The sequence below is a fragment of the Bradyrhizobium sp. ISRA442 genome, assembly GCF_038085055.1.
In the GTDB taxonomy this organism is placed as follows: domain Bacteria; phylum Pseudomonadota; class Alphaproteobacteria; order Rhizobiales; family Xanthobacteraceae; genus Bradyrhizobium.
The window spans coordinates 277,848-494,139 of sequence record NZ_JALGCN010000005.1 but is presented as its reverse complement, the minus strand read 5'-3'; the positions used below and the strand labels follow the sequence as shown (position 1 = coordinate 494,139).

General features: G+C 63.9%; 209 protein-coding genes, 2 tRNA genes and 1 pseudogene (1 of these 212 running past the window's edge). 113 read left to right on the top strand and 99 right to left on the bottom strand.

Features of this window, described 5'->3' with window-relative positions; translation table 11 throughout:
- Positions 1–3 precede the first annotated feature (3 nt).
- Positions 4–861 (bottom strand): LysR family transcriptional regulator, encoded by an 858-nt coding sequence (locus MTR72_RS14640; protein ID WP_280967279.1) that lies wholly within the window; start codon positions 859–861, stop codon positions 4–6.
- Positions 862–973: 112 nt separating this feature from the next.
- Between MTR72_RS14640 and MTR72_RS14635 the strand changes: the two genes are divergently transcribed.
- Positions 974–1,573, top strand: coding sequence for a LysE family translocator (locus tag MTR72_RS14635; RefSeq protein ID WP_280967280.1), 600 nt, complete (start codon positions 974–976; stop codon positions 1,571–1,573).
- Between the two features lie 505 nt (positions 1,574–2,078).
- Here MTR72_RS14635 and galE read toward each other — a convergent pair.
- Positions 2,079–3,191, bottom strand: coding sequence for a UDP-glucose 4-epimerase GalE (galE, locus tag MTR72_RS14630; protein WP_280967281.1), 1,113 nt, complete (start codon positions 3,189–3,191; stop codon positions 2,079–2,081).
- 227 nt (positions 3,192–3,418) lie between these two features.
- On the opposite strand from galE, the gene MTR72_RS14625 reads away from it, so the two are divergent.
- Positions 3,419–5,116 carry a hypothetical protein gene (locus tag MTR72_RS14625; protein ID WP_280967282.1) on the top strand — a complete coding sequence of 566 codons (1,698 nt, stop codon included), beginning with the start codon at positions 3,419–3,421 and terminating at the stop codon, positions 5,114–5,116.
- 76 nt (positions 5,117–5,192) lie between these two features.
- Here MTR72_RS14625 and MTR72_RS14620 read toward each other — a convergent pair whose 3' ends face one another.
- From MTR72_RS14620 to MTR72_RS14575, 10 genes are all read right to left on the bottom strand, one after another.
- Entirely contained in the window at positions 5,193–5,603 is a 411-nt protein-coding gene (locus MTR72_RS14620; protein WP_280967283.1) for a DUF2304 domain-containing protein, read from the bottom strand.
- A complete protein-coding gene (locus MTR72_RS14615; RefSeq protein ID WP_280967284.1) occupies positions 5,600–6,289 on the bottom strand; it encodes a glycosyltransferase family 2 protein in 690 nt (229 codons plus the stop codon). The genes MTR72_RS14620 and MTR72_RS14615 overlap by 4 nt, the downstream gene beginning before the upstream one ends.
- Positions 6,290–6,294: 5 nt before the next feature.
- Complete coding sequence (locus MTR72_RS14610) at positions 6,295–6,663, bottom strand: hypothetical protein (protein WP_280967285.1); 369 nt, start codon at positions 6,661–6,663, stop codon at positions 6,295–6,297.
- A complete protein-coding gene (locus MTR72_RS14605; RefSeq protein WP_280971152.1) occupies positions 6,660–7,553 on the bottom strand; it encodes a class I SAM-dependent methyltransferase in 894 nt (297 codons plus the stop codon). The genes MTR72_RS14610 and MTR72_RS14605 overlap by 4 nt, the downstream gene beginning before the upstream one ends.
- Positions 7,554–7,712: 159 nt before the next feature.
- Complete coding sequence (locus MTR72_RS14600) at positions 7,713–7,886, bottom strand: hypothetical protein (protein WP_280967286.1); 174 nt, start codon at positions 7,884–7,886, stop codon at positions 7,713–7,715.
- Positions 7,887–8,173: 287 nt separating this feature from the next.
- Positions 8,174–8,497: an organomercurial lyase gene (gene merB, locus MTR72_RS14595; RefSeq protein ID WP_280967287.1), complete on the bottom strand. Its 324-nt coding sequence runs from the start codon at positions 8,495–8,497 to the stop codon at positions 8,174–8,176.
- Positions 8,498–8,665: 168 nt separating this feature from the next.
- On the bottom strand, positions 8,666–8,893 hold the full coding sequence (locus tag MTR72_RS14590) for a GDCCVxC domain-containing (seleno)protein (protein WP_280967288.1): 228 nt from the start codon (positions 8,891–8,893) through the stop codon (positions 8,666–8,668).
- An 8-nt stretch (positions 8,894–8,901) separates the two neighbouring features.
- A complete protein-coding gene (locus MTR72_RS14585) occupies positions 8,902–10,245 on the bottom strand; it encodes a dihydrolipoyl dehydrogenase family protein (RefSeq protein ID WP_280967289.1) in 1,344 nt (447 codons plus the stop codon).
- Positions 10,246–10,297: 52 nt separating this feature from the next.
- The gene (gene merP / locus MTR72_RS14580) at positions 10,298–10,582 is read right to left on the bottom strand and encodes a mercury resistance system periplasmic binding protein MerP (protein ID WP_280967290.1); all 285 of its coding nucleotides are present in this window, start codon (positions 10,580–10,582) and stop codon (positions 10,298–10,300) included.
- Between the two features lie 14 nt (positions 10,583–10,596).
- The gene (locus MTR72_RS14575; protein ID WP_280967291.1) at positions 10,597–10,992 is read right to left on the bottom strand and encodes a mercuric transporter MerT family protein; all 396 of its coding nucleotides are present in this window, start codon (positions 10,990–10,992) and stop codon (positions 10,597–10,599) included.
- 48 nt (positions 10,993–11,040) lie between these two features.
- On the opposite strand from MTR72_RS14575, the gene MTR72_RS14570 reads away from it, so the two are divergent.
- Positions 11,041–11,490: a MerR family transcriptional regulator gene (locus MTR72_RS14570; protein WP_280967292.1), complete on the top strand. Its 450-nt coding sequence runs from the start codon at positions 11,041–11,043 to the stop codon at positions 11,488–11,490.
- Here the strand turns inward: MTR72_RS14570 and MTR72_RS14565 are convergent.
- The 8 genes from MTR72_RS14565 to MTR72_RS14530 all read right to left on the bottom strand — a co-directional run bounded on the left by MTR72_RS14565 (position 11,487) and on the right by MTR72_RS14530 (position 17,027).
- The gene (locus MTR72_RS14565; protein WP_280967293.1) at positions 11,487–11,627 is read right to left on the bottom strand and encodes a hypothetical protein; all 141 of its coding nucleotides are present in this window, start codon (positions 11,625–11,627) and stop codon (positions 11,487–11,489) included. The two genes, MTR72_RS14570 and MTR72_RS14565, sit on opposite strands and share 4 nt — an antisense overlap.
- 9 nt (positions 11,628–11,636) lie before the next feature.
- Positions 11,637–12,332 carry a cytochrome c biogenesis CcdA family protein gene (locus MTR72_RS14560; protein ID WP_280967294.1) on the bottom strand — a complete coding sequence of 232 codons (696 nt, stop codon included), beginning with the start codon at positions 12,330–12,332 and terminating at the stop codon, positions 11,637–11,639.
- Complete coding sequence (locus tag MTR72_RS14555) at positions 12,332–12,592, bottom strand: thioredoxin family protein (RefSeq protein WP_280967295.1); 261 nt, start codon at positions 12,590–12,592, stop codon at positions 12,332–12,334. Before MTR72_RS14555 ends, MTR72_RS14560 begins: the two co-directional genes overlap by 1 nt.
- A 3-nt stretch (positions 12,593–12,595) precedes the next feature.
- Positions 12,596–13,015 carry a heavy metal-responsive transcriptional regulator gene (locus tag MTR72_RS14550; RefSeq protein WP_280967296.1) on the bottom strand — a complete coding sequence of 140 codons (420 nt, stop codon included), beginning with the start codon at positions 13,013–13,015 and terminating at the stop codon, positions 12,596–12,598.
- A gap of 71 nt (positions 13,016–13,086) precedes the next feature.
- Positions 13,087–15,543 carry a heavy metal translocating P-type ATPase gene (locus MTR72_RS14545; RefSeq protein ID WP_341510433.1) on the bottom strand — a complete coding sequence of 819 codons (2,457 nt, stop codon included), beginning with the start codon at positions 15,541–15,543 and terminating at the stop codon, positions 13,087–13,089.
- Positions 15,544–15,587: 44 nt separating this feature from the next.
- Positions 15,588–15,821, bottom strand: a complete 234-nt coding sequence (locus MTR72_RS14540) for a heavy-metal-associated domain-containing protein (protein WP_280967298.1) — start codon at positions 15,819–15,821, stop codon at positions 15,588–15,590.
- A gap of 252 nt (positions 15,822–16,073) precedes the next feature.
- Positions 16,074–16,304 carry a nitrate/nitrite transporter NrtS gene (gene nrtS, locus MTR72_RS14535; protein ID WP_280967299.1) on the bottom strand — a complete coding sequence of 77 codons (231 nt, stop codon included), beginning with the start codon at positions 16,302–16,304 and terminating at the stop codon, positions 16,074–16,076.
- Between the two features lie 24 nt (positions 16,305–16,328).
- Positions 16,329–17,027: a haloacid dehalogenase type II gene (locus MTR72_RS14530; RefSeq protein WP_280967300.1), complete on the bottom strand. Its 699-nt coding sequence runs from the start codon at positions 17,025–17,027 to the stop codon at positions 16,329–16,331.
- 374 nt (positions 17,028–17,401) lie between these two features.
- Here MTR72_RS14530 and MTR72_RS14525 point away from each other — a divergent pair, with 374 nt between their 5' ends.
- Both MTR72_RS14525 and MTR72_RS14520 read left to right on the top strand, forming a co-directional pair.
- Complete coding sequence (locus tag MTR72_RS14525) at positions 17,402–17,764, top strand: thioredoxin family protein (RefSeq protein ID WP_280967301.1); 363 nt, start codon at positions 17,402–17,404, stop codon at positions 17,762–17,764.
- Between the two features lie 2 nt (positions 17,765–17,766).
- Positions 17,767–18,492, top strand: a complete 726-nt coding sequence (locus MTR72_RS14520) for a cytochrome c biogenesis CcdA family protein (protein WP_341510432.1) — start codon at positions 17,767–17,769, stop codon at positions 18,490–18,492.
- Between the two features lie 132 nt (positions 18,493–18,624).
- On the opposite strand, the gene MTR72_RS14515 is transcribed toward MTR72_RS14520, so the two are convergent.
- Together MTR72_RS14515 and MTR72_RS14510 are read right to left on the bottom strand one after the other, a co-directional pair.
- Positions 18,625–18,861: a hypothetical protein gene (locus MTR72_RS14515; protein WP_280967303.1), complete on the bottom strand. Its 237-nt coding sequence runs from the start codon at positions 18,859–18,861 to the stop codon at positions 18,625–18,627.
- Positions 18,862–19,217: 356 nt separating this feature from the next.
- Positions 19,218–20,249, bottom strand: a complete 1,032-nt coding sequence (locus MTR72_RS14510) for a DUF3179 domain-containing protein (protein WP_280967304.1) — start codon at positions 20,247–20,249, stop codon at positions 19,218–19,220.
- Between the two features lie 401 nt (positions 20,250–20,650).
- Here MTR72_RS14510 and MTR72_RS14505 point away from each other — a divergent pair, with 401 nt between their 5' ends.
- The 11 genes from MTR72_RS14505 (at position 20,651) to MTR72_RS14455 (ending at position 27,668) form a co-directional block, all read left to right on the top strand.
- Positions 20,651–20,998 (top strand): BufA1 family periplasmic bufferin-type metallophore, encoded by a 348-nt coding sequence (locus MTR72_RS14505; RefSeq protein WP_280967305.1) that lies wholly within the window; start codon positions 20,651–20,653, stop codon positions 20,996–20,998.
- Between the two features lie 60 nt (positions 20,999–21,058).
- The gene (gene bufB, locus MTR72_RS14500) at positions 21,059–21,946 is read left to right on the top strand and encodes an MNIO family bufferin maturase (RefSeq protein WP_341510435.1); all 888 of its coding nucleotides are present in this window, start codon (positions 21,059–21,061) and stop codon (positions 21,944–21,946) included.
- On the top strand, positions 21,930–22,718 hold the full coding sequence (locus MTR72_RS14495) for an HvfC/BufC N-terminal domain-containing protein (protein WP_341510431.1): 789 nt from the start codon (positions 21,930–21,932) through the stop codon (positions 22,716–22,718). The genes bufB and MTR72_RS14495 overlap by 17 nt, the downstream gene beginning before the upstream one ends.
- A complete protein-coding gene (locus tag MTR72_RS14490; protein WP_280967308.1) occupies positions 22,715–23,218 on the top strand; it encodes a DoxX family protein in 504 nt (167 codons plus the stop codon). Before MTR72_RS14495 ends, MTR72_RS14490 begins: the two co-directional genes overlap by 4 nt.
- Before the next feature lie 58 nt (positions 23,219–23,276).
- Complete coding sequence (locus MTR72_RS14485; protein ID WP_341510430.1) at positions 23,277–23,909, top strand: sigma-70 family RNA polymerase sigma factor; 633 nt, start codon at positions 23,277–23,279, stop codon at positions 23,907–23,909.
- On the top strand, positions 23,906–24,577 hold the full coding sequence (locus tag MTR72_RS14480) for a DUF1109 domain-containing protein (RefSeq protein WP_280967310.1): 672 nt from the start codon (positions 23,906–23,908) through the stop codon (positions 24,575–24,577). Before MTR72_RS14485 ends, MTR72_RS14480 begins: the two co-directional genes overlap by 4 nt.
- Before the next feature lie 123 nt (positions 24,578–24,700).
- Positions 24,701–25,270, top strand: coding sequence for a peroxiredoxin-like family protein (locus MTR72_RS14475; protein WP_280967311.1), 570 nt, complete (start codon positions 24,701–24,703; stop codon positions 25,268–25,270).
- A 71-nt stretch (positions 25,271–25,341) separates the two neighbouring features.
- Positions 25,342–26,328, top strand: coding sequence for a Vgb family protein (locus MTR72_RS14470; protein ID WP_280967312.1), 987 nt, complete (start codon positions 25,342–25,344; stop codon positions 26,326–26,328).
- Between the two features lie 21 nt (positions 26,329–26,349).
- Positions 26,350–26,547, top strand: coding sequence for a hypothetical protein (locus tag MTR72_RS14465; RefSeq protein WP_280967313.1), 198 nt, complete (start codon positions 26,350–26,352; stop codon positions 26,545–26,547).
- A gap of 268 nt (positions 26,548–26,815) precedes the next feature.
- Complete coding sequence (locus MTR72_RS14460; RefSeq protein WP_280967314.1) at positions 26,816–27,481, top strand: hypothetical protein; 666 nt, start codon at positions 26,816–26,818, stop codon at positions 27,479–27,481.
- Positions 27,482–27,497: 16 nt separating this feature from the next.
- Positions 27,498–27,668: a hypothetical protein gene (locus MTR72_RS14455; protein ID WP_280967315.1), complete on the top strand. Its 171-nt coding sequence runs from the start codon at positions 27,498–27,500 to the stop codon at positions 27,666–27,668.
- A gap of 28 nt (positions 27,669–27,696) precedes the next feature.
- Here the strand turns inward: MTR72_RS14455 and MTR72_RS14450 are convergent, their stop codons facing one another.
- The 3 genes from MTR72_RS14450 to MTR72_RS14440 are packed head-to-tail and all read right to left on the bottom strand — an operon-like array spanning position 27,697 to position 30,636.
- The gene (locus MTR72_RS14450) at positions 27,697–28,527 is read right to left on the bottom strand and encodes a class I SAM-dependent methyltransferase (RefSeq protein ID WP_280967316.1); all 831 of its coding nucleotides are present in this window, start codon (positions 28,525–28,527) and stop codon (positions 27,697–27,699) included.
- A complete protein-coding gene (locus MTR72_RS14445; protein ID WP_341510429.1) occupies positions 28,524–30,089 on the bottom strand; it encodes a radical SAM protein in 1,566 nt (521 codons plus the stop codon). Before MTR72_RS14445 ends, MTR72_RS14450 begins: the two co-directional genes overlap by 4 nt.
- Before the next feature lie 7 nt (positions 30,090–30,096).
- On the bottom strand, positions 30,097–30,636 hold the full coding sequence (locus MTR72_RS14440) for a vitamin K epoxide reductase family protein (RefSeq protein ID WP_341510428.1): 540 nt from the start codon (positions 30,634–30,636) through the stop codon (positions 30,097–30,099).
- A 648-nt stretch (positions 30,637–31,284) separates the two neighbouring features.
- On the opposite strand from MTR72_RS14440, the gene MTR72_RS14435 reads away from it, so the two are divergent.
- Positions 31,285–32,868, top strand: a complete 1,584-nt coding sequence (locus MTR72_RS14435; RefSeq protein WP_280967319.1) for a cytochrome c/FTR1 family iron permease — start codon at positions 31,285–31,287, stop codon at positions 32,866–32,868.
- 74 nt (positions 32,869–32,942) lie between these two features.
- Here the strand turns inward: MTR72_RS14435 and MTR72_RS14430 are convergent, their stop codons facing one another.
- The 5 genes from MTR72_RS14430 to MTR72_RS14410 all read right to left on the bottom strand — a co-directional run bounded on the left by MTR72_RS14430 (position 32,943) and on the right by MTR72_RS14410 (position 36,140).
- Complete coding sequence (locus tag MTR72_RS14430) at positions 32,943–33,146, bottom strand: VOC family protein (RefSeq protein WP_280967320.1); 204 nt, start codon at positions 33,144–33,146, stop codon at positions 32,943–32,945.
- Positions 33,147–33,282: 136 nt separating this feature from the next.
- Positions 33,283–33,714, bottom strand: coding sequence for a nuclear transport factor 2 family protein (locus MTR72_RS14425; RefSeq protein WP_280967321.1), 432 nt, complete (start codon positions 33,712–33,714; stop codon positions 33,283–33,285).
- Complete coding sequence (locus MTR72_RS14420) at positions 33,714–33,953, bottom strand: hypothetical protein (RefSeq protein ID WP_280971314.1); 240 nt, start codon at positions 33,951–33,953, stop codon at positions 33,714–33,716. Before MTR72_RS14420 ends, MTR72_RS14425 begins: the two co-directional genes overlap by 1 nt.
- A gap of 122 nt (positions 33,954–34,075) precedes the next feature.
- Positions 34,076–35,383 carry an MFS transporter gene (locus MTR72_RS14415; protein ID WP_280967323.1) on the bottom strand — a complete coding sequence of 436 codons (1,308 nt, stop codon included), beginning with the start codon at positions 35,381–35,383 and terminating at the stop codon, positions 34,076–34,078.
- Positions 35,384–35,780: 397 nt separating this feature from the next.
- The gene (locus MTR72_RS14410) at positions 35,781–36,140 is read right to left on the bottom strand and encodes a hypothetical protein (RefSeq protein WP_280967324.1); all 360 of its coding nucleotides are present in this window, start codon (positions 36,138–36,140) and stop codon (positions 35,781–35,783) included.
- Positions 36,141–36,298: 158 nt separating this feature from the next.
- Between MTR72_RS14410 and MTR72_RS14405 the strand changes: the two genes are divergently transcribed.
- Entirely contained in the window at positions 36,299–36,523 is a 225-nt protein-coding gene (locus MTR72_RS14405; RefSeq protein ID WP_280967325.1) for a hypothetical protein, read from the top strand.
- 86 nt (positions 36,524–36,609) lie between these two features.
- Here the strand turns inward: MTR72_RS14405 and MTR72_RS14400 are convergent, their stop codons facing one another.
- From MTR72_RS14400 to MTR72_RS14390, 3 genes are all read right to left on the bottom strand, one after another.
- On the bottom strand, positions 36,610–37,038 hold the full coding sequence (locus tag MTR72_RS14400) for a CBS domain-containing protein (protein WP_280967326.1): 429 nt from the start codon (positions 37,036–37,038) through the stop codon (positions 36,610–36,612).
- A 136-nt stretch (positions 37,039–37,174) separates the two neighbouring features.
- The gene (locus MTR72_RS14395; RefSeq protein ID WP_280967327.1) at positions 37,175–37,468 is read right to left on the bottom strand and encodes a hypothetical protein; all 294 of its coding nucleotides are present in this window, start codon (positions 37,466–37,468) and stop codon (positions 37,175–37,177) included.
- Between the two features lie 213 nt (positions 37,469–37,681).
- Entirely contained in the window at positions 37,682–38,368 is a 687-nt protein-coding gene (locus MTR72_RS14390) for a DNA-3-methyladenine glycosylase I (RefSeq protein ID WP_280967328.1), read from the bottom strand.
- 241 nt (positions 38,369–38,609) lie between these two features.
- Here MTR72_RS14390 and MTR72_RS14385 point away from each other — a divergent pair, with 241 nt between their 5' ends.
- Complete coding sequence (locus tag MTR72_RS14385; protein WP_280967329.1) at positions 38,610–39,437, top strand: metallophosphoesterase family protein; 828 nt, start codon at positions 38,610–38,612, stop codon at positions 39,435–39,437.
- Here the strand turns inward: MTR72_RS14385 and MTR72_RS14380 are convergent.
- From MTR72_RS14380 to MTR72_RS14365, 4 genes are all read right to left on the bottom strand, one after another.
- A complete protein-coding gene (locus tag MTR72_RS14380; RefSeq protein WP_280967330.1) occupies positions 39,376–39,861 on the bottom strand; it encodes a Crp/Fnr family transcriptional regulator in 486 nt (161 codons plus the stop codon). The genes MTR72_RS14385 and MTR72_RS14380 overlap by 62 nt on opposite strands.
- 129 nt (positions 39,862–39,990) lie before the next feature.
- Positions 39,991–40,722 (bottom strand): di-trans,poly-cis-decaprenylcistransferase, encoded by a 732-nt coding sequence (locus tag MTR72_RS14375; protein ID WP_280967331.1) that lies wholly within the window; start codon positions 40,720–40,722, stop codon positions 39,991–39,993.
- Positions 40,723–40,753: 31 nt separating this feature from the next.
- Positions 40,754–41,128, bottom strand: coding sequence for a transcriptional regulator (locus MTR72_RS14370; RefSeq protein ID WP_341510427.1), 375 nt, complete (start codon positions 41,126–41,128; stop codon positions 40,754–40,756).
- Positions 41,115–41,732, bottom strand: a complete 618-nt coding sequence (locus MTR72_RS14365) for a hypothetical protein (RefSeq protein WP_280971153.1) — start codon at positions 41,730–41,732, stop codon at positions 41,115–41,117. Before MTR72_RS14365 ends, MTR72_RS14370 begins: the two co-directional genes overlap by 14 nt.
- A gap of 203 nt (positions 41,733–41,935) precedes the next feature.
- On the opposite strand from MTR72_RS14365, the gene MTR72_RS14360 reads away from it, so the two are divergent.
- Complete coding sequence (locus MTR72_RS14360; RefSeq protein ID WP_280967333.1) at positions 41,936–43,183, top strand: S1C family serine protease; 1,248 nt, start codon at positions 41,936–41,938, stop codon at positions 43,181–43,183.
- A 29-nt stretch (positions 43,184–43,212) separates the two neighbouring features.
- Here the strand turns inward: MTR72_RS14360 and MTR72_RS14355 are convergent, their stop codons facing one another.
- From MTR72_RS14355 to MTR72_RS14335, 5 genes are all read right to left on the bottom strand, one after another.
- Positions 43,213–43,950 carry a DUF899 domain-containing protein gene (locus tag MTR72_RS14355; protein ID WP_280967334.1) on the bottom strand — a complete coding sequence of 246 codons (738 nt, stop codon included), beginning with the start codon at positions 43,948–43,950 and terminating at the stop codon, positions 43,213–43,215.
- Between the two features lie 20 nt (positions 43,951–43,970).
- The gene (locus tag MTR72_RS14350; protein ID WP_280967335.1) at positions 43,971–44,315 is read right to left on the bottom strand and encodes an SRPBCC family protein; all 345 of its coding nucleotides are present in this window, start codon (positions 44,313–44,315) and stop codon (positions 43,971–43,973) included.
- Positions 44,315–44,767: an ArsR/SmtB family transcription factor gene (locus MTR72_RS14345; RefSeq protein WP_280967336.1), complete on the bottom strand. Its 453-nt coding sequence runs from the start codon at positions 44,765–44,767 to the stop codon at positions 44,315–44,317. The genes MTR72_RS14350 and MTR72_RS14345 overlap by 1 nt, the downstream gene beginning before the upstream one ends.
- Positions 44,768–44,887: 120 nt before the next feature.
- Positions 44,888–45,178: a DUF3551 domain-containing protein gene (locus tag MTR72_RS14340; protein ID WP_280967337.1), complete on the bottom strand. Its 291-nt coding sequence runs from the start codon at positions 45,176–45,178 to the stop codon at positions 44,888–44,890.
- A gap of 160 nt (positions 45,179–45,338) precedes the next feature.
- Entirely contained in the window at positions 45,339–46,313 is a 975-nt protein-coding gene (locus MTR72_RS14335) for a Bug family tripartite tricarboxylate transporter substrate binding protein (RefSeq protein ID WP_280967338.1), read from the bottom strand.
- Between the two features lie 134 nt (positions 46,314–46,447).
- Here MTR72_RS14335 and MTR72_RS14330 point away from each other — a divergent pair, with 134 nt between their 5' ends.
- Positions 46,448–46,858: a VOC family protein gene (locus MTR72_RS14330; protein ID WP_280967339.1), complete on the top strand. Its 411-nt coding sequence runs from the start codon at positions 46,448–46,450 to the stop codon at positions 46,856–46,858.
- 170 nt (positions 46,859–47,028) lie between these two features.
- Positions 47,029–48,609 (top strand): AMP-binding protein, encoded by a 1,581-nt coding sequence (locus MTR72_RS14325; RefSeq protein ID WP_341510426.1) that lies wholly within the window; start codon positions 47,029–47,031, stop codon positions 48,607–48,609.
- Positions 48,610–48,680: 71 nt separating this feature from the next.
- Here MTR72_RS14325 and MTR72_RS14320 read toward each other — a convergent pair whose 3' ends face one another.
- The 3 genes from MTR72_RS14320 to MTR72_RS14310 all read right to left on the bottom strand — a co-directional run bounded on the left by MTR72_RS14320 (position 48,681) and on the right by MTR72_RS14310 (position 52,965).
- On the bottom strand, positions 48,681–49,775 hold the full coding sequence (locus MTR72_RS14320) for an HD-GYP domain-containing protein (RefSeq protein WP_280967341.1): 1,095 nt from the start codon (positions 49,773–49,775) through the stop codon (positions 48,681–48,683).
- Between the two features lie 416 nt (positions 49,776–50,191).
- Positions 50,192–52,477 (bottom strand): xanthine dehydrogenase family protein molybdopterin-binding subunit, encoded by a 2,286-nt coding sequence (locus tag MTR72_RS14315; RefSeq protein ID WP_341510425.1) that lies wholly within the window; start codon positions 52,475–52,477, stop codon positions 50,192–50,194.
- Entirely contained in the window at positions 52,474–52,965 is a 492-nt protein-coding gene (locus MTR72_RS14310) for a (2Fe-2S)-binding protein (protein WP_280967343.1), read from the bottom strand. Before MTR72_RS14310 ends, MTR72_RS14315 begins: the two co-directional genes overlap by 4 nt.
- 465 nt (positions 52,966–53,430) lie before the next feature.
- Here MTR72_RS14310 and MTR72_RS14305 point away from each other — a divergent pair, with 465 nt between their 5' ends.
- The 3 genes from MTR72_RS14305 (at position 53,431) to MTR72_RS14295 (ending at position 55,428) form a co-directional block, all read left to right on the top strand.
- Positions 53,431–54,204, top strand: coding sequence for an alpha/beta fold hydrolase (locus MTR72_RS14305; protein WP_280967344.1), 774 nt, complete (start codon positions 53,431–53,433; stop codon positions 54,202–54,204).
- Positions 54,205–54,218: 14 nt separating this feature from the next.
- Positions 54,219–54,566, top strand: a complete 348-nt coding sequence (locus MTR72_RS14300; protein ID WP_280967345.1) for a hypothetical protein — start codon at positions 54,219–54,221, stop codon at positions 54,564–54,566.
- Positions 54,567–54,756: 190 nt separating this feature from the next.
- Positions 54,757–55,428, top strand: coding sequence for a dienelactone hydrolase family protein (locus MTR72_RS14295; RefSeq protein ID WP_280967346.1), 672 nt, complete (start codon positions 54,757–54,759; stop codon positions 55,426–55,428).
- A gap of 159 nt (positions 55,429–55,587) precedes the next feature.
- Here MTR72_RS14295 and MTR72_RS14290 read toward each other — a convergent pair whose 3' ends face one another.
- The 3 genes from MTR72_RS14290 to MTR72_RS14280 all read right to left on the bottom strand — a co-directional run bounded on the left by MTR72_RS14290 (position 55,588) and on the right by MTR72_RS14280 (position 57,716).
- Positions 55,588–56,319: a polysaccharide biosynthesis/export family protein gene (locus MTR72_RS14290; protein WP_280967347.1), complete on the bottom strand. Its 732-nt coding sequence runs from the start codon at positions 56,317–56,319 to the stop codon at positions 55,588–55,590.
- Positions 56,320–56,597: 278 nt separating this feature from the next.
- Positions 56,598–57,254 (bottom strand): peptide-methionine (S)-S-oxide reductase MsrA, encoded by a 657-nt coding sequence (gene msrA, locus MTR72_RS14285; protein WP_280967348.1) that lies wholly within the window; start codon positions 57,252–57,254, stop codon positions 56,598–56,600.
- A 144-nt stretch (positions 57,255–57,398) separates the two neighbouring features.
- Positions 57,399–57,716, bottom strand: coding sequence for a hypothetical protein (locus MTR72_RS14280; protein ID WP_280967349.1), 318 nt, complete (start codon positions 57,714–57,716; stop codon positions 57,399–57,401).
- Positions 57,717–58,087: 371 nt separating this feature from the next.
- Here MTR72_RS14280 and rpsT point away from each other — a divergent pair, with 371 nt between their 5' ends.
- The 9 genes from rpsT (at position 58,088) to MTR72_RS14235 (ending at position 70,791) form a co-directional block, all read left to right on the top strand.
- On the top strand, positions 58,088–58,354 hold the full coding sequence (gene rpsT, locus MTR72_RS14275) for a 30S ribosomal protein S20 (protein WP_280967350.1): 267 nt from the start codon (positions 58,088–58,090) through the stop codon (positions 58,352–58,354).
- Positions 58,355–59,671: 1,317 nt separating this feature from the next.
- On the top strand, positions 59,672–61,084 hold the full coding sequence (gene dnaA, locus MTR72_RS14270) for a chromosomal replication initiator protein DnaA (RefSeq protein WP_280967351.1): 1,413 nt from the start codon (positions 59,672–59,674) through the stop codon (positions 61,082–61,084).
- A gap of 253 nt (positions 61,085–61,337) precedes the next feature.
- Complete coding sequence (gene dnaN / locus MTR72_RS14265) at positions 61,338–62,456, top strand: DNA polymerase III subunit beta (RefSeq protein WP_280967352.1); 1,119 nt, start codon at positions 61,338–61,340, stop codon at positions 62,454–62,456.
- 144 nt (positions 62,457–62,600) lie between these two features.
- The gene (gene recF / locus MTR72_RS14260; protein WP_280967353.1) at positions 62,601–63,737 is read left to right on the top strand and encodes a DNA replication/repair protein RecF; all 1,137 of its coding nucleotides are present in this window, start codon (positions 62,601–62,603) and stop codon (positions 63,735–63,737) included.
- 253 nt (positions 63,738–63,990) lie between these two features.
- Positions 63,991–66,426, top strand: coding sequence for a DNA topoisomerase (ATP-hydrolyzing) subunit B (gyrB, locus tag MTR72_RS14255; RefSeq protein WP_280967354.1), 2,436 nt, complete (start codon positions 63,991–63,993; stop codon positions 66,424–66,426).
- A gap of 299 nt (positions 66,427–66,725) precedes the next feature.
- Complete coding sequence (murA, locus tag MTR72_RS14250; RefSeq protein ID WP_280967355.1) at positions 66,726–68,021, top strand: UDP-N-acetylglucosamine 1-carboxyvinyltransferase; 1,296 nt, start codon at positions 66,726–66,728, stop codon at positions 68,019–68,021.
- Between the two features lie 243 nt (positions 68,022–68,264).
- A complete protein-coding gene (locus tag MTR72_RS14245; RefSeq protein WP_341510424.1) occupies positions 68,265–69,659 on the top strand; it encodes an MATE family efflux transporter in 1,395 nt (464 codons plus the stop codon).
- Positions 69,656–70,144 carry a DUF2867 domain-containing protein gene (locus MTR72_RS14240; RefSeq protein WP_280967357.1) on the top strand — a complete coding sequence of 163 codons (489 nt, stop codon included), beginning with the start codon at positions 69,656–69,658 and terminating at the stop codon, positions 70,142–70,144. Before MTR72_RS14245 ends, MTR72_RS14240 begins: the two co-directional genes overlap by 4 nt.
- Positions 70,141–70,791: a 2-hydroxychromene-2-carboxylate isomerase gene (locus MTR72_RS14235; RefSeq protein WP_280967358.1), complete on the top strand. Its 651-nt coding sequence runs from the start codon at positions 70,141–70,143 to the stop codon at positions 70,789–70,791. Before MTR72_RS14240 ends, MTR72_RS14235 begins: the two co-directional genes overlap by 4 nt.
- A gap of 1,063 nt (positions 70,792–71,854) precedes the next feature.
- Here MTR72_RS14235 and MTR72_RS14230 read toward each other — a convergent pair.
- The gene (locus tag MTR72_RS14230) at positions 71,855–72,970 is read right to left on the bottom strand and encodes an FUSC family protein (RefSeq protein ID WP_280967359.1); all 1,116 of its coding nucleotides are present in this window, start codon (positions 72,968–72,970) and stop codon (positions 71,855–71,857) included.
- A gap of 124 nt (positions 72,971–73,094) precedes the next feature.
- Here MTR72_RS14230 and MTR72_RS14225 point away from each other — a divergent pair, with 124 nt between their 5' ends.
- Positions 73,095–74,465: an MmgE/PrpD family protein gene (locus MTR72_RS14225; protein WP_280971154.1), complete on the top strand. Its 1,371-nt coding sequence runs from the start codon at positions 73,095–73,097 to the stop codon at positions 74,463–74,465.
- Between the two features lie 194 nt (positions 74,466–74,659).
- Here the strand turns inward: MTR72_RS14225 and MTR72_RS14220 are convergent, their stop codons facing one another.
- Together MTR72_RS14220 and MTR72_RS14215 are read right to left on the bottom strand one after the other, a co-directional pair.
- Positions 74,660–76,087 (bottom strand): serine hydrolase domain-containing protein, encoded by a 1,428-nt coding sequence (locus MTR72_RS14220; protein ID WP_341510423.1) that lies wholly within the window; start codon positions 76,085–76,087, stop codon positions 74,660–74,662.
- 309 nt (positions 76,088–76,396) lie between these two features.
- A complete protein-coding gene (locus MTR72_RS14215; RefSeq protein WP_280967361.1) occupies positions 76,397–77,455 on the bottom strand; it encodes a helix-turn-helix domain-containing protein in 1,059 nt (352 codons plus the stop codon).
- Between the two features lie 294 nt (positions 77,456–77,749).
- On the opposite strand from MTR72_RS14215, the gene MTR72_RS14210 reads away from it, so the two are divergent.
- The 4 genes from MTR72_RS14210 to MTR72_RS14195 all read left to right on the top strand — a co-directional run bounded on the left by MTR72_RS14210 (position 77,750) and on the right by MTR72_RS14195 (position 82,912).
- Positions 77,750–78,667 (top strand): pirin family protein, encoded by a 918-nt coding sequence (locus MTR72_RS14210; RefSeq protein WP_280967362.1) that lies wholly within the window; start codon positions 77,750–77,752, stop codon positions 78,665–78,667.
- Positions 78,668–78,727: 60 nt separating this feature from the next.
- Positions 78,728–79,642 carry a phosphoribosylaminoimidazolesuccinocarboxamide synthase gene (locus tag MTR72_RS14205; RefSeq protein WP_280967363.1) on the top strand — a complete coding sequence of 305 codons (915 nt, stop codon included), beginning with the start codon at positions 78,728–78,730 and terminating at the stop codon, positions 79,640–79,642.
- A 125-nt stretch (positions 79,643–79,767) separates the two neighbouring features.
- Positions 79,768–80,580 (top strand): crotonase/enoyl-CoA hydratase family protein, encoded by an 813-nt coding sequence (locus tag MTR72_RS14200; protein ID WP_280967364.1) that lies wholly within the window; start codon positions 79,768–79,770, stop codon positions 80,578–80,580.
- 115 nt (positions 80,581–80,695) lie between these two features.
- Positions 80,696–82,912, top strand: a complete 2,217-nt coding sequence (locus MTR72_RS14195) for an SLC26A/SulP transporter family protein (protein ID WP_280967365.1) — start codon at positions 80,696–80,698, stop codon at positions 82,910–82,912.
- Positions 82,913–83,143: 231 nt separating this feature from the next.
- On the opposite strand, the gene MTR72_RS14190 is transcribed toward MTR72_RS14195, so the two are convergent.
- On the bottom strand, positions 83,144–84,631 hold the full coding sequence (locus tag MTR72_RS14190) for an NAD-dependent succinate-semialdehyde dehydrogenase (RefSeq protein WP_341510422.1): 1,488 nt from the start codon (positions 84,629–84,631) through the stop codon (positions 83,144–83,146).
- A gap of 280 nt (positions 84,632–84,911) precedes the next feature.
- Positions 84,912–85,232 carry a hypothetical protein gene (locus tag MTR72_RS14185; protein ID WP_280967367.1) on the bottom strand — a complete coding sequence of 107 codons (321 nt, stop codon included), beginning with the start codon at positions 85,230–85,232 and terminating at the stop codon, positions 84,912–84,914.
- A gap of 349 nt (positions 85,233–85,581) precedes the next feature.
- On the opposite strand from MTR72_RS14185, the gene MTR72_RS14180 reads away from it, so the two are divergent.
- Positions 85,582–86,775, top strand: a complete 1,194-nt coding sequence (locus MTR72_RS14180) for a serine hydrolase domain-containing protein (protein WP_280967368.1) — start codon at positions 85,582–85,584, stop codon at positions 86,773–86,775.
- Between the two features lie 116 nt (positions 86,776–86,891).
- Entirely contained in the window at positions 86,892–88,586 is a 1,695-nt protein-coding gene (locus MTR72_RS14175; protein ID WP_280971155.1) for an AMP-binding protein, read from the top strand.
- A 147-nt stretch (positions 88,587–88,733) separates the two neighbouring features.
- Here the strand turns inward: MTR72_RS14175 and MTR72_RS14170 are convergent, their stop codons facing one another.
- On the bottom strand, positions 88,734–89,735 hold the full coding sequence (locus MTR72_RS14170; protein ID WP_280967369.1) for an adenosine kinase: 1,002 nt from the start codon (positions 89,733–89,735) through the stop codon (positions 88,734–88,736).
- 183 nt (positions 89,736–89,918) lie between these two features.
- Between MTR72_RS14170 and murJ the strand changes: the two genes are divergently transcribed.
- From murJ to trmB, 16 genes are all read left to right on the top strand, one after another.
- A complete protein-coding gene (murJ, locus tag MTR72_RS14165; RefSeq protein WP_280967370.1) occupies positions 89,919–91,478 on the top strand; it encodes a murein biosynthesis integral membrane protein MurJ in 1,560 nt (519 codons plus the stop codon).
- A 54-nt stretch (positions 91,479–91,532) separates the two neighbouring features.
- Positions 91,533–92,585: a tryptophan--tRNA ligase gene (trpS, locus tag MTR72_RS14160; RefSeq protein ID WP_280967371.1), complete on the top strand. Its 1,053-nt coding sequence runs from the start codon at positions 91,533–91,535 to the stop codon at positions 92,583–92,585.
- Between the two features lie 109 nt (positions 92,586–92,694).
- Positions 92,695–93,189, top strand: a complete 495-nt coding sequence (locus MTR72_RS14155; RefSeq protein ID WP_280967372.1) for a universal stress protein — start codon at positions 92,695–92,697, stop codon at positions 93,187–93,189.
- Between the two features lie 174 nt (positions 93,190–93,363).
- On the top strand, positions 93,364–93,933 hold the full coding sequence (locus MTR72_RS14150; protein WP_280967373.1) for a NifU family protein: 570 nt from the start codon (positions 93,364–93,366) through the stop codon (positions 93,931–93,933).
- 88 nt (positions 93,934–94,021) lie between these two features.
- A complete protein-coding gene (gene tsaB, locus MTR72_RS14145; RefSeq protein WP_280967374.1) occupies positions 94,022–94,717 on the top strand; it encodes a tRNA (adenosine(37)-N6)-threonylcarbamoyltransferase complex dimerization subunit type 1 TsaB in 696 nt (231 codons plus the stop codon).
- A 10-nt stretch (positions 94,718–94,727) separates the two neighbouring features.
- Positions 94,728–95,213, top strand: coding sequence for a ribosomal protein S18-alanine N-acetyltransferase (gene rimI / locus MTR72_RS14140; RefSeq protein WP_280967375.1), 486 nt, complete (start codon positions 94,728–94,730; stop codon positions 95,211–95,213).
- Between the two features lie 38 nt (positions 95,214–95,251).
- Entirely contained in the window at positions 95,252–95,707 is a 456-nt protein-coding gene (locus MTR72_RS14135; protein ID WP_280967376.1) for a Fur family transcriptional regulator, read from the top strand.
- Between the two features lie 258 nt (positions 95,708–95,965).
- Positions 95,966–96,643 carry an HAD family hydrolase gene (locus tag MTR72_RS14130; protein WP_280967377.1) on the top strand — a complete coding sequence of 226 codons (678 nt, stop codon included), beginning with the start codon at positions 95,966–95,968 and terminating at the stop codon, positions 96,641–96,643.
- Between the two features lie 190 nt (positions 96,644–96,833).
- Entirely contained in the window at positions 96,834–98,231 is a 1,398-nt protein-coding gene (miaB, locus tag MTR72_RS14125; protein ID WP_280967378.1) for a tRNA (N6-isopentenyl adenosine(37)-C2)-methylthiotransferase MiaB, read from the top strand.
- A gap of 64 nt (positions 98,232–98,295) precedes the next feature.
- Entirely contained in the window at positions 98,296–99,291 is a 996-nt protein-coding gene (locus tag MTR72_RS14120) for a PhoH family protein (protein ID WP_280967379.1), read from the top strand.
- A 57-nt stretch (positions 99,292–99,348) separates the two neighbouring features.
- A complete protein-coding gene (gene ybeY / locus MTR72_RS14115; protein WP_280967380.1) occupies positions 99,349–99,846 on the top strand; it encodes an rRNA maturation RNase YbeY in 498 nt (165 codons plus the stop codon).
- A gap of 13 nt (positions 99,847–99,859) precedes the next feature.
- Positions 99,860–100,978, top strand: a complete 1,119-nt coding sequence (locus tag MTR72_RS14110; protein ID WP_280967381.1) for a hemolysin family protein — start codon at positions 99,860–99,862, stop codon at positions 100,976–100,978.
- Complete coding sequence (gene lnt / locus MTR72_RS14105) at positions 100,975–102,588, top strand: apolipoprotein N-acyltransferase (RefSeq protein WP_280967382.1); 1,614 nt, start codon at positions 100,975–100,977, stop codon at positions 102,586–102,588. The genes MTR72_RS14110 and lnt overlap by 4 nt, the downstream gene beginning before the upstream one ends.
- A 220-nt stretch (positions 102,589–102,808) precedes the next feature.
- Positions 102,809–103,222, top strand: coding sequence for a helix-turn-helix domain-containing protein (locus MTR72_RS14100; RefSeq protein WP_280967383.1), 414 nt, complete (start codon positions 102,809–102,811; stop codon positions 103,220–103,222).
- 86 nt (positions 103,223–103,308) lie between these two features.
- Positions 103,309–104,466, top strand: a complete 1,158-nt coding sequence (locus MTR72_RS14095) for a M20 family metallopeptidase (protein WP_280967384.1) — start codon at positions 103,309–103,311, stop codon at positions 104,464–104,466.
- Entirely contained in the window at positions 104,463–105,176 is a 714-nt protein-coding gene (trmB, locus tag MTR72_RS14090; RefSeq protein WP_280967385.1) for a tRNA (guanosine(46)-N7)-methyltransferase TrmB, read from the top strand. Before MTR72_RS14095 ends, trmB begins: the two co-directional genes overlap by 4 nt.
- An 11-nt stretch (positions 105,177–105,187) precedes the next feature.
- Here the strand turns inward: trmB and MTR72_RS14085 are convergent, their stop codons facing one another.
- Complete coding sequence (locus MTR72_RS14085; protein ID WP_280967386.1) at positions 105,188–106,270, bottom strand: DUF2336 domain-containing protein; 1,083 nt, start codon at positions 106,268–106,270, stop codon at positions 105,188–105,190.
- 81 nt (positions 106,271–106,351) lie between these two features.
- Here MTR72_RS14085 and MTR72_RS14080 point away from each other — a divergent pair, with 81 nt between their 5' ends.
- The 9 genes from MTR72_RS14080 (at position 106,352) to pnp (ending at position 116,980) form a co-directional block, all read left to right on the top strand.
- Positions 106,352–106,597 carry a hypothetical protein gene (locus tag MTR72_RS14080; RefSeq protein ID WP_280967387.1) on the top strand — a complete coding sequence of 82 codons (246 nt, stop codon included), beginning with the start codon at positions 106,352–106,354 and terminating at the stop codon, positions 106,595–106,597.
- A gap of 45 nt (positions 106,598–106,642) precedes the next feature.
- The gene (rimP, locus tag MTR72_RS14075; protein WP_280967388.1) at positions 106,643–107,398 is read left to right on the top strand and encodes a ribosome maturation factor RimP; all 756 of its coding nucleotides are present in this window, start codon (positions 106,643–106,645) and stop codon (positions 107,396–107,398) included.
- Between the two features lie 2 nt (positions 107,399–107,400).
- Positions 107,401–109,011 (top strand): transcription termination factor NusA, encoded by a 1,611-nt coding sequence (gene nusA, locus MTR72_RS14070; RefSeq protein WP_280967389.1) that lies wholly within the window; start codon positions 107,401–107,403, stop codon positions 109,009–109,011.
- Positions 109,012–109,034: 23 nt separating this feature from the next.
- On the top strand, positions 109,035–109,718 hold the full coding sequence (locus MTR72_RS14065; RefSeq protein WP_280967390.1) for an RNA-binding protein: 684 nt from the start codon (positions 109,035–109,037) through the stop codon (positions 109,716–109,718).
- Between the two features lie 69 nt (positions 109,719–109,787).
- Positions 109,788–112,472 (top strand): translation initiation factor IF-2, encoded by a 2,685-nt coding sequence (gene infB / locus MTR72_RS14060; RefSeq protein ID WP_280967391.1) that lies wholly within the window; start codon positions 109,788–109,790, stop codon positions 112,470–112,472.
- Between the two features lie 156 nt (positions 112,473–112,628).
- A complete protein-coding gene (rbfA, locus tag MTR72_RS14055; protein WP_280971156.1) occupies positions 112,629–113,060 on the top strand; it encodes a 30S ribosome-binding factor RbfA in 432 nt (143 codons plus the stop codon).
- Positions 113,057–114,163: a tRNA pseudouridine(55) synthase TruB gene (gene truB / locus MTR72_RS14050; RefSeq protein ID WP_280967392.1), complete on the top strand. Its 1,107-nt coding sequence runs from the start codon at positions 113,057–113,059 to the stop codon at positions 114,161–114,163. Before rbfA ends, truB begins: the two co-directional genes overlap by 4 nt.
- 2 nt (positions 114,164–114,165) lie before the next feature.
- Positions 114,166–114,435, top strand: a complete 270-nt coding sequence (rpsO, locus tag MTR72_RS14045) for a 30S ribosomal protein S15 (protein WP_280967393.1) — start codon at positions 114,166–114,168, stop codon at positions 114,433–114,435.
- Between the two features lie 382 nt (positions 114,436–114,817).
- Complete coding sequence (gene pnp / locus MTR72_RS14040; RefSeq protein ID WP_280967394.1) at positions 114,818–116,980, top strand: polyribonucleotide nucleotidyltransferase; 2,163 nt, start codon at positions 114,818–114,820, stop codon at positions 116,978–116,980.
- A 71-nt stretch (positions 116,981–117,051) separates the two neighbouring features.
- Here the strand turns inward: pnp and katG are convergent, their stop codons facing one another.
- Positions 117,052–119,223, bottom strand: a complete 2,172-nt coding sequence (gene katG, locus MTR72_RS14035; RefSeq protein WP_341510421.1) for a catalase/peroxidase HPI — start codon at positions 119,221–119,223, stop codon at positions 117,052–117,054.
- Positions 119,224–119,337: 114 nt separating this feature from the next.
- Here katG and MTR72_RS14030 point away from each other — a divergent pair, with 114 nt between their 5' ends.
- The 3 genes from MTR72_RS14030 to MTR72_RS14020 are packed head-to-tail and all read left to right on the top strand — an operon-like array spanning position 119,338 to position 121,329.
- On the top strand, positions 119,338–120,264 hold the full coding sequence (locus MTR72_RS14030) for a hydrogen peroxide-inducible genes activator (RefSeq protein WP_280967395.1): 927 nt from the start codon (positions 119,338–119,340) through the stop codon (positions 120,262–120,264).
- Between the two features lie 7 nt (positions 120,265–120,271).
- Positions 120,272–120,736: a GNAT family N-acetyltransferase gene (locus MTR72_RS14025; protein WP_280967396.1), complete on the top strand. Its 465-nt coding sequence runs from the start codon at positions 120,272–120,274 to the stop codon at positions 120,734–120,736.
- The gene (locus tag MTR72_RS14020) at positions 120,733–121,329 is read left to right on the top strand and encodes a glutathione S-transferase family protein (RefSeq protein ID WP_280967397.1); all 597 of its coding nucleotides are present in this window, start codon (positions 120,733–120,735) and stop codon (positions 121,327–121,329) included. Before MTR72_RS14025 ends, MTR72_RS14020 begins: the two co-directional genes overlap by 4 nt.
- A gap of 23 nt (positions 121,330–121,352) precedes the next feature.
- Here MTR72_RS14020 and fabI read toward each other — a convergent pair whose 3' ends face one another.
- The 3 genes from fabI to fabA form a co-directional block, all read right to left on the bottom strand.
- Entirely contained in the window at positions 121,353–122,150 is a 798-nt protein-coding gene (gene fabI / locus MTR72_RS14015) for an enoyl-ACP reductase FabI (RefSeq protein ID WP_280967398.1), read from the bottom strand.
- Between the two features lie 137 nt (positions 122,151–122,287).
- Entirely contained in the window at positions 122,288–123,511 is a 1,224-nt protein-coding gene (fabB, locus tag MTR72_RS14010) for a beta-ketoacyl-ACP synthase I (protein ID WP_280967399.1), read from the bottom strand.
- A 40-nt stretch (positions 123,512–123,551) separates the two neighbouring features.
- Positions 123,552–124,073 (bottom strand): bifunctional 3-hydroxydecanoyl-ACP dehydratase/trans-2-decenoyl-ACP isomerase, encoded by a 522-nt coding sequence (gene fabA / locus MTR72_RS14005; protein ID WP_280967400.1) that lies wholly within the window; start codon positions 124,071–124,073, stop codon positions 123,552–123,554.
- A 354-nt stretch (positions 124,074–124,427) separates the two neighbouring features.
- Between fabA and irrA the strand changes: the two genes are divergently transcribed.
- The gene (irrA, locus tag MTR72_RS14000; RefSeq protein ID WP_280967401.1) at positions 124,428–124,916 is read left to right on the top strand and encodes an iron response transcriptional regulator IrrA; all 489 of its coding nucleotides are present in this window, start codon (positions 124,428–124,430) and stop codon (positions 124,914–124,916) included.
- A 169-nt stretch (positions 124,917–125,085) separates the two neighbouring features.
- Here the strand turns inward: irrA and MTR72_RS13995 are convergent, their stop codons facing one another.
- Positions 125,086–125,616: an SH3 domain-containing protein gene (locus MTR72_RS13995; protein ID WP_280967402.1), complete on the bottom strand. Its 531-nt coding sequence runs from the start codon at positions 125,614–125,616 to the stop codon at positions 125,086–125,088.
- Between the two features lie 321 nt (positions 125,617–125,937).
- Between MTR72_RS13995 and MTR72_RS13990 the strand changes: the two genes are divergently transcribed.
- Positions 125,938–126,939 (top strand): 2-hydroxyacid dehydrogenase, encoded by a 1,002-nt coding sequence (locus MTR72_RS13990; protein ID WP_280967403.1) that lies wholly within the window; start codon positions 125,938–125,940, stop codon positions 126,937–126,939.
- A gap of 107 nt (positions 126,940–127,046) precedes the next feature.
- Here the strand turns inward: MTR72_RS13990 and MTR72_RS13985 are convergent, their stop codons facing one another.
- Positions 127,047–127,850, bottom strand: coding sequence for a HesA/MoeB/ThiF family protein (locus tag MTR72_RS13985; protein ID WP_280967404.1), 804 nt, complete (start codon positions 127,848–127,850; stop codon positions 127,047–127,049).
- Positions 127,851–128,147: 297 nt separating this feature from the next.
- Between MTR72_RS13985 and MTR72_RS13980 the strand changes: the two genes are divergently transcribed.
- Complete coding sequence (locus tag MTR72_RS13980) at positions 128,148–129,506, top strand: serine protease (RefSeq protein ID WP_341510420.1); 1,359 nt, start codon at positions 128,148–128,150, stop codon at positions 129,504–129,506.
- Between the two features lies 1 nt (position 129,507).
- Here the strand turns inward: MTR72_RS13980 and ggt are convergent.
- Positions 129,508–131,185, bottom strand: a pseudogene (gene ggt / locus MTR72_RS13975) (gamma-glutamyltransferase).
- A gap of 239 nt (positions 131,186–131,424) precedes the next feature.
- Between ggt and MTR72_RS13970 the strand changes: the two are divergent.
- Complete coding sequence (locus MTR72_RS13970; protein WP_280967406.1) at positions 131,425–132,168, top strand: ParA family protein; 744 nt, start codon at positions 131,425–131,427, stop codon at positions 132,166–132,168.
- 262 nt (positions 132,169–132,430) lie between these two features.
- Here MTR72_RS13970 and mutM read toward each other — a convergent pair whose 3' ends face one another.
- Positions 132,431–133,312 carry a bifunctional DNA-formamidopyrimidine glycosylase/DNA-(apurinic or apyrimidinic site) lyase gene (gene mutM, locus MTR72_RS13965; protein ID WP_280967407.1) on the bottom strand — a complete coding sequence of 294 codons (882 nt, stop codon included), beginning with the start codon at positions 133,310–133,312 and terminating at the stop codon, positions 132,431–132,433.
- Between the two features lie 81 nt (positions 133,313–133,393).
- On the opposite strand from mutM, the gene ubiE reads away from it, so the two are divergent.
- The 12 genes from ubiE (at position 133,394) to MTR72_RS13905 (ending at position 151,633) form a co-directional block, all read left to right on the top strand.
- Positions 133,394–134,155: a bifunctional demethylmenaquinone methyltransferase/2-methoxy-6-polyprenyl-1,4-benzoquinol methylase UbiE gene (ubiE, locus tag MTR72_RS13960; RefSeq protein ID WP_280967408.1), complete on the top strand. Its 762-nt coding sequence runs from the start codon at positions 133,394–133,396 to the stop codon at positions 134,153–134,155.
- Entirely contained in the window at positions 134,152–135,726 is a 1,575-nt protein-coding gene (gene ubiB, locus MTR72_RS13955) for a 2-polyprenylphenol 6-hydroxylase (protein WP_280967409.1), read from the top strand. The genes ubiE and ubiB overlap by 4 nt, the downstream gene beginning before the upstream one ends.
- A 79-nt stretch (positions 135,727–135,805) precedes the next feature.
- On the top strand, positions 135,806–137,245 hold the full coding sequence (gene coaBC, locus MTR72_RS13950; RefSeq protein WP_280967410.1) for a bifunctional phosphopantothenoylcysteine decarboxylase/phosphopantothenate--cysteine ligase CoaBC: 1,440 nt from the start codon (positions 135,806–135,808) through the stop codon (positions 137,243–137,245).
- Positions 137,242–137,700 carry a dUTP diphosphatase gene (gene dut, locus MTR72_RS13945; protein ID WP_280967411.1) on the top strand — a complete coding sequence of 153 codons (459 nt, stop codon included), beginning with the start codon at positions 137,242–137,244 and terminating at the stop codon, positions 137,698–137,700. Before coaBC ends, dut begins: the two co-directional genes overlap by 4 nt.
- A 193-nt stretch (positions 137,701–137,893) precedes the next feature.
- Positions 137,894–140,398 carry a sensor histidine kinase gene (locus MTR72_RS13940; protein WP_280967412.1) on the top strand — a complete coding sequence of 835 codons (2,505 nt, stop codon included), beginning with the start codon at positions 137,894–137,896 and terminating at the stop codon, positions 140,396–140,398.
- Positions 140,395–141,918, top strand: coding sequence for a tRNA (adenosine(37)-N6)-threonylcarbamoyltransferase complex ATPase subunit type 1 TsaE (gene tsaE / locus MTR72_RS13935; RefSeq protein ID WP_280967413.1), 1,524 nt, complete (start codon positions 140,395–140,397; stop codon positions 141,916–141,918). The genes MTR72_RS13940 and tsaE overlap by 4 nt, the downstream gene beginning before the upstream one ends.
- Before the next feature lie 89 nt (positions 141,919–142,007).
- Entirely contained in the window at positions 142,008–142,328 is a 321-nt protein-coding gene (locus MTR72_RS13930) for a PilZ domain-containing protein (RefSeq protein WP_280967414.1), read from the top strand.
- Between the two features lie 124 nt (positions 142,329–142,452).
- The gene (locus tag MTR72_RS13925; RefSeq protein ID WP_280967415.1) at positions 142,453–143,175 is read left to right on the top strand and encodes a nucleotidyltransferase family protein; all 723 of its coding nucleotides are present in this window, start codon (positions 142,453–142,455) and stop codon (positions 143,173–143,175) included.
- 250 nt (positions 143,176–143,425) lie between these two features.
- Positions 143,426–146,572 carry a double-strand break repair protein AddB gene (addB, locus tag MTR72_RS13920; RefSeq protein ID WP_280967416.1) on the top strand — a complete coding sequence of 1,049 codons (3,147 nt, stop codon included), beginning with the start codon at positions 143,426–143,428 and terminating at the stop codon, positions 146,570–146,572.
- Positions 146,566–150,075: a double-strand break repair helicase AddA gene (addA, locus tag MTR72_RS13915; RefSeq protein WP_341510419.1), complete on the top strand. Its 3,510-nt coding sequence runs from the start codon at positions 146,566–146,568 to the stop codon at positions 150,073–150,075. The genes addB and addA overlap by 7 nt, the downstream gene beginning before the upstream one ends.
- A 69-nt stretch (positions 150,076–150,144) precedes the next feature.
- The gene (gene trxA, locus MTR72_RS13910) at positions 150,145–150,465 is read left to right on the top strand and encodes a thioredoxin (protein WP_008540017.1); all 321 of its coding nucleotides are present in this window, start codon (positions 150,145–150,147) and stop codon (positions 150,463–150,465) included.
- Between the two features lie 106 nt (positions 150,466–150,571).
- Positions 150,572–151,633, top strand: coding sequence for an ATP-dependent DNA ligase (locus MTR72_RS13905; RefSeq protein ID WP_341510418.1), 1,062 nt, complete (start codon positions 150,572–150,574; stop codon positions 151,631–151,633).
- Positions 151,634–151,642: 9 nt separating this feature from the next.
- Here MTR72_RS13905 and MTR72_RS13900 read toward each other — a convergent pair whose 3' ends face one another.
- The 11 genes from MTR72_RS13900 to aroA all read right to left on the bottom strand — a co-directional run bounded on the left by MTR72_RS13900 (position 151,643) and on the right by aroA (position 163,034).
- Positions 151,643–152,986 carry a bifunctional folylpolyglutamate synthase/dihydrofolate synthase gene (locus tag MTR72_RS13900; protein ID WP_280967418.1) on the bottom strand — a complete coding sequence of 448 codons (1,344 nt, stop codon included), beginning with the start codon at positions 152,984–152,986 and terminating at the stop codon, positions 151,643–151,645.
- Positions 152,983–153,924: an acetyl-CoA carboxylase, carboxyltransferase subunit beta gene (gene accD, locus MTR72_RS13895; protein ID WP_280967419.1), complete on the bottom strand. Its 942-nt coding sequence runs from the start codon at positions 153,922–153,924 to the stop codon at positions 152,983–152,985. The genes MTR72_RS13900 and accD overlap by 4 nt, the downstream gene beginning before the upstream one ends.
- 111 nt (positions 153,925–154,035) lie before the next feature.
- Entirely contained in the window at positions 154,036–154,872 is an 837-nt protein-coding gene (gene trpA / locus MTR72_RS13890; RefSeq protein WP_280967420.1) for a tryptophan synthase subunit alpha, read from the bottom strand.
- Positions 154,869–156,098 (bottom strand): tryptophan synthase subunit beta, encoded by a 1,230-nt coding sequence (gene trpB, locus MTR72_RS13885; protein WP_280967421.1) that lies wholly within the window; start codon positions 156,096–156,098, stop codon positions 154,869–154,871. Before trpB ends, trpA begins: the two co-directional genes overlap by 4 nt.
- Positions 156,095–156,754 carry a phosphoribosylanthranilate isomerase gene (locus MTR72_RS13880; RefSeq protein WP_341510417.1) on the bottom strand — a complete coding sequence of 220 codons (660 nt, stop codon included), beginning with the start codon at positions 156,752–156,754 and terminating at the stop codon, positions 156,095–156,097. The genes trpB and MTR72_RS13880 overlap by 4 nt, the downstream gene beginning before the upstream one ends.
- 66 nt (positions 156,755–156,820) lie before the next feature.
- Complete coding sequence (locus tag MTR72_RS13875; RefSeq protein ID WP_280967423.1) at positions 156,821–157,225, bottom strand: LapA family protein; 405 nt, start codon at positions 157,223–157,225, stop codon at positions 156,821–156,823.
- Between the two features lie 70 nt (positions 157,226–157,295).
- On the bottom strand, positions 157,296–157,601 hold the full coding sequence (locus MTR72_RS13870) for an integration host factor subunit beta (protein ID WP_280967424.1): 306 nt from the start codon (positions 157,599–157,601) through the stop codon (positions 157,296–157,298).
- A 172-nt stretch (positions 157,602–157,773) separates the two neighbouring features.
- Positions 157,774–158,754, bottom strand: coding sequence for a signal peptide peptidase SppA (sppA, locus tag MTR72_RS13865; RefSeq protein ID WP_280967425.1), 981 nt, complete (start codon positions 158,752–158,754; stop codon positions 157,774–157,776).
- 334 nt (positions 158,755–159,088) lie between these two features.
- Positions 159,089–160,798, bottom strand: a complete 1,710-nt coding sequence (rpsA, locus tag MTR72_RS13860) for a 30S ribosomal protein S1 (protein ID WP_280967426.1) — start codon at positions 160,796–160,798, stop codon at positions 159,089–159,091.
- Between the two features lie 263 nt (positions 160,799–161,061).
- Positions 161,062–161,700, bottom strand: coding sequence for a (d)CMP kinase (gene cmk / locus MTR72_RS13855; protein ID WP_280967427.1), 639 nt, complete (start codon positions 161,698–161,700; stop codon positions 161,062–161,064).
- Positions 161,697–163,034 (bottom strand): 3-phosphoshikimate 1-carboxyvinyltransferase, encoded by a 1,338-nt coding sequence (aroA, locus tag MTR72_RS13850; RefSeq protein ID WP_341510416.1) that lies wholly within the window; start codon positions 163,032–163,034, stop codon positions 161,697–161,699. Before aroA ends, cmk begins: the two co-directional genes overlap by 4 nt.
- A 161-nt stretch (positions 163,035–163,195) precedes the next feature.
- On the opposite strand from aroA, the gene MTR72_RS13845 reads away from it, so the two are divergent.
- Positions 163,196–163,603 carry a TIGR02300 family protein gene (locus MTR72_RS13845; RefSeq protein ID WP_280967429.1) on the top strand — a complete coding sequence of 136 codons (408 nt, stop codon included), beginning with the start codon at positions 163,196–163,198 and terminating at the stop codon, positions 163,601–163,603.
- A gap of 66 nt (positions 163,604–163,669) precedes the next feature.
- A tRNA-Ala gene (locus MTR72_RS13840) sits at positions 163,670–163,745 on the top strand.
- Positions 163,746–163,863: 118 nt separating this feature from the next.
- On the opposite strand, the gene MTR72_RS13835 is transcribed toward MTR72_RS13840, so the two are convergent.
- The gene (locus MTR72_RS13835) at positions 163,864–164,325 is read right to left on the bottom strand and encodes a MarR family winged helix-turn-helix transcriptional regulator (RefSeq protein WP_280967430.1); all 462 of its coding nucleotides are present in this window, start codon (positions 164,323–164,325) and stop codon (positions 163,864–163,866) included.
- Positions 164,326–164,480: 155 nt separating this feature from the next.
- On the opposite strand from MTR72_RS13835, the gene MTR72_RS13830 reads away from it, so the two are divergent.
- From MTR72_RS13830 to MTR72_RS13790, 9 genes are all read left to right on the top strand, one after another.
- Positions 164,481–164,906, top strand: a complete 426-nt coding sequence (locus MTR72_RS13830) for an organic hydroperoxide resistance protein (RefSeq protein WP_280967431.1) — start codon at positions 164,481–164,483, stop codon at positions 164,904–164,906.
- A gap of 182 nt (positions 164,907–165,088) precedes the next feature.
- The gene (locus MTR72_RS13825) at positions 165,089–166,294 is read left to right on the top strand and encodes a CaiB/BaiF CoA transferase family protein (RefSeq protein WP_341510415.1); all 1,206 of its coding nucleotides are present in this window, start codon (positions 165,089–165,091) and stop codon (positions 166,292–166,294) included.
- Positions 166,295–166,518: 224 nt separating this feature from the next.
- Positions 166,519–167,835: a sn-glycerol-3-phosphate ABC transporter substrate-binding protein UgpB gene (ugpB, locus tag MTR72_RS13820; RefSeq protein ID WP_280967433.1), complete on the top strand. Its 1,317-nt coding sequence runs from the start codon at positions 166,519–166,521 to the stop codon at positions 167,833–167,835.
- 51 nt (positions 167,836–167,886) lie between these two features.
- Positions 167,887–168,768 (top strand): sn-glycerol-3-phosphate ABC transporter permease UgpA, encoded by an 882-nt coding sequence (ugpA, locus tag MTR72_RS13815; protein ID WP_280967434.1) that lies wholly within the window; start codon positions 167,887–167,889, stop codon positions 168,766–168,768.
- Positions 168,768–169,616, top strand: a complete 849-nt coding sequence (ugpE, locus tag MTR72_RS13810) for a sn-glycerol-3-phosphate ABC transporter permease UgpE (RefSeq protein ID WP_280967435.1) — start codon at positions 168,768–168,770, stop codon at positions 169,614–169,616. The genes ugpA and ugpE overlap by 1 nt, the downstream gene beginning before the upstream one ends.
- A 108-nt stretch (positions 169,617–169,724) precedes the next feature.
- Positions 169,725–170,813 carry a sn-glycerol-3-phosphate import ATP-binding protein UgpC gene (locus MTR72_RS13805; RefSeq protein ID WP_280967436.1) on the top strand — a complete coding sequence of 363 codons (1,089 nt, stop codon included), beginning with the start codon at positions 169,725–169,727 and terminating at the stop codon, positions 170,811–170,813.
- 214 nt (positions 170,814–171,027) lie between these two features.
- A complete protein-coding gene (locus MTR72_RS13800) occupies positions 171,028–171,453 on the top strand; it encodes an Hsp20 family protein (RefSeq protein WP_157334657.1) in 426 nt (141 codons plus the stop codon).
- A 50-nt stretch (positions 171,454–171,503) separates the two neighbouring features.
- On the top strand, positions 171,504–171,776 hold the full coding sequence (locus MTR72_RS13795) for a BQ00720 family protein (protein ID WP_035704148.1): 273 nt from the start codon (positions 171,504–171,506) through the stop codon (positions 171,774–171,776).
- Between the two features lie 99 nt (positions 171,777–171,875).
- Positions 171,876–172,382, top strand: coding sequence for a GNAT family N-acetyltransferase (locus MTR72_RS13790; protein WP_445819578.1), 507 nt, complete (start codon positions 171,876–171,878; stop codon positions 172,380–172,382).
- A gap of 17 nt (positions 172,383–172,399) precedes the next feature.
- Here the strand turns inward: MTR72_RS13790 and ptsN are convergent, their stop codons facing one another.
- The 10 genes from ptsN to MTR72_RS13740 all read right to left on the bottom strand — a co-directional run bounded on the left by ptsN (position 172,400) and on the right by MTR72_RS13740 (position 184,070).
- Positions 172,400–172,861, bottom strand: a complete 462-nt coding sequence (ptsN, locus tag MTR72_RS13785) for a PTS IIA-like nitrogen regulatory protein PtsN (RefSeq protein ID WP_063681444.1) — start codon at positions 172,859–172,861, stop codon at positions 172,400–172,402.
- A gap of 214 nt (positions 172,862–173,075) precedes the next feature.
- On the bottom strand, positions 173,076–173,669 hold the full coding sequence (hpf, locus tag MTR72_RS13780; protein ID WP_280967437.1) for a ribosome hibernation-promoting factor, HPF/YfiA family: 594 nt from the start codon (positions 173,667–173,669) through the stop codon (positions 173,076–173,078).
- Between the two features lie 82 nt (positions 173,670–173,751).
- Positions 173,752–175,368 (bottom strand): RNA polymerase factor sigma-54, encoded by a 1,617-nt coding sequence (gene rpoN, locus MTR72_RS13775; RefSeq protein WP_280967438.1) that lies wholly within the window; start codon positions 175,366–175,368, stop codon positions 173,752–173,754.
- An 89-nt stretch (positions 175,369–175,457) separates the two neighbouring features.
- Positions 175,458–176,450 (bottom strand): LPS export ABC transporter ATP-binding protein, encoded by a 993-nt coding sequence (gene lptB / locus MTR72_RS13770; RefSeq protein ID WP_280967439.1) that lies wholly within the window; start codon positions 176,448–176,450, stop codon positions 175,458–175,460.
- A 235-nt stretch (positions 176,451–176,685) separates the two neighbouring features.
- Complete coding sequence (locus tag MTR72_RS13765) at positions 176,686–177,432, bottom strand: LptA/OstA family protein (protein WP_280967440.1); 747 nt, start codon at positions 177,430–177,432, stop codon at positions 176,686–176,688.
- A 13-nt stretch (positions 177,433–177,445) separates the two neighbouring features.
- Positions 177,446–178,186: an LPS export ABC transporter periplasmic protein LptC gene (gene lptC, locus MTR72_RS13760; protein WP_280967441.1), complete on the bottom strand. Its 741-nt coding sequence runs from the start codon at positions 178,184–178,186 to the stop codon at positions 177,446–177,448.
- Positions 178,187–178,354: 168 nt separating this feature from the next.
- Positions 178,355–178,969 carry a ribonuclease D gene (locus MTR72_RS13755; RefSeq protein WP_280967442.1) on the bottom strand — a complete coding sequence of 205 codons (615 nt, stop codon included), beginning with the start codon at positions 178,967–178,969 and terminating at the stop codon, positions 178,355–178,357.
- A 336-nt stretch (positions 178,970–179,305) separates the two neighbouring features.
- Positions 179,306–180,610 (bottom strand): UbiA family prenyltransferase, encoded by a 1,305-nt coding sequence (locus MTR72_RS13750; RefSeq protein WP_280967443.1) that lies wholly within the window; start codon positions 180,608–180,610, stop codon positions 179,306–179,308.
- A gap of 241 nt (positions 180,611–180,851) precedes the next feature.
- Complete coding sequence (locus MTR72_RS13745; protein WP_280967444.1) at positions 180,852–182,309, bottom strand: hypothetical protein; 1,458 nt, start codon at positions 182,307–182,309, stop codon at positions 180,852–180,854.
- A 42-nt stretch (positions 182,310–182,351) separates the two neighbouring features.
- Complete coding sequence (locus MTR72_RS13740; protein ID WP_341510414.1) at positions 182,352–184,070, bottom strand: hypothetical protein; 1,719 nt, start codon at positions 184,068–184,070, stop codon at positions 182,352–182,354.
- A gap of 482 nt (positions 184,071–184,552) precedes the next feature.
- On the opposite strand from MTR72_RS13740, the gene MTR72_RS13735 reads away from it, so the two are divergent.
- A complete protein-coding gene (locus MTR72_RS13735; protein ID WP_280967446.1) occupies positions 184,553–185,824 on the top strand; it encodes an MFS transporter in 1,272 nt (423 codons plus the stop codon).
- 260 nt (positions 185,825–186,084) lie between these two features.
- Here MTR72_RS13735 and MTR72_RS13730 read toward each other — a convergent pair whose 3' ends face one another.
- The 3 genes from MTR72_RS13730 to MTR72_RS13720 all read right to left on the bottom strand — a co-directional run bounded on the left by MTR72_RS13730 (position 186,085) and on the right by MTR72_RS13720 (position 190,231).
- Positions 186,085–187,431, bottom strand: a complete 1,347-nt coding sequence (locus MTR72_RS13730; RefSeq protein WP_341510413.1) for a hypothetical protein — start codon at positions 187,429–187,431, stop codon at positions 186,085–186,087.
- 92 nt (positions 187,432–187,523) lie between these two features.
- Positions 187,524–189,491 (bottom strand): N-6 DNA methylase, encoded by a 1,968-nt coding sequence (locus tag MTR72_RS13725; protein WP_341510412.1) that lies wholly within the window; start codon positions 189,489–189,491, stop codon positions 187,524–187,526.
- A 38-nt stretch (positions 189,492–189,529) separates the two neighbouring features.
- Entirely contained in the window at positions 189,530–190,231 is a 702-nt protein-coding gene (locus tag MTR72_RS13720; RefSeq protein ID WP_341510411.1) for a recombinase family protein, read from the bottom strand.
- A 582-nt stretch (positions 190,232–190,813) separates the two neighbouring features.
- Between MTR72_RS13720 and MTR72_RS13715 the strand changes: the two genes are divergently transcribed.
- The 4 genes from MTR72_RS13715 (at position 190,814) to MTR72_RS13700 (ending at position 193,379) form a co-directional block, all read left to right on the top strand.
- Positions 190,814–191,125: a hypothetical protein gene (locus MTR72_RS13715; RefSeq protein ID WP_341510410.1), complete on the top strand. Its 312-nt coding sequence runs from the start codon at positions 190,814–190,816 to the stop codon at positions 191,123–191,125.
- Between the two features lie 232 nt (positions 191,126–191,357).
- Positions 191,358–192,287, top strand: coding sequence for a hypothetical protein (locus MTR72_RS13710; protein ID WP_341510409.1), 930 nt, complete (start codon positions 191,358–191,360; stop codon positions 192,285–192,287).
- Positions 192,288–192,678: 391 nt separating this feature from the next.
- Positions 192,679–192,852, top strand: a complete 174-nt coding sequence (locus MTR72_RS13705; protein WP_341510408.1) for a hypothetical protein — start codon at positions 192,679–192,681, stop codon at positions 192,850–192,852.
- Positions 192,849–193,379, top strand: coding sequence for a hypothetical protein (locus MTR72_RS13700; RefSeq protein ID WP_341510407.1), 531 nt, complete (start codon positions 192,849–192,851; stop codon positions 193,377–193,379). Before MTR72_RS13705 ends, MTR72_RS13700 begins: the two co-directional genes overlap by 4 nt.
- A 358-nt stretch (positions 193,380–193,737) precedes the next feature.
- Here MTR72_RS13700 and MTR72_RS13695 read toward each other — a convergent pair whose 3' ends face one another.
- Entirely contained in the window at positions 193,738–195,438 is a 1,701-nt protein-coding gene (locus tag MTR72_RS13695; protein WP_341510406.1) for a site-specific integrase, read from the bottom strand.
- 93 nt (positions 195,439–195,531) lie between these two features.
- Positions 195,532–195,618, bottom strand: a tRNA-Leu gene (locus MTR72_RS13690).
- Positions 195,619–195,758: 140 nt separating this feature from the next.
- Here MTR72_RS13690 and MTR72_RS13685 point away from each other — a divergent pair.
- Positions 195,759–196,724 (top strand): complex I NDUFA9 subunit family protein, encoded by a 966-nt coding sequence (locus tag MTR72_RS13685; RefSeq protein ID WP_280967447.1) that lies wholly within the window; start codon positions 195,759–195,761, stop codon positions 196,722–196,724.
- A 56-nt stretch (positions 196,725–196,780) separates the two neighbouring features.
- Here the strand turns inward: MTR72_RS13685 and MTR72_RS13680 are convergent, their stop codons facing one another.
- From MTR72_RS13680 to MTR72_RS13670, 3 genes are all read right to left on the bottom strand, one after another.
- Positions 196,781–197,521 (bottom strand): SDR family oxidoreductase, encoded by a 741-nt coding sequence (locus MTR72_RS13680; protein WP_280967448.1) that lies wholly within the window; start codon positions 197,519–197,521, stop codon positions 196,781–196,783.
- Positions 197,518–198,855, bottom strand: coding sequence for an FAD-binding oxidoreductase (locus tag MTR72_RS13675; RefSeq protein ID WP_280967449.1), 1,338 nt, complete (start codon positions 198,853–198,855; stop codon positions 197,518–197,520). The genes MTR72_RS13680 and MTR72_RS13675 overlap by 4 nt, the downstream gene beginning before the upstream one ends.
- A 102-nt stretch (positions 198,856–198,957) precedes the next feature.
- Complete coding sequence (locus MTR72_RS13670) at positions 198,958–199,764, bottom strand: undecaprenyl-diphosphate phosphatase (RefSeq protein ID WP_280967450.1); 807 nt, start codon at positions 199,762–199,764, stop codon at positions 198,958–198,960.
- 169 nt (positions 199,765–199,933) lie between these two features.
- On the opposite strand from MTR72_RS13670, the gene MTR72_RS13665 reads away from it, so the two are divergent.
- From MTR72_RS13665 to MTR72_RS13655, 3 genes are all read left to right on the top strand, one after another.
- Positions 199,934–200,626, top strand: a complete 693-nt coding sequence (locus MTR72_RS13665; protein ID WP_280967451.1) for a glutathione S-transferase family protein — start codon at positions 199,934–199,936, stop codon at positions 200,624–200,626.
- Positions 200,575–201,756 carry a tRNA epoxyqueuosine(34) reductase QueG gene (gene queG, locus MTR72_RS13660; RefSeq protein ID WP_280967452.1) on the top strand — a complete coding sequence of 394 codons (1,182 nt, stop codon included), beginning with the start codon at positions 200,575–200,577 and terminating at the stop codon, positions 201,754–201,756. The genes MTR72_RS13665 and queG overlap by 52 nt, the downstream gene beginning before the upstream one ends.
- A 297-nt stretch (positions 201,757–202,053) precedes the next feature.
- Positions 202,054–202,851, top strand: a complete 798-nt coding sequence (locus tag MTR72_RS13655) for an acyl-CoA thioesterase domain-containing protein (protein ID WP_341510405.1) — start codon at positions 202,054–202,056, stop codon at positions 202,849–202,851.
- 151 nt (positions 202,852–203,002) lie between these two features.
- Here MTR72_RS13655 and MTR72_RS13650 read toward each other — a convergent pair whose 3' ends face one another.
- Both MTR72_RS13650 and MTR72_RS13645 read right to left on the bottom strand, forming a co-directional pair.
- Positions 203,003–203,467: a nuclear transport factor 2 family protein gene (locus MTR72_RS13650; protein ID WP_280967454.1), complete on the bottom strand. Its 465-nt coding sequence runs from the start codon at positions 203,465–203,467 to the stop codon at positions 203,003–203,005.
- A 162-nt stretch (positions 203,468–203,629) separates the two neighbouring features.
- Complete coding sequence (locus tag MTR72_RS13645) at positions 203,630–204,451, bottom strand: alpha/beta hydrolase (RefSeq protein WP_280967455.1); 822 nt, start codon at positions 204,449–204,451, stop codon at positions 203,630–203,632.
- Positions 204,452–204,702: 251 nt separating this feature from the next.
- Between MTR72_RS13645 and infC the strand changes: the two genes are divergently transcribed.
- Positions 204,703–205,242: a translation initiation factor IF-3 gene (infC, locus tag MTR72_RS13640; protein ID WP_082905765.1), complete on the top strand. Its 540-nt coding sequence runs from the start codon at positions 204,703–204,705 to the stop codon at positions 205,240–205,242.
- A gap of 58 nt (positions 205,243–205,300) precedes the next feature.
- On the opposite strand, the gene MTR72_RS13635 is transcribed toward infC, so the two are convergent.
- Complete coding sequence (locus tag MTR72_RS13635) at positions 205,301–205,705, bottom strand: hypothetical protein (RefSeq protein ID WP_280967456.1); 405 nt, start codon at positions 205,703–205,705, stop codon at positions 205,301–205,303.
- 268 nt (positions 205,706–205,973) lie between these two features.
- Here MTR72_RS13635 and rpmI point away from each other — a divergent pair, with 268 nt between their 5' ends.
- Both rpmI and rplT read left to right on the top strand, forming a co-directional pair.
- The gene (rpmI, locus tag MTR72_RS13630; protein WP_008539890.1) at positions 205,974–206,174 is read left to right on the top strand and encodes a 50S ribosomal protein L35; all 201 of its coding nucleotides are present in this window, start codon (positions 205,974–205,976) and stop codon (positions 206,172–206,174) included.
- A 79-nt stretch (positions 206,175–206,253) separates the two neighbouring features.
- The gene (gene rplT / locus MTR72_RS13625; protein WP_027550107.1) at positions 206,254–206,613 is read left to right on the top strand and encodes a 50S ribosomal protein L20; all 360 of its coding nucleotides are present in this window, start codon (positions 206,254–206,256) and stop codon (positions 206,611–206,613) included.
- Positions 206,614–206,624: 11 nt separating this feature from the next.
- On the opposite strand, the gene MTR72_RS13620 is transcribed toward rplT, so the two are convergent.
- Complete coding sequence (locus tag MTR72_RS13620; protein WP_280967457.1) at positions 206,625–207,038, bottom strand: hypothetical protein; 414 nt, start codon at positions 207,036–207,038, stop codon at positions 206,625–206,627.
- A 150-nt stretch (positions 207,039–207,188) separates the two neighbouring features.
- Here MTR72_RS13620 and pheS point away from each other — a divergent pair, with 150 nt between their 5' ends.
- Genes pheS through MTR72_RS13605 form a run of 3 tightly spaced genes read left to right on the top strand, consistent with a single transcriptional unit; the run spans position 207,189 to position 211,502 of the window.
- Complete coding sequence (pheS, locus tag MTR72_RS13615; protein WP_280967458.1) at positions 207,189–208,271, top strand: phenylalanine--tRNA ligase subunit alpha; 1,083 nt, start codon at positions 207,189–207,191, stop codon at positions 208,269–208,271.
- Positions 208,268–210,676 (top strand): phenylalanine--tRNA ligase subunit beta, encoded by a 2,409-nt coding sequence (pheT, locus tag MTR72_RS13610; RefSeq protein ID WP_280967459.1) that lies wholly within the window; start codon positions 208,268–208,270, stop codon positions 210,674–210,676. Before pheS ends, pheT begins: the two co-directional genes overlap by 4 nt.
- A 55-nt stretch (positions 210,677–210,731) precedes the next feature.
- Entirely contained in the window at positions 210,732–211,502 is a 771-nt protein-coding gene (locus MTR72_RS13605; RefSeq protein ID WP_341510404.1) for a sulfite exporter TauE/SafE family protein, read from the top strand.
- Positions 211,503–211,680: 178 nt separating this feature from the next.
- Here MTR72_RS13605 and MTR72_RS13600 read toward each other — a convergent pair whose 3' ends face one another.
- Complete coding sequence (locus MTR72_RS13600) at positions 211,681–213,063, bottom strand: flavin monoamine oxidase family protein (protein WP_280967461.1); 1,383 nt, start codon at positions 213,061–213,063, stop codon at positions 211,681–211,683.
- Positions 213,064–213,255: 192 nt separating this feature from the next.
- On the opposite strand from MTR72_RS13600, the gene MTR72_RS13595 reads away from it, so the two are divergent.
- Positions 213,256–214,362, top strand: coding sequence for a YiiX/YebB-like N1pC/P60 family cysteine hydrolase (locus MTR72_RS13595; protein ID WP_280967462.1), 1,107 nt, complete (start codon positions 213,256–213,258; stop codon positions 214,360–214,362).
- Between the two features lie 177 nt (positions 214,363–214,539).
- Here MTR72_RS13595 and MTR72_RS13590 read toward each other — a convergent pair whose 3' ends face one another.
- Positions 214,540–214,815: a metal-sensitive transcriptional regulator gene (locus MTR72_RS13590; RefSeq protein WP_280967463.1), complete on the bottom strand. Its 276-nt coding sequence runs from the start codon at positions 214,813–214,815 to the stop codon at positions 214,540–214,542.
- A gap of 50 nt (positions 214,816–214,865) precedes the next feature.
- Here MTR72_RS13590 and MTR72_RS13585 point away from each other — a divergent pair, with 50 nt between their 5' ends.
- Positions 214,866–216,292, top strand: partial view of a heavy metal translocating P-type ATPase gene (locus MTR72_RS13585; protein WP_280967464.1) — the 5' portion only. 1,033 nt of this gene lie beyond the right edge of the window; 1,427 of the gene's 2,460 nt are visible here — the first part of the coding sequence; the start codon lies at positions 214,866–214,868; its stop codon lies off the right edge, out of view.

Here is a 216,292-nt window from a genome sequence, read left to right as displayed (position 1 = left end):
TCTTTAGCCATGACGCTTGTGAAAACCCTCGCGAATATATCGCGCGAGTTCTGTAGTGAGAGCACCGACGCCCGTCGAGGGAAGTCTCATATTGACGAACTGCCTCGGCAGCTTCGGCAAATGAGAACCGCTAAACACAGCAAGGCGTTCAGGGACCGTCTTCGACAGAAATGGCGCAATTGCCATATCCGCTTCGAGCGTGGCGAAGACCGGCTCTAGGCTGCCCACCTGACATATCGCCCTCCATTCGATCTTTGCCTTGGTCAGCGCCTGTACGGCCGACGCGCGGAAGCCGCAGCTTTCCTGCCCGAGGGCAATCGGCAATGGACGGCGGTTATGGGCGTCGCCGCCTTTTGCACCAACCCAAACCAGCCGGTCAGAAAGCAGCAGAAGATCGCGCTCGCCGGGTTGCGGCTCGGTCAGCAGCGTCAGATCGACGTCGCCCTCGACGAGGCTCTGCTTCAAAGCACGGCTCGTATCGCTGACAAGTGTGACTAGGACGTTCGGATGATCCTGTCGAAAGAGTCGCAGAATGGGTGGCATCAGCATGCCGACCACGTCATGGGGCACGCCGAGCCGCACTTCGCCTGCGAACTCGACGGCCAGCATTTGGCTCATTACTTCGTCGTTCAGCGCGATGATACGATGGGCGGCAACCATCAACCGCTCCCCGCTGCGCGTTAGCCGCACCGCAGCGGCGTGCCGCTCGAAAAGAGGCGTGCGGAACAAATCTTCCAGCCGCTTGATCTGCTGACTGACCGCGCCCTGGCTCCGGTTCACGACCTTTGCCGCCGTCGTCATGCGACCCGTCTCAGCTACGGCCACGAATGAGCGCAGCAGACTCACGTCGATGTCGTCCATACGATCCCCTCAATTAGAAAAATCAATAAGACCTATATGGATAATTAGCTCCTCCACTGGAGACAAGCCGGTTAGTCCTCAGCCGAGGACGGTCTCGGAGGGGAGCTTCGCGATGGACAGGGTCGCACTCGGCCTATTTTTGATTGCGGCGATCGGATTGCTTGGATCGCCTGGGCCTGCGATTGCGGCCCTTGTCGCGGTCGGTCGCGCCCGAGGCCTTGTTGGTGGGCTGCCCTACTTCCTGGGGCTTCAATTGGGTCTGGCAATGGCTGCCGGCATTACGGCCGCGGGACTTTTTTCGTTATTGGCAGCATTCCCGTCCGCGCTACGCGGGATGACTATATCCGCCACGATTTATCTCGTCTATCTCGCCTACAAAATTGCGTCGTCACCGGTTGGAGAAGCTGCCCGGACAAGCAATGGCGCGCACGCATCACCTGCGGCGGGATTTCTCTTGGGTATGACAAATCCGAAAGCCTATTTGGCATTCGCATCTCTGCTCGCATCGTACACTTTGATTAAAGGTAGCACGCAGCAGGATGCTTTCACCAAATGGATTTTGCTGATAGCGGTGATGATCGTGGTAGACATCGTTTGGCTCTACTTGGGGGCCATTCTGCAAGGACTGATGCTGTCGCCAAATAGCGAACGCCTGCTAAATGTCACCTTGGGATTAGCGGTGCTAATCGCAGCCGGATTGGCATTCGTTTAGCTGTCCGAGACAGGTCTTCTCACCCGTCACTAACCGTTGTACCACCCGGCCGAATCGGGAAGGCCGCCGTCCGCGCGGCGTAGTGCAAGATCGCAGGCCGTCGCAGCTTTGTCGGTTGGAGCGCGTGGCGGATTGCGGCATCATAGCGCCACGGCGAAGCAATAGTGCCCATCTTCATCGGCCGTGGCGCGCCAACCAGGCTGCGACATTCCGCGAAATTCTACGACATTGTACGATGCCGCCCCCGTCAGGCAGCGCAATGTCGCTTTCAGCTAATGCTTACCCCAGATTGCAGCAGCGGAATTTTGTGATTTGGCGGCCTCAATTCGCATCCGTCCGGGCTATTTAGTTTAGCCCGCCGAGCGTCAGCGCTCGAGGGAAAATCGGCTTTGGAGCGTGAGATAGGGAACGCGGAGTCCGGTTCGTAGCGGCCGGCAACGGCGTTCCGAATCCCCGGGCAGGCGGAAAATGAGCATAGCCATGGGCACGGTTTCCATCATCAGGCTCATCGCCGTCGCGTCCTCTGTTCTTGAACGAGTGTTGAACTTCCGGGCGGCAGACGCTTGTCCCCTCTCACCTTGCCGACGATGGGACGGAGTGGGACCGGCTGGGACGCTCTGGAGGGAGGCCTTGCATTACTTTGTGCCAATCGTTTGCGTTCCCAGGCAAGCGCATGGCGGACGATCAGGGACAGATCATCCCATTGGGGCTGCCAGCCGAGCAGATTGCGCATCCGCTCCGCCGACGCCACGACCTCCGCCGGATCGCCAGGCCGGCGGGCGACGAGTTCGACGGGAAAGTCGTTTCCGGACTCGTGCCGCATGGCGTCGATTACCTGCAAGACCGAAAAGCCGCGGCCGTAGCCGCAATTTAGCGTCAGGGACGTCCCATCATCGCGCAGATATGAAAGCGCGCGGCAATGAGCGTTTACGAGGTCGCTCACGTGGATATAGTCGCGAATGCAGGTGCCGTCGGGCGTGGGATAATCGGTGCCGAAAACCTGGATCTTCTCTCGTAGACCCACGGCGGTCTCCGCTGCAACCTTGATTAGATGCGTTGCCCCTCGCGTTGCCTGTCCAGTGCGCAGAGCGGGATCGGCGCCTGCTACGTTGAAATACCTCAAGATGACGTAGCGTAGGCCGTGAGCGCGCGCAGCATCACGCAGCATCATTTCGGCCATCAACTTGGATGAGCCGTAAGGTGACACGGGCGCGACGGGGGTTTCTTCCGTGACAGGATTTGCCGGCGGATTCCCGTACACCGCAGCCGTCGAGGAAAGGATGAAACGCTGCACCCCGCTCCTGATTGCGAGCTCGATCAGGCTTCGTGAATTTGCGGTGTTGTTGCGATAGTATCGAAGCGGATCGGCAACCGACTCCGCAACAACTGCCGAAGCCGCAAAATGAATGATCTCCGAAATCCCATACTTCGCGATCAGCGGCGCCACTCGCCGCTGATCGCCGATGTCCCTGGCGAAGATCGGAACGCCGGAGGGTATTGCGGCTTCGAAGCCCGATGAGAAATCATCGATGACAATAGCTTGTTCGCCACGATCAGCGAGTTCGTATGCCATGTGGCTGCCGATGTATCCGGCACCTCCGGTGATAAGGATCGCCATTGCCAGTCAACCTTGGGAGGCCCGATTTTGACCCTCGGAACAAAGTTCCCTTCAGGCGTGTTATGAAAGCCCAGCCGTGGACAACACTTGAGGTGCGCTGACGGTTCGTTCGCGATTAAGCAGTTGAGCGGTATGTCGCCTGTGATGCAGGCGGCAATGTCGGCCGATGGCAAAAACCGATCGGGCGCCCGAATTCCTTGTGCAGCCGCTCGATCGCAGGGCAATGCATGGCGGTTGAACGGATAGATGACGACGGCTCTGGGTTTGCGAGGCCGAAACTCGGCCTCGTATTTGCTGCTCGCCATGCCGAGACGCTGCTCGTGCTCCTTGTGCTCTGCGTGGCCTTGATCATCGGGCTCGCGACTGCTGCGGATTACGGGGTGTCGACTGACGAATTCAACACAGAGGAGTACGGCCCCAAGGCGCTTGCCTGGTACACGAGCGGCTTTGCGGACCGGTCTCAGTTCGAGACGGTCGAAGAGTATCTGTGGATGTACGGGCCGTGGTTTCAGATCCTCGTCGCGGCCGTGCAATCGCTGGAGCTCGCGAACCCGCTCACGGTCCGGCACGCCATGACCTTCCTGTTCGGCCTCGCCGGGCTCGCCGCCGTCGTGCCGCTGGCGCGGCTCACGGTCGGGTACTGGGCCGGGTTGATGGCGCTCACCCTGTGCCTGCTGACCGGTTACCTGTACGGCAACCTGTTCTTCGCCCCGATCGACGTGCCGTTCCTGTTCGCCATGAGCTGGTCGACGCTCTTGATCGTCCTGATGGTCAGGCAGGCGGTGCCGGGCTGGCGTCTGACCCTGGCGACAGGCCTTGCCACCGGCCTCGCCATCGCGACGCGCACCGGCGGGGTGATCACGCACGCCTACCTCGTCGGCGCGATGAGCCTGTGCGCGCTCGAGGCGCTGCTGCGCCATGGCCGCGCGGGCTACGGCCAATTGCGCCGGATCGCCTTGCATACGTTGCTGGTCATCCTCATCGCCTGGCTGACGGCGATTGCGCTTTGGCCGTGGTTGCAGATCGGAAATCCGCCAACACAATTCCTGGAGGCCTATCGGCACTTTGAGACGCTCGATACCTCGTTCGATTTCCAGAACTGGGGCCGGCGCACGTTCACTGAGAACGTGCCCGCCTGGTACATCCCCGGACAGCTCCTGGCGCGCTTGCCCGAGGGCTTTTTGGTGTTGCTGTTGCTCGGCATGGCGGTCTGGATCGGTGCTGCAGCATCATGGATCCGCGCCGCGCTCGGCGCCCTGCACAGGTCCGGCATCGCCGGACTGCGACCGGTTGCAGCCGAGCTCGCAGCGTCGCGCGCGGTGCTGGTCGTCGGTGTGGCGGCGTTCGGGCCGATCGCGGTGCTCATCCTGAAGGGCTCGACGCTCTATGACGGTATCCGCCACGTATTGTTCGTGATCCCAATGCTCGCCATCGTGGCGGCGCGCGGGCTCACGAGCTTCTTGCCCTTCTTGCGACGCTTCCCGATCGTGTCCGTGGCCCTCGGGGGCGCGTACACGGCCGCCATCGTGGCGACGCTCGTCATCCTGCATCCGCTCGAATACATCGCCATGAACAGTCTGGCAGGCGGCGTCGCCGGCGCTTACAGCCGATTCGACCTTGACTATTGGAGCATGGCGGTTCCCGAGGCGCTGCGCCGCCTCGAGCACAGAATTGACGCCGAAGGTCGGTTCGCAGGCAATCCACCGCGCGTGCTGGTCTGCCTGGCCTGGCGCGAGCAACTGGCCGGCGTGATGCTCCCTCGCAATTGGATTGCCGAAACACATCTGGACAAGGCCGACTACCTGATCGCCACCGAGCGCTGGCCTTGTGCCGACGGCACGGGTGCCGTGCTGGTTGATGAGGTCACGAGATTTGGTCGCCCGTTCGCCAGGATCTACGCCAATCGGCGCGGGCTCGGCGAGTGACGCCAAGTCAATGCACGACTTGTCCAGCCCGACTTGTCCAGGCCCGACTTGGCCCGGCACGGCTTGGCCATCGCATCTACTTTTTCGCCTGGGATTCGATCGGGGGTGCCTCGGTCTTTCGGCCCAACATGACCTGGCGACGCCCTCGCGGAGGGACTGCCTCTCGTCGGCTCTTCTTGGCGCGATCGATCGCAACGGCGCGCGCCAGCCGCGTGATCATGTCGAGCTGGCGCCGCAGCTTGAGATGCAAATTGAGCATGATGAGCAGGCTGATCACGACCCAGGTGTAGACGATGAGGTCGACACCGCGGCCGATTCCCGCGAAGGCCGCAAGTGCTGTGGCGTGCGCCGGCACCCAGACAAAGTAGAGTCCGGCGAGCGCAGCGCCGCTCGCGAGCAGGCCGATGATCGGCACCGTCCGGTGCGCCGACCAGGCGTAGATCAGAACCAAGGCCAGAAGGGCCGTCAGCAACAGCTGCGCGATCATCGGTAGAGCCTCCGCGCAAACAGATCGATCAGGATGGCCATCGCATCGGTGATGCGTTGGCCCTTGGCCAGCGAATAGGCGCTGTACTCGATGTTCACCGGCACCTCGACAAAGCGCAGGCGGCTCTGCGCGATCTGGTGCAGGATCTCGGACGCGTGCGCCATTCGGTTCTGTCGCAAGTAGATCGCGCGCGCGCCGCGCGCGGTCATCGCGCGAAGGCCATTGTGGGTATCGGTGACCGGCAGTCCGGTGCTGGCGCGCGTGAACCAGATCGCAGCGCTGAGCATCATGCGGCGCGACACCGGCAGATTTGCGGTCGCACCGGTGAGAAAGCGGCTGCCGAGCGCGAAATCGATGCCGGGCTGCTCGATCGCCGCGAGCAGTTCCGCGATGGCTATGGGGGAATGCTGGCCGTCGGCGTCGAACGTGACGATCGCATCTGCACGCTGCTCGAGGGCGTAGTCGATGCCGGTCTGCAGCGCGGCGCCCTGTCCGAGGTTGACCGGATGCCGAAGGACGGTCGCGCCTGCGAGCAACGCGACGTCGCCGGTGCGGTCGGCGGAGCCGTCATCGACTACGACGACCGCGTATCCGGCGTGGCGAATGCCGGACACGACGCTGCCGACCACTGGCGCTTCATTGTACGCCGCGACGACGACCCAGGGATTGCGAATCCGGCCGGTCATTCTCGTTAACCCACAACAAGTACAAGACCGCAGGCGATCACTGCGATTCCTGCCAAAAGACGTGCAGACAGCGGTTCGGCGAACACCAGCGCGCCGAGGACAGGCGTCAGCGCAAACGCGACCGCCACGAACGGATACGCGCGCGACAGCGGCGTGAATGTCAAAAGCCAGACCCACAGGACGGACAGCGCAGCATAGAGCACGATGGCGCTGATAAACGGTGCGTTCTGCAACAGCAGCAGCGCACGCTTCGACAAGGGATAGCCGTCGCCGACGCGCAGCGCGGCGGCCTTGAACAGGAGCTGGCCCGCCGCCATGCCGGTCGCGTAGGTGATGAGCAATGCGATCTGGCCGAGGTTGAGGCGCTCTGTCATGGGAGGCTCTGATCCGAACATGGGGGCGCCTTGCTCAAGACCACGCGCATTGCGTCGAACAGGTTCACTGGAATAGCGAACCGGTTGCCGGTCGGGCTGGCCGCGATCTTGCGGCCGAGCATGCGACCGACCTGGAAGGCGATCAGCGAGAACGGCACGAATTTCCAGGGGTAATCGGAACTTTCGACGCGCAGGCCCACCGAATGGGCGAGAGACCCGATGCTGTCGCGGTTGAAGAACCACAGGTGCTGCGGAGGCGTCATCAGGCGCCAGTGCGCGCCGGTCAACCGCGCCGCCAAGGAACCGAAGTCTCCGGTCGTCAGCACGATGATTCCGCCCGGCCGGAGATGGTCCGCGAACAGTGCGAGGGCTTCCTGTGGGTCGGGCAGATGCTCGATAACATCGAGGAGGACGATAACATCCAAGGTGCCAAGCGACTTGAGAGTCGCTTCGCTCAGCAGGCCGCAGACGACGTTCAAGCCGAGATCGCCAGCATGGGCAGCAGCCGCTTCCGCCGGCTCGATGCCGCTCACCTCAAATCCGGCGCGGCGGGCCTCATCGAGAAAAAAGCCGTAGGCGCAACCGATCTCGAGCAGGCAGCCCTGTGGCTTGCGGTGCCGGATGAACTCGACCGTACGGGCGAACTCGCGCCGTAGCACGGGTTCGGCGCCGCGATAATCGGCATAGCCGTCGGACTGACGGCCGGAAAAGTAGCCGTCGTCATAATAGGCGAGGGGATCGAAGCTCGATGCCTCGGTGCGTCCCAATCCGCAGTCACGACATTGAACGATTTCGCAGCCGTTCTTGATGTAAAGAAACCGATGCGGCGTCTCCCGACTGCACGCGGGACACTTAAGCGTAAGCGCAGTTCGGTCGTTTCGCATCAGCACATGCGCCAAAGGCGTTCTTCTCAGTGCGAAAAAACGCCTCCGATGCCGAACGGTTCCGCTCGCCGAACAGCCACGGGGTCGCGGGCTGCCTGGCTGGCAGCTGCGAAATAGATCAAGGACGGTCCACACTCTCGCCGGTGCAGCACGGTGAGACGGCGGTCATCCGAGGGTACGACGCCGGAGCTGCTGGGCGCCAGCGTGACGACGCTGGCCCCAGGGTCGGCTCGAGCTGATCTTAAGCGGCTTGGCCGAGTTGTCGCCCAGGATGCCGGCGCGCTGCACGTCCGCAAGCTCCGGCGTCTTCATGGCGTGCTCGATCGGATAGGAGGGCACGGTGTGTTCCCGGCTCCCTCGCCTTACTCCATCACTTACTACTTTCGGCGCGATCTGGAATTAGATGGCGATCTCAAGCACATAAGAGTTCGCAGTTTTATTCTGGGTGGCGCGCCAATTTCTGTTTATTTGCAGCACGATGTGTGCACCCGGACCAGGACTTGGGCGCCGTCTCATTGATGCGAGTAAGCAATTCCGAATGAAACTGACCGTGCTCACTGACGGCGCGCTCTCATCGAGAAGCATGTCACTCAGTGGACGGCTCCCTCGGTGAGCATCGGCCACACTCAGCACCTCCATTCCCGGCTGCAGGTGTTGCCAGTCCCGCGCTGCAGTGGCGTAGCAAAGAAACGACCGGGATTGCAAAAGGCGGTGCGGACCGAGTTCATCTGCTCCGGCGTCACCATAGCGACGACCGCGGTCGACGGCTCTAGCGCGCTGACGCCGGTTGCCGGATCGACCGTCAACATGATGGGAATGCCGGTGATCGCGCAGGGAGATTCGAGATGAGCCGGACGGCCGATCACGGCAGGGAAGAACAGGGTGTCCAGTGCACACCATGTGTGCAAGCGTTTACCATCGATGTTGAAGCGGTGCGGTGTGGGACGCAAGGTTAGTGCCCAGCCAATTATGCGGCCTTGCTGATCGTATTCGGTATCATTCCAGCCGGCGACTGCACACTACTTCCGGCTTGGCCGACACTGGCGACTAGCCGATCGGAGAGATTTGCAGATGTGGATTACTGGCGCAACACGACACCGTGCTCCAACGTGATCGCTTTATCCCCCGCAACAATGCGCCGTACCGGACCTGCCTGAACGCTCGGCTTGGATTGGCGGGCACGGGACAGAGCCGTAGGAGCAAAACACGCAACAATCGCCTGGCTTTGGCCGCAGCCTCGCCCCGCAACCGGTGCAGTCATAAAAGAACTGGCAAGCATCGGTCGGCATGATTTCCAGCTTGGCAGTAGCGCAGTGCGGACAGTTGATGATGGATTCGCGGGTCATGGCGCTTCCTAAAGCATGTAGCCGATATCGGAGGCTCCGGTCGGATAGCCGAAGATCGTCGATTTGAGATCGTCGATCGTGAGATCGTTCCGAATCGCAAGCGCGAATAGATTGATGACTTCATCGGCGTGCGGTCCGACGAGGTGTGCGCCGAGAATGCGATCGCTATCTTCGTCGACGAGCGTCTTGTAGCCGTAGACGGATTCGGCAACACGGCGGGCGGTATACCAATTTGGCACGCTCGCGGACTTCACGCGCAATTTTGGTGCCTGCATACGGGCGGCGCTCTCGGAAAGCCCGACCGCGGCGATCGGGGGCAGTGTGAATGCGACGCTTGGGACGCCCCGATAGTCAGGCTTGTGACGATTGCCTTCCAGGATGTTGGCCGCGGCCACCTTGGCATCGTGACTCGACACGGGCGTCAGCGGCGGGCCCTTTGCCGCGGCGTCCCCCGCTGCATAGACGATCGGGTTGGACACACTCTGCAAGAAGTCGTTGAGTTCAAGTCTCCCGTCCGCGATGGCAACATTCGCGGCCGACAAATTGAGCTCTGTCAGATCAGGAACGCGGCCTGCTGCATGTACCACGAGATCGGCGTTCACGATCGCTTCGCCCTGCGGCGTCTGCACATGCACGCGGTATTCATCGCCGCACTGCTCGATCGCCGTCACCGCATTTCCAGTGCGTACGTCCACGCCGATTTCGGCAAATTTCTCCATCAGCCAGTCAACCAGTTCGGCGTCGAAGGCCGGCAGCATCCGTACCGCGCGCTGCAGGACCGTCACTCGGGCGCCTGCGCGCGCGGCTATGTGCGAGAATTCAGCGGCAATGTAGCCGCCGCCGACCATCACGATGCGCCCGGGCAGTTCCGCAAGATCCATGAAGGCATCGCTCGTGGTGAGATGCCCGGCGCCGGGGAAAGCGAGAGGGGCCGGCCGGGCACCGCTTGCAATCAACACGTGACGGCCTCGAAGGGTGTGATCACCCACCGCGATGCGATCGGGCCCGGCGAAGCGAGCCAGGCCATGAAACGCATCGATGCCTTGCTTGGCGAAGTCTTGCTCGCGCTTTTTCGGCACGGGATCAGTGAAGGATCGCCTGAAGGCGATCAGGTCTTTCCATTCGATGGATAGGTCTCCTATCACGCCGCGAGTTCGCATACGGCGCGCGAGATCGATGGCCTCGGCGCCGCTGACCATCATCCTCTTGGGATCGCAGCCGCGCAGGGCGCAGGTGCCACCAAATGGGCGATGGTCGATCACCGCCACCGACCGTCCCGCTTTGCGGACCCGGCTTGCAGCCACCTGAGCCGCGGTTCCAGTACCAATCACGATGAGATCATATGAATCCATACGTCACCCTCCGCGCAGGTCGAGGCTGGTGCACCCGCTTGGATTGCTCGGGCTAACCCTTGGGAGCGGAAGGATAGCCGGCATTGGTGGTGGCGGCAGTCAGCGCGTTCACGCCAGTTTTCTCATCATCGAAGGTCACGATGGCCGTCTTGTCCTTGTAAGACACGGCGACCTTGGCCACGCCCGGCACCCGTTCCAGGCTTGCTTTGACGGTGTGAGGACACGCCGCGCAATACATATTCTTGACCGCAAGCGTAACCGTCTTCTCGGCAGCCAACGCAGCGGAAGACGCCAGCAGGCAAACTGCGAATGTCGTGGACATAAGCGCTTTGTTCATGGGGAACCTTTCACTCATGAGTCGAAAAGCAGTGGCGCCAGGAAATCGAAACCAAGCGCCGCAACGACGAGGACCGTGGCCACGACCAGCGCGGTCTTGGCCAGCCGGTTCGGCAAAGGACGACCGCAGGCTTCGCCCTCGACGCAGGCCCTTTGCGATGCACGATGAACGAGCCAATAGCCAATTCCGAGACATACCACCGTGGCGGCGAGAAAATAGGGTTGATAGGGCGCAAGCTGGGTGAAGTTGCCGATCCAGGCGCCGCTGATCCCGAGGCTGAACAGAACCACAGGCAGGATGCAGCAGGACGAGGCGGCGACCGCACTCAAAAGGCCGCCTGCCGCCAGCAGGGTCGTTCCGCGCCCTGAACCGCCGGCAATAGGGTCTTGAGGATCTTGCTTGATTGTCATGCAAACGAGGCTACATCCCGTAGCGACTACAGGATCAAGGGGTTTCCCATGGCTGCGATCACGGGTGCGCGAGCGGAGGAGATCACCATCGGCAAGCTGTCGCAGCTTACCGGAGTGAACATCGAGACCATTCGCTACTATGAGAAAATCAAGGTGCTGCCCGTCCCCTCGCGCGCCGAGAATGGGCGCCGGATGTACGGTCCGGCCGAACGGCGTATCCTCGCCTTCGTGCGGCGCTCGCGCGAGTTAGGGTTTTCGCTCGACGAGATACGCGCCTTGATGCGCCTAGGCGGCCCTCAAAAAGCCTCTTGTCGCGAGGTCCGGGAGATTGCCGCAAACCATCTCGATGACATCCGAGCCAAGATCAAAGACCTCCGCAAGCTCGAACGCTTGCTTACAAAAACCGTCGCCCAATGCACCGGCACCACGGCGCCCGAGTGCCCGGTGCTGGACATTCTCGATGTCCAATCTCCAAGTCGCACGAGAGTGACGATCTAGACGCCGCTTGCGCCAAGCGTGAACAGAACCAGGGGCGGCATGCAACACGCCGATGTTGCGACCGCCGCAATGAGGCTGCCGATGGCAGCGGTGTTGCGAGCCAGTTCCTGAGCCCGCGTGAGCTGTTCGGTCGTCATGGTTTAGGCTCACACCGCCAACTCGGGTATCCAAATATAAACTGCGTTCAGCATGTAGAGCCCCATCACAATGAGTGTGAGGCCGCCGACAATTTCGAAGCCGCGCCGATATCGCGAAAAGATCTTCAGGTTTTCAAGCCAACCGACTGCGAAGGCGCCTAGGGCGATGGGGATCGCCCGGCCGATGGCGAATGCAAAAAGCAGGACGATGCCGAGCACGACCGAGCCGAGTCCGACCGTAACCCCAAGCAGCACGACCAGCGCAGGGGTGCACACCGGACAGACGGCAACCGCGAACGGAATTCCGAGAAGAAAGGCGCCCCACGTAGCAGTCGGACGGGTCGCCTGGAAGCCGAACGAAGGCAGCGGAATGCGAAGCCAACCGGCCCACATGAGGCCAAGCACAATCAAGAGAGGTCCTAGAACGAGCCCCCATCCTCTTCCGGTAACGTCGGCGGCCCATTTGCCGCCAAGACCCGCTATGAAGCCGAGAACGACATGGGTGAGGATCATGCCCAGGATGAACAGCGAACCGAAAATCAGGGCTTGGCCCTTGTCCCGGCCCTTGGTCACATAGGCAAGTGAGACCGGGATGGAGGCCAGAGCAACTGGATTGAAGCTGAACGCGAGTCCTGCAAGGAAAGCCACGCCGACTGCAGCTAGGCCAGCGTGCTCCACGGCCGTCCGCAGCGCCTCCGCGTCCATCACTTCCTCGCTCCGCTTCGTTCGACCAGTTCTTTGCAGAGTTGGACTCTTGTCGGCAGGGAGGTGAAAACGACCTCGCCGTCGATCACAACGGATGGCAGCGTGATGACACCAAGCTCGACAGCGGTGTCCATGTTGTCAAGGACGTTAACGTTCCGCCACTCTAGGTCCTTGACCGCGTCTTGTGCCGCCGCGCGAAGCTCGGCCTGGCGATCCTCGCAGCCCGCGCAGCCTGGGCTATAGAACATCTCAACCTTCATAGCTCACTGCACCGTCTTCGAACCGTTGGCCCGTTCCAGCGCAGCGATGATCGTGCATTCTTTCACCGGCTGCCCCTCGTTTGCACACTCGGCGATCAATTGATCGAGAGCCTTGGACATTGCCCTCATCGCCCGAATCTTGCTTTCGATCTGCAGCTTCTTCTCGATGGCTCGTGTGCGAACGTCCCCGCAACAGGCCTTGTCGCGACTGCGCAACTCCAGAAGATCGCGGATTTCGGCCAGCGTGAACCCGCACTGCTGGGCGTGCTTGATGAAGTGAATGCGCCGGGCAGAATCGCGGTCGTACAGCCGATACCCCGCAGGACTCTTCCCCGCCGGGCTGATCAGGCCTTCCTGCTCATAATAGCGAAGGGTGTCGTTGCTGACGCTCGTCAGGCCAGCCAACTTGCCGATTGTAAGCATGCACTTGTACTCCAAGGGGCCCTTTCTGAACCTTGGAGTATACTCCAGGGTCAAGCCCATCGGGCGCGGCTCTAGACCGATTGCGGTGCCGGCACATTCACAATCGGCTGACCGACGCTGCGGATCGCGTCGAAGAACAGGCGCGGCGCCCCCCAAAGCGAATTGAAGAAGATCGCGGTGACGCTGACCGCCATCGCCACCATGGCCCACACGGGGAAGATCAGGCCAGTCGCCGCGATCGGAATGCCAACGCCATTGAAGAGGAAGGCGAGCATGACGTTCTGGACCATCTTGCGGTAGCTGCGGCTGCTGATTTCGCGGGCCTCCGCGAGCGCATTCAATCGATTCGACAGGATAATGATATCGGCCGATTCGATCGCGATGTCTGTTCCGCCGCCCATGGCAATGCCGACATCGGCCTGCATGAGGGCCGGGGCATCGTTGATGCCATCACCAACCATGGCGACTCGGCCGGTGTTTTGAAGCTGGCGTACGATCGCGGCCTTGTCCTGCGGCAATGTGCCGGCGTGGACCTCTTCGATCCCGATCCCGCGAGCCACCCATCGCGCCGCTCGCTCATTGTCACCGGTCACAAGGATTGCTTTGAGGCCCTCCCGGCGCAGCGTGCCGATAGCCTGGACAGCGTCGGCTCGGAGCGTGTCGCCGAGCGCTATGATGCCCAACGCCTGCTTATCCCGCGCCACTCCAACCACCGTCAGTCCGCTGGCCTCAAGAGCCTCGACGCGTGTACCGAGTTGGCTGAGATCGACCTCTTGATCCGCGAGGAAACGCGGATTGCCGACGATAACCTCGCGACCTCCGATCCGGGCAGTGATGCCCTTGCCTGGCAAGGCCTTGAAGCTTTCGACGTCCGGGGGTGTCACGCCGCGCTCGAAAGCAGCCGCGACCACTGCCTGGGCGAGCGGATGCTCTGAAGAGGCCTCGGCAGCCGCCGCAAGGGCGAGTAGCTCAGATTCGGCCGCGCCAAAGGCTTTGACCTCGCGTACGACCAGGCGTCCTTCCGTCAACGTACCGGTCTTGTCGAGTACGATCTGCTGCACCAAGCGGAAGCCCTGGAACGCCTCGCCGGTGCGCATCAGGATGCCTCGCTCTGCGGCTTGGCCGGCGCCGCGCACGATGGAGAGCGGCGCGGAAATGCCGACCGCGCAGGGATAGCCCATCACCAGCACGCTAAGGCCGGCGAAGACTGCCCGCTCGATGCCGGGATGCCCGCTGGCAAGCCATGAACCGACCAGCCAGCCGATGACAGCAAGTGCCGCCACCACGAGAACGGTGGGCGTGTAAATGCGCAGCACCCGGTCAACGAGATGCAGAATGCCGGGCTTCAGCGCCCGCGCGTCTTCCACGTGCCGGATCACTTGATTGAGGAAACTACCCTCGCCAACCGCCGCGATCTTCACGAGCAGCGTGCCGGTGCCATTGATGGAACCGCCGATCACGGTAGCGCCTTCCGTTTTTTCGACCGGGATCGACTCGCCGGTGACCAGCGATTGGTCGACACCAGAATGTCCGCTGACCACGACGCCGTCGGCAGGAATGCGCTCGCCGGGCCGGACGCGCACGAGATCGCCAATGCGGACTTCCTCGATCGGCAATACGATTTCTTTGCCGTTGCGCACGACGCGAGCGGTCTCCGGCTGCAGATCAAGCAGCCGCTTGACCGCTTGGGAGCTGCGCGTCTTCACGACGAGCGACAGCCATTCCGAAAAAATATGATAGGTGCCAACCATCGCCGAGACGGCAAAGAACGGCGCCGTCGGGTAGTCCGGCCGATTGAGCACGAGGCCGATGATGCCGCCAGCAATGCCCGCGAACGCGCCGATCTCAAGCAGCACATGCTGGTTGAGAATGCCGCGCCGGAGCGCCTGAGCGGCCATGTGAAGAATGTGTTTCCCGACCCCGAAGACGAGCACCAGGGCAAGGGCACCGGTCAACCATGGAGCAGCGCTGACAAGGTATCCGTGCAAATTGAGATACAGCAGCGTCAACGCCATCACCGCCAGGCCGATGAAGCTCGCGGTCGCGACCCAAAATCCGGCCGATCTCAGGACCAGGAAAACAAAAGTGCCGAGGCTCAGGCACACCAGGGCCGGAAGGAAGCCGATCCAGCCGACGGACGGATTGGCAATGATCGGGATCGACGCGACGCTCAGGACCACGGCCAGCACGAACCGTCGCGCCTCGTGCACCAGGTCCCGCTCCTCTTCCTCAAAGGGTCTGAGCTTGCGGGGATCGGAAATTGTGTAGCCGATGTCGCGCAGCGTCTGCAGGAACTGGTCAGGGCGGGCAATGGCCGGATCGTATTCGACCAGCGCTTGCTCATGGGTCAAGCTGACGGCTACCTTATCGACTCCGGGTAGCCGCCCGAGTGCTTTCTCGATGGTGCCCGTACAGAGGGAGCAATGCAGGCCGCCGACGCGAGCCCGAATCTTCCGGCGATTTGGCCTCGCCGACGGCTCCTCGCTCCACGGCGTGACGGTGGAAGCAGTTCCCATCGCGATCGTCATTGCGTTCTCCATTGCGGCTGCCCCTCGCCTGCGTCGGACGTAGGTCAGCGGGGGCTTCCGTCGGTCTCGCAGGACACGACCTGAAATCGGCGCCCTTGGATCACGTCTACAAGGCGGTCTTCCTGAACGGCTTGCGGATCAAAGAGGACACGCGCTTGCCGATCCGCGAACGAAACCGACGCCATGCGCACGCCCGGCTCCTTCTCAAGGAGGCTCTGGATGTTGTCCGCGCACCCGTCGCACTTCATGCCGTCAATGTTGAAGATGATCGTTTTCATCAGGCTCCTCTTATGGCATCCGTCTAATGTAGACGTGAGACTAACCATTGGACCTAGCTCCAAGGTCAAGCCCGCAAACCGAACCGCCGTTAGCCCCGGAATTCCGCTCTCGCGATCGTGCCTGCCGACATAGTTGCGGTGATCTTCGAAGGCCTGGAGGCGACCCGGTGCGCTACGCGGCGGGAGCGATCACGTTGGTCAACGACATCGCCGAGAACGATCGCGTCCAGCAGCGTCAATGTCCAAAGAACATCACTGTTCTTGGTGCATTTTGCGAATTTGGAAGGAGACCGCGCCATATGTGCAAACAGCATACGGGACGAAGTAAGTCAGAATCATCTTGATCCAATTGATTGACGCTGCGCCAAAGAGAGCGTCCCCCTGATTGATCACGTTCAACACCGTCCCAACAATAAGGGCGACAAGAAATGAACGGCGAGGCACGCCATCAGAAAAGGCACAACGACAGGCGAGCCTCAACATCGACATCTATCTCCCGACTTGCGTTTATATTTGTCGGACCGCTCCGACGATTCTCGGCAGGTCCGCCAGCGTTTCGATCTCGTGGTCGGGGTTTCCCGGCAGACGCTCTTTGCGCTGTCGGTAGCGATTGCACCAGATGACTTTCATCCCAAAGGACGATGCGGCGTAAGCATCCCAGGCGTTTGAAGACTGAAAAGAGATTTGCGGGGCTGGAATGCCTAGTTGATCAACCGCAAGCTGATAGACTCGAGGATCCGGCTTGTAGACGCCGACGTCTTCGACCGACAGCACCGCATCAAGCAAGCTATCGATCCGCGCATTCTTTACCGCCGAATCAAGCATCGCGGGCGTTCCGTTCGACAGGATTGCGGTCTTCAGCCCTGCAGCCTTCAACTGCTCGAGAACGCCTTGCACTTCCGGGAACGTGTCGAGCGTCAAGTAAAGTTCCATCAAACGATCGCGGAGCCCCTGCTGATCCAGCATCAAAGTCTCCAACGAAAAGTCCAAAGCGTCGCCCGTCACCTGCCAGAAATCAGCGTGACGTCCTTGTGCGGCGCGAAGCCAGGTGTATTGGAGCTGCTTTTCGCGCCAAAGGGTGGTCAGCTTGTCGAAGCTATCGCCGAGCACATCGCGGCAGCGGCGCGCAGCGGACGCAAAATCGAATAGCGTCCCGTAAGCATCGAAGACACAGGCCCGCACGGCGCCCGACAAGTTCGTGCTCATAGCCTTAACCTCCCTCGATCTCTAGACGGTCGAGCTTTGCGTGAGGTCCTATCCCTCCGGAAACCGCAAGTTGCGCTTTGGGCCTATTCGTTCTCGGCCCGCCGAATGTTACACCGATATCGACCAATCTTATTGCCAAGCCGATCTTATTGATAAGCCGAAGCCCAGGCTAGGCGTTGGCGAGTTTGGTCGCGGCGCGGTCATTCAGCGGCCTCCCGGGTAACCTGTGGTCAGTTCGAGGCATCAACGCGCAAGCGGAATTTTCTGAGATGGCCTGGTAACTTTTCGGGCCTCCGAGCGAACTAGTGCCGCAGGGACCTTGAGGTTCGTGCGGCAACCGACGGAGATCGAAAATCATGCCTTCAAAACTCCACATGGCCTCGCTGGCGACGGCGACACTCCTCATGTCGTCACTTGTCGCTTGGGCGGGGCAACCGTTTGACGCGAAGGCGTTTCAATCCGCCCAAGCCGAGGAAAAGGCCATCCTCGTTGACGTTACCGCGTCCTGGTGTCCGACCTGCAGGCAGCAACGGCCGACTGTCCAGCAGATCGAGAAGGAAAAGCCGGACCTCGTTGTCTATGAGGTCGATTTCGACAAGGCGAAGGACGTGCTGAAGCAGTTTCGTGTCCAGTACCAGAGTACGCTCATCGTCTTCCGCGGCAATAAAGAGGTTGCACGTTCGACCGGTGAAACCGACCCCGCTCTCATCCGCGGGTTGATCGCGAAGGCGTTCTGACGGTGGTCGGTATCGGCAACCTGGCGCTCGGCTACGCTGCCGGCGCGTTATCGACGTTGTCGCCCTGCGTGCTGCCTATTCTGCCCATCATCCTTTTCGCGGTGATCGAGCGGAACCCATGGGGACCGCTCGCGCTGGCTGCGGGACTCTCGACTTCGTTCGCGGCCGTCGGAATTGTCGTCGCGGCGGTCGGCTTCAACATCGGAATTGATCCGTCTACGTTGCGGCTCGTGACTGCTGCCCTGATCGCCGGAATGGGAATCGTTCTTCTCATTCCGACTCTTCAAGGCAGATTGACAACCATTGCGACGCCGGTGGCAACCAAGGGACAAACCCTGCTTGAGCGGGTTCAGCCGTCGGGACTTGGCGGCCAGTTCGTCCTTGGCACTCTGCTTGGAGTGATCTGGTCTCCTTGTTCGGGCCCCACGCTTGGGGCAGCGGTTGGGCTCGCCGCCCAGGGCAACAGCATCGCGAGCGCAGCGGTCACCATGATCAGCTTCGGTCTTGGTGCAGCGACGCCGATCCTGGCTCTCGCCTACGGCTCAAGACAAGCCATCTTCGCGCGCCGCGACTGGCTGAAGCGCGTGTCGCTCATCGGAAAGCCTCTCATGGGCGCGGCCTTCGTTGGCATCGGCGCCTTTGTCCTTACCGGCCTCGACAAGATCGTCGAGGCCGCCTTGACGCGCGCCATGCCGGAGTGGCTGGTCACCGTGACGACGCGGTTATAACCGCACCGTCGGGTAGGAAGTGGCACCGCAGGGCGATAGTTGGGTGCGCTGCCGGGCTCCGGACCCGGCCGCGAAATCTTGGCATGATTGGAATCGCGCCGCGCCACTTTCACCAATGCCAGTGAAGCAATGCTAGCGGTGCGCCCTGACGTGCCGTTTCGCGTGGCTCTTGCCCGGAGGCAGGAATGCCATCGCGGCCAGGCTGTGCGCCGGCGTGCGCACGCCTGCATGCAGGATACCTGCATTCGGATGCATCGACGCGAATGCACCCGGCTCCTGTTGGGCGAACTGAGAGGGCTGTGCGAATACCGGCGTTGCCGCCATCATCAACAGAATGGTCGCCGCACTGAGGCTTGTGAGTTTGGTCATGGCGTTTCTCCATGTATCGATCACTAGCGAAATTCGTAGATCCTCGAAGAACGACTCGGGCAAGTCCGTCCGATCGTTGATGACGCGCGGACTCTCCTGTCTGCGCTCCTCAACGCTCAAGAAGGCCTAGCGAGAGCGAGTCGAGAATCGTTTGAATTGCGGAATGCACTTCTGTTGAATTATTTGTTGAATTATTCGGAGTAACGTCTGCGAAGGTTACGCTCTCGCGGCGACGAGAAGCCGCCTGCCCTTACCTTCGCAACAGCCGCCCAAGTGCCGCGCCCGCGAGCGCACACGATACGATTGCAGGAGCTGTCGATGGGCCTACAAAGAGGTCACGTGCGCGGCAACGAGCGTCACTTGCGATTTTCCGGACCGGCCGATGCTCTCTTGTGAATGGGGCTGTCCGGCCTGAAGGCGTGGAATGCAAATGCAAAGGCGACGTCGTAAGGAATGTCGGACAACTGTCCGCCTTGCTGTCGCTGCACGACGACATTGCCGATGTCGCGGCCACCTGCGACGGTCCCCTTGTCGAGCGCGGAGGTTTGCCCGGCCTCCCATTTGAGAACGATATCGCCGGCTTCGATCGTGCCACGCTCTCTCAGCAGCGGCAGCGACCATGCTTCGTGATACCCCGGCCTGGTTTCGACGGCGATGACGCGTTCCATCGGATCGATGTCGTCAGGCAACGAGCCGTCATAGAGGAACGGCTTTTGCCCGCTCGCGTCGTACCCGGCATAAGGATTCCTGCCGTAGTTGCGCGCGCCAGGGTCGTTCGGGATCAGCACCTGCCCGTGAGGAAAGCGCTGACGGAAGCGCTCAAAGGATTCCAGGCGCGAAGGAACCAGCCGAAGGTGTTTCCCGCTCATGACGCCCACGATGGCATCGCCCCCGAATTGTTGCCACCAGCTCTCGGTCTGACGGTCGTACATCACCAGATCCGAGTTTCGGAGCTTGCCCGTCGTGCCGAAATCGAGAACGCGGTTCTCAATTGTGCGCTCGAAGACAAGCGAGCTGTTGCAGAGCGGGCAATAGGTGATGGTTACAGGCATACCTCCCACAATATCGTTCACAATCTCGTGCCAGATCAGGATGCTCAGCGGGTACGCGCGCGCGTCGTCGCGGATGGCAAGCGAAATGACCGGCTCCGCGTTACCGATCCGGGCGGCCGATGCGGAGGCAGCGCCGTCGTTAAGTCGCTCGAAGCGAGGCTTATCGATCGACCGAATGCCGTCCTTGGGCGGGCCGCCTGACTTGATCTCATTTAGCGGGACGGTGTGCTGCGAGAAATCGGTGTGGGGCCATTCTGCTCGCCAACGACTTGGCTCGGCCGCGGCACTGCCAACAATCGTGGTGCCAGCGACGACAAGCGCCGGGGCAAGCGCCATCAAACGTATCCAGTTTGCCAATCTCAATGTTTCGCCGTTGAGGATTCTTAATCTTGCCTCAGCGCCTCGGATCACGACCGGAGTCGATTTAATCTCCACTGTTCGCTTGATGGACCACAATGGTTACCGGCGGGTCGGGTTGCGAGGCGAGGCTCCCCGCTGACGAAGGACGGCTTTGCCGCGGTTACGCGGCGCTGCACACAAACCGCGGCAAAGGCGTCATGAATTCCACCCAGCTACCGACCACCTCCAGCCAACCGGCTTTGCGGAACCGGGGGCTCCAGGTCTTTCGGCGTAACCTTTCGGCGTCCCGAACGAATCTTTTCTTGGCGGGCAGGTTCGGCCTGCCGCACGGGCGACTGCGTACGCTCGCACAACAACCTGCAATCGGAGGAACAGAAATGTCCAATCGCACGCTATCCGCACTGGTCGCCGGCGCCTTTGTCGCAGCCGTGGGATCGCTCGCCGTCGCACCGGCCGCGGCGCAGATGAAGAAGGGCGACATGGAAAAAATGATGAAGGAAAAGCAAGCCGAGACAATGAAGGCGCTGAAGGGCGGCAAGGTGGAGAAGTGCTTCGGCGTGGCGCTGAAGGGTCAGAACGACTGCTATGCGGGGCCGGGCACGACCTGCGCCGGGACCAGCACGGTCGACTATCAGGGCAATGCATTCAAGCTCGAGGCCAAGGGTACCTGCACAACCATACAGACGCCAAAAGGGCCGGGAAGCCTGACCGAGAGGAAGGCCTGATACCGTATCGTGGGCGGGCACCCCGCTGCCTGCCCACTCTCCTCTGATCGGAGGTTGCCCGTGTCGCTTCCGTCGTCTTGCACAAGAAGTTGCATCCCCGCACGCGGCGGCGTCGGCCTGAAGGCCGAGCATTACCGCACGATCCTCGAGCAGCAACCCGACATCGGCTTCTTCGAAGTCCATGCGGAAAACTACATGGGCGCGGGCGGGCCGCCGCACCGCTATTTGTCGGCCATTCGCGAGCGATATCCGCTCTCGCTCCACGGCGTGGGTCTTTCGATCGGCGCCGATCGGGCGCTCGATAAGGAACATCTTAAGCGCCTCAACCGGCTAATTCTTCTCTACAGGCCAGGCTTGTTTTCGGAGCATCTGGCGTGGTCATCCCACGACAGCGGGTTTCTCAATGACCTGCTGCCTGTTCCCTATACCGCCGAGACGCTCACGCGCGTCATCGAACATGTGGATCAGGTGCAGAACGCACTCGGCCGGCAGATGCTGCTGGAGAATCCGTCGACCTACCTCGCCTTCGCCGAAAGCACTTACTCCGAGATCGACTTCATCACCGAGGTGGTCCGGCGCGCTGGCTGCGGCCTTCTGCTCGACGTCAATAACGTCTACGTCGCCTCCACCAACCAGCAGTGGGATCCGTTCGCCTACATCGACGCCTATCCGCTCAAACATGTTCGGGAAGTTCATCTCGCCGGCCATACGCGAGACGCCGACGGCAAGGGGCGGCCACTCCTGATCGACACCCACAATCGCCCCGTCGACGAAATCGTTTGGGATCTCTACGCGCATACGGTCCGGCTCACCGGGCCGCTTCCCACCTTAATCGAATGGGACGCCGACGTGCCGACCTGGCCCACGCTGCAACGCGAAGCCGAATGCGCCGAGGCGATCATGTTCGCAACCAAATCGGAGGCCGTACGTCGTGCAGCAGCTCGCTGAAAGGCAGCGCGATTTCGCTGCATCTGTGCTCGATCCAGCGCTCCCGATGCCCGAGGGTCTTCTTGGCCCGGACGGTGAGCCGGATGCGAAGCGGTTCGCCGTCTATCGCAACAATGTCGTGGTCAGCCTGATCGAAGCGCTGCAGCACGCGTTCCCGGCCGTGCACCGCGTTGTTGGCGACGATTTCTTTCGCGCCATGGCACGCGCCTACGTCATGGTCCAGCCGCCGCGCTCGCCAATCATGCTTGACTATGGTGCCGGCTTCCCGGACTTCATCCGGAACTTCAAGCCCGCGGCCGGGCTGCCCTACTTGGAAGACGTTGCACGGATCGAGCGCGCCTGGACGGAAGCATATCACGCACCCGAGGCTTCGCCGATTGATCCAAGCGCATTCAGCGAGGTCGCCCCCGATGAGCTGCCTGCAATGCGGCTCGAGCTTCATCCTTCGCTGCGTCTGGTCCGATCGCAGTTTCCCGCGCTGACCATCTGGCAGATGAACGTCGGCGACGGCATCCCGGCTCCGGTCGATCTGGCTTCCGGCGGCGAGGACGCGCTGATCATTCGCCCCGCGGCCGACGCTGAGGTTCGCTTGATCCCAAAGGGCAGCCTGGAGTTCATCCAGGCACTGCGCGACGGAAGGCCGGTGCTCGCTGCGTTAAAGGAAGCTTTGACTGCGAATTACCGCTTCGATCTCTCGGCCAATCTTTCCGATCTAATGCGCGCGGGTGCCCTGGTCGGGTACAGCCTGGCACAAGAGGCGGCCCAGACATGACCGTGCATGTGAACATCGCAACGCTCGAGAGTGCCACTCGCGTACTGGCCGATTGGCTCGCCCGCGTCGCTCGGGTGTTGGCTCCGCCGGTGCTGCGGATCGCGCTTGCTGTGCCCTTCTTCAAATCCGGGCTAACCAAGTGGGACGGCTTCCTGTCGCTGTCGCCGGCTGCCGAGTTCCTCTTCGAGGACGAGTTCAAGCTGCATATTTTTGGTCAAGCTTATGACTTCCCTTTGCCCACCGTGGTCGCATACCTCGACGGCATCGCCGAGATCGTGCTCCCCATCCTGCTCGTTGTTGGCCTTGCAACTCGTTTTTCCGCACTGGGGATCCTGGTCATGACCGGCGTTATTCAATTGGTCGTGCCGGAGGGATGGGCGAATTTCCATCTGCCGTGGGCTGGCTTGGCAGTAGCCATCATCGCGCTTGGACCTGGGACGCTCTCCGTCGATCATTTGCTTGAACGGCTGCCGCGGCCCTGGAAGCAGGGAGGCGCCTGATGTTGGCGAGCTCCCGTTCCTCGTTATATGTGCCTCGAGCCCAATGGAACGCTCGGTCATGACGCACGACTCTCGCAGCCGCGGACTTTCGCTCAGGCTTGTCGGGAAGCATGAGAGCGGCGCGCACGAGACAGCGTCGGTCGCCAGAGATGTCGACTGGTCGATCCTGATGGCCCGTGCACAGGAGGGAGACCGAACCGCCTATCACCGGCTGCTGCAGGAAATCACGCCGTATTTGCGTTCTCTTGCGGCGCGGTGGCACCGTGACCCCGGCGATGTTGAAGACTCTGTTCAGGATGTCCTTCTGACCATCCATTCGATCCGAAAGACCTACGACCCGGCCCGGCCATTTGCGCCGTGGCTGGTTGCAATTGCGAACCGGCGTTTCATTGACCGGCTGCGCCGTCAGGGCCGCACCAGAGACCGTGAAATACCTTTAACCACCGAGCATGAAACCTTTTCCGAACCTCAAGCGAACCTGGAAGTGAAGCAGGACAGGCTGGAGCTTGAAGGCATGGTCAACGATCTGCCCCCTGCGCAGCAGAACGCCGTCCGGCTGCTCAAACTCAAGGAGATGTCATTGAAGGAGGCCGCGGCGCTGAGCGGCATGTCGATCAGCTCCCTCAAGGTCAACGTCCACCGTGCGCTGAAGAGCCTTCGGAAAATGCTGGTCGATCGGAGCGAACCGTGATCAAGACACCCGATCTCATTGCTTCCCTTGCGGCGAACGCCACGCCGGTACGGCGGCTGCGGCCGCCGGTCATGCGGGCGGCGTGCTGGCTCCTGCTTGCAGCGGTCGTCTTGACGCTGCTGGCCGTCAACCAGGGAATTCGCCCCGACCTGGTTCGGCGGCTGCAGGAGCCGGCCTTTGTCGTCTGCATAGCGGCCTCGCTTCTGACCGGGGTACTCGCGGCGATCGTTGCCTTCCTCGTGAGCCTCCCCGACCGGTCGCGGCTCTGGCTTCTGCTTCCGATCCCGGCGCTGATCCTGTGGCTTTCGAATATCGGCTATCAGTGCCTCACTCAATGGGTCGCTATTGGACCTGACGGCATGAGTTTTGGGGAGGCCGCGCGCTGCTTCGCTACGCTCGTGCTGACCAGCCTGCCATTGTCGCTCGCGATGCTGGTGATGCTGCGCTATGCGGCTCCGCTTCGCCCAATCGCCGCGACCTTCATGGGTAGCTTGGCGGTCGCTGCGATCACGGCAACGGCACTGTCGCTCTTCCACGTCATCGATGCGACCGCGATGGTCCTGATGTGGAACTTCGGAACCGCAGCTCTGTTCGTCGGCCTGGCAGGTCTGTTCGGTCGGACAATGTTCCGATGGGCCGCGCCTCGAACGCTATACGCACGAGACTAGGCGTTGAGGTCACTGAAAACGTTCGGTGACGGCAGGCCGCATTTCTTCCCGCGCCCAGGGCTCAGGGGATCACAGGCCTCGATGCCGAGTTCTGATAGAAGAAACTGAGAAGGAGCAAGACACATGACCGATTTCCCACACCTGTTTCCGAGGCGGGCCGTTCCACCTCTTCGAGTTGACCTCGCGAGCGGCGGCACCTTCGATCTTGCGCGCGAGAAGCCTGCGCAGTTCACGCTTCTCGTGTTCTACCGCGGCCTTCACTGCCCGATCTGCAAGACCCAGCTTAGGGACCTGGAAGCAAAGCTCGATGAGTTCGACAAGCGCGGCGTTGCGGTGGTGGCCGTATCGTCCGATACGAAAGAGCGGGCCACACAGACCATGGACGGCTGGGGATTGACGCGGCTGCGTCTCGGCTACGGCCTCGATCTGGCGGCGGCGCGGCGGTGGGGCTTGTTCATCTCGTCAGGGCGCGGCATGACCTCCGTCGGAGTCGAAGAGCCCGCGCTTTTCTCCGAGCCGGGACTCTACCTGATACGGCCGGACGGCACGCTCTACTTCGGCAGCGTCCAGACCATGCCGTTCGCGCGACCGCACTTCGCCGACATTCTCGCCGCAATCGACTATGTCCTGAAGAACAATTACCCGGCGCGCGGCGAAGTCATGGATCTGTCGGAAGCAGCCCCGGCAGCGTGACGCGACGCAACGGCACTCCGCGAAACGCACGCGATGAGCGTGATCGCGCTGGGCAAAGCTGAAAATGGGCCATGAGAATTGCTATCGCGCCATTGGTGCTGGCAATGGCGCTCCGATTGGGGGCGGCGATACCTGCTACTGCCCAGACATTTACTGAATTCACTTTACCTACTCCCGCCAGCCGTCCCTCCGCAATCACGGCAGGACCAGACGGCGCGCTGTGGTTCACCGAGGCCGCGGGGAAGATCGGGCGAATCACCTCCGATGGCACCATAACCGAGCTCCCAATCAAGGGGGGCGGCATTTTGCATTCCATTACAACGGGGCCTGACGGCGCGTTGTGGTTCACAGAGTTCACCTCCAAGAGGATCGGGCGCATTCCGACCACCGCCACGGCAGAAAACCTGCAACTAACCGAATTCGCGATCCCTGGGCCGGCCGGACCACTTGGCATAACGAGCGGGCCAGATGGTGCCCTGTGGTTCATCGAGCCGGTCGGAGGCAAAATCGGGCAGATCACGACCACCGGCGTGGTCACCGAATTCCCGATCCCCTCGGCCAAGAGCGGAGAGATCACGGCTGGACCAGACGGCGCGCTGTGGTTCACATATGCTCGTGGCAAAATCGGGCGGATTGCCACCACGGGCGCGGTCACCGAATTCACGATCCCTCCGGAGGATAGCAGCCCCGGGAGTATTACGACCGGGCCCGACGGCGCGCTGTGGTTCGCCGAACCGGTGAGTGGCAAAATCGTACGAATGACTACCGATGGCAAGATAACCGAATTCGCGCTTCCCAATCCCTATTCCCAGCCATGGGGCATCACGACGGGGCCAGACGGCGCCTTGTGGTTTACCGAATCCGCTTGCGTTCGCCAGCCGGGTCCACGCTGCGCCATCGGCAACAAAATCGGTCGGATCACGACGACCGGTTCAGTCACCGAGTTCGCGATCCCGTCGGACGGTAGCGGGCCTCACAGCATCACGAACGGGCCCGACGGCGCGCTGTGGTTCACCGAGTACTATGGAAGCAGGGTCGGACGCCTGGTGCTTCCTTGACCTACACGATTGTCGTTGGAGATGGAGAAAACACAGACGCGCCGTGGTATCGTCCAGCCAAACGCCGCGGTATTCTTCATGTGCCGACTGACATCAACAGGGATCATCGCGATGATGGAGCCCGTGGTCGGTCTGGTTGAACGTCTCCTGAAGCGAGTCATCGTCGTCGCGATCAAGGTAGACGACAACTTCCACATCAATGCCAACCCGGCTTCTTAGCCGATTTCTATCGCCGCAAAAGAGAAGTAAGCGGGTTCAGCCTCATCAAGGCGGCGAGGAGGGTAGCTACAGCGCGGCGCGGTTGGGCTGTGCGACCATGCAACCTTGAGCCCGAGGAAATGCTTGTCCCGAGACCGTCTGACCCAAAATTTATTCTCAATGGCCGTAACCTTCTCGGCAGAACTATCGAATGGCATTTTGGGGTAGCTGCACGTCTCGCTCGGCGCGAACCGTCTTGCGTCCTCATCAATCTTGGAGCAGGGATTCAATGAACCTAGCAAACTATGCAGGCCGCTCGTTCGGTGCACTACTCACGTTGGCACTGACGGTCCTTTCGGTACCTAGTCAAGCCGACGAGGCGATTCACCTGGATTTCACGGCGCACGCCTCCTTTTTCTCGGCTGAGACGCATCAGCCGAAACCGCTTGACCCGCATGTCTTCGTTGCGGACGCGTCCGCAGCCGCCGCGGTGGGACCTCAAAATATACAGCACGTGGCTGGCATCCGCCCGGCGCTGATTGACCAGGACCCAAAGACTGCCCCTCTCGTCAACGCCAAGGGTGAAGCCTTGGGATTCGATCTCGGCGACTGGCTCGCGGCCAAAGGCACCGTTACCATCACTCCGTCTACCGGTGGCAAGGTCGAGATTTCGGTTCAGTTCAGCCACTTGCAACCGGGCGGCCATTACAGCCTTTTCGAAAATCATTTCGACCAGAAGCCCGTCGGCTTCACCCCGCTCGACGACACGGGCAAGACGAACGATTTCGTGGCCGGAGCGGATGGAACCGCCAAGCTTACGGTGATGGCTCCGCAGAAGCTGACCCACGACAATGCGGTACTGCTCGTCTACCACAGCGATAAGACCGCACATGGCGAGCAGCGCGGCGAAATCGGCGTCAACGCCCATCATCAGCTCATCGCCAGGATACAGTAAGCCTACAGGGGTAGGAGTGATCGCCTCGCGCGGCCCCTTCCAGCTCATCGTTCCGGATGTGCCGAGCATCGGCGCCACCGGCGCCTATCCGGATGTGCTGTCCCCTGATTTCGTGGTGCCAAGCTCGATTCTGCTGCACGCGTTGTCGCTGCGGCAGTTGTACCGGCGAGCCAAGCCTCGTGCCTAGGCCGCGCGAGGCTTCGTTGTTGCCCGGACTATCCTCCTTTGGCAGCAATCAAGATCGCGTAGCCTAACTCGCCCGCCCCTATCGCTTCCAGCACGCGCCGCGTGAAATCCTTCACCATCGCAATATCGAACCCTGGCAGCGATAGCTTGTTCAAGCCCACCATCACTTCGGTCATGAGAAGTCGCGTGCGGATCTGGTTCACGAAGTCGATCAACGCGCCATTGTGCACTTCAGTTGCCACTACCCTTAGACCGGCTGCGGCGAGCAGGGCCCCGTATTCCGTGAGCGGCTGAGCATCGGCTATGCAGGCAATCCACGCCGCAAGGCACTGAAGTTCGGACGGCAGGGTCCCTCGGCGCGTCGGGTCGCTTAGACCGACTTGCCCACCCACGCGAAGCACGCGCGCAAATTCCGTCGCGGCAGACGCCTTGTTTGGGAACGTGCACAGCGCGCACTCGCAAACGATTGCGTCGAACGAGGCATCGGCAAAGGGCAATCGCTCGGCATCCCCGCAATAAAAGGTGACCTTGTCGCTCAAGCCTCGCTCGCTGGCGCCGCGTTTCGCCTCCTCGATATTGCGCGGACTATAGTCAAGGCCGATCACCTCGCACCCGAACCGCGTCGCAAGCGTCAACGCCGTTGTTCCCCGGCCGGCGGCAACATCCAGAACCCGCTTTCGCGGTCCCAAGCCCAGCATGCGGCCGAGCCGCTCGGTCATCTCGGTGCCGCCTGGATGCAGCGCGTCGCCCAGCAGCAGCTTCACTGCGTCGCTTTCATAGACAGTTGCGCAGCACTGCTTAATCGCCGTGGGCGAAAGTGCGCCTGGCTCGGTTGTGCGCTGGTTGTCCGCCTCGTTCATCGGACGTGCGTGCGGTCGCCGAAGTCGAATACGACGGGTCTTGGCTTGTAGGCTCGGCCTTCCCGCCTGGCGCGCCGTCGCTCTGGCTCCATGGCATTGAGCTGCCGCCGCGCCTGCTCGCGATAGCCGACCGAATTGTAGGCGCAGAACGGAATCTGCTTATCCCCCGGCAGCAGAAATTCCTTGCAGCACTTCATGAGGTTCTTTTGATTGAAGGTCCAGGGGTCCATGAAATCTTGGAGCATGATCATGATCATGCTTTTCGCGATCTCGTTGATCGCCAGCCCATCCGGAAGCGCGCACGCTTGGCACGATATCGCGACCTGCTGCAGCGATTTTTCCGAACCTGCGACAGAGGACGACGACCACAGGCCTTCCAGCGCCGTCCTGACTTCGTGGCTGAAATCCGGTACGATCCGGTTGGTGATGTAGTCGAGGTAGTCGTTGACGTTGATGATGCGCGGCAGTGGGGTGACCTTATCGCCTTCGACGAAGGCATAGGTCACCGAATTGCACGTCGGAAAGCAGCACGGCACTGGCACAAAGTCGGAGGCGACGAATTTGCCGCCCGTTTGGATCTCGATCTGCCGAATGATATCGGGAATCGTCATCCGGCTCATCGGGTCGTGGTTCATATGCCGGCCTGCGTGAAATGCCGGCTGAAAGGTGATGCCGCGGATGGTCGGATGTTCGATCGCAAATTCGACGATTCGGCCGATTTCACGCTCGTTGACGCCGCGCTCGATGGCGGGGACGATGGTCACGTCCAAGCCGATCTGCGCGAGCCGGTCCAGGGCGAGAAGCTTTTCCTCCAGGAGGTCCGGCTCGCCGCGAATGATCCGATAGGTATCCCGCTCAAAGCCGTCGAACTGGAAGTAGAGCGCGGGCCTCACCTCGTTGAGCTGTTCGAGGAATCGATCGTCGCGGGCGATGCGCTTTCCGTTGGTGTTGATCATAACGAAGCGGATATTGCGGGCGTATGCGGCGCGGACGAAATCGATGATCTGCGGGTGCATCGTCGGCTCGCCGCCGGAAAACTGCACCACCTCGGGCTGACCTTCCGTCCGCACGTAATCGTCGAGCATCTGCTCGACTTCTTCCACGGTGAGGCTGAAGCCGGGCGCTGCATCGGCAAAGCAAAGGGGACAGTCCATGTCGCATGCACTATTGACCTCTATGATGCCGAGGCAGGTGTGCTGCTCGTGGTCAGGACAAAGGCCGCAATCATGCGGGCAGCCATGTTCGACAGCCGCTCCGTGGGCCAGCGGGATCGTGCCCGGCTTGTTGTAGCGCGCGAACGAGATGTAGGCATCGGCATCGCCGTACACGAGCGACATGAACGGCCCGCACTGCGGGCAACGCTTGCTCATATAGACTTTGTTGTCGCGCAGAAGAATCTTGGCATCGATAACCCGCCGGCAGGCAGGGCAGATACTTCGCGTCAATTCATGGAATACATAGTCTGAATCGCCACGATGACCGTTGGCAATCTCGCTTGCGCCGGCGTCCCGACCAACGTCAATGGCCTGCTTGGCACCTAAGTCAAGAATGCGCTCGTTCATTCGGCTATCACCCTAATTTCCATACCGACCACAGCAGCACCGGCGATAAGAACGCAGTCGTCAGGCAATAGAAGCAATAACCTCCAAAAATCATCATATCGCGCACACCGAGAATGTTTGCGAGCGTTGCCGCGGTCGAAAGCACCAGCAACACGATCCAGGTCCAGCGACCCAACGGCGCGAGCAATAACGCGACGATCACGATGTAAAGGGCGGCGCCGATATAGCCGTCGGGAATGCCAAACGGTCGCGCGAACGGAGCATTGGCGACCCCTTCGCAGCCCTCGCCGAAAAAGGGACAAATGAGGCGACCGACGAGCCGGCTCTGATATAGCCCGACGTAGAGCATGGCTGCAGCACTCGCTAGTGCGACAGCAAATGCAATATAACGATACACGCTCATTCGTCTGGCCAAATCCCTCGTGGCTTCAAATGCCGCAGTAGGCTGGGCTCGATGATTTATCATCAACCGCCTGCCGCGCCGCGCCTGCACAAAATGATAGCCGTTGTGGAGGTTCGGCTGGGCTCTGAGAAAGGTTACCAGCACTCAGAAATTTTATTGCGTAGAACCCTTTGCAGCTCGTTTTTGAGAGCGGCTGATGTCCCAGCATGGTCACCGCCCGCCGGGACCTCGATGCTGTTCACTTCGAGGCAGGCGACACAGCACTTCTCGGGTCGCGTGCATGCGGCTTGCGCCTGGCGCAGTTGGCAGCGAGCGGGTCAGCGGCCCGGCGGACAGGCCTCAAAAGAAGTTGACCTGGAGCCGAATTAGAACGCCTCAAATTGCACCGACCCGAAACCGGCGGTACGACCATCGTCGGGCCCAACTTTCAATTGGCATCCCGTGAAGCTGCTATCCTTACCATCTCGTCTTGTAGTGCTCGCCATGCTGCTGGCTCTGGCTTTCTTTGGCGCAGCGAGGGCCGAGACAAGCGATGTCGAGACCACATGGCGACTATTGGATTACATCGCGGTGGATTACGCCGGCGCCGTGTCGCACGGTACGGTTACGAGTCCTTCCGAATATGCCGAGCAGAACGAGTTCGCGGCGACCATCGCTGCGAAGCTCGCTGCGCTCCCGCCCAAGCCGGAGCGGCAAGCGCTTGCGACTGAAGCTGCCCGCCTGCAGCGTGCCATCGCCGACAAGACTGACGCCGAGCAAGTCGCAACTATAGCGCATGGCCTGGCGGCGGCGTTGCTCGCGGCCTACCCGGTGCCGCTGGCGCCGAATAAGGTTCCGGACTTCGCACGCGGCGCGACGTTGTTCGCTCAGAACTGCGCCACCTGCCATGGCGAGGCCGGCGACGGCCATGGACCAGATGCCGTCAAGCTTGATACGCCGCCCATCGCGTTCACGGATGCCGAGCGCGCTCGCCAGCGCAGCGTGTTCGCACTCTACCAGGTGATCACCCAAGGTCTCGACGGAACGGCGATGTCGAGCTTCGACAGCCTACCGACCGATGATCGTTGGGCTTTGGCGTTCTACGCTGGTCATTTCGCCTTTCCCGATCCAGCAGCGGCCGAAGGCGAACGGCTGTGGAGGCAGAACGCCTCGCTTCACCGGCTCGTTCCCGATCTGAAGACGCTCGCCGGCACAACACCCGCAGCGCTCGCGAGCAAGATCGGACAGGACAAGGCCGACGCTCTCATGGCTTATTTGCGTCGCCATCCCGACGCGGTCCTGCTGCAGCAGGGCGGATCCCTGTCACTGGTGCGCGGTCGCCTGACCGAGAGCCTTGCCGCCTATCGTGCAGGGGACCGCCTGCATGCCGGCGAGCTGGCTTTGTCTGCCTATCTCGATGGATTCGAGCCGATCGAACCGGCGCTGGGCGCGCGCGATCGTACGCTCATGGAGCGGATCGAGGGCGCGATGGGCGACTATCGCGCCGCCATCCAGAGCGGAGAGAATGCCGACGCGCTCGCCGATCGCGTGCAGGTCCTCGACGATCTTTTTGACGACGCCGAGGCGTCGCTCTCCCCCGATGCGGCAAGCGGCCTCTCAACGTTTATCGGGGCGGCGACGATCCTGCTGCGCGAGGGGCTGGAAGCGCTGCTGATCGTCGTTGCGATGATCGCTTTCCTGCGCAAGGCCGAGCGGATGGAGGTCATGCCCTACGTCCACGCGGGTTGGGTGGGCGCCCTCGTCGCCGGCCTCCTGACCTGGATCGTCGCGACCTGGGTGATCGGAATCAGCGGCGCGAGCCGAGAGCTGACGGAGGGGTTCGGGTCGGTCTTCGCCGCCGTCGTCCTGCTCTCGGTCGGCATCTGGATGCATGGCAAGGCACAAGCCGACCAATGGCAACGCTACATTCGCGAAAGGATGGCGAATGCCTTGTCCGGAAGTTCGGCCTGGTTGCTGTTTGGGCTCGCTTTCATCGTCGTCTACCGAGAGGTGTTCGAGACGATCCTGTTCTACGCGGCGCTGTGGGCCCAGGGAAACGGCAGCATGATACTCGCCGGAGCACTGAGCGCGTGTGCAGCACTTGGGGGCATCGCGTGGGCGATGCTGCGCTATAGCAGTCGGCTGCCGATCGGTAAGTTCTTCACCTACAGTTCGTGGCTCATGGCGGTTCTGACGGTCGTGCTGGCCGGCAAGGGCATCGCAGCTCTGCAAGAGGCCGGCATCGTCAGCATCGCCCCGCTACGCTCGGTGCCGCGTATCTCGTTGGTTGGTCTGTTCCCAACTGCGCAAACTGTTGCGGCCCAGGTGCTGATGATCGCGGCTCTGGCCATAGGGTTCGCTCTCAATCGTCGAAAGATCGCATGGAAGGATGGATAAGGCCTAGGTCGAGATTTATGAGCGGCAGCTTGCCGAGTTGCCCCGTGATTAGACGTGGATGATTCTGACTCGGCTCAGCGACGAGGCCGCCAAGCGGCGGTCCACCTCAGTAGCAGGCCGCAGCCGGCGCCGCCCGGCGGCCGCACGACCACCCAGCGCTTGCCGCCACCGAGCGGTGTGTCTTCGCAGAGCTCGAAATTCAAAGCGCGTGTGAAGAAGGTGATCGCTTCGTCATAGTCCGCGACCACAAGACTGACGAGGGACAGACGCTGATTCATTGCCGAACCGAGAGGATGAGACAAGCTTGCAACGGCAAGATCAGGTTACATCGGCCCAATTGTTGTCGGACTCCAAACGAGAGGCGAGCCTGTGTCGATATTCGCGCGGTGCGACCTTTCCACGCAAGAGTCGCCGCTAACCGATGCCGTGCTGCTTCAAAAGCGCCTGCTCATCGCCTGACACCCAGCCGAAGACCTTCGGGGTCCCATTCAATTTTTGAACGAAGTAGTGAGTATCGAAATCTATCGGCATGTCCGGCTGACCTTTGCGGGTGTAGATCGCCGTCCAGGCGACGTGGGCCACGCAATGAGATTCGTCGATTGGGGAAAGGCGGATATTGCGTATCCGCACATCCTTCGTCCCGATCGCCCGATAGTGGGCATACCCCTGCGCCATGACCTGCCTGAATTGGTCGTCGTTCCTTCCGGTCCTGACCCCAGCAGGCGCGGCGCCAATAAACTCGGACGCATATAGCGAGGCGACCTCATCCATATCCACGTCGCCATCGAGGGCTTGATTGAAAAGGCGCTGATATCGCTCGAATAGTTTCCTGACGTCGGCTTCCATTATTTGCTCTCCAAGTGCTGGGATCCGATGATCTTGCGCCATCCGTCGACGAGCGCTTCGGACTCACCTGCGACCAACTCCCCGGCATCCTGGAGAGCGCGCTTGTCATCATCGGTGAAGCCCACCACAGCCTGCAGCCGCATGAATTCCTCCAGCGTCACCGGCGAGCGTTGGACCTTGCCATAGTCATATCCGGAATGTGGGAGACCGGCATCTCTTGCTCCCTCGCCGCCCCACATGTCCCGTAATCGTCGCAGCGATCGTGCGTTCCTATTTCTCCCGTCGTTCAGTCCTGCGCTGGACTGCCAGGATCGCCTCCGCGAACGCCACGGGTGCTTGTCTCGGCGCGAAGCCAAGCGAGTCAACGCTCCGACGCTGGAGCCGACCTGGCATTGGCTTGCATGGGCCCGCGCGTATAGCCCTCCGGGATCACGATCGAGGGATCGGCCGGATCCAGCGCATCATGCGTGACCACCGTGCCCACAAGTGCGGTTGTGGCAAGATCGAACTCGGTCTTGCGCGGGGAGGTAAGCGAGGCCTGGACACGTGTGCGGTAGAATACGTAGGCCGCAAGCAGCGCCTGGGCTATCGCGGTAAACAGGAATAGCGCGCGCGGTCCTGCCGCCGACATGAAGGTGGCGGCAATGAGAGGCCCGACCACCGAACCGAGGCCGTTGGTAAGCAGGATTGTAGCAGCGATCGCTACGACGTCACTCGCTGGGGTCTTGTCGTAGGCGTGGGCCGCGGCAAGCGAATAGCCGGGCAGCGCGAGCGCCCCGAAGAGAATGCCAAATAGCAGCAGCGTCGCTCCCGATGCGGCGATCAGCCATGAGGCGACGCCCGCGGCGGCAGCTCCTATCAAGAGAACAAGCAGAACCCAGCGACGATCGACGCGGTCGGATAGACGGCCGACCGGGAGCTGGACGATCGCGCCGGCCAGCACCGCGGTACTCATGAACAGCGCCACCTGATCGATGCTGAGGCCGCTGCCGGCGGCCGACAGCGGCGCAAGGCCCCAGAATGCACCATTAGCGGCTCCAATCATGAAACTTGCGACCAGCGCAACCGGCGCCGCGCGATATAGCTGCCCGACGCGAAAGCTGACGATGGTAACCGGTGCTGGTTGCGCGGCGCGGGTCAGTGCCACCGGAACAATGGCCAACGAGGACAGTATGGCGGCCACCATGAAGTTCCCGGCTTCGGCGACCGGATAAAGCGTCACCAAACTCTGACCAAGTGTGATGGCGCCATAATTGACCATCACATAAGCCGACAGTACGAGTCCGCGCGTCTCGTTCGAGGCCCGATCGTTGAGCCAGCTCTCGACCACCAGATAGAGACCGGCGAGGCAGAGGCCAGTTACGCCGCGCAGCACGATCCAGGCCGCGACCACCGGCGCGAGCGCGTAGGCAAGCGCCACGGCAGCCGCCACCGCGACCATTGCTGTAAAGGCGCGAATGTGTCCTGCGCGCAGGATCAGATAAGGCGCGAGCAGGCAGCCGCTGACGAAGCCGACATAATAGGCTGAACTGATGACGCCGAGCGCAAGATCGTCAAAACCTTCCGCGCTGCCCCGCAGCGGCAGCAAAGTGAATTGCAGGCCGCTGCCTGCCAGCAGGAACGCGAGCCCCAGGAGCAACGACACGATCGGGCGCAAGGTCTTCGGCATCCGGATCGCCCCAGCAGTCATCGAGTCCAGATTCATCGAATCCACAATCTCTTGGCAAGACACGATAAAGAGCTGCGTACCAATTCAGAGGTGTGTCCGGCGAGATCGTTCTCGGAACCTTCGCCTCGAAGGCAAAAGATCGCGCGTTCGAAACGTGATGCCTGCACACGATCGATGGCCTACGAACTGGAAGGAAACAAACAGCGGCTACGATTGACGTCGCCCGGGACGGTTGCGCCATGTCAGAGGGCTTCGCAGAATAGCGAAGCAGTAGTACCCATCCTCATCGGCCGTGGCACGCCACGGCCGATGAGTGATTGTCCTGTCTCACCGCGGTGCGGTGTCTCGATGCGCGGTCTTGAGACGCGATTGCGCGCCTCGGAGGCGGCCCGCGAGGTCACCGGGACTGGTAGTCGGGGCTCTTCATGTGTTTCCTGGTACCGCTTACGCCGACAGATCGCTTCGAAGGACGCTCACGCATCTCGGCACGAGCGTTGTTCGGATTGTTCGCGTTGCCCATAGCATTGGCGGAGCCCGCTGCAGCATTGGCGGAGCCCGCTGCGTTGGGGGAACCTGCAGCGCCACCCGGCCCTATGAGGCCCGACTTTCCGGCGGGCGTCTGCGTATTTTTGTTGAGGGCATCACGATCCGGATACATTGCGCAGTCTACGCATTGCGCGGACGCGAAGGATGTCAGGGAAATCGACATCAAAACCGACATCAAAGATGTGGCGACCAGGGTCTTGTAGTTCATCATTGGATCTTCCCTTGGTTTTGTCGTTGCCCAGCTAAGCCGGGATTCTCGCCGATCGCTCGGCAGAGTCTGCTACCCGAGAAACAGTTCGGCGTGCTTTGGTTCGCCGCCTCACGAACAGGGCTGATGTGCGCGCGCGTCAGGGCGATCGCCCGACGCTCTTGACCGGCGATACGGTGCTGAGAATGCTCCGCAACGAGCATCCGCACACCGTCCTGGGCCCGTCGATGGAAATGAAACTCAGAGCGGAACTGACAGCGGAAGAAGCGGCTGAAGCTGTGGACCAGGATCACGTCGAGCGGTGGCCGCCTGACCCTGCCGCCAAGGTCGTCTATGACCTCAATCCCAGCAGCGTACGTCGTCGGGCCAGCCATGAATCAGCATGAGAGGCCCGCCCGCGCCGACGGGCCATTACGACGTCCCGCTGCTGCGAGCGCAGACATCAGGCTCCCTCTGCCCCGGCGATCGATCGCTAGAACTGCGTATGCTCGCCGCCAGGCTCGGATATCTGGGCAAGAGCCACACCGGCGCTCCCGTTCGCCTTGCGTGCGACATCGCCGAGTGCAATCACACCAACGAGGCGTTTGTCGCTGTTAAGGACCGGCAGCCGGCGAACCTGAAGATCCCCCATGGATTGACAGGCCGCTTCGACGTCTTCGTCTTCAAAGCAATACATCACGTCCGCGGTCATAGCCTCGGCGACCGGTGTCTCGGGCCCTCGCCCTTTGCCAATCGCGCGAATAGCGATGTCCCGGTCGGTGATCATTCCGACGAGCCGGTCATCGGCGCCAACCGGCAGAAAGCCGACGCCAAGGGCGGACATGAGCTCTGCGGCGGATTGAATCGTGTCCTGGGGATTGACGACTTTTGGTTCGGTGGTCATTGCCTCGCGAACAAGCATCTGGGTGCTCCTATTTGGCGCGGCGAATTTACGATCGGTAACTGCCGGCGATGCGGTCCCCCGCCGGCACAAGTCTCGTTTGCGGCTGCCGAAGATCGACTCACCGTCTATTGAAGGCGCCGATCCGAGTGGCCTCTCAGTGTTTCACGTGCTCGAACACCACGATCACGCCGGTCGGCTCGGGTTCATGTGCCATCAGGCGCGTCAGATCCGAATCGCCCCAGTCGGCCAGGCTCACGACTTCGCCGCTCTGGCGATCGGCCCCGACCGACTGCGCGGGCTCGAGAACCTTGAGTCCGCTCTCGTCGACGAAGAACGTGTGCTCGCCAAACATGCTGTTGAGTTGCGGCATGGCGGGATGCTCGTCGGGGAGCACCTGAGCACCCAGTTGCCTGACGGTCTGCTTCACCTGTTCGGACGTTAGCTTCATGGGCTGCTCCGTTTCTGTCATGTCAGGTTTCATAGCGGCCGAGGCGAACGTTCCATGCGCCCTGGTTCGCCTGGCTCAAGTTTCCGAACGGGTGCTGCGGACAAATGTTCCAGCGCAATGCATCTCGTGATGACGGATTGCATCCGCCGCGCTGATGGCACTGGATCGCCACGATAAGCACATCATTGAGCGACCCGGTACGACCGGATCCGGCTATTCGCTCCGGTTCTCGCCGACCGACAGCGCGCAGATCCGCGACATATGCGTGTAGGGCAGACCGGTCTCCTCGGCCCAGGCGTTGAACTGCGCCTGCACCTTGGCGAGATCGCCCTTCGACTTCACCTCCTCAGCAATGTCGAGGCCGGCGCCACGCAGGCAGGCAACGACGTCCTTAGATGTGACAAAGCCGTCCCAGCCGATGAAGCGCAGCAGCATCTGGCCGGTGTTGCCTCCGAGCCGGCTGCCGCGCTTGGTAAGGAGATCGAGCAGGCCGATCTCGTCGGATGAGGGCCACTTCGCTAGGAACTTGCCGAAGCTGCCGTGCTCTCGTGCGATCTCCTGGACGAAGGCAGCGTTCTCGCGCACCGACATGATCTTGGCGCCATTGCGAACGATGCGCGTGTCGCGCATCAGGTCCTCCCAATAGTCCTCGGGCTGGAAGGCCAGCTTGGCCGGCTGGAAGCGCAGGAATGCATCTTCAAACCCGTCCCATTTGGTCTCGATCACGCTCCAAGCGAAGCCTGCGCAAAACACCCGCTTGGTCATCTCCGCAAGGATGCGATCGTCGCCTAGTTTCGTCAGCCGCTTCAGGTCGGGCTTTGCCGGCATCAGCTTTTCCAGTGCCGTGGGCCCGCCCTTGCGCTTTTCGGCACGGGCACGAATGGTCTTGAAGGAGGTCATACGGTCACCGCGGGTGGGGGCGCATCACGACAGCAGACTTCGATGACTTCGTCCAGTGCGGTGCCGCCAACGGCCTCCGCGAGCGCGAACGCGGTGCAATACGAACGCGCGCCAATAAGCGTCCGATGACCGGTCGCCGGCTGATTTGACGCGGCAGGCAGGCACTGGGCTGGTCTGGTTCTTGCTTTTCCAATCATCCGGATTGCCGGCTTCGTTCATTTCCTGGGCAATTGGATTTTCAATGCGCTGCCTGGTCGTTGCAGACCTGCACTACTCGCTGCCGCAGTTTGACTGGCTGGTGAGCGCCGCGCCGCATTTCGACCTGATCATCTTTGCCGGCGACGCCCTCGATGTCGGCTCCATGGTGGACTTTCGCGCACAGATCGTGGTGGTGAGAAAGTACCTTGCGCTGCTGGCCGGTCAGACGCGCGTCATCCTTTGTTCCGGCAATCACGACCTCGACGAGCGCAATGCGGAGGGCGAGAAGATCGCACGCTGGATCGCGGGGGTGCGCGAGCTCGGGATCGCCTGCGACGGCGACAGCCTCACCATCGACGACACGTTGTTCACGGTGTGCCCGTGGTGGGATGGGCCGCAGGTCAAGCAGTGCATCGCGGACCAGCTTCGCGACGCCGCCGGCAAACGGCCGCAGCGATGGATCTGGGCCCATCACGCGCCGCCGGCGGATTCGCCGACGAGCTGGGACGGCAAGCGCTTCTTCGGCGACGTCGAGCTCGTGCAGTGGATCATGCAGTATCAGCCCTCGATGGTGATCTCGGGCCACGTGCATCAGTCGCCGTTCATCAAGGACGGCTCATGGTTCGACCGGCTGGGTCCGACCTGGGTGTTCAACGCGGGCCTACAACCCGGCCGGCCGCCGACACATATCGTACTGGATCTCGATGCGAACCGGGCGTTCTGGCTTGCCGCCGGCGAAGCACAGTGGATCGGTCTCAACGCGCCGCTGAAGCGGCCCGCTGCATTTGTCGAGGAGCCGCCGGACTGGCTCACATCCTTGGATCGGATTGCCGATCCGAGCCTGGCGAGACCTCAAGCGGCGGCAGGTTGATCATGCTCTGGAGCACCTCGCCGACCATCGCCAGATGCGTGCCGTGGCCAGCATATTGCCGCTTGAGATCGGCGAGATAGGTGTTGGCGACGTTGAGCCGCTGGGCCAGCATGCGCGCGATCAGGATCGCCACATCCGGCTCCCGCTTGAGGAAAGAGGCGGCATCGTCGAATTCGTAGATGATCGCATCGGAGCAGGCCCGCACCGTCGCGGTGTGTGGCTGGCCGAGCAGCACGGACATTTCGCCGAGCACCGCACCGGGCTCGGTGATGGTGGCGACCACCATGTCGCCCTTGATCACCTCGAGCTTGCCCTCCATCAGAACGTAGAGATGGCCTGTGGTCCCGCCCTCGGCGATGACGAGCGTGCCGGCCTTGACCTGCCGCTCCGTCCCGCCGGTGCAAAAGTCCAAAACTGAGGGCATCAACGATACTCCCGATGCGGCCGAGACTAGGCGCGGGATCGACAGACGTCGAAGCGATAAATGTTGCGACGTTGCTCAATTTTTCGGCATCACGGCCGATGCTAAAGAGCCGATGCTAAAGACTTGGCGCTAAAGACTTGGCGCCGGCTCCAGCGGCAGGGACTGGAGTCCGCCAAAACGGCGTTCACGGCCGTGGAAGGACGCCAGCGCCTCGGCAAGATCATTGGCGTCGAATTCGGGCCACATCCGCTCGGTGAAGTGCAGCTCGGCGTAGGCGCCTTCCCATAGCAGGAAGTCTGACAGCCGTTTCTCGCCGGAGGTGCGGATGATCAGATCGACGTCGCGCAAGGACGCTTCCCCGGTGACGAGCTGGGAGAATGCCTCGCGGGTGAGGCTCGTCAGCGCGGCCGCCTTGGCCGCGGCGTTGAGGATGGCATCGCGCGCCGAATAGTCGACGGCGATGCGCAAGTGCAGCACGTTGCCATGCGCCGTTGCGTCCTCAGCACGCGCGATAGCGGCGGCGATGCCGTCCGGCAGGCGGTCGCGGCGGCCGATCACGGTGAGGCGCACGCCGTTCTTCAGCAGGCTCTGCACCTCGTTGGCGAGATAGAAGCGGAGCAGCGTCATGAGTGCGGCGACCTCGGCCTTGGGCCTGCGCCAATTGTCGGTCGAGAAGGCATAGAGCGTCAGCGTGCCGATGCCCTGCCTGGGCGCGGCCTCGACGATGCGGCGGATCGCCTCGACGCCGGCTTCATGGCCGCGTGCGCGCGACAGGCCGCGGCGCGTCGCCCATCGTCCGTTGCCGTCCATGATGATGCCAACGTGAAGCTTCTCGTTCTGGGACGTGACGCCACTTTGCATTGCAAAGTCTCCGGTCAAAAAGGGGGGACGATCAGGTCGGAAGGATGCCGAGCCTGCCGAGCGGCGGCGCTTCGCGGCTGGCGGCCTTGGCGGCGTCGCGCACGAGGCGCTCGAGCACGGCGAGATAGTCGAGGAAGCGGCGGCGGCCGGTCTTGGTCAGGCGGCAGGTGGTGTGCGGACGGTTGCCTTCGTAACCCTTGGTCACCTCGACGAGGCCGGCTTCCTGGAGCACGGCAAGATGCCGGCTGAGATTGCCGTCAGTCAGGCCGCAGAGCTGCTTGAGATCGGCAAATGCCAGGCCTTTGGGATAAGCCATCAGCGAGGTCAGGAGCCCGAGCCTCGCCTTCTCGTGGATCACGCGGTCTAACCCCTCATAGGAAAACGGCGCGCTGTCAGTCTTCGACATCATTGTCTCCGGACGCGAAATACAGAATGGCCGCCATCACCGACTGGCCGATCACGAAGGGCAGGCCCATGGTCCATGGCGACAGCGTGTGGGTCCCGCTCGCCAGCACCACCACTGCGAAACCCGAGACGAAATACCAGGCGCCGGCAAGCGCGACGGTGCGCGGCAGCGAGCGGACGGAGGCGAAGATGCCGAGCGACACCAGGATCTGCCACAGGCCCGGCAAGAGCCAGAGCGTCTCGGCGGCGAACTTCCACATCACCACTGCAAGCAGCACGCCTGCGATGCCGGCGGGAAGGAACTGCTCGGCCGCCTGATGGATCATGGCATCGGCGAGGCCGGAGTGATGGCGGCGCGAACGCGCGCGCATTTCGATCCAGATCATCAGGCCGGACAGGACGGCGGCAATGAACCAGCCAAGGAAGAAGCGGAGCGGCTCGCCGGTGGGATCGCCGAGCAGCCAGAATTGCAGGAATGCGGTGATCAGCGCGACGGCGCCGGTTGCCGCCATGGTCGCGGGGCCGTAGCCGCGAAACGCCGTGCCGGCCGCGATCTGGCTGCGGATCGCCACGATATCGGCCAGTGCCTTGTCGAGATCGCGCATCTGCGACGCCAATATCTCGCTCCGTCCGCGTTTCCTTGTGATCACTTACCGTTCACTTTGTATCGCAAAGTATACCGTATCGCAAAGCAACGGCAAGCCTGAAAGTCGATTACGGCGACACGGCCCCGAGCCAACAACTGCCGGTTGCACAGAATCGTGTCAGGCAGATAAGATGCGGATCATGGCATTCCGGGGGCGTTAATATGTTGAAGTCGGCTGTCATCGCGTGCCTGCTGCAGGCGCTCGCGATCGGAGTTGCGAATGCAGCGGGACCGTTCGGCTCGGTGAGCACCGGCAATTGGATCGGCGGTGCCTTCACCAATGATGAAACGCGCGCCTTCTCGCATTGTGCGGCGACCGCGCCCTATGCCAACGGCGTCAGCCTCGTCGTCGGCCAGAACGTGGCCGGTTCCTGGCTTTTGAGCTTTGCCAGCCCCGCATTCAAGTTCACCAAGGGCGAGAACGCCGCGATCGACGTGATCTTCGACGGCCAGGAGCAGGCTCGGCTGTTCGCGACCGCCAATGCGCCGAACATGCTCACCGCCATCATGCCGCCCAACGTCACGCGCACGTTTCAGAAGGCGAGCCTGATGGTGGCGACCGCGGGTCGTACCGCGCTGCAGTTCCAGTTGACCTCGACCGCGCCCTTGATCGCGGCGCTCGCCAATTGCGTCACCAGGGTGAAAGCCGACGGGATCGACAAGGCCGGCGATTTTACGAAGGTTGCCGCAAAGCCCCCGGCTGCCGCGGATAAGCAGACGCCCTCGCCAGCAGGCAAATCCGGTCGAGCCGTGAGCATCAGCGGCACGGGCTTCGTGGTCAGCCCGAGCGGGCATATCGTGACCAATCATCACGTGATTGACGGCTGCGTCGGGGATATCAAGGGCAATCTTGCCGGCGAGGCCGCGATGGTCTTGCGGGTCGTATCCAGCGATGCAACCAACGATCTCGCGCTGCTGCGAGCGCCGGCAACGGTCACATTCAAGGATTTTGCAAGAATCCGCGACCGCTCGATGCACTCCGGCGATTCCGTCGTGGCCATCGGCTTTCCCTTGCACGGCTTGCTCACCTCCGACCTGACCGTGACCACCGGCGTCGTGAGTTCACTCAGCGGCATCCGCAATGACACAGGTCGCTTGCAGATCAGCGCGGCAATCCAGGCAGGCAACAGCGGTGGGCCGTTGTTCGATATGTCCGGCCAGGTGGCAGGCGTCGTTGTGTCCAAACTCAATGCACTGAGGATGATCAAGGAGACCGGGCAGCTTACCGAGAACATCAACTTCGCCATCAAGACCGGTGCGCTGCGCGACTTCCTCGACAATTCGGTGGTGCCCTATCAGACCGCGGAGCCCAAGGGCGAGCTCAAGACCACCGACATCGCCGGCAATGCACGCCCCTACACCATGCTGATCTCCTGCAACGGCACCGAGCAGGCGGACGCGAAGCGGTAGGGTGATGGGCGCAATGGCCGGCGCGCCCCTCACCCGTGACAGCACGCCCCCTTGGTCGCCTGCGGCTCGTACTGGTCGCGCAGGCGGACCCAATCCATTGGATATGGCAGCCCCTCCTCGTGACGGCCGAGCGGCGTGAGGTCGAGGTACTGATAGGCGGCATTCATCATGTCGAGGCCGCGCGCAAAGCAGGAATAGGTGTGAAAGATCTCGCCGGCCTCGTTGCGGTAGAACACGCTGATGCCGGGCAGCTCGGGGCCATAGAACGGCGTGGTACCGAAATTGTACTTCGGCACGCCCTTGTCGATTTGCTCGCGACTGAACGTGACTTCGTAGTCGGAGTTGAAGTCGTTGTCGCCGGAGGAGACCCAATCGAAGGTCCAGCCCATCCGCTTCTTGAAGGCCTCGAGCTTGGCCACCGGCGCCAGCGAGACCGCGACCATAGTGGTGTCGCGCGCGGCGAGGTGCGGCACCATGCGCTCAAACCCGTCGGCCCAGAACGAGCAGCTCTTGCAGGCGGCGTCCCAGTCGGGCGCGAACATCACGTGCTGCACCACGAGTTGCGGCCGGCCCTTGAAGAGATCGCCGAGGGTGATCTTACCGTTCGGGCTGTCGAAGACGTAGTTCTTGTCGACCTTGACCCACGGAAGCCGGCGGCGTTCCTCGGCGAGGCGCTCGCGCGCCTGTGTCAGCTCCTTCTCATGCGCCAGATGGGCTTTGCGGGCCGCAATCCATTGCTCGCGCGAGACGATCTGATGTTGTTGCATGGCGTCCTCCTCTGAAGGGATCAGGCGACGAAGGCGTCGAGCTTGTCGAAGAACGAGCTCCAGCCGCGCTGATGGTTGTCGCGTGCGGTTTCGTCGAAGAACTGGGCGTGATGGAACACCATCAACGTGCCGGTGCTGTCCGGCTTCAGTGTGATCGTCACGAGCGATTCGCGCTCTGGCGTCGAATGCCAGGCCCAGGTGAAAACCAGCCGCTCGTTCGGCACCACCTCGCGGTAGGTCCCGCCGGCTTCGAAATATTCGCCGTCGTCGCGGGTGAAGCTGATCCGGTAGCGGCCGCCGGCGCGGACGTCGAGCTCGGCGTTCAGCGTGGCCGGTTTCATGTTCGGCGGCCCGAACCATCGCACTAGCTGCTCGGCTTGCGTCCAGGCGGCGTAGACCTTTTCCGGCCGCGCGCGGAGGCGGCGCGTGAGCGTGAGGCTTGGGCGTTCGGCGGCACGGAGATCGGCGCCAGCGGCTGCGTTGGCCATGGGTTTTCCTCCACAAAGGCGGCAAGGCGATCGAGATTGTCGGACCAGAACTGCGCGTAGCGATTGAGCCAGTTCATCGCCTGCTCCATCGGCCTCGCGGTGAGCCGGCAAGAGACCGTACGCCCGCTCTTCTCCCGCACGATCAGTCCGGCATCCGACAACACATCGAGATGTTTCATGATCGCCGGCAGCGAGATCGGAAACGGCGCGGCCAGCTCACTCACCGACAGGCTGTCCTGCGCGCCGAGGCGTGCCAGCAGCGCGCGCCGCGTCGGATCGGACAATGCCGCAAAGGTGCGGTCCAGCGTCTCGTCCTGATACTTAACCATATGGTTTAGTATAGGGGCGAACGAACGGACGTCAAGCCGGAACCCACGCGGGGCGGGTTGCACGACTGCGTGATTGGGCGACAAGACCGCCCACGGAACGATCAGACTGGAAAAGCGCCTCTAGTACGGCGTGACGGGCCGCGCGCGCCGACGCGGCTGCGGTAGCGGCTGCGGTTGCGGCCAAGGCGCCTGACCATAGGCGACAAGCGGATTGGGACCGCAGTACAACAGCCGGCCGGAGACGCTGGCCAGACATTGCTCATAGGTGCTGTAGGCGCATTCGCCGGGATAATCGAACTCGCCGCCCTGGGCGCACCAGGGATAGTCGCGCGCCGCCGCGGGAGTGACGCTGACAACACCGGCAAGGACCGTCGCACCCAGCGTCAGCAACGCCAATTGCGTCTTGCGCATGATCCCAACTCCTCTCTTCACGGCGCGAGATGCAGCGCCATCCATCATCAGGTCTCGGCACACCGTTTTATTCCGGATCAACCGGACTAGGCACCAAGAAAAAAAGCCCTGTCATACGACAGGGCTCCATTCCTGGCCGCCTCCGGCCATCACAAGACCGCTACTCGACCTTGAGGCCGGCGAATTCGACGACCTTCTTCCACTTGTCGGTCTCGGCCTTGATGTCATCGCCGAACTTTTCCGGCGTCTGGACCAGTGGATCGCCGCCGAGCTCGACCAGGCGCTTCTTCATATCGGGCTCGGCGAGGATCGCGTTGATCTCACTGTTGAGCTTGGCGATGATCTCCTTCGGCGTGTTCTTCGGCGCGCCCATGCCGAACAATGCGCTCGCCTCATAACCCTTCACGGTCTCTGCGACCGCTTGCACGTCGGGCAGCAGCGGGGAACGCTCCGTCGTGGTCACGCCGATCGCGCGAAGCGCGCCAGAACGGATGTGTTGGATGATCGAGGGCATGTTGTCGAAGATCACCTGCACCTGGCCGCCGAGCATGTCGGTGATCGCGGGCGCGGCGCCACGATAAGGCACGTGCTGCATCTTGCAGCCGGTCATCGCCATGAACATCTCGCCGGACAGATGCACCGAGGTGCCGTTGCCGGACGAGGCCATGTTCACCTTGCCGGGATTGGCCTTCACATATTCGATGAACTCGGCGACGTTCTTCGCCGGCACGTCCTTGTTGACGGTCATCACGTTCGGCACGCGCTGGAACGAGGCGACCGGTGCGATGTCGCTCACGAATTTGAACTTCAGATTGGCGTAGAGCGAGGCGTTGATGTAGTTGGCCGGATTGACCAGCAGCAAGGTGTAGCCGTCGGGCTCAGCGTTGACCACAGATTCGGTACCGATGTTGTTGCCGGCGCCCGGCTTGTTCTCGATCACGAATTGCTGGCCGAACTTTTCCGACAGCCGCTGGCCGATCAGGCGCGCCAGGATATCGGTGGCTCCGCCCGGCGGATAGCCGACAACCCATTTCACCGGATGCGCCGGATAATCGGCGGCAAGCGCCTTCGACAGCGGGGTGGCTGCAAGCGGACTGGCTGCGAGCAGGCCCAGCGCGGTACGGCGTGTGATCATCTCAAAATCTCTCCCGACTTGTTGTTCTTGAAAGCGTCGTGGGCGGCGTTGTAACAAAGCTTGCCGCATGCGGAAAGTGCGCGCGGCACGCCGCGACGAAAGGATAAGGCAAAGGATAAGCAAAGGATAAAGACATGCCGGTCAAGGTCGAGGCTCTCGATCACCTCGTGATCAATGTCTCTGACGTCGCACGCACCACCGAGTGGTATCGCAAGATCCTCGGCATGGAAGTCAAGGTCTTCGACCCCGGTGGCGGCAAAGCGCCGCGGACTTCGCTTCAATTCGGTAACCAGAAGATCAACGTCCGGCCGCGCGATGCCGACAGGGTGGAATGGTTCACCGCGGACCGGGCGACCGCCGGCAGCGAGGATCTGTGCTTTCTCACCTCCGCCACACCCGATGAGGTCGTGGCGCATTTGCAGGCAAACGGTGTCGCGATCGAGGAAGGCCCGGTTCCCAAGCAGGGCGCCCGCGGCACGCTGCGCTCGGTCTATTGCCGCGATCCGGACGGCAGCCTGATCGAAATTTCGTCGTACGAAGATTAGGGCGTGCGGGCGCCACTCGCTCGATCCTCAAGCCCGGCCATGACGATGGTGAGAGCGCGTGTGCCATAGCCGCATGTCGCGCATGCATTTGCCCCTCGCCCCATCCGATGGCAGAAAGACTCCCGACACAAAAGCAGCCGCCACCCAAAACAGGCTGCACGGGAGGACACATGCCGAATTCGCAAGCCGTAGCCGGAGTAGTGGGTCCATTTGCAGGTCTCGACGTGCCCTGGCTGCTCAAGATGCGCGCCGAGGTGCGCCGCGATCATCCGTTTCTGATCTGGGCGCTGTTCGACGCGCCGGCGCGGCGCTGGAGCTACGGCGAATTCCACGAGCGGGTCGGCGCACTCGCGGCGGGACTCGCAAGACGCGGCGTGAAGCCGGGCGAATATGTACTGATCCATCTCGACAATTGCATCGAGGCGATGCTGGCCTGGTTTGCCTGCGTCGAGCTCGGCGCGATCGCGGTGACCACCAACACCCGTTCGGCGCCGGCCGAGATGGAATATTTCGCCGGTCATTGCGGCGCGGTCGCCGCGATCACGCAGCCGGCCTATGCGGAAATCGTCGCAAAGCACTGCCGCGAGCTGCGCTGGATGGCGGTGACCTCGCATGATGCGGGCGCGACACCCGCGCAAGCCATAGCGCGCGGCGACAGCTTCGAGGCGCTGTTTGCCGACAGCGCCGACCGTCCGCGGCGCGCCACCGATCCGCTCGCGCCGTGCAGCGTGCAGTACACCTCGGGCACGACGTCGCGCCCGAAGGCGGTGCTCTGGACCCACGCCAACGCGCTGTGGGGTGCCAAGATCAACGCAGCGCATGAGGACCTGCACGCCAGCGACGTGCACCAGACCTATCTGCCGCTGTTTCACACCAATGCGCTGGCCTATTCCATGCTGGCGACGCTGTGGGTCGGCGGCTCCTGCGTGATCCAGCCGCGCTTCTCGGCGAGCCGCTTCTGGGGTGTCGCGCGCGAGCACGGCTCGACCTGGACCTCGACGATCCCGTTCTGCATGAAGGCGCTGCTCGAGCACGAGATCCCCCGGGATCACAAATTCCGCCTATGGGGCACCGCGGTCAACGAGCCGCCGGCCTTCGCGGCCTTCGGCGTCAAAATCATCGGCTGGTGGGGCATGACCGAGACCATCACCCACGGCATCATCGGCGAGGTCGATCAGCCCAACATCCCGATGTCGATCGGCCGCGCCGCGCCGGAGTATGAGATCCGCATCACCGATGACGATGGCCGGCCGACGGAGGTCGGCGACACCGGCAATCTCTCGATCAAGGGCATTCCCGGCCTGTCGCTGTTCGCGGAATATCTGCACAACGAAAAGGCGACACGCGAGAGCTTCGACGAGCACGGATTCTTCATCACCGGCGATCGCGTCGTGCGGCTCGACAACGGCTACATCCGCTTCGGCGACCGCGCCAAGGACATGCTGAAGGTCGGCGGCGAGAATGTCGCGGCGTCCGAGATCGAGCAGGTGATCGCGCTGGTGCCGGGCGTGCGCGAGGCGGCCGTGGTGGCCAAGAAGCACCCGATGCTGGACGAGGTGCCTGTGGTCTTCATCATCCCGCAAGGCGGCGTCGCCGGCGCGCCGCCCGACCTGCACGACACCGTGATGGCCGCCTGCCGCGCCGGCCTTGCCGACTTCAAGCTGCCGCGCGAGATCCGCTTCGTCGACGACATGCCGCGCTCGACGCTGGAGAAGGTGGCGAAGGCGGAGCTGCGGAAGATGGTGGAGTAGCGCGTGGCCGGTCGTTGTCGCGTGAACCATCGCCACAACGTCGTCCTGGCTTTCGCCAGGACGACACCGAGTCAGAACGACCCCAGCGCCACGGGCCGGAACGCCTGCAGGAGCTGCTGGTCGAGCTTGCCGCCCATGCCTTCCATCATCGCGAACGCCCGGGAGTGGGTGAAGGGCATGCGGTAGGCGCGCTTCTCCACCAGCGCGGCGTAGATGTCGACGATGGTGGTGAGTCGCACGATGTCGCTGATCTGGTTCGACGACAGGCCATTGGGATAGCCGCTGCCGTCGAGAAATTCGTGGTGATGCAGGACCACATCCAGCATCTCCGGCGGAAAGCCGCCTTGAGCTGCGAGCGCATCATAGCCGCGGCGCGGATGCTGGCGGACCTCGTCCATCTCCTCGTCGGTGAGCTTGCCGGGCTTGTCGAGCAGTGCGGTCGGAACGAAGGCCTTGCCGACGTCGTGCAGCAGCGCGGCCCGGGTGAGCCGGCGCTGGTCGTCCTCGCGCATGCCGAGATGCTGCGCGAAGGCGACGGCAAAGCCGGTGACGAACAGGCAATGCCGATAGCTGCCGACATGGTGGCAGCCGACGGTGGTGAGCCACTCGCGCAGCGAGGAATGCTTGATCGCCTTCAAAATCTTGCTCTCTGCGGCGATCACATCGTCGAAGGTCAGGGGCACGCCGAGCGGCAGCTTCTCGAACATCTTGGTCAGGACCGCATGCGCCGCCTCGACGCCGCGATTGAGCGTCTTGCCGCGATCGGTTGCATCATAGGCGGCAGTGTCGGGGAAGGCAGCGCGGATCCGCTGCAGGATGGCCTCGGCCTGGAGCGGCCGCGAGATCGTGTCGGTGGCCCCGAGCGCCCAGGCCTGCATGGTGCCGTGATGCAGGGCATCCGCGAGCACGAACAGCCGCGGCATCGAGCGATAGGCATCGCCGCGCAGCTTGTTGCGCACCCGCTGCACGCTCTCTGGCGAGCGCAGGTTGATGTCGACCACGATGCCGGAGAGATCGCGCCCCGGCTGCTCGGGGATGTCCTCGGTCGAAACCGTCGAAACGTCGCCGACCGCCTGCAAAATGCTGGCGAGTTCGCTGCTCTCGTCGCTCCGATCGGAGGCGAGCAGAAGCCGGCGTTTGGCGGCTGGTTTGGCTGAGGCGGTCATGGCTTCCCCAAAGCAACTGAGAGCACGTGCGTATTGTGCGACAGCCTAAGCCGGATCAGGTTCTCCGGCCCTTAAGATGCGTGCTCAATGGAACCCTGCGGGGAATGGTCAAATTTTAGGGAATTTGGCAGCGCTGGCGCGCCCGAACCAAAATCTCGAAAACAACCCCATGCAAAGTAGCAGGGCCATTGATGACAAAGGAGATTTCGAGCTCTGAAATCTCCTCACTGTCATCGCCCGCGAACGCGGGCGATCCAGTACTCCGAGATGTCGGTCGAATACGGAGAGGCCGCAGCGTACTGGATGCCCCGCCTTCGCGGGGCATGACAGAGAGACTGCGGAGACGGCATGCCACAAAAAAATCCGCCGGAGGTTGTCCTCCGGCGGATCGTCTGACCTCGCGACCGCGAGCCGGCTTACGCCTTCATGCCCGCCTTCACGGCCTCGGCCGTGATCGGCAGCGCCCGCACGCGGGCACCGGAGGCGTTGAAGATGGCGTTGCCGATGGCGGGGGCGACGACCGTCACCGCGGGCTCGCCGACGCCGGTGGCTTTCTCGCCATTGGCGATCACGGCGACCGCGATCTCTGGCATCTGGCTCATGCGCAGAGGCGTGTAGCTGTCGAAGTTGGTCTGCTCGATGCCACCATCCTTCAGCGTCGCCTTTTCGTACATCGCCAGCGACAGGCCCCACAGCGCCGCGCCCTCGACCTGGGCGCGGATGTTGTCGGGATGCACCTGGGTGCCGACGTCGGTCGCGACCGTGAGCTTCTTCACGGTCACCTCGCCCGAGGGCGCGACGGCGACATGGGCGACACACGCCGTCCAGCTTGCGGTGGCACGCTCCTGCGACGACACGCAGGCAACGCCCATGCCCTCGCCTTTCGGCAGCTTCTTGGTGCCGTAGCCGGAGAGTCCCATCGCCGCGAGCAGCGTGTTGCGCAGCCGCTGCGCGCCGCCATCGTTCTTGCCCTTGCCGTCGAGCAGCGCGATGCGGAACTGCGCCGGATCCTGGTTGGTCGCAGCCGCGATCTCGTCGATCATGCTTTCGACCGCCCAGAAGGTCCAGCCGGGCGCCACCGAGCGGAGCTGACCGGACGGCGTGGCATTGTGCGCGAGCTCGTTCTTGATCGCGCGCACGTAGTGGTTGGGCACGGTGTAGAAGAAGTCCGCACCGTTCACCGTGAAGGAGTCGAGCGGCCCCTTCTTGTCGACCGAGGGCGTCAGGAAATCGGGGATTCCCCAGCGTGCGGTCGGCCAGGCCGAGACCACGTCGTGGCTAATCGCGACGAGCTTGCCGTCGCCGTCCACGCCGGCCTTCACCTTCTGGTAGGTGAGGGGACGCGAGAAATCCATCGTCATGTCGTTCTCGCGCGTATAGATCACCTTCACCGGCTTGCCGACCGCCTTGGCCGCCTGCACCGCCGGCACCATCATGTCGGCGTCCAGCCTGCGGCCGAAGCCGCCGCCGAGCCACATCTGGTGCATGACGACGAATTTCGGATCGATCCCGGCCGCGCCCGCAGCGATCGCGCCGGAGCGCGTCGCGAACTGGTTGCCGGAATAGATGTGCAGGATGTCGCCCTTGAACTCCGCGGTGGCGTTCATCGGCTCCATCGGCGCATGGATGTTGATGTTGGTGGTGTATTCCGCCTCCAGCACCTTGGCCGCCGAGCCGAACGCGGCCGTGGGATCGCCATCCTTGACGAAGAACTGGCCGGAATCGTCGAGCTGCTGAAGCCGCTTGGCCTCATCGAGCAGCGACTGGCTCGACAGCTTTGCATTCGGACCGCCGTCATAGGCGACCTTCAGCGCCGCCGCCGCCTTCTTGGCGTTGGCGTAGGTGTTGGCAACTGCCACAACCCACCCCGACGTCGTCCCCGTCTTGTCGTCGAGGGTGACGGCCTTGATGAACCCCGGCACCTTCTTCGCGCCGCTGTCATCGACCGATTTCACCGTCGCGCCGAAGCGCACCGGCGGCGTGACCACCGCGCCGTGGACCATGCCCGGCAGCATCACGTCGATGCCGTACTTCGCCGTGCCGTTGGTCTTGGAGGGGATGTCGAGCTGCGGCACCGACACGCCGATCATGGTGTATTGATCCGGTGTCTTCAGCGTGATCGCCTTGAGCTCGTCCGGCGTGAACGTCTTTGTCGCCTTGCCGCTTCTCACGACGTCGGCGAACGACATCTGCTTCTTCGACTTCGGATGCGCGATCACGGAATCGCGCACCACGAGCTCTGAGGCCGGCACGCCCATTGCCGCGGCCGCACCTTCCGTCAGCGCGATGCGGCCGGCGGCACCCGCGCGGCTCATCGCCTCGAAGTTCATCATGGTCGACCAGCTTCCGCCGGTGATCTGCGCGCCCAGCACGGGATCGTTGAACTTCGGATCGTTGGAGGCAAGCGCAACGCGCATGTCGCTCCACTTCGCCCCCAGCTCCTCGCAGACGATCTGCGCCATGGTGGAGGCGATGTGCTGGCCCATGTCGGCCTTGCCGCAGGTCACGGTGACGAGACCATCGGGCGCGATCGCATACCAGACGCTCGGCTCGAAATTGGCGGGAGCTGCAGCGAGTGCTTCGCCGATGCCGGGCACGCCGGCATAGCCGAGCACGAGCCCGGTCGCAGCGGTGCCGACCAGGAACGAACGGCGGCTGAGGTCAGCCGTCTCGGGGGTAACGTTCTTCACGTGCCGATTCATGTGTGCCTCCGCTCGTTGCCGGAGGCGGATGCGGTGCGCATCTCGGATGCGGCGCGCATGATCGCCTTCTGGATCCGCGAATAGGTCATGCAACGGCAGAGATTGCCGTCCATGTGCGCGACGACCTCTTCCTTGGTCGGGTTGGAATTCTTCGCAAGCAGCGAAGCTGCCTGCATGATCTGTCCGGACTGGCAGTAGCCGCATTGCGGGACCTGCTCGGCGATCCACGCCTTCTGCAGCGGATGATCACCCTTGGCGGACAGGCCTTCGATGGTGGTGATCTTCTTGCCGGCGACATCGCCGACCATGGTCTGGCACGAGCGCACAGCCTCGCCGTTGACGTGCACGGTGCAGGCACCGCACAGGCCGGCTCCGCAGCCGAACTTGGTGCCGGTCATCTGCAATTGCTCGCGGATCGCCCAGAGGAGCGGCGTGTCGTTCGCCGCATCCACGGACATACTCCGCCCGTTGATGGTGAGAGTTGGCATAGGCGTCTTCCCCTGCCGGTGCATGAAGCCGCTTACGGCGGCAACTTGTATGGCGGGCGCCCACCGGGCCCGCGCCCGCCTTGGCGGCAAGAATGATCGCGTTCAGGCGCCGAGGCAAATGCAATTTGGAATCGATCGAAACAAACCGGCCGCTGCCTGTTGTGCGACGCGACAAGGGCATCCGTGCACCACGAAGGTTCAGCCTCGAGCATGCATGCCATCGCGGCCAGGCGGTTTCCTCCGAGTAACCCGGCGGCTAGAGTATGATGAGATGAAGGCGTCCGCCGCGTGTCCACCTCTCCCCAGCGGGGAGAGGTCGGATTGCGAAGCAATCCGGGTGAGGGGCCGCAGCATCTAGTGAGACTGTTACCCCTCACCCGGATCGCATCTTTCGATGCGATCCGACCTCTCCCTTCGGGAGAGGTGAAGCGCCAGATGGGCGTCGAAACATAAAGGGCGGATGCAATGCCAAGGATCGATCGGGACGGCGTCGGGATCTATTACGAGGTGCATGGCGAGGGTGCGCCGCTGCTGCTCACCCACGGCTATTCCTCGACCTCGGCGATGTGGCACGGCCAGATCGACGCGCTCGCAGCGAACCATAAGCTCGTTTTGTGGGATATGCGCGGCCACGGTCAGTCCGACTATCCGGACGATCCGAACGCTTACAGCGAAGCGCTCACGGTCGGCGACATGGCGGCGATCCTCGATGCGGTCGGCACCGATCGCGCCATCATCGGCGGGCTATCGCTCGGCGGCTACATGTCGCTCGCCTTCTGCCGCGCCCATCCGCAGCGCACCCGCGCGCTCCTGATCATCGACACCGGCCCGGGCTTCAAGAAGGACGATGCACGCGAGGCCTGGAATGCGCGTGCGCTCGCCACGGCCGACAAGCTCGATCGCGAAGGCCTCGACGTGCTGAAAGCGGCGACGCGCGAACGCGCGACCGCCAGCCATCGCAACGCCAAGGGCCTTGCGCATGCCGCGCGCGGCATGCTGACCCAGCGCGATGCGAAGGTGATCGAGCTCCTCCCCGACATCAGGGTACCGTCGCTGATCGTGGTCGGCGCCGACGATGCGCCATTTCTCGCGGCGTCCGACTACATGGCGGCAAAGATCCCCGGCGCACAAAAGGTCGTGATCCCCGCGGCCGGACACGCCGTCAACATCGATCAGCCGCAGGCTTTTGTTGACGCGGTCGTGCCTTTCCTGAAGAACTTGCCGCGACAAACCGGTTGAACGAGGGTGCGGCAATGAAGCAGGCGATGTTGGCCGCCGGCATGGTGGCGGTGGTCATCTCAATGCCGGCCTCAGTACAGGCCGATCCGTTCGGCGCGCCACCGCCGCGCCTGCCCTTCGTAATGACGCTCTCGAACAATACGCCGTTGGCATTCGGCATGGACACCGAACAGACCACACGGGCATTGGGCCAGCCCTTGCAATATGTGCGGGGCCGCCCGGGCAACGAGCTCTATCTTGCTCTGCGCAACATCGGCGGCAGCCGGCTGATACCGTATCGCCATCGCCTCTTCCTGCAATTCCGCCATGGACGGCTGGCAGGATGGAAGGAGGATTACGGTGAGAACTGGATGTGGGAGTGATTGCAGCTCTCATTCTTCACGGTGAGGAGCGCCGCCAGGCGCGGACGATGCTGCGTATCGCCGCGAGAACCATGAAAGGCCCCGCTGCCACCTCTCGGCCTTCATCCTCCGAGTCGCGCTGACGCGCTCCTCGGGATGAGGGGTGAGAGCGGGGCTCGCGATCGACGATCAACAAAGAAGGACGACCCGCGTGGGACAAGACATCAAACTGACGGCTTCCGACAATTTCCAGCTCGGTGCCTACCGCGCCGATCCCAGCGGCGCGCCGAAGGGCGCGATCGTGGTGATCCAGGAGATCTTTGGGGTCAATCACCACATCCGCTCGGTATGCGATCGCATCGCCAGCGAAGGTTATGTCGCGATCGCGCCGTCGATCTTCGACCGCACCTCGCCCAATTTCCAATCGGGCTATTCGCCCGATGAGATCGCCGAGGCGCGCAAGTTCGTCGCCAGTCCCGACTGGACCGCGATGCTGCGCGACACGCAGGCCGCGATCGATGCGGTGAAGAATGTCGGCCCGGTCGGCATCATCGGCTTCTGCCTCGGCGGCAGCGTCGCCTATGTCGCGGCCACGCGTCTGTCCGGCCTCAAGGCCGCGATCGGCTATTACGGCGGCGCGATCGTGCGCTTTGCCGACGAGGCGCCGAAGGTGCCGACGCAGCTCCATTTCGGCGAGAAGGATGCCGGCATTGCCTTGACCGATGTCGAGACCATCAAGACGAAGCGGCCGGAGGTCGAGGTCTTCATCTATCCGGGCGCCCAGCACGGCTTCCATTGCGACGAGCGCGCGAGCTACGACAAGGCCAGCGCCGACACCGCCTGGCCGCGCAGCCTGGCGTTTTTCGCGAAGCATTTGAAATAGCGCGCGGCTCTCACCGCCGTCATCCCACGTTGCGCAAGTGCGCAACGGGGATGCGCCGCAAGGCGCAGGCCCGGACTCCATCGTATCTCAGAGTTGGTGGCGCGATGGAATCCGGGCTCGCGACTTCGTCGCGCCCCGGAATGACGGAGGAGAGAGCTTTTAGAACCAGCGCTCGCCGACCAACACCGTGTCGCCGGGGCTCAAGGGGGTGCCGAGCGGCACCACGGCGCGCATCGCGCCGCCGGCTTCGGTATGCGTGACAGTCACTGCGTCACGTTTCGCACGCGGCGAGAAGCCGCCGGCGATTGCGACCGCGCTTTCGACCGTCATGTTCGGCACATAAGGATACTGGCCGGGCGCGGTGACTTCACCGAGAATGAAGAAGGGGCGATAGGCCTCGATCTCGACCGCGACCGAGGGCTCGCGGATATAGCCGTTGCGCAGGCGCGCCGCGATCTCGCTGGCGAGCCCCGCCGTGGTGCGGCCACGCGCCGGCACGGCGCCGATCAGCGGCATGGTGATCGCGCCGCCGGCATCGATCGCATAGCTGTTGGTGAGGCCTTCCTGGCCGTAGACCACGACGCGGAGCTTGTCGCCGGCATCGAGATGATAGGAGGCAACATAGCGGCCCTGCGCGGGCGCGGCATAGCCGGCGGGCATCGGCCCAGGCGCTGCGGCAAAGGAATTGCGGAGTGCGCTGATGGCGCCGCCACCGGACGTGTCGGCGACGGCAACTGCTTGAGGCCCACCAGGCTGGCCATACGCCATGTAGTCGAGATCGCTGCCCGGCTGCGCCATCGCGACTGGGCCCGTGGTCTGCATGCAGCCGCCAAGGGCGAGCGCCGCGGACGCAACCAAGACCGACCATCGAAACGCGCGTGCAACCGGCACCGGACCCATCCCTTGAAGGAGACAGCTCCAGTCTTGCACTGGGTATGGTTAATAAAGCGTTTCGGAAACCCTCCCTGGAGGGATCCGAGACGAGCGTAGCTCGCTCGTGGGTCGATCGCGCGAAGCGCGAGCGGGTGGGATGACGGTCTCTCCGCATCGAACACTGTCCGCGTTGAGAGATCACCCCACCCCGTCTCATATTTCTATTTCGGTGCGCTCAATATGAGCCGACCCTCGCCCTCCAGGGGAGGGTAACCGCGATGCATATCGATTTGCGCTTACGCGCTCACGCCGACGCCGATCGGGCAGGACACGCCGGTGCCGCCGAGACCGCAATAGCCGGCCGGATTCTTGGCCAGATATTGCTGGTGGTAGTCTTCGGCAAAGTAGAACTCGCCGGCCGGCGCGATCTCGGTCGTAATCGCATCGAGCCCCTTGGCTTTGAGCGCCTTCTGATAGAGCGCCTTCGATTCCTCGGCCGCCTTCTTCTGCACGTCGCTGAAAGTGTAGATCGCGCTTCGATACTGCGTGCCGACGTCGTTGCCCTGGCGCATGCCCTGCGTCGGGTCGTGGTTCTCCCAGAATGCCTTCAACAGCCGTGCATACGAGATCTTGTTCGGATCGAACACGACCAGCACCACCTCGGTGTGGCCGGTGCGCCCCGAGCAGACTTCCTCATAGGTCGGGTTCGGCGTGTGGCCGCCTGCATAGCCGACGGCGGTGACATGGATACCATCGCCGAGCTCCCAGAACTTGCGCTCGGCGCCCCAGAAGCAGCCGAGCCCGAACACGGCCTGCTCGAGGCCCGCGGGATAAGGCGGCTGCAGCTTCGCGCCGTTGACGAAGTGAGTGGTCGCGGTGGGGATCGGTTGCGCACGGCCCGGCAGCGCTTCGGCTGCGCTCGGCAGTGCGGTGGACTTGCGCATGAACAGCATGATCGGATCTCCGGGACGAGCTCACCGTCCCCCGAGCCAAAGGTTCAAACCAGGCGCTCGGGCGGCGTGCTCGTGACTACGGGTGGAATATAGGCAATTACGTCGGGACGGGCAGCCCCGTTACGCGCCCGCGCGCGCAGGACCTTAGTCCCGCGAATAGCCGATCAGCGGTTTCCGCGGCCGGAACAGGATCATCAGGAGGATGCCGAGGATGCCAAGGACGGCGAAAGCCGGCTGGTCCAGGATCACGCGGATCACGGAGGTCCAGAGCCAGGGCGCCTTGGCCTCCACCCAGGTCCGGACCGCCTGCTGGCTGGCCTGATGGACATCGTTCCAGAACTGGCCGAAGCGGGTGAACCGCAGGGTCTGGTCGGCCACCCAGCGGGCGCCGTCATAGACCATGAAGACGAAGCCGCCGGCCAGCAACAACAGCCCAATCAGTCGGAAAAAGCCGCGGATCATGCGTCACCTTATAGGGCCGCCCGGTCGGGGCGGCCTCGAAGCGCCGCCAGCCAATAGCGGGCTAACGGCAGAAATTCAACCTCATCAGCACGTTACGGCCCTCTCCGGACCGTCCGGGGCCGGCCTTCCCAGCCCTAGAGGGCGTTGACGGTGCGGCAGACCCCCTCTATAAGGACGCCAACTGGCGGCGGGTGCAATCCCGCCGCCGCTGTTCTTTGAGCAGACGAAGGTGACGCCGCAAGGCGGTCGCTCATGCTCCGGGGACGGCCTTAGCAACCGAACACCCTAAATCCGAGCGTCGATTACGCGGTTCAAGCAGCCGGCGCTACCCGACCAAAACGCGACCGGTTACCGCAAAGGACATTGAGACTATGGCCAACACCACTTCCGCCAAGAAAGCGACGCGCAAGATCGCCCGCCGCACCGCCGTCAACAAGTCGCGCCGCACCCAGATGCGCGGCGCCGTCCGCACTGTCGAAGAAGCCATCAAGACCGGCGATCGCACCGCTGCGCTGAAGGCGCTGGCGACTGCGGAGCCCGCCCTGATGCGCGCCGCCCAGCGCAACATCATTCACAAGAACAACGCCAGCCGCAAAGTCTCGCGGCTCACCGCGCAGATCGCCAAGCTCGCCAAGTAAGCTTCCAAGCAAGCTTCCAAGCAAGCTCTGCGAGTCATCCGATCGATTGATCCGATCGATCATCGCGCGCATCAATCAGCCCGGCATCCTGCCGGGCTTTTTTGTTGTCTGTCACAATTCAAGCACGCGCTCGCACGACGATGAGCCTTCGGTCGGAAGAGCCTTGGGTCGGAAGACTTGGGTCGGAAGACTTGGGTCGGAAGAGAAGATGCGTGTCGCCGCGGGACGTCTCGCTCCGTAATTTTACCGCTGATGGTTTTGCGACAGCGGAAACTTTCACCGCATTGCAAAAAACCCTTGCAGGGCGGGGCTAAAATGAATTTGCGCGAGATGAGCTCTACACAGCGCCGTCTGACGGGACGGCGCGTCGCGGCAAAGTTACCCTGCAAAACGAGACTCGAAAAACGATGCTTCGATAATCACTTATCCACATAGCGCGGACAACCATTTGGAAAATGAGCCCACGCGGCACTCGCGTGAAGGTTTTGTAAAATATTTTTGGCCGCCGTCGGGGAATTGTCACACAACGCGCGGAGCTTTCGATTCTCCACGCGGATTCAAAAACTTGGTCTCGAGCCTGTGAACAACTCGCGCGCGGCGTTAACGCAGATCAAGAATTTGGGCGCCTCAAGTGTGAATCAATTTCGTTGCGAGTCTGTCCGCATCGTGTATTCCTTAAGTCGTTCGCGGCGCCCACGATCTTGAGACCAGCGCGGTTTGGGAAACGGGGCGAGCGTGCAAATCGGCGGCGGTCTGCACGTTGGCGACGCTTTACCAAGCGATTGTCGGTTCAAAACCCATAGCAATATGGGAACGGTTGCACTTTGTCTGAATGTCTCCACGCGGGGCATACGTGTCTCGTTCGCAGCAAGCGCAAGTGAGAGACGTGATCGAGGCGACCCGACAGGCGTGACGGCGAAGCCGGCGAACGGCAGTACAGACGGGCGGGGGCACCTGCGACTGAAGTGTTTCGGACGCGGTTGTCTTTTGGACACGCAGGACCTTGTCGTGAGCAATCACGGCAGGACGGGGAGGTATCATGTCTTACGGACTCAACGCGGTATCGAAACAATCTTCCTACTCCAACCATGCCGTTCTAGATTCGTCCGACCTGCAGTCTCCGACGTGTGACGGAGCGCCGAGTACGCGCTGACCTCGCGACCCCTCCATCTCTGACATCGCTGAACAGGCCTGCGGCGCTTGCGCCGAACGGCCGAGCCATGTCCGACGATGGACTCGCTTGAGGTCGCGCCATGGCGGGAAACCCCGCGTGGCGCTCACAACGCAACTTTATCTCTCAGAAGAAGTTTTTCGACGATGACGACATCGGAACAGGATCGCTGGTCACGCGTGAAGGGACGCCTGCGCTCGAGCGTTGGTGAAGACGTCTATACGAGCTGGTTTGCCCGTATGGATCTGGAAGGGGTGCAGGACGAGAGCGTGCGGCTTTCGGTTCCGACCCGTTTCCTGAAGAGCTGGATCCAGGCCCATTATGCCGAGCGCGTGCTGTCGTGCTGGCAGGCCGAGATGCCGGAGGTGCATCGCATCGATCTCACCGTCCGCTCCGCGGTGCGCCCGATGGCGCAGCCGAAGGAAGCGCCCGCGCCGGTCGAGGCACGCCGTGCACCCGCCGCCGAGCTGCGCTCGACCGCGACTGCGCCGGTCTCCGCCAATCACGATGCGCTCGGCGGCTCTCCGCTCGATCCGCGCCTGACGTTTGCGAGCTTCGTCGTCGGCCGTTCCAACACGCTGGCGCATGCGGCGGCACGCCAGGTCGCCGAAGGGCGCAGGGGCGATCCCGTGATGTTCAACCCGCTCTACATTCATGCCGGCGTCGGCCTCGGCAAGACGCATCTGCTGCAGGCGGTGACCTGGGCCGGCAATTCCGGCAACGAGCGCAAGGTGCTTTATCTCACCGCGGAAAAATTCATGTACGGCTTCGTCGCTGCGCTGAAGACGCAGACGGCGCTCGCCTTCAAGGAGGCGCTGCGCGGCATCGACGTGCTGGTCATCGACGACCTGCAATTCCTTCAAGGCAAGTCGACCCAGGCCGAGTTCTGTCACACGCTGAACGCGCTGATCGACGCCGGCCGCCAGGTCGTGATCGCGGCCGACCGTCCGCCGTCCGATCTCGAGAGCCTCGACGATCGCGTTCGCTCGCGGCTCGCCGGCGGTCTCGTGGTCGAGATGGCCTCGCTCGGGGAAGATCTGCGGCTCGGCATTCTCAAGTCGCGCGTCGCCGCGGCGCGCACCCATCATGCGACCTTCGACGTGCCGGAGGAGGTGCTGAACTATCTGTCGCGCGCCATCACCCATAACGGCCGCGACCTCGAAGGTGCGATCAACCGGCTGCTGGCGCATTCCAAGCTCAACAACCAGCCGGTGACGCTGGAGATGGCCGAGCGCGAGGTGCGCGACCTGATCCGGCCGCAGGAGCCCAAGCGCATCAAGATCGAGGACATCCAGCGCGTCGTGGCGCGCCAGTACAATGTCAGCCGCTCCGACCTGTTGTCCTCGCGCCGTACCGCGAACGTGGTCCGCCCGCGGCAGGTCGCGATGTACCTCGCCAAGACGCTGACGCTGCGCTCGCTGCCGGAAATTGGCCGCCGCTTCGGCGGACGCGACCACACCACGGTGCTGCATGCGGTGCGCAAGATCGAGTCCCTGGTCACCAAGGACACCGCGCTGTCCGAGGAGGTCGAGTCGCTCAAGCGCCAGCTTCAGGAATAAACGCCTAGGCCGTCCCGAATTCTGACCTCGCCCGCCGCCCCGGTCCCGCCGGGGCGGCGGCTCGCGTTTTGCCCCTAAATCGTGGGGAACTGGCGCTCAATCCCTTGAAACGGGTGGCGTTCCGCGCCACCTTGCGCGACCCGGGGGGCTTTGATCATATCGGGTGGATGATCCGGCTTTTCGGGTTCTTCGGTGCCGTGGCGCGCTTTTGGCCGCCCGGCTTTTCCATCATGGGAATCGGGCGGGTAGTGCAATGAAGGTTACGGTCGAACGCGCGCAACTCCTGAAGTCGCTGGGCCATGTCCATCGCGTGGTGGAGCGTCGCAACACGATTCCGATCCTCGGCAATGTCCTGGTCCGCGCCGAGAACGCGAAGCTGTCACTCAAGGCGACCGACCTCGACCTCGAGGTGACCGAGACGCTTCCCGCGGAAACCGCGACCGCGGGCTCCACCACCGTGCCGGCGCACATGTTCTACGACATCGTACGCAAGCTGCCGGACGGCTCGCAGATCGTGCTGGAAGCCGACGGCGATCGCGCCGTGCTGGCGATCCGCGCCGGCCGTTCGCGCTTCACGCTGCAGACGCTGCCGGAGAATGATTTTCCGGATCTGGCCGCCGGCGACATGTCGCATTCCTTCTCGCTCGCCGCCAAGGACGTGAAGCGGCTGATCGACCGCACCCAGTTCGCGATCTCCACCGAGGAGACGCGCTATTATCTCAACGGCATCTATCTGCATGCGGCCGGCACGGCCAAGGCCGCGACCTTGCGCGGCGTCGCCACCGACGGCCACCGCCTCGCCCAGCTCGACCTGGTCCAGCCCGCGGGCGCCGCCGGCATGCCCGGCGTGATCGTGCCGCGCAAGACCGTCGGCGAGGTGCAGCGCCTGATCGAGGACTCCGAGGCCGAGATCACCATCGAGCTGTCGCAGGCCAAGATCCGCTTCACCATCGGCAACGTGGTCCTCACCTCGAAGCTGATCGACGGCACCTTCCCCGACTACGGCCGCGTCATCCCGCAGAACAACGACAAGGAGCTCATTGTCGACAAGAAGGATTTTGAGAACGCGGTCGACCGTGTCTCGACGATTTCGAGCGAGAGGGGGCGCGCGGTCAAGCTGTCGCTGTCGGCGGGCAAGCTGGTGCTGTCGGTAACCAATCCGGATTCCGGCAGCGCGACCGAAGAGCTCGAGGTCGATTACGCCTCCGACGCCCTCGATATCGGCTTCAACTCGCGCTATTTGCTCGACATCGCCGCTCAGATCGAGGGCGAGGTTGCAACGCTGAAACTCGCCGACCCCGGCTCGCCGACCCTGGTCCAGGACCGCGACGACACGAGCGCGCTGTACGTGCTGATGCCGATGCGGGTGTGAGCCGTCTCCCCTCGTCATGGCCGGGCTTGCGCGTGGAGGATTGATCTGACAGCCGCGAGCATCCCGAACGGCCGCGCCTATATGATGAAATTGCCCGCGCGGACGATGGGATTGCCGGGTCAAGCCCGGCAATGACGAACAAACATGACCTCCTCCCGCATTCATCGCCTGGCGCTGACGCATTTTCGTAATTACCGGGCGGCGGGGCTCGAGACAGCGGCTGACATGGTGGCGCTGGTCGGGCCGAACGGCGCCGGCAAGACCAATTGCATCGAGGCGATCTCCTTCCTGTCGCCGGGGCGTGGCTTGCGGCGCGCCACGCTGGAAGACGTCGCCGACAACCAGGGCGACGGTTCCTGGGCGGTCTCGGCCCAGGTCGAGGGCGCGCTCGGCCTTGCTACGCTCGGCACCGGCATCGAGCCGCCACGGCCCGACAACACCGTCAGCCGGCGCTGCCGCGTCGATCGCGAGCCGGTCGGTTCGGCCAGCGCCTTCGGCGACCACATCCGCATGGTGTGGCTGACGCCGGCGATGGACGGGTTGTTCATGGGGGCTGCGTCCGAGCGGCGGCGCTTCTTCGACCGCCTGGTGCTCGCCATCGACAGCGAGCATTCCAGCCGCATCTCCGCGCTCGAACGTTCCTTGCGCTCGCGCAACCGCCTGCTCGAGGCGCGCAATTACGACGACCATTGGTGTGACGCGATCGAGCGCGAGACCGCGGAACTCGCGGTCGCGGTGGCCGCAACGCGCGGCCAGACCGCGGCACGGCTGACCGGCATGCTGAACGCCCGCGCGCAGGCGTCCGCCTTTCCATCCGCGCAGATCGCGCTCGACGGCTGGATGGAGAATGCGCTGCTCACCGAGACCGCGACCGCAGTCGAGGACCGCTACCGCCAGATCCTGCGTGACAACCGCCCGCGCGATGCGATCGCCGGCCGCACCACCGACGGCCCGCATCTCACCGATCTCCAGGTGATCTACGCGCCGAAAAGCATGCCGGCGCGCGACGCCTCGACCGGCGAGCAGAAGGCGCTGCTGATCGGGCTCGTGCTGGCGCATGCGAGCCTCGTTGCCGAGATGACCGGCATCGTGCCGCTGCTGCTGCTCGACGAAGTCGTCGCGCATCTCGATCCGAACCGGCGCGCGGCACTTTTCGAGGAACTGCGCAAGCTTGGCGCGCAGGTCTGGCTGACCGGCGCGGACCCGGCCGCCTTCGCCGAGATCGGCGTCGGCAGCGAGGTTTTCGACGTCGAGAGCGGGCGCATCGCCGCACGCCGTTAGGGCATCCGCAGGCCGCCACAGATCCGGAAAAAGCGGCCTTCAAAGACCCCGAAACCAGGTCCCGAATCGGCCTTTTTGCAGTGCCGAGAAACGGCCTTGGAACGACTTGAAAACCGGCCAAAAATCCCCATCTGCTCAAAGGGTTGCGGAAGGATACTTTGCGCTAGGCGCAATCCTCCTTTCATGGCACAAATAGCGTCCAAATCAGCGCCTTCTGCGCCGCTGATTCGGACGACATCCTCGAAGGCCTCTCATGACAGAACCTGCTCGGCAGCCGCGTGCCGAAAACGAGCCCTCCAACGCGAGCGAATACGGCGCGGAATCGATCCGCGTGCTCAAGGGTCTCGATGCCGTCCGCAAGCGTCCGGGCATGTATATTGGCGACACCGACGACGGGTCCGGCCTGCACCACATGGTCTACGAGGTCGTCGACAATGCAATCGACGAAGCGCTCGCGGGCCATGCCACGCGCGTCGACGTCGTCCTCAATCCCGACAATTCCGTCACCGTGCGTGACGACGGCCGCGGCATCCCGGTCGACATCCACAAGGGCGAAGGCATCTCGGCGGCCGAGGTCATCATGACCCAGCTCCACGCCGGCGGTAAGTTCGACCAGAACTCCTACAAGGTCTCCGGCGGCCTGCACGGCGTCGGCGTCTCCGTGGTCAACGCGCTGTCCTCTAAGCTGATGCTGCGCATCTGGCGCGACGACAAGGAGCACTACATCGAGTTCGCCCATGGCGATTCCGTCGCACCGCTGAAAGTGGTCGGCGACGCGCCGGGCAAGCGCGGCACCGAGGTGACGTTCCTGGCCTCGACCGAGACCTTCAAGAACATCGAATATGATTTCGCCACGCTCGAGCACCGCCTGCGCGAGCTCGCCTTCCTCAATTCCGGCGTCAACATCATCCTCTCCGACATGCGTCATGCGGTCGAGAAGCGCGAGGAGATGCACTATTCCGGCGGCGTCGAGGAGTTCGTCAAATATCTCGACCGCAACAAGAAGGCGATCGTGCCGGCACCGATCATGGTGCGCTCGGAAGCCAACGGCATCGGCGTCGAGGCGGCGCTCTGGTGGAACGACAGCTACCACGAGAACGTGCTATGCTTCACCAACAACATTCCGCAGCGCGATGGCGGTACCCATCTCGCCGGCTTCCGCGGTGCGCTGACGCGCCAGGTCAACGGCTATGCCGAGGCCAACGCGAAAAAGGAAAAGATCGCGCTCACCGGCGACGACTGCCGCGAAGGCCTGACCGCCGTGCTGTCGGTGAAGGTGCCGGATCCCAAGTTTTCGTCGCAGACCAAGGACAAGCTGGTGTCCTCGGAAGTGCGCCCCGTGGTCGAGAACGTGCTCAACGAGGCGCTTCAAGCCTGGTTCGAGGAGCATCCGAGCGAAGCCAAGGTGATCGTCGGCAAGGTGATCCAGGCGGCCGCTGCGCGCGAAGCGGCGCGAAAGGCGCGCGAGCTGACGCGCAAGAGCCCGCTCTCGGTCTCCTCGCTGCCCGGCAAGCTCGCCGACTGCCAGGAGAAGGATCCGGCGAAGTCCGAACTCTTCATCGTCGAGGGTGACTCGGCAGGCGGCAGCGCCAAGCAGGGCCGCAATCGCGAGTTCCAGGCGGTGCTGCCGCTGCGCGGCAAGATCCTCAACGTGGAACGCGTCCGTCCCGACAAGATGCTGTCATCGGAGCAGATCGGCACGCTGATCACCGCGCTCGGTACCGGCATCAGCGACGATTTTTCGGTCGAGAAGCTGCGTTATCACAAGATCATCGTGATGACGGACGCCGACGTCGACGGCGCCCACATCCGCACGCTGCTTTTGACCTTCTTCTACCGGCAGATGCGCGACATCATCGACGGCGGCTATCTCTATATCGCCCAGCCGCCGCTCTATAAGGTCGCACGCGGCAAGTCCGAGCAATATCTGAAGGACGAGCGAGCGCTGGAAGACTATCTGATCGATGCCGGGCTCGACGACTGCGTGTTCGTTCCGGGAACCGGAGGCGACCGCTCCGGCCGCGACCTGCGCGCGCTGGTCGACGACGCCCGCGTGGTCCGCAGCATCCTGCGCAACCTGCACAGCCGCTATAACCGCAAGGTCGTCGAGCAAGGGGCCGTCATTGGTCTGTTTGGCAGGGAAATTTATACCGATCCAGCAAATGCCAGCGCCGCAGCAGAATACATGGCGAAGCGGCTGGACAGGCAGGCCGAAGAGGTCGAACGCGGCTGGACAGGACAATTCGTGGAAGGCCACGGCTTCATGTTCGAGAGAACGGTGCGCGGCGTCAAGGAAGCCGCCGTCATCGACGATGCCTTCCTGGGCTCGGCCGAGGCGCGCAAGCTCCACGAATACCGGACGAAGCTGCAAGACGTCTACGAGCGCCCCGGCAAGCTGCGGCGCAAGGATTCCGAGCACGTCATTCATGGGCCGACCGACCTGTTCGAGGCGGTCACCGATTCGGGGCGCAAGGGCATCACGCTGCAGCGCTACAAAGGTCTCGGCGAGATGAACCCCGAGCAGCTCTGGGAGACGACGCTGGATACCGAGGCACGCTCGCTGCTGCAAGTGAAGGTCAAGGAGGTCGACGAGGCCGACGACATCTTCACCAAGCTGATGGGCGACGTGGTCGAACCGCGGCGCGACTTCATCCAGGAACACTCGCTGAGCGCGACGATCGATATCTGAGGCTGGTTGCGACTGCCGAAGGACGCCCGCTTTTGGCGGGCTCCTCAGGACGAGGTCTTGTGTCGCGGCGAGATCCTGATCCTCATGGTGAGGAGCGCGGAACGCGCGTCTCCGGACGATGCTTTGCATCGCCGGGCGAACCATGAAGGCCCGCCTGTCGCCCGCCGCCATCCTTCGAGCCCGTTTGTCGTGCGCTGCTCAGGATAAGGGCGGATGCTTGCGACGAATTGCTACCGCGCCCAATTCTCTGTATTTTCCGCTTCCCGAAAGCAGCCCGCCCCAAACAACAGGACACCGACGTGGCGCCCATCCAATACATCGTCGAGGGCGGTCACCGGCTCTCGGGCTCGATCGAACCGTCCGGCAACAAGAACTCGGCGCTGCCGATCATCGCGGCCGCGCTGCTCACCGAGCATCCGGTCACGCTTCAGAATGTTCCGCGGATCCGCGACACCGAGACGCTGGTCGAGCTGATCCGCTCGGTCGGTGCGTCGGCGGAATGGAGCGCGCGCAATACGCTTCATATTCACGCCAAGAGCATCAGCGCCGCCGATCTCGATCCCGAGCTCTGCATCCGCATCCGCGCCTCGATCCTGCTCGCAGGCCCCCTGCTCGCGCGCTGCGGCGAGGTGATGCTGCCGCCGCCCGGCGGCGACGTCATCGGCCGGCGCCGACTGGACACGCATATGCTGGCGCTGGAACAGCTAGGGGCCAAGGTCACGGCGACCGACCGGCTGGAGTTCCGCGCGCCGAAGCTGACCGGCGCCGACGTGTTCCTGGACGAGCCGAGCGTCACCGCGACCGAGAACGCGCTGGTGGCGGCCGTGGCCGCCGACGGCGTCACCTATTTGCGCAATGCCGCCTCCGAGCCGCACGTGCAGGACCTCGCCAACTTCCTGGTCGCGCTCGGCGCGAAGATCGAGGGCATCGGCACCAACACCATGATCATCCATGGCGCGGCGACGCTGGGCGCGGCGACTTACTCGATCCAGCCTGATCATATCGAGGTCGGCTCGCTGATCGGCTTAGCGGCCGTGACGCGCTCGCCGCTGCGCATCGTGCGCGCCGGCGTCGAACACCTGCGCTCGATCCGCATGGGGTTCGAGCGGCTCGGCATCGTCTGCCGCGTCGAAGGCGACGATCTCATCGTGCCCTCCAACCAGACGCTGAAGATCCAGGACGATTTTGGCGGCCACGTGCCGAAGCTGGAGGATCAGCCCTGGCCGGCCTTCCCGGCCGATCTGATGTCGATCGCGATCGTCACCGCCACGCAATGCGAGGGCGTGATCCTGATGTTCGAGAAGATGTTCGAATCGCGGATGTTCTTCGTCGACAAGCTGATCGCGATGGGCGCGCGCATCGTGCTGTGCGATCCGCACCGCGCCATCATCGCCGGTCCCAGCCGCCTGCGCGGCGCATCGATGATCTCGCCCGACATCCGCGCCGGCATGGCCATGCTGCTCGCCGCGGTCTGCGCCGAGGGCACCTCGACGATCAACAACGCCGACCAGATCGAGCGCGGCTACGAGCGCATCGAGGAACGGCTGAACGCGCTGGGTGCGAAGATCAAGCGCGTGCCCGAGCGGAAGGGCTGAAGTCGCCTCTCCCCGCTTGCGGGGAGAGGCCGGATTGCATCGTCAGGTGCAATCCGGGTGAGGGGGAGCCTCCGCGAGTCCAACTCTTACCGTGATCGCGGAAACAGCCCCTCACCCCAACCCTCTCCCCGTAAGAACGGGGAGAGGGAGAATAGAGCAAGGGTGGAGGGAGAACAGCTACGCGCGTCCGGGACGCGAGAATGGGGCCATGTTTTCGACGTGTGGCTGTGTTATTGACCGGCCATGCTCGACACCGTCCAACCTCGTCCGCAGCCGCAAGCCGGCGCGCCGCAAAGCCACCTCGCCGATGAATTCGTCGAGACGCTGCGGCTGGCCGTGCCGATGATGCTGACCCAGCTCGGACAGATCGCGATGATCACGACCGATCTCGCGCTGATCGGCAGGCTCGGCGAGGACGCCGTCGCGGCTGCGGCGCTGGCGCACACGGTCTATTTCGTCAGCTTCACCTTCGGGCTGGGATTGATGGCTGCGGTGTCGCCGCTGGCAGCACAGGCATTTGGTGCCGGAGACGTCAGGCGGATCCGCCGGTCCTTGCGCGTCGGCCTGTGGGTGGCGCTCTTGATCTCGCTACCGATGATGGCCTCGCCGCTCTATGGCGAGCACATTCTGCTTGCGCTTGGACAGGCGCCGCATTCGGCCGCGCTCGCCCAGCGCTATCTGAACGGGCTCGCCTGGGGCATCGCCCCGGCGCTCAGCTTCATCGCGCTACGCGGCATGATGAGCGCGGTGAACCGGCCGCAGCCGCCGCTGTGGATTACCATTGCTGCGATTCCTGCCAATGCGGCACTGGTCTACTGCCTGATCCACGGCCTGTTCGGCCTGCCGGAGCTCGGCCTGCTCGGTGCGGGGCTTGCGACCACGATCGTCAATCTCGGCACCTTCATCGCCGCGGTCGCCATCGCGGCGACGCGAAAACCCATTGCCGACTATCACCCGCTCGCCCATCTCTGGCGGATCGACTGGCAGTTGATGCGCCAGCTCATCGTCATCGGCGCGCCGATCTCGTTCTCGCTGCTGATGGAATATGGCCTGTTCTCCTCGGCCGCGCTGCTGATGGGGCTGATCTCGACCACCGCGCTCGCGGCACATCAGATCGCGCTGCAGGTCACCGCCGTGCTGTTCATGGTTCCGCTCGGGATCGGCATGGCGGCGACGGTACGTGTCGGCCATGCCTTCGGCCGCGACGAGCCGCTAGCGGTGAAGCGCGCCGGCCTCGTCGCGGCGCTGCTCGGGATCGCCCTGGTCTCGGCCCTGACCGTCGCCATCATCCTCGGCCGCTATGCGCTGGGCCGGCTGTTCTTCGGCGGCGGCGAGGCGAGCGCGGCAACCGTCGAGCTGACGGCGACGCTGCTGCTGGTCGGCGCGACCTTCTTCATCGCCGACGGCCTCCAGACCATCATGGGCGGCGCGCTGCGCGGCCTCAATGACACCAGGATGACGCTGGTGTTCGCGGCGATCGGCTATTGGTGTGTCGCCTTTCCCATCGCCTGGGTGCTGGCTTTCCACGCCGGGCTTGGCGCAGTCGGCGTCTGGATCGGCCTGTCGATCGGGACCTTCGTCTATGCCGGGCTCTTGATCTTGCGCTTTCGGATGCTGACGCGCAGATTGGCGGGATGATCGGGACAGTCCGCGAAGTCACCCCCGAGGTCGAGGCCGCTGCCGTGCTGGCGGGTGCGCAGTTCATCGACGCCTATCGCGTCGGGATCGGCGCGAGCCCGATCGATGCCCGCGAAGCCTGCATCCGGATGGTGCTGCACGGGCCACGCTGGATCGATGCGCTGGTGCGCCTGCGCAACATCCTGGTGAGGCCGTTCGGGCTGAAGACATCGGGCGAAGGCGCGCCGGCCCCGCATGGCATGATCGGCCTGTTTCCTGTGGTCAGCGAAACGCCGGAGCGTCTTGTCGCGGGCTTCAACGATTATCACCTCGACTTCCGCCTCGTGGTCGAATTGGACGGCACTGCACCGAGCCGACAAGTCACCTCGACCACGCTGGTGCGGACGCATAATCTGCTCGGCCGGACCTACCTCACCCTGATCATGCCCTTCCACAAGCTGGTGGTCCGCAGCATGATGGGGCGGATCATGGAGCCGGCGCGATGACCCTTGCAGTCGACCTCTTCTTTTCCTTCCGCAGCCCGTTCAGCTATCTGGCGTTGCCCAAGACGCTGAAGCTCGTCGAGACATACGATCTCACGGTGAACCTACGTCCGGTCTATCCGCTCGCGGTGCGAGTCCCCGGCTTCTTCAAGAAGACCAATCCGCAATTCATCCGCTATGTCGTGCTCGACAGCAGCCGCGTGGCGGAGCATGAAGGCATTCCGTTCCGCTTTCCGCGGCCCGATCCGATCGTGCAGGACCTGACGACGCTCGAGGTCGCGGCCGAGCAGCCCTACATCCATCGCCTGACCCGGCTTGGCGCCATGGCGCAGCTCGAAGGCCGCTCGCTCGAGTTCACTTACGCGATCGCGCGCGTGCTGTGGGACGGCTCGGTCACGGGATGGAATGAGGGCGACCATCTCGCGCGCGCGGCAGAAAAAGCCGGCTTCGATCTCGCCGCCATGGACGCAGCCATCAGCACTGATGCGGACCGCTACGCGCAGGTGATCGCCGACAACGAGAAGGATCACGCCGCGTCCGGCCATTGGGGCGTGCCGACCTTCGTGTTCGAAAAAGAGCCGTTCTTCGGCCAGGACCGCATCGATCTCCTGGTCTGGCGCATGCAAAGCAAGGGCCTGATGCGGCGGTAGGGCGTGTACTCACGAATTCGCCAAGTCCGCTTGCTCTCGAAAGTCGACGTTCAAGCTAACATTGGTGCATGTCGCCCCTGGGCCCACAAGCAGAAATCGCAACCGTGCCCTCCTCCGACTTCGCCCCACCGTGTACATGACCGTGACGGCAGACTGACCGAAGGTTGACTTCGCACGAAAAGAGGCCATCAACTGAGTGGCCCCTTGAACCGGACCTGCTAATGCCTGTCGGAATTTTCGTTTTCGTTGCTGCACTGTGGCTGTGTTTGGTCGCCTATGCCCAGTATCAATGTCCGCTTCCAAGCTGTCATGGCGATGGGACTATTGGTTGGTATCTGCCGTTGTTCACGTCGCCCATTGGCGGCTTTGCGGTGCTTGGCCTGATCCTCATGGCCATCGTGCGTACATTTCGTCGATAGCACGGAAGGGTTTGTCAGCTTGGCACATAGCCACTCGCGAATGAGCGAACGTCTGCTCGGGGCCCAGAAGCGGGAAGCTAGCTCTGTTCCCTTGCGAAGCTCCTCGCCACGTAGAGTATGCTGACGGCTACAGCCGGATAGACGAGCAGACGGAAGTGCTCAGCGCTCCCTTCGCCTTGGAAGACGCTGTGCGCGATAAGGGATAGAGCGGCTAACCCAACCAGAGCAAAGCCGAGGTACGCAACAGACCGCCATGCCGTAGGAAGAAAGCTAAATGCAAATTCAGATGCTGCCGCAGCAGCTATTGTGGGTATCCAATAGGGAAATGCAAAGATTGCCAGAACGAACCCAAGCACGTAATTGCTCGGACTCCCCCCAATGCTGGGACTGCCGATCATGACCGCTTCGACGGTCCACCAAAGCAAGACAGCGAGCAAGAAGATCACAAGGTCCATTTTTCGACCGACGCAAGGCGTGTGACAAACAACAACTGCATCAATCATGTACCGCGACCAGTTAACCTCTGGTTGCAGCACGAAACGGTTTCGACGAATTCCGCTTGGGTCATCTGCCGCCGATCACGGCCAAGCCGGGCGACTTCGGCTTGGCTGTCGGAAGCCGAGGTTTATGAGCACACTCCCTACTCACTCCGCCACCCGCGCCGGCTTGTCCGCTGCAGCTTCCGACCATTCGCCGACGACGCGGTCGAGATCGCAGAGGTTCTGGTGCATCTGCTCCAGCGAGAAGCCGAGCGCGAAGAAACGCTCCGCGGTGTCGCTGGGCTGGCCACGGATCAGGCCGTCGCGACGGACGGAAGCGACCGCCTCGGCATAGTGCTGGAGCGCGAGGTGCACGGGATGGATCGGCGGCGCGCCGGCGCCCTCCCGCAAGGCCGCCGCGGCCGAACGCAGAAAGCGCGCGATCACGGTCGAAACCTCCGCTAAGGGCCCGGCGAGCCGCGTCTGCACCTCGGCCGGCAACGGCACCACGGTGGCGCGGCCGATCATCACGACGTCATGGCGCAGCCGCAGGATGGTTCGCAGCAAGGGGCCGGTGTCGGGCCCGCTCGACAGCCGCGCCGCGCGCTCGCGCTCGGCCTCGGCACCGGTGGCGTTGAGGCCCACCAGCGCGGTGCCGATGCCGTCCTGGATCCGGTGCAGCGCGTCGTTGTCGCGGCCGCGCGTCAGGCCTGCGAGCAGCTCGGTGAAAGCGTCGGCGATCAGTTCGAGCAGCAGCGCCGCACTGGCGCGGATCTGCCGCACCGCGCGCGAGGGCAGCACCAGGAACGAGACCAGCAGTCCCGTGATCGCGCCGACCGCGACCTCGCTGACGCGATCGATTGCCGAGGTCATGGGATCGGAATGATGCATGGTGGGAACCAGGAGCACGATCACGGCGGTCACCGTGGCCGCGCTCAAACTCGGATTGATCGCGGCGACGAAGGCGAGCGGGGCGACCGACAGCACCAAAAGCCCGAGCAGCCCGGCTTCGCTGGAATAAGGGATCAGCACCGCGATGGCGCCGCCATAGACGGCGCCGCCGACCGTGCCGAGCATGTAGTCGCGCGTCGCCTTCAGCGAGCGGCCGACGCTCATCTGGGTCACGATCAGCGAGGTCAGCACCGCCCAGAGCGGCAGCAACAGATGCAGCGCGGTCGCAATCGCATAGGCCGCGGTCGCCGCCACCGTGACCCGGACGGCCAGTCCCAACTGCGTCCTTCGCGACCGGAGCCGGTCGAACACCTCTCTTGCGAATGCCATCGTCGAATATCCCGGCCCAATCCTCGGTCAACCGGCCAAAAGCATAGCTGATGCCCGCAGCCGCAAGCCCGCTTGAAAGGCAAAATCAGCCCGCCTAACGTGCCGGCCAAAACGAGGAAACATGATGGCCCACGAAACCGCAACGCTCGCCGCCTACGTCGTCAACCTGAAATATCAGGATATTCCGGCGGAAGTGCTGGATCGCGCAAAAGTGCTGACGCTGGATTTCCTCGGCAGCGCCATCCGCGCGCGCAGCGAAGCGGAATCGACCCCGTCTCTGCTGAAGATGCTGGAGGCCCTGGCGCTCGACACCAAGGGCGAGTCGACCGTGTTCGGCGATGCCAAGACCTGGACGCCGGCGGTCGCAGCGCTGCTCAACGGCGCGCTCGGCCATTCCCTCGATTTCGACGACACCCATGCGGATTCCTCGCTGCACCCGAGCGCGCCGGTGGTGCCGGCAGCGTTCGCGGTCGGCGAGATGGTCGGAGCCTCCGGCCGCGACGTGCTGACTGCCATCGTTGCGGGCTATGAAGTCTGCTGCCGGCTCGGCAACGCGCTCGACCCGACCTCGCACTACGCGCGCGGCTTCCATCCGACTGCGACGGCCGGCACCTATGGCGCGGCCGCGGCTGCCGGCAAGCTGTTCGGCCTCTCCGAGAAGCAGATCATCGCCGCCTTCGGCGTCTCCGGCAGTCAGGCCGCCGGCTCGCTGCAATTCCTGGTCAACGGTGCCTGGAACAAGCGCTACCAGGTCGGCGCCGCCGCGATGAACGGCGTGATCGCCGCGACGCTGGCGCGCAATGATTTCGTCGGCGCGACGGAATCGGTCGAAGGCAAGCACGGCCTGCTCGCCGGCTACACCGACGACGCGCATCCCGACAAGGCGGTCGCCGAGCTCGGCAAGAGCTATGAGACGATGAAGATCGGCGTAAAGCCGTATCCGAGCTGCCGCTACACCCATGCCGCGATCGATGCGCTGATCGCCATGCGGCGCGAGCACAATCTGACGCCCGACCAGGTCAAGCGGGTCGAGATCGGGCTGCATCGCAACGGCATCACGCTGACCGGCGATGCCGCAACCAAACGGCATCCCACGTCGATCGTCGGCGGCCAGTTCTCGATGTTCTTCACCGGCGCGCTCGCGCTCGACCAGGGCAGCTTTGGCTGGGACGATTACAACCGCCTCGGCGATGCCGCCATCGACGCGCTCGCCGACAAGTTCGACGTGGTGCAGGACGACCGCCTCGAGATCGGCCGCACTCATCCCTTCGGCGCACGCGTGAGCATCACCACCGACGACGGCGTGCATGAGCGGCTCTACGCCGATCCCTCCGGCGAGCCGACCTCCTTCCCCGATGCGCAGGCGATGCAGCAGAAGTTCCTGACGCTGGCGCGCCCCGTGCTGAACGCGCGCGCGGAGAAATTTGCCGACGCGATCCTGTCGCTGGAGCGGTTCGACCGCGTAGCGAAGGCGACGGAGCTGGGAAGGCAGTAGCTAGCGCCATTTTTCCCTCTCCCCTTGTGGGAGCGGGTGGCTCGCCGCGTAGCGGCGAGACGGGTGAGGGGTCTCTGTCCGCGAGCACCTTCACGCAGTTGAGTTCGCGGAGACAGACCCCTCATCCGGCGCTTCGCGCCACCTTCTCCCACAAGGGGAGAAGGAAGAAGAGACGGCGCCCTGTCCTGCCGCTATCAATCCACGCCCGCAACCTTCCCCTTGTCATGCGTCGCGGCGATCACATCGCGAACCAAATCGAACACGCCATCCACCTCCGGCGGCCAGTTCGGCGAGCGGCCCAACCGCACGATCACCAGCCGCTCGGACGGGATCACGATCGTGTACTGACCGATCGTACCCTTGGCGAAGAAGGCATCGCGCGGCCACCCGCGCTCGATGCGGTAGCTCGCGCCAAAACTGTCGCCCCGGTTGGTCCAGAAGCCGGCGCCGATGCCGACCCACGCGTGCGGCGTGGGCGAGGCCGAATAGCTCACCCAACCCTCGGGCAGGATGCGCTTGCCGCCCGCGACGCCGTCGTTGAGATAGAGCTGGCCGAAGCGCGCCCAATCGCGCGCGGATGCCAGCATCTCGCTGGAGCCTTCCACCGTGCCGGCGCCGTCGAGCTGAAGCGTGACATGGCGCATGCCGAGCGGCGCGAACAATTCGCGGCGCGCGAAGCGGAGCACGTCCGTGGGATTGCCGCCGAGCGCATTTCGGATCAGATGCGCGAGGATGAGGGTGTTGCCGTCGTGATAGTTCCAGGCAGTGCCCGGCGCTGTTGCGAGCGGCATGCTCTCTGCATAGGCGGCCATGTCATCTTGCAGAAACTTCATGCGATTGACCGGCTCGAGCGCGGAGCCGAGCGATGCCTGCAAGGAACTGCCGAGCGCAAGGCCGGCGGTGTGGCGCAGGAGATGATCGACGGTGATGGCGTGGCGCGGATCATCCGGATTGCGCCAGGCGGCAACCGGCGCCGGCCCGTCGAGCTTGAGCCTGCCTTGGCGCACGAGAATGCCTGTCAGCGCTGAGATTACCGACTTGGTCATGGAGAAGCCGAGCAGCGGCGTCTCCGGTCCAATGCCATCGGCATAGCGCTCGGCGACGATGCGGCCATTCTTCATGACGATCACGGCGCGGGTGCGCCGGTACGGCGGCTGTGCAGGCTCGGTGAAGGCGCGCTCGAGTGCGGCGGCAAGCCCCTCGCTTTGCGGCGGCACGACCGAAGGCGCGGCGATCTCCGGCAGCAGCGCGGGCTGCCTGTCGTCGGGCGGCGGTTCAACGTCGGCGATCGCCGCACCATGCTCCAGCGTGCAGCCGAGGCCGTCGCGATAGACGGCATGGCTGCGGCCAATGCCGAACAGCGTCACCGTGACATCCTTGCGCACGCGGTCGATCCGGTAGTCCATCGCCCAGGTGATCAGGCCGGTCCCGGGCATCGCATCGGTGGTCTCGGTGAAGGTGCGCCGCGGATCGAGGCCGGAGACGAACGTCTCGGCGCAGAGGATGTCGGCGACGAAACCGGTCGCGACCTTCGGCACGTCGCGGGCACGCGCCGCGCCGAGCACGAGGCCGACGCAGCTGATGGTGGTGGTGAGGAGGATGATCTTGCGGCGGCGGGTCAATGGCGTTCTCCGGCTGAAGTGACGCGAAGAAGGCCGGGGCGGCGCGATGACTGCTCGCCGGATTTGGAAATTGGCCTAGCTGAAACTGGACGGGGCTAGTCGATTTTTGAATTATCCAGCGATTTCAGTTCCTTAATTGCACGGCCGCGACCGCGGTGCGGGTTCACTCCCTCTCCCCGTTCTTACGGGGAGAGGGTCGGGGTGAGGGGCCGCCTCCGCGGGAACGCTGGGATTTGGATTCGCGAAAGCTCCCCCTCGCCCGGATTGCAGACAATCCGGCCTCTCCCCGCGCGCGGGAGATGAGAAGTGTCACGCCGCGCGCACCTTCAGCCGCCGATACTCCGTCGGCGTCACGCCGGTCACGGCCTTGAAGGCGCGGTTGAACGGGCCGAGCGACTGGAAGCCGGCATCCATCGCGATGGTGATGACAGGCACCTCGGCCTGGGCGGGATCGGCGAGCGCGGCCTTGGCCTCCTCGATCCGATGGTTGTTCAGGAACACATTGAAGTTGCGGTAGCCGAGCCGCTGGTTGATCAGGCGGCGCAGCCGGTATTCGGGGATCTTGAGCCGTCCCGCCAGCGCACCGATGGTGACGTTCTCCTGGCGATAGATCCGCTCATCCGCCATCAGCCGCATCAAGGCATCGATCAGTTTCCGGTCGGCAGCTTCCTCGGCGGCAACAGGTTGGCCCGGCGCGATCGCGGGTGCGGGCTCGGCAGCCACCGGGAACAGCTCTGCGCCGTCGACGCGCATCATCGCGCAAGCGATCGCGGCGACGACGAAGGCGAGTACTGCGGCATTGATGGTGTTGGCCACGTCGCCTCCACCGCCAACGAAGATCTGGAGCAGCGCGTTCAGCCCGCCATAGAGCGCGGCAGCGGCGACGATGAAGACGCGAACGCGGCGGCGCCGTTCGACCAGATCGGCCGGCCACGACGCGATCGTCTGCACCACCGCGAGGGCGATGAAGCCAAGCGAGATCAGGTTGGTCGCGACGACGACAAGCCGCAGGTTTCCGCCCGGCGCAATCCAGAGGCAACTGACCAGGCTGAATGCGGCAACGAGTGCCCAGATCGCGCTATGCCGCCAGCGCAGGCAAAACTCGTCATCAAACAGCGCGCGCGTGAACAGCCAGAACACCACGACATTGCTCGTCGAGAGCGCAATCAGCGGCGCGTGCCAGGCTGACGTCAGCGCCGGCGCACCGATCGAATAGCTCGCGGCATGGGCCGCCGATCCGAGCGCGAAGGCAACCGCAAGCCGGCCGGCGACCACATTCCTGAAGCCGGAGAACAGCGATGCCGCCAGCACCAGCAGCAATGCCACGGCAGCGGCGCGGCAGGCCAGTTCGATTGCGGCGGGAGTCATCGGATTAGCGCGATCGGTCAGGGTTGAAATCGGCTGAGCATCGTTGGTCGTGCGACGTTTTTCAAGACTGATCGCGGCGCCAGCGTTCAGGCGCGGTTACAAGAAAGTCGACGTCATCTTCGTTCAGGCCAGCGCCCGGCTTGATCGGAGAAACCATCGCCCGCCCCTGTTTCCAACATTGCTCTGGCCGATATCTCACGGCGACCGCAAATAGGCTATCGCGTCCATGCCCTGATCGGCGCGACGGAGCGATCAAATCCTGTTACGATCGCCGCAACAAAGAAGGAGTCCACCATGAGCTGGCAACCCTCCAACGATCCCGTGCTCGGCGATCCCATGTCATGCGATGCGCTCGACCTCGTCATCGTGCCGCGCACCCGCGACCTCGGCGACGGATTTGAGGTGCGGCGCGCGCTGCCGCATGGCAAGCGGCAGATGGTCGGGCCTTTCATCTTTTTCGACCATTTCGGTCCGGTGCAGTTCGTCTCCGGCAAGGGCATGGACGTGCGGCCGCATCCGCATATCGGGCTCGCCACCGTCACCTACCTGTTCGACGGCGCGATCATGCATCGCGACAGCCAGGGCAACATCCAGGAGATCCAGCCCGGCGCGATGAATTTGATGACGGCCGGGCGCGGCATCGCACATTCCGAGCGCACGCCGGACGCGCAGCGTGCATCGGGTCAGAAGATGCTCGGCCTGCAAAGCTGGATTGCGCTGCCGGCCGGATCCGAGGAGATCGCGCCGTCGTTCCAGCACTATGCCGCCGGCGACCTGCCGATGATCTCGGAACGCGATTTCACCGCGCGGGTGATCGCGGGCTCGTCGTTCGGCATCGCCTCGCCGGTGTCGATGGTCTCGCCCTGGTTCTACACCGAGGTCACGGCCGCGGCAGGCGCGAGCGTACCGCTCGACCCCGACCACGAGGAGCGCGCGATCTATCTCGTCGACGGCGAGGTCGAGATCGCGGGTGAGCGCTATGAGGGGCCGCGGCTCCTGGTCTTCCGGCCCGGCGACCGCATCACGGTGAAGGCGCTCAAAGCCACACGGATGATGTTCCTGGGCGGCGATGCGCTGGAGGGACCGCGCCACATCTGGTGGAATTTCGTCTCCTCCAGCAAGGAGCGGATCGAGCAGGCCAAGCAGGATTGGAAAACCGGCCGCTTTGCGCAGGTTCCGCAGGAACATGAGTTCATTCCGCTGCCGGAATAGGCTATCCCGATCCCGGCCGCATTTTTGCGCGGCCGAGTTCTCCTGCCTGAAGGCCTGCCGATGACCACCATGCTCAGTAGCGACCTGCCCCTGCCCAAGATCGGGCGCGGCAAGGTGCGCGATATCTACGCCGTCGATGATGACCGCCTGCTGCTCGTCACCACCGACCGCATCAGCGCCTTCGACGTCGTGATGGGCGAGACCATTCCGATGAAGGGCGCCGTGCTGACCCAGATCAGCGCGTTCTGGTTCAAAGAGCTCGAGGGCGTGGTGCCGCATCACATGATCAGCGCCGACACCGACGAGATCATCGCCGCCGTGCCGGCGTTGAAAGCCCACCGCGCCGACATCCATGGCCGCGCCATGCTGTCCCGCCGCACCACCGTATTCCCCATCGAATGCGTGATCCGCGGTTATCTCTCCGGCTCGGCCTGGAAGGAATATGCGGCCTCCGGCACGCTCGCAGGCGAGAAGCTGAAGGCGGGCCTCGTCGAAAGCGAGAAGCTCGATCCTGCGATCTTCAGCCCGGCGACCAAGGCCGAGACCGGCCACGACGAGAACATCACCATCGCGCGGATGCGCGAGGTCGTCGGCGACGAGGTCGCCCATACGCTCGAGAGCATGACGCGCGCGGTTTACACGCTCGGCGAGGAGCTGGCGCGCGAGCAGGGCATCATCATCGCGGACACCAAGTTCGAATTCGGCCGCGACAAGGACGGCCGCATCATCCTGATCGACGAGGTGATGACGCCGGATTCGTCGCGCTTCTGGGCGGCCAGTGCCTACAAGCCCGGCCAGCCGCAGGCGAGCTTCGACAAGCAGCCCTTACGCGACTATCTCGACGCCGAGCGCCGCGCCGGCCGCTGGAACGGCGACGCCCCGCCGCCCCCGCTGCCCGCGAGCGTCGTGGAAGCGACGAGCAAGCGGTATCTGGAAGCCTATCGGCGGGTGACGGGGACGGAGCTGAAGATTTAGCTTCAGCTCATTATCGTCGTCCTGACGAAAGCCAGAATGCGTGGCGTCTGCATCGGCTTTTTCCAAGCATTGCCCACGCGGCAACCTGATGCAAAACTCCCTGCAAAACATCAGGGAGAGCACACATGCCCGAAGCCGATGCCGTGCTGATCGAGCGCGATGGCCCCGCCACCGTCATCTCCATCAACCGGCCGCACTGCCGCAACGCGGTTGATGGTGCCACTGCGCGCAAGCTCTATGACGCGTTCCTTGCCTTCGACGCCGACCATGACGCATCGGTTGCGGTTTTCACCGGCACGCACGGGCATTTTTGCGCGGGCGCGGATCTGAAGGCAGTCGCGAAGGGCGATCGCGAGAAGATGCGCGAGATCGGCGGCCACGGCACGATCGCCCCAATGGGGCCAAGCCGCTTGCGGCTCTCCAAGCCGGTGATCGCGGCGGTCGAAGGTTACGCGGTCGCGGGCGGGATGGAGCTCGCATTGTTCGCCGACATGCGCGTGGTCGCGGAGGACGCCACTTTCGGCATCTTCTGCCGTCGATTTGGCGTGCCGCTCATCGATCTCGGCACCGTCCGCCTGCCGCGTCTGATTGGCCATTCACATGCCATGGACTTGATCCTCACGGGGCGTCCGGTCGGCGGCGCGGAGGCGTTGCGCATGGGCCTTGCCAACCGCCTCGTGCCGACCGGTGAAGCCCGCGCGCATGCGGTCCGGCTTGCCAAGGAGATCGCGCGCTTCCCGCAGACATGCCTGCGCGCCGACCGGCTTTCCGCGCTTCAGCAATGGGATATGGGGGAAGAAGACGCGATCAAGAACGAGATGCGCGGCGGCCTGAACGTCATCGCCTCCGGCGAGACGCTGTCGGGCGCAACCCGCTTCGCATCGGGCGCGGGACGGCACGGCGCGTTCGGCGCGGAGGTCTCCGGCCAGGCCGATTGACGCGAACGATTTCGCGAAAGCCTGTCGGAAATTTCACAATCGGAAGAATCCTGTTGCGCTAGCTTCGGACTCGTCTACGTCTCGGACGGGAATTTTCAGGGGCGAGCGCAAAGGCGTGACAGATCCAGCAATTACCTACAGTCCGGCCCCTCGATTTAGCCCGGCTCTCAAGCGTGCACTGAATGATATACTGGGCGGCAGCGCCGCGAGCGTCCTGACCGTCACCTTCGGGCTCTCCTACGCGCTGCTGATCTTCGCGGGGCCGCTGTCGCCCTACCTGTCCTACGGGATCGCCGCGACCTTCATCAGCTCCGCCGTGCTTGCGGCCGTCGTCGCTTTCGGAAGCTCCCTGCCCTTCGCGGTGGCCGCGCCGGACAGCTCGACCGCCGCGGTGACGGGAATCCTCGCCGCCTCGCTGGTCGAGCGCATCGATGCGGCGAATCCGTCGACGCCACTGCTCTCGCCCGTCCTGATCACACTCGGCCTGTCGACTATCCTCACCGGTGTCACCCTGTGCGGATTGGGACTGACGCGGATGGGTCGGGCGATCCGCTATGTGCCCTATCCCGTGGTCGGCGGTTTCCTCGGCGCCACCGGACTTCTGATCGTCATGGGCGCGATCCGGGTGATCACCGGTCATCCGGTGCAGCTCGGGACGCTGTTGCACTTCACCAGCGGCATCACGCTGTCTGAGCTGGGCGCGGCCTGCGCGATGGCGCTGGTGCTGTATCTGACCTGGCATCGCTCGCGCGGCCCGTTCGGGCTGCCGGTCATCCTGATCGGCGGCATGCTCACCGCACATGTGGCGTTCTGGATCGCCGGCGTCTCGCCGGAGGAAGCGCGCAGCCTGGGCTGGACTTTCCAGCCTCCGCCGCCGGCGTCGTTCATGCTGCCGTGGCATGCCGACGATCTCGTGCACTATCCCTGGTTCGCCGTGCCGGACCTGCTCGGCAACCTCGTCGCCGTCATCTTCGTCACGGCCTCCAGCACGCTATTCGGCACCACGGGGATCGAGGTCGCCGTGCATCGCGAGGCCAATCTGGAGCGCGAGCTGAACGTCACGGGTGCGGCCAACATCCTGACCGGCGCGCTCGCCGGCTATGGCGGCTGCATTTCGGTCAGCCGCTCGATCCTCAATTTCAGCAGCGGCGGGCGCGGTCGCCTGTCCGGCCTCACCGTCGCGGCGATGTCGCTCCTGATGCTTGCCGTTGCGCCGGAGCTGCTCGGATTCATGCCGAAATTCGTGCTCGGCGGGCTCCTGATCTATCTCGGTGCCGACCAGCTCCACAAATGGATCATCGAGTCGCGCAAGCGGCTCTCCAAGCTCGAATATCTGTCGCTGATCGCCATCATCGTGATCATCGTGACTTGGGGTTTCGTGCCGGGCATCCTGATCGGCGTGATCATCGGCTGCGCGACATTCGCGTTCAGCGCGGCGCGGGTGGAGACGATCAAGTACAGTTTTGACGGCTCCGAATATCGCTCTTCGCTCGACCGCTCGCGCGACGATCATGAGGTGCTGCTCGCCCATGGCGGCAAGATCCAGGGCCTGAACCTGCAAAGCTATCTGTTCTTCGGCTCGGCCAACCGGCTCTACCAGCGCGTCAAGAAACTGCTGCAGGAGCGCCCGGAGTGCCGCTATCTGCTGTTCGACTTCAAGCTCGTGACCGGCGTCGACTCGTCAGCCGCCTACAGTTTCGCCCAGATCAAGCGCAGCGCGCGCGACCTTGGCGTCGAGCTGATCCTGGTGCATCTGTCGGCCGCCGCCGAGAAGGTGCTGCGCTCCAGCGATTTCATCGGCGAAGGCGTCATCATCATTCCCGAACTCGATCATGCGCTGGAGTGGTGCGAGAACGAGCTCATCGCGCAGCATCAGGGATTGGCCCAGGAAGAGGCCAGCTTGCGGGACTGGTTCATGCGGATCCTCAAGAGCGAGCACGATGCCGACGAGTTGATCCGCCGCTGCCAGCGCCTCGACGTCGAGGCCGGCGAGGTCATCGTGAACGCCGGCGACCCCGCCGATTCCATGCACTTCATCCTCGACGGACGCGTCGGCATCATGGTCCCGGCCGAGGAGGACCGCACCACGCGCGTGCGCAGCCTCGGCCGCTACACCACGATCGGCGAGATGGGCCTGGTGGCACACACGCCGCGCAGCGCCACCATCCAGGCGGAAGTCGCCAGTGTGCTCTACGTGCTGAACACGCACCAGTTCAATGCGATCAGGGTCGAAGACCCCGAGCTCAGCCATAAGCTGCTGACCTATTTCGTGTCGGTCATGGCCGAGCGGCTGAGCTTTGCGAACCGGACGATCGCGGTGCTGAGGCGGTAGCGGCTGCGTAGATGGGGTAACGGGCCGGAGGCGTAAATGGCGCGCCATAAGTTCAATGTCGTCCTGGCGAAAGCCAGAACCCATTACCCCAGCGAGTGATTTGGCGAAGACTGGCGGTCCGATACACCTACCGCCTGCAATCGATAGATCACGCGGTATGGGTCCTGGCTTTCGCCAGGACGACGACGGGCAAGCATTCCCGCCACGTCACACCGATCCGCGACGGCAGGCCTACACCCCCGCCATCATCACGTACTTGACCTCGACATATTCTTCCATGCCGTGATGCGAGCCTTCGCGTCCCAGGCCGCTTTCCTTGACGCCGCCGAAGGGCGCGACTTCCGTGGTAATCAGGCCGGTGTTGACGCCGACCATGCCGGATTCCAGCGCCTCGGCGACGCGCCAGACGCGGCCGAGATCGCGGGAGTAGAAGTAGGAAGCAAGCCCGAAGGGTGAGGCGTTGCACATCGCGATGACGTCGGCCTCGTCCTTGAAGCGGATCACCGGCGCGAGCGGGCCAAAAGTTTCCTCTTGCGACACCAGCGAGTCCGCCTTGACGTCGGCAAGCACGGTCGGCTCGAAGAAGGAACGCCCGAGCGCATGGCGCTTGCCGCCGGTGACGACCTTGGCGCCGCGCTTCACCGCATCCGCGATATGGCGCTCGACCTTATCGACCGCTTCCATGTTGATCAGCGGGCCCTGCGTGACGCCGCTCTCGGTGCCGTCGCCGATCTTCATCGCCGCGACCTTCTTCGACAGCTTCTGCACGAATTCGTCGTAGATCTTGTCCTGCGCATAGAGGCGGTTGGCGCAGACGCAGGTCTGGCCCATGTTGCGGTATTTCGACACGATCGCGCCTTCGACCGCGGCATCGATATCGGCGTCATCGAACACAATGAACGGCGCGTTGCCGCCGAGCTCGAGGCCGAGCTTCTTCACCCCGACGGAGGCCTGGCGATAGAGGATCTTGCCGACCTCGGTCGAGCCGGTGAAGCCGACGAAGCGCACCGCCGGATGCTCGCACAGCACCTTGCCTATCGGCGGCGCATCGCCGGTGATGATGTTGAACACGCCCTTGGGCACGCCGGCCTTCTCGGCGAGCGCGGCAAGCGCGAGTGCCGACAACGGCGTTTCGTTGGCGGGCTTCAGCACCACGGTGCAGCCGGCAGCTAGCGCCGGCGACACCTTGCGCGTGATCATCGAATTCGGAAAATTCCACGGCGTGATCGCGCCGCAGACGCCGATCGGCTGCTTGATCGCGAGCAGCCGCGCATCGGGGCGCTGCGTCGGAATGGTCTCGCCATAGACGCGCCTCGCCTCCTCCGCGAAGAACTCGACATAGGCCCCGCCGATATCGACCTCGCCGAGGGCTTCGCTGAGCGGCTTGCCCTGCTCGGAGGTGAGGATCAGCGCGAGATCCTCGCGGTTGGCGACGATCAACTCGTACCATTTGCGCAAGATGTTGGAGCGCTGCTTGGCGGTGAGCTTGGCCCAGGCCGGGAACGCGCGCTCGGCAGCTTCGACCGCCTTCTTCGCATCATCCGCCGAAAGCTGCGGGATTTTTGCCAGCTCTGCGCCGGTCGCGGGATTGTTGACCGCGAAGACCGGCGAGCCGACCCAGGCGCCATCGATGTAGCAGGCCTGCTTCAGGAGCGAAGGGTCCTTCAAGCGCAGGGTGGAGGTGGCTTGCGAAGCGCGTGCGGCGGCGGTCGGGGTCATGGCGTTGCTCCTCAGGGCGTTCGGATCGGCCCGGAATATAGGGACAGGCGGCGCGTAATGCACCGTCCCTCAACGCACATCAGCTTGGAGTTAAGCTAGGGGCCGCGAGCCCTTACCTCTCCCCAACGGGGAGAGGTCGATTTGCACAGCAAATTGAGTGAGGGGGTTCAGGTCCCACGAGAGAGCGCAACCCCTCACCCGCGCCTCCGGCGCGACCTCTCCCTACGGGTGAGGCTTGGCGTCGCGAGTGCGGAAGCAACTTAATCTAGTCTCGTGGTTCTTACGCCGCGCCGTTCAGATAGGTCTCGCGCCGGCCGATCATGCGCTCAGCCGCAGTCTTGGCGTCGGCCTTGGACGAGGTCGCGCAGGTCCGGTATTCGAGATCGGGAACGTCGGAGGTGTCACGGCGGCCGAACCAGGACCTTGAGCCGACCGGCAGCAGCGCCAGCGCCTGTGCCACGTTCTCGACCGCGCCGAAGGAGTAGAGTGCACCGGTGCCGGCAATCCGGACCTCGTAAATACCAGGCGAAATCGGCGCCTCCAGGTTCTCGCCCCGTCCATGACGAGGATAGCGCTTCCATTCGCTCCAGGTCGAAATCATTTCAAATCCCCTCGCGGCCCATACGCCGCCAAAATTTGCATCAAGTGTTAACGTCGGGCCGCATCGGTCCGGCGGCAGGGCCGAACGTCGCAGCGCACAAAATGTTTCAAGTGCTTCGAAACTCTCGAAACATATCGCCTGACCCCCTCTGGGGTCACGGCGAAGTGCGTCCATCCACCGCACTTTATGTCGACGTGTTGCAGTTCAGTCGCTTTGTCGTCCTGCGCAGGACGACTGTCGTCAAGTCACGACATCGCGACCGTACGTTAAGGTTGACGCGCTTGCCGCGCGCGATCTGCAGGAGGACAATCTATCGCTTCCAACAATAACCAAACCGGAGGAAACGCGTATGCAAAGCCAAGCAGAGATCGATCAGGTTCTGCGCCAGAAGAGCGACGCCAAGGAGATTCCCGGTGTCGTCGCCATTGCAGCGAGCGGTAACGACGTGCTCTATCAGGGCGCGTTCGGCAAGCGCGATTTGTCCAAGCCCGATGCGATGACGCTCGACAGCGTGTTCTGGATCGCGTCGATGACGAAGGCAGTGACGAGCGCCGGCGCGATGCAACTGGTCGAGCAAGGCAAGCTCTCGCTGGACGCGCCGATCGGAAATCTTTTGCCCGATCTCGCCAATCCGCAGGTGCTCGAAGGTTTCGACGCCAACGGCGAGCCGAAGCTGCGGCCGGCGAAGGGAGCGATCACGCTGCGCCACCTCATGACCCACACCGCCGGTTTTTGCTACAACGTGTGGAACGGCGACTGCGCGCAATATCTGGAGAAGACCGGAACCCCGAACATCTTCTCCTGCCTGAACGTCGCGCTGAAGACGCCGATCATGTCCGATCCCGGCACGCGCTGGGAATATGGCATCAACATCGACTTCGTCGGCAAGGCGGTGGAAGCCGTGAGCGGCAAGCGTCTCGATGCCTATCTGCGCGACCATATGTTCACGCCGCTCGGCATGAACGACACCGGCTTCAAGATCACCGACGACATGCGCCAGCGGCTGGTCGCCACGCATGCGCGCGGCGAGGATGGATCGCTGGCGCCGATCCCGTTCGAGATCGAACAGAATCCGGAATTCCACATGGGCGGCGGCGGCCTTTACAGCACTGCCGGCGACTACATCAAGTTCACCCAGATGATCCTCAACAAGGGCCGCGGCAACGGCAATCAGGTGCTGAAGCCCGAGACGGTCGCGCTGATGGGCGAAAACCACATCGGCGACCTCACCATTGGCAAGATGACGACGGTGGCGCCCATGTACACCAACGACGTCGATCTCTTCCCCGACATCGTCAAGAAGTGGGGGCTCTCCTTCCTGATCAACACTGCCCAAACGCCGGAAGGCCGCAGCGCCGGCAGTCTCGCCTGGGCGGGTCTCGCCAACACTTATTTCTGGATCGATCCAGCGCGCGATGTTTCCGGCGTGATCCTGATGCAGGTGTTGCCGTTCGTCGACGCCCACTGCCTCGAGGCCTTCGCGGGCTTCGAGCGCGGCGTATATGCCGGGCTGGATGTGGGAAGCGGGCAAAGGGCGGCGTAGCCACTTAGTATGATGCGCGCCTTGTCGCGCGTGCTCCGAGCTGGATGTACCCTCGTGCCCCGAAGGCCCGCCCTTCGGGGCATGAAGCGAGAATGACAAAGCTGGAGGACGCGACCATGGCAGACAAGGCCGACAGCTACGTTTGTGGTATCTCCGACACGCCGCTCCTTGGCGATACGATCGGCCGCAGCCTCGATCAGGCGGTGCGGCGCTGGGGTGATCGCGAGGCGCTGGTTTCGCCCAGTCACGGCGTGCGATGGACCTGGAAGGAATTTGCCGAACGGGTCGATGCACTCGCCGCGGGTTTTGTCGCGCTTGGCCTCGAGCGCGGAGCGCGAATCGGCATCTGGTCGCTGAACCGCCCGGAATGGACGCTGACGCAGTTCGCCGCCGCCAAAGCCGGACTGATTCTGGTGACGATCAATCCCGCCTATCGGCTGAGTGAGCTGGAGTTCGCGCTGCACAAGGTCGGCTGCGCGGCGATCGTCACGGCGACGGCGTTCAAGACCAGCAACTACATCGAGATGCTGAACGCGCTCTTGCCGGAGCTTGCCGGCGCCAAACCTGCGCAATTGCAGGCGGCGCGGCTGCCTGATTTGCGCATCGTCATCCAGATCGGCGGCCCCGCTGCGCCCGGTACGATCTCCTTCGACGAGGTCGCGCGCATGGGCGGCGATCGTCATCGCGAGCAGCTTGCCGCGCTCGGCGCGGTCTTGCAATTCGATGATCCCGTCAACATCCAGTTCACCAGCGGCACGACCGGCTCGCCCAAGGGCGTGACCCTGACCCATCACAACATTCTCAACAACGGCTACTTCACCGGCCGCGCGATGCGCCTGGCCGAGACGGATCGCATCTGCATCCCGGTGCCGCTCTATCATTGCTTCGGCATGGTGATGGGCAATCTCGCCTCGGTCACGCTCGGCGCGACGATGGTGTATCCGGGCGAAGGCTTTGATCCGCTGGTGACGCTGCGGACGATCGAACAGGAGAAGTGCACCGCGGTCTACGGCGTGCCGACGATGTTCATCGCCGAGCTCGATCATCCCGAGTTCCCGAAATTCGATCTCAAATCGCTGCGCACCGGCATCATGGCCGGAGCGCCCTGCCCGATCGAGGTGATGAAGCGCGTCAACAACGAGATGAACATGCAGGAGGTCACGATCGCCTATGGCATGACCGAGACCAGTCCCGTCAGTTTCCAGAGCGCCGTGGATGACCCGCTCGAACGCCGCGTCTCCACGGTCGGACGGATCCATCCGCATGTCGAGGTCAAGGTCGTCGATCTCGACGGCAGGATCGTCAAGCGTGGCGAACGCGGCGAGCTCTGCACCCGCGGCTATAGCGTCATGTTGGGATATTGGGAAGAGAAGGAGAAGACCGCCGACGTGCTCGATGCGAACGGCTGGATGCACACCGGCGACCTCGCCACCATCGACGACGAAGGCTATTGCAACATCGTCGGCCGCATCAAGGACATGGTGATCCGCGGCGGCGAGAACCTCTATCCGCGCGAGATCGAGGAGTTTCTTTATCGCCACCCCAAGATCCAGGACGTGCAGATCTTTGGCGTGGCGGACACCCGCTATGGCGAGGAGCTCTGCGCCTGGATCCGCCTCAGGCCGGGCGAGACGCTGACGAGCGAGGAGGTGCGCGCCTTCTGCGAGGGGCAGATCGCCCACAACAAGATCCCACGCTACGTGGAATTCGTCGACGAATTCCCGATGACCGTGACCGGAAAGATCCAGAAATTCCTGATGCGCGAGGCCGTGGAGAAGCGGCTCGGATTGAAGGCGGCGAAGACGGCGTGAGTTGCCAGCCACCATGAAGCTGTCATTCCCCGCGAAAGCGGGGAATCCAGTACGCCGCAGCTTCTCCGTATTCTACCGCCGTCTCTGGAATACTGGATCGCCCGGTCAAGCCGGGCGATGACAGCGAGTGTGCGAAGGGAAATTCCGCTACACCGGCAGCCCGCGCTGCTGGGCGAGCTCCTTCAGCGACACCTGCGGACGCGCGCCGATGTGCTGGATCACTTCGGCGGCGGCGAGCGCGCCTAACTGGCCGCATTGCTTATAGGGCAGCTCGCGCGCGAGGCCGAACAGGAAGCCGGCGGCGAAAAGATCGCCGGCGCCCGTGGTGTCGACGACTTGCGCGACCGGGAACGCAGGCGCGGCGACGGTGTCTTCCGGGGACACCACCACGCAACCCTTCTCGCTGCGCGTGACCACGCCGAGCTTGACGTCGTTGCGGAGCTGCTTGAGCGCGGTTTCGAAGTCCGAGCTCATATAGAGCGAGTGCAGCTCGGACTCGTTGGCAAAGACGATGTCGACCGTGCCATTGCGCATCAGCGCCAGGAACTCGTCGCGATAGCGATCGACGCAAAACGAATCCGACAGTGTCAACGCCACCTTGCGCCTCGCATCATGCGCGATCTTGGCGGCCTTGACGAATGCATCCTTGGCGTTCTTGGGGTCCCAGAGATAGCCCTCGAGATAGACGATGCCGGCAGCAGCGATCTCGGCCGGATCGATGTCGGCCGGTGACAGGTCCTGCGCAGCGCCGAGATAGGTATTCATGGTGCGCTCGCCGTCACCCGTCACCAGGATGTACGAGCAGCCGGTGGCCGGACCGTCCTTCGCGGCCGGAGTATTGAAGGCGACGCCGGCGGCACGGATGTCGTGCAGATAGAGATTGCCGATCTGATCGTCCTTGACCTTGCCGACATAGGCCGCGCGCGCCCCGAGGCTTCCCACGCCGACGATGGTGTTGGCGGCCGAGCCGCCCGAGACCTCGGTCGCCGGCCCCATGTCCTTGTAGATGGCGGCAGCACGCGCCTCGTCGATCAGCGACATGCTGCCCTTGGTCATGCCGTGCTTGGCAAGGAAAGCCTCGTCGGTCCTGACCAGCACGTCGAACAGCGCGTTGCCGATGCCCAAGACGTCATATTTCGCGTCAGCCATTCACCTTGATCCTGTTGCCCGATTGCGATGTTGCGGAAAATCCGCTTCCTGTTCGGCTCGAAATCCGGCTCGCGGCCTATCACGTTCGGCCCGGCGCGAGCAAGCAACGAAGGGTTATCTTTTGACGCGTTTTCGTCACGCGAACGTACCACTTCGCTCGAAAACGCCATGGTATGACGCGCGATGATCCGCTCCTTCCTGACCGTCTCGACGGGAACACTGGCCTCGCGCCTCCTGGGCTTTGCGCGCGATTCCCTGATCGCGGCGCTGCTCGGCACCGGCGCGGTGGCCGACGCGTTCCTGGCGGCCTTCCAGCTCGTTAACGTGGTCCGCCGCCTGCTCAGCGAGGGCGCGCTCAATGCGGCCCTGATTCCGGCCTGGCTGGGCGTGCGAGACCGCGAGGGCGAGGAGGCCGCGGCCGCCTTCGCCGGACGCGTGCTCGGCACGGTCAGCGTGGCCCTGATCGCAGCCTCGCTTCTCATCGCAGTTCTGATGCCGCTGATCATCACGATCATCGCGCCCGGCTTCCTCGGCAGCGGGACACGCGACCTCGCCGTTCAGAACGCGCGGCTGATGCTGCCTTATCTCGCCTTTGCCGGCCCCGTCACGGTGCTGATGGGGCTGCTCAACGCGCAAAGCCGCTTTGCACTCACGGCGTTTTCGCCGCTTCTGTTCAACATCGCCTTGATCGCGGCGATCGCGGCGCTCCTGCTCTGGCATGCCGATGCGGGCTTCGCCGCCTGGGCGCTGGCGGCCACCGTCGGGATCGCCGGCCTGCTGCAACTGATGATGCTGCTGTCGCAACGAAGCGCGCGCCTCGCAACGCCCTTGCGCGTGAGCTTCGATGAGGAGATGCGCGGCTTCTTCGCGAAAGCGATCCCCGGCATGATCGCAAGCTCGGGACCGCAATGGCTGATGGTGGCTGGCGCCATCATCGCCTCCGCAACGCCGTCCGCCGTCTCGTGGCTCTATTTCGCCAATCGCCTGGTCGAGCTGCCGCTCGGCATTGTCGGCGTCGCCATGGGCGCGGTGCTGGTGCCCGAGCTGACGCGCGCGGTCGGCAGCGGCGACCGCCACGCGGTGGCGCATGCGGAATCGCGCGCGCTCGAGCTCGCCGCCGGGCTCGCATTGCCGGCGACGCTTGGCCTGATCATGCTGGCCGAACCGATCGTGCGGCTGCTGTTCGAGCATGGCGCCTTCGGCGCCGACGACAGCACGGCGACCGCGCACGCGCTGATCTGGCTGGCGCTGGGCCTGCCGGCGCACGTGCTGATCAAGGCACTGTCGCCCGCCTTCTATGCCCGCAGCGACACGACGACGCCGCTGTTGGCAACGGCCAAGGGATTTCTGGTCGCAATCGCGCTCGCGGTTGGTCTTGGCCACTTCTTCGACGCGTCGGGGATTGCCGCGAGCATCGCGGCCGGAGCCTGGAGCAGCGCGATCTCCCTGCTACGGAAAGGCACATCCGAATTCGGCTTCTCGGTTGACGCCGCCGCCCAAAAGCGGTTGCCGCGGATCGTGGTCGCCGCGCTCGTCATGGGCGGCCTGCTCTGGCTGACCGCAGGCCTTACGCCCGCCGACAGCCACGGCCTCGTCAGGTTCGTGGCGCTGGGCCTGCAGATCGCAGCGGGGATCGCCGTCTACGGCCTGCTCCTGCAAATCCTCGGCGTCGCCTCCTGGCGCGAAGCGGTTAACGCTCTGAAGCGGCCCTCTCGCGCCTCAAATCCCGCGAATTGCCCTTGACGGGGCAGCGCCGCTGTTGGAAACGACGGCGCATTATCTAGGGGAAGGCTTGCCATGGCATTCGTTGAACGGGTCTTTTCGGGCGTCCAGCCGACGGGCAATCTGCATCTCGGCAACTATCTCGGCGCCATCGTCAACTTCGTGAAGATGCAGGAAACTCACAACTGCATCTATTGCGTCGTGGACATGCATGCGATCACGATGGGGGTGGACGTCTGGGGCGGGCCGGCCGAACTCGCGCGCAACACCCGCGAAGTGACCGCGGCGTTCATCGCGAGCGGGATCGATCCGAAGAAGCACATCGTGTTCAACCAGAGCCAGGTCTCGGGCCATGCCGAGCTCACCTGGATCTTCAACTGCGTCGCGCGCATGGGCTGGCTGAACCGCATGACCCAGTTCAAAGAGAAAGCCGGCAAGGACCGGGAGAACGCCTCCATCGGACTGTATGACTATCCGGTGCTGATGGCGGCCGACATCCTGCTCTACCGCGCTACCCACGTTCCGGTCGGCGAAGACCAGAAGCAGCATCTCGAGCTCTCGCGCGACATCGCGCAGAAGTTCAACAATGATTTCGGCGACTCGATCCGCAGCCACGGCACCAATGACGGCCTGTTCTTCCCGCTGCCGGAGCCGTTGATCACGGGCCCGGCGACGCGCGTGATGAGCTTGCGCGACGGCACCAAGAAGATGTCGAAGTCGGATGCGTCAGATTATTCGCGCATCAATCTGACCGACGACGCCGACACCATCGCCCAGAAGGTCCGCAAGGCGAAGACAGATCCGGAGCCGCTGCCGACCGAGGAGAAAGGCCTGGAAGCACGGCCCGAGGCCGACAACCTCGTCGGCATCTTCGCTGCGCTCTCCGGCCGCACCAAGGCGGACGTGCTGCGCGATTTCGGCGGCGGCCAGTTCTCCAGCTTCAAGAACGCGCTGGTCGATCTCTGCGTCACGAAGCTGTCGCCCATTGCCGGCGAGATGAAGCGCCTCGTCGCCGACCCCGGCCACATCGACGCCATCCTGAACGATGGCTCCGACCGGGCCCGCGCGATCGCCGACGAGACCATGAAGCTCTCGAAGGACATCGTCGGCTTCATCCGCAGGCGCTGATTATTGCGCGTGCAAAACGCGGCCTGCGCCTCAGCGCCGGCCGCCGTTCCCTCTCCCAAACACTGAGGGAGTGTGGCAGCATGCCGGGCAGGGATACGCCGGGACATGCATGACCAGCACGCGACGTTGCTTCGAGCCGGGTCACAAGCCGAAATGCCTCGTCATCGTTGACGACACCGCCGAATGGGATCGCGCGGTCTATTATGCCAGCCGCTGGGCGATCCGCGCCGGCGGCGGCGTGGTTATGTTGCGCATCATCGAGACCGAGCAGCAGAACCAGGAATGGCTGGGCGTTGCCGAGATCATGCGCGCCGAGGCGCATGAGGCCGCGAACGCCGCGCTCGACCGCGCCGCCGGCCGCGCCAACGGGATCGCCGCCATCACGCCGGAGCGGGTGATCCGGGAAGGCAGCGCGATGGAACAGCTCCTTGAGGTAATAGACGAGGACCCGGACATCGCCATGCTGGTGCTGGCCGCCAGTCCCGGCGCGGAGGGCCCGGGACCGCTGGTCGCCCTGCTCGCGCATGCGGTGGGGACCTTCCCGATCCCGGTGACGATCATTTCGGGCGCGCTGAGCGACCAAAGCGTGGATTCGCTGTCGTAGCTTGCAGGGTTCTTCGCTTCTCCCCGCAAACGGGGAGAGGCCAAGAAGGCGCCCTAACCCGCTGATATAACAATGGAACGGCCCCTGCAGCCCCTTGATCGTGCGTTCCCCGTCGCCATCTGCTAATTGATAGCTCACGCGCCGGCCTTGAACCGGCGACGTCCGGAGAAAACCATGTTCATTCAGACCGAAGCCACCCCCAATCCCGCCACGCTGAAATTCATTCCCGGCCGCCTCGTGCTCGACGGCAGCCCGATGGAGTTTTCGAGCCGCGAGGCCGCCGCGCGCTCGCCGCTTGCCGAAAAGCTGTTCGACGTGCCCGGTGTCACCGGCGTGTTCTATGGATCGGACTTCATCACCGTCACCAAGACGAGCGGTGAATGGCAGCAGCTCAAGCCCGCGATCCTCGGCGCCATCATGGAGCACTACATGTCCGGCGCGCCGCTGCTTGCCGACGGCACGGCGTCGAACGATGTGGATTTCGACGACCAAGACGAGTTCTTCGACGAGGCGGATGCCGAGACGGTCGACATGATCAAGGACCTGATCGAGACCCGGGTGCGGCCGGCGGTTGCCAATGACGGCGGCGACATCACCTTCCGCGGCTTCAAGGACGGCATTGTCTATCTCAACATGAAGGGCGCCTGCTCCGGCTGCCCGTCATCGACCGCAACGCTCCAGCACGGCATCCAGAACTTGCTCAGGCACTTCGTCCCCGACGTGGTTGAAGTCCGCCCGATGTGACGGTTGAGCGAATGGCGAGTAGCGAATGGCGAATGACATTCCGATCGGCTAAGCTACTCGCCATTCACCACTCGCCATTCGCTTTTCCATGCTGATCCTTGCCATCGATACCGCGCTGGAGGCGTGCGCGGCGGCCGCCCTTGATGCCGATGCCGGCGAGCTCCTTGCGCAGGAGCAGCTTCCCATGAAGCGCGGCCACGCCGAAGCCTTGATGCCGATGATCGCGCGCGTCATGCAATCAGCCAATCTCGCATTCACCGCGCTCGACCGCGTCGCCGTCACCGTCGGTCCCGGAAGTTTCACCGGCTTGCGGGTCGGCATCTCGGCTGCGCGCGGGATCGCGCTCGCAGCAAAGCGGCCTGCCGTCGGGCTGACGACGCTGTCGGCCTTTGCTGCCCCGATCGTCGGCCGGAACGGGTCGGCGCCGGTGATCTCGGCGATCGATGCACGGCATGATCACGTCTATTTCCAGATCGTGGCCGGCGACGGCAGCCAGCTCACCCCGCCGAGGGTCGCCAGCGTCGACGAGGCGATTGCGGCCTCGCAATTCGGCGCGCCGCATCTGGTCGGCAATGCCGCCAAGATCCTGGCCGACCGCTGGCCGCAGGATCTACCGCAACCGATTGCCGTCGACGCGCAAGGCGCGCCCGACATCGGCTGGGTCGCATGGCTCGGCGCCGCGGCCGATCCCGACACCACGCCGGCGCGGCCGTTTTACTTGCGCGCGCCTGATGCAAAGCCGGCCGCACAGCCGCCGCTCGCCGCACAAGCCGCAACCTCATGATGCCAACCTCATGATGAGCTGGCTGTCGGAATGGTGGCGCGGCGGCACCGCTGCCGTCGAGCCCGCTTCCGCGCGTGATGCGGCGCGGCTCGCACAGCTTCATGGCGCATCCTTCGCGCGTGGTTGGGGCGAAGGCGAGTTCGAGACCATGATCAGCGAACGCAACACGCTGGTTCATCGCCTGCGCCTGGGTCGCAGGACGATCGGCTTCGCGGTGTCGCGGATCGGCGCGGATGAGGCGGAAATTCTCTCCATCGCAGTCGACCAGGCCGAGCGTGGTCGCGGTTTCTCCCGCACGCTGCTGATGACCCATCTCGGCCACCTCGCAGGACGCGGCGTCCGCACTATATTTCTGGAGGTCGAGGAGAATAATCAGCCGGCGCGGCGGCTGTACGACCGGGCCGGATTCGTGGTGGTGGGACGGCGCGAACGCTACTATAAGCAGCCGAACGGGGAACAACTGAACGCACTTCTGATGCGGCGTGACTTGTCGTAACATTGATGGCAAGAAGCGCCTGCCAGGCAGACAACCCTATGACCATACTGAAACCTTCTTCCGCGACCAAGGCGACCGGCATCGAAGCGCGCTGCGCCGCGACCGGCATGCGCATGACCGAGCAGCGCCGCGTCATCGCCCGCGTACTCGCCGAGGCGATGGATCATCCCGATGTCGAGGAACTCTATCGGCGCTGCGTCGCCGTGGACGACAAGATCTCGATCTCGACCGTCTATCGAACGGTAAAATTGTTCGAAGATGCCGGCATCATCGAGCGCCATGATTTTCGCGAGGGCCGCGCGCGCTACGAGCAGATGCGCGACAGTCATCACGACCACCTCATCAACCTGCGCGACGGCAAGGTGATCGAATTCACCTCCGAAGAGATCGAGAAGCTCCAGGCGGAAATCGCCCGCAAGCTCGGCTACAAGCTGGTCGATCACCGCCTCGAACTCTATTGCGTCCCACTCGACGACGACAAGCCGTCGAGTTGATGGCGATGTGCGGCGAACGCTCCTCACCTCTCCCCATCTGAGCCTGTTGCGCATGTGCACGGGAACGCCTTCCCACCCACCACTGTCATTCCCCGCGAAAGCGGGGAATCCAGTACGCCGCGGCCTATCCGTATCCCACCGCGGCCTCTGGAATACCGGATCGCCCGCCTTCGCGGGCGATGACAGTGAGATTGTGGAGCGCGCGTACCCAAATCTCGTCATTACGAGCGCAGCGAAACAATCCACCTCTGGGTATTCGTGCTAGACCTTATCATCTTCGATTGCGACGGCGTGCTGGTCGACAGTGAGGTGATCTCCTGTCGCGCGCATGCCGACGTGCTCACCCGGCACGGCTATCCGATCACGTCGGAGCAGGTTCTGCTTCGCTTCCTCGGCGTATCCGAGCGGGACGCGCGGCTGATGGTGGAGCAGGAGATCGGCCGCAATCTCCCCGACGATCTGGAGCAACAGGTGAATGCGGCCACGCTGCAGTTTTACGCCAGCGATCTGCAGGCGATCACCCATGTTGCCGCAGCGATTGGCGCAATCGATTTGCCCAAATGCGTTGCATCGAGCGGCACACCGGAAAAGATCCATCACGGCCTGACTTGCGCAGGGCTATATGACATGCTCGCTCCTCACATCTTCTCCGCGAGCCAGGTCGCACGCGGCAAGCCCGCGCCCGATTTGTTTCTGTTTGCAGCCGAGCAGATGGAAGTCGCGCCGGAACGGTGCCTCGTGATCGAGGACAGCGTCCCGGGGGTGACCGGTGCGTGCGCTGCCGGGATGACCGTGCTGGGCTTTCACGGCGGCAGCCACTGTCCACCAGGTCACGCCGCCAGGTTGCGTGCCGCCGGCGCCGGGTTGACGTTCGACGATATGCGACAGTTGCCGGAACTTGTCCGGCAGGTCGAGGCGGAGGCACTGGCGGGCTAAATCGGCCCCTTCGTCGTCATTTCGGGGCACGCGCAGCGCACGTGAACCTGGAAATCCGCAAGTTTTGAAATCCGCAAGTTTTGGCGCAAGAAACAGCGCGCCCCGGAATGACAGGTTTTGGCCCCAATCGCTGGATTTTCGCCTCTCCAGCCTATATCTGAGGGCTGTTCTCCACCTCAATCCGGGTTCCATGAAGCCGCCGCGCAAGCTGCACATCAAATCATATGGCTGCCAGATGAACGTCTACGATGCCCAGCGCATGGTGGACACGCTGGCTCCGGAGGGATTCGTGGAGACGGCGCGCGCCGAGGACGCCGACCTCGTCATCCTCAACACCTGCCATATCCGCGAGAAGGCCTCCGAAAAGGTCTATTCGGAGCTTGGACGTCTGCGCGTTGCCAAGGACGAGGCCGGGCGCAAGGGCCGCACGATGCAAATCGCGGTCGCAGGCTGCGTGGCGCAGGCGGAAGGCGAGGAGATCGTGCGCCGTGCACCGGTCGTCGACGTCGTGGTCGGCCCCCAGAGCTATCATCATCTGCCGGAGCTATTGAAGCGCGCGGACGACGAAGGCCGCGCGATCGAGACCGAATTTCCGGCCGAGGACAAGTTCGGCTTCCTCGCCCAGCCGAATCCCGACGCGATCCGTGCGCGCGGGATTTCCGCCTTCGTCACGGTGCAGGAAGGTTGCGACAAGTTCTGCACCTTCTGCGTCGTGCCGTATACGCGTGGCGCCGAGGTCTCGCGCCCCGTGGCCAGGATCATCGACGACGTGAAGCGGCTCGTCGACAACGGCGTGCGCGAGCTCACGCTGATCGGGCAGAACGTCAACGCCTATCATGGCGAGGGTCCCGATGGGACAAGCTGGCCGCTCGGCAGATTGCTCGAGCGACTCGCGCAGGTTCCCGGGATTGCGCGGCTGCGATATTCGACCAGCCATCCCCGCGACGTTGATGACAGTTTGATTGCGGCCCATCGCGATCTGGATGCGCTGATGCCGTTTGTCCACCTGCCGGTGCAGTCCGGCTCGGACCGCATTCTGGCGGCCATGAACCGCAAACATACCGCCGATGATTATCGGCGTGTCATCGACCGTTTCCGTACCGCACGCCAAGACATTGCTTTTTCATCGGATTTCATCGTGGGCTTCCCCGGCGAGAGTGAGCAAGATTTTCGCGCCACCCTCGCGCTTGTCGCACAAATCGGCTACGCTGCAGCTTATTCGTTCAAGTATTCCGCCCGGCCGGGAACACCGGCCGCGGACATGCAGGAGACGGTGTCCCCGGCCGAGATGGACCAGCGATTGGAGCGGCTCCAGGAACTGATCGACAGCCAGCAATCGGCCTTCAACAAGGCCGCGATTGGCACAACCGTCGACGTGTTGTTCGAGCGCGCCGCGCGCAACGCCGGCCAGATCGTCGGCCGCACCGCCTATTTGCAGCCCGCGCATGTGATGGCTTCGCCGGACATCATCGGACAGATCCTGCCGGTCCGGATCGACAGCCTCGAGCGCTACAGCCTTTTGGGAGAACTCGTGACGCGGCATCCTGCGCACGGGCCCGCTTTATCGCCAATCGCCACTGGAGCCTGAACCCTTGCCAAAAAGCGCATCGGATTCGCCTACTTTCGCTCCCAGCCGCAAATTTGACCGCGACATGCAAGTTCCGCCCGAGACCCAGGTCGTCATCGACTTCGACGACAATCGCGCCGCATCCGCGCTGGTCGGCCCCTACGGCCAGAACCTCGCACAGGTCGAGCGGCGGCTCGGCGTGGTCGTCGATTCCAAGGGCAACCACATCACCATCGGCGGCACGCGCGACGGCTGCGACGCCGCGCGCCGCGTGCTCGAGATGCTCTATGCGCAGGCGGTGAAAGGGCAGGATCTCGACCAGGGCGAGGTCGAAGGCGCGATCCGCGCCGTGATCGCGCAGGGCTCGCTGTTCGAGTTCGACGCCAAGTCGGCCAAGGCGACCTTCGAAAGCATCAACCTGCGCAAACGCCCGGTGCGGGCGCGCACCGCCGCGCAGGATTCCTATATCCGCGCGCTAAAGCGCCACGAGCTGGTGTTCGGCGTCGGCCCGGCCGGTACCGGCAAGACCTGGCTTGCGGTCGCGCATGCCGCGCAGCTCTTCGAGCGCAAGGAGGTCGATCGCATCATCCTGTCGCGTCCGGCGGTGGAAGCCGGCGAGCGGCTCGGCTTCCTGCCCGGCGACCTCCGCGAGAAAGTCGATCCCTATCTGCGTCCGATCTATGATGCGCTCTATGACCTGATGGACGCCCGCATCGTCGAGCGCGCACTGCAGACCGGCGAGATCGAGATCGCGCCACTCGCCTTCATGCGCGGCCGCACGCTCACCAACGCCGTCATCATCCTGGACGAAGCGCAGAACACCACGTCGATGCAGATGAAGATGTTCCTGACGCGTCTCGGCGAGAACAGCCGCATGATCGTGACCGGCGATCCCTCGCAAATCGACCTGCCGAACGGCCAGACCTCCGGCCTGTGGGAAGCGACCCGCCTGCTCGACGGCGTCGAGGGTATCGCGCAAGTTCATTTCACCGCCGAAGACGTGATCCGCCACGAGCTCGTGGCGCGGATCGTCTCCGCCTATGAGGGCTCGCCGCATCGGCCGGCCGCAGGCAAGCCATAAAGAGACACAACCGAATCTGAAAGACGCGAAGAAGCGTCATCCGTTCCGAACAACACCATGTCGCATCCCAACCTGCCCACCACCGAGGTTCTCGTCGTCGCCGATTGCTGGCAGAGCGAGCCCGATGCGGACGCCGTGATCCAGCGCGCGATCGCCGCCGCAGCCGAGACGGTCGATGAGGATGTTGCCGAAGCAGAAATCGCGGTCATGCTGACCGACGATGTTGGCATCCGCACGCTGAACAGCAACTGGCGCGGCATCGACAAGCCGACCAACGTGCTGTCGTTTCCGGCGCTGCAGCCCGAGGGCGAGTGGAAAGTAGGCGACGCACCGCGCATGCTCGGCGATATCGCCATCGCCTATGAAACCATGCGGCGCGAGGCGGACGAGGAACAGAAACCGTTCGACCACCATTTGAGCCATCTGGCCGTGCATGGTTTCCTGCACCTGATCGGCTACGACCACGAAAACGACGACGACGCGGAGGAGATGGAAACGCTCGAGCAGCAGATCCTGGCGCATCTCGGCATCCCCGACCCCTATGCAGAGCGCTGACGGATTGATTGAGATGGTGGATTCCGAACCGACCCACGACAATCCACGCAATACCCGCAACCTGCCCGCGGTGGTGACGCCAGGCGAGGTCTTGCGCCCGACCGCGGAAGGCTGGCTGTTGCGCGCGATCCGGACGCTGTTCGGCTGGAAGGCGGGATCGGTGCGCGACGACCTCCAGGTCGTGCTCGACGCCTCTACGCCCGACGACACCGGCTTCTCCGCCGTCGAGCGCACCATGCTGCGCAACATTCTCAATCTGCACGAGCGCCGCATCGCCGACGTCATGGTGCATCGCGCCGACATCGTCGCGGTGAAGAACGACATTCCGCTCGGCGAGCTGATGGATCGGTTCGAGAGCGCCGGCCATTCGCGTCTCGTGGTCTACAACGAGACGCTCGACGATCCCGTCGGCATCGTCCACATCCGCGACTTGCTCACCTTCATGACCGCGCGCGCACGCGTGTCGGAGACGGCCAAGGCCAAGCGCAAGAAGCCGCTGCCGGCCGGGCTAGACTTGCGCGCGATCGATCTCGCGTTGCCGCTGCAAGATGCCCACATCATCCGCAAGCTGCTCTATGTGCCGCCGTCGATGCGGGCGATCGACCTGCTCGCGCAGATGCAGGCGACGCGCATTCACCTCGCGCTGGTGGTCGACGAATATGGCGGCAGCGACGGGCTGGTCTCGCTCGAGGACATCGTCGAGCAGATCGTCGGCGAGATCGACGACGAGCATGACAGCGACGAGCCGCCGTCCATCGTCCGCCTGCCCGACAACACCTTCATCGCCGATGCGCGCGCCAGCCTCGACGACGTCCGTTCGGTGATCGGCGAGGATTTCGTCACCGGAGAAGCCGGCGAAGAGGTGGAGACGCTCGGCGGCTATCTCGTCAGCTTCGTCGGCCGCCTGCCGGTCCGCGGCGAGGTGATTTCCGGCCCCGGCAATTACGAAGTTGAGGTGCTCGATGCCGATCCACGCCGCGTCAAACGGCTGCGCATCTCGACGCGGAAGGAACGTCCCGCACCGCGCACCCAACGCGAGAGCCGCCGCCGCGAGGCGCCGCCGGATGCAGGCCAGCCGCAGACAGGCGACACGCCTACTCCGCCGCCGAGCGACGGAGCCGGCACGCCGTGAGTCCCTTCCAGCGACTGCAACCGATCGCCCTCGCCATCATCCTGACCTGGGGATGGAAGCGTGCCCTCATTGCAATGGCGGCAGGCGCCCTGTCGGTGCTGGCGCTGGCACCGTTCAACGCGTGGCCGGTGCTGTTCGTCACCTTCCCGGTGCTGGTCTGGCTGATTGACGGCGCAGGCGGCGGACGGTTTGGCGGCGTTCCCGCCGCGGCGTTGACCGGCTACTGGTTCGGACTCGGATATTTCGTGCCAGGTCTCTACTGGATCGGCTACGCCTTCTTCGTCGAGGCCGACGTCTTTGCCTGGCTGACGCCCTTTGCCGTGCTAGGCCTGCCAGCCTATCTTGCGATCTTCACGGCGATCGGATTCGCGCTCGCGCGCCTGCTCTGGACCAAGGATGGCACGCGCGTGCTCGCGCTTGCCGCAAGCCTCACGGTCAGCGAATGGCTGCGCGGACACATGTTGACCGGCTTTCCCTGGAATGCCTTCGGCTATGCGCTATCCGAGCCGCTGCCGCTGGCCCAGACGGCGTCCCTGATCGGCCTCTGGGGCATGACGTTCCTCACGATTGCGATCTTCGCGAGCCCTGCGGTGTTGATCGACCGCACGGCGGACCGCGGTGTGGCCTGGCGCGTGCCGGCCGCAGCGGTCGCACTGCTGGTCGTCATGGGCATCTTCGGCGCCATCCGCCTGTCCCTGCATCCGACCACGATGGTCGCCGGCGCCAAGCTGCGCCTGATGCAGCCAAACCTGCAGCAGGATGCGAAGTTCAACTACGCCGCCAAGGCAGAGGTGATGAAGAAATACCTCTCGCTGTCGGACCGCGCCTCCGGCCCGCAGTCGACCGGCGTGCGCGATGCCACCATTCTGATCTGGCCGGAATCCGCCTTTCCGTTCTTCCTGACCCGCGAAGCCGATGCGATGGCAGAGATCGCCGATCTGCTGCCTAAGGGAACGGTGCTGATCACCGGATCGGTCCGTGCTCCTGACCTACCGCCCGGCAAACCAATCACTCGCGCCTACAATTCGATCTACGTGATCGACCACGACGGCAGCGTGCTCGCGGTTTACGACAAGCTGCACCTGGTACCGTTCGGAGAATTCCTTCCCTTCCAGGACCTGATGGAGAAGCTCGGCTTCGAGCAACTGACGAGGGTACGCGGCGGCTTCATCCCGGGCACCGTACGGCACGCGCTGCCGGTGCCTGGTGCGCCGCGCGCGCTGCCGCTGATTTGCTACGAGGCGATCTTTCCCGGCGACGTCGCCGCGCGCGACGAACGTCCCGGCTGGATCGTGAACCTCACCAATGACGGCTGGTTCGGCATCTCGACCGGTCCCTACCAGCATTTGGAGCAGGCGCGGATGCGTGCCATTGAGCTCGGGCTGCCGCTGGTCCGCTCCGCCAATACCGGCGTGTCGGCGGTGATCGATCCGGTGGGACGAACCGTTGCCAGGCTCGGTCTCGGGATCGAAGGCATCCTGGATGCAGGCCTGCCAGCCGCGATCCCGCCGACTGTCTACGCGAGGGTCGGCGACATCCCCGCGGCCATGCTCGTCGCGCTGGCCGTGATCCTGGCGGTGCTGCGACGCGTTGGCAGACGGCACCCCTGATCGCGCCGTGCTCAGCGAGGAGTCCGGAAACCCTTGACAACCGTAGTCCGCGGTTGACAGACCGCTCACGGCCTCCGCATTCTGGCCTCGCTGCAGCAAGACAGCGGTGCATTGCTAAATTTCTCCGCAATGTTTCCCCAATCAGAGTGAAATTTGATATCGCTGTCACCTGAGGCAATACTTCCATTGCGCCAACGGTGGTGTCTGGAGGGCTGAGGAAATGTCGAAAGCGCCCAACCCTGTTGACAAATATGTCGGCAGTCGCGTGCGCATGCGCCGCATCATGTTGGGCATGAGCCAGGAAAAGCTCGGCGAAGCTTTGGGCCTGACGTTCCAGCAAATCCAGAAATACGAGAAGGGCACCAACCGGGTCGGCGCGAGCCGCATCCAGCAGATTGCCGAGATTCTGCAGGTGCCGGTATCGTTCCTGTTCGAGGGCGGACCGAGCGGTACGCCGGGCGCCGACGGATTCAGCGAGGGCGCCTCTCCCTCCTATGTCTCCGATTTCCTCGCGACCTCGGAGGGGCTCGCCTTGACCAAGGCGTTCACCCGAATCGGCGATTCGAAGCTGCGCCGCTCCATCGTCGATCTCGTCGAGCAGATCGCCGCCCGCGAAGGCCCCGACAAGCGCTGACGCGCGCCACCTCATTCCGATTTGAGACTGTGCCAAATCTGGCCTATGTCGTCATGTGAGGGCGCGCCTTCGGTGCGCCCTCTCCGATGATGCGATTCAAAGGCACAGATGCGTCAATGGCGAGCTCCAATTTGTTCGATTCCCAAACTATTCTCGATGGCATCCGCCGCTGGGTGGAGATCGAGACGCCGACGGACACGCCTGAACAGGTCAACAAGCTGGCGTCCCTGGTTGCGGATCACTATCGCGACCTGCCGGCAACTATCGAACGCGTTGCCGGCGTCGATGGCTGCGGCGATCACCTCATCGTCCGTTCGGCGTGGGGCCAGGATCAGCCGGGCATCCTGGTGCTCAGTCATCTCGATACTGTCCATCCCATGGGATTCATCGAGCGACTGCCCTTCAAAGTGGAGGGCGACAGCGCGTTCGGTCCCGGCATCTACGACATGAAGGGCGGCGCCTACATCGCCCACCACGCCTTTCGCGTGCTGTGCGCCACGGCGGATCGCTCGCCGCTCGGCATCACCCACATGTTCACCTCCGACGAGGAGATCGGCAGCCCCACCTCGCGCGCGTTGATCGAGCAGGAAGGGCGCAAGGCCAAATACGTGCTGGTGACGGAGCCCGCGCGCGACGGCGGCAAGATCGTCACCGGGCGCAAGGGCGTCGGGCGGTTCGAGGTCTTCATCAAGGGCGTGCCCGCGCATGCCGGCACGCGGCCCGAAGACGGGCGCAGCGCGATCCGCGAGCTCGCCAATGTCATTCAGGTGCTGGAGGGAATGAACGACCTGAAGCGCGGCGTCACCGTCAATGTCGGCGTGGTGCGCGGCGGCACGCGTCCCAACGTGACGCCGGAAGAGGCCTATGCCGAAGTCGATCTACGTGTCCCCAGCTTCACCGATGCAGAAGAATTCGTCGGCAGGATCCTCGGGCTGAAATCCAAGACTGACGGCGTCACCCTCAAAGTCACGGGCGAGCTCAACCGTCCGCCGTATGAGAAGAACAATTCGGGTGCCTCGCTGTTCGAGCATGCGAAGACGCTGGCTGCCGAGCTCGGCTTCGACCTGATCGACGTTCATACCGGCGGCGGCTCGGACGGCAATTTCACCGCCGCGCATACCGGCACGCTCGACGGACTCGGCGTCGACGGCAAGGGCGCGCACACCCATTTTGAGCAGCTCTACGTCTCCTCGCTCGAACCGCGCGCGCGGCTGCTCCATCGCCTCTATCAGACGCTGCGATGATCGACGACAAGCCGCATCCGCGCCGCACCGATGACAGCGAGCGCGCATTCTTCGGACGCCGCAAGGGTCACAAGCTGAGGCAGCACCAGGCCGACCTCGTCGACAATTTGCTGCCGCATCTGGCGCTCGACATCGCGCACGAGGCGCCAGCGGATGTCCGCGAGATCTTCGATCCGGCCGCGAGCGACCTCAGGCTCGAGATCGGCTTTGGCGGCGGCGAACATCTTGCGGCCGAGGCGCAGAACTTTCCCACGACCGGCTTCATCGGCTGCGAGCCCTATGTCAACGGCATGGCCAAGATCCTCGCGCAGATCGAGGTCGGCAACATCGGCAATATCCGCCTGTTCGCAGGCGACGCCGCCGAGCTGCTCGCCTGGCTGCCGCAAGCATCGCTGTCGCGGATCGACCTGATCCATCCCGACCCGTGGCCGAAGCGACGGCACTGGAAGCGGCGCTTCGTCCAGGACAAGACCATCACGGCGATGGCGCGCGTGCTGAAGACGGGCGGCGAATTCCGTTTCGTCTGCGACATCGACGATTACTGCGCCTGGACGCTGTCGCATCTCGCACGTTCGCCGGATTTCCTCTGGCTTGCGGAGCGCGCCGATGATTTCCGCCTGCCCTGGGCCGGCTACACCATGACGCGCTACGGCAGGAAAGCCGCACGCGAGGGACGCAAGGCGGCGTATCTGCGGTTTCGCAGAGTGTAGTCGCGACGATCTCAGATCGTCTGCCGGTTGCGCCAGAACGTCACGACGCGCTCGGCGGTCGTGGGCATCAGGCGCGTGAAGTTGGTGCGGGCGGCTTCGATGTCGGCATCGGCCGGCGTCCGGTGCGGACCGTACCACAGCAGGATCAGCGCGCGCACCGTCGGCCAACCGAGATTCAAGACACGGCCGAGGATCAGGATCGGATCATAACGATCGCCTGCGATCAGGCGATCGAGGTTCGCGAGCCTGACGCCGGACATCGCGGAGAGCGCGGCGATCGACTCCTCGTATTTGTGCGCCTTGGCGAAGCCGAGCAGCGCGCTCTCGCCGAGATGACCCTCGCGATGGAGGGCGAGCACGGTGCGCTGCGCGTCCGAGAAATCGCGCCGCGGTCCGGGCGGCCGCGCGGCTTCCTCGATCGCCGCCATCGCGCGCTTGATCTCGACCTGGCGAACCGGATTGACCACGCTGGACAGGCGGCGGCGAATGACGTCGAGCGTGCCGTCGAGCAGCTCCTTCAGATGATCGCCCGAGAGATCCTCGCGCTGACCGAGCTTGAGCGTCAGGACGCCATCCTGCGAGGCGCGCTTGATCAGCTCGGAGTAGCCGCCTGGCGAGAACACCGCACCGGCATTGCCGGCGGCGCGACGTATTACGTCGCGATCGCCGCGCTCGACCAGAACGTCGGTGACGTCAGCCGACAATGTCGGCCGCTCCGTCATCGCCAGCAGATGGCCCTGCCCTTTCAGCCGTGCGATCTCGATCAGCGCGGCTTCGTCGAGCACGGGCGAGCGGCGCAGCACCGGGCCAGCCACCATGATCTCGTTCTCGCGGGCGAGCTGCCTCACCAGAAGGCGCGGCGCGTTGTTCAGGCGCGAGAAACGCTCGGCGAGATCGACGCGCGAGGCCAGCTCGGCATGCGGGACGAGGTCGATCAGGAGATCGTCGAACAGCGCAACGAGGTCGGGACGGAGCCTTGCGGAATCCCGAAGGAACAGCTCGGCGATGGCGCGCGCCACCTCGCCGCGACGCTTCGGATCGCCGCGTCTGACGATATCGTCCAGTCCGGGAATGAGCGACGTGGCAACGGTCATGAAACGCAACTCGAATCGGGCACGCCGCGGGTGCGCCCTTGGCTCAAGCCGCCCCACAATCGGGAAATCTAGGCTCCCTAGATGAACGAAGCGTTGCTTGAACGGGCAGGCAAATCGGCCGCAAAAAGCCCCTCGCCGGCTGCGATGGGCCTTGTCCGGGAGGGTGGAAAGCGCTATATCAGCGCCAACTTAATCTTCTCATACGATCCGCGTAATGAGGGTGGGCCCGAAAGGACCCGCTCTTTTTTATTACCTGAACGCGGCTTGGCGGGAGGAGTGCGGCCCGACGGCTTGTTGGGGCCGAAGGAAGTCCGAACCAGCCTCTGAAGCGTTATAACCAAGCCTTAACCATCGAGCGCCTTGACCCTGAATATGACCGAACCGAACCTTGGTTCCACGGATGCCGAATTGCTGGCTGAGCCGCGGCTAGTGGTCGAGCCGGGCGTGGCGGCACGGGTGTCGGCGATCGCCAGCCCGGTGCTCGAGGGCATGGGCTACCGTTTGGTGCGGATCCGCATTTCCGGCGAAGCCGGCTGCACCCTGCAGATCATGGCCGAGCGCCCCGACGGCTCGATGCAGCTTGAAGATTGCGAGGCAATCTCGCGGGCGCTGTCGCCCGTGCTCGACGTCGCCGACCCCATCGACCGCGCCTACCGGCTGGAAATCTCCTCGCCCGGAATCGACCGGCCGCTGGTGCGGCGCTCGGATTTCGAGCGATATGCGGGGCATCTCGTCAAGATCGAGATGGCGGTCGCCCACGAGGGACGGAAGCGGTTCCGCGGCATGCTCGCCGGGGTCGAAGGCGACCGGGTGCGGGTGAAGCGCGACGACGTGAAGGCCGGCGACGAGGCCGAGGTTCTCCTGGTGATGGAGGATATCGGCGATGCACGGCTGGTGCTGACCGATGAACTGATCGCCGAATCGATGCGCCGCGGCAAGGCCGAGGCACGCGAGATGCGGCGCAATCTCGGGTTGGAGCCGCCGCAGGCCCCGCACGCGAAGATCAGCGAGAAGACGACGAAGAACACCAAGCCGAAGAAAAAGCCGGCCCCGAAGAACACCAAGCAACATCGCCTTGCCGCCGAACGCGCGCGGCGCGGCGAAATCGAGCCTGACGAAGGAGACTAGCCATGGCAGTCAGTGCCAATCGTTTAGAACTGCTCCAGATCGCAGACGCCGTTGCGCGCGAAAAATCGATCGACCGCAGCATCGTCATCGCCGCGATGGAGGACGCCATCGCCAAGGCGGCGCGCGCCCGTTACGGCAGCGAAACTGACGTTCACGCCGAGATCGACCCGAAGAAGGGCGAGCTCCGTCTGTCGCGCCACATGCTAGTGGTCGACAAGGTCGAAAATCATTCCAACCAGATTTCGCTGACCGACGCGCAGCGCGCCAATCCCGGCGCCCAGGTCGGCGACACCATCGCCGACACCCTGCCGCCGCTCGAATACGGCCGTATCGCCGCGCAGTCGGCAAAGCAGGTGATCGTGCAGAAGGTGCGCGAGGCCGAGCGCGACCGGCAGTACCAGGAGTTCAAGGACCGCATCGGCGACATCGTCAACGGCGTCGTCAAGCGCGTCGAATACGGCAGCGTGATCGTCGATCTCGGCCGTGGCGAAGCCATCATCCGCCGCGACGAGATGCTGCCGCGCGAAGTATTCCGCAACGGCGACCGCGTCCGCGCCTATATTTTCGACGTGCGTCGCGAGACCCGCGGCCCGCAGATCTTCCTGTCCCGCACCCATCCGCAGTTCATGGCCAAGCTGTTCGCGCAGGAAGTGCCGGAAATCTATGACGGCATCGTCGAGATCAAGGCGGTTGCCCGCGACCCCGGCTCGCGCGCAAAAATCGGCGTGATTTCCCGCGATTCCTCGGTCGATCCGGTCGGCGCCTGCGTCGGCATGCGCGGCTCGCGCGTGCAGGCGGTGGTGAACGAGCTGCAGGGCGAGAAGATCGACATCATCCCCTGGTCGCCTGATATTGCGACCTTCGTGGTCAACGCGCTGGCGCCGGCCGAAGTGTCCAAGGTTGTCATCGACGAGGACCGCGAGCGCATCGAGGTCGTGGTTCCCGACACCAACAACCAGCTTTCGCTGGCGATCGGCCGCCGCGGACAGAACGTCCGTCTCGCCTCCCAACTCACCGGCTGGGACATCGATATTCTCACCGAGCAGGAGGAATCGGAGCGTCGCCAAGCCGATTTCGAGAACTCCACCCGCGTCTTCATGGAATCGCTCAATGTCGACGAGGTGGTCGGCCAATTGCTGGCGTCTGAAGGCTTCACCTCGGTCGAGGAACTCGCCATGGTGGATGTCAAGGAACTCGCCGGCATCGAAGGTTTCGACGACGAGACCGCGCAGGAGCTCCAGAACCGCGCCCGCGAATATCTGGAGCAGCAGGAGGCCGAGCTCGAGGCCCGGCGCAAGGAACTCGGCGTCGAGGACGCGCTCAAGGACGTGCCGGGCGTGACCTCGAAGATGCTGGTGAAGTTTGGTGAGAACGACATCAAGACGGTCGAGGATCTGGCCGGCTGCGCCACCGACGACCTGGCCGGCTGGACCGAGCGCAAGGAAGGCAGCGAGCCGACCAAGCACGCCGGTGCACTCGATGGCATCGACATCTCCCGCGACGACGCGGAAGCCATGATCATGCAGGCGCGCGTCAAGGCCGGCTGGATCACCGAGGCCGATCTCGCCAAGCCCAGCGAGGAGGCCGAGGCGACCGAAGACCAGCCGGCTTAAGGGCAACAGGAGATGTCGCCCGGATGCTCGCTCACACTGACCCCGAACTCGACCATGGACCGCGGACCGAAAGGTCCGCGACCATGCGGATGTGCGCGGTCAGCCGCGAGGTCCGGCCGATCGACGAGCTGATCCGCTTCGTCGTATCGCCCCAGGGCGAGGTGGTTCCCGATCTCAAGCGCAAGCTGCCCGGACGGGGCATGTGGATCACCGCATCGCGCAAGGCGGTTGCGGAAGCCGTCCGCCGTAACCAATTTAGCAAAGCCTTCAAGCGCGACCTGCGCATTCCTCCGACGCTCCCGTCAGATACGGAGACGCTCCTGGTTCGGAGCGTGGCCGAGGCACTTGCGATTGCGGCCAAGGCGGGCGGGGTCGTGGCCGGTTTTGGCAAGGTCGAAAGTGCCTTGCGGGAAGGCACGGTCGAGGTCCTGATCCATGCCAGCGACGGGGCCGCGGACGGAATCCGCAAATTGGACACGCTGGCGCGGCAAAATGACGGGAATCGCGGTGCCCGGCCGCCGATTCCCATCGTTACTGCATTGAAATCGGCAGAATTGGATTTGGCACTGACCCGGTCAAATGTGATACATGCTGCGCTGCTCGCGGGCCCGGCGAGCAGGACATTCCTGTCACGTAGCCAGATGCTGGTCCGATACCGGCTGGCGGACGATGACAAGACTGCCGAAAATCACGGCCAGGATTTCTGAAGACAACGACAAACCGGATGACGGTGCGGCAACGCACAACGTTAACAAGATCAAGATTGGGACTACTGAATGGTTGATACCAAGACCCCTGGCGACAAGAAGCTGAGCGTTCCGAGCAAGACGCTATCGCTCAAGCCGCGCGTCGAAACGGGTACCGTGCGCCAGAGCTTCAGCCATGGCCGGAGCAAGCAGGTCGTGGTCGAGAAGCGCGGCAAGCGCCGCATCGGCGACGGCGGCCCCGAGCCGCAGGCCCCCGAGGTTGCGAAGCCGGCAGCGGCTGCGCCCGCTCCTTCGCGCCCGGCCCCGCCGCCCGCCCAGCCGCGCAATGCCGGTTCCGGTGTGGTGCTGCGTACGCTGACCGAGGACGAACGTTCCGCCCGCGCCAGCGCGCTGGCCGATGCCAAGCTGCGCGAGGTCGAGGAACGCCGCCAGGCCGAGGAAGAGGCCCAGCGCCGCGCCGTTCGCGAGGCTGCCGAACGCGCTGAGCGCGAAGCCGCCGAAGCCCGCCGCAAGGCCGAGGAAGAGCGCCATCGTCACGAGGACGAAGCCAAGCGCAAGGCCGAAACCGAGGCCAAGAAGCGTTTTGGCGAAGGTGAGCAGCCGCAATCGGCCGCGCGTACCGCGACGGCGGCACCGGCCACTCCTGCGCCGCGTCCCGGCGCAGCCACCGCGCGGCCGACGGCCTCTGCGGCCCGGCCCGCGACGACCGCACAGCGGCCGGCCGGCCCTGCGGGTCGCGCACCCGCGATCGCGGCCGGACCGGACGAGGACGAGGGTCCACGCCAGATCCGTCGCGGTCCCGGCGGCGCCGTGCGCCCTGCGGCAGCCCCCAAGACCACGCACAAACCAGGTCCGCAGAAGGAGCGCGGCCGCCTGACCGTCGTCACCGCGCTCAATGCCGACGACGTGCGCGAGCGTTCGATCGCCTCGTTCCGCCGCCGCACCCAGCGCCTCAAGGGCCATGCCTCGAACGAGCCGAAGGAAAAGCTCATCCGCGAAGTGACGATTCCGGAAGCGATCACCATTCAGGAACTCGCCAACCGCATGTCCGAGCGCGCGGTCGACGTCATCCGCATGCTGATGAAGCAGGGCGCGATGCACAAGATCACCGACGTGATCGACGCCGACACCGCGCAGCTCATCGCCGAAGAGCTCGGCCACACCGTGAAGCGTGTTGCCGCCTCCGACGTTGAAGAAGGCCTGTTCGACGTCGTCGACGATTCCACCGATACCGAGCCGCGTTCGCCGGTCGTGACCGTGATGGGTCACGTCGACCACGGCAAGACCTCGCTGCTCGACGCGCTCCGCCATGCCAATGTGGTCTCGGGCGAAGCCGGCGGTATCACCCAGCACATCGGCGCCTATCAGGTGTCTTCGCCTGAAACCGGCAAGAAGATCACCTTCATCGACACGCCCGGCCACGCCGCGTTCACCGCGATGCGCGCCCGCGGCGCCAAGGTGACCGATATCGTCGTGCTGGTGGTCGCGGCCGATGACGGCGTGATGCCGCAGACGGTCGAAGCCATCAACCACGCCAAGGCGGCGAACGTGCCGATCATCGTCGCCATCAACAAGATCGACAAGCCCGACGCCAAGCCGGAGCGCGTGCGCACCGAGCTGCTCCAGCATGAAGTACAGGTCGAAACGTTCGGCGGCGAAGTCGTCGACGTCGAGGTCTCCGCCAAGAACAAGACCAATCTCGACAAGCTGCTCGAGATGATCGCGCTGCAGGCCGAAATCCTCGACCTGAAGACCAATTCGCATCGCCCGGCCGAAGGCACCGTGATCGAGGCCAAGCTCGACCGCGGCCGCGGCCCGGTCGCGACCGTGCTGGTTCAGCGCGGCACGCTTCGTGTCGGCGACATCATCGTCGCCGGTGCCGAAATGGGCCGCGTCCGCGCGCTGATCTCCGATCAGGGCGAGACGGTGCAGGAAGCCGGCCCCTCGGTGCCGGTCGAAGTGCTCGGCTTCAACGGCCCGCCGGAGGCCGGCGATCGCCTCGCGGTGGTCGAGAACGAAGCCCGCGCCCGCCAGATCACCAGCTACCGTGCGCATCAGAAGCGCGAGAACGCGGCAGCCTCGATCTCCGGCATGCGCGGCTCGCTCGAGCAGATGATGTCGCAGTTGAAGACGGCGGGCCGCAAGGAATTCCCGCTGATCGTCAAGGCCGACGTGCAGGGCTCGCTGGAAGCGATCCTCGGCTCGCTGGAGAAGCTCGGCACCGACGAAGTCGCAGCCCGCATCCTGCATGCCGGCGTCGGCGGCATCTCGGAGTCCGACGTGACGCTCGCGGAGGGTTTCAACGCCGCGATCATCGGCTTCTCGGTTCGTGCCAACAAGGAGGCGGCCGCGGCCGCCAAGCGCAACGGCATCGAGATCCGCTACTACAACATCATCTACGACCTCGTGGACGACGTGAAGAAGGCGATGAGCGGCCTGCTCGCGCCGACCCTGCGCGAAACCATGCTGGGCAATGCCGAGATCCTGGAGATCTTCAACATCTCCAAGGTCGGCAAGGTCGCCGGCTGCCGCGTCACCGACGGCACTGTGGAACGCGGCGCCAATGTGCGCCTGATCCGCGACAACGTCGTCGTGCACGAAGGCAAGCTGTCGACGCTGAAGCGCTTCAAGGATGAAGTGAAGGAAGTCCAGTCCGGCCAGGAATGCGGCATGGCCTTCGAGAACTATCACGACATGCGTGCCGGTGACGTGATCGAGTGTTATCGAGTGGAGACGATCCAGCGCTCCCTGTAAGTCCAAATCTTACCGAAGCGCCCGGATCTTTTTTGAACTGAAATTGCGGGAGTGCGATGGCCGGATTTTTCCGGCCATCCGCCTCTCATTCGTTGCAACAGGACAAATGGCAATGCTCGTGTCCAAACACGGGCATGCCGAGGTGATTTTCGAGAAATGCCCCGCCACCATCAGAAAAAGAGCTCCACGCCCGGCGGCTCGCAGCGACAGTTGCGCGTCGGCGAAGCGGTTCGCCATGCGATGGCCGATATTCTGGCGCAAGGCAGTGCGCATGATGCGGACCTCGAAGGCCACATCATCACCGTGCCGGAGGTACGGATGTCGCCTGACCTGAAGCTCGCGACAATCTACGTGATGCCGCTCGGTGGCCGCGACACCGCGGTCGTCATTGCTGCGCTCGAGCGCAACAAGAAATTCCTGCGCGGCGAGGTCGCGCGGCGCGTTAACCTGAAATTTGCACCTGACATTCGCTTCCGCGTCGACGAGCGATTCGACGAAGCGGAACGGATCGAGAAGCTTTTGCGAACGCCTGCGGTGCAAAGAGACCTGGAACAGGATCCGGATTCGGATCGGGAAGAAGAACAATGACGATGGACCCGGCTCACGGCACGATCGGCGGCGAAGAGCCTGATACCCGCGACGTGCAGAAAAATAATTTCGGCGACACGCAGCCGCACCAGGAGCCGCGCCGCGTCAACAATGATCCGCGCGCCAAGCAGCAGAAGGGCAACCAGCCGCGCCGCGACCGGCGCGACGTCCATGGTTGGGTCGTGCTCGACAAGCCGATCGGCATGACGTCGACCCAGGCCGTCGCCGTGCTCAAGCGCCTTTTCCAGGCCAAGCGCGCCGGCCACGCCGGCACCCTCGACCCGCTCGCCTCCGGCGGCCTGCCGATCGCACTCGGCGAGGCGACCAAGACGGTTCCCTTCGTCATGGACGGCCGCAAGCGCTACCGCTTCACCGTGTGCTGGGGCGAGGAGCGCGACACCGATGACATCGAGGGCCGGGTGACCGCGACCTCCGACCTGCGCCCGACCCGGGAGGCGATCGAAGCGCTTCTCCCGCGCTTCACCGGGGTGATCGAGCAGATCCCGCCGCGTTATTCCGCGATCAAGGTCCAGGGCGAGCGCGCCTATGACCTGGCGCGCGACGGCGAGGTCGTGGAGCTGGCCCCCCGGCCAGTCGAGATTCACCATTTATCCCTTGTAGATCAACCAGATAGCGATCGAGCGGTATTCGAGGCCGAGTGTGGCAAGGGCACCTATGTCCGCGCGCTCGCCCGGGATATGGGCCGGATTCTCGGCACTTACGGCCATATCTGCGCGCTGCGGCGGACCCTGGTCGGCCCATTTGGCGAGAACGACATGATTCCGCTGGATCAGTTGGAGGCTTTGTGCCATAGAGCCGCGTCCGGCGAGGGCAGCCTCGCCGACGCGCTTTTGCCCGTTGAGACCGCGCTGGACGACATCCCGGCACTGGCCGTCACTCGGGCTGATGCGGCAAGGCTCCACCGGGGCCAGGCCGTTGTGTTGCGCGGACGGGATGCGCCCAATTGTAGCGGCACAGTCTATGTCACGGTGGCAGGCCGGCTTCTCGCGCTTGCCGAAGTCGGCAATGGCGAAATCATCCCCAAGCGTGTGTTCAACCTGACCGGCCTGACTGCCAGCACCGGTCGCAACGAGAGAAATTGACGATGTCGATTACCGCCGATCGCAAAGCGGAAGTCATCAAGACGAATGCCACCAAAGCCGGCGACACCGGCTCGCCCGAGGTTCAGGTCGCGATCCTTTCGGAACGCATCAACAACCTCACGAACCATTTCAAGACCCACGTGAAGGACAACCATTCGCGCCGCGGCCTCTTGAAGCTCGTGTCGACCCGCCGCTCGCTCCTCGACTACCTGAAGAAGAAGGACGAGGCGCGGTACAAGGCGCTGCTCGAGAAGCACAACATTCGTCGCTAAGTGTTCCTGCGCGCGCCACTGGCGCGCGTTTTTGCGCGTGGTTTCGAACGAAAGCACTTTTTTCAAGGTTTTTGATCGAGGCTCACGCGCACGTCGGGTGCGGGCCAAAGACGATTCGCATCCGGGGCATGATCCCGAAAGCCGCAGTTGGGCATTCGGAATGAAGTTCATGCCGACTGACCAGTCCAGCAGCAATCCGGCGGCTGGGCGCAACGGGCAAGGTGCCCGTATGACCCGAAAGGATGGACGCCATCCGAAATCCAAAAACCATGGCAGGATCGCAGGACGCTGATCACCCGCTCGATCAGCGTCCCGCAATCTTGCGCATGGTTTTTGTTTTTCGAGGCGCACCTCTTTCGTGAACCCATGAAAGAAGACCTCTATGTTCACTAAGCATTCAGTCGAGATCGACTGGGGCGGACGCCCTCTCAAGCTTGAAACCGGCAAGATCGCACGCCAGGCCGACGGTGCCGTCATCGCGAGCTACGGCGAGACCGTGGTGCTCGCCACCGTCGTTGCAGCGAAGTCGCCGCGCGAAGGCGTCGACTTCCTGCCGCTGACCGTCGATTACCAGGAGAAGGCCTACGCTGCGGGGCGCATTCCCGGCGGCTATTTCAAGCGCGAGGGCCGTCCGACCGAGAAGGAGACGCTGGTCTCCCGCCTGATCGACCGTCCGATTCGCCCGCTGTTCGTCGACGGCTGGCGCAACGAGACCCAGGTGATCGTCACCACGCTCTCGCATGACATGGAAAACGATCCCGACATTCTGGCGATGGTCGCGGCCTCCGCCGCGCTGACGCTCTCCGGCGCGCCGTTCAAGGGCCCGATCGGCGCGGCCCGCGTCGGCTTCGCCAATGATGAGTACATCCTCAACCCGACCCTCGACGAGATGACCGACACCCAGCTCGATCTCGTCGTCGCCGGCACTGCGGATGCCGTGCTGATGGTGGAATCGGAGGCCAAGGAGCTCAACGAGGACATCATGCTCGGCGCGGTGATGTTCGGTCACCGTCACTTCCAGCCGGTGATCAACGCGATCATCGAGCTCGCCGAGAAGGCCGCGAAGGAGCCGCGCGAGGTCACCGCGATCGACAATTCGGCGATCGAGAAGGAGATGCTCGGCCTGATCGAGCAGGAGCTGCGCACGGCTTACGCGATCCCGGTGAAGCAGGAGCGCTACGCCGCCGTCGGCGCCGCCAAGGAAAAGGTGCTGGCGCACTTCTTCCCGGAAGGGCAGGAGCCGAAATACGACAAGCTGCGCGTCGCCGACGTGTTCAAGGAGCTGGAGGCGAAGATCGTTCGCTGGAACATCCTCGACACCGGCAAGCGCATCGACGGCCGCGACGTCAAGACCGTGCGCAACATCGTCGCCGAAGTCGGCGTGCTGCCGCGCGCCCACGGCTCGGCGCTGTTCACCCGCGGTGAGACCCAGGCGATGGTCGTGACCACGCTCGGCACCGGCGAGGACGAGCAGTACATCGACGCGCTGTCGGGGACGTACAAGGAAACGTTCCTGCTGCACTACAACTTCCCGCCCTACTCGGTCGGCGAGACGGGCCGCCTCGGCGGCACCAAGCGTCGCGAGATCGGCCACGGCAAGCTCGCCTGGCGCGCGATCCACCCGGTGCTGCCGCCGCATCACGAGTTCCCCTACACGATCCGCGTGGTCTCGGAGATCACCGAGTCCAACGGCTCGTCCTCGATGGCCTCGGTCTGCGGCGCCTCGCTCGCGCTCATGGATGCCGGCGTGCCGTTGAAGCGGCCGACCGCGGGCATCGCGATGGGTCTGATCCTCGAGGACAAGCGCTTTGCGGTTCTGTCGGACATCCTCGGTGACGAGGATCATCTCGGCGACATGGACTTCAAGGTCGCCGGCACCGACCAGGGCATCACCTCGCTCCAGATGGACATCAAGATCGAGGGCATCACCGAGGAGATCATGCGCGTCGCGCTTGGCCAGGCCAAGGAAGGGCGCATCCACATCCTCGGCGAGATGGCCAAGGCGCTGACCGCTGCGCGCGCCGAGCTCGGCGAATACGCGCCGCGCATCGAGACCTTCAAGATCCCGACCGACAAGATCCGCGAAGTGATCGGTACCGGCGGCAAGGTGATCCGCGAGATCGTCGAGAAGACCGGCGCCAAGGTCAACATCGAGGACGACGGCACCGTGAAGGTCGCTTCCAGCGACGGCGAAGCGATGAAGGCCGCGATCAAGTGGATCAAGTCGATCGCGTCCGAGCCGGAAGTCGGCCAGATCTATGACGGCACCGTCGTCAAGGTGATGGAGTTCGGCGCCTTCGTGAACTTCTTCGGATCCAAGGACGGCCTCGTCCACATCAGCCAGCTCGCGGCCAACCGCGTGCAGAAGACCACCGACGTCGTCAAGGAAGGCGACAAGGTCAAGGTCAAGCTGCTCGGCTTCGACGATCGCGGCAAGACCCGCCTGTCGATGAAGGTTGTCGACCAGACCACTGGCGAGGACCTCGAAGCCAAGCAGAAGGCCGCCGAAGGGCAGCAGGCTCCGCGCGAGGCGGCCGGCGAATAAGTCTCGCCGATACATCAGAAACACGAAGGGCGGCCTCTCGGCCGCCCTTTTTGTTTGAAGCTCGCTGATCGTCAGGACCGGACGATGTCGAACCGGTCGAGGTTCATCACCTTGGTCCAGGCCTTCGCAAAATCCTTGACGAACTGCTGCTTGGCGTCCGACGAGGCATAGACCTCGGCGAAGGCGCGGAGCTGCGAGTGCGAGCCGAAGATCAGGTCGACGCGCGTGCCGGTCCATTTGACCGCGTTGGTCTTGCGGTCGCGACCTTCATAGGTGCCGTCAGCGCCGGCCGGCGTCCATTGCGTGCTCATGTCGAGCAGGTTGACGAAGAAGTCGTTGGTCAGCGTCCCCGGCTTGGAGGTGAAGACGCCGTTCTTCGAACCATTCGCATTGGCACCGAGCACACGCAGGCCGCCGACGAGCACGGTCAGTTCGGGCCCGGTGAGCCTCAAGAGCTGCGCGCGATCGACGAGAGCCTCTTCGGGCATCAGGAACTGATGCTTCTTGCCGATGTAGTTGCGGAAACCATCGGCCCGCGGCTCCAGCGGCGCGAAGGACTCGACGTCGGTCTGCTCCTGCGAGGCATCCATGCGACCCGGCGTGAACGAGACCTTCACGTCGACGCCGGCATCCTTCGCGGCCTTCTCGACCGCGGCGGTGCCGCCGAGGACGATCAGGTCGGCGAGCGAAACCTTCTTCGCGCCGGCCGACGCATTGAACTCCTTCTGGATCGCTTCGAGCTTGCCGAGCACCTTCGAGAGCTGAGCCGGCTGGTTCACCTCCCAGTCCTTCTGCGGGCTCAGGCGGATGCGCGCGCCGTTGGCGCCGCCGCGCTTGTCCGAGCCGCGGAACGTCGATGCCGATGCCCAGGCGGTCGAGACCAGCTCCGAGACGGAAAGACCCGAGGCCAGGATCTTCGACTTCAGTGAGGCGATGTCCTGCTCGCTGACCAGCTCGTGATTCACCGCCGGAATCGGATCCTGCCAGATCAGTGTCTCCTTCGGCACCAGCGGGCCGAGATAGCGCTGGATCGGGCCCATGTCGCGATGGGTGAGCTTGAACCAGGCGCGGGCGAATGCGTCCGCGAACTGATCGGGATGCTCGTAGAACCGCCGCGAGATCTTCTCATAGGCCGGATCGAAGCGCAGCGAGAGGTCGGTCGTCAGCATGGTCGGCACATGCTTCTTGGACTTGTCGTAGGCGTCCGGAATGACCGCATCGGCCCCCTTGGCCGTCCACTGTTGCGCGCCCGCCGGGCTCTTCGTGAGCTCCCACTCATAATTGAACAGGTTCTCGAAGAAGTGGTTGCTCCACTTGGTCGGGGTCTGCGACCAGGTGACTTCCGGACCGCCGGTGATGGCGTCGGCGCCGACGCCGGTGCCGTGCCTGCTCTTCCAGCCGAGGCCCTGATCCTCGAGTGCACCGGCCTCAGGCTCCGGTCCGACAAGCGAGGGATCGCCCGCGCCGTGGGTCTTGCCGAAGGTGTGGCCGCCGGCGATCAGCGCGACGGTTTCCTCGTCGTTCATCGCCATGCGGAAGAAGGTCTCGCGGATGTCCTTTGCAGCGGCGATCGGATCTGGCTTGCCGTTCGGCCCTTCCGGATTGACGTAGATCAGGCCCATCTGCACCGCGCCGAGCGGCTCGGCAAGCTGGCGCTCGCCGCTGTAGCGCTCATCGCCCAGCCACGTGCCTTCTGGACCCCAGTAAAGTTCTTCCGGCTCCCAGACGTCGGCGCGGCCGCCGGCGAAGCCGAACGTCTTGAAGCCCATCGACTCCAGTGCGACGTTGCCGGCGAGCACCATCAGGTCGGCCCAGGAGATCTTGCGGCCGTACTTCTGCTTGATCGGCCACAGCAATCGGCGCGCCTTGTCGAGGTTGGCGTTGTCGGGCCAGCTATTGAGCGGCGCGAAGCGCTGCTGACCGGCGCCGGCGCCACCGCGACCATCGGTGATGCGGTAGGTGCCCGCGCTGTGCCAGGCCATGCGGATCATGAGGCCGCCGTAGTGACCGAAGTCCGCAGGCCACCACTCCTGCGAGTCGGTCATCAGCGCATTCAGGTCCTTGATGACGGCGTTCAGATCGAGCGACTTGAACTCCTTGGCGTAATCGAAGTCCTTGCCCATCGGATCGGACAGGTCGGAATTCTTGTGCAGCATCTCGATGCTGAGCTGAGTTGGCCACCAGTCGCGGTTCGCCGGCGTGCGTTTTCCGCCCGAAAACGGGCACTTCGAAGTGTCATCCATGAATACCTCCTCTGGTGGCGGTCAGACTTCGGCCTTTACCAGGTAGAAGCACTCTAAGCTTCACCTCCCATCAGGTGAAGTTGACTTTAATGATCGCTGCGATAGGATTTTCTGATGATCAACGTGACGCTGCGCCAGCTCCGATATTTCGACGCGCTGGCACGTCATGGCCATTTCGGGCGCGCGGCGGAGGCCTGCTCCATCTCGCAGCCGGCGCTATCGATGCAGATCAAGGAACTGGAGGAGGCGCTCGGCGGCCTGCTGCTGGAGCGCAGCGCCCGGCAGGTCGCGCTGACCCGGTTTGGCGAAGAGCTGGCGCAGCGCGTCCGCGACATTTTGCGCTCGGTCGATGAGCTCGGCGACTTCGCGCGGGCCTCGCAGGACCGGTTCGCCGGCCGCCTCCGCATCGGCATGATTCCGACCATCGCGCCCTACCTCCTGCCCAAGATCACCAAGAATCTCACGCGCATGCATCCCGAGCTCGACATCCGCGTGCGCGAAACTATGACGCCGAGGCTGATCCAGGAACTGGTGGAAGGCCGGCTCGACACCGCGATCGTCGCGCTGCCGGTGTCGGAGCCCTCGCTCACCGAAGTCGCACTTTTCGAGGAGAAGTTCCTGCTGGTCCGGCCGGGGGCAGACGAGGGAACACCTGTCCCCTCGCGGGAGATGATGCGGGAGATGCGGCTCTTGCTGCTCGAGGAGGGACATTGCTTCCGCGATCAGGCGCTATCGTTCTGCAACATGCAATCGGCGCCACCGCGGGAAATGCTGGATGCGAACTCCCTGTCGACACTGGTCCAGATGGTCAGCGCCGGCATCGGCGTCACCTTGATTCCGGAAATGGCCGTGCCGGTCGAGACTCGATCGGCCTCCGTCTCGGTCGCGCCGTTCCGCGACCCGCAGCCATCGCGCACCATCGGCATGGTCTGGCGCAAGACCAGTCCGCTGGCACGTCAATTGCTGCAGATCTCCGAAGTGGTCTGCCTGTCGGCCGGCAAGACGCGCGCGCGACCGCCCGTGCGCATTGCGCGGGCCTGAGCCGCCGATGTCGCATCCGATCATCCGCCCCGCCCGCGCCGACGAATATGATGAGATCGGCCGTGTCTGGATGGAGAGCTGGGTCTCGACGGGGCTTGCCGAGGCGAGCAACTTCCTGCTGGCAAACTTGCGCGCGCGCGTCCGGCGCGAGATCGAAGGTGGCTGGAGCCTGTTTGTTGCCGATGATCACGGCACGATCGCCGCGATGCTGGCGCTGCATCTGCCCAAACGTTATCTCGACATGCTTTTCGTCGCGCCCGCCTATCAGGGCCGATCGCTCGGCCGGCGATTGCTCGCCTTCACGCGAACGCAAATGCCGGATGAAATGTACCTGCGCTGCGTGCGTGAGAACGAGAAAGCCTGGCGCTGGTACGAGCGCGAAGGTTTTGTGTTCGAGAAGGAAGAGATCGAGCCATCGAACGGCTTCATGATGAAGTATTACCGGTGGACAAACAAAGGAAACGCACCATGATAAAACTCTACTGGTCGCCCCGCTCGCGCTCGTTCTCCACGATCTGGCTGATGGAGGAAAGCGGGCTGCCTTACGAGCGCGTGCTGACCGACATTACGACGGGGGCGCAAAAGGCGCCGGATTTCCTCAAGGTCAATCCGATGGGCAAGGTGCCCGCGCTCGCCGACGGCGATGCCGCGCTCGGCGAAGCCGCCGCGATCTGCGCCTACATTGCCGACCGCTATCCCAACACGAAGCTCGCACCCGAGGTGACCGATCCGCGCCGCGCGCGATATCTGCAATGGCTGTTCTTCTCGCCGAGTTGCATCGAGCCGGCCATCATCCAGATATTCACCAAGATCGAGGTGCCGACCTCGACCGCCGCCTGGGGCAGCGCCACGCAGGTGTTCGATGTGCTGGAAGGCGCGCTAGCCAAGGGGCCATGGATTCTCGGCGAGGACTTTTCCGCCGCCGACGTCACGATCGGCTCGGGCCTGAACTTCGCCGTGCGCCTGTTCAAGATGGTGCCGTCGCGCCCCGTTTTCGACGCCTATATCGCGCGCTGCATGGCGCGACCGGCATTCCAGCGCGCCGAGAAGATCGCCGCGGGGTGAGGCCGCGAACCCGCAAGAACGCTCTATTCCGCCTTCAGATTCTCCGGCTTCGGCATCAGGATGGTGTTGTAGCCGGAATCGACGTAGTGGATCTCACCGGTCACGCCGCCGGAGAGGTCCGACAGCAGATAGAGCGCCGAGCCGCCGAGCTCATCGAGCGTCACGCCGCGGCCGAGCGGGGAATGCTTCTGCTGGAATGCGAACATCGCGCGCGCCTCGCCGATGCCGGAGCCGGCGAGCGTCCGCACCGGGCCGGCGGAAATCGCGTTGACGCGGATACCGCGCGGCCCGAAATCGGCGGCAAGATAGCGCACGGATGCTTCCAGCGCCGCCTTGGCGACGCCCATCACGTTGTAGTTCGGCATCGCTCGCATCGAGGCGCCGTAGGTGAGCGTGATCATGCTGCCGCCCTGCGGCATCAGGTCCGCGGCACGCTTTGCGATTTCCGTGAAAGAGAAGCAGGAGATCACCATGGTACGCGAGAAGTTCTCGCGGCTGGTGTCGGCATAGCGGCCCTTCAGCTCGTTCTTGTCGGCAAAGCCGATCGCATGGATCACGAAGTCGAGCTGGCCCCATTTCGCGCGCAGCGCATCGAACGTCGCATCGACGCTGGCGATATCCTCGACGTCGCAAGGCAGCACCACGTCGACGCCGAGTGAGTCTGCCAGCGGCTTGACGCGCCTGCCCTGTGCCTCGCCCTGGAAGGTGAAGGCGAGCTCGGCACCGTGGGCATGCAGCGTCTTCGCCATGCCCCAGGCGATCGAATGATCATTGGCAATGCCCATGATCAGACCGCGCTTGCCCTTCATCAAACCTTCCATTGCCTGGCGGCTCCTATCATTCCGACGTCATCGCCCGCGCAGGCGGGCGATCCAGTATTCCGAGACAGTCATGGTAATCGCGAGACCGGGGCGTACTGGATGCCCCGCCTTCGCGGGGCATGACAGCGTCGCTGAAATTACGCGTCCAGCCGGCTGAACACCAGCGTGGCATTGGTGCCGCCGAAGCCGAAGGAGTTCGACAGCACGGTGCCGATCTTGGCGTTGTCGATGCGTCTGCGCACGATCGGCATGTCGGCGAACACCGGATCGAGCTCCTGGATGTGCGCGCTCTCGCAGATGAAGCCGTTGTTCATCATCAGCAGCGAATAGATCGCTTCCTGCACGCCGGTTGCGCCCAGCGAATGGCCGGTCAGCGCCTTGGTCGCCGAGATCGGCGGGCACTTTTCGCCGGTGCCGAACACCCTGCGGAGCGCCTCGATCTCCGGCGGATCGCCGGCCGGCGTCGAAGTGGCGTGCGGATTGATGTAATCGACCTTGGTCTTCACGGTCGACATCGCCATGCGCATGCAGCGCTCGGCGCCTTCGCCCGAGGGAGCGACCATGTCATAACCGTCCGACGTCGCGCCATAGCCGACGACCTCGCCATAGATGCGTGCGCCGCGCGCCTTGGCATGCTCGAGCTCTTCCAGCACCAGCACGCCGGCGCCGCCGGCGATGACGAAGCCGTCGCGGTTGACGTCGTAGGGGCGTGAGGCGGTGGCGGGCGTGTCATTGTACTTGGACGACATCGCGCCCATCGCGTCGAACAGCACCGAGAGCGACCAGTCGAGCTCCTCGCAGCCGCCGGCGAAAATGACGTCCTGCTTGCCGATCTGGATCGTCTCGTAGGCATTGCCGACGCAGTGGTTCGACGTCGCGCAGGCCGAGGAGATCGAATAGTTCACGCCCTTGATCTTGAACCAGGTCGCAAGCGTCGCGGAGGCCGTCGACGACATCGCCTTCGGTACCGCAAACGGTCCGACGCGCTTCGGTCCCTTGGTGCGGGTGATGTCGGCGGATTCAACGATGGTACGGGCAGACGGACCGCCGGAACCCATGATGATGCCGGTGCGGATGTTGGATACTTCGTCAGGCCCAAGCCCGGAATCCTGGATCGCCTGCTCCATCGCGATGTGGTTCCACGCCGCGCCTTGGCCGAGGAAACGCATCGCACGGCGATCGACAACCGTCGCAGGATCAATCGTCGGCGCTCCCTGCACCTGCGAACGGAAGCCGAGCTCGGCATATTTCTCCGCCCGCGAGATGCCTGATTTCGCCTCGTGAAGGCTCGCAAGCACTTCCTGGGTGTTGTTTCCGATGGACGAGACGATGCCCATCCCGGTGACCACAACCCGCCTCATGACAGCCTCGCCTAAATCGTTATCTTCTTCCTGATGTGCCTTAGCCCAGTGTCGTGCCCTGCTTGAACAGGCCGACCTTCAGATCCTTGGCGCGATAGATAATCGCGTCATCGACCGAAAGCCACCCGTCGGCAATACCGAGCACCAGCTTTGACCGCATCACGCGCTTGATGTCGACGTTGTACACAACCTTGCGCGCCTCGGTCAGCACCTGACCGCCGAACTTCAGCTCGCTCAGGCCGAGCGCCCGGCCGCGGCCCTCGCCACCGATCCAGCCGAGATAGAACCCGACCATCTGCCACAGCGCGTCCAGGCCGAGGCAGCCGGGCATGACCGGGTCATTCTTGAAGTGGCAGCCGAAAAACCAGAGGTCGGGTTTCACGTCGAGCTCGGCGCGCACCAGCCCCTTGCCGAATTCGCCGCCGGTGTCGGTAATTTCCGTGATGCGGTCGAACATCAGCATCGGCGGCAGCGGCAACTGGGCATTGCCGGGGCCGAACATCTCGCCACGGGCACACGCCAGCAAATCTTCATATTCGTAACCGTTGCGCCTGTTCAGCATGCGGAAGCCTCTGTTCAAAATGCCGATTGAGCGGCGTTTTTTGGCAAAAATGGGCCCCGTTTTGTTCGGAAAGCAACGTCAATTGCCGTCGTCAGGCGCGAATACCACGAGCCCGAATGGACTGCAGGCCGAGCCTCAATGCCCTGGCTGCGCCAATATCGGTTAAGCGGAACCGCGCGCTCTCTAACACACGCCATTTCGGGTAGCCAAGCATTCTCATGAAGGTAAAATGACGGGGATACGCGCCCGGTTCCCCGGTGACTTAGAACCACTCTAGTTGCGAGAAACTTGCATCTGCATCTATCTCTCCATATATTGCAGAGACATAGTGTTCACGCGTGCCCGAAATTGGAAATGAGCGAGAATAACGCGCCCCATCACGACGACGCCCATTCCGCGGCGCTTCTGTCAGGACGCCAGCCGGCCCTGACCGGCTGCCCGTGGCACGATGTCAACGAAATGCTCCAGGCTGCCGGCCTGCGCCCGACCCGCCAGCGCATGGCGCTGGGCTGGCTGCTGTTCGGCAAGGGTGCACGCCACCTGACGGCTGAAATGCTCTACGAGGAAGCGACGCTGGCGAAGGTCCCGGTGTCGCTCGCGACCGTCTACAATACGCTGAACCAGCTTACCGATGCCGGCCTGCTCCGGCAGGTCAGCGTCGACGGCACCAAGACCTATTTCGACACTAACGTGACGACGCACCACCACTACTACCTCGAGAACAGCCACGAGCTGGTCGACATCGAGGATCCGCATCTGGAGCTGTCCAAGATGCCGGAGGTGCCCGAGGGCTATGAGATATCGCGCATCGACATGGTGGTGCGACTGCGCAAGAAGCGCTGAGATCGTCCTACACGGCTGATTTAATCGTCATGGCCGGGCTTGTCCCGGCCATTTTCGTTGGCGGGCGCCGTCATTCCGGGGCGGCGTTAGTACCGAACTATGGTGCGCAGTTGCGCACCTGAGAATCCCGGGTCTGGCGCCTCGCGCCATCCCGGGATGACGGCCTGCGTCAGTTCACCTGCTCGTCGGCGTAGACGCCCCAGAGGCGTTCCTGCTGGATCCAACCGTCAAAGCCATTGCCAGTGATGTGGCACCAGTTTGCAGTGCACTTCTTCACTTGCGCGACGACGCCGACCTGGAGCTTTGCTGCAACCGCGCTGTCGGCATCCGCCCGATCATAGAGCGGCGCGAGCTCGTCCTTGTGCTTCATGGTGACCACCGCTGTGCGGCGGCCCGACAATAGCGAGTGATAGACCCAGCCCTCTGCGCCTTCGGAGTCGCGCACCCGGCGCCAATTCTCGAATTCGGCGGTGATTTCGACCGGCAGGCCGGCCCGGGTGTAGACCCAGGCCACATCATTGTCCTTGGTCGGGCCGGCGCGGACGTTCACATGATCCGACTTGAGGCTGACATAGCGGGGCACCGGCAGGCCGCTGGCGGTCTGGACATTGTTGTCCTTCGCCGAATGCGAGGGGCTGACCGAGGCGCTCAACCAGCCGCAAACGAGCGCCATCACCGAACAAAAACGCCCCAACGCCATTAACCCGTCTCCCGTCGAAGACCCGGCTGAGCCGGGTCCTCACCCCAAAGTCCAAAACCCTGCCGTGCGCCCTGTCCCGCCCCACGCGGGTGTTCCCGAAGCCTGGTCCGTGGTTCTTGTCTTGGCCCGGCCTTCTGCTAGAGAGGACGGGCACTTGAATAACCAGTTTGTCCCGATTTTCCGGCCGGAAATGTCGGGACAGCTTGGAGGAAACGCCGGGGACGACGCGGCAAGGGCAGTGTCGAACAACCGGGTTAATGAGGCCTGAACGGTCAGCCGCTGACGGCAGAGGCGGGCTGCAATGTCTCATGAGAGCAGGACATGTCGGTGAAGAAAAAGCCCCTCGTCGTCGTGACACGCAAGCTGCCGGACTCGATCGAGACGCGGATGCGCGAACTGTTCGACGCGCGGATCAATCTCGATGACACGCCGATGTCGCCGGAGCAGATCGCGGAAGCGGCGCGCACGGCCGACGTGCTGGTGCCGACCGTCACCGATCACATCACCGCCGACGTCGTCAATCAGCCCGACTGCAAGCTGCGCCTGATCGCGAATTTCGGCAACGGCGTCGACAATATCGATGTCGAGGCCGCCCATGCGCGCGGCATCACCGTCACCAACACGCCGAAAGTTCTGACCGAAGACACCGCCGACATGACCATGGCGCTAATCCTGGCGGTGCCGCGCCGGCTGATCGAAGGCGCCTCGATTCTGACGGAGGGAAAGCCCTGGGCGGGTTGGTCGCCGACCTGGATGCTCGGCCACCGCATCGGGGGCAAACGACTCGGCATCGTCGGCATGGGCCGCATCGGCCAGGCAGTGGCGCGCCGGGCCCGCGCCTTCGGCTTGCAGATCCACTACCACAACCGCCGGCCGGTGGCGCCGAAGATCGCCGATGAGTTAGGGGCGACCTATTGGGAAAGCCTCGACCAGATGCTGGCGCGGATGGACATCATCTCGGTGAACTGTCCGCACACGCCGGCGACGTATCACCTGCTCTCGGCGCGGCGGCTCAAGCTGATCCGCAAGGACGCCTACATCGTCAACACCGCGCGCGGCGAGGTGACCGACGAGGACACGCTGATCAAGCTGATCGAAGCCGGCGAGATCGGCGGCGCCGGCCTTGACGTCTACGAGCACGAGCCCGCGGTCAATCCAAAACTGGTGCGGCTCGCCAAGGCCGGCAAGGTGACGCTGCTGCCGCATATGGGCTCGGCCACGATCGAAGGCCGTGTCGAGATGGGCGAGAAGGTGATCATCAACATCCGCACCTTCCTCGACGCGCACAAGCCCCCGGATCGCGTGCTGCCGAGCATGCTCTGAGATTTATTTTCTGCGCGTCGCGCGCTTGCGCCAGTTCGCGACGAAATCGATGAAGGCGCGTAGCGCCGGCGGCACCTGACGCCGGCGACGACGTAACGGAAGGCAAATCACGTGCGATCGGCGCGGAGGTCGGTCATGACCGGCCCATCGCCGTTGAGCGGATTGGCCGGATCGCGCGTGTAGCGCAGCGTCTCGAAGCGCATCGCGCGCGCATCGATCATCAGGAGGCGGCCGACAAGGCCGTCGCCGAAGCCGACGATCTCGCGGATCGCCTCCAGCGCCATCATCGAGCCCAGCACGCCGGCAAGCGCGCCCATCACACCGGCCTCCGCGCAGGCCGGCACGGTGCCGGGCGGCGGCGCTTCCGGAAACAGGCAGCGGTAGCTCGGGTTGAACTCGCCGGCTTCGTTCCTCTCATGGGCGCGGATGGTGGTGAGCGAGCCGTCGAAAGTGCCGAGCGCCGCGGTGATCAGCGGCTTCTTCGCGAAGAAGCAGGCGTCCGAGACCAGATAGCGGGTCGAGAAATTATCGGAGCCGTCGAGCACCAGATCATAGTCGCCGATCAGCGACAGCGCGTTTTCGGCGTTGAGCCAGGTGGCATGCCCGACGAAGCGCACATGCGGATTGAGCGCCGAAATCCGCTCGGCGGCGCTCTCGACCTTGTGGCGGCCGATGTCAGGCGTCGTATGGATCACCTGGCGCTGAAGGTTGGACAGCGACACCACGTCGTCATCGACCACGCCGAGCGTGCCGACGCCGGCCGCAGCCAGATACATCAGGGCCGGCGCACCGAGCCCGCCGGCGCCGATCACCAGCACGGAGGCCCGTTTCAGCGCGGCCTGGCCCGGCCCGCCGACATCGCGCAGCACGATATGGCGGGCATAGCGTTCGAGTTCGTCCGGGCTCAGCATCGTCTTCGTCCCTTCAAGGTGCTTCCCCTCATGGTGAGGAACCATAGGGTCCGCGCAAAGCGCGGCCCGTCAACAAATACTAGGCGCGTCTCCGAACGATGCTTCGCATCGCCGGGTGAACCATGAGGTCCCACCGGGGCCTTCATCCTTCGAGACGCCGCTTGCGCGGCTCCTCAGGATGAGGCTTGAGGGCGTGGCGTTGCGGCCTCCGTTGCCACCTGAACCACCCTGAGATTGGTCGCGACCAACGAGATGTGCTTCGATGCCATCACGTTCAATGGGGCGGCTGGATTTGTCATGAGATCGATGCTTGCGGCAACACTGATGTTCGCGGCGGCCGCGGGCGCGAACGCCCAGATGGCAACGCCACAGATCCCCGGCGCCAAGCCGAAGACGGTCCAGGCCGTGCCGGTCCGCCCGGCGTTGCAGACGCCGTCGGAAACGGCGGATGCCATGGCGCAGGCGGAACGGTTGTCGCTCCAGTCCGACCTCGCCTGGATCGGCCAATATAACGGCGCCATCACCGGTGACGTCAGCGAGCGCATGGTCAACGCCATCAAGGAATATCAGAAGGCCAAGGGCGGCAAGCCGACCGGGACGCTCAATCCGCAGGAGCGCGCCGCACTCGCAGAGACTGCGCGCCGCAAGCAGGAGAGCGTCGGCTGGAAGATCGTGATGGAGCCGACCAGCGGCGCGCGGCTCGGCATTCCCGGCAAGCTGGTACCGCAGCAGGTGACCGATGCCAGCGGCTCGAAATGGACCTCGCCGAGCGGGACGGTGCAGGTGCAGCTCAGCCGTCGCAAGGAGGCGAGCCCGAGCACGGCAAAGCTCGCCGAGGTGGAGAAGAAGGGGCCGGCAGGACGCAGGGTCGACTACACCGTGGTGAAGCCCGACTTCTTCGTGCTGTCGGGACTCCAGGGGCTGAACAAGTTTTACGTGCGCGGCACCTTCAAGGGCGATGAAGTCCGCATCATGACGATCCTCTACGACCAGGCCATGGAAAACGCCGTCGAGCCGGTGGTGATCGCGATGTCGAGCGCCTTCAATGCATTTCCGTCGGGGCCGCTGGCGGGACCACCGCCACGGAAGACCGTCGAATACGGCACCGGCATCGTCGTCAGCGACGATGGCGCGATCGTCACCGATCGCCTGGTCACGGATAGCTGCCTGGCGATTACGATCGGCGGCTATGGCAGTGCCGACCTTATCGCCGACGACGAGGAGCATGATCTCGCGCTGCTGCACATCTACGGCGCGCGCGGCCTGAAGCCGCTCAATCTTGCAGGCGCCGCGGCGAAGACGAATGTCGATATCATCGGCATCGCGGATCCGCAGAACCAGGGCGGGGCGGCCGGCGTATCGAGCCTCAAGGCGGCGCTCGCGCCGGTCACGGTTAGCGAGTTCGCCCTGTCCCCGCCGCCGGCGATCGGGTTCTCCGGCAGCCCCGCGATCGGCGGCGACGGCAAGTTCGTCGGGATCGCGCTGTTGAAGCCGGCGATGGTCGCCGGACCCGCGACATCGGTGCCGGCATCACAAGCCGTGATGGTCTCCGCGGACGCGGTCCGCGATTTCCTGAAGGCCAATGATGTCACGGCGAACGGCACGTCTATGGACGCGAAAGCCGCCGTCGTGCGCGTGATCTGCGTACGGAAGTAAATCAGCTCAACCTGAACCGTACGCCGCCACGCGCGAGTCCGCCGGATATCCCGACCGGCGTGCCGTCGGCGCGCCAGCAGGCGGCGCCAGTCATGGTGCCGTCCTCGTGGAAGGCGATGCCGTTCATGCCGCCGGCCACCGTCGCGACGACGTCGATCCTGTGGCCGAGGCTCGCGAGCTTCGCGCGCACGCTCTCGGGCACTGCCTGCTCGAGCTCCAGCGCATTGCCCTCGGTCCACACGCGCGGCGCCTCGACCGCCTCCTGCAAGCTCATGCCGTGGTCAATCAGGTTGACCAGCGCCTGCATCGCACTCGGGAAGATGCGCTTGCCGCCGGGCAGGCCGAGCGCATAACGCAGCTTGCCATCGTGCAACGCCATCATCGGCGACATCGAGGTGGTGACGCGCTTGCCCGGCGCCAGCGACAGCGCGTGGCCGGGACGCGGATCGAACAGGTTCATGTAGTTGTTGGCGATGGCCCCGAGGCCCGGGATCAGGATCTTCGCGCCGAACAGGTTGTTAATGGTCTGCGTGGTCGCGACCACGTTGCCGAACGAGTCCGCCGCCGTCATGTGCGTGGTGTGCGCGCCTTCGAGCGGCGACACACCGGCGCCCCACGCCTGCGCCCGCCGGATCGATGGCTTGGCGGCGCTCCTCGGCATAGGCCTTTGACGTGAGCCGCTCCACGGGCACGCCAACATAATCGGGATCGCCGCTGGCCGCGGCGCGATCGGCGAACGCGATCTTCAGGACTTCAGCGAGGTAGTGAATGGTCTCGGGTGTTCCGAAGCCGAGACCGCCGAGGTCGTAACCCTCCAGGATGTTCAGCATTTGCGCGATATGCACGCCGGAGGCCGCGGGCGGCGGCGGCCCAAAGATGGCCCAGCCGCGATAATCGGCGCGGATCGGCTGCCGCTCGACGGTCCTGTAATGGGTCAGGTCGGCGCGCCGGATGAAGCCGCCAGCCTCCTCCATGTAGTCGACGAGGATCTCGCCGAGCGGCCCCTCGTAGAGCGCCTTCTCGCCGTGGTCGGCGATGGTGCGCAGCGTCTCGGCATATTCGGCCTGCACCACGCGTTCGCCGACTTTCAAGGGCTCACCGTTCGGCAGGAAGATCGCGGCGATCGGCTTGTCCTTGCGCATCTCGGCCGCGCTCTCGCTGATGCATTCGTGCAGGTAGGGCGTCGCCGCATAGCCGCGCGCGGCGTGCTTGATCGCGGGCTGCATGACATCGGCGAGCGGCATGGTGCCGAACCGGCGCAGCGTCTCGCACCAGGCCTTCAGCGAGCCCGGCACCGCAACCGCCTTCGGGCCGTTGAGATTCTCATTGCCGACGGTGTCGAACACATCATGCGCTGAGCCGGGCTTGGACACGTAGGTGTCTTCGCGCACCGCTAAGGGCACCGTGCTCTGACCGTCGATGAACCGATGGCTGCCGTCGGCGAGGCGAATATGGGCCATGCCGCCGCCGATGATACCGACCATCATCGGCTCGACCACGGTCAGCGTGAACAGCGTCGCGATCGCGGCATCGATGGCGTTGCCACCGGCAGCCAGCATCTCGGCGCCGGCGCTGGAGGCCAGCGGATGGTTGCTGACCACCATGCCGCGGCTCGAAACCGCCGGCATTTTCTGGCATTCAAAGGTGGTTGCCGTCCGGTCCCGCCAATTGGTGCTCATGCCGCTCGTCCCTCTTGTTCGCAGCGGCGAGGACATCATACGTGGGACTACGGGTCCAGTATTGGTACGGATTAGCTGGCATTCCCGATTCCGTCATCATCGCTGGCGTTGATTCGGACATCCGCGATCCCCTTTGGATCGGGCTGGGCACGTCCTGAGCAAGAAGCGCTCAGCATCGAGAAGCGATGCACGTTCGCGTGGCGTATCCAGACCCAAGCACTCCAAAGGAAGCAATTTCCATGCACACGATCGTACTGGCCACCCAAAAGGGTGGCAGCGGCAAGAGCACGCTTGCCATCGGCCTTGCGCTGGCAGCCAGGCATGCCGGCTTCACCGTCCGCCTGATCGAGACCGACCCGCAGGGCACCCTGTCGAGCTGGCAGCGCCGCCGCGGCGATGCGGATCCCGTCGTCGAGCCGATCTATCACGCTGCCGACATCGCGCCGCGCCTGCAGATGCTGGCTGGCAGCGGCCTCCAGCTTGCGATCGTCGATACCGCGGCGGGCCTCAGCGCCGCGACCACCGCCGCGATCCGCCATTGCGATCTCTGCCTGATCCCGGCGCGCCCGAGCGTCGCCGACATCGAGGCCACCGCCTCGACGCTGAGCGTCGCGCGCGCCTGGAAGCGGCCCTTTGGCTTCGTCCTGAACCAGACCCCGATCCGCGGCCAGCGCATCGACAATGCGGCCAACAGGCTTGCCGACGAAGCGGCGCTCGACCTCGCCGACGTGCTCGCACGCCCGCTGATCGTGATGCGCAACGACCACCAGGATTCGCTCGCGGCCGGCCTTGCCGTCAGCGAGTTCGCACCGAACGGCAAGTCGGCGGACGAGATCCGCGGGCTATGGCGCTGGATCGAGACCCGGCTCGAGCTTTCGGCTGCGACCAATCCTCTGATCGACCAGGTCATTCCGGAGGCGGACGGAATGCTGCACGTCGCCGTCACCGAGCTCTCATCGAGCGAGACGACACTGGCGTCCTGAGCGGGGCGATCGCTCGAGACGCCGGCCGGGCGCGCTTCGCTATCCGGTCGCGAAGCACCCAAGCGGCGAAGCAATCCGGCCACCAGCCCGGCCGGATTACTTCGCTTCGTTTCTCGGAAGCTCCATCCATCCCGTCATTGCGAGCGCAGCGAAGCAATCCAGAATCTTTCCGCGGTGACAGTCTGGATTGTCTCGCTGCGCTCGCAATGACGTCCGTGGTGAGCTCGTCACGCTCACGGCCTTTCGGCCGCAAGTCCGATCCTCATTTCTGACATTTCGGACACCAGAAGGTCGAACGGCCGTTCTGGGTGAAACGCTCGACCGTGCCGCCGCAACCGGGCGTCTTGCAGACGCCGCCTTCGCGGTCATAGACCTTGAACGAGTGCTGGAAATAGCCGAGCTCGCCTGAGGTCTGGCGATGATCGCGCAGCGACGAGCCGCCGGCCTTGATCGCATCGTTCAACACGGTGTGGATCGCGCCGACCAGCCGCTTGGCATGATCGCTCGGCTCGCCCTTTTTGGTCGCGAGCGTGGCGGCGATCCGCCGCGGCGACAGATGCGAGCGATGCAGCGCCTCGCAGACATAGATGTTGCCGAGTCCCGCCACCACGCGCTGGTCGAGCAGCGCAGCCTTCAGGCTCGTGGTCTTGCCTGCGCAGGACCGCGCCAGCATCGCAGCATCGAATTCATTGCCGAGCGGCTCGGGGCCGAGTCCGCGCAGCAACGGCTCCTCGTCGAGCGCGTTGCGCGCAATCACTTTCATGTAACCGAAGCGGCGCGGATCGTTGAAGACGACGTCGGCGCCGGAGGACATCCGAAACAGCACGTGGTCGTGCGTGGTGTCCTTGCCGCGCGGATAGTGAAACTCGCCAGGCGCCACGTCGTTGTCGGGCTTGATGACACGGAATGAGCCCGACATGCCCAGATGCATCAGCAGCACATCGCCGGAGACGAGATCGGCCATGAGATATTTTGCGCGGCGGCCGAGCCCGGTGACGACCTGCCCTCGGAGCCGGGCCACGAAATCCGGCTGAAAGGGAAAGCGCAAGTCGGCGCGGCGGGCCTCCGCACTCAAGATCTTGGCACCCTCCATGACGGGCTGGAGGCCGCGGCGGACGGTCTCGACTTCGGGCAATTCAGGCATGGTCAGGCATTCACCTTACGAGGGCAGTGTGATAGCGCCATTGCGGCGGCCGCGCTATGGTCCGCCTCGCGGAGTAGAGTAATGGATCGGCCGGGCGATACCACGCATTTTGGCTTCAGGGACGTCCCGCTAGGGGACAAGCAGACGCTGGTGAACGATGTGTTTCACAGCGTGGCGTCGCGTTACGACCTGATGAACGACCTGATGTCGGGCGGCCTGCATCGGGTCTGGAAAGACATCATGATCAACACGCTCGATCCGCCGAGGGGCGACCGGCCGTTCGCGCTGCTCGACGTCGCCGGCGGCACCGGCGACATTTCCTTCCGCGCCGCCAAGGCGGCGGGCCCCGGCTTCCACGCCACCGTCTGCGACATAAACGCCGACATGCTGGCCGTGGGACGCGAGCGCGCCGCCAAGCAGCATCTGGAGACCCAGATCGACTTCGTCGAAGGCAATGCCGAAGCCCTCGCCTTTGCCGATCGCAACTTCGACGCATATACGATTGCTTTCGGCATCCGCAACGTGCCGCGGATCGATCTCGCCTTGCGCGAGGCCTATCGCGTGCTGAAGCCCGGCAGCCGTTTTCTGTGCCTGGAGTTTTCCACCGTCGAGGTGCCCGGGCTCGACCGGCTCTATGACCTGTTCTCGTTCAAGGTGATCCCGCCGCTCGGCCGCATGGTGACGGGCGACGCCGAGTCCTATCGCTATCTCGTCGAATCGATCCGCAAGTTTCCGAAGCCCAACGCCTTCGCCGACATGATCCGTGATGCCGGCTTCGCCCGGGTGAGCTGGCAAACCTTGTCCGGCGGCATCGTCGCACTGCATTCGGGCTGGCGTTTGTGATCTCTGCCATCCCCCACATTGCGCGCCTGATGCGCGCCGCGTTCGTGTTCGCGCGCGAGGGCGTGTTCGGTTCCGTCGATCCGAGCCTGGTCCCGCCGCCCGGGCAGCTTGCGCTGAAGCTCGCGCGCCTCATCGAGCGGCGCGGCCCCAAGCACGGGCCGCGCGTGTCGCGCGCGTTGACGCGGATGGGCCCGGCCTATCTCAAGCTCGGGCAATTCCTGGCAACGCGCCCCGACGTCGTCGGCGTCAACATCGCGCGCGATCTTGAAAGCCTCCAGGATCGCCTGCCGCCGTTTCGGCAAGAGGACGCCGAGGCCGCCATCGTGACCTCGCTGGAGCGTCCGCTCAAGGATGTGTTCGCAAGCTTCGGTCAGCCGGTCGCGGCCGCCTCGATCGCGCAGGTGCATCGCGGCGAGGTGTTGCGCGACGGTATCCGCAAGCCGGTCGCGATCAAGGTGCTGCGGCCCAATGTGGCCGGGCGCTTCCGCCGCGACCTCTCCGATTTCTTCTTCGTCGCGCACAAGGCCGAAGCCTACTCGGCCGAAGCGCGGCGCTTGCGCCTCGTCGAGGTCATCAACACCATGTCCCGCGCGGTCGCCATGGAGATGGACCTGCGGCTGGAAGCGGCTGCGTTGTCGGAGATGGCGGAGAACACGCGCGACGATCCCGACTTCCGCGTGCCTGCGGTCGACTGGGACCGCACCACGCATAACGTGCTGACGATGGAGTGGATCGACGGCATCGCGCTGAACGATCACGCCCGCTTGCAGGAGGCACAGGTCGACCTGCCCGATCTCGGCCGCAAGATCATCCAGAGCTTCCTGCGTCACGCGCTGCGCGACGGCTTCTTCCACGCCGACATGCATCCAGGCAACCTGTTCCTGGACGATACGGGCCGTCTCGTCGCGGTCGATTTCGGCATCATGGGCCGGCTCGGGCTGAAGGAGCGACGCTTCCTCGCCGAGATCCTGCTCGGCTTCATCACCCGCGACTATCGCCGCGTGGCAGAGGTGCATTTCGAGGCGGGCTATGTGCCCGCGCATCACTCGGTGGAGAATTTCGCGCAGGCGATCCGTGCCATCGGCGAGCCGATCCACAACCGTACCGCCGAGGAAATCTCGATGGCGCGGCTGCTTACGCTGCTGCTCGAGGTCACCGGCCTGTTCGACATGCGCACCCGGCCCGAACTGATTCTGCTGCAGAAAACCATGGTGGTGGTCGAGGGCGTGGCGCGCGGCTTCGATCCCAGGCTCGACATCTGGAAGACCGCCGACCCCGTGGTGCGCGAATGGATCCAGCGCAATCTCGGCCCAATCGGCCGGGTGCAGGGCGCGCTCGCCGGGACCGGCGACCTCGCCCGTGTGCTGGCGAATCTGCCCGACATCGCCGCCCGCTCGGCCAAAGTGCTGGAGCAGCTCGAGACCATGACGCGGGAGGGCCTGCGGCTGTCGCCGGAAAGCATCGCGGCGATGGGCCGCAGCGAGGGCCGCAAGAACCGCTGGCGCACTGTGGCGCTCTGGATCATCGCGGCGACCTTCATCGGCATCCTGATCGCGGTCCGGAATCTATGATTGCACTGCAATCATGTGGGTGATAGCATCGCTATCATTCGGGTGATAGCATCGCTATCATTCCGTGCTGGAGGGCGTCATGGCAAGCCTGACCATCCGCAAGCTCGACGAGAACGTCAAAACCTATTTGCGCCTGCGCTCGGCCAAGAACCGCAGATCGGTCGAGGAAGAGGTCCGGGTTATCCTGCGCGAGCTGATCGAGGGCCGCGAGGAGCCGCTGACGCCATTGGCGGCACCACCCGATGCCGCTCCAGCCCCGGCATCCCAGCGCACCAGCGCGCTTCCCGAGGCCAGCGTCACCCTGATCATCGGCGGCGGGATCGCGGCCTATAAATCGCTCGATCTGATCCGCCGGCTTAAGGAGCGGCGCATCGAGGTCCGGTGCGTGCTCACGAAGGCGGCGCAGCAGTTCGTGACGCCGCTTGCGGTGGGCGCGCTCTCGCATGAGCGCGTCTACACCGACCTGTTCGACCCGCAGAGCGAGTTCGATGCCGGCCATATCCGGCTGGCGCGCGATTGCGATCTGATCGTGGTGGCACCGGCCACGGCCGATCTGATGGCCAAGATGGCAGGCGGCCATGCCGATGATCTTGCCAGCGCCATCCTGCTCGCCACCAACCGGAAGATTCTGCTCGCGCCGGCGATGAATCCGTTGATGTGGAACAACGCGGCGACGCGGCGCAACGTCGCGCAGCTCCAGCGCGACGGCGTGGTGCTGATCGGGCCGAATTCCGGCGAGATGGCCGAAGCCGGCGAAGCCGGCGTCGGCCGCATGTCGGAGGCGATCGAGATCGCATCCGCCGTCGAGCGCATGCTGCGTCCGCCGGTGCCACGCCCGCTCGCCGGCAAGCGCGTGCTGATTACCGCCGGTCCCACGCATGAGCCGATCGATCCGGTGCGCTACATCGCCAACCGCTCCTCCGGCAAGCAGGGCTTTGCCATCGCGGCGGCCGCACAGGCTGCGGGCGCCGAGGTCATTTTGGTGAGCGGCCCGGTCGACCTCGACGATCCCGACGGAGTTGCGGTCAAGCATGTCGAATCGGCGCGGCAGATGCTGGAGCATGTCCAGGCCTCGCTTCCGGTCGACATCGCGATCTTCGCGGCGGCCGTCGCCGACTGGCGGGTTGCCAATGAAGGCGAGCAGAAGCTGAAGAAGACACCGGCAGGCATGCCGCCGCTCCAGCTCGTCGAGAACCCCGACATCCTCGCCACGATTTCGAAACTGACAGACAAGCGCCCGCCGCTCGTCATCGGCTTTGCCGCCGAAACCGAGCATCTCATCGATAACGCCAAGAGCAAGCTCGAGCGCAAGGGCTGCGACTGGATCGTGGCCAACGACGTCTCGCCTGCGACCGGCGTGATGGGAGGCGATCGCAACACCGTTCACCTCATCAGCCGCAAAGACGGCGAGATCGCAGTTGATTCCTGGCCGGTGATGACCAAGGAACAAGTCGCCACCGAATTGATCGCACATGTCGCAAAGAGCGTGGCCGACAAATCCCTGGAGCCCGCGTCTTGAGCACGAAAATCACAGTCGAACTGCAACGCTTGGCCCATGCCGACGGCCTGCCGCTGCCGGCCTATCAGACCCCTGAAGCCGCCGGCCTCGACCTGATGGCGGCGGTTCCCGAGGATGGGCCCCTGACGCTGGCACCCGGCAAACATGCGCTGGTGCCGACGGGACTGGCGATCGCCTTGCCGCCCGGACACGAGGCCCAGGTGCGGCCGCGCTCCGGGCTCGCCGCCAAGCACGGCGTCACCGTGCTGAACTCGCCGGGAACGATCGACGCGGACTATCGCGGCGAGATCAAGGTTATCCTGATCAACCACGGCGACGCGCCCTTCGTGGTCAAACGCGGCGAGCGCATCGCGCAAATGGTGATCGCACCCGTGGTGCAGGCCGCACTGGTTCCTGTCGCTGCGCTGTCGGCGACCGATCGCGGCGCCGGTGGTTTCGGCTCGACCGGCCGCTAACGTACGGCAATTCCAGCCGAACCACCGCAGAATGACATGGGCTGGAACCGCCTGACCGGCATTTTTGTGGGGCCGCCCTTGCGTTCACGATCTGGACTCTTACCGGTCGAGTCACGATGAGGATATTGTCGTTTGATTCGCGTGCGGCGGGGGAAAGTCGTCGCGCGTAAATTCGTGCGGTCTTGGGGCAATTATGTCAGGCGTGATCGTGTCGATGCGTCGGACGCTGTTGTCGTGCACATCGCTGGCGCGCAACGGCCTTATGGGAAGTGCGCTGGCGGCGTTGCTGCCGGCAGCGCCTGCTCAGGCCGCCGACCTCGTCGACGCCCTCTCTACGTTGCTCGACTTCAACCGGCAGGAAGTCGCGGTGCTGACCACCGCGCTGTCTCTGCTCGGCTTCTCGGTCGTGGCCGCGATCCTGTTGATGCGCACGCGCGTGCGCACGGCAAAGAACGAGGCGCGGCTGCGCGCGCGAATCGGCGAACTGCAGCTCCAGGCCGACCGCTTGAGTGCGTTGCTGTTTGCCGAGCCGCAGATCCTGATCTCCTGGCCGGCCGGCGACAGCCGCGCGCAAATCTCGGGCGACATCTCCATGGTGATGCCGCGCGACGCCTCGCCGCAGCGCGTGCTCGCTTTCGGAACCTGGCTGCCGCCAGAACCGGCGCTGTGGATGGACCGTGCGGTCGACGCGCTGCGCGACCATGGCGACGGGTTCCAGCTCACTCTGACCACCGCCAACGGTCACACGCTCGAGGCCATCGGCCGCGCCATCGGCGGCCAGGCCATTGTCAGGATTCGTGAACTGTCGGGCCTGCGACGCGAACTGGCCGAGACCAGCCTGCGCCACAAGGCGCTGCTCGACGAGACCGAGATGCTGCGCGGCTTCGCCGCGGCGGCCCCGTGGCCGATCTGGGCCAAAGCCGAGAACGGCGCGCTGGCCTACGCCAATGCTGCCTATGTGCGCGCGACAGAGGCGACGAGCATCATCGACGCCCAGGCGCGCAAGCTCGAGCTGCTCGACAGCGCCGACCGCACCGCCATGGAGCGGAGCCTGAAGGAGGCCGCTCACTTCGCCTCGCGGCTGCCGATCGTGATCGGCGGTGAGCGCCGCATCTACGACGTGCACGCCGTCAATGTCGGCGGCGGCAGTGTCGGGGTTGCTATAGACGCCAGCGAAGCGGATGCGCTGAGCTCGGCGCTGGTCCGGATGGCGGAAGCGCATCGCCGCACGCTCAATCAGCTCTCCTCGGGCGTTGCCGTGTTCGACGGCCAGCGACGCCTCGCCTTCTACAATGACTCCTATCGGCGCCTGTGGGACCTCGACCGCACGTTCCTCGACAGCAATCCCGACGATTCCAGCGTGCTCGACCAGCTTCGTGCCGCGCGCAAATTGCCGGAGCAGCCGGACTTCCGCGCCTGGAAGGCCAAGCTGCACGAGGCTTATCGCGCGGTCGAAACCGCAAAGGACACCTGGTTCCTGCCTGACGGGCGCGCGCTGTCCGTCGTCACCACGCCGAACCCGGAAGGCGGGGTCACTTATCTGTTCGACGACGTCACCGAGAGCCTCGATCTCGCCCGCCGCTTCGATGGCCTGATCCGCGTCCAGCGCGAGACGCTGGACAGCCTCGCCGAGGGCGTGGCGGTGTTCGGCAGCAACGGCAAGGCGCAGCTATTCAACCCGGCCTTTGCCAGGATGTGGAAGCTGTCGAGCGAGGCGCTGCGCGAGGCGCCGCATATCCAGACGGTCGAAGGCTGGTGCCACCAATTATTCGACGACCCCTTCGTCTGGCGGCAGATCCGCGAGGCCATCACCTCGATCGAGAACCGCCTCGACGTACCGCTGAAGCTGGAGCGAAAGGACGGCAGCGTGCTGGACGGCATGATCCGGCCGCTGCCGGACGGGGCGACCATGCTGACCTTCCAGGACATCACCGACACCGAGAACGTCGAGCGTGCCCTGCGCGAACGCAACGAGGCGCTGGAGGCGGCCGACCAGATGAAGGTGGATTTCGTCCACCACGTCTCCTACGAGCTGCGGGCGCCGCTCACCACCATCATCGGCTTCGCGCATTTCCTCAGCGATCCCTCGACCGGGCCGCTGACGCCGAAACAGGCCGAATATCTCGACTACGTCACCAAATCGACCAACGCGCTGCTCGCGCTGACCAACAACATCCTCGATCTTGCCACCATCGACGCCGGCGCCATGAAGCTGGAGCTCGGCCCGGTGGACGTCAGCAAGACCATTGAGCTAGCCGCCGAAGGCATCCAGGACCGGCTCGCCACCGACCGCATCCGCCTCAAGGTCGAGATCGCGCCCGATATCGGCAGCTTTATCGGCGACGAGAAGCGCGTGGTGCAGGTGCTCTATAACCTGCTCGCCAACGCCGTCGGGTTTTCTCCCCAGGATTCGGCCGTCGGCATCAGCGCGCGACGCACCGAGCGCAGCGTGGTCTTCACTGTGACAGATTCTGGGCCTGGAATACCTGCCGACATGAAGGACAAGGTGTTCAACTGGTTCGAAAGCCGCTCGCAGGGCTCGCGTCACCGCGGCGCCGGGCTGGGGCTGTCACTGGTGCGCTCCTTCGTCGAGCTGCATGGCGGCAAGGTGCGGGTGGATTCGATCGTCGGCAAGGGCACGGTCGTGATCTGCGACTTCCCGACCGACCAGGCGGCGCATCGCGACGCCGCCGAATGACCGCGCCGACCACATTCTCCGTCGCGCTTGCCAACGAGGCGGCCACCGCAAAGCTGATGGCCGATCTCGCGCTGCTGGTTGGTCCGGGCGACCTCATCGCGCTCTACGGCGATCTCGGCGCCGGCAAGACCGCGGCCGCGCGCGCCATGATCCGCTATCTCGCCGACGACGAAGCGCTGGAAGTGCCGAGCCCGACCTTCACACTGGTGCAGAGCTATGAGCTGTCGCCTTTCCCGGTGCTCCATGCCGATCTCTATCGCGTGGAGGACGAGAGCGAGCTCGAGGAAATCGGGCTGTCGCCGCTGCCGGAAGGCACGCTCGTGCTGATCGAGTGGCCGGAGCGCGCGCCCTCGGCGATGCCTGAGGATCGCATCGAGATAGTGCTGACGCACCGGCCGGCGCTGGGCTCGACCGCCCGCGCCGCCGACATCACCGGCTACGGCAAGGGCTCAGCCCAAGTCGCGCGGCTGAAGGCGCTGCGCGAATTCCTCGACGCGTCCGGCTATATCGACGCGACGCGACGGCGGATGGCCGGCGACGCCTCGACCCGCTCCTACGCGCGGCTGCTGCGCGACGACGGAATCGTCATCCTCATGAACTTTCCGCAGCGGCCGGATGGTGCCGCGATCTACAACGGAAAGTCCTATAGCGCTGCGGTGCATCTCGCCGAGAACGTCAAGCCCTTCGTTGCCATCGACGAGGGCCTGCGCGCGCAGGGCATCTCCGCGCCCGCAATCCACCACGCCGACCTCGACCACGGCTTCCTGATCACCGAAGATTTTGGCAGCAAGGGCGTGATCGAAGGCGATCCGCCGCGGCCGATCGTTGAGCGGTACGAAGTCGCGACCGACCTGCTGGCTGTGCTGCATGCCAAGATTCTGCCGGAGACGCTGCCGCTAGCAGGAGATACGACCTACGCCATTCCGGTCTTCGATACCGACGCGCTGCTGATCGAAATCGGATTGATGCCGGAATGGTATCTGCCCGACCGCAACGCTCCGCTCAGTGACGAGGCTCGCGCCGAATTCGTCGCGATGTGGCGCGAGCTGCTGCAGAAGCCGATGGCCGCGCCGAAGACCTGGGTGCTGCGCGACTTCCATTCGCCCAACATGATCTGGCTTGCCGACCGCGACGGCATCGCGCGCGTCGGGGTGATCGATTTCCAGGACACCGTGCTGGGACCGCAGTCCTACGATGTCGTGTCGCTGCTTCAGGACGCCCGGATCGACGTGCCCGAAAGCCTCGAGCTGACGCTGCTGTCGCGCTACATCAAGGCGCGCCGCACCCAGGATACGAGCTTCGATCCCGCCGGCTTCGCCGAACTCTACGCCATCATGTCGGCGCAGCGGAACACGCGCCTGCTCGGCACCTTTGCGCGGCTCAACCGCCGCGACGGCAAGCCGCATTACCTGCGTCACCAGCCGCGGATCTGGACCTACCTGCAGCGCTCGCTGGCCCATCCCGCGCTGGCGCATTTGCGCGACTGGTACCTCGCCAACGTCCCGCCTCCCCAATCCTGACGCGGGGTCCCGATTTACCGGCTGTTAGCCAAGACGCCAGTATTGTGGCGGCGAGGCAGCCGGATAACCACGGGGCTGGAGCAGGATAGATGGCGGTGAAGACGGATCAGCGCGGGAACAACAACCGGGTTGTTTTCGAGCGCGGGATTCCGGCCCACATGATGGGTATCGACGGCACCTGGCGGCGTGACTGCACCATGGAGGACGTCTCCGAGACCGGCGCCAAGCTGACCATCGAGGGCTCCGTCGAAGGCTTGCACCTCAAGGAATTCTTTCTGCTGTTATCGTCCACCGGACTTGCATACCGACGCTGCGAACTTGCTTGGGTGAATGGCGATCAGATCGGCGTCAATTTCCTCAAATTGGGCGACAAGAAGAAAAGGGCACGTTCCACATCCGTCGGCGCGTGACGGCAACACTCGTCGTACAAACGTCACGTCGGGTGATTAAGGCGGTCGATGAACCATACGGTCGGCTACGCTCCGTGATAGGATTGCTGCGACCGCGAATTTCGAGAGTCTGGGAAAGCCAGGAATGTCCGTCAAACCGACGAAAGCCATGGTGCTCGCCGCAGGGCTTGGCCTGCGCATGCGCCCCCTGACGGACAGGATGCCGAAGCCGCTAGTGTCGGTGGCCGGACAGCCCCTGCTCGATCATGTGCTCGACAAGCTCGATCAGGCCGGCGTGGCCGAGGCGGTGGTCAACGTGCACTATTTGCCGGACCAGATCGTCAACCACGTCGCGGGCCGCCAGCATCCGCGCGTGACCATTTCCGACGAACGCGACCAGGTGCTCGGCACCGGCGGCGGCGTGGTCAAGGCGCTGCCGCTGCTCGGTGATGCGCCGTTTTTCCACGTCAATTCCGACACGCTGTGGATCGACGGCGTGCGCTCGAACCTGGCGCGGCTTGCCGAAAACTTCGATCCCGCAAGGATGGACATCCTGCTCTTGATGGCGCCGACCGCCACCAGCATCGGTTACAGCGGCCGCGGCGACTACGGCATGCTGCCCGACGGCGCCCTGCGCAAGCGCAAGGAAAAAGAGGTCGTTCCGTTCGTCTATGCGGGCGCAGCGATCCTGTCGCCGTCGATCTTCGCCGGCGCGCCGAAGGGCGAATTCTCGCTGACGAAAATGTTCGATCGTGCCAACGAGCAGGAGCGGCTGTTCGGACTGCGGCTCGACGGCGTCTGGATGCATGTCGGCACGCCCGACGCCGTGCACGCCGCGGAAGAGGCGTTTCTGGAGAGCGTGGCGTAGGCCACCATCACGGACGTTGTCATGCCCCGCGCAGGCGGGGCATCCAGGTACGCCGCGGCCTCTCCATGGAATCTCCGGCGTCTCTGGAACACTTCATCATCCGCTTTCGCGGATGATGACAGCGGTGAGAAAGGCGCCAGAGTCGCCCATCCTACGAGATGCTGCGAACAACGGGGAACACCTCGCCCGCACGCATGACCATTTGAGGCTCTCTCCCTATATTGGCGCCTGATTCCGAATCAGGCAGCTCATGCGCGTTTTCAGTGTCCCCGTCTCAGTTCCATTCCTGCGCACGGTCGTGTCAGCTCTGCTCGACGGCCGGCTGGTCGAGGGATTCGAGGCGCGGAAGCAGCCGGCGCGGCTTGCGGACGCCACGCTGTACCTGCCGACCCGGCGCGCGATGCGCGTCGTCCGCGAGATCTTCCTCGACGAGATGACGGCTGACGCGGCGGTGCTGCCGCGCATCGTCGCGCTCGGCGATATCGACGAGGATGAGCTCGCCTTCGCCGACGAAGCCGAGCAGTTTTCGGCCGCGGCGCCGCTCGACATTCCGCCGCGACTGGGCGAGCTCGAACGGCGGCTGACGCTGGCGCGGCTGGTCGCGGCCTGGGCCAAGGGCCCGGTGCTGGCTCCGCTGGTGGTCGGAGGTCCGGCTTCGACGCTTGCGCTCGCCGGCGATCTGGCGCGCTTGATCGACGACATGGTGACGCGCGGCGTCGACTGGAGCGCGCTCGACGGACTCGTGCCGGACCAGCTCGACCAATATTGGCAGCACTCGCTCGAATTCCTGCGCATCGCGCGCATCGCCTGGCCAAGTCACCTCGCTGAAATCAACAGGATCGAACCCGCGGCGCGGCGCGATCTTCTGATCGCCGCGGAAGCGAAGCGGCTGACCGCGCATCCGCGCGGGCCCGTAATCGCAGCCGGCTCGACGGGCTCGATGCCGGCCACCGCAAAATTCCTGCATGCCGTCGCTTCGCTGCCGCATGGCGCAGTGGTATTGCCCGGACTCGACACTGATCTCGACGAGGACGCCTGGCGGACCATTGGTGGCGTCCGCGATGCACTCGGCAAGTTCGCTGAGCATCCGGCGTCGAACCATCCGCAATATGCCATGCACGCCTTGTTGCAGCGGTTCGGCATCAAGCGCAGCGATGTCGACATCCTCCGGCCGGCAGCGGAAGGCGGCCGCGATCTCCTGGCATCCGAATCGATGCGGCCATCCGCCAAGACCGAGATCTGGCACGACCGGTTAAAACAGCCCGATGTCGCCGCAAAAATCGCCGCCGGCATGACGAACGTCGCCGTCGTCGAGGCGCCCAACCCCGAGATGGAAGCGCTCGCGATCGCCATCGCGATGCGCGAGGCGCGCCACCTCGGCAAGTCGGCGGCGCTGGTGACGCCGGACCGCGCGCTGGCACGACGGGTGATGGCCGCACTCACCCGGTGGGATCTCGCCTTTGATGATTCCGGCGGCGATGTGCTGATGGAAACCTCCGCCGGCATATTTGCGCGCCTCGCGGCCGAAGCGACCACGAAGGGATTGGAGCCGCCGACGCTGCTGGCGCTGCTCAAGCATCCGCTGTGCCGGCTTGGCCGTGCACCGGGCCAGTGGAAGGCGGCCATCGAGGGCCTGGAGCTTGCGGCGCTGCGCGGGACGCGACCGCCAGCGGGAACGGCGGGCCTAACCCGCGAATTCAACCGCTTTCGCGAGGAGCTCGCAAAGCTGTGGCAGAGCGAGGTCTCGTCGCTGCACCCCGCGGAACTCCGGGCGCGTCTCAAGGCCGAGGATCTCGATCGCATCCAGGCGCTGATCGCGGCCCTGCAAACTGCGTTGGCGCCGATCGAAAGTCTGGTACCAGCAAGGCCGTACGACTTCGCCGAGCTGGCGCATCGGCATCGCGAGATCCTGATCGGGCTGTCGCGCGACGAGCAGGGCATTCCGCTCGCCTTCGAGGAGCGCGACGGTTTCGCGCTCGCCGCCGCCTTCGATGATCTGCTGCGCGGCGGAACGACGAGTGGATTGATGGTGCCTATGCCGGACTATGCGGATGTGTTCCAGACCGCGTTCGGCGACCGCGCGGTACGCCGTCCGGACAAGCCGGGCGCGCGACTCCAGATTTACGGCCCGCTGGAATCGCGCTTGATGCAGGCTGATCGCGTCATCATCGGCGGACTGATCGAGGGCGTCTGGCCGCCGGCGCCACGTATCGATCCCTGGCTGAGCCGGCCGATGCGGCACGAGCTCGGCCTCGATCTTCCGGAGCGGCGCATCGGCCTCTCCGCCCATGACTTTGCGCAGCTACTCGGCGCGGACGAAGTCATCCTCACCCATTCCGCCAAGACCGGTGGCGCGCCGGCGGTGGCCTCGCGCTTCCTGCACCGGCTGGAAGCCGTCGCGGGCGATGCGCACTGGAAGGTCGCGAAACGCGCCGGCGAGAAGTACGTGCAGTTCGCGGGCGCGCTGGACCAACCCGAAATGGTCAAGCCGATCAAGCAGCCGGAGCCGCGGCCGCCGCGCGCCGCGCGGCCGCTCAAACTGTCGGTCACCGCGATCGAAGACTGGCTGCGCGACCCCTACACGATCTACGCCAGACACATTCTGCGGCTCGACGCGCTCGATCCCGTCGACATGCCGCTCTCGGCCGCCGACCGCGGCTCGGCGATCCACGATGCGCTCGGCGAGTTCACCGAAACCTATGCAGCACACCTGCCCGACGACCCCGCCCGCGTGCTGCACGCGATCGGCGAAAAGCATTTTGCGCCGTTGATGGAGCGACCCGAAGCGCGCGCGCTGTGGTGGCCGCGCTTCCAGCGCATCGCGCGCTGGTTCGGCGAATGGGAGACCGCGCGCCGCAATGTGATCGAGGCGATCACCGCGGAGACCCATGGTGAGATCTCGATTCTCCTCGACAATGAACGCAGCTTCCGCCTCTCCGCCCGCGCCGACCGCATCGAGCGGCGGCAAGGCGGCAGCTATGCTATCCTCGACTACAAGACCGGCCAGCCGCCGACCGCAAAGCAGGTCCGCATGGGCCTGTCGCCGCAGCTCACGCTGGAAGCGGCGATCCTGCGGGAGGGCGGCTTCCCCGACATCGACGCGGGCGCCTCGGTGAGCCAACTCGTCTATGTCCGCCTCAGCGGCAACAATCCACCGGGCGAGGAGCGCATCCTCGAGCTCAAGATCAAGCAAAGCGACACGCCGCAGCCACCGGACACCGCGGCCGCCGAGGCGAGGGTGAAGCTCGAGGCGCTGATCCGCGCCTTCGAGGACGAGAACCAGCCCTACACCTCGCTGAACCTGCCGATGTGGACCAACCGCTACGGCGCTTATGACGACCTCGCCCGGATCAAGGAATGGTCGGCGGCCGGCGGATTGGGAATCGAAGAATGGTGAAGGCGCCGCGTCCCATTCCCGACGCGGTGCGCGCGACGCAAGCACGCGCGTCGGACCCGACCGCCTCGGCCTTCGTGTCGGCCAATGCCGGTTCTGGCAAGACACATGTGCTGGTCCAGCGTGTGATCCGCCTGTTGCTGTCGGGCGTGCCGCCGGAAAAGATCCTCTGCATCACCTTCACCAAGGCGGCTGCCGCCAACATGGCCGAGCGCGTGTTCACCACGCTCGGCCATTGGGTGACGCTGGACGATGCCGCGCTCGACGAGGCAATCCGCGCGGCCGGCATCCCCTACCCCAACGCGAAGCTGCGCCGCGAAGCGCGAAAGCTGTTCGCCTGCGCACTGGAGACGCCGGGCGGGCTGAAGGTGCAGACCATCCACGCGCTGTGCACGCGCCTGCTCCAGCAGTTTCCGTTCGAGGCCAATGTGCCGGCGCGCTTCGCCGTGATCGATGAGCGCGACCAGACCGACATGATGGAGCGTGCCAATCTGAAGGTGCTGCTGGAGGCCGCGCGCGATCCGGAGAGCGTCACCGGCCGCGCGCTGCTGACCGCGATGGCGAACGCCGCCGATGTCACCTTCAAGGAGGTCGTGCGCGAAGCCTGTCTCAGCCGCGACCATTTCATGGCCTGGACCGACGAAGCCGGCAGCGCCCAAGCCGCGGCCGCGCAGATGGCGGCGGCGCTCGGCGTCGGTGCCGCCGACCGCATCGAGGACATCGAGCAGGAGATTCTCGATGGTCCGTTCCTGCCGCGATCGCGCTGGGACGACATCGCGTTTGCGCTGGAGGACGGCAGCAAATCCGACAACGATCAAGCCGGCCGTCTTCGCGAGGCAAAGGTATTCTCCGGCAGCACGCAGGTCGACGCCTATCTCGGCGTGTTCCTCACCGACGACAAGTTGCCGCGCAAGGCGGTGTTGACCAAGAAGTTTTGCGATCACAATCCCTCCGTCGCGCGCCTGTTCGAGGCCGAGGCGCAACGCCTTGGCGGGCTGATCGAGAAGCGCCGCGCGGTCACCGTCCGCGATCGCACCGAGGCCCTCTTGCACATCGCGACCGCTGCTGCAGCGAACTACCGGCGCGAGAAGCAGGAGCGCGGGCTGCTCGACTATGACGACCTGATCGACAAGACGCTGGCCATGCTGAACCGCGTCACCTCGGGTTGGGTGCATTACAAGCTCGACCGCGGCGTCGACCATGTGCTGATCGACGAGGCCCAGGACACGAGCCCGCGGCAATGGGACATCGTCGCGCACATTATCTCCGAGTTCACCGCCGGCGAAGGCGCGCGCGAAGGTCTGAACCGCACCATCTTCGCCGTCGGCGACGAGAAGCAGTCGATCTTTTCGTTCCAGGGGGCCGCACCCCACGAATTTGATGCGCGCCGGCGCGAGCTGCACCGCAAGTTCACCGCCGCGGGGCTGAAGTTCGATCCGGTCGCCTTCACCTATTCGTTCCGCTCGGGTGCAACGATCCTCCACTCGGTCGACCACGTCTTCCGCGCGCCGGAGATCTACAAAAGCATCCATGCGCTCGAGATCGGCCATCCCCTGCACAATGCGCTCGCCGATGCAGGTCCGAGCGTGATCGAGCTCTGGGACCTCGCCGAGGCCGACGACCGCCAGGATATCGAAGGCTGGCGCGCGCCGTTCGATGGCGTCTCCGTCACCAGTCCCGAAGTCAAGCTCGCCCGCCGCATCCAGGCCGAGATCAAGCGACTGGTCGAGAGCGGCACGCTGACCGGACACGAAGGCGAACGCCGGCCGCTGCGCTATGGCGATATGCTGATCCTGGTGCGCCGACGCGGCAACGCTTTCGACGCCGTCATCCAGGCATTGAAGCACGCCAATATTCCAGTCGCCGGCGCCGACCGGCTCAAGCTCACCGAGCACATCGCGATCATCGATTTGATGAACCTCGCCGATGCGCTGCTGCTGCCGCAGGACGATCTCGCGCTCGCGGTGGCGCTCAAGAGCCCGCTGTTCGGGCTCGACGAGGACGACCTCTTTACGCTCGCCTGGGAGCGCAAGGGATCGTTGCGCCGCGCACTCGGCGAGCACGCTGCAACACATGACAAGTTCAACGCGGCGCTGCGGCGCTTGGAAGCCTGCGAGGCGCGCGCGCGCGACGAGACGCCGTTCGCCTTCTATGCCTGGCTGCTCGGCGGCGACGGCGGCCGCGCGCGCATCCTGCGGCGGCTCGGCCACGAGGCCAACGACGCGCTCGACGAATTTCTGGAGCTCGCGCTGAACTATGAGCGCAAGGCGCCGGCCTCGCTGCAGGGCTTCATGGCCTGGCTGCGCTCGGCCGATACCGAGGTGAAGCGCGACATGGAGATCTCGCGCGACGAGGTGCGGGTGATGACCGTGCACGGCGCCAAGGGCCTGGAGGCCTCGGTCGTGTTCATGGTCGACACGACGTCCTCGCCCGCGGACACGCAGCGCCTGCGTCTGATCCATGTGCCGCGCGGAAATGGCCGCGAGGTGGTGGTTTGGGCCGGCCGCAAGGCGGATGATCCGGAGCCGGTCGTCGATGCGCGCAAAGCCATGCTCGAGGAGACCGAGGACGAATATCGCCGCCTGCTCTATGTCGCGATGACGCGAGCGGCCGGCCGGCTGATCGTCGGCGGCTGCATGCCCGGCAACATGAAAACGGTCCGCAAGCTGAGTTGGTACGACCTGATCGACACGGGGCTCACCGGCTCCGGCCTGGAGAAGCAAACGGTCGAGACGCCGCTAGGCAAGGTGACCCGCTTCGCCCGGCCTGAAGATGTCGCGGCGCTGGGAACGCCCGCGACCTCGGTGGACCAGGCGATCGCGCTGCCGGCGTGGCTACAGACGCCGGCGCCGCGCGAAATCCTCGACGACGATGCGGTGCGCCCGTCCGGGCAGGCCGCCGACGAAGGCCGCGCGGTTCGGACCGGCGAATCGGTCCAGTCCCGTGCGCTGGCGCTGCAGCGCGGCACGCTGGTGCACCGTCTCTTGCAATCCCTCCCCGACATCGCCACTGAGCGCCGGCGCGAAGCCGCGCTTGGCTTCATGACACGGAACGCGGCGGATTGGACGGAGGCTGACCGCGCCGCACTGGCCGACAAGGTGCTCGCCTTGATTGCCGAGCCGCGCTTCGCACCGGTCTTTGCCGCCGGCAGCCGGGCGGAGGTGGCCATCGCCGGCCGGCTGGAGCGGCCCGGCCGGCCGCCGGCGCTGGTGTCCGGGCAAATCGACCGGCTTGTCGTCGGCCCGAACGAGGTTCTGATCGTCGATTTCAAGACCAATCAAGCGGCGCCCAAGAGCGCCGCTGAGGCGCCGGCGGCCTATGTCCGGCAGCTCGCGCTGTACCGGGCGGTGCTCGCCCGGCTTTATCCCCAGACGCCGATCCGTGCCGTCCTGCTCTGGACCGAGGCTCTTGAATACATGGAGATTTCAGCCCCCGCGCTGGACGCGGCGCTGGCATCCCTTCATGTCGGCGTGAGCATCCTTGACCCGGCAAGGGGCCGTTCATAGGTTGACGCCATGATCCCGGGCGCGATTCCACGTCGCGCCGATTCTCTTTCAACCGAGTGAGGTACTCCAATGGCCGTTAGCAAGGTTTCCGACGCCGATTTCGAAGCCGAGGTGCTCAAGGCGAACGGCCCTGTGGTCGTCGATTTCTGGGCCGAATGGTGCGGCCCCTGTCGCATGATCGCCCCCGCGCTCGACGAGATCGCCGGCGCGATGGGCGACAAGGTCAAGATCGTCAAGCTCAACGTCGACGAGAGCCCGAAGACCGCGTCGAAGTACGGCGTGATGTCGATTCCGACCCTGATGATCTTCAAGGGCGGCGAGATGGCCTCCCGCCAGGTCGGCGCGGCGCCGAAGGCGAAGCTGCAGCAGTGGATCACCTCCGCGGTCTGATCGTTTCGCGAGATACGATTATTTTCGAGAACGGCCGGCGAAATGCCGGCCGTTTGCGTTGAAGGGGCATGTCCTGCGCTGACGCGTTGATTCACGAGTCTCGCCCTTGCCCGCCACTCCCGCAAAACGCGTGCGAAAATCCAACCCCCTGGTTGCGATGGAGGCGCGGTCGGTCGATGCAATCCCGCGCGGCAAGGAATGGCAGTACGAACCCAAATGGGACGGCTTTCGCTGCCTGCTCTCGCGTGATGGCAGCCACGTCGATCTCCGCTCGAAATCCGGCGAGGATCTCGCGCGCTATCTTCCTGAAATTGTCGCCGCCGCTCTGGCGCTCAAGCCGCGGCGTTTCACGCTGGACGGCGAGATCGTCGTGCCGCAAGGCAAGGCCTTCTCCTTTGACGCGCTGCTGCAACGCATTCATCCCGCTGCAAGCCGCGTGAAAAAACTCTCACAGGAAACGCCGGCGCTTTATCTGACCTTCGACCTGCTCGCGACGGCCGGGCAGAAGCAGCTTGCCGAGAAGCCGCTGAGCGAACGAAGGCCGGCGCTGGAAGCTTTTGCGAAAGCCAACCTCCAAAGCAGCCCAGTCTTCCGCCTGTCGTCGACCACGACGAGCTATGCTACGGCCAAAAAGTGGCTGGCGCAGTCAGGCGGCGGCTCGGACGGCATCATCGCCAAGCGCATCGATCTGCCCTATCAGGCCGGCAATCGCGATGGCATGCAGAAGATCAAGAAATCCCGCAGCGCCGATTGCGTGGTCGGCGGCTTCCGCTATGCGACCAGCAGGATTGCGAACCGGAGAGTGGTCGGCTCGCTGCTGCTCGGGCTCTATGACGACAAGGGTCTCCTGAACCATGTCGGTTTCACCTCGGCGATCAAGGCGGAGGAGAAGCCGGCACTGACCGACCGTTTGGAGGCGCTGATCGCAAAACCCGGCTTCACCGGCAACGCGCCGGGCGGCCCGAGCCGATGGTCGACCGAACGTTCGGCGAAATGGTGCCCGCTCAAGCCGAAGCTCGTGATCGAGGTCTGCTACGATCATTTCAGCGGCGAGCGCTTCCGCCACGGCACCTCAATTCTGCGCTGGCGTCCCGACAAGGCGCCGCGGCAATGCACCTTCGAGCAGCTCAAGCAGAAGGTTGCCAATCCGATGAAGATGCTTGAGTGAAATTCGCGCTTACGCAGGAGGCGTGCCGTTGATCCCGAGCACATGGCCAGCCAGATAGAGCGAGCCGGTGATCAGGATGCGCGGCGGCACCTCGTAGGCGAGGATGGACAGCGCGCGTAGGGCGGCTTCGATGCCGGGAGCGATCTCGACGCGCATGCCGAAGCTGCGCGCGGCATCCGCGAGGCGGTCGACCGGCATGGCATTTTCGGTGTCCGGGATCGGCACCGCTATGATGTGACGGGTGAGGCCGGCAAAGTTGGCAAGGAAGCCTCGCGCGTCCTTGTTGGCCATCATGCCGGCGATGACGACGAGCGGCCGCGACACCCGCTCCTCGAGGTCGCCGAGCGCGGCCGCCGCGACGCGGCCGCCCTCGGCGTTGTGTCCGCCATCGAGCCAGATCTCGGAGCCCTGGGGTCCCCAGCCGAGCAGCTCGCCCGAAGTGATGCGCTGCATCCGCGCCGGCCATTCGGCGCCGACGATGCCGGCTTCGAACGCCGCATGATTGATCTTGAACGCGTTCGTCGCACGCAGCGTCGCGATCGCAAGGCCGGCGTTGTCGAACTGGTGGCGGCCGAACAGGCGCGGCGCCGCCAGATCCATCAGGCCGCGATCGTCGGAATAGACCAGCCGCCCGTGCTCGACATTGACGTGCCAGCTCTCGCCTGCAGCGAACAGCGGCGCGCGCATGCGCCTGGCCTGGGCCTCGATCACGGCCATCGCCTCCGGCGCCTGCTCGGCACAAACCACGGGCACGCCGCGTTTGATGATGGCGGCCTTCTCCGCGGCGATCGACGCCAACGTTTCGCCGAGGAAATCCGTGTGATCCATGCTGATCGGCGTGATGACGCACGCGAGCGGTGCATCGACGACATTGGTCGAATCGAGCCGGCCACCGAGACCAACTTCGAGCAGCACCACATCGGCCGGATTTTGCGCGAACAGATGGAACGCCGCGGCGGTCTTCAGCTCGAACACGGTCGCAGGCTCGCCTTCATTGACGCGCTCGACCTCCTGGAGCGCGTCACGCAATTCGTCGTCGCCAACGAGCACACCGCCGCCGATACGGCCAAGCCGAAAGCATTCGTTGATGCGCACGAGATAGGGCGAGGTATAGGCGTGAACGCGCAGGCTAGCCGCCTCCAGCGTCGCCCGCAGATACGCGAGCGTCGAGCCCTTGCCGTTGGTGCCGGCAATATGGATCACCGGCGGCAGCTTGCGCTCGGGATGGCCGAGCCGGTCGAGCAGACGGTGCATCCGCTCGAGCCCGAGATCGATGCGCTTTTGATGCAGGGCCGATAGCCGCCCGATCAGGTCGTCGAGCGACGGCTTTGCACTGGGTACAGAGGCGTTCACGCGTGCGGCGCGGCCGGCGCCACCTCGGGGGCCGATACGATCTGGGCCGGGCTGGCCACCGGCTGCGTCGGCTTCGATGCGCCCTCAAGCGCCGGCGACTTGGTCAGCAGGCGGCAGAGCCGCGCCAGGGTCGGACGGAGATCATGGCGATGCACGACCATGTCGACCATGCCATGTTCCTTCAGGTATTCGGCGCGCTGAAAGCCCTCGGGGAGTTTTTCGCGGATGGTCTGCTCGATGACGCGCGCCCCGGCGAAGCCGATCAGCGCGCCGGGCTCGGCAATCTGCACGTCGCCGAGCATCGCATAGGACGCCGTAACGCCGCCGGTGGTCGGGTTGGTCAGGACGACGATGTAGGGCTGCTTTGCCTCGCGCAGCATCTGCACCGCCACCGTCGTGCGCGGCATCTGCATCAGCGACAAGATGCCTTCCTGCATGCGCGCGCCGCCGCTCGCGGCGAATACGATGAAGGGCGACTTCTTCTCGACCGCGAGCTCGAGCCCGCGCACGATGGCTTCGCCTGCGGCCATGCCGAGCGAGCCGCCCATGAAATCGAAATCCTGCACGGCGACGACGACGGCGGCGCCCTCGAGCTTGCCGTACCCGACCTTGATCGCATCGTTCAAATTGGTGCGCGCGCGGGCATCCTTGATGCGGTCGACGTATTTCTTCTCGTCGCGGAACTTGAGCGGATCAGGGGTGACTTCGGGCAGCGCGACGTCGAACCAGGTCTCGTTGTCGAAGATCGATTTCAGACGCGCCACCGCGCCCATGCGCATGTGGTAGTTCGAGCCGGGGATGACGAACTGGTTGGCCTCGACGTCCTTGTAGAACACGAGCTGCCCGGAATCCGGACACTTGATCCACAGGTTCTCCGGCGTCTCCCGCCGCAGCATGTTGCGGATCTTCGGCCGGACCACATTGGTAAGCCAGTTCATGGTTTGCTCCGATTAGCGATCCCGCGCCGGGATCGCCTGAAGGGATATATGGCCGCCGGAACTTGGCCCGGCAAGCCGCCGTGTCGTCCGCCTTGGCAGCGGAATTATGGCCTACTCCGCGGCCTGCTGTGCGCCCCTGACACCCTGGGCCAGGGATGCCGTCAGCGCGGCCACGGCGCTAACGGTTTTGCCAGTCGCCCGTCCCTCGGCGTCGAGGCTGTTTTTGAGCGCATCGACCAGCGCGGTGCCGACCACCGCGCCGCTGGCATGCGAGGCGATGGCGCGGGCGGCCTCCGGCGTGCGGATGCCGAAGCCGACACAGACCGGCAGCTTGGTGTGCCGCTTGATCCGCGCGACGGCCTCGCTGACAGCCGTGCTGTCGGCAGCCGCCGCACCCGTGATGCCGGTGATCGAGACGTAGTAGACGAAGCCCGAGGTGTTGGCGAGCACGGCCGGCAGGCGCTTGTCGTCGGTCGTCGGTGTCGCCAGGCGAATGAAGTTGAGGCCGGCCTTCATCGCTGGCAGGCAGAGCTCGTCGTCTTCCTCCGGCGGCAGGTCGACGATGATGAGGCCGTCGATGCCGGCGGTCTTGGCGTCAGTGAGGAACTTGTCGACGCCGTAGATGTAGATCGGGTTATAGTAACCCATCAGCACGATCGGCGTCGCATTGTCGTCCTTGCGGAAGCCGCGCACCAGCTCGAGCGTCTTCTTCAGCGTCATGCCGGCCTTCAGCGCGCGCAGGCCCGCGGCCTGGATCGACGGCCCGTCGGCCATCGGATCGGTGAAGGGCATGCCGATCTCGATCACGTCGGCGCCCGCCTTCGGCAGCGCCTTGATGATCTCGAGCGAGGTCGCCGGATCGGGATCGCCGGCCATCAGGAAGGTGACGAAGGCCGAGCGGCCCGCTTTCTTCAGCTCGGCAAAACGGGTGTCGATACGCGTGCTCACTTGGTCTGGCCCTTCAGGATGTCGCCGACCTGCGGCACGTCTTTGTCGCCACGTCCGGAGAGGTTGACGACCATCAGGTGATCTTTCGGCCGCTTCGGCGCGAGCTCCATCACCTTGGCGATGGCGTGCGCGGGTTCGAGCGCCGGGATGATGCCTTCGAGGCGCGACAGAAGCTGGAAGGCGGCGAGCGCCTCATCATCGGTCGCGGAGAGATAGTTGACGCGGCCGATCTCGTGCAGCCAGGAATGTTCGGGGCCGATGCCGGGATAGTCGAGACCGGCGGAGATCGAATGCGCGTCCTGGATCTGGCCATCCTCGTCCATCAGGAGATAGGTGCGGTTGCCGTGCAGCACGCCGGGACGGCCACCGGCGATCGAGGCCGCATGCAGTTGCGTGAGCCCGTGGCCCGCAGCTTCGACGCCAAAAATCTCGACGCTGGCGTCATCGAGGAAGGGATGGAACAGGCCCATGGCATTCGAGCCGCCGCCGATGCAGGCCACCAGCGAGTCCGGCAGGCGGCCCTCGACCTCCTGCATCTGGACCTTGGTCTCGTTGCCGATCACCGACTGGAAGTCGCGCACCAGCGTCGGATAGGGGTGCGGCCCCGCGACCGTACCGATGCAGTAGAACGTGTTGTGGACGTTGGTGACCCAGTCGCGCAGCGCCTCGTTCATGGCGTCCTTCAGCGTGCGCGTGCCCGATTGCACCGGGAACACTTTTGCGCCCAGCATCTCCATGCGGATGACGTTGGGCTGCTGCCGCTCGACGTCGACGGCTCCCATATAGACCACGCATTCGAGCCCGAAGCGCGCGCAGAGCGTGGCAGTGGCGACGCCGTGCTGGCCGGCGCCGGTCTCGGCGATGATGCGCTTCTTGCCCATGCGCCGCGCCAGCATGATCTGGCCGAGCACGTTGTTCACCTTGTGCGAGCCGGTGTGGTTGAGCTCCTCGCGCTTGAGGTAGATCTTGGCGCCGCCGAGATGCTCGGTGAGGCGCTCGGCGAAATAGAGCGGTGAGGGCCGGCCGACATAGTGCTTGAGGTAGCCGTTCATCTCGGCCTGAAAGGCCGGGTCAGACTTGGCCTCGCTGTAGGCCTTCTCCAGATCGAGGATCAGCGGCATCAGGGTTTCGGCGACGAACCGTCCGCCGAAGATGCCGAAATGGCCGCGCTCATCGGGGCCGCTGCGATAGGAATTTGGCCTAGCGATATTCTTGGCAATACTCATCGAACGCTCAACTCTTGGCTAGCGCGCGCCGCGCGAATGAAGGCCTCGATCAGCTCCGGATCCTTGACGCCGGGGGCGCTCTCGACGCCGGAGGAAACATCGACGCCGCCGGCGCGGGTGATGCGCAGGGCGTCCGCGACGTTCTGGGCATGCAGGCCGCCCGAGACCATGTAAGGCAGCGCGAGCTGGAGGTTTTCAAGTAGATGCCAGTCGAAGGACGCACCCAGTCCGCCCGGCCGCGTGGCATCCTTCGGCGCGCGCGCATCGAACAGGATACGATCCGCAACCGCGGCGTAGCCGGCCAGCGCCGCGAGATCCGCGGATGTCTCGACGGGAACGGCTTTCATCACCGGGCGGCCGAACCGCTGCTTGATGTCGCGCAGTCGCGCGACGCTCTCCTTGCCGTGGAGCTGGAGAATGTCAGGAGACAGCGCGTCCATGATGTTGTCGAGCGTCGCGTCATCGGCATCGACCGTAAGCGCCACCTTCAGCGCACGCTGCTTCACCTGCCGGCCGAGCTCGCGCCCCAATTCCAGCGAGAGGTGCCGCGGCGACGGCGGGAAGAACACGAACCCCACCATGTCGGCGCCCGCGTCGAGCGCCGTTTGAAGCGTCTCGCGCGTAGACAGGCCGCAGATCTTGACGAGCAGGGACATGGTCTCAAAGCAAATCGAGGCCGCGCATCCGCGGCCGGAAAACGGGGTTTTCGGTTGCGGCCGCTTCTACAACGTCGCGCGCTGCTTGTCTCGCCCGATGGGGCCATAGAGGCCGGCCCCGGAGGGGATCGGAAGGCGCTGCGGATCTTTACCCCGATCTTGCCGCGCCGCGGCGGCCTGGGCCCGCAGATCGGCCAGTTCGGCCCTGGCGGACCGCGCCTCAGCCTCGTTCCGGCGCGCCGCACGCCGCCAGCGCCCCTGGCCGAGCCAAACCGCGCAACCGCCCGCCAGCACACCCAGCACAGCGACGACGATCAGGAGCAGGAACAGCGGCAGTGTGACCGACAATGACGGGTCGGCCGAAATGAAGGGATCGAAGGAGACCGTGACGAAGTGCCGGTTGGCGACGGCGAAGTCGACCAGGATCAGGCCCAGCGGAATCACGATCAGCGCGGTCAGGAATTTTCGCATCACGCTTCGCTTGCCTTGAATCAAGAGCCCGGCCGCATCGCTGCGACCGCTGAAAACCCTGACGCCGGCCTCAGTCTGCCGCGCCAGGATCCGGACTGTCGCGGTTCAGCCGCTCGCGCATTTCCTTGCCGGTCTTGAAGAACGGAACGCTCTTCTGATCGACGGGCACATGGGCGCCGGTGCGTGGATTGCGGCCGGCGCGTGCCGGTCGATGTTTCACCGAGAATGCGCCGAAACCGCGCAGCTCGACGCGATCACCGCGCGCAAGGGCCGCGACGATCTCCTCGAGAATCGCATTCACAATGTTCTCGACATCCCGCTGGTAAAGATGCGGGTTGTGCTCGGCGATACGCTGAACAAGTTCGGATTTGATCATCGAGAGATAGGACCCGGGAGCGTGCGGACAACCATTTCCGTGAAAATACGTTGAACTGTCAAGACGCTAAATGAAGTTTGACGGACGTGAAAGTGCGTGACAAATGCCAAAAAAGCGGGCTGCCACGGCACTCGCGGAGCGGGTACATCCCAGAGAACACGCCTGGTTCCCGTCAATTCGACGCCGCCGGCTGCCAAAGGGCCAGCATTCCATCCATTCCGAACCGATCGACCGCCTGGACAACGCCAGTTTGCCCGATCTGGTGCGCAATCGAGCTGAATCCGAGGGCTTCGAGCGTGACAGCCGCCGTCGCCTTGAAGATCGACAGATCGCCAAAGCGCGGCTGCAGCTTATAGTCGCGGACCGGAAGGCCCTTCTTGACGCCCTTCTGCTCGACGAGCCAGTCCACGGCGGTCTTTTCGTCGCCGAGCTGATCGATGAGCTTGAGATCGATCGCCTGCCGACCGGTGAAGACCCGGCCATCGGCGACTTTCTCGAGTTGCGTGTCGTCCATGCCACGCCGTTCCTTCACCAATCCCCTAAACCAGGCGTAGGAGTCCTTCACCAGCGCATCGAGCGCGGCGCGCGCCTCGGGGCTGGTCGGCTCGAAGCCGTTGGGTGCGGCCTTCAACGGCGAGGATTTTACCTCCTCCACCTTGACGCCAAGGGTCTTCAACAGCTCGGCGACATTCGGATACTGGAACAGCACGCCGATCGATCCGACCAACGAGCTCTGCTGGGCAACGATGTGATCGCTCGCGATCGCCGTGATGTAGCCCCCGGAGGCCGCAAGGCCTTCGACCACCACAACCAGCGGCTTCTTGGCTTTCAGTCGCGTCAGGGCATCATAGAGCTGCTCGGAGCCGGCAGTGGTGCCGCCCGGCGAGTTGACATGCACAATGACGGCCGCGGCCTGCGAGTTCTCCAGCCGCTCGAGTGCGCGCGTGCGCTCGGAATCGCTGCGGATGAGACCATCGATCTGCACCCGCGCAATCGAGCCTGCGGATGCGAAGGTGCCACGCGCGCCGGGCGTCGCAATCAGCGCAAAGCCCGCAATCGACGCGATCGCGATCAGCGCGGCCAGGACGCGCCAGAACGTCAGCTTGCGGCGGATCCTGCGGCGATCGACGATGATGTCCGAATCGAGCGACATCGAAAAATCTCCAAATAAAGGTCAGGCGCGTTGTGCCGTCACAGCGTGACCATTTCATTATCTGGATACATCAATTGCGGCGCAATTTGAAGAAATGAAGGCTTGTCCCGGCGCAGACCAGGACCTGTCACACGCACTGTGTCGTCCCCGCGAAGGCCGGGACCCATACCCACAGGATGCAGTTGTGGCGCGAGATACTGGTTAGCAATGTTCGTCAAACCACTCCCTGGGGTTATGGGTCCCGGCCTTCGCCGGGACGACAGGTGATTAGACGCAAACAAAAAAGCCCCGGCGGATCGCCGGGGCTTTGATGCATGCGTAAGCGGTAGTCGGCTTACTTGTTCTCGCCGCGGTTCTTGAGCGCGGTGCCGAGGATGTCGCCGAGCGTCGCCCCCGAATCGGAGGAGCCGTACTGTGCGATGGCTTCCTTTTCTTCGGCGACTTCGAGCGCCTTGATCGACACCTGGACCTTGCGGGCCTTCTTGTCGAACTGGATCACGCGGGCATCGACCTTCTCGCCGACGGCGAAGCGTTCGGCGCGCTGGTCGTTGCGGTCACGGGCGAGCTCCGAGCGCTTGATGAAGGTGGTGAAGTCGGTACCGGCGATCTTCACCTCGATGCCGCTCTCCTTCACTTCGAGCACTTCGCAGGTCACGACCGCGCCCTTCTTGACATCGCCCGGCTCAGCGAACGGGTCGCCTTCGAGCTGCTTGATGCCGAGCGAGATACGCTCCTTCTCGACGTCCACATCGAGCACCACGGCCTTCACCATGTCGCCCTTCTTGTAGTTGTCGATCACCTGCTCGCCCGGAAGCTTCCAGTCGAGGTCGGAGAGATGGACCATGCCGTCGACGTCGCCCTCGAGACCGAGGAACAGACCGAACTCGGTCTTGTTCTTGACCTCGCCCTCGACCACCGAACCGGTCGGGTGACCTTCCACGAAGACCTCCCATGGGTTGCGCATGGTCTGCTTGAGGCCGAGCGAGATGCGGCGCTTGACGGAATCGACTTCCAGCACCTGCACTTCGACTTCCTGCGAGGTCGAAACGATCTTGCCGGGGTGCATGTTCTTCTTGGTCCACGACATCTCGGAGACGTGGATCAGGCCTTCGATGCCCGGCTCGAGCTCGACGAAAGCACCGTAGTCGGTGATGTTGGTGACGCGGCCGGTGAAGCGGGCACCCAGCGGGTACTTGGCTTCGATGCCCTGCCACGGATCGTCCAGGAGCTGCTTCATGCCCAGCGAGATGCGGTGCGTCTCGTGGTTGATCTTGATGATCTTGACCTTCACGGTCTGGCCGATCGAGAGCACCTCGGTCGGGTGGTTGACGCGACGCCAGGCGATATCTGTGACGTGCAGCAGGCCGTCGATGCCGCCGAGATCAACGAACGCACCGTAATCGGTGATGTTCTTGACCACGCCGTCGATGACCTGACCCTCTTCGAGGTTCTGCACCAGCTCCTGGCGCTGCTCGGCGCGAGTCTCTTCCAGCACCGTGCGGCGGGAGACGACGATGTTGCCGCGGCGGCGGTCCATCTTGAGGATCTGGAACGGCTGCGCGTTGTTCATCAACGGCGCGACGTCGCGGATCGGACGGATGTCGACCTGCGAGCGCGGCAGGAACGCCACGGCGCCGTCGAGGTCGACGGTGAAGCCGCCCTTGACCTGGTTGAAGATGACGCCCGTGACCTTTTCGTTGTTCTGGAACGCCTTCTCCAGCTTGCCCCAGCTCTCTTCGCGGCGCGCCTTGTCGCGCGACAGCACGGCTTCACCGAGGGCGTTTTCGATGCGATCGAGGAACACTTCCACCTCGTCGCCGACCTTGAGATCGCTTTCACGGCCTGGGCCCGAAAATTCGCGCAGCGCGACGCGGCCCTCGGTCTTCAGGCCGACATCGATGACGGCCATGTCCTTTTCAATTGCAACCACCTTGCCCTTGACGACGGAGCTTTCCTGCAAATTGCCGCCGGCAAAGGACTCGTCGAGCATCGCGGCGAAATCATCGCGCGAGGGGCTATAGGTATCAGCAGAAATCGAAGCCATTTGTTCTCCAGTTGCGGACGTCTCGCCGGCCAGCGGGTTTAAGGGCGTATCGTGCGTGCAGTGTCGGAAGGTCCGCAAAACCTTCAAGCGACCGCTCGTCGCCTCGGACATTCACCGAGAACAGCAAGAGCGGGCCGGCCAGGCCTGCACGTTCGATACGTGGAAAATCTTGATCCGGAGCCTGGATGTCGGTCCCAAACAGGGAACCGAGACATCGACCTCAAAGAGCGGGAGCGGGCGCTTCCTCCAATGACGGCCGCGGCTTAACCCCGCGGACGGCCCGCTCGGACGGCCTCGATAATGTCGATGGCGGCCCGGACGCCGCCTTCTATATCGAGTTGGGAGTTGTCTAGCAAGTAAGCATCCGGAGCCGGCCTTAAAGGCGCAATGGGGCGGTTCTTGTCGCGCTCGTCGCGCTGGATGATGTCGGCCAGCACCGCGGCCTCATCCGCCTCCTCGCCCCGTGCCTTCGCCTCCATGGTGCGGCGGCGGGCGCGGACCTTGGGGTCGGCGACGACGAAAATCTTCACATCGGCGTCCGGGCAGATCACCGTTCCGATGTCGCGGCCGTCAAGCACAGCACCCGGCGGATCGGCGGCAAATTGCCGCTGGAAGTTGACCAAGACCTCGCGGACCCTGGGGATAGCGGAGACGACGGACGCGCCCTCGCCAACCTTCTGGGTCTTCAGGACGGGATTGCCGAAATTCTCGGGATCGAGCTCCAGGGCGGCGGCAACTGCGGCCGCCTCGTCGCGAAGGTCATGGCCTGACTGCATCAGGGCATAGGCAACCGCGCGATAAATCACGCCGGTATCGAGGTGACGATAGCCGTAATGGTGGGCGAGGCGCTTGCCGAGCGTGCCCTTGCCCGAGGCCGCGGGTCCGTCGATGGCGATAATCATGAAAACTCCGCGCCAATCGAACGCATCATCGGAATGAAATCCGGGAAGCTGGTGGCAATGAAGGCGGTGTCATCGACCTTCACCGGTTGGTCTGAAGCGCAGCCCATCACCAGCGCCGACATCGCGATGCGATGGTCCATATGGGTGGCGACGAGGCCGCCGCCAGGGACATGGCCGCGGCCCTCGACGACCAGATCGTCGCCGGAAATCTCGACCTTCACGCCGTTGACGCGCAGCATGTCGGCCGTGGCCGCCAGACGGTCGGATTCCTTGACGCGCAGCTCGTGCAGGCCGCGCATAATCGTGGTGCCCTCGGCGAAGGATGCCGCCACCGCGAGCACCAGATATTCGTCGATCATCGAAGGCGCGCGCTCCGGCGGCACCTCGACGCCGCGCAGCTTCGATGCGCGCACGCGCAAGCGCGCCATCGGCTCACCGGCATCGCCCCGCACCTCGCTCTCCTCGATCGAAGCGCCCATTTCGCGCAGCGTCGTGAAGAGACCGGTGCGCAGCGGATTGGTCATGACGTCGGTCAGGATGAGATCGGACCCATCGGCGATCAGCGCAGCAACAATCGGAAAAGCGGCCGAGGACGGATCGGCGGGCACCACGACCTCGGCACCGTGCAGCTCGGGTTGCCCGACGAGGGTGATGCGGCGGCCATGCGTGCCTTCGACCGCCGAAGTGATGTCGGCACCGAAATGCTTCAGCATCAGTTCGGTATGGTCGCGGCTCGCCTCGGTCTCGATCACGGTCGTCGTGCCGGGCGCGGCCAGGCCTGCCAGCAGCACGGCCGATTTGATCTGCGCGGAGGCGACGGGGGTCCGGTAGGTGATCGGCAGGGGATCGCGCGCGCCCTGGATCGTCAATGGCAGACGTCCGCCCTCACCGCCGGAGATGACCTTGGCACCCATCTTTTCGAGCGGATCCAGGATCCGGCGCATGGGACGGCTGCGGAGCGAGGCGTCGCCGTCGAACACCGCGGAAATCGGACATCCGGCCACCGCGCCCATCACCAGCCGGCATCCGGTGCCGGAGTTCCCGAAATCGAGGGGCGCCTTGGGCTGGGCGAAGCCGGCGACGCCGACTCCATGCACCTTCCAGGCAAAATCGCCGGTGCGCTCGACCTTGGCGCCGAGGGCCTGCATGGATTTGGCGGTGTTGAGGACGTCTTCCCCCTCCAAGAGGCCGGAAATCCGGGTTTCGCCGACCGCGAGTGCGCCCAGGATCAGGGCACGATGGGAGATCGACTTGTCCCCGGGCACCCGTAGTTTCCCGGTCAGGGCGCCGCTGGCGCGAGACTGGAGCGGCCTCGGTTGGTCGGAATGGGTCAAGATTGTGTCCTTGGATGTGCCCCTCGGGGGACAGGGGCGCAGGTACCACATGGCCCGCGCCCCGTCACGGGCATGTCTTTCTTCCGTAATGCGCTATTGACAGCGGGCCGCCAACTAGCCAAGTGAAGCACCGCTTTTCAGACATTCCCAGGATTCCTGCCGTGGCCAAGTCCGAACTCGGAACCAAACGCATTTGCCCGACCACGGGCAAGAAGTTCTATGACCTCAACAAGAATCCGGTGATCTCGCCCTATACTGGCGAGGTGGTGCCGATTGCCCCGGTCGCGCCGGTGCGTGCGACCCGCGGCGCCGAAGCGCGCAGCATGGCCCAGGACACCACGCCGGAGCCGGCGGAGACCGAAGAGATGGTCTCGCTCGAGGAGGCCGATGCCGAGGAGAACACCGGCAAGGTCAAGGCCGTCGTGCCCGAATCGGAGGACGATATCGAGGTCGATGAGACCCTTGACGACGACGATGACGACGATTCGACCTTCATCGCCGACGAGGAAGAGGGCGATGAGGACGTGACCGACATCATTGGTGATGTCGGAGGTGATGAAGAGACTTGAGATAATTCCAGAACTGTGGTTCTGGGTCTCTCCCGACGCGTCGCCCAAGGCGCGTCGGATGGTTAAGGGGCCATAGCTCAGCTGGGAGAGCGCTTGCATGGCATGCAAGAGGTCGGCGGTTCGATCCCGCCTGGCTCCACCAGCCTTCGCTCGCTTCGCGAGCTTCGGCTGGGCAAGCCAGTTCCGCTCCATCATAGCGAAGCTAGCGAAGGCTGCCGCGGCGTAGCCCGAAGGGCGAAGCCGGGCTCTGACGAAACTCCCTACTCCCCGATCACCGCATTGAGCCTGTCGCGCAGGGCGACGATCTCGTTCTTCATGCCGGTCAGCGCTGACACCGAGCAGTCGGACGCAGCGAGGATCGACTGCGGGACGCTGCGCGCCTTGTCCTTCAACGCGTGCCCCTGCGGCGTCAGGGCAATCAGCACCTGACGTTCATCCTCGCTCGAGCGCGTACGCCGGACCAGATGGGCCGCCTCGAGCCGCTTCAGGAGCGGCGTCAGGGTGCCGGAATCCAAGAACAGCTTCTCGCCGATGTCCTTCACCGGCACGTCGTCCTGCTCCCACAGCACCAACATCACCAGATACTGCGGGTAGGTCAGGCCGAGTCGGTCGAGCAGCGGCTTGTAGACGCGGTTGAAGGCATGGGCGGCCGAATAGACCGCAAAGCAGATCTGGTTATCGAGCCGCAGCGGCTGATCGGCCGCCAATTGTTTCCGGACCATGGAGAGCCTCAAGGGATTCGTCTTGGCATTGTGGGACGCGGCAGCCTCCGATTCAATTGCGAACAATTAAATGTGAGGCTGCTTAATTTCAATTGCACGCAATCTAATTGTTTGCAATAAAGATCGCGTCCCAACCGGAACCCCAGGAGACGAAGATGTCCGTGAATGTCCTCTACAAGACCAGCGCGAAGGCCACCGGCGGCCGCGATGGCCATGCCGCAACCCTCGACGGCGCCCTCGACGTCAAGCTCACCACGCCGAAGGAGCTCGGCGGCGGAGGCGGCGCCGGCAACAATCCCGAACAGCTCTTTGCGGCCGGATATGCCGCCTGCTTCATCGGCGCGATGAAATTCGTGGCCTCGCAGGGCGGCCCGAAGGTCCCCGCTGACACCTCCGTCACCTCAACGGTCGGCATCGGCCCGCGTTCCGAGGGCGGCTTCGGGCTCGACATCGATCTGGCCATCTCGCTGCCCGGCGTGCCGCGCGCGGAGGCCGAGGCGCTGGTCGAAAAGGCCCACCAGGTCTGCCCCTATTCCAACGCCACCCGCGGCAATGTCGACGTCCGCCTGAAGGTCGTCTGATCGACGTGGATCGGCCGGCCCGAGATCCCCCTCGGGCCGGCCATTCGCTCGATTTGCCACGCCGCGGGATTGGCGAGCGGCGGCGCATACGCCCCTACGCGGGACGCCATTGCTGGCGTGGGCGAACCTCGCTAGGCCTGTGCTCAACGATCGACACAGGGTTGAAGCGAAGGTTTGCTGCCATGACTTCCGAAGCCGCTAACGGCGCAATGAGCGGACTGCGCGTCATCGACCTCACGCGCGTGCTCGGCGGCCCCTACTGCACGCAGATCCTCGCCGATCATGGCGCCGACGTGATCAAGGTCGAGCCGCCGACAGGCGACGAGGTGCGCGAGTGGGGCCCTCCCTTCCACGAGGAGGACGCGGCCTATTTCGTCGGCATCAACCGCAACAAGCGCTCGATCGGCCTCGACCTCGCCTCCGAGGGCGGCCGCGCCGTGCTGCTCAAGATGCTGGAGACGGCCGACGTCCTGATCGAGAATTTCAAGCCGGGCACGCTGGAGAAATGGGGCATCGGCAACGAGGTTCTGCGCGAAAAATTTCCGCGGCTCGTGCACTGCCGGATCTGCGGTTTCGGCGCCGACGGTCCGCGCGGCGGCAATCCCGGCTATGACGCCATCATCCAGGCCATGACCGGCATGATCGCGGCGACCGGCTCGCCGGAAAGCGGCCCGATGCGGATCGGCGTGCCGCTGGTCGACATCACCACCGGCCTCTATGCGGCGATCGGCATCCTGATGGCGCTGTCGGAACGGCAGCGCTCAGGGCTTGGCCAGTTCCTCGAGACCACGCTATACGAGACCGGCCTTGCCATCATGCATCCGCACACCGCGAACTATTTCATGCATGGCAAGCCGCCGGGCCTCACCGGCAACGAGCACCCCAATCTCGTGCCTTACGCGATCTTCCCGACCAAGACCGACGACATCTTCATCGGCGTCGGCAACGACGGAACCTTCCGCAAGTTGTGCAAGGAGATCGGCAAGGTGGAGCTCGGCACCGATCCGCGCTTTGCCCGCAACAAGGACCGCATCGCCAATCGCGAGGCGCTGCGCGCAGAGCTTGCCGCGGTGTTCAGCCAGCACGAGGCCGAGCCGCTCTGCAATCGCCTGCTCGCCGCGGGCCTTCCCGCCGGCCCGGTGCAGAAGATCGACCAGGCGCTGACCAACCCGCATACGATCTACCGCGGCGATGTCATCGAGAAGGACTGGTACAAGGGCGTCGCCTCGCCGATCCGGCTCGACCGCAGCAAGCCGAGCCTGCGCCGGCTGCCGCCGAAATTCAGCCAGCATTCCGCCGAGGTGCTCGGCGAGTTCGGATACTCCAGGGCCGAGATCGACGCGATGCTCGCCAAGGGCGTGGTCTGCGGCCCCGAGCGCAAGCGCTGAGGCCCGCACACCTCGCATCCGACAGCCGATGCCGCACTGCGGCGCGAGCACGATAGTGCGGCGCGAACGGCTGCGGCTGCCCCGGACGCGCATTCGCCTATTTGACAGCTTCCCTTTTCCAGCGCTTGCCGCTTTCGTTTCGGCCGCTTACACAGTCATGTGAACGTCATATGGCGCTGCTAGCGCAAGCGATCATTTTTGACGGCCCAAGGGAGGTTTTCTTGATGGCTCTTCGACCATTTGCTGCGGCTGCCGCTTTTGCGGTCACGTTCGGCTTTGCCGCCTCGCCGGCCTTGGCCGCGACCGAAATCCAGTGGTGGCACGCGATGACCGGCGCGAACAACGACGTCATCGTCAAGCTCGCCAACGACTTCAACGCGTCGCAGAGCGATTACAAGGTCATCCCGACCTACAAGGGCAACTACCCCGACACCATGAACGCCGGCATCGCGGCCTTCCGTGCCGGCAACGCGCCCCACATCATGCAGGTGTTCGAAGTCGGAACCGCGACCATGATGGCCGCGACCGGCGCAGTCAAACCGGTCTACAAGCTGATGGCCGAGACCGGCGAGAAGTTCGATCCGAAGGCCTATCTGCCTGCGATCACCGGCTACTACTCGACCTCGAAGGGCGAAATGCTGTCCTTCCCCTTCAACTCGTCGTCCACGGTCATGTGGGTCAACCTCGACGAGCTGAAGAAGGCGAACGTCGAGATTCCGAAGACCTGGCCCGAGGTGTTCGACGCCGCCAAGAAGCTCCACGCCAACGGCCATCCCACCTGCGGCTTCTCGAACTCCTGGGTCACATGGGTCAATCTCGAGCAGCTCTCGGCCTGGCACAACGTGCCGCTGTCCACGAAAGCCAACGGGCTCGACGGCTTCGACACCGTGCTGGAGTTCAACGGACCGCTCCAGGTCAAGCATCTCGAGAAACTGGTCGAGCTCCAGAAGGATAAGACCTACGATTATGCCGGCCGCACCAACACCGGCGAAGGCCGTTTCACCTCCGGCGAATGCCCGCTCTACCTGACCTCGTCGGCCTTCTTCGGCAACGTCAAGGCGCAGGCCAAGTTCAACTTCACCGCCGTGCCGATGCCCTATTATCCGGACGTCAAGGGCGCGCCGCAGAACTCGATCATCGGCGGCGCCTCGCTCTGGGTCATGGGCGGCAAGTCGGCCGAAGAATATAAGGGCGTCGCGAAATTCCTGGCCTTCCTCTCGGACACCGATCGCCAGGTGTATATCCACAAGGCTTCCGGCTACCTGCCGATCACCAAGGCGGCCTATGAGAAGGCCAAGGCCGAGGGCTTCTACAAGGATCAGCCCTATCTCGAGACCCCGCTGCTCGAACTGACCAATAAGGAGCCGACCGAGAATTCGCGCGGCCTGCGCCTCGGCAACATGGTTCAGCTCCGTGATGTCTGGTCGGAAGAGATTGAGCAGGCGCTCGCCGGCAAGAAGACCGCCAAGCAGGCGCTGGATGCCGCCGTCGAACGCGGCAACCAGATGCTGCGGCAGTTCGAAAAGACCGCGGTCAAGTGAGGCAATGAGCGGCAGGCCGCGGATGCGTGGCCTGCCGCTTCTGCTGACATCATGCAAAAGCAGGCCATCTTCCAGTCAAAGCTGTTGCCCTACGCGCTGGTTGCGCCGCAACTCGCGATTGTCCTGATCTTTTTCTACTGGCCGGCCGCGCAGGCGGTGATCCAATCGTTCCTGCTGCAGGATGCTTTCGGTCTGTCGACCAGCTTCGTCTGGGTCGACAACTACCTCGACCTGTTTCGGGAGCCCGCCTATTTCGAGGCGATCGTCCGGACGTTCTTCTTCTCGTTCGCCATCGCCGTCTCTTCGCTGTCCCTCGCGCTGCTGCTCGCCGTGATGGCGGACAAGCCGTTGCGCGGCGGCACGATCTACCGCACGCTGCTGATCTGGCCCTACGCGGTCGCCCCGCCCGTGGTCGGCGTGCTCTGGATCTTCATGCTGCACCCCTCGCTCGGCGTGCTCTCGCGCTATCTTCGCGCCGCCGGCATCGACTGGAATCCGCTGCTCGACGGCAACCAGGCAGCAACGCTGATCATCCTCGCCGCGGCCTGGAAGCAGATCTCCTACAACTTCCTGTTCTTCCTCGCCGGCCTGCAGAGCATACCGAGGAGCGTGATCGAGGCAGCCGCCATCGACGGTGCGCGCCCGATGCGGCGGTTCTGGACCGTGACGTTCCCGCTGCTGTCGCCGACCATCTTCTTCCTCCTGGTCGTCAACATCGTCTACGCCTTCTTCGACACCTTCGGCATCATCGACACCATGACCCGCGGCGGTCCCGGCAAGTCGACGGAAACGCTGGTCTACAAGGTCTATACCGACGGACTCCTGGGCGGAAACCTCGGCGGCTCCGCGGCGCAATCGGTCATCCTGATGGGCATCGTCATCGTGCTGACGGGGATTCAGTTCCGCTTCGTCGAACGCAAGGTGACCTACTGATGGTCGAGCAAGAGGGCTTTCGGCGCTATATCGCCCACATCATCCTCTGGATCGGGATCGCGATCGTCGCGTTCCCCGTCTATCTCGCCATCATCGCCTCCACCCAGGACAACGCGCTGATCGCGAACGGACAGATGTCGCTGCTGCCGGGCGGGCATTTCCTCGAGGTCTACTACCAGACGATCTTCATCGGCACGAGCGGCTCGACCCGCGAGCCGGTCGGCAACATGATGCTGAACTCGCTGGTGATGGCGATGCTGATCGCGGTCGGCAAGATCGCGATCTCGATCATCTCGGCCTATGCGATCGTCTATTTCCGCTTTCCGTTCCGGATGCCGATCTTCTGGATCATCTTCATCACGTTGATGCTGCCGGTCGAGGTGCGCATCTATCCGACCTACAAGATCGTCGCCGACCTGCACATGCTCGACAGCTATGCCGGCCTGTCGCTGCCGCTGATCGCGTCGGCCACCGCGACGCTGCTGTTCCGCCAGTTCTTCATGACCGTGCCGGACGAGCTTCTCGAGGCCTCCCGCATCGACGGCGCTGGCCCGTTCCGCTTCTTCTGGGATACGCTGCTGCCGCTGTCGCGCACCAACATGGCCGCGCTGTTCGTGATCCTCTTCATTCTCGGCTGGAATCAATATCTCTGGCCGCTTCTGATCACCACCCGCGACGACATGCAGACCATCCAGATCGGCATCCGCAAGATGATCACAACCACCGACGCGCTCACCGAATGGCCGGTCGTGATGGCGACGGCCGTGCTGGCGATGCTGCCGCCGGTGTTCGTCGTCGTCGCCATGCAGAAATTGTTCGTGCGCGGCCTGGTCGAGACGGAAAAGTGACGATGGCGAATTGCGAAGGGCGAGTAGCGAATGGGGTCGCTGCGTCTGCCTTGCGTGCTAACCATTCCCCATTCGCCATTCCCTACCCGCTATTCGCCGGTGCAACCCATGGCTAACGTCACCCTGCGCAATGTCCGCAAGACCTATCCCGGCGGCTTCGAGGCGATCAAAGGCGTCGACGTCGATGTCGCCGACGGTCAGTTCTGCGTGCTGGTCGGCCCCTCCGGTTGCGGCAAGTCGACGCTGCTCCGCATGGTCGCGGGGCTCGAGACCGTCACCGGCGGCGAGATCGACATCGGCGGACGCATCGTCAACCAGGTCGAGCCTGCCGATCGCGACATCGCGATGGTGTTCCAGAACTACGCGCTCTATCCGCATATGAGCGTCTACAACAACATGGCTTACGGCCTGCGCAACCGCGGCATGCCGGAAGCCGAGATCAAGACCCGCGTCGAGGAAGCTGCACGCATCCTCGAGCTTGCGCCGATGCTGGAACGCAAGCCGCGGCAGCTCTCCGGCGGCCAGCGCCAGCGCGTCGCCATGGGCCGCGCCATCGTGCGCCAGCCGAAGGTGTTCCTGTTCGACGAGCCGCTCTCCAATCTCGATGCCAAGCTGCGCATCGCTATGCGGGTCGAGATCCGCAAGCTGCAGCGCCGGCTAAGTACGACTTCGATCTACGTCACCCACGACCAGTTAGAGGCGATGACGCTCGCCGACGTCCTGGTCGTGATGAATGGCGGACAGGTCGAGCAGGTCGGCAATCCCCTGGCGATCTACGAGAAGCCGGCGACGACATTCGTCGCCTCGTTCATCGGCGCCCCGCCGATGAACCTTATGTCGACGCGGCCCGACGCGATCAAAGCTCAGCTCGGCAACGGCCGTGCGGCGGAAGCCGGCATCCTCGGCATCCGCCCCGAAGATTTCGCCATCACCGACCAAACGCCGGCCGGCGGCGTCGCGCTTCCGCTGACGGTGGAAGCGATCGAGCGCGTCGGCGCCGAAACCTTCGTCTATGGTTCGCGGCAGCAGGAGGAGCAGCGCGTGGCCGCCAATCCCGGCGAGCTGCCGCCCGGCGAGGTCATCGTCCGCATTCCCGGAACCGAGGCCCCCGCGATCGGCCAGAAAATCCGTGTCGCCGCGGTCCGCGAGAAGCTGCATCTGTTCAGCGGCGACGGCCGGAAGCGGGTCGAGGCCTGAAACTTCAGGGGCCGGTCGATAAAAAATCGAAAACAACCCCATGCAAAGTAGCCAAGGTGGGCTTTCCACCCGCGCGGGCCGCGAAATGACGGCTGTGCACGGTCCCTGCCAGGTGCTTGAACCTGCACGGGGATATGACCATATTGTTGACCAAGGGGTGCCGCTTTCGGGCCCTGAAACGTCAAAGTCGCTTTCCGCGAGGACTTTGTAAACTATGTCTCGTGTTCCCACGCTTTCCAGTCCGTTCCTACTGGGCTTCGACGAGATTGAGCGCGTGCTCGATCGCGTCGTTAAAGGCGCCGACGGTTACCCTCCCTACAATATCGAGAGGTGCGAACGGTCGGACGGCCAGCCCGAACGCTTGCGCATCACGCTGGCGGTCGCCGGATTCACCCGCGACCAACTCGATGTAACCATTGAGGAAAACCAGCTCGTGATCCGCGGGCGGCAGCAGGACGACAAGACCCGGCAATACATCCATCGCGGCATTGCCGCGCGCCACTTCCAGCGCACCTTCGTGCTGGCGGAGGGGATGCTGGTGCTGGGTGCGGATCTGAAGAACGGGCTGTTGTCGATCGATCTTGCCCGGCCGGAACCGGAAAGGATCGTTAAGACAATCGCTATCAATGAGCACGAATAATGGAACGAGTAGCGGACTCGACCGCTTAGTTTCCCAGAGGAGTCGAGACCATGAGTGAAGGTCACGTTGCGTTCGAATACGAAGCCAAGAACGTCTCGCCCGAGACGCTGGCGACCCTCGGCGAAGGCCATATCGCCTATGTGAAGCAGATCCGCTCCGAGGATGTGCCGGATTTGTTTCCCGAAGCCCCGAAGATTGCGCCGGGCTTGAAACTCTTCGCGCTCCATGCCGCCGACGGTACACCGATCATGCTGACCGACAGCCGTGAAGCCGCGATCGCGAATGCCTGGAGCAACGAACTGCAGGCGGTGAGCGTGCACTGAGCGCCACGCGCTTCGTAGCACACGGAATTCAAATGGGCCTGCCCTCAAGCGAGGGCAGGCCCATTTTACTATGTGCCTCGCGGTTGGTAGATCGTCGGCATGAACACGATGGCGCCCATCCCGGTCACCAGCTTCGAGATCTCGCCGGGCGAGCCGCTTTGCGACGCCCTCCTCTCGCTCAACAACAGCCACGCGGAGGAGTTGTCATGGCTTGAGCCCGAGCGGATGAAACATCTCGTCGCGCAAGCCTTCTACGCCCGGAGGATCGGCGACCTCGACGCGTTCCTGATCGCGCTCGATCAGGACGGACAATACGACAGTCCAAACTTTCTATGGTTTCGATCCCGCTACGCGCGCTTTGTCTATGTCGACCGAATCGTTGTCGCGCCATCCGCACGTGGCAACGGATGTGCGCGGCGGCTCTATGCCGACCTGTTCAATCGTGCAGCCGAGGCCGGACACGATCGCATCGTTTGTGAGGTCAACCTGCAACCGCCAAATCCGTCGTCGGATGCTTTTCATGCCGCGTTGGGATTTGTCGAGGTCGGCAGCGCCAGCATCCATGACGGACGCAAGACAGTGCGCTACCTGTCGCACTCGCTGTAGTGGGTGCTGCGGTCGACCTAAGCCGCGGTCGCGGGCGGCAGCGCGAGCACGGAATAGATCGCCTGCGCATCGCGCGAGGCGCGCAGCTTCTTGGCGATGTCCTGGTCGCGCAGCAGACGTGCGATGCGGGCCAGCGCCTTGAGATGATCGGCGCCGGCGCCTTCCGGCGCGAGCAGGAGAAAAACGAGATCGACGGGCTGGCCGTCCATCGCCTCGAAATCGATCGGGCGATCGAGCCGCGCGAACAGGCCGAAGATCTTCTCGAGCTTGGGCAGCTTGCCGTGCGGAATGGCAACGCCATATCCGACCGCGGTGGTGCCGAGCTTCTCACGCTGCAACAGCACTTCGAAAACCGCGCGCTCGTTCTGCCCGGTCAGTTCCGCGGCCTTGGCTGCGAGCTCCTGCAAGGCCTGCTTCTTGCTGTTGACCTTCAATGCCGGGAGAATCGCCTCGGGCGCGACCAGATCGGTAATCGGCATGAAAGTCTTCCGAGGTGAATTAAACCGTCAGGTTCCGAATTGGCCAGCTTAGCGAGAACCGAGCCGGGCCGGCGTCAAGAAGGTGAAGCAGGAGGCGGACTTAGCCCCAGTCCTGATGTGGGGCGCTTCTACTCCAACGCAATCCCGGTGCCAACTCCCGCGTGCGGCTTTGTCCCGGTCATTGTTAAGGGCGGCGGGGGGCGGGCCCGGGCCATCACTTGCCATCCGTCTTGCCCGCCGGCGGGTCGATCCAGCCCACATTGCCGTCTGCGCGGCGGTAAATGATGTTCACCCGGCCCGAGGAGCCGTGCTGGAATACCAGACAGGGGGCCCCGCTCAGGTCGAGTTCCATGACCGCCTCGCTCACCGACAGGACTTTCAGCGAGGTGCTGACCTCTGCGATGATTACGGGGTTGTACCCGGTCACCTCGTCCTCGCCCTCGCCCGGCGCCTCGAGGACGTAGCTCGTGGCATCGAGCGCTTCGAGCACAGCGGCGGCATGGGCCTTGCGGGCGGAACGGTCCTTGAGCCGGCTCTTGTAGCGGCGCAGCCGCTTCTCGATCATCAGCAACGCCTGATCGGCGCTGGCATAGGCGTCCGGCGCGTTCGAATCGGCCTCCAGCGTAATCCCCGAATCAAGATGCAGCGCACAGTCGGTGCGGAAGCCGAAGCCGTCCTTGCTCAGCGTAATATGGCCGGAATAATTGCCGTCGAAATACTTGCGCAAGACCTCGTCGGTGCGGTCGGCAACGCGGCCGCGCAAGGCTTCGCCGACGCTGATGCTTTTTCCCGAAATCCGGAGGGTCATGTGATGCCTCGCTTGGTTGGGGGCCTAGCTTGGACCGGTCTCGATGGAAGATTGAGAGTAGCGCGATTTGGCGCCGACGCAATCAGGCCGGCTCGGTGTTGCGCGAGCGATCGGACAATGCGGTGGAGAGGACGTTACCAAGAGCACTCTGCTTGTCGCGGCGGCGTTGCACCGAGGAGGGAATGCGCATGGCTTCGCGGTACTTCGCGACCGTGCGGCGGGCAATATCAATGCCCGAAGCGCGCAACCGTTCCACGATCGTGTCATCGGACAGGATCGCGGAAGGATCTTCCGAATCGATGAGCTGCTTGATGTGGTGACGGACGGCTTCGGCAGAATGCGCCTCGCCGCCGTCGGCGGACGCGATCGAGGCGGTGAAGAAATATTTCAGCTCGAACGTGCCGCGGTTGGTCGCCATGTACTTGTTGGCGGTCACGCGCGACACCGTGGATTCATGCATCTGGATCGCGTCAGCAACCGCCTTGAGATTGAGCGGCCTCAAGTGCGCCACGCCATGGGTGAAGAAGCCGTCCTGCTGGCGCACGATCTCGGTTGCAACCTTCAGGATGGTGCGGGCCCGCTGGTCGAGCGCGCGCACCAGCCAGGTCGCGTTCTGCAAGGCGTCGGTGAAATAGGATTTGTCGCCGTCCTTGCCGATCTTCTTCGACAGCTCAGAATAGTAAGTCTGGTTCACCAGCACGCGCGGCAAGGTGTCGCTGTTGAGCTCGACATGCCAACCACCATCGGGGCCCGGACGAACATAGACGTCGGGCACCATGGTCTGCAGGCGCGACGAGCCGAACTTCATGCCGGGCTTGGGATCCAGTCTGCGGATCTCGCCGATCATGTCGGCGATGTCCTCGTCGTCGACGCCGCAGAGCTTGCGCAGCCCCGCAATATCGCGCTTGGCGAGGAGGTCGAGATGCTCGACAAGCGCTTGCATCGCCGGATCGTAGCGGTCGAGCTCGCGGAGCTGGATCGCGAGACATTCACTCAGATTGCGCGCGCAGACGCCGGGCGGATCGAATTTTTGCAGCACGGCGAGAACGTCCTCGACATCCTGCTGCGATGCGCCAAGCCGCTCGGCAGCCTGGCCGAGATCCGGCGGCAGATATCCGGCCTCGTCGACGAGATCGATCAGATACTGCCCGATCATGCGCTGCGCGGGCGCGGAGAAGGCCACCGCAAGCTGCTCGGCGAGATGATCGGCGAGCGTAATCTCCGCCGCGACGAAGGCCTCGAGATTGTAGTCCTCGTCGCCGGACGCGCCGCCGCCCCATTCGGTATAGACGCTTGGCGCCGCATCCTGGGCGTTGCGCGCGGCGGCCTCGGCCGGCTCCTCGGAAAAGACGTTGTCGAGGCCGGTGTCCAGAGTCTGCTCGATCTCGGCGCGGGTTCCGAGATCACGGCTCATCCATTCTTCCTGGCCGGGCTCGAAGGCCTCGGCGGTGCCCGTCTCGTCACCAAGACTGCCACCGGATTCATCGGAATCGCTGAACTCACCGGCCTCGGCTGGGGCTTCGCCGCCGGCCGGCTCGTCACTGGCCCGTTCCAGCAGCGGATTGCGCTCGAGTTCTTCCTCGACGAACGTCGTGAGATCGAGATTGGACAATTGCAGCAGCTTGATCGCCTGCATCAACTGCGGCGTCATCACCAGCGACTGCGATTGCCGAAACTCTAACCTCTGCGTCAGCGCCATGAAGCAAGAACCGTTCCCAAAATTGGTCCGATTTTTGCTTATCCTACTCCAGGCCTGATGTACACGCCTTGACGAATGGGAAATTCGGGCTAGAGCCGGAACTCCTCGCCCAGATAAAGGCGGCGCACGTCCGGGTCGTTGACGATCTCGTCCGGACTTCCCTCAGTCAGGATTTGCCCCGCATAGACGATGTAGGCGCGGTCGGTGAGGCCAAGCGTCTCACGCACATTGTGGTCGGTGATGAGCACGCCGATGCCACGGTTGGTGAGATGGCGGACGAGGTCCTGGATGTCGCCGACCGCGATCGGATCGATGCCCGCGAAGGGCTCGTCGAGCAGCATGTAGTTCGGACGCGTCGCCAGCGCGCGCGCAATCTCGACGCGGCGCCGTTCACCGCCGGACAGCGCGATCGACGGCGATTTGCGCAGGCGCGTGATGTTGAATTCGTCGAGCAGGGCGTCGAGCTGCGCCTCGCGTTTCTTGCGTGACGGTTCGACCACTTCGAGCACCGCGCGGATGTTCTGCTCGACCGTGAGACCGCGGAAGATCGAGGCTTCCTGGGGCAGATAGCCGATGCCGAGCCGGGCGCGCTGATACATCGGCAGCTTCGTCACGTCGTGACCATCGAGCTCGATCGCGCCACGATCGGCCTTGATGAGACCGGTGATCATGTAGAACACGGTGGTCTTGCCGGCGCCGTTGGGGCCGAGCAGGCCGACTGCCTCACCGCGGCGCACATAGATGCTGACGCCGCGCACCACCTGGCGGCTGCCAAAGCTCTTTTCCACGCTGTGCACAGCCAGGAAGCCCGGCCGCCTCAGGAGCTGCGGACCGGCCGAACCGTTGGACCCGGCGCTGGCCCTGGCGGGCTGAGCCGGTTGTGGTCGCGGCCGGGGCGGTTCGGCGCGGAACTGGTCCGGCGCCGGGAGCGGCTGCTCGCGCGCAATCGGCGGCGCATCCCGCACAGGGCTGGTCATGAGACCACCTACGCTGTCGCCAAGGGCGGTGATGTCCTGACGCGCGAATCCTGGCCGGCCGCGTTTGGCAGGGCGCCGACGGAACATGCTGAGTATATCGACCATCCCCGCCTTCTAGCCTTTCACGGTGATCCCGCACGGTGATCCCGCGACCTGCCGCCTCGGCCTTGCGATCCGCCGGCGCAGCATGAGTGAAAGGATGCCCCCTGCCCAGTGAGACACCCTCGATAAGCGGCGGATCCCGCCTCGAAGCCCGTTGCGGTAAATACAGTCTTGTCGGGCCAGCTTCAACCTCGGATCGCCTGCGCCCGGTTTAAGTCATTGAATTTACATTCTGAATTTACTTTTGTTTACCTACGCCGGGCAATTGCAGGGGCGGACCAGCCCCGGGCTTGCCTTGGCCGCCGCAATCGCTGCCGCCGCCCTGCGGCAGGAGGGCCTGAACCCTGCCGCTGTCGGATTCGACGCGGGACACACCGGTGGTCATGTCGACCATCAGCCGGTCGCCGCGCAGCACGTTCTTGCACTGCGTCAGGACCACGCCGCCGAGCATGGTGATCAGGTTGGTCTTGGTGTCGAAGATGGCGGTCTCGCCGGTCACCACCTGATCCTTCTGGGTGACGACGACATTGCCGCGCGCCTCCAGCCGCTTGATCGAGGAACTGCCGCCCGGACCCGGCGTCGCCGACTGCATCGGCGCCGACTGTGTTGGCGCGGACTTGGCGCCTTTCGCAGCCGCAGGCTGCGGCGCTGATCCCGCTGATGAACCTTGGCCGCCGCTCGATTCGTAGAACACCACCAGCGTCTTCGAGGTCATGGTGGTGTCGCCCTGCACGACCTTCACATTGCCGGCGAAGGTCGCCTCCTTCTTCTTGTCGCGCATCTCGAGCGAGGCGGCTTCGATCTGGATCGGCTGATCGCGATTCTGCGAAAAGCCCTGCATCGCGTTGGGCACGCCCTGCATGCTGCTCTGCGCCTGCGCCGCACCCGCGGCGAGCAGCGCGACAGCGACGACGCGTGCGGCCGCGCCGGCCGTCACGCCAGCCTTGCCGTCCCTGCGCGGAAAAAACTTCGCCCTGGCAATCATCTTGAATCGGCAATCATCTTGAATTGGCAGACTTGTTCTGCGGCGTACGCGTTTTCGCCGGCGGCGCGGGCTCGACCGGCGCGGGCGGAGCCGCGGCCGGTTCGTCCGTGCTCAGCTTGTCCAGGTTCATGACGACATTGCCCTCGAAGCGGACGACGTCGCCGCCCTCGGTGATGCGCAGCCGGTCGGCGGACAGCGTTCCGTTGGTGAGCTTGACGTCGACATGGTCATCCGAGGAGACCGTGCCCTTGCCCATGTCGACGAAGGCCGAGTTCAGCCGCGCCTCATAGCCGGTCGAGGTGCGCAGGAAGATGTCCTTGTGCAGATCAAGCTGCTGCTGCTTGTTGTCGAACACGCCGGTGCGGGCATCGAGGAACAGGGTCGATTGATCTTCCATCAGGACCTTTGCGCGCAAGGTCGATAGCTCGACATGATCGGGATCGGTGATGTCCTGCGTTGCGGTTTTGGCCCAGAGCTCGTAGGGCCGCTGGTCCGGCGTGTAGCCGGCCAGATGCGGCGATTCCATGGTGATCTTGGTGCCCGACACCACCAGGTTTCCGGAATCGATCGGCAGCTTCGGCATCAGCATGCGAAACGGATTGAAGATCGATACGCCGACGATCGCGGCCATGGAGAGCAGCACCGCGCCCGGCACCGCGATGCGCAGAATCCGGACCAGGCGGCTGTGCCGTGCCGCGCTGGCAAACTTCGCCGCAAGCGCGGCGTCATAGGTTGGATTCTGGGCCGAGTTCACCAATGCTCCGGGACGTCGCTAGCCTTGTCCTGTCCAAGCCTTGTCCAGTAAGGCTCCAATCGAGGACGCCCATTGTATCCGCTAGCTTCGGAATATGCAGCCTGCGACAGGCCGCTACGACTGTGTCCGAAACGGGGCGGCTGGCCGGCCTGACGGCCGGACCGGGCCTTAGGAATGCGCGAAAATGTCCTCGGCCTCCCAGCCCTCGAGGTCGAGCCGGGCGCGCGTCGGCAGGAAATCGAAGCAGGCCTGGGCCAGCGTCGTGCGGCCCTCCCGCACCAGCATGGCGTCGAGCCGCTCGCGCAAGCCATGCAGATGCAGCACGTCAGAGGCGGCATAAGCGAGCTGCGGCTCGGTCAGGCTGTCGGAGCCCCAGTCGCTGGATTGCTGCTGCTTGGAGAGGTCGACATTGAGCACCTCGCGCACGAGGTCCTTGAGGCCGTGGCGGTCGGTATAGGTGCGCGCCAGGCGGGAGGCGATCTTGGTACAGTAGAGCGGCTGCGCCATCACGCCGAAGGCCTGGTACAGCACCGCGATGTCAAATCGCGCGTAGTGGAAGATCTTGGTGATCGCGGGATTGGCGAGCAGCGTCTTCAGGTTCGGCGCATCGGTGTGGCCCTTCGGGATCTGCACCACGTCGGCGCTGCCGTCGCCGGGCGAGAGCTGCACCACGCAGAGCCGGTCGCGATGCGGATTGAGCCCCATGGTCTCGGTGTCGATCGCCACCGCTCCGGTGTAGCGGGACAGGTCGGGCAGATCGCCGCGATGCAGGCGTACGGTCATGGCGTTTTCAAAACCTCACTCGAATCGGTGCCGGATGAAATTAAGGCCGGGAACGGGAACTGGCGAGGGCCGGCCGGACCGAATGCACCGCTCACAGGCTGCGGCCGATCGGCCGGGCTGTGGCCCGCGATGTACCCGCTGGGCAGGACCGGCGCAAGTACGGCCGCAGCCGGATGTCGAACTTTAACAGAGGCTTAAGCCGGGTATTCGGAAGAAACAGGGGCCCAATGCCCATGGTGGACGTCTATAGTCCGTTCTGCTTGACCCTGGCCGATGCAAGCCGGCCAGCCGATCAGGCCGATCCCATCGAGACGGAGCCTTCGCGCTGGAGCGACGTCAGATCGCCGCCAGCATGATGCAGATCATCGCCGCCACCGTGATGCGGCTGGCGCCATCGCGGAAGGTGTAGATGATGGGATCGTCGGGCATCTCGCGGCGATGCGCCATCATGAGGGCGCGGCCGAACCAGTAGAGCAGCAACGGATTCAAGAGCCACAGCATCCAGGGCCGGCTGTACAGCGGCGTCACCGCCGAGGACGACACGTACAGCGAGAAGACCGTCACTGCGTTCATGGCGCTCGCGGCCGCCATGGCAGCGATGACGTGCAGGTCGGTGATCCTGTAGTCGCGGTTGGAGGGATCGGCGAGCCCTGCGCCCTGACGCATGCTGAGCTCGCTGAAGCGCTTGATCAGCGCGAGCGAGGTGAACACGAACAGCGAGAAGATCAGCAGCCATTCCGACAGCACGACGCCGACGCCGACGGCGCCCGCGATGATGCGCAAGCTGTAGAGGCCGGCGAGCGTCACCACGTCAACCAGCATCTTGCGCTTGAGCACCAGCGAATAGGCGATCGTGGTGGCGAGATAGGCGCCGAGCACGCCTAGGAAAACGGCGGAGATGCAGAGGCTGGCGGCGACCGCGAAGCCCCACAGCGCGGGGATTGCGAGCAGCGCGGACGAGATCGGCAAATCACCCGCCGCGAGCGCGCGATGGCGCTTGGTCGGGTGCTGCCGGTCCGCGGCGAGGTCGAGCAGGTCGTTCATCAGATAGGCGCCCGACGCGCAGGCCGAGAACGCCAGAAACGCCAGCAGCGCGTAGCTCAGCGTCGCGAAATTCATCTGATGCGCGGTGATCGCCGGCACGAACACCAGCGTGTTCTTGGCGTATTGATACACGCGCAGCGCCTTCGTCCAAGTCTTCAAACTGGATGTCTTTAGGCTGGCACGACGGCTAGCGCGGTCGCTGATCCGCTCGATCGAGGCGCGATCGAACGGCACGGCGCCCGAGGCGAGATCGGCGGGCGCCACGACGCCATCGAATCCGAGATGCGCGGCGATGCCCCCGGCATGATGGGCCAAGCGGCCAGCGACGAGATAGATCTTCTCGCCGCGCGCCCGCGCCGCCAGAGCCTGGTTCAGCACATCGGCATCATAGGGCAGATGGCCGTAGTCGATCTCGGCCCGCGCCAGCACGTCCCCAAGCGCCGCCGGGCTCAGCGATCCCTTCGCGCGCAGGCGGGCGAGCGACCCACCGACATCGGCGAAAAGCGCCTCATAGGCCAGCTCCGAGCGCAGCAGCGCGCCTTCGAGATCAATGACAAGGGTGCGCGCAGGCGCCGGGGTCACCGACGGCCCGGCCATGCCAGACTCGTACTGCCAGACAGGCTGCTCCATACGAAAACGCTCGATTGAACCGCGACATGACCGGCCCATGGCCGGGGAGCAGGGAAATGGACAGTCAGACTCTAGGGATCATTCGCTAAGGGCGGCTTAATTCGAGCGGAGAGGGCGGGCGGCAGCCGTGCGATATCCGGAGCGACCGCCGCGAAATGGCAGCGAATTCGGACCGATTCGACGTCTCACACAGGCGCGGAGGCTCCGGCTATGATCGGTCCAAAACCGGTTGATCGACAAATATCCGAACGCGGCCGATGGTTTCAACTTCACGATAGTGTCTTAACTCCATTTGAACCTCGGGATCTAAATTGGCCCATGCCAGCCAATCGAACCGAAACATGCTCAGCAGGTAGGTATCCACCAGAATTACGTCCGGGCGACCGTTCCGCAGGTCCGCCAGCAACTGCCGTCGCTCGAAATGTATGATGCCATCCAGTTTTGCCTGTTCATCTTGAGTTGGATGCGAGGTTTGCTCGCGCAAAATTGCGCCGCCGGCTAAGAGTTGCGCGCAAGAGCTGCCCACCCAAGATCCATCGAGTTGACGGACGAGCGGATGCCCCAGACCGATGTGATCGGTAATCGTGAGCAGCCGCGGGTGCTTCACAAGCGCTTGGACACTCCGCTCGAGCGGCGGAAAGCCGGGCGCCGGTGACGATAAATAGAGGCCGATGAACGCAAGGACGGCGACGCCGGCGAGGACAATCGGCGGCCGCAGTGTCTTTGTGCAAAGATGCAGCAGTGGCGCGGCCATCGCAAACAGACAGAGAGCGAAAGCCGTGTATGGCCACCCCTTGCCTTGGACAAGGAAGGTCGCGGCTCCGCCGACCGATGCGGCCAACCAAGGGGTTGCGTCGCTCCACATTTTGAAACTCTCGGGAGCGACGAGGCGCAGGAACACGACAGAAGCGCCTATCACGGCGATTGGAATAGGAATTAAGCTAAGAAGCTCCTGCCTGATTGGTAGGTAGGCCTCGGCGACCATCGGGGCATAGACAAGGAGATAAGCAGGAAAGATGGCAACAAGGATCGCCCCGTAACTGATCGTGGTAGCGGCGGCTGTGAATGCTTCGGAAGTGAACAAAGGCCTAAGAGAACGTTGGCGGATGACGCGCAGGACGATCGGGAGACCAGCCACCAGAACAAAGAAGGGCTTGATGCACATAGCCAGCCCCGCGCCCAGTCCTGCGAGGATCGCGACTGGCCCCGGATCAAGGTCGCGCCAACGTATTGCGGTGATGGCGACAAAGGGCGTCAGGGCAATGACGGCTATGTGTTCACGTTGTCCGAATACGGCACCGGGAAGAATTGCGAGCAAGAGTGCGAGAGACCACGTTGAAACATCACGTTCTCTAACTCCCAGGTTTGCCGCCGCAGCCGCGCGATCGATGACAAAAAGCACGCCAACGATCTCGATAATCACCAAGATTATCACGATGAATTCGGGTGCAACGCCCGTTTCTCGCGCCAGCATCGCTGCCGGCATGTACATGTAGACCGATAAAGGCGGATTGGACTCGAAGAGGTCTACTCCGAGCTTTCGGCCGTCTAGAATCTTCTCATTTGCGGTGAGCAGCCAGCCCAAGTCGGCGTTGAGAACAATGGGTATCTGGACAAGCAAGGCCGTCACAAGGATGGCGGCCACAATGATCCAACGTTGCTTCATGCTGGAGTCGTTTCCAAATATGCGGGCCCGGTTGCTCGGAGCCTATGATCTCGCAGGAACCACGCACAGACGTTTCGTCCGGAACAGAACCTCGCCGCTCGTCGCAGCCGTCTGACAAAGATCGATCACGTAGTCGATCCCGTTACGCGACGCATAGGCCTTTCGCTCGGCAAGCGAGCTCAACTGCTCCGTATCGGCAAAGCGGCTCCACCAAATCTCGTAGTAGGATGATGTCCACATAGTAGCCGCCCCCCGCTTGAAATCGACATAGACCCGCCGATGGGACGCGTATTCGAAAACACCGGTCCGGGACAGCCCAACGTCGGCCGTGCTCGGCGCCGGCACGGCATCGTCGCGAGGCCTCAAGGGGACGAGGAAAATGGCCGTCGGCGGCGTCGAGCTTCGCGCCCAGTGGCCGACCTCCATCCATTCCCCGACGGCGTCCGCGAACGTCGCATTGAACGCGAGATTCTGCCAGGTCGAGTACGGCCAGGCGATCAACACCACGCTCGCCAGCACGAGATAACTCATCGTGCGAAGATAGGCCGGCTCACCGTCCCGTGCTTCCGGGATCGCTCTGGGCAGCAACATGATCGGGATGGCGAGCAAAATCGTCATGCGGCTCACACTCAAGGCGACGATCAGGCTGGCCAGCAGAACTGTTGTCGGCTCCTTACTCCGAAGCCAGTTCACTGCAAGCGCCGCCAGCGCAAGCGCAGCGAGCAGATGCACGATCGTGCTAGATCGGAGCAGGTGAAGGTTGAGCAGGAGAGGTGAGCCGGTCAGGTGGGGAAGAATGACGCCAGCCGCATAAATCAGCGCGACGCCAAGGTAGGCGGCGGCGATTTCCGCGGCTTGCGCTCCGAGCTGCCGGAGCGCAAGCGCGCCGACAAGCGCAACGCCTTCCGCCGCGAAGATCTCGCTGCGCGGGGTCGCATCGATCAGGACATGGCCGCCATAGTACTGATGCAGGTAGGTCACGAAATCGAAGGCGGTGGGCTTGCCGAATTCCGGGTTGCCTAGAACGGCATGAAGCACGGGAAGCGCGAGGGGAATGCACAGGACGGCGCCGAAAGCCACACCCGAACAGACCGCAGCGAGGCTCGTCCCCTGTTTCATCAAGAGGACGACCGCGATGAGCGCCAACAGCGGCGCAAGCCACACGGCGATGAAGGCGTTGACGAAGAAGGTTGCTCCCAAGGCAAGCGTAGCAGCAATGAAGCGCGCCTTCGCGGCGAAGTATATGGCGAGGAGGACCGTGCCGTTGGCGATCTCGGAATGGGTGAAGTATCGGATTAGCAATCCGCCTGCGCCAGCGTAGCTGTCGCCGTCGAGCAGAGAAGTGAAGCAGGCAATCAGAGCAAAGATGATCTTGTCGCGGCGCTCGACCACGCCGAGCAGCGAAGCGCAGCACAGGAACCCCAGAAAGCAGACCAGCCGCGACACATAGTCGAGGCCGAGGAAGAGCAATGCGACGTTGCCAAAATATCTTTCCGTGCTGTCCAGCAAGACCCAGACGCCGGATGCAAAATAGCGCAGCGACTGGATGAAGGAGTCGTCTTGGTACTGCGGCTCGTCGTAGAGCCCGGCAACGATCGGGAGATGAAACAGATTGTTCTCGACGCCGAACACAAAGCCGGAGTGAAGAAGCGACAGCGCGGCCGCGATTGCAGCGATCGCCAGCGTGTCGACCTGAGCATGCGAGAGGCTTAGCGCGCTTCTGCGGGTGTGGGCTTCGGAATTGAGGCTGATTTCTGCCATTCAAACTGCTGCGAATACGGCGCCCATCTTCGCGGCGACGGCGATGCTTCCGCTATTAATCTCTGGCCCATCCGAAATTCCTGTCCACGACTGGCGGAGTATCCGGCTCCATGCCTGGCGCAGCAGGGAAAATGGCCAAGGCAACACTACACGCCAGGTGTCAAGGGAAAGCTAATTCAGGCAGGTCACGTTTAGGGATCGCCGGGCCAGCCGGGGGGACGACATGGCGAAGAACGCCGCCAGTTCGGGCCGATTCGTGGGGACACTCACATCCGGCCGGGCGTCCCGGTCAGGCAGGCGCGGCATGAATGGCAGGGACGCACGGATTCTCTCGCCGCCAGGCTGTTGCATGGATCCCACAATTCGGCGCGAGCTCCATATTCCAGCGCAACTTGTGCATGCGCCCCGTGGAAATCCTCCCGGTCCATCCTATCTGTGGCCAGTTTCTCCGCTCCTTCCTCGTTCACCACATATCAAATGTCATGACCGAACAGACGCTCGCAGCGCCGATTGACGATCAACAGGAACGCCAGCGCGGCTTTTCGCGCTACCAGTCGCTGCTCATCGCGCTGCTCGCGTTCACCCAGTTCACGATCATTCTCGATTTCATCATCATGTCGCCGCTCGGCGCCATCCTGATGCCCTCGCTCAACATCACGGCCGGGCAATTCGGCGTCGCGGTTTCGGCCTATGCGTTCAGCGCGGGAATTTCGGGTATCCTGGCCGCCGGCTTTGCCGATCGCTTCGATCGCAAGCGCCTGCTGCTGTTCTTCTATGTCGGCTTCACGCTCGGAACCATGCTCTGCGCCGTGGCGCAGAATTACCATGTCCTGCTGCTCGGCAGGATCGTGACCGGATTGTTCGGCGGCGTGATCGGCTCCGTCGTGCTTGCCATCATCACCGACCTGTTCCCGTTGCATCTGCGCGGCCGCGTAATGGGATTCGTCCAAACGGCGTTCGCCGCGAGCCAGGTGCTCGGCATTCCGGCCGGGCTGTTTCTCGCCAATCACTGGAACTGGCATATCTGCTTCGTTGCGATCGTCGGTCTGTCGATCGTCGCAATTGCCGTCATCGCGCTGGCGATGGAGCCGGTCGATGCGCATCTGCGATTGAAGCAGGACAAGAACCCGTTCCACCACCTGATCGCGACCGTCGGTCAGCCGCGCTACACGCTGGCCTTCGCGGTCACGACGCTGCTGGCAACAGGCGGCTACATGCTGATGCCGTTCTCCAGCGCCTTTACCGTGCACAATCTCGGCATCGACATCGAGCACCTGCCGACGATCTATCTCGTCTCCGGCCTGTTCAGCATCGTCACGGGGCCGCTGGTCGGCAGGGCGAGCGATGCGTTCGGCAAATATCCGACCTTCGTCTTTGGCAGCGTGGTGTCGGTGATCATGGTGCTGATCTACACCCATCTCGGCCACGTCGCGCTCGCGACCGCGATCCTCGTCAACGTGCTGATGTTCGTCGGTATCTTTTCGCGCATGATCCCGTCGCAGGCGCTGATGTCGGCGATCCCCGACCCCAGTCAGCGCGGCTCGTTCAGCGCGATCAGCGCGTCACTGCAGCAGCTCTCCGGCGGGCTCGGCTCGGTACTCGCCGCAGGGATCATCGCGCAAGAGCCGGATGGGTCGCTGATCCATTTCGACCGGCTCGGATACATCGTCGTCGCGACGTCGATCGTCTCGCTGATCGCGATGTACTTTGTGCAGAAGTCGGTCGCGAACCGGGCCGGGAGGCGGGTCGTTTGACGGCGAGCGGGCCGATTTGGCGCGACAGGGGGCCGGTCGCAACGGCGATGCGTGGATCGCCGCTCGGCTACCGCCGCTGATCGGGCGGAGCCCCATTTTGCGTCGAAATCCTGCAAAATGGTGCCCAGGAAAGGACTGGATCGCCACCGCCGTAAAGCGGCTATTTTCGCGGGTTTTTGAGCCTGCCGGTCTTCCCTTGTGTACCGCCCTTGTGTACCGGAAACAAGCGACCGGTGGACCGAAACGCCACCAGCACTGACTCACGCCTCGAAGCCCTCCTGATCCCCGGCCAAAAAACGATCAATGAGGCCGTCAGCTTCCGCGGCAATGGCTGCTTCGAGCCGATCAGCTTCGTCGCGAGCCCGTGCTGCCTCTTCCATCAGGTCCGCAATTCTCTCCTCTGTTCTTGGTGCCAGTCGGGGGACGACTGCAGTCTCAACATCCTCCGGCGAGATTTCAGGGACGCTTGAGCCGAAGGCGAACCGAACGAGCTGCGGACGGCCTAACTTCGGGTGACCAAGTGCGCACAGTAGGTACCCGCTGCGGACGTTCTCGGAGGGGCAAATCCGCATGATGTGGTTGGTCAGGACCTTTCCAACGTGCCACTCAGTTGCGAGAACGGAGTGACCAATGTTCCCGTAGACTTGGCCGGAGCAAGGGACGAGGAGCCATCCTGGTTCCACCCGATAATCCTCTTGCTCCTCTTCCGATAGCGAGAGGACGAACTTCTTGATGTCAGGGCTTACCTCCAAGACGTCGGCACTGTCCAAATATGGCGTGCCACCTTCGCCATAGACGTGCTTGAAACGCCCAGGGACAAACACTCGCCTCGTAAGCTCTGAGACCGTCACGGTGTCTACAGCGTCGCGCCTGAAGGCTTCCAATGCCCGTTCGACACTTGGCACAAATCTGGCGGCATCAAGCCTGCGCCGACTTCCAAACATCGCAAGTGCGGACACCTCGAAGCCAGCCGCGTCCGGTTCATCCGGCCTAAGCGATGGAAATGCGGACTCGTAAATGGACTCGGCTTCAGCCGTGAGTTGGACCGACCGCCGCCGATCGGACACGATGCGTCGGACCCTCTCCTCAAATCTTTCTCGGACGGGCAGGGCGAGTTGCAGGATAGGCAGGGCATTCAAGTGAGCGACTTCAAGATGCTTGATGATGTGCCCATATTGAGCAGCATTCATCATAGCCCGTGCCTTCGGCGCCCGAAGGTAGGCATAGATCCAGCCCCACCAGTCCTCCCGCAGAGGCGCCACACGCAACAAATCGTGCGAAATCAGCACGCCCTCGTGGGCTTGGTGAGCGACCGTGGCTCGGCCAACGGTGCCGGAGCATGATAGCAGGATCGTGCCGGAGCTAACGAAGCGATTTGCCGAGTCGTCGGTGCGCTCTAGCGCAAGGTACTTGCGGGGCATTGGCCGTAAATCGAATACCTGGGTGGCACCCAGAAATGGCGTCCCAAACGAGGCGCCCACCTGGATGCCTTTAAGCCGCGACGGCTGCCATACCCTTGCTTGTTCGCTCAGTGGGCACCAACCGGCTCGCGCTTCCAGGCTCCGCCGAATGCCAAATCCGCTCGCGAGAAAGTTCTCGGCTTCCATCCGGCGGTCGCCTGTGAGCATCAGGGAGACCGGAAGTGAGGCGGTGTTGGCGTGGTGCCAGGGCCATTGGTTGGCGACCGGCTGTGGTGCTACTAATCTTGCTCGGATAGCCATTTCCGGAAGGCCTGCGCGATCTGTTGAGTGTTATCGTCAATCACCTTCCGGTGGGTCTTCTGCATTCGATAGACGGGACGGCCGTCCTCGTATTCCTTTATCGACTCCTCTGACTCCTCGACGATCTCAAACCCGCGCTCGTCTCGCACATAGGTCACGTTCCCTCGCTTGTCGTGGCCGATGTGCTTCGCCACTGCCATGAACACGTTGTAGTCGTTGATGCGGCCGGCGGCGGTCTCGACTGCTATTTCATCTTCGGTCTTCCTTTGCAGGACCAGGATACTAGTCTGCACGCTCACATGCGGCTGGAAAGTATCCGGGTGCAGGTCGATGCTCGCCAGTATGCGGGTGTGCCGCAAAATCCATTCACGAACGTAGCCAAGTCCCGGTGAACCCAGGATGCCATCCGGTAGCACCATCGCGAGCCGGCCCGTTCCCGGCTTCAGCATCCTGACACAGCGCTCAATGAACAGTATCTCCGGTGGCTGAGACTTCTGGACCGCTTCCATCATTGACCAGCGATCGGTGGCTTTGTCGTAGGCCCAAGCGTGCCCAAGATCATACTTCTCAAGGATGCTGGGCTCATCCACAGGGATTTTCGACCCGAACGGTGGGTTAGTGAACAGCATGTTCACCTTCCCCATGATATTGCGGGTCCGCAGGTCTTCGTCCCAAGTGGCTGGGCTTTTCAGGCTGTTGGCCTGAAAAAGGCCGCCAGCGCCGTCGTTGTTCATGACCATGTTCATTTTGGCGGCCCTGACCAAATTGGGATTTAGGTCTAGCCCGACCACATAGGTTTCAGCGAAACGCTTGATGCGCTCCCTAGCCGCACGCTCCGCACGCTCGATATTACCGCCCCACTTCGTAAGTTCGGCCGCCCTGATCTTCTCAATAACGTGGTTCATGGCGGTGATCAGGAAGCCGCCTGTCCCGCAAGCCGGATCGACGATCAGACCCTTTTCACCAGGATCAAGCATCGCCACCGCCATGCGGCAGACGTTTCGAGGCGTGAAAAACTCGCCCCGGTCGCCCCGGAGATTTGCACCGACGATCTCCTCATAGGCCCGCCCCTTCACATCGATATCGCTCTCCAGCAACGAATACATCTGGAGCTGCGAGACGATGTAGGAGAGCACCCCTGGGTTAAGGTCGATGCCCTCCGTCGCTTTGAAGATGGTTGGGTAGTCCGCCTTGACGGAGCTGAAGAGCTTCTCGATCCGCTGCTTTACCTTGAGCGGACCATTGACTCCATGGCGCTCGGTGGAGGCCGAATAGAACTGCACCTCGTCATTGCTTCGCTCATCATGTATCTTGCAGAAGATCAGCTTTAACAGCTCCCAGAACGCCTCTGGCTTCTGCAACCCCTGATTCCCGGCGATGTAGTTGTGACAACGTCGGAACGCGAACAGGAGCGCGTCTGAAGATGCGGCCTTCAGCTGATCGAAACGGGGACGCTCGGCCTCCTCCTCGCTTCGCCCGTTTGCCGGGATGTCGGGAATCTCCTCGAAGACAACTCGCCCCCGCTGCTCCACCTTGCGGTAACAATACCGCTCAAGTCCGTTCGTCCACATGCCATAGGTGGCGTTCGCGCAGGCGGCCATATAGCTCTGGAGCTGCCCGACCCCCTCCTTACGGTCATCGGCCTTCACAGCCTGCGACTTGCATTCCACGATGATGTAGGCGTGGTCTTGGGTGTGATCGCTGCTGGAGTGAAACACCACCAGATCCGCCCGCGGTTTGCGGCTGCCGAGGCGCAGCACAAACTCCACTGCGATGTCCAGCTTAGGGTATTCGTACTCGCGGACCAGCGACTTGGCTATTTCCTGCCGGACGTACTCTTCAGGAGTCTCGTTGCGTTGGGTCAGGCCATCGATGAAATCGAGAACCTTTCCTTGCTGCACGATAACGGCGTGCGGCCTCGCCAGCACAGCTTGGTTCTCGGTCATCAGCAAGGCCCCCCACGAATCACTTAATTTGTACCCGATTACAGCTCGCCCAACATCCTGGCTACCGCCGTAGCGGCGTAGGGCTTCCCGCTATGACTGATGAAACCCGCCTTCGCCAGTTCCGCGGAGATATCCCGGAGTGATCGGCGGCCGCGCTTCGGTGACTTGCGACGAAGCTTTCGAGCCAGCGCAAGCATCTGCCCTCTGTTCTCTGCGGCGTCGATCTCCACATTGCTCCTGCGACCCTCCACCTTCACACCGGAGGCCCGCTTCCTGTCTCGCGCGACCTTCAGCTTGGCGACCAGTCGAGCCTTTTCGTACTGGTGAAACGCGCCTGCGATCTGCCTCATCATGACCCGAGACGGATCACTGCTGTCGGTCAAGTCATCTCCATTTGCGGTCAGGACCCGTACACCGCGATTGATGAGGGCCAGAATGCCCAGCTCCTGGGTGATAAGCTCGCGAGCGAAGCGGCTGGCGTCCTCGACGATCACCGTCCTTACTCCGTTGCCCTCGATCTGATCGAGCAACGCAGTGAACCCCCCACGAGTCTCGATCGGATCAGCACCGGAGACCGCAGCGTCCGTGAACTCCCCGACCAGGCTGAACCCTGCACGCCTAGCGTAGCCCTCGATGGCTGCCCGCTGGCGCTTCTCCGAGTCCTTGTCCGCCCCCACATTAGCCGCCGATGAGGTCCGAATGTACGCAACGGCTTCGACACTTTTTCCTTTGATTACCATTACTTATACCAATATTATGTTTCGGTTTCTTGAGATAACGTAACAACATATGCCTTGAAGGGTCAACCCGATCGGGTTCTTGCCCGCCAACGCAGGTCTTGTGGATATTGGGGTGTGGAACGCAAATAGAACGATGTTCTGGGAACGTTCGTCCAAAGCGTTGGCTTCTTTCCATCGCGCCAGCGCGGCGAGATTCCCCTAGTTCCATCAGGGGCTTGGAGGAGCATCCTCAGGTCTCCAGCCCGAGTTTTCCCAGCTTTCCACCATATTTAGTATTTCGTTCAGGAACTCGCACTAGGCCTTGACGGGCGCGATAGAGTCAGCGGAGATTGGAACAGTCTGGAAATGGAAGAAGCCGCCGAGCGGCCAGGCTCGAACGGCTTCGGAAGTCTCCAGCCCGCTAATTAACCCGTGAGATGGGCGAAGCGGGACACGGCTAGTTTCAGCGCTCCGATAGAATCGGAGATCATGCCGGTGGTCAAGCCTGTCTCACACAGATGACACAGGTGATTAATGACCACTTACGGTCAACCTTCCCCCGCATACCGAGTTCCATCTTCTGGGCCCGTGACCACGAGAGCCGTGGGCGTCAGCGGCAGAACCTACCAGTTCGAGGTCCACGCAATCGGCGCCAGCTATTTCGAAAAGCCCGGCGTCTACATCTTCGTGAAACGGGCTTCTAACGGCGGATGGGACGCCATCTACATTGGTGAGACCAGCAGCTTCAAACGACGCCTCACAGACGAGCTGCGACTGCATCACCAGTGGACCAGCATCCTGGCTCAGGGTGCCACTCACATCGCGACTATGCATGTACCGGGGCAGCTTGTAGTTCGCGAAACCATCGAAACCGACTTGCGTCGGGCAATTTCGACACCCTGCAATCTCCAATAGAAGAGTCGGGCCCGGTCATCGCGCCGGGCCCCATTCCTTGTATCGCGCAAGAGCACGACGACTGGTCGTGGGTTGAAGGTTGCCTTGCGCCTGCACTTTCTGTCTTCGCAAAGTCATACAGCTTGGAGAAAAAGCGGAAGGCCTCGCCAACATTCGCACGTTGCGTGGACTCCAGTGAAGCGAGGCATCACCATTCGAGGTCCATTTTTTTCTTGAACAGCCCCTCGCTCGGATGACCCGCTCCTACTTCGAACTTCCAAAAGACCCCTTTTCCGCGAACGACAACTTTCAAGAACTCCAATCGGAGTTCCCGGCGGATAGCAGCTGCAAAATCCCGCAAATTTCTAGGGATTCCTTACCTGAAGGCGACGAGAACCGCCTGCGACCCTCTTATATGGTTTCAGGCGCTGCTGGGGTGAAGCACACCGACAGGGGTGAGGTCCTTCATCCCGGGGCAGACCCGTTCGCGAACTGGACCAAGAAGACCAAGATCGGCCGGAGGAGCATCACCCGCCAGCTGACGTTGCGCCAAGTCCGTGACCTGAAATCCGCCTGGCATCACGCGAAGACGGTCGGTCAGCCGGTGAACAGGTTCATCACCTTCAGGCCGCACGACATCAACGACCAGGATGCCGAGCAACGGATCGATACTTGGTGGCGCTGGCGAAACAAGCTGGCCCAGTTCGCCCGCGATAACGACTTCGACTTCACTTGCCTGTGGACCAGGGAATCGGAGCGCCACACCGGGAAAAACGAACACCTCCACGTCCTGATGCATGTGCCACGCTCATTGCAAAAGCGGTTCGACAGGGTGGTCGAGGCTTGGTGCGACGGGACTGATGAAATCGACGTGCGTGGTTGCACGTACCAGATCAGGCGCAATGAGAGGGGCGGCGAGGAGAGCGTTTTGACCTACATCGCCAAGAACAGCCCGCAGGCGAACCGGTTCTTGAACCACACGGTCCAGTACGGCGGTCCGATCTTCGGCAAGCGCTACGGGCTGTCCAGCAATCTGACGGCCAAGGCTCGCGCCCGCGCCGCGGTTGCTGGTGGCCTGCGGCAGGACCTGCGCCTGCCCCGCGTCACTTCGGAGGTGAACCAGCCGGTCCCGAAGCCGGCCAACGACCAGGGCCGTAAGGGGAACCGCAACAGAGCAGCCTAGGGGCCTCGCTGGCGCGTTTCGCGATTGGTCAGCAGGGTTGCCCCTTCGCCTGACGCAAAACGTACCAGCGGCTATCCTATTGAATCCTAGGCGCATTCTGGAGCCGGTCGGCGCCCGAGACAGTGCACCTTTCTTAAAAGACCATTTGATTTCCGGGCTCCGCGACCGCGACGTCCAGGCAGCGAAAAAGTGTTGCAAGATCAATGGCTTGCGAGGTGTTTGAAGCCGATCGCCAGGCGTCGAAATTCCCTGGTTTTGCCTAGTCAACCCTTCTAAGTCTTTGCAACTATTGACATTTGAATCTTTACAGTGTAAAGATGTGTTCGAGCCTGAGCGCCAGCACGCCTCGCCAGCTCGCACCTCTTCAACCACTCTCATCATGGAGACCAACATGCAGGAAATCGATCTCGACCTGCTCAGGAACGAGCGGACCGTCACCATCGGTACCGTGTTCCCTGAAACCATGGCCATCGCCATCGAGGAACGCGCCAAATCCGAGCTGATCTCGCGATCATCTTGGCTGCGCCGAGTTGCTTTGGCCGAATTGCAGAAGGTCAAGTCATGACCGAAGTCATCGCAGGCAGGATCAACACCGCGACGGCGCTCCGTCAGGTGCTCGACCTTCATGGCCTTAAGCTCACCCGAGAGGGCGAGGACGCTCTCGTTGAGCGGCTGACCGATCGGCTCATCCCGGGCGGCGGTCATAGCTTGAAGTACCTCGACCAGAACGGTGCTGAAGCTGACCTCACGGCCTATCTCGCTGGCCTTTACAGCACCCCTGAGACCAGGCGCTTCTTCAGCAGCAACGGGGCGCCTCTCCGCCTGCCCCACGGAGCCTCGCTGCTCACTCAGAACCCGTTCTCGAAGCGGCATTGGAACGTCACCAAGCAGATGCTCCTCCAGCGCGACGACCCGCAATATGCACAGCAGCTGGAGCGCTACGCCGCGAGTGAGCGCAATGTTCGACGAGATGACGGCGACCCGACAAACCCATTCAGCCGGGCCGGTTTCAACCTGACCCAGCAGATGCTGCTCGAAAAGAACGATCCCGAACGCGCGGCCATGCTGCGCAGAGAGGCCGAGGACGCTTAAGATGAGCCGAAACACGTCCCCAATTTCGACTAAGGGATGGTCCCACCGCGAAGAGCGAGCAAGGTTCATTCGCGATAGCCAAAAGGCCTCGGATGAGGTCAGGGCCGCCCGCGCTGCTCTGCTTGCCCGAAAGGACCTTGAGCGGCGACAGCAAGAGGCCCTGGCCCGGGTCGCTGATGCCCAACAGCGCCTGGAGGCATTTGACCCGGAGAACCACAAGCTGGCGCTCGCCGAAGCACTTCGCGAGGCCGAGAGCGTTGCGGCCGCATTGCAGACCGCCGCATGCGGTGCTCCGCCGCCGAAGAAGGGCAGGTGACCTAGATCGATCGTAGATCGCCGGGGGCTCATCTCCGGCGATCTATTCGGCGGCCTCGACTGTTCGGCCTACCGTAGGATCGGTGGTGATCCCTGGAACTTGCACCTTGTTCACGACCGGCGCTTTTGTGTGGACCGTATAGTGGCGATACTTGTCGGCCTCGGATTTCTTCCCGTGACCGACGATTGAATCGGACATGCTGTCGGGCACCTCCAAGGCGCCAAGCTCCGTCTTGAACCAGTGCCGGAAAGCGTGGTTCGGTGCCTTGCGTGGGTCCTGAAAGCCGGGCTGTGACCTCACCCACTTCGCGAGATCATTGCAGACGCTCTTCGACGCATGCTTCTTGTTCGGGTCGCCCGAGCTGCGATTGTAGAACAGCGGCCCATCGCCACGCTCCGCGACGAAATCCAGAAACCCTTCGTCAATGATGGCTTGGTGGATCGGGGTGTCCCGCTCACTCCAAACGTTCTTTAGCCGGCCGCCGTCCTCTGCCGGACGGATCGACATGACCCAAACGCTACCGATCTTCCTGATCCGACAGCCCCAAAGCTGAGCAACCTCACCGATCCTGGACCCGCTGAAGGCGGCAAGCCAGGGCAGCCAGCGCTTCGCCTTCGATCGCAAATTTTGCGAGGTCTGCTCTCTCGCAAGCGTGAGAAGCCGAGCAACCTCCGCCGTCGCATAGGGCAGTTGGTTCTCTCCGGCACGGCCTCGCGTGCTCACCGTGACCTTATCGGCGACGTTTTCCTTCAGTCGGTGGTTCGCGACCTCGTAGCTCAACAGCCTCTTGATGCAGGCCAGATAGCCGTCGTTGATCGTCTTGGCCGACAAGCCCTTCTGCACCAGGTCGTCCTTCCAGCCGACTATATCGTGCTTGGTCAATCGCCCGACGTCTTCGTGTCCGACAAACTCCCGGAGTGAGTTCAGGTTGCCCTTCCAGGTCGAGACGGTGTTTGGAGCGGGCTGCACCTCGGTGCGCCATGCCTCAAAGACCTCGCTCAACGTTCGCTCCGATCGAAATACCGGATACTGCTCCAGGAACGTGTCTCTGCCGTAGATGCCGGCCGCGTTCTCTTTCAGTCGGCGCGGCCCGGTCTGTCCCGCCATGGCGATCGCCGTCAGCAAGCGCTTGCGCGTGGCGTAGTCTACACGCATGCAGTTCTGGTCCAGGACCCAATCGCAGAGCAGCCCAAATCGGTTCTCTAGGCCTTGGTCATGGTCCGGTAGAACGGGGAGCGAGTTGATGCCCTGAGTGAGATTGTCTCCAAACTGCTGCGCCGCCAGCTGGCATTCATCAGGCATCTGTCCTGGAACAATCTGAGGGACGTTGATGAGCCGCCCCTCCTGGACGGCCCGATTCAAGGCTTTGTGGGCGATCCAGGCGGCTCGCTCACCGGGCTCCTGCTGAAACTCTTCGACGTAAAGTTCGTGGACCAAGCGCGCGAGCCCCATGATCTGCATGTGACTCAGCCGTTTCGGTGGCGACCTGCGCGCAGCCCAGAGCCTTGCCAGTGCCGCGCCGGCTTGGTTCTTGCGGACCTCAGCCACCGCCGGATCACGGGTCCTGAGCGAGAACTTCACCTCGGCGCCGATTTTGGCGGTGACCACGAACGCCGGACTGCCCATGCACTGCTCAAACGTCAGCAGCGCTCGATCCGTGTCCAGCATTCGCAAAATGTCTGAAGGGGTCCTCGTCCTATAGCTGAAGAATGAAGAGTCGCTGTCCTTGGAGAGGTAGGCCATTCGATAGTTCATCGCGCTGTGTCCCGGTGTTGTGTACCGGTCAGCGGCTCATTTTCCCTGCAATGTAGCGATTTCAGTCGCTTGGGTAGTCGATGGTGCCCAGGAAAGGACTCGAACCTTCACGGCCGTTAAGCCACTGGCACCTGAAGCCAGCGCGTCTACCAATTCCACCACCTGGGCATGCCGTCTAGGGCACGGAGGCGGTTACTACGGTTCGGTGACGCCGTTGTCAATTCATGCGTGGGGTTGCGGATTGCGCATTGCAAACCGGCCCGATACAAGCCTGACAAAACGCACTCTTCCCGCAGGAATGGACCGCCATGGCTACCAATCTGGACACGCTCGTCACGGTTTTCGGCGGATCAGGGTTTTTGGGCCGGAGCGTCGTCCGCGCGCTGTGCAAGCGTGACTACCGGGTCCGGGTCGCGGTCCGGCGGCCGGAACTGGCCGGCTTCCTGCAGCCGCTCGGCCGGGTCGGGCAGGTCCATACCGTACAGGCAAACCTGCGCTATCCGGCCTCGGTCGAGGCGGCGCTGCGTGATTCGCATGTCGCGATCAACCTGGTCGGCATCCTCACCGAGGGCGGCGGGCAGACCTTTGACGCCGTCCAGGCCAAGGGCGCCGAAACGGTCGCCAGGGCGGCGGCCGCCGCCGGCGCTGAGATGGTGCATGTCTCGGCCATCGGCGCCGACGAAGAGTCGCCCTCGCGCTACGCCCGGGCCAAGGCCGCCGGCGAGAAGGCGGTGCTATCAGCGGTGCCCTCGGCCACGATCTTCCGTCCCTCGGTAATGTTCGGCCCCGAGGACCAGTTCACCAACCGCTTTGCCGCGCTGGCGCGGATGTCGCCGGTGCTGCCGCTGGTCGGCGGGACGACCCGGATGCAGCCGGTCTATGTCGGCGACGTCGCGACCGCGATCGCGGATGCGGTCGACGGCAAGGCCAAGAAGAGCGCCACCTACGAGCTCGGCGGGCCGGAAGTGCTGACCATGCGCGAGATCATCGAGACCATCCTCCGCATTACCGACCGCCAGCGCATGCTGGTTCCGCTCTCGTTCCCCCTCGCCCGTTTCCAGGCCAACTTCCTGCAGTTCGCGCCGGGCGCGCTGAAGCTGACGCCGGACCAGGTCACATTGCTCGAGCGCGATAACATTGTGTCGGACGCGGCCAAGGCCGCAGGCCTGACGCTGGAAGGCCTCGGGATCGCACCCGATTCGCTCGAGGCGATCGCTCCGCAATATCTCTGGCGCTTCCGCGCCGCCGGCCAGTTCCAGCGCATGATCGTGTAGCGCGTCCTTCACCTCGCCGCGCTTGCGGGGAGCGCAGCTTCAGCGCGACAACGACGTCAGAACTTGAGCTTCTTGAAGATCGCTTCCGGCAGCGCCTTGATGATGAGCATCACGAGGCGCCATTTGCCGCTGACATAGACGACGTCGGTCCGCCGCTGCACGGCGTTGAGGATGGCATCGCCCACCACCTGTGCCTCGACGGTCAGGGGCCCGATCAGCTTCATGCCCTCGGTCATCTTGGTCCGGACGAAGCCGGGCTTGACGGTGACGATGTGAACGCCGCCGCGGCTCGCGCGGGCGCGCAGGCCCGACAGGAACGCGGAAAAGCCTGCCTTGGCCGAACCATAGACATAGTTCGAGGCGCGGCCGCGATCGCCGGCCACGGACGACACGCCGACGATCGTGCCATAGCCGCGCGCCAAGAACTTCTCCGCAAACAGGCCGAGGATCAGCGCGGGCCCCTCGTAGTTCGAGCGCATGATCGTCGTGGCGTGTTCGAGATCGCTCTGCGCGCTCTCCTGCGCGCCCAGCAAGCCGACGATCGAGATGACGACATCCGGCAACGCCGGAAGGCCGCTGGCAAAGGTTTCGAACGACGCCGTGTCCAGCACGTCGAATGTCCAGCGACTTGCCTCGACATTGTAGCGCGCGCGCAGATCCGCCGCGTCAGGCTCCAGCACGGCGGCGTCGCGGCCCGCGAGCTGCACATCGTATCCGGCCTTGGCGAAGGCGCGCGCGGTGGCGCGGGCGATATCGGAGGAGCCACCCAGCACCAGAACGGTCTTGCGCGAAGTCACGGCTGCACCTCATCAAACAGACGCTGCGAGAGCTTTGATCGGATCTTTCCGGCGAGATCGAGCGATTTGCGGATCGCCTTGAAGCGTTGCAGGGCGGGATAGCCGGCCTCGAAAGTCGCGCGCGACTGGCGCGCGTCCTTGGCAAGGTACAGCCGTCCGCCGGCGGCGACGACCAGCCGGTCGATCTCGTCGAGAAAATTCAGGATGTCGCCGCGCATCGGGAAATCCAGCGCTAGCGTATAGCCGGGCATCGGAAACGACAGGATACCGTCGCCCTGGCCGAGCTTCTTCAGCACCGCGAGGAACGAGGCGTCGCCGCGCTTGGTGACACGTTCGAGAATGTCGCCGAGCACGTCGCGCGCGCCGTGTTCCGGGATCACGCATTGATGCTGCAGGAAGCCGCGCCGGCCATAGATGCGATTCCAGGCACTGATGCTGTCGAGCGGAAAGAAATAGGGGAAGAGCGAGACCCGATGGCTTTCGCCGGCGCGCTTCGCACCCATGCGATAATAGAGCTCGTTGAAGGCGCGGATGCTATAGCGGTTGAGCGTGATGGACGGCAGGTCGACGGGCACGGCGAGGGCGGGATCCTTGCCAAGCGGAAATGCATCGGCACCGTCGGGAAGCTCGCCTGCGCGGGCGTGCTCGCCGAGATAGATCAGCGAGCGGCCGAGCTCGCTGCCGCGTGCCACGCAGTCGATCCACGCCACCGAATAGGTCGCGGAATCGCCGGCATCGAGCGCGCGCATGGCAGCACCCAGATCGGATGTCGAGACCACCCGCTCGCGGATCCAGCCGGTTTCGACCGGCCGCAGCCGCATCGTCGCTTCCAGAATGACCCCGGTCAGGCCCATGCCGCCGACGGTCGCGAAGAAGGCATCGGAATTCTCTTCGCGCGAGGCTTCGATGATCTCGCCCTGCCCGGTGCGCAGCAGGATGCTGTCGACATAGCGGCCGAAGCCGCCCTCGCAATGATGGTTCTTGCCGTGGACGTCGGCGGCGATGGCGCCGCCGACCGACACGAACCGCGTTCCCGGAACGACGAAGGGCAGGAAGCCGCGCGGACCAAAGGTGTCGATCAGGTCCGACAGCAGCACGCCGGCTTCCAGGCGAATGCGTCCGGTCACCGGATCGAACGACCTGACCCGGTCGAAACCGGTCATCGCGATGGTCCTGATGGCGCCGATGCCGGCGTCGCCATAGGCGCGCCCGTTACCCCTGGCCACCGTGCCGGACGCACCGGCGACGGCCTCGCCGATCGCCATAAACGACCGCGGCCGCAGGACATCGGTATCGACGACCGGGAAGCGCCCCCAGCCGCTGACGAGGGTCATCGTTCAGCTCCTTTGCCGGGCGTGCCTCGCCCTGGCTATAGAAACTGCCTACCGATCAAAAGCTTATATTACGTTGAGGCGGCGATGCGACTTTTGCGGGTATTACCGGCCAAGCGCCAGCGCGATCAGGCCGAGCGTGCCGACGATGACGCGCCACCAGGCGAACAGCACGAAGCCGTGGCGGGTGACGTATTCCAGGAACGTCTTCACCACGATGATCGCGGTGATGAACGACACCACGAAGCCGATCGCGACGATGTTCATGTGGTCCATCGTCATCTCGGACCGGTTCTTGTAGAAGTCGTAGGCGAACGCGCCGATCATGGTCGGGATGGCGAGGAAGAACGAGAACTCCGCCGCCGCGCGCTTGTCTGCGCCGAGCAGCATCGCCGCGACGATGCTGGCGCCGGAACGCGACACGCCCGGGATCATCGCCACGCATTGCGCGATGCCGATATAGAGATACATCAGCAGCGGAAACTTGGTGGCATCGTGCTCGCGCGGCTTCAGATTGAGCCGGTCGACCCACAGGAGAATGGCGCCGCCGACGATCAGCGTGAAGCAGACGACCCACGGATTGAACAGCACGCTCTTGATGTATTTGCCGGCGAGCAGGCCGACGATGACCGCGGGCAGGAACGCGACCAGCACACCGATCACGAAACGGCGCGCATAGACATCCCCGGTGAACATGCCGATCGAGACGTCCCACAACTTCCTGAAGTACAAGCCGACGATCGCGAGGATCGCGCCGAGCTGGATCAGGACGGTAAACGAATCCCAGAAGGCGCCTTCGCCAAGGCCGAAGAAGCGCTCCGCGAGCAGGAGGTGACCTGTCGATGAAACGGGAAGGAACTCAGTCACGCCCTCGATGATGCCGAGGATCACTGCCCGTATTGTGTCTGACATATTTACGGTCCATTTCGGCTGGAAAAGCGGGGTTCTTCTCGCCTATTCGTCCCGCTGCGGCAATCGCTAAATGCGATATCACGGCTTGTCTTGCGGTTTTGAGGGGCTAGTGTGGCGCCGAAGAAAACATTGATGGATTCTTAAGCACCATCAAATAGTCACAGGCTGCATGTTTACGCTGTTTCATCATCCGTTCTGTCCGCATTCGCGCTTCATCCGCCTGATCGTGGGCGAATACGGGCTCGAGCTGCGGCTGACCGAGGAACGCACCTGGGAACGGCGCGAAGCATTTCTGCTGCTCAACGCGGCGGGCACGACGCCGGTGCTGGTGGACGAAAAGGAGCCGCCGATTCCGGGCGCGGCGATCATCGCCGAATATCTCGACGAGGCCTATGGGCAAGGCATGGGCGTCAAGCGCTTGATGCCGAACACGATCACCGAGCGCGTCGAGGTGCGCCGGCTGATGGCCTGGTTCAACGAGAAATTCTTCGAGGAGGTCTCCCATCCGCTGGTGACCGAGCGCATCTACAAGCGCTTCATGAGCGAGGAGAACGGCGGCGGCCCGCCGTCGGCCGACGTAATGCGCGCCGCCAAGGCCAATGTGCGGTATCATCTGGCCTACATCGGCTGGCTGGCGCAGACGCGCAACTTCCTCGCCGGCGACCGGTTAACCTATGCGGATCTCGCCGCCGCAGCGCATCTTTCGGCGATCGACTATCTGGGCGACGTGCCATGGAGCGAGGACGACGCAGCAAAGGCGTGGTACGCGCGGGTGAAATCCCGCCCGTCGTTCCGCCCGCTGCTGAGCGAATGGCTGGCCGGCGTGCCGGCGTCGCGGACCTATGTGGATCTCGACTTCTGAACTCTGCGTCTGATCTGTCCGATCTGAAGGCTGCGCTTGCGCGCGAGGCGCAGGCGCTCGGCTTCGACTGCATCGGCATCACCGCACCCGGCACGATCGAGAATGCCGGAAAGTACTTCCTCGAATTCATCGCCTCGGGCGGCCATGGCGACATGGACTGGCTTGCTGCGCAGCCCGAGCGCCGGGTCGATCCGCGCGGGCTGTGGCAGGACGTGCGCTCGGTGATCATGCTCGGAGTGAACTACGGCCCCGACCAGGATCCACTGGCGATCCTGCAAGAGCGCACGCGTGCGGCGATCTCGGTCTATGCGAAAGGCGACGACTATCACGACCTGATCAAGAAGCGCCTGAAGGCGCTGGCGCGCTGGCTGGTTGCGACCGCGCCGTCCGAGGTGAAGGTGTTCGTCGACACCGCGGCCGTGATGGAAAAGCCGCTGGCGCAGGCGGCGCATCTGGGCTGGCAGGGCAAGCACACCAATCTCGTCTCGCGCGAATTCGGCTCATGGCTGTTCCTCGGCGCGATCTACACCACGCTTGAGCTGCCGCGCGACGACGCGGAGATCGATCATTGCGGCTCCTGCCATGCATGTCTCGACATCTGCCCGACCGCGGCATTCCCCGCGCCCTACAAGCTCGATGCGCGCCGCTGCATCTCGTACCTGACCATCGAGAACAAGGGACCGATCCCGCGCGAGTTTCGCAAAGCAATCGGCAACCGCATCTATGGCTGCGACGATTGCCTTGCCGCCTGTCCCTGGAACAAGTTTGCCCAAGAGGGCCGCGAAGCAAAGCTCGCAGCACGCGACGTGCTGCGCGCGCCAAAGCTTGCCGAACTGGCGCGCCTCGACGACGCCGCGTTTCGCGCGCTGTTCGCGAAATCGCCGGTGAAGCGCATCGGCCGCGACCGCTTCGTGCGCAACGTGCTGATCGCGATCGGCAACTCGAGTGATGTCGCATTGGCGGAAGAGGCGCGGCGTTCGCTGGATGATGCGAGCCCGCTGGTGCGTGGGGCCGCGGTGTGGGCGTTGGGGCAGTTGTTGTCGCGCGAGGAGTTTGCGGCGCTGGGCGCAAATGCAATCGCAAGCGAGTGCGATGAGAGTGTGTGTGAGGAGTGGCGGGCCGCTTCCTAACACTCCACTGTCATGCCCCGCGAAGGCGGGGCATCCAGTACGCCGCGGCTTCTCCGTACCCGTCACTGTCTCTGGAATACTGGATCACCCGCTTTCGCGGGTGATGACAGCGGAGGATGAGGGGAACGCGTGGCGCTCCTGACCCTCATCCTGAGGAGCGCGCTTGCGCGCGTCTCGAAGGATGAAGGCCGAGCTGCCGCAGCCGGGCCTGCATGGTTCGAGACGGCGCCTCGCGCCTCCTCACCATGAGGATCGGGCACCTTGATTTCCCCGCGCGATGCTTCAAGGTCGCGCATCATGACCAATATGCCTTTCTTCACCCGCGACGGCGACACATTCCATCCGACGGAAGTCGCCAATGGTCCGTGGGATCCGAAATCGCTGCACGGACGCGTCATCGTCGGCCTGCTCGGCTTCGCCATCGAGGAGCGCCATTCGAGCCAGGAATTCGTGCCGGCACGGCTCACCGTCGACATGTTTCGCCTGCCAACCATCGACAAGCCGATTCAAGTGACGACACGGCTGGTGCGCGACGGCCTGCGCATCCGCGTGGTCGAGGCGGAGCTCTTCTCCGGCGGCGTCAGCATGGCGCGCGCCTCGTGCCAGCTCCTGCGCCGGACGCAGAATCCGGATGGCAGCGTCTGGTCGCCGCCGAACTGGGATGCGCCAAAGCCCGCCGACATTCCGCCGCCGACCGACCCGCGGCTCGGCATGAACGGGAAATGGACGACGCGCCCGATCGTCGGCCACATGGGCTCGCTCGGTCCGCGCCGGCTCTGGATGAGCGAGGTGCGCGAGCTGATCGCGGGCGTTGCGATGACGCCATTCGTCCATGTCGCAACCGGCGCCGACTTCGCAAGCCCGTTCGCCAACGCCGGCGACAAGGGGCTCGGCTACATCAACAGCGACGTGACCATCTATCTGCATCGCCTGCCGGTGACGAGGTGGATCGGCTTCGAGGTGGTGAACCACCACGCCACCGACGGCGTCGCGATCGGTGAATGCTGGCTCTACGACGAACAGGGCCCAATCGGCACCGCAACGGTGGCGGCGCTGGCGCAGCGCAAGCCGATGGCGAAGCCACCGCCGCCGTAGCTCTCATCTCAAGTCGTCATTCCGGGGCACGCGAAGCGTGGGCCCGGAATCCATGCTCCCGATGGTGGTTATGGATCCGGGCCTGCGCTTACGGCGCATCCCGGAATGACGATGCGGAGAGAGCTCGCTTCCCACGACAAGAAGGAGCGAGTTACGCCAGATGCCGCTTCATCTCCGGTCTCGCCCTCAGCTCGGCGCCCTGCCTGGCGACGATCTTGGCGATGCGCTCCGGTGCGAACTTCAGGTCGACGAAGGCAGGCGCGGTATTGGCGACCTCGTGATAGCTGGCGATCTTGCCGTCGCGGAGCGTCATGATCGCCACGCCCTCGAACATCGCCCGCGCACCGTTCGCTTCAGGCAATGTCGAGCAATAGCTGAAGGTATAGCGCGCATAGAGCGTGGTGCCGTCGGAGACCGGCTCGTGCATGTCCCAGCGGAAATCCTTGGCCGTTCGATAGAACCAGTCGTCGATCATCCCCGCGATTTTTTCGCGGCCAGCGAACGCGCCGTAGAACACGTCGTGATAGACGCCATCCTCGGTGAACAGTTCGGCAAAAGCCTTGCCGTTGCGCTGCTCGACCGCGTCGCAGAAGGCACGCAGCATGGTGGTGGTCATCGGCGCTTCTCGCTCCCCATTCTCCGTCATGCCCCGCGCAGGCGGGCATCCAGCACGCCGCGGCCTCTCAGTTAGACACGTCCATCTCTGGGATACTGGATCGCCCGCCCCAGTGCGCAAGTGCGCACAAGGCGGGCGATGACACTGGTGTCTAGCAACACTTCACCCGATCTCAGCCACTGCGGCAAGGATGCGTGCGATGTCCTGCGGACGCGACAGGCGGTGATCGCCGTCCTGGATCATGGTCAGCACGACGTCGTCGGCCGGCAGGCGATGCGTCAGCGCAAACGCATGCTGCCACGGCACGTCCGGATCCTTGGCACCTTGCAGGATGCGGACGGGGCAGCCGAGGTCGATGGCGCTGCCGAGCACGAGGTGATTGCGTCCCTCCACGATCAGGTTCCGCGTGATCGGATAGGGCGAGCCGTCACCATACTCGGACGGCCTGAACCAGACGCCCTTGGTCTCGATCTCCTTCTTCACCGCGGCCGAGAAGTTCTTCCACATCAGCTCCTCGGTGAAGTCGGGCGCCGGCGCAATCAGCACGAGGCCCGCGAGCGACGCCTTCGCCTGCTGTTGCTCTGGCTCGTTCCCTTGCGCGTTCCCTTGTCGCTTCCTGATCTCGCGCGCGAGCAGAAGCGCCATCCAGCCGCCCATGGAGGAGCCGATCACAATCTGCGGGCCTTCGCAGAACTGCTCGAACACCGCCACGCTTTCCTCCAGCCAGCGTCCGATGGTTCCGTCGGCGAAATCGCCACCGGATTCGCCGTGGCCGGAATAGTCGAACCGCACCGAGGCGCGGCCGTGATCTTTGGCCCAGCCATCCAGCGCCAACGCCTTGGTACCCTGCATGTCTGATTTGAAGCCGCCGAGCCAGATCAACCCGGGGCCTTGCCCAGCGCGGCTGCGCACCGCGATCTTGCGCGCGGACGGACCTTCGCCCACATCGATGAAGCTCGGCGCGTCGGAAATCGCATTGGTCATGGAACGTTTACTCTGGTTGTGCGGTTTGAGCTGTTCGAGCATGTCCTGCAGCGCAATCCCATGTCGACATTGACCCTTTGGGACGCTTGCGGAACAGAAGCAAGGTGTCTATGTCGAGCACCGTGCCGATGGGCGTGACCAAAATGCCTCGCATTTGAGGGTTTTTCGCTTCTCGCACGAGCGACTTGCTTGCCGGCAAACGCATCTTCCTTCAAAATAGCTGCTTCCTTCACAACTTTGGAGAACCACCCATTCGTCGTCCCAATAGAGCCCCGGCCCCTGCCAGCAAAGACGGGCCGCGCATCAATGATGATATCCGCAATGCGCAGATCCAACTGATCGATCAGACCGGTGAGAACAAAGGCACGGTCGAGACCGTCGTGGCCATTCGGCTGGCCCAGGAAGCTGGCATGGATCTGGTTGAAATTTCGCCGAATACCAGCCCTCCCGTCTGCAAGATCATGGACTACGGGAAGTACAAGTATTCCGCTCAGAAAAAAGCCGCCGAGGCCCGCAAGCGGCAGAAGACCGTCGAGATCAAGGAGATCAAGCTCCGCCCGATGATCGACGACCACGACTATGACGTGAAGATGCGCGCGATGCAGCGGTTCTTCGAAGAGGGCGACAAGGTCAAGATCACGCTGCGCTACCGTGGCCGCGAGATGGCGCACCAGGAGATCGGCACCAAGCTGCTCGACAAGATCAAGAGCGACGTCGCCGAGCTCGCCAAGGTCGAGCAGGACGCCAAGTTCGAGGGCCGTCAGGTCGTCATGGTGCTGGCGCCGCGCTGACGGCAACTCTCGAAGGAATTCAACGGCCCGTCCGGATGTCCGGCGGGCCGTTTGTGTTTCAGGTCCGTGTCGCCTGCCAGGTGCCGCTGCAGCGGTCGCCGGAGATGATGCCGTGCCACGAACCAGCACCGTACACGCGAGCGAGGCGGCCGCCGCCGCTGGCGTGGGATGCGCCGACCGAGACCTGGACCGCGACGGCGCCGGCGCGATTGACCCTGCCGGAGACCCGACCGCCGCCGGCGGACGAGACGCGGCCGCCGATCACGGTGAAGGGAACACTGTAGCCAGAGCTGCAATTGCCGCGGGTGGTGGCGAAGGTGACGTTCCAGACCCCGTCGTAGCTGCCCACACGGGCGTCGGCGGCCGACAGCGGTACGGCCGCGGCGAGCGCGGCAAACAGCAGCAGATGGCGCGGGCGGGTCACGGCGGATAAAAACGAAAGCGATTGCGGGAAGTCGGCCATTTTGGTCCTCCTCTGGGCGGCGAGGCGTGGACATGGTAACCCAGAATAGTCGGCGAGCAGGTTCCGGCGGTTCATCGTTGCCATTTCGCTTCGGCTCTGCCATAAGCCCAGCCTTCATCGCCCGGCTGATTTAAGGGCTGCCGTGGCGATGTCCGTGCGGGTTTCTGCCACTGCGCAAAAACCTGAGCACAATCAACGCTCTAACGAGCATTTTTGACGGCCAGCCGCCTTCGCGGGCGGATTTCTATTGTGGCCATAGGAGAGCCAAATGCCCAAGTTGAAGACCAAATCGGGCGCCAAAAAGCGCTTCAAGGTGACTGCCACCGGCAAAGTGATGCACGCCCAGCGCGGCAAGCGTCACGGCATGATCAAGCGAACGAAGAAGCAGATCCGTCAGCTTCGCGGCACCCGCGTGCTGTTCAAGACCGACGGCGACAACGTCAAGAAGTACTTCTTGCCGAACGCCTGATCGCGTCCACGATCACATCAGCCGAGCCGCGTTTCGCGCGGTGATCCCGAACCTAAGTCATCTCTGAAGGATTTTTGTCATGTCTCGCGTCAAACGCGGTGTGACCGCCCACGCCAAGCACAAGAAAGTCTACAAGGCCGCCAAGGGTTTCTACGGCCGCCGCAAGAACACGATCCGCGCCGCCAAGCCGGCCGTCGAGAAGGCCCAGCAGTATGCCTTCCGTGACCGCAAGCGTCGCAAGCGCACCTTCCGCGCGCTCTGGATCCAGCGCCTCAACGCCGCCGTCCGTCCCTTCGGCCTGACCTACAGCCGATTTATCGACGGCCTCGCCAAGTCGGGCATCACGGTCGACCGCAAGGTGCTGTCGGATCTCGCAATCCGCGAGCCGGCTGCGTTCCAGGCGATCGCCGAGAAGGCCAAGGCTGCTTTGGCTGCCTGAAGCCTTTAGCGCTAGCGGGCCTTCGGGCCCGCGGCCTTGAGCGCCCGTTGCGAGTAACGCTGGGCGACCTCCGCCCGGCAGAACGCTGTGAACGATCGATACATGGTGCCGGATTGATTCCGGTATTTTCGGTCGCAGACGTGCATCTCGCGTTGGTAGGCCTGTTTCCGCGCACTCTTGAGGCCGGACATGAAGTCCGCCTCGCATTTCTTCTCGACGGCGGCGCCAAGCTGGACATCGCCGCTCGCGCCGTATTCGCAATCCTGGAACACCTTCATCGCGCTTTCGCAGCCCTTCTGGGCGTTGATCGTCTCGATGATCTCGTCCTGCGTCATGGATTTCTCCATGCAAACCGCGGCGCGCACGGAGGTCCCGGCGACCGACAAAGCGACGGCCAGAACGGCCAGACAGGATCTTGGAAGCATCGCGAAAGTCTCCTCGTATCCCTTGGTGCCGAGCCGATGCGCGAGGTTCAACCCAGCCGGTCGCAAGCCCGAAATGACCGGCTTTTTGCTTGACGTTACGGCCTTCGGGCGGCGACAACCCAGCCGAATTTTGGCAGCAGGGATTTGACTGTGTCTGACCTCGCAACGCTCGAAACCTCCATCCTCGACCAGATCGCCGGCGCCGGCGACGAAGCCGCCCTCGAGGCGGTGCGCGTCGCAGCGCTCGGCAAGAAGGGCTCGATCTCCGCGCTGCTTGCGACGCTCGGAAAGATGTCGCCCGACGAACGCAAGACGCAAGGAGCCGCGATCAACCAGGCCAAGGACAAGGTCATGCAGGCGCTTACTGCGCGGCGGGACGTCTTGAAGTCGGCCGCGCTCGATGCGCGGCTCGCCTCCGAGACCATCGACGTCACCCTGCCGCTGCGCGACGCGCCGGCCGAGGCCGGCCGTATCCATCCGCTCAGCCAGGTCTGGGACGAGCTGACGACCATCTTCGCCGACATGGGATTTTCGGTCGCCGAAGGTCCCGATATCGAGACCGACGACTACAACTTCACCAAGCTGAACTTTCCCGAAGGGCATCCCGCGCGCGAGATGCACGACACGTTCTTCTTCCATCCGAAGGAGGACGGCTCGCGCATGCTGCTGCGGACCCACACCTCGCCGGTGCAGGTGCGCACCATGCTGAGCCAGAAACCGCCGATCCGCGTGATCTGCCCGGGCCGCACCTACCGCATCGATTCGGACGCGACCCACACGCCGCAATTCCACCAGGTCGAAGGCCTCGTCATCGACAAGAGCTCGCATCTCGGCCACCTCAAGTGGATCCTGCACGAGTTCTGCAAGGCGTTCTTCGAGGTCGACCACATCAATATGCGCTTCCGTCCCTCGTTCTTCCCGTTCACCGAGCCGTCGCTGGAAGTCGACATTCAGTGCCGCCGCGACAAGGGCGAGATCCGCTTCGGCGAGGGTGAGGACTGGCTCGAGATTCTCGGCTGCGGCATGGTGCATCCGAACGTGTTGCGCGCTTGCGGCATCGATCCCGACGAGTACCAGGGCTTCGCCTGGGGCATGGGCATCGATCGCATCGCGATGCTGAAATACGGCATGAGCGACCTGCGCCAGCTCTTCGACGGCGACGTCCGCTGGCTGTCCCATTACGGCTTCAAGCCGCTCGAAGTCCCCACGCTCGCAGGAGGGCTGAGCTCGTGAAATTCACCCTCTCCTGGCTGAAGGAACATCTCGAGACCGACGAGCCGCTGGACAGGCTGGCCGACAAGCTCACCATGATCGGGCTCGAGGTCGAGAGCATCGAGGACAAGGCGAGGGCGCTGAAACCCTTCACCATCGCAAAGGTGATCTCCGCCGAGCAGCATCCGAACGCTGACCGTCTGCGCGTCTGCATGGTCGATACCGGAGGCGGTGCGGCGCCGGTGCAAGTCGTATGCGGGGCGCCGAATGCGCGCACCGGGCTCGTCAGCGTGTTCTCGCCGCCCGGCACCTACATTCCCGGCAAGGACATTACGCTCGGCATCGGCACCATCCGCGGCGTCGAGAGCCGCGGCATGCTGTGCTCGGCGGCCGAGTTGCAGATCTCGAACGACCACGACGGCATCATGGAATTGCCGGCCGATGCCCCCATCGGCGCTGCTTACGCCGAATGGGCGGGCCTCGGCGATCCCGTGATCGAGATCAACCTGACGCCGAACCGCCAGGACTGCACCGGCGTTCACGGCATTGCGCGCGATCTCGCCGCCGCCGACATGGGCAAGTTCAAGGACCCGACCATCAAGGTCGTGAAGGGCGAATTCCCCTGCCCGGTGAAGGTCACGGTCGAGGACGCCACGCTGTGCCCGGGCTTCGCGCTGCGCCTCGTGCGCGGGGTGAAGAACGGCGCGTCGCCGGAATGGCTGCAGAAGCGGCTGACCGCGATCGGGCTCCGTCCGATCAATGCGCTGGTCGACATCACCAACTTCATGACCTTCGACCGCGCGCGGCCGCTGCACGTGTTCGACGCCAAGAAGGTTAAGGGCAACCTCGTCGTGCGCCGCGCTCGCGACGGCGAAACGCTGCTCGCGCTCGACGGCCGCACCTACAATCTCGATCCCGCCGTCTGCGTCATCGCCGACGACCACGGTGTCGAATCGCTCGCCGGCATCATGGGCGGCGAGGCCTCGGGCTGTGACGAGAACACCACCGACGTGCTGATCGAATCGGCGCTGTGGAACGAAATCAACATCGCCCAGACCGGCCGCAAGCTCGGCATCAATTCGGATGCGCGCTACCGTTTCGAGCGCGGCGTCGATCCCGCCTTTATGGTTCCTGGCCTCGAGCTTGCGACCAAGCTCGTGATGGAGATGTGCGGCGGCGCGCCGTCCGAGACCGTCGTGGTCGGCAAGGCTTTTGGCGACGACCGCGTGATCGAATTCCCGCTTGCCGAGGTGAAGCGGCTGTCCGGCATCGAGGTGCCGCAGGTCGAGATGAAGCGCATCCTCAACCATCTCGGCTTCATGATGGCGGGCGCGGGGCCGGTGGTGAAGGTCGCGGTGCCGTCCTGGCGTACGGACGTGCACGGCAAGGCCGACATCGTCGAGGAGATCGTCCGCATCTTCGGCGTCGACAAGGTGCCGGAGACGCCGTTCGAGCGTGGCGAGGACGCGCGCAAACCCGTACTGACGCCGCTGCAGTTCCGCACGCGGCGCGTCAGGCGCGCGCTCGCGAGCCGCGGCATGGTCGAGGCTGTGACCTGGTCGTTCATCACCAAGCCGGCGGCGGAGCTCTTCGGCGGCGGCCAGCGCGAGCTCGAGGTCGCCAACCCGATTGCCGCCGACCTTTCCGATATGCGGCCGAGCCTGTTGTCGGGCCTGATCGCGGCAGCGCAGGCCAATGCCGATCGCGGTTTCGGCGATGTCGCGCTGTTCGAGGTCGGCCAGATCTTCAAGGGCGATCGTCCGCAGGATCAGTTCATGGCGGCAAGCGGCGTCCGCCGCGGCTTTGCCTCGTCCGAAGGTCTTGGGCGACACTGGTCGGGCTCGGCGATAGCGGACGTCTTCGACGCCAAGGCCGATGCGCTGGCGGTGCTGGCTGCGGCCGGCGCGCCGATGCAGGCGCTGCAAATCGTGCCCGGCGGCGCCGCGTGGCTGCACCCCGGACGTTCCGGAACGATCCAGATCGGGCCGCAGAACGTGCTCGGCTATTTCGGCGAGATGCACCCGCGCGCGCTCGAAGCGCTCGGCGCCGATGGGCCGCTGATGGCGTTCGAGGTGATCCTCGAGCGGATTCCCGAGGCTAAGAAGAGGCCGACCCGCGCCAAGCCCGCAATCGAGCTATCGGCATTCCAGCCGGTCTCGCGCGACTTCGCCTTCATCGTCGACCGTGGCGTGAAGGCCGGCGACATCGTGCGTACGGCACAAGCCGTCGACAAGAAGCTGATCGCTGGCGTCAACGTGTTCGACGTCTATGAAGGCAAGGGCATCGAGGACGGCAAGAAGTCGATCGCGATCGCTGTGACGATCCAGCCGCGCGAGAAGACCCTGACCGACCAGGAGATAGAGGCCGTCGCCGGAAAGATCGTCGCCGAAGTGACGAAGAAGACCGGCGGCACCTTGAGAGCATGATGCCGAAAAGTGTGAAGCGGTTTTCGGACAACATCATGCTCCAAGATCACAGAGCATGAGTTTTGGAGACTTTCTCCCCGGCGACGTCAGCCTCACCGTCGCGCTGGCGCTTTGCGCCATCGCTTTCGTTTCGGGCACTGCGCGCGGCTTCTCGGGCTTCGGCGCCGCGCTGATCTTCATGCCGCTCGCAAGCAGCGTCGCGGCACCGCGGCTGGTCGCCGCGCTGCTTCTCGTTATCGATTTCGTTGCGGCGGCGCCGCTTGTGCCAGACGCCTGGCGGAAGGCCGATCGCAGGGCCACTGCGGTGATCGTGCTGGGCGCGCTGATCGGCGTGCCCGTCGGCACCTATTTCCTCAGCGTGCTCGATTCCGTCACCACGCGCTGGATCATCTCCTGCTTCGTTGCCGCGTTGCTGCTTCTGCTGTTCTCGGGCTGGCGCTATCGCGGCAAGGATCACACCTGGCTGTCGGTCGGCATCGGCGGCCTCTCGGGCTTCTGCAGCGGGCTGGCGCAAACCGGCGGTCCGCCGATCGTCGGCTACTGGCTCGGCCGCCCGATTGCCCCGATTGTCGCGCGCGCCAATATCGTGCTGTTCTTTGGAGCGTCGGACTCCTTCTCGATGATCAGCTACGCGACGACGGGACTGATCTCGCGCGAATCGCTGGTGCTCTCGCTCATCGTCGGCCCGGTCTATGCCCTCGGCGTCGCCTTCGGCGCGTCCCTGTTCGGCCGCGCCAGCGAAAAGATGTTTCGCGGCATCTGCTACGTGTTGATTGCCGTGGCTGTGATCACCGGCCTGCCGGCACTGGATGGGATTTTGCGTTGAAAACTATCCAGTGTCGTCCTGGCGAAAGCCAGGACCCACTACCCCAGGATGTAGTTGTGGTGCGAAGTGGTAACCCCGAGTCTTCGTCAAACCACTCCCTGGGGTAATGGGTCCTGGAGCTGCGCTCCGCTTGTCCAGGACGACGAGCTGAGATCTGGGCGCTTGTCCGCGACGACGGCTAACGTTTTTTCCTTCGCTTGGTCGATTGCGTCGGCACGTCGGCGGGTTCGTCCCTGATCGCACCAATCCTGCGCAGCGCGGCATCAGCCGCGCGCTCGCCGCTGTCCCAGGCGCCATCGACCGTGCCCCACAGGGTCTCGTGGGTCGCCTCGCCCGCGAGGAACATACAGCCGATCGGCTCGGCGAGGACCTTTCGCGAGAGCTGGCCGCCGGGCGAGGCGGCCGACATCGCGCCCATCACGAAGGGCGAGGCATTCCAGCGCGTCGCGCTGGTCTTCTTGATCGCTGCAGACGCTTCGCCGCCGAACAGCTTTGTGATCCATTCCCGGGCAAAGGCCGCCATGGCCTGCTCGCCCTGTTCGGAAAGATCGCGGCCGAAGGAGCCGCCAACATCGATCGAACACAGCGAGGAGCCGCCGATATTGGCGAACATGAGCGCCGTGCGCGTCGAATTGCTCTGCTCGATGAGAATGTCGTCGCGCGCGAGCCCGAGCGGATTGCCCGGCAATTCCAGCATGATGTGATCGTAGCTGCCGAGCCCGAGCTTGGCCGCGGCATCGAGCGTCCGCTTCGGGATGTCGGGCGCGAACTTGATTGCTCCCGCGCTCAGCACGTTGGTCGAGACGGTGATGATGGCGGCGCGCGCCGTGATCTTGCCCGCGGGGGTCTCGACGCTGACGTCGCGATTGCTCCACGCCATCCGGCTTGCCGGCGTCGATAACGCGACCGGCACCTGTTCGCCGAGCTTGCTGATCAGCGTGCCCAGGCCCTGGCGGCAGGCGATCGCCGCGTTGCGGTCCTGCGCGCGTGCCTTGTCGATGGCCGAGAGTTCCTTGAGATCCTTGCCGGCGAAACTCGCGCCCAACAGGAACTCGGTAGCACCCGCCCAATCGCCGAGATCTTTTGGCAGTACGGCAGCGCAGGAGGTATCCAGCTTGCCGCGCGATGCCTCGTCGATCGCGCGATTGGCGCGCACCAGCGCCGCCAGAAACTCCTCGGTCTCGCCAGCGCGCGCATTGCGGCGGCCGATGCGCATCTTCTGACTGACAGGCGCAGGCGACACGTCGAGCCCGACGCCGCGCGCCAGGCGGATCATCGGGTTGGTCTCGGGATTGTGCATCCAGCGTGCGCCACGGTCGAACGGCACGCCGAACGTCGTACTATCGGTGATGCAGCGGCCTCCGATCCGGGATGCCGCTTCGACCACCACCACCTTGCGGCCCGTCGCCATGATCCGCCGGGCCGCAGCGATGCCGGCGACCCCCGCGCCGATCACGACAATGTCAGCCTCGCGTGGCAGAGGCGCGGCCATTGCGCGCAGGACCGGCGTTGCGGCAAAGGCCGCCGACGCCGATAGGAAGCTGCGGCGCGTGATCATCATGTCATGGTTTCCGGGGACTTGCGCGTAACGGGAACAGCTAGCGAACCTTGCCGTATCTGATGTTGCGCGGCAACCATCATGGTGAATCAATCGTGCTTGAGCTCACGGAACGATGAACCGAATTGCAACACGTTTCGACCATGATAGAGAAGGGAAAAAGACGGCCGGAAAAGGCCGTGGGGGGAGTTCGACATGGGGACCGTCCTAGACTCAGTCGGCAAGCTGATTGCCGCGTACCTCTCCAAGGAGGTGCCGGGCTACGAGCCGTTCACGCCGAGCGACCCCGAGCACCTGCGCGGCGTCATCCAGCAGGGCGACGTGCTGCTCGTCGAGGGCAACAATCGCATCTCCGGCATCATCAAGTATCTGACGCAGTCGACCTGGTCGCATGCCGCGCTATATGTTGGTCCGATCGAGGGCGCCGTTGAGCCCAGCGGCGAGCCGCATGTGCTGATCGAGGCCAATATCGGCGAAGGCGTCACCTCTGCGCCGCTGTCGAAATATTTCCCCTATCATACCCGCGTCTGCCGTCCGGTCGGGCTGTCCTATGAGGACCGCACCACGGTCTGCCGTTACGCGATCAACCGCATCGGCTTCGGCTACGACACCAAGAACATCGTCGACCTGATGCGCTTCCTGATTCCGCTGCCGGTGCCGCAGCGCTGGCGGCGCCGCATGATCGCGCTCGGCTCGGGCGATCCGACCAAAATCATCTGCTCGGCCCTGATCGCACAGGCCTTCGACGCAGTGCGCTATCCGATCCTGCCGAAGATCACCAAAGCCGGCAGCCGCGCAGCCCGCCGCGAGATCCTGCATATCCGCGACTCCTCGCTCTACATGCCCCGCGACTTCGACATCTCGCCCTATTTCGAAGTCGTCAAACCCACCATCGTGCACGGCTTCGACTACACAGCCCTGCACTGGGCCGACAAGCAAAAGCCGCTCGAGGAGGTGGCGGGCACGTTCAGTGTGTTTCCAGAAGCGATCAGTGCGCCGCCGCTCGTTCCTGAGGCGATTGACGAAGAAGCGCCGGTTGAAATTCCGGCTGAAGAAGTGATGACAGGCGAGGTGCCTGCACACGCCGCAAAAGATTGTCGAGCGCATAACGGCGTCCGAGCGGTTGCTGAAGAAGATCGCGATGTACCGTTCGAGGCGCCGCAGACGCGCGCGCAAGGTGGCGGCGTGAACGCCAGCCCGCGTCGTCCTGGCGAAAGCCAGGACCCATACCGCATGATCTATCGAGTTTGGGCGGTAGGAGTACCGAACGACGAGTCTTCGTCAAACTCCTCCCTGGGATAATCGCGACGAGCGCAAGCGTTCGCGCGGAGGTCCCGGCCTTCGCCGGGACGACGTGGGGGAGATATGTTGCTTGCTCTCCTCCGTCATTGCGAGCGTAGCGAAGCAATCCAGACTATCACCACGGAAAAAGATTCTGGATTGTTTCGCTGCGCTCGCAATGACGGCGAATGCGAAAACCTACCGCTCCGCCCTTCCGATCACCGCCATCAGCTCCGCGATCTTCTCGCGCTGATCTGCCTTGTCGCCGCTCGCGATCGCGTGCTCGACGCAATGGGCGACGTGATCCTTCAATATCTCTTCCTCGACCCGGCGCAGCGCCGCGCGCACCGCCGAGATCTGCGTGACGATATCGATGCAGTAACGGTCGTCCTCGACCATTTTCGACAGGCCGCGAACCTGGCCCTCGATCCGGCCGAGACGTTTTCCGACAGATGCCTTGATGTCCTTGCGCATAGGGTCTAAATACCCCTACCGGGTATAGGTTGCAAGGCCGGAGCACAGCAATGAACAACGCCGAACACAAGCATCATCACGACGCGGAAGGCGGTTCCGGATGCGGGTGCTCCGCGAAGGCGGCTCCGCCGGCCACCAGGCCTGCCGCATCCTCATGCTGCGGCGGACATGTCGATCCTGCCGGTCACGCCCATCATCATCACCACAGCGATGGTGGGGACGAGAAGGTTCGCGATCCCGTCTGCGGCATGACGGTCAATCCCGCGACCTCGAAGCATCGCTTCGAACATCAGGGCGAGACCTTCCATTTCTGCTCGGCCGGTTGCCGCGCCAAGTTCGCCGCCGATCCCGCCAAATATCTCGCCAAGGAAAAGGCGCCCGAGCCCGAAATGCCTGCGGGCACGATCTACACTTGCCCGATGCACCCTGAGATCCGCCAGGTCGGACCTGGAAGCTGCCCGATCTGCGGCATGGCGCTCGAACCGGAGGTCACGAGCCTCGATACCGGTCCCAATCCGGAGCTTGCCGACATGACGCGGCGATTCTGGATCGGCGGCGCGCTGGCGCTGCCGGCGGTGGTGCTGGAGATGGGCGGCCATCTCGCCGGTCCGCACAACTGGATCGATCCGACGCTGTCGAACTGGATCCAGCTCGTCTTTGCTACGCCGGTGGTGCTTTGGGCCGGCTGGCCGTTCCTGGTGCGCGGCTGGCAGTCGCTGATCACGCGCAATTTGAACATGTTCACGCTGATCGCGATGGGCACGGGCGTCGCCTATGTCTACAGCCTGATCGGCACCATCGCGCCCAACCTCTTCCCCGACACTTTCCGCGGCCATGAGGGCGCCGTCGCCGTCTATTTCGAGGCGGCCGCGGTCATCACGGTGCTGGTGCTGCTCGGCCAGGTGCTGGAGCTACGCGCCCGGGATGCGACGTCGGGCGCGATCAAGGCGCTGTTGCAGCTTGCGCCGAAGACCGCGCGTCGCATCGATGCCGACGGCAGCGAGCACGAGGTCGAGATCGAGGCGCTGCATGCCGGCGACCGCTTGCGCGTCCGTCCCGGCGAGAAGGTGCCGGTCGACGGCATCATCCTCGAAGGCCGCTCCTCGCTCGATGAATCCCTCGTCACCGGCGAATCCATGCCGGTCACCAAGGAGGCCGGCGCAAACGTGATCGCCGGCACGCTCAACCAATCGGGCGGCTTCATCATGCGTGCCGACAAGGTCGGGCGCGAAACGCTGCTGTCGCAGATCGTGCAGATGGTCGCCGACGCGCAGCGTTCGCGGGCGCCGATCCAGCGGCTCGCCGACCAGGTGGCAGGCTGGTTCGTACCGACGGTCATTCTCGTCGCAATCATCGCGTTCGCGGCCTGGGCCTGGTTCGGACCGGAGCCGCGGCTTGCTTTCGGCCTCGTCGCCGCGGTCAGCGTGCTGATCATAGCCTGCCCCTGCGCGCTGGGGCTCGCGACCCCGATGTCGAT

What these genes read in the sequence shown, in the direction of transcription:
- MTR72_RS14640 (WP_280967279.1), bottom strand. Translation starts at nt 861, where the DNA reads ATGGACGACATCGACGTGAGTCTGCTGCGCTCATTCGTGGCCGTAGCT.
- MTR72_RS14635 (WP_280967280.1), top strand. Translation starts at nt 974, where the DNA reads ATGGACAGGGTCGCACTCGGCCTATTTTTGATTGCGGCGATCGGATTG.
- galE (WP_280967281.1), bottom strand. Translation starts at nt 3,191, where the DNA reads ATGGCGATCCTTATCACCGGAGGTGCCGGATACATCGGCAGCCACATG.
- MTR72_RS14625 (WP_280967282.1), top strand. Translation starts at nt 3,419, where the DNA reads ATGGCGGTTGAACGGATAGATGACGACGGCTCTGGGTTTGCGAGGCCG.
- MTR72_RS14620 (WP_280967283.1), bottom strand. Translation starts at nt 5,603, where the DNA reads ATGATCGCGCAGCTGTTGCTGACGGCCCTTCTGGCCTTGGTTCTGATC.
- MTR72_RS14615 (WP_280967284.1), bottom strand. Translation starts at nt 6,289, where the DNA reads ATGACCGGCCGGATTCGCAATCCCTGGGTCGTCGTCGCGGCGTACAAT.
- MTR72_RS14610 (WP_280967285.1), bottom strand. Translation starts at nt 6,663, where the DNA reads ATGACAGAGCGCCTCAACCTCGGCCAGATCGCATTGCTCATCACCTAC.
- MTR72_RS14590 (WP_280967288.1), bottom strand. Translation starts at nt 8,893, where the DNA reads ATGACCCGCGAATCCATCATCAACTGTCCGCACTGCGCTACTGCCAAG.
- MTR72_RS14585 (WP_280967289.1), bottom strand. Translation starts at nt 10,245, where the DNA reads ATGGATTCATATGATCTCATCGTGATTGGTACTGGAACCGCGGCTCAG.
- merP (WP_280967290.1), bottom strand. Translation starts at nt 10,582, where the DNA reads ATGAACAAAGCGCTTATGTCCACGACATTCGCAGTTTGCCTGCTGGCG.
- MTR72_RS14575 (WP_280967291.1), bottom strand. Translation starts at nt 10,992, where the DNA reads ATGACAATCAAGCAAGATCCTCAAGACCCTATTGCCGGCGGTTCAGGG.
- MTR72_RS14570 (WP_280967292.1), top strand. Translation starts at nt 11,041, where the DNA reads ATGGCTGCGATCACGGGTGCGCGAGCGGAGGAGATCACCATCGGCAAG.
- MTR72_RS14565 (WP_280967293.1), bottom strand. Translation starts at nt 11,627, where the DNA reads ATGACGACCGAACAGCTCACGCGGGCTCAGGAACTGGCTCGCAACACC.
- MTR72_RS14560 (WP_280967294.1), bottom strand. Translation starts at nt 12,332, where the DNA reads ATGGACGCGGAGGCGCTGCGGACGGCCGTGGAGCACGCTGGCCTAGCT.
- MTR72_RS14555 (WP_280967295.1), bottom strand. Translation starts at nt 12,592, where the DNA reads ATGAAGGTTGAGATGTTCTATAGCCCAGGCTGCGCGGGCTGCGAGGAT.
- MTR72_RS14550 (WP_280967296.1), bottom strand. Translation starts at nt 13,015, where the DNA reads ATGCTTACAATCGGCAAGTTGGCTGGCCTGACGAGCGTCAGCAACGAC.
- MTR72_RS14545 (WP_341510433.1), bottom strand. Translation starts at nt 15,543, where the DNA reads ATGACGATCGCGATGGGAACTGCTTCCACCGTCACGCCGTGGAGCGAG.
- MTR72_RS14540 (WP_280967298.1), bottom strand. Translation starts at nt 15,821, where the DNA reads ATGAAAACGATCATCTTCAACATTGACGGCATGAAGTGCGACGGGTGC.
- nrtS (WP_280967299.1), bottom strand. Translation starts at nt 16,304, where the DNA reads ATGTTGAGGCTCGCCTGTCGTTGTGCCTTTTCTGATGGCGTGCCTCGC.
- MTR72_RS14530 (WP_280967300.1), bottom strand. Translation starts at nt 17,027, where the DNA reads ATGAGCACGAACTTGTCGGGCGCCGTGCGGGCCTGTGTCTTCGATGCT.
- MTR72_RS14525 (WP_280967301.1), top strand. Translation starts at nt 17,402, where the DNA reads ATGGCCTCGCTGGCGACGGCGACACTCCTCATGTCGTCACTTGTCGCT.
- MTR72_RS14515 (WP_280967303.1), bottom strand. Translation starts at nt 18,861, where the DNA reads ATGACCAAACTCACAAGCCTCAGTGCGGCGACCATTCTGTTGATGATG.
- MTR72_RS14510 (WP_280967304.1), bottom strand. Translation starts at nt 20,249, where the DNA reads ATGGCGCTTGCCCCGGCGCTTGTCGTCGCTGGCACCACGATTGTTGGC.
- MTR72_RS14505 (WP_280967305.1), top strand. Translation starts at nt 20,651, where the DNA reads ATGTCCAATCGCACGCTATCCGCACTGGTCGCCGGCGCCTTTGTCGCA.
- MTR72_RS14490 (WP_280967308.1), top strand. Translation starts at nt 22,715, where the DNA reads ATGACCGTGCATGTGAACATCGCAACGCTCGAGAGTGCCACTCGCGTA.
- MTR72_RS14485 (WP_341510430.1), top strand. Translation starts at nt 23,277, where the DNA reads ATGACGCACGACTCTCGCAGCCGCGGACTTTCGCTCAGGCTTGTCGGG.
- MTR72_RS14475 (WP_280967311.1), top strand. Translation starts at nt 24,701, where the DNA reads ATGACCGATTTCCCACACCTGTTTCCGAGGCGGGCCGTTCCACCTCTT.
- MTR72_RS14470 (WP_280967312.1), top strand. Translation starts at nt 25,342, where the DNA reads ATGAGAATTGCTATCGCGCCATTGGTGCTGGCAATGGCGCTCCGATTG.
- MTR72_RS14465 (WP_280967313.1), top strand. Translation starts at nt 26,350, where the DNA reads ATGGAGAAAACACAGACGCGCCGTGGTATCGTCCAGCCAAACGCCGCG.
- MTR72_RS14460 (WP_280967314.1), top strand. Translation starts at nt 26,816, where the DNA reads ATGAACCTAGCAAACTATGCAGGCCGCTCGTTCGGTGCACTACTCACG.
- MTR72_RS14450 (WP_280967316.1), bottom strand. Translation starts at nt 28,527, where the DNA reads ATGAACGAGGCGGACAACCAGCGCACAACCGAGCCAGGCGCACTTTCG.
- MTR72_RS14445 (WP_341510429.1), bottom strand. Translation starts at nt 30,089, where the DNA reads ATGAACGAGCGCATTCTTGACTTAGGTGCCAAGCAGGCCATTGACGTT.
- MTR72_RS14430 (WP_280967320.1), bottom strand. Translation starts at nt 33,146, where the DNA reads ATGAATCAGCGTCTGTCCCTCGTCAGTCTTGTGGTCGCGGACTATGAC.
- MTR72_RS14425 (WP_280967321.1), bottom strand. Translation starts at nt 33,714, where the DNA reads ATGGAAGCCGACGTCAGGAAACTATTCGAGCGATATCAGCGCCTTTTC.
- MTR72_RS14420 (WP_280971314.1), bottom strand. Translation starts at nt 33,953, where the DNA reads ATGTGGGGCGGCGAGGGAGCAAGAGATGCCGGTCTCCCACATTCCGGA.
- MTR72_RS14415 (WP_280967323.1), bottom strand. Translation starts at nt 35,383, where the DNA reads ATGCCGAAGACCTTGCGCCCGATCGTGTCGTTGCTCCTGGGGCTCGCG.
- MTR72_RS14410 (WP_280967324.1), bottom strand. Translation starts at nt 36,140, where the DNA reads ATGATGAACTACAAGACCCTGGTCGCCACATCTTTGATGTCGGTTTTG.
- MTR72_RS14400 (WP_280967326.1), bottom strand. Translation starts at nt 37,038, where the DNA reads ATGCTTGTTCGCGAGGCAATGACCACCGAACCAAAAGTCGTCAATCCC.
- MTR72_RS14395 (WP_280967327.1), bottom strand. Translation starts at nt 37,468, where the DNA reads ATGAAGCTAACGTCCGAACAGGTGAAGCAGACCGTCAGGCAACTGGGT.
- MTR72_RS14390 (WP_280967328.1), bottom strand. Translation starts at nt 38,368, where the DNA reads ATGACCTCCTTCAAGACCATTCGTGCCCGTGCCGAAAAGCGCAAGGGC.
- MTR72_RS14385 (WP_280967329.1), top strand. Translation starts at nt 38,610, where the DNA reads ATGCGCTGCCTGGTCGTTGCAGACCTGCACTACTCGCTGCCGCAGTTT.
- MTR72_RS14380 (WP_280967330.1), bottom strand. Translation starts at nt 39,861, where the DNA reads ATGCCCTCAGTTTTGGACTTTTGCACCGGCGGGACGGAGCGGCAGGTC.
- MTR72_RS14375 (WP_280967331.1), bottom strand. Translation starts at nt 40,722, where the DNA reads ATGCAAAGTGGCGTCACGTCCCAGAACGAGAAGCTTCACGTTGGCATC.
- MTR72_RS14370 (WP_341510427.1), bottom strand. Translation starts at nt 41,128, where the DNA reads ATGTCGAAGACTGACAGCGCGCCGTTTTCCTATGAGGGGTTAGACCGC.
- MTR72_RS14365 (WP_280971153.1), bottom strand. Translation starts at nt 41,732, where the DNA reads ATGCGCGATCTCGACAAGGCACTGGCCGATATCGTGGCGATCCGCAGC.
- MTR72_RS14360 (WP_280967333.1), top strand. Translation starts at nt 41,936, where the DNA reads ATGTTGAAGTCGGCTGTCATCGCGTGCCTGCTGCAGGCGCTCGCGATC.
- MTR72_RS14355 (WP_280967334.1), bottom strand. Translation starts at nt 43,950, where the DNA reads ATGCAACAACATCAGATCGTCTCGCGCGAGCAATGGATTGCGGCCCGC.
- MTR72_RS14345 (WP_280967336.1), bottom strand. Translation starts at nt 44,767, where the DNA reads ATGGTTAAGTATCAGGACGAGACGCTGGACCGCACCTTTGCGGCATTG.
- MTR72_RS14340 (WP_280967337.1), bottom strand. Translation starts at nt 45,178, where the DNA reads ATGCGCAAGACGCAATTGGCGTTGCTGACGCTGGGTGCGACGGTCCTT.
- MTR72_RS14335 (WP_280967338.1), bottom strand. Translation starts at nt 46,313, where the DNA reads ATGATCACACGCCGTACCGCGCTGGGCCTGCTCGCAGCCAGTCCGCTT.
- MTR72_RS14330 (WP_280967339.1), top strand. Translation starts at nt 46,448, where the DNA reads ATGCCGGTCAAGGTCGAGGCTCTCGATCACCTCGTGATCAATGTCTCT.
- MTR72_RS14325 (WP_341510426.1), top strand. Translation starts at nt 47,029, where the DNA reads ATGCCGAATTCGCAAGCCGTAGCCGGAGTAGTGGGTCCATTTGCAGGT.
- MTR72_RS14320 (WP_280967341.1), bottom strand. Translation starts at nt 49,775, where the DNA reads ATGACCGCCTCAGCCAAACCAGCCGCCAAACGCCGGCTTCTGCTCGCC.
- MTR72_RS14315 (WP_341510425.1), bottom strand. Translation starts at nt 52,477, where the DNA reads ATGAATCGGCACGTGAAGAACGTTACCCCCGAGACGGCTGACCTCAGC.
- MTR72_RS14310 (WP_280967343.1), bottom strand. Translation starts at nt 52,965, where the DNA reads ATGCCAACTCTCACCATCAACGGGCGGAGTATGTCCGTGGATGCGGCG.
- MTR72_RS14305 (WP_280967344.1), top strand. Translation starts at nt 53,431, where the DNA reads ATGCCAAGGATCGATCGGGACGGCGTCGGGATCTATTACGAGGTGCAT.
- MTR72_RS14300 (WP_280967345.1), top strand. Translation starts at nt 54,219, where the DNA reads ATGAAGCAGGCGATGTTGGCCGCCGGCATGGTGGCGGTGGTCATCTCA.
- msrA (WP_280967348.1), bottom strand. Translation starts at nt 57,254, where the DNA reads ATGCTGTTCATGCGCAAGTCCACCGCACTGCCGAGCGCAGCCGAAGCG.
- MTR72_RS14280 (WP_280967349.1), bottom strand. Translation starts at nt 57,716, where the DNA reads ATGATCCGCGGCTTTTTCCGACTGATTGGGCTGTTGTTGCTGGCCGGC.
- rpsT (WP_280967350.1), top strand. Translation starts at nt 58,088, where the DNA reads ATGGCCAACACCACTTCCGCCAAGAAAGCGACGCGCAAGATCGCCCGC.
- dnaA (WP_280967351.1), top strand. Translation starts at nt 59,672, where the DNA reads ATGACGACATCGGAACAGGATCGCTGGTCACGCGTGAAGGGACGCCTG.
- dnaN (WP_280967352.1), top strand. Translation starts at nt 61,338, where the DNA reads ATGAAGGTTACGGTCGAACGCGCGCAACTCCTGAAGTCGCTGGGCCAT.
- recF (WP_280967353.1), top strand. Translation starts at nt 62,601, where the DNA reads ATGACCTCCTCCCGCATTCATCGCCTGGCGCTGACGCATTTTCGTAAT.
- gyrB (WP_280967354.1), top strand. Translation starts at nt 63,991, where the DNA reads ATGACAGAACCTGCTCGGCAGCCGCGTGCCGAAAACGAGCCCTCCAAC.
- MTR72_RS14245 (WP_341510424.1), top strand. Translation starts at nt 68,265, where the DNA reads ATGCTCGACACCGTCCAACCTCGTCCGCAGCCGCAAGCCGGCGCGCCG.
- MTR72_RS14240 (WP_280967357.1), top strand. Translation starts at nt 69,656, where the DNA reads ATGATCGGGACAGTCCGCGAAGTCACCCCCGAGGTCGAGGCCGCTGCC.
- MTR72_RS14235 (WP_280967358.1), top strand. Translation starts at nt 70,141, where the DNA reads ATGACCCTTGCAGTCGACCTCTTCTTTTCCTTCCGCAGCCCGTTCAGC.
- MTR72_RS14230 (WP_280967359.1), bottom strand. Translation starts at nt 72,970, where the DNA reads ATGGCATTCGCAAGAGAGGTGTTCGACCGGCTCCGGTCGCGAAGGACG.
- MTR72_RS14225 (WP_280971154.1), top strand. Translation starts at nt 73,095, where the DNA reads ATGGCCCACGAAACCGCAACGCTCGCCGCCTACGTCGTCAACCTGAAA.
- MTR72_RS14215 (WP_280967361.1), bottom strand. Translation starts at nt 77,455, where the DNA reads ATGACTCCCGCCGCAATCGAACTGGCCTGCCGCGCCGCTGCCGTGGCA.
- MTR72_RS14210 (WP_280967362.1), top strand. Translation starts at nt 77,750, where the DNA reads ATGAGCTGGCAACCCTCCAACGATCCCGTGCTCGGCGATCCCATGTCA.
- MTR72_RS14205 (WP_280967363.1), top strand. Translation starts at nt 78,728, where the DNA reads ATGACCACCATGCTCAGTAGCGACCTGCCCCTGCCCAAGATCGGGCGC.
- MTR72_RS14200 (WP_280967364.1), top strand. Translation starts at nt 79,768, where the DNA reads ATGCCCGAAGCCGATGCCGTGCTGATCGAGCGCGATGGCCCCGCCACC.
- MTR72_RS14190 (WP_341510422.1), bottom strand. Translation starts at nt 84,631, where the DNA reads ATGACCCCGACCGCCGCCGCACGCGCTTCGCAAGCCACCTCCACCCTG.
- MTR72_RS14185 (WP_280967367.1), bottom strand. Translation starts at nt 85,232, where the DNA reads ATGATTTCGACCTGGAGCGAATGGAAGCGCTATCCTCGTCATGGACGG.
- MTR72_RS14180 (WP_280967368.1), top strand. Translation starts at nt 85,582, where the DNA reads ATGCAAAGCCAAGCAGAGATCGATCAGGTTCTGCGCCAGAAGAGCGAC.
- MTR72_RS14175 (WP_280971155.1), top strand. Translation starts at nt 86,892, where the DNA reads ATGGCAGACAAGGCCGACAGCTACGTTTGTGGTATCTCCGACACGCCG.
- MTR72_RS14170 (WP_280967369.1), bottom strand. Translation starts at nt 89,735, where the DNA reads ATGGCTGACGCGAAATATGACGTCTTGGGCATCGGCAACGCGCTGTTC.
- murJ (WP_280967370.1), top strand. Translation starts at nt 89,919, where the DNA reads ATGATCCGCTCCTTCCTGACCGTCTCGACGGGAACACTGGCCTCGCGC.
- trpS (WP_280967371.1), top strand. Translation starts at nt 91,533, where the DNA reads ATGGCATTCGTTGAACGGGTCTTTTCGGGCGTCCAGCCGACGGGCAAT.
- MTR72_RS14155 (WP_280967372.1), top strand. Translation starts at nt 92,695, where the DNA reads ATGACCAGCACGCGACGTTGCTTCGAGCCGGGTCACAAGCCGAAATGC.
- MTR72_RS14150 (WP_280967373.1), top strand. Translation starts at nt 93,364, where the DNA reads ATGTTCATTCAGACCGAAGCCACCCCCAATCCCGCCACGCTGAAATTC.
- tsaB (WP_280967374.1), top strand. Translation starts at nt 94,022, where the DNA reads ATGCTGATCCTTGCCATCGATACCGCGCTGGAGGCGTGCGCGGCGGCC.
- rimI (WP_280967375.1), top strand. Translation starts at nt 94,728, where the DNA reads ATGATGAGCTGGCTGTCGGAATGGTGGCGCGGCGGCACCGCTGCCGTC.
- MTR72_RS14135 (WP_280967376.1), top strand. Translation starts at nt 95,252, where the DNA reads ATGACCATACTGAAACCTTCTTCCGCGACCAAGGCGACCGGCATCGAA.
- miaB (WP_280967378.1), top strand. Translation starts at nt 96,834, where the DNA reads ATGAAGCCGCCGCGCAAGCTGCACATCAAATCATATGGCTGCCAGATG.
- MTR72_RS14120 (WP_280967379.1), top strand. Translation starts at nt 98,296, where the DNA reads ATGCAAGTTCCGCCCGAGACCCAGGTCGTCATCGACTTCGACGACAAT.
- ybeY (WP_280967380.1), top strand. Translation starts at nt 99,349, where the DNA reads ATGTCGCATCCCAACCTGCCCACCACCGAGGTTCTCGTCGTCGCCGAT.
- MTR72_RS14110 (WP_280967381.1), top strand. Translation starts at nt 99,860, where the DNA reads ATGGTGGATTCCGAACCGACCCACGACAATCCACGCAATACCCGCAAC.
- MTR72_RS14100 (WP_280967383.1), top strand. Translation starts at nt 102,809, where the DNA reads ATGTCGAAAGCGCCCAACCCTGTTGACAAATATGTCGGCAGTCGCGTG.
- MTR72_RS14095 (WP_280967384.1), top strand. Translation starts at nt 103,309, where the DNA reads ATGATGCGATTCAAAGGCACAGATGCGTCAATGGCGAGCTCCAATTTG.
- trmB (WP_280967385.1), top strand. Translation starts at nt 104,463, where the DNA reads ATGATCGACGACAAGCCGCATCCGCGCCGCACCGATGACAGCGAGCGC.
- MTR72_RS14085 (WP_280967386.1), bottom strand. Translation starts at nt 106,270, where the DNA reads ATGACCGTTGCCACGTCGCTCATTCCCGGACTGGACGATATCGTCAGA.
- MTR72_RS14080 (WP_280967387.1), top strand. Translation starts at nt 106,352, where the DNA reads ATGAACGAAGCGTTGCTTGAACGGGCAGGCAAATCGGCCGCAAAAAGC.
- rimP (WP_280967388.1), top strand. Translation starts at nt 106,643, where the DNA reads ATGACCGAACCGAACCTTGGTTCCACGGATGCCGAATTGCTGGCTGAG.
- nusA (WP_280967389.1), top strand. Translation starts at nt 107,401, where the DNA reads ATGGCAGTCAGTGCCAATCGTTTAGAACTGCTCCAGATCGCAGACGCC.
- MTR72_RS14065 (WP_280967390.1), top strand. Translation starts at nt 109,035, where the DNA reads ATGCTCGCTCACACTGACCCCGAACTCGACCATGGACCGCGGACCGAA.
- infB (WP_280967391.1), top strand. Translation starts at nt 109,788, where the DNA reads ATGGTTGATACCAAGACCCCTGGCGACAAGAAGCTGAGCGTTCCGAGC.
- rbfA (WP_280971156.1), top strand. Translation starts at nt 112,629, where the DNA reads ATGCCCCGCCACCATCAGAAAAAGAGCTCCACGCCCGGCGGCTCGCAG.
- truB (WP_280967392.1), top strand. Translation starts at nt 113,057, where the DNA reads ATGACGATGGACCCGGCTCACGGCACGATCGGCGGCGAAGAGCCTGAT.
- rpsO (WP_280967393.1), top strand. Translation starts at nt 114,166, where the DNA reads ATGTCGATTACCGCCGATCGCAAAGCGGAAGTCATCAAGACGAATGCC.
- pnp (WP_280967394.1), top strand. Translation starts at nt 114,818, where the DNA reads ATGTTCACTAAGCATTCAGTCGAGATCGACTGGGGCGGACGCCCTCTC.
- katG (WP_341510421.1), bottom strand. Translation starts at nt 119,223, where the DNA reads ATGGATGACACTTCGAAGTGCCCGTTTTCGGGCGGAAAACGCACGCCG.
- MTR72_RS14030 (WP_280967395.1), top strand. Translation starts at nt 119,338, where the DNA reads ATGATCAACGTGACGCTGCGCCAGCTCCGATATTTCGACGCGCTGGCA.
- MTR72_RS14025 (WP_280967396.1), top strand. Translation starts at nt 120,272, where the DNA reads ATGTCGCATCCGATCATCCGCCCCGCCCGCGCCGACGAATATGATGAG.
- MTR72_RS14020 (WP_280967397.1), top strand. Translation starts at nt 120,733, where the DNA reads ATGATAAAACTCTACTGGTCGCCCCGCTCGCGCTCGTTCTCCACGATC.
- fabI (WP_280967398.1), bottom strand. Translation starts at nt 122,150, where the DNA reads ATGGAAGGTTTGATGAAGGGCAAGCGCGGTCTGATCATGGGCATTGCC.
- fabB (WP_280967399.1), bottom strand. Translation starts at nt 123,511, where the DNA reads ATGAGGCGGGTTGTGGTCACCGGGATGGGCATCGTCTCGTCCATCGGA.
- fabA (WP_280967400.1), bottom strand. Translation starts at nt 124,073, where the DNA reads ATGCTGAACAGGCGCAACGGTTACGAATATGAAGATTTGCTGGCGTGT.
- irrA (WP_280967401.1), top strand. Translation starts at nt 124,428, where the DNA reads ATGAGCGAGAATAACGCGCCCCATCACGACGACGCCCATTCCGCGGCG.
- MTR72_RS13995 (WP_280967402.1), bottom strand. Translation starts at nt 125,616, where the DNA reads ATGGCGTTGGGGCGTTTTTGTTCGGTGATGGCGCTCGTTTGCGGCTGG.
- MTR72_RS13990 (WP_280967403.1), top strand. Translation starts at nt 125,938, where the DNA reads ATGTCGGTGAAGAAAAAGCCCCTCGTCGTCGTGACACGCAAGCTGCCG.
- MTR72_RS13985 (WP_280967404.1), bottom strand. Translation starts at nt 127,850, where the DNA reads ATGCTGAGCCCGGACGAACTCGAACGCTATGCCCGCCATATCGTGCTG.
- MTR72_RS13980 (WP_341510420.1), top strand. Translation starts at nt 128,148, where the DNA reads ATGAGATCGATGCTTGCGGCAACACTGATGTTCGCGGCGGCCGCGGGC.
- MTR72_RS13970 (WP_280967406.1), top strand. Translation starts at nt 131,425, where the DNA reads ATGCACACGATCGTACTGGCCACCCAAAAGGGTGGCAGCGGCAAGAGC.
- mutM (WP_280967407.1), bottom strand. Translation starts at nt 133,312, where the DNA reads ATGCCTGAATTGCCCGAAGTCGAGACCGTCCGCCGCGGCCTCCAGCCC.
- ubiE (WP_280967408.1), top strand. Translation starts at nt 133,394, where the DNA reads ATGGATCGGCCGGGCGATACCACGCATTTTGGCTTCAGGGACGTCCCG.
- coaBC (WP_280967410.1), top strand. Translation starts at nt 135,806, where the DNA reads ATGGCAAGCCTGACCATCCGCAAGCTCGACGAGAACGTCAAAACCTAT.
- MTR72_RS13940 (WP_280967412.1), top strand. Translation starts at nt 137,894, where the DNA reads ATGTCAGGCGTGATCGTGTCGATGCGTCGGACGCTGTTGTCGTGCACA.
- tsaE (WP_280967413.1), top strand. Translation starts at nt 140,395, where the DNA reads ATGACCGCGCCGACCACATTCTCCGTCGCGCTTGCCAACGAGGCGGCC.
- MTR72_RS13930 (WP_280967414.1), top strand. Translation starts at nt 142,008, where the DNA reads ATGGCGGTGAAGACGGATCAGCGCGGGAACAACAACCGGGTTGTTTTC.
- MTR72_RS13925 (WP_280967415.1), top strand. Translation starts at nt 142,453, where the DNA reads ATGTCCGTCAAACCGACGAAAGCCATGGTGCTCGCCGCAGGGCTTGGC.
- addB (WP_280967416.1), top strand. Translation starts at nt 143,426, where the DNA reads ATGCGCGTTTTCAGTGTCCCCGTCTCAGTTCCATTCCTGCGCACGGTC.
- addA (WP_341510419.1), top strand. Translation starts at nt 146,566, where the DNA reads ATGGTGAAGGCGCCGCGTCCCATTCCCGACGCGGTGCGCGCGACGCAA.
- trxA (WP_008540017.1), top strand. Translation starts at nt 150,145, where the DNA reads ATGGCCGTTAGCAAGGTTTCCGACGCCGATTTCGAAGCCGAGGTGCTC.
- accD (WP_280967419.1), bottom strand. Translation starts at nt 153,924, where the DNA reads ATGAACTGGCTTACCAATGTGGTCCGGCCGAAGATCCGCAACATGCTG.
- trpB (WP_280967421.1), bottom strand. Translation starts at nt 156,098, where the DNA reads ATGAGTATTGCCAAGAATATCGCTAGGCCAAATTCCTATCGCAGCGGC.
- MTR72_RS13880 (WP_341510417.1), bottom strand. Translation starts at nt 156,754, where the DNA reads ATGTCCCTGCTCGTCAAGATCTGCGGCCTGTCTACGCGCGAGACGCTT.
- MTR72_RS13875 (WP_280967423.1), bottom strand. Translation starts at nt 157,225, where the DNA reads ATGCGAAAATTCCTGACCGCGCTGATCGTGATTCCGCTGGGCCTGATC.
- MTR72_RS13870 (WP_280967424.1), bottom strand. Translation starts at nt 157,601, where the DNA reads ATGATCAAATCCGAACTTGTTCAGCGTATCGCCGAGCACAACCCGCAT.
- sppA (WP_280967425.1), bottom strand. Translation starts at nt 158,754, where the DNA reads ATGTCGCTCGATTCGGACATCATCGTCGATCGCCGCAGGATCCGCCGC.
- rpsA (WP_280967426.1), bottom strand. Translation starts at nt 160,798, where the DNA reads ATGGCTTCGATTTCTGCTGATACCTATAGCCCCTCGCGCGATGATTTC.
- cmk (WP_280967427.1), bottom strand. Translation starts at nt 161,700, where the DNA reads ATGATTATCGCCATCGACGGACCCGCGGCCTCGGGCAAGGGCACGCTC.
- MTR72_RS13835 (WP_280967430.1), bottom strand. Translation starts at nt 164,325, where the DNA reads ATGGTCCGGAAACAATTGGCGGCCGATCAGCCGCTGCGGCTCGATAAC.
- MTR72_RS13830 (WP_280967431.1), top strand. Translation starts at nt 164,481, where the DNA reads ATGTCCGTGAATGTCCTCTACAAGACCAGCGCGAAGGCCACCGGCGGC.
- MTR72_RS13825 (WP_341510415.1), top strand. Translation starts at nt 165,089, where the DNA reads ATGACTTCCGAAGCCGCTAACGGCGCAATGAGCGGACTGCGCGTCATC.
- ugpB (WP_280967433.1), top strand. Translation starts at nt 166,519, where the DNA reads ATGGCTCTTCGACCATTTGCTGCGGCTGCCGCTTTTGCGGTCACGTTC.
- ugpA (WP_280967434.1), top strand. Translation starts at nt 167,887, where the DNA reads ATGCAAAAGCAGGCCATCTTCCAGTCAAAGCTGTTGCCCTACGCGCTG.
- ugpE (WP_280967435.1), top strand. Translation starts at nt 168,768, where the DNA reads ATGGTCGAGCAAGAGGGCTTTCGGCGCTATATCGCCCACATCATCCTC.
- MTR72_RS13805 (WP_280967436.1), top strand. Translation starts at nt 169,725, where the DNA reads ATGGCTAACGTCACCCTGCGCAATGTCCGCAAGACCTATCCCGGCGGC.
- MTR72_RS13800 (WP_157334657.1), top strand. Translation starts at nt 171,028, where the DNA reads ATGTCTCGTGTTCCCACGCTTTCCAGTCCGTTCCTACTGGGCTTCGAC.
- MTR72_RS13795 (WP_035704148.1), top strand. Translation starts at nt 171,504, where the DNA reads ATGAGTGAAGGTCACGTTGCGTTCGAATACGAAGCCAAGAACGTCTCG.
- MTR72_RS13790 (WP_445819578.1), top strand. Translation starts at nt 171,876, where the DNA reads ATGAACACGATGGCGCCCATCCCGGTCACCAGCTTCGAGATCTCGCCG.
- ptsN (WP_063681444.1), bottom strand. Translation starts at nt 172,861, where the DNA reads ATGCCGATTACCGATCTGGTCGCGCCCGAGGCGATTCTCCCGGCATTG.
- hpf (WP_280967437.1), bottom strand. Translation starts at nt 173,669, where the DNA reads ATGACCCTCCGGATTTCGGGAAAAAGCATCAGCGTCGGCGAAGCCTTG.
- rpoN (WP_280967438.1), bottom strand. Translation starts at nt 175,368, where the DNA reads ATGGCGCTGACGCAGAGGTTAGAGTTTCGGCAATCGCAGTCGCTGGTG.
- lptB (WP_280967439.1), bottom strand. Translation starts at nt 176,450, where the DNA reads ATGGTCGATATACTCAGCATGTTCCGTCGGCGCCCTGCCAAACGCGGC.
- MTR72_RS13765 (WP_280967440.1), bottom strand. Translation starts at nt 177,432, where the DNA reads ATGATTGCCAGGGCGAAGTTTTTTCCGCGCAGGGACGGCAAGGCTGGC.
- MTR72_RS13755 (WP_280967442.1), bottom strand. Translation starts at nt 178,969, where the DNA reads ATGACCGTACGCCTGCATCGCGGCGATCTGCCCGACCTGTCCCGCTAC.
- MTR72_RS13750 (WP_280967443.1), bottom strand. Translation starts at nt 180,610, where the DNA reads ATGGCCGGGCCGTCGGTGACCCCGGCGCCTGCGCGCACCCTTGTCATT.
- MTR72_RS13745 (WP_280967444.1), bottom strand. Translation starts at nt 182,309, where the DNA reads ATGAAGCAACGTTGGATCATTGTGGCCGCCATCCTTGTGACGGCCTTG.
- MTR72_RS13740 (WP_341510414.1), bottom strand. Translation starts at nt 184,070, where the DNA reads ATGGCAGAAATCAGCCTCAATTCCGAAGCCCACACCCGCAGAAGCGCG.
- MTR72_RS13735 (WP_280967446.1), top strand. Translation starts at nt 184,553, where the DNA reads ATGACCGAACAGACGCTCGCAGCGCCGATTGACGATCAACAGGAACGC.
- MTR72_RS13730 (WP_341510413.1), bottom strand. Translation starts at nt 187,431, where the DNA reads ATGGAAGCCGAGAACTTTCTCGCGAGCGGATTTGGCATTCGGCGGAGC.
- MTR72_RS13725 (WP_341510412.1), bottom strand. Translation starts at nt 189,491, where the DNA reads ATGACCGAGAACCAAGCTGTGCTGGCGAGGCCGCACGCCGTTATCGTG.
- MTR72_RS13720 (WP_341510411.1), bottom strand. Translation starts at nt 190,231, where the DNA reads ATGGTAATCAAAGGAAAAAGTGTCGAAGCCGTTGCGTACATTCGGACC.
- MTR72_RS13710 (WP_341510409.1), top strand. Translation starts at nt 191,358, where the DNA reads ATGACCCGCTCCTACTTCGAACTTCCAAAAGACCCCTTTTCCGCGAAC.
- MTR72_RS13705 (WP_341510408.1), top strand. Translation starts at nt 192,679, where the DNA reads ATGCAGGAAATCGATCTCGACCTGCTCAGGAACGAGCGGACCGTCACC.
- MTR72_RS13700 (WP_341510407.1), top strand. Translation starts at nt 192,849, where the DNA reads ATGACCGAAGTCATCGCAGGCAGGATCAACACCGCGACGGCGCTCCGT.
- MTR72_RS13695 (WP_341510406.1), bottom strand. Translation starts at nt 195,438, where the DNA reads ATGGCCTACCTCTCCAAGGACAGCGACTCTTCATTCTTCAGCTATAGG.
- MTR72_RS13685 (WP_280967447.1), top strand. Translation starts at nt 195,759, where the DNA reads ATGGCTACCAATCTGGACACGCTCGTCACGGTTTTCGGCGGATCAGGG.
- MTR72_RS13675 (WP_280967449.1), bottom strand. Translation starts at nt 198,855, where the DNA reads ATGACCCTCGTCAGCGGCTGGGGGCGCTTCCCGGTCGTCGATACCGAT.
- MTR72_RS13670 (WP_280967450.1), bottom strand. Translation starts at nt 199,764, where the DNA reads ATGTCAGACACAATACGGGCAGTGATCCTCGGCATCATCGAGGGCGTG.
- MTR72_RS13665 (WP_280967451.1), top strand. Translation starts at nt 199,934, where the DNA reads ATGTTTACGCTGTTTCATCATCCGTTCTGTCCGCATTCGCGCTTCATC.
- queG (WP_280967452.1), top strand. Translation starts at nt 200,575, where the DNA reads ATGGCTGGCCGGCGTGCCGGCGTCGCGGACCTATGTGGATCTCGACTT.
- MTR72_RS13655 (WP_341510405.1), top strand. Translation starts at nt 202,054, where the DNA reads ATGACCAATATGCCTTTCTTCACCCGCGACGGCGACACATTCCATCCG.
- MTR72_RS13650 (WP_280967454.1), bottom strand. Translation starts at nt 203,467, where the DNA reads ATGACCACCACCATGCTGCGTGCCTTCTGCGACGCGGTCGAGCAGCGC.
- MTR72_RS13645 (WP_280967455.1), bottom strand. Translation starts at nt 204,451, where the DNA reads ATGACCAATGCGATTTCCGACGCGCCGAGCTTCATCGATGTGGGCGAA.
- MTR72_RS13635 (WP_280967456.1), bottom strand. Translation starts at nt 205,705, where the DNA reads ATGGCCGACTTCCCGCAATCGCTTTCGTTTTTATCCGCCGTGACCCGC.
- rpmI (WP_008539890.1), top strand. Translation starts at nt 205,974, where the DNA reads ATGCCCAAGTTGAAGACCAAATCGGGCGCCAAAAAGCGCTTCAAGGTG.
- rplT (WP_027550107.1), top strand. Translation starts at nt 206,254, where the DNA reads ATGTCTCGCGTCAAACGCGGTGTGACCGCCCACGCCAAGCACAAGAAA.
- MTR72_RS13620 (WP_280967457.1), bottom strand. Translation starts at nt 207,038, where the DNA reads ATGCTTCCAAGATCCTGTCTGGCCGTTCTGGCCGTCGCTTTGTCGGTC.
- MTR72_RS13605 (WP_341510404.1), top strand. Translation starts at nt 210,732, where the DNA reads ATGAGTTTTGGAGACTTTCTCCCCGGCGACGTCAGCCTCACCGTCGCG.
- MTR72_RS13600 (WP_280967461.1), bottom strand. Translation starts at nt 213,063, where the DNA reads ATGATGATCACGCGCCGCAGCTTCCTATCGGCGTCGGCGGCCTTTGCC.
- MTR72_RS13595 (WP_280967462.1), top strand. Translation starts at nt 213,256, where the DNA reads ATGGGGACCGTCCTAGACTCAGTCGGCAAGCTGATTGCCGCGTACCTC.
- MTR72_RS13590 (WP_280967463.1), bottom strand. Translation starts at nt 214,815, where the DNA reads ATGCGCAAGGACATCAAGGCATCTGTCGGAAAACGTCTCGGCCGGATC.